This window comes from Pseudomonas sp. PS1(2021) (assembly GCF_020405165.1).
Taxonomy (GTDB): Bacteria; Pseudomonadota; Gammaproteobacteria; order Pseudomonadales; family Pseudomonadaceae; genus Pseudomonas; species Pseudomonas aeruginosa.
Genome location: NZ_CP084484.1, coordinates 3,599,521 through 3,821,524, shown reverse-complemented (window position 1 = coordinate 3,821,524; position 222,004 = coordinate 3,599,521). Strand labels below are relative to the sequence as shown.

Annotated in this window: 227 protein-coding genes, 5 tRNA genes and 14 pseudogenes (1 of these 246 cut by a window edge); 104 read left to right on the top strand and 142 right to left on the bottom strand. The window is 63.8% G+C overall.

Features of this window, described 5'->3' with window-relative positions; all coding sequences use genetic code 11:
* Nucleotides 1-30: 30 nt before the first annotated feature.
* Complete coding sequence (locus LE197_RS18440) at nt 31-813, top strand: TenA family transcriptional regulator (RefSeq protein ID WP_003106577.1); 783 nt, start codon at nt 31-33, stop codon at nt 811-813.
* Nucleotides 814-863: 50 nt separating this feature from the next.
* Here LE197_RS18440 and LE197_RS18435 read toward each other — a convergent pair whose 3' ends face one another.
* The 3 genes from LE197_RS18435 to LE197_RS18425 form a co-directional block, all read right to left on the bottom strand.
* Complete coding sequence (locus LE197_RS18435; RefSeq protein ID WP_003106575.1) at nt 864-1,823, bottom strand: quinone oxidoreductase family protein; 960 nt, start codon at nt 1,821-1,823, stop codon at nt 864-866.
* Nucleotides 1,824-1,848: 25 nt separating this feature from the next.
* A complete protein-coding gene (locus LE197_RS18430) occupies nt 1,849-2,022 on the bottom strand; it encodes a DUF1427 family protein (RefSeq protein WP_003163180.1) in 174 nt (57 codons plus the stop codon).
* An 83-nt stretch (nt 2,023-2,105) separates the two neighbouring features.
* Nucleotides 2,106-2,894: an AraC family transcriptional regulator gene (locus LE197_RS18425; protein ID WP_003114237.1), complete on the bottom strand. Its 789-nt coding sequence runs from the start codon at nt 2,892-2,894 to the stop codon at nt 2,106-2,108.
* Between the two features lie 321 nt (nt 2,895-3,215).
* Here LE197_RS18425 and hppD point away from each other — a divergent pair, with 321 nt between their 5' ends.
* The 4 genes from hppD (at nt 3,216) to arfB (ending at nt 7,075) form a co-directional block, all read left to right on the top strand.
* Nucleotides 3,216-4,289 carry a 4-hydroxyphenylpyruvate dioxygenase gene (gene hppD, locus LE197_RS18420; RefSeq protein WP_003106569.1) on the top strand — a complete coding sequence of 358 codons (1,074 nt, stop codon included), beginning with the start codon at nt 3,216-3,218 and terminating at the stop codon, nt 4,287-4,289.
* 297 nt (nt 4,290-4,586) lie between these two features.
* A complete protein-coding gene (locus LE197_RS18415) occupies nt 4,587-6,005 on the top strand; it encodes an amino acid permease (protein ID WP_003159652.1) in 1,419 nt (472 codons plus the stop codon).
* 152 nt (nt 6,006-6,157) lie between these two features.
* Complete coding sequence (locus LE197_RS18410; RefSeq protein ID WP_003085889.1) at nt 6,158-6,541, top strand: lysozyme inhibitor; 384 nt, start codon at nt 6,158-6,160, stop codon at nt 6,539-6,541.
* Nucleotides 6,542-6,661: 120 nt separating this feature from the next.
* The gene (gene arfB / locus LE197_RS18405) at nt 6,662-7,075 is read left to right on the top strand and encodes an alternative ribosome rescue aminoacyl-tRNA hydrolase ArfB (protein ID WP_003105972.1); all 414 of its coding nucleotides are present in this window, start codon (nt 6,662-6,664) and stop codon (nt 7,073-7,075) included.
* 22 nt (nt 7,076-7,097) lie between these two features.
* Here the strand turns inward: arfB and pbpG are convergent, their stop codons facing one another.
* The 4 genes from pbpG to phhA all read right to left on the bottom strand — a co-directional run bounded on the left by pbpG (nt 7,098) and on the right by phhA (nt 10,789).
* Nucleotides 7,098-8,030 carry a D-alanyl-D-alanine endopeptidase gene (gene pbpG / locus LE197_RS18400; protein ID WP_003105974.1) on the bottom strand — a complete coding sequence of 311 codons (933 nt, stop codon included), beginning with the start codon at nt 8,028-8,030 and terminating at the stop codon, nt 7,098-7,100.
* A 313-nt stretch (nt 8,031-8,343) separates the two neighbouring features.
* Nucleotides 8,344-9,543, bottom strand: a complete 1,200-nt coding sequence (locus LE197_RS18395; RefSeq protein WP_003105975.1) for an amino acid aminotransferase — start codon at nt 9,541-9,543, stop codon at nt 8,344-8,346.
* Nucleotides 9,540-9,896 (bottom strand): 4a-hydroxytetrahydrobiopterin dehydratase, encoded by a 357-nt coding sequence (locus tag LE197_RS18390; protein ID WP_003085898.1) that lies wholly within the window; start codon nt 9,894-9,896, stop codon nt 9,540-9,542. The genes LE197_RS18395 and LE197_RS18390 overlap by 4 nt, the downstream gene beginning before the upstream one ends.
* A 104-nt stretch (nt 9,897-10,000) precedes the next feature.
* Complete coding sequence (gene phhA, locus LE197_RS18385; RefSeq protein ID WP_003105977.1) at nt 10,001-10,789, bottom strand: phenylalanine 4-monooxygenase; 789 nt, start codon at nt 10,787-10,789, stop codon at nt 10,001-10,003.
* Nucleotides 10,790-11,072: 283 nt separating this feature from the next.
* Between phhA and LE197_RS18380 the strand changes: the two genes are divergently transcribed.
* Entirely contained in the window at nt 11,073-12,632 is a 1,560-nt protein-coding gene (locus LE197_RS18380; protein ID WP_003105980.1) for a sigma-54-dependent phenylalanine hydroxylase transcriptional regulator PhhR, read from the top strand.
* Between the two features lie 205 nt (nt 12,633-12,837).
* Here the strand turns inward: LE197_RS18380 and LE197_RS18375 are convergent, their stop codons facing one another.
* Together LE197_RS18375 and LE197_RS18370 are read right to left on the bottom strand one after the other, a co-directional pair.
* On the bottom strand, nt 12,838-13,104 hold the full coding sequence (locus LE197_RS18375) for a DUF2790 domain-containing protein (RefSeq protein ID WP_003085904.1): 267 nt from the start codon (nt 13,102-13,104) through the stop codon (nt 12,838-12,840).
* A 268-nt stretch (nt 13,105-13,372) separates the two neighbouring features.
* Nucleotides 13,373-15,568 (bottom strand): FUSC family protein, encoded by a 2,196-nt coding sequence (locus tag LE197_RS18370; protein ID WP_003123248.1) that lies wholly within the window; start codon nt 15,566-15,568, stop codon nt 13,373-13,375.
* 219 nt (nt 15,569-15,787) lie between these two features.
* On the opposite strand from LE197_RS18370, the gene LE197_RS18365 reads away from it, so the two are divergent.
* Complete coding sequence (locus LE197_RS18365; RefSeq protein ID WP_003085907.1) at nt 15,788-16,732, top strand: LysR family transcriptional regulator; 945 nt, start codon at nt 15,788-15,790, stop codon at nt 16,730-16,732.
* Nucleotides 16,733-16,865: 133 nt separating this feature from the next.
* Here LE197_RS18365 and LE197_RS18360 read toward each other — a convergent pair whose 3' ends face one another.
* Nucleotides 16,866-17,762, bottom strand: a complete 897-nt coding sequence (locus LE197_RS18360) for a LysR substrate-binding domain-containing protein (protein WP_003145630.1) — start codon at nt 17,760-17,762, stop codon at nt 16,866-16,868.
* A 116-nt stretch (nt 17,763-17,878) separates the two neighbouring features.
* Here LE197_RS18360 and LE197_RS18355 point away from each other — a divergent pair, with 116 nt between their 5' ends.
* From LE197_RS18355 to argR, 16 genes are all read left to right on the top strand, one after another.
* Complete coding sequence (locus LE197_RS18355) at nt 17,879-18,706, top strand: MaoC family dehydratase N-terminal domain-containing protein (RefSeq protein ID WP_003085910.1); 828 nt, start codon at nt 17,879-17,881, stop codon at nt 18,704-18,706.
* Nucleotides 18,707-18,751: 45 nt separating this feature from the next.
* A complete protein-coding gene (locus LE197_RS18350) occupies nt 18,752-19,912 on the top strand; it encodes an acyl-CoA dehydrogenase family protein (RefSeq protein WP_003085913.1) in 1,161 nt (386 codons plus the stop codon).
* 14 nt (nt 19,913-19,926) lie between these two features.
* Nucleotides 19,927-20,307, top strand: coding sequence for a VOC family protein (locus LE197_RS18345; RefSeq protein WP_003085915.1), 381 nt, complete (start codon nt 19,927-19,929; stop codon nt 20,305-20,307).
* A 38-nt stretch (nt 20,308-20,345) separates the two neighbouring features.
* Nucleotides 20,346-21,698 (top strand): MmgE/PrpD family protein, encoded by a 1,353-nt coding sequence (locus LE197_RS18340; protein WP_003120744.1) that lies wholly within the window; start codon nt 20,346-20,348, stop codon nt 21,696-21,698.
* A gap of 55 nt (nt 21,699-21,753) precedes the next feature.
* Nucleotides 21,754-22,956: a CaiB/BaiF CoA transferase family protein gene (locus LE197_RS18335; RefSeq protein WP_003123246.1), complete on the top strand. Its 1,203-nt coding sequence runs from the start codon at nt 21,754-21,756 to the stop codon at nt 22,954-22,956.
* Between the two features lie 10 nt (nt 22,957-22,966).
* Nucleotides 22,967-23,794: an HpcH/HpaI aldolase/citrate lyase family protein gene (locus LE197_RS18330; RefSeq protein ID WP_003085920.1), complete on the top strand. Its 828-nt coding sequence runs from the start codon at nt 22,967-22,969 to the stop codon at nt 23,792-23,794.
* A 113-nt stretch (nt 23,795-23,907) separates the two neighbouring features.
* Nucleotides 23,908-24,903 carry a TRAP transporter substrate-binding protein gene (locus tag LE197_RS18325; RefSeq protein WP_003117123.1) on the top strand — a complete coding sequence of 332 codons (996 nt, stop codon included), beginning with the start codon at nt 23,908-23,910 and terminating at the stop codon, nt 24,901-24,903.
* A 48-nt stretch (nt 24,904-24,951) separates the two neighbouring features.
* Entirely contained in the window at nt 24,952-25,590 is a 639-nt protein-coding gene (locus LE197_RS18320) for a TRAP transporter small permease (RefSeq protein WP_003114245.1), read from the top strand.
* Complete coding sequence (gene dctM, locus LE197_RS18315; protein ID WP_003085927.1) at nt 25,587-26,870, top strand: C4-dicarboxylate TRAP transporter large permease protein DctM; 1,284 nt, start codon at nt 25,587-25,589, stop codon at nt 26,868-26,870. Before LE197_RS18320 ends, dctM begins: the two co-directional genes overlap by 4 nt.
* A gap of 181 nt (nt 26,871-27,051) precedes the next feature.
* On the top strand, nt 27,052-29,007 hold the full coding sequence (gene acs / locus LE197_RS18310) for an acetate--CoA ligase (RefSeq protein ID WP_003110260.1): 1,956 nt from the start codon (nt 27,052-27,054) through the stop codon (nt 29,005-29,007).
* A gap of 539 nt (nt 29,008-29,546) precedes the next feature.
* Nucleotides 29,547-30,326, top strand: a complete 780-nt coding sequence (locus tag LE197_RS18305) for an ABC transporter substrate-binding protein (RefSeq protein WP_003085932.1) — start codon at nt 29,547-29,549, stop codon at nt 30,324-30,326.
* A 118-nt stretch (nt 30,327-30,444) separates the two neighbouring features.
* Nucleotides 30,445-31,134, top strand: coding sequence for an ABC transporter permease (locus tag LE197_RS18300; protein ID WP_003085934.1), 690 nt, complete (start codon nt 30,445-30,447; stop codon nt 31,132-31,134).
* A gap of 16 nt (nt 31,135-31,150) precedes the next feature.
* A complete protein-coding gene (locus LE197_RS18295; protein WP_003085936.1) occupies nt 31,151-31,849 on the top strand; it encodes an ABC transporter permease in 699 nt (232 codons plus the stop codon).
* Between the two features lie 13 nt (nt 31,850-31,862).
* On the top strand, nt 31,863-32,975 hold the full coding sequence (locus tag LE197_RS18290) for a M14 family metallopeptidase (RefSeq protein ID WP_003112610.1): 1,113 nt from the start codon (nt 31,863-31,865) through the stop codon (nt 32,973-32,975).
* 18 nt (nt 32,976-32,993) lie between these two features.
* The gene (gene aotP / locus LE197_RS18285; protein ID WP_003085940.1) at nt 32,994-33,758 is read left to right on the top strand and encodes an arginine/ornithine transport ATP-binding protein AotP; all 765 of its coding nucleotides are present in this window, start codon (nt 32,994-32,996) and stop codon (nt 33,756-33,758) included.
* Between the two features lie 32 nt (nt 33,759-33,790).
* Complete coding sequence (gene argR, locus LE197_RS18280) at nt 33,791-34,780, top strand: transcriptional regulator ArgR (RefSeq protein ID WP_003085944.1); 990 nt, start codon at nt 33,791-33,793, stop codon at nt 34,778-34,780.
* A gap of 20 nt (nt 34,781-34,800) precedes the next feature.
* Here argR and LE197_RS18275 read toward each other — a convergent pair whose 3' ends face one another.
* Entirely contained in the window at nt 34,801-35,124 is a 324-nt protein-coding gene (locus tag LE197_RS18275) for a hypothetical protein (RefSeq protein ID WP_003123239.1), read from the bottom strand.
* Nucleotides 35,125-35,290: 166 nt separating this feature from the next.
* Here LE197_RS18275 and aruC point away from each other — a divergent pair, with 166 nt between their 5' ends.
* From aruC to LE197_RS18205, 14 genes are all read left to right on the top strand, one after another.
* Nucleotides 35,291-36,511 carry a bifunctional succinylornithine transaminase/acetylornithine aminotransferase gene (aruC, locus tag LE197_RS18270; RefSeq protein WP_004348304.1) on the top strand — a complete coding sequence of 407 codons (1,221 nt, stop codon included), beginning with the start codon at nt 35,291-35,293 and terminating at the stop codon, nt 36,509-36,511.
* Between the two features lie 198 nt (nt 36,512-36,709).
* A complete protein-coding gene (aruF, locus tag LE197_RS18265; protein WP_003085950.1) occupies nt 36,710-37,726 on the top strand; it encodes an arginine/ornithine succinyltransferase subunit alpha in 1,017 nt (338 codons plus the stop codon).
* An 11-nt stretch (nt 37,727-37,737) separates the two neighbouring features.
* Nucleotides 37,738-38,760 carry an arginine N-succinyltransferase gene (gene astA, locus LE197_RS18260; RefSeq protein ID WP_003112607.1) on the top strand — a complete coding sequence of 341 codons (1,023 nt, stop codon included), beginning with the start codon at nt 37,738-37,740 and terminating at the stop codon, nt 38,758-38,760.
* 42 nt (nt 38,761-38,802) lie between these two features.
* Entirely contained in the window at nt 38,803-40,269 is a 1,467-nt protein-coding gene (gene astD / locus LE197_RS18255; RefSeq protein ID WP_014603204.1) for a succinylglutamate-semialdehyde dehydrogenase, read from the top strand.
* On the top strand, nt 40,266-41,612 hold the full coding sequence (astB, locus tag LE197_RS18250) for an N-succinylarginine dihydrolase (RefSeq protein ID WP_003085956.1): 1,347 nt from the start codon (nt 40,266-40,268) through the stop codon (nt 41,610-41,612). Before astD ends, astB begins: the two co-directional genes overlap by 4 nt.
* Before the next feature lie 13 nt (nt 41,613-41,625).
* A complete protein-coding gene (locus LE197_RS18245; protein WP_003085959.1) occupies nt 41,626-41,916 on the top strand; it encodes a hypothetical protein in 291 nt (96 codons plus the stop codon).
* A 13-nt stretch (nt 41,917-41,929) separates the two neighbouring features.
* A complete protein-coding gene (astE, locus tag LE197_RS18240) occupies nt 41,930-42,928 on the top strand; it encodes a succinylglutamate desuccinylase (RefSeq protein WP_003112605.1) in 999 nt (332 codons plus the stop codon).
* 144 nt (nt 42,929-43,072) lie between these two features.
* Entirely contained in the window at nt 43,073-44,077 is a 1,005-nt protein-coding gene (gene ltaE, locus LE197_RS18235) for a low-specificity L-threonine aldolase (protein ID WP_003112603.1), read from the top strand.
* 121 nt (nt 44,078-44,198) lie between these two features.
* A complete protein-coding gene (gene alaS / locus LE197_RS18230; protein ID WP_003112602.1) occupies nt 44,199-46,823 on the top strand; it encodes an alanine--tRNA ligase in 2,625 nt (874 codons plus the stop codon).
* A 147-nt stretch (nt 46,824-46,970) separates the two neighbouring features.
* On the top strand, nt 46,971-48,209 hold the full coding sequence (locus tag LE197_RS18225; RefSeq protein WP_003085971.1) for an aspartate kinase: 1,239 nt from the start codon (nt 46,971-46,973) through the stop codon (nt 48,207-48,209).
* A 184-nt stretch (nt 48,210-48,393) separates the two neighbouring features.
* Nucleotides 48,394-48,579, top strand: coding sequence for a carbon storage regulator CsrA (csrA, locus tag LE197_RS18220; protein WP_003085981.1), 186 nt, complete (start codon nt 48,394-48,396; stop codon nt 48,577-48,579).
* 61 nt (nt 48,580-48,640) lie between these two features.
* Nucleotides 48,641-48,731, top strand: a tRNA-Ser gene (locus LE197_RS18215).
* Nucleotides 48,732-48,848: 117 nt separating this feature from the next.
* A tRNA-Arg gene (locus LE197_RS18210) sits at nt 48,849-48,925 on the top strand.
* Between the two features lie 111 nt (nt 48,926-49,036).
* Nucleotides 49,037-49,113, top strand: a tRNA-Arg gene (locus tag LE197_RS18205).
* 97 nt (nt 49,114-49,210) lie between these two features.
* Here the strand turns inward: LE197_RS18205 and alpR are convergent.
* Nucleotides 49,211-49,924, bottom strand: coding sequence for a transcriptional regulator AlpR (gene alpR, locus LE197_RS18200; RefSeq protein WP_003085982.1), 714 nt, complete (start codon nt 49,922-49,924; stop codon nt 49,211-49,213).
* Between the two features lie 170 nt (nt 49,925-50,094).
* On the opposite strand from alpR, the gene LE197_RS18195 reads away from it, so the two are divergent.
* The 5 genes from LE197_RS18195 (at nt 50,095) to LE197_RS18175 (ending at nt 52,565) form a co-directional block, all read left to right on the top strand.
* Nucleotides 50,095-50,625: a hypothetical protein gene (locus LE197_RS18195; protein ID WP_003159664.1), complete on the top strand. Its 531-nt coding sequence runs from the start codon at nt 50,095-50,097 to the stop codon at nt 50,623-50,625.
* A gap of 164 nt (nt 50,626-50,789) precedes the next feature.
* Nucleotides 50,790-51,164 carry a phage holin family protein gene (locus LE197_RS18190; RefSeq protein WP_003104765.1) on the top strand — a complete coding sequence of 125 codons (375 nt, stop codon included), beginning with the start codon at nt 50,790-50,792 and terminating at the stop codon, nt 51,162-51,164.
* On the top strand, nt 51,157-51,432 hold the full coding sequence (locus LE197_RS18185) for a phage holin family protein (RefSeq protein WP_003085989.1): 276 nt from the start codon (nt 51,157-51,159) through the stop codon (nt 51,430-51,432). The genes LE197_RS18190 and LE197_RS18185 overlap by 8 nt, the downstream gene beginning before the upstream one ends.
* A gap of 91 nt (nt 51,433-51,523) precedes the next feature.
* Nucleotides 51,524-52,027: an LIC_12616 family protein gene (locus LE197_RS18180; protein ID WP_003145589.1), complete on the top strand. Its 504-nt coding sequence runs from the start codon at nt 51,524-51,526 to the stop codon at nt 52,025-52,027.
* Nucleotides 52,028-52,079: 52 nt separating this feature from the next.
* Complete coding sequence (locus tag LE197_RS18175) at nt 52,080-52,565, top strand: hypothetical protein (RefSeq protein ID WP_004353269.1); 486 nt, start codon at nt 52,080-52,082, stop codon at nt 52,563-52,565.
* Between the two features lie 45 nt (nt 52,566-52,610).
* Here the strand turns inward: LE197_RS18175 and LE197_RS18170 are convergent, their stop codons facing one another.
* Complete coding sequence (locus LE197_RS18170) at nt 52,611-53,126, bottom strand: DUF4124 domain-containing protein (RefSeq protein WP_003111747.1); 516 nt, start codon at nt 53,124-53,126, stop codon at nt 52,611-52,613.
* Nucleotides 53,127-53,452: 326 nt separating this feature from the next.
* Between LE197_RS18170 and mgtE the strand changes: the two genes are divergently transcribed.
* Nucleotides 53,453-54,901: a magnesium transporter gene (gene mgtE, locus LE197_RS18165; protein ID WP_003085996.1), complete on the top strand. Its 1,449-nt coding sequence runs from the start codon at nt 53,453-53,455 to the stop codon at nt 54,899-54,901.
* A 49-nt stretch (nt 54,902-54,950) separates the two neighbouring features.
* Here mgtE and LE197_RS18160 read toward each other — a convergent pair whose 3' ends face one another.
* From LE197_RS18160 to rimO, 3 genes are all read right to left on the bottom strand, one after another.
* Nucleotides 54,951-55,343, bottom strand: a complete 393-nt coding sequence (locus LE197_RS18160; RefSeq protein ID WP_003085997.1) for a hypothetical protein — start codon at nt 55,341-55,343, stop codon at nt 54,951-54,953.
* Nucleotides 55,336-55,797 (bottom strand): DUF1456 family protein, encoded by a 462-nt coding sequence (locus tag LE197_RS18155; RefSeq protein ID WP_003112599.1) that lies wholly within the window; start codon nt 55,795-55,797, stop codon nt 55,336-55,338. Before LE197_RS18155 ends, LE197_RS18160 begins: the two co-directional genes overlap by 8 nt.
* A 62-nt stretch (nt 55,798-55,859) precedes the next feature.
* Nucleotides 55,860-57,182, bottom strand: coding sequence for a 30S ribosomal protein S12 methylthiotransferase RimO (rimO, locus tag LE197_RS18150; protein ID WP_003086001.1), 1,323 nt, complete (start codon nt 57,180-57,182; stop codon nt 55,860-55,862).
* 246 nt (nt 57,183-57,428) lie between these two features.
* Between rimO and LE197_RS18145 the strand changes: the two genes are divergently transcribed.
* Entirely contained in the window at nt 57,429-59,333 is a 1,905-nt protein-coding gene (locus tag LE197_RS18145; protein ID WP_003104754.1) for a potassium transporter Kup, read from the top strand.
* A 54-nt stretch (nt 59,334-59,387) separates the two neighbouring features.
* On the opposite strand, the gene LE197_RS18140 is transcribed toward LE197_RS18145, so the two are convergent.
* From LE197_RS18140 to mprF, 3 genes are all read right to left on the bottom strand, one after another.
* Complete coding sequence (locus LE197_RS18140) at nt 59,388-59,936, bottom strand: cytochrome b (RefSeq protein WP_003112597.1); 549 nt, start codon at nt 59,934-59,936, stop codon at nt 59,388-59,390.
* A 160-nt stretch (nt 59,937-60,096) separates the two neighbouring features.
* Entirely contained in the window at nt 60,097-61,380 is a 1,284-nt protein-coding gene (locus LE197_RS18135; RefSeq protein WP_003112596.1) for a virulence factor family protein, read from the bottom strand.
* 1 nt (nt 61,381) lies between these two features.
* Nucleotides 61,382-64,027 carry a bifunctional lysylphosphatidylglycerol flippase/synthetase MprF gene (mprF, locus tag LE197_RS18130; RefSeq protein WP_010793889.1) on the bottom strand — a complete coding sequence of 882 codons (2,646 nt, stop codon included), beginning with the start codon at nt 64,025-64,027 and terminating at the stop codon, nt 61,382-61,384.
* A gap of 248 nt (nt 64,028-64,275) precedes the next feature.
* Between mprF and LE197_RS18125 the strand changes: the two genes are divergently transcribed.
* Nucleotides 64,276-64,635, top strand: a complete 360-nt coding sequence (locus tag LE197_RS18125) for a hypothetical protein (RefSeq protein WP_003104747.1) — start codon at nt 64,276-64,278, stop codon at nt 64,633-64,635.
* Nucleotides 64,636-64,649: 14 nt separating this feature from the next.
* On the opposite strand, the gene LE197_RS18120 is transcribed toward LE197_RS18125, so the two are convergent.
* Together LE197_RS18120 and LE197_RS18115 are read right to left on the bottom strand one after the other, a co-directional pair.
* On the bottom strand, nt 64,650-64,964 hold the full coding sequence (locus LE197_RS18120) for a hypothetical protein (RefSeq protein WP_003086015.1): 315 nt from the start codon (nt 64,962-64,964) through the stop codon (nt 64,650-64,652).
* A 178-nt stretch (nt 64,965-65,142) separates the two neighbouring features.
* Nucleotides 65,143-65,219: transfer RNA gene (locus LE197_RS18115), tRNA-Met, on the bottom strand.
* Nucleotides 65,220-65,365: 146 nt separating this feature from the next.
* On the opposite strand from LE197_RS18115, the gene dinB reads away from it, so the two are divergent.
* Nucleotides 65,366-66,415, top strand: coding sequence for a DNA polymerase IV (gene dinB, locus LE197_RS18110; protein ID WP_003123230.1), 1,050 nt, complete (start codon nt 65,366-65,368; stop codon nt 66,413-66,415).
* 6 nt (nt 66,416-66,421) lie between these two features.
* Here the strand turns inward: dinB and LE197_RS18105 are convergent, their stop codons facing one another.
* The 5 genes from LE197_RS18105 to gacS form a co-directional block, all read right to left on the bottom strand.
* A complete protein-coding gene (locus LE197_RS18105) occupies nt 66,422-68,350 on the bottom strand; it encodes a sulfatase-like hydrolase/transferase (protein WP_003123229.1) in 1,929 nt (642 codons plus the stop codon).
* 112 nt (nt 68,351-68,462) lie between these two features.
* Nucleotides 68,463-68,870 (bottom strand): META domain-containing protein, encoded by a 408-nt coding sequence (locus tag LE197_RS18100; protein ID WP_003112593.1) that lies wholly within the window; start codon nt 68,868-68,870, stop codon nt 68,463-68,465.
* 67 nt (nt 68,871-68,937) lie between these two features.
* Nucleotides 68,938-69,363, bottom strand: a complete 426-nt coding sequence (locus tag LE197_RS18095) for a hypothetical protein (protein WP_003112592.1) — start codon at nt 69,361-69,363, stop codon at nt 68,938-68,940.
* Between the two features lie 35 nt (nt 69,364-69,398).
* Nucleotides 69,399-70,388, bottom strand: coding sequence for a 2-hydroxyacid dehydrogenase (locus LE197_RS18090; protein WP_003086027.1), 990 nt, complete (start codon nt 70,386-70,388; stop codon nt 69,399-69,401).
* A gap of 2 nt (nt 70,389-70,390) precedes the next feature.
* Nucleotides 70,391-73,168: a two-component system sensor histidine kinase GacS gene (gene gacS, locus LE197_RS18085; protein WP_014603200.1), complete on the bottom strand. Its 2,778-nt coding sequence runs from the start codon at nt 73,166-73,168 to the stop codon at nt 70,391-70,393.
* A 185-nt stretch (nt 73,169-73,353) separates the two neighbouring features.
* Here gacS and pirR point away from each other — a divergent pair, with 185 nt between their 5' ends.
* The 7 genes from pirR to mazG all read left to right on the top strand — a co-directional run bounded on the left by pirR (nt 73,354) and on the right by mazG (nt 83,647).
* A complete protein-coding gene (pirR, locus tag LE197_RS18080) occupies nt 73,354-74,073 on the top strand; it encodes a response regulator transcription factor PirR (protein WP_003102425.1) in 720 nt (239 codons plus the stop codon).
* The gene (pirS, locus tag LE197_RS18075; protein ID WP_073662271.1) at nt 74,073-75,410 is read left to right on the top strand and encodes a sensor histidine kinase PirS; all 1,338 of its coding nucleotides are present in this window, start codon (nt 74,073-74,075) and stop codon (nt 75,408-75,410) included. Before pirR ends, pirS begins: the two co-directional genes overlap by 1 nt.
* Nucleotides 75,411-75,645: 235 nt before the next feature.
* Nucleotides 75,646-77,874, top strand: a complete 2,229-nt coding sequence (gene pirA, locus LE197_RS18070; RefSeq protein WP_003117107.1) for a TonB-dependent siderophore receptor PirA — start codon at nt 75,646-75,648, stop codon at nt 77,872-77,874.
* Nucleotides 77,875-78,123: 249 nt separating this feature from the next.
* Entirely contained in the window at nt 78,124-79,023 is a 900-nt protein-coding gene (gene cysM / locus LE197_RS18065; protein ID WP_016851915.1) for a cysteine synthase B, read from the top strand.
* An 8-nt stretch (nt 79,024-79,031) separates the two neighbouring features.
* Nucleotides 79,032-80,384, top strand: coding sequence for a 23S rRNA (uracil(1939)-C(5))-methyltransferase RlmD (gene rlmD, locus LE197_RS18060; protein ID WP_003102417.1), 1,353 nt, complete (start codon nt 79,032-79,034; stop codon nt 80,382-80,384).
* Nucleotides 80,385-80,468: 84 nt separating this feature from the next.
* Nucleotides 80,469-82,712, top strand: coding sequence for a GTP diphosphokinase (gene relA, locus LE197_RS18055; RefSeq protein ID WP_003086042.1), 2,244 nt, complete (start codon nt 80,469-80,471; stop codon nt 82,710-82,712).
* A 104-nt stretch (nt 82,713-82,816) separates the two neighbouring features.
* A complete protein-coding gene (gene mazG / locus LE197_RS18050) occupies nt 82,817-83,647 on the top strand; it encodes a nucleoside triphosphate pyrophosphohydrolase (RefSeq protein WP_003086045.1) in 831 nt (276 codons plus the stop codon).
* Between the two features lie 42 nt (nt 83,648-83,689).
* Here the strand turns inward: mazG and lpxO2 are convergent, their stop codons facing one another.
* A complete protein-coding gene (lpxO2, locus tag LE197_RS18045; RefSeq protein WP_003086047.1) occupies nt 83,690-84,628 on the bottom strand; it encodes a lipid A hydroxylase LpxO2 in 939 nt (312 codons plus the stop codon).
* Nucleotides 84,629-84,860: 232 nt separating this feature from the next.
* On the opposite strand from lpxO2, the gene LE197_RS18040 reads away from it, so the two are divergent.
* On the top strand, nt 84,861-85,400 hold the full coding sequence (locus tag LE197_RS18040) for a DUF2058 domain-containing protein (protein ID WP_003086049.1): 540 nt from the start codon (nt 84,861-84,863) through the stop codon (nt 85,398-85,400).
* Nucleotides 85,401-85,587: 187 nt separating this feature from the next.
* A complete protein-coding gene (locus LE197_RS18035) occupies nt 85,588-86,916 on the top strand; it encodes a Wzz/FepE/Etk N-terminal domain-containing protein (RefSeq protein WP_003117106.1) in 1,329 nt (442 codons plus the stop codon).
* Nucleotides 86,917-86,956: 40 nt separating this feature from the next.
* Here LE197_RS18035 and LE197_RS18030 read toward each other — a convergent pair whose 3' ends face one another.
* The 4 genes from LE197_RS18030 to LE197_RS18015 form a co-directional block, all read right to left on the bottom strand.
* The gene (locus LE197_RS18030) at nt 86,957-87,148 is read right to left on the bottom strand and encodes a hypothetical protein (RefSeq protein ID WP_003454532.1); all 192 of its coding nucleotides are present in this window, start codon (nt 87,146-87,148) and stop codon (nt 86,957-86,959) included.
* 93 nt (nt 87,149-87,241) lie between these two features.
* Nucleotides 87,242-87,568 carry a Rho-binding antiterminator gene (locus LE197_RS18025; protein ID WP_003086055.1) on the bottom strand — a complete coding sequence of 109 codons (327 nt, stop codon included), beginning with the start codon at nt 87,566-87,568 and terminating at the stop codon, nt 87,242-87,244.
* 5 nt (nt 87,569-87,573) lie between these two features.
* Nucleotides 87,574-87,828, bottom strand: coding sequence for a DUF2024 family protein (locus LE197_RS18020; protein WP_014603199.1), 255 nt, complete (start codon nt 87,826-87,828; stop codon nt 87,574-87,576).
* A gap of 11 nt (nt 87,829-87,839) precedes the next feature.
* Nucleotides 87,840-88,073, bottom strand: a complete 234-nt coding sequence (locus LE197_RS18015; RefSeq protein ID WP_003123221.1) for a glutaredoxin family protein — start codon at nt 88,071-88,073, stop codon at nt 87,840-87,842.
* Nucleotides 88,074-88,188: 115 nt separating this feature from the next.
* Here LE197_RS18015 and LE197_RS18010 point away from each other — a divergent pair, with 115 nt between their 5' ends.
* Entirely contained in the window at nt 88,189-88,749 is a 561-nt protein-coding gene (locus LE197_RS18010; RefSeq protein WP_003112585.1) for a MarR family winged helix-turn-helix transcriptional regulator, read from the top strand.
* 53 nt (nt 88,750-88,802) lie between these two features.
* Here LE197_RS18010 and LE197_RS18005 read toward each other — a convergent pair whose 3' ends face one another.
* From LE197_RS18005 to purM, 3 genes are read right to left on the bottom strand one after another with little or no spacing between them, the layout of a single operon-like run.
* On the bottom strand, nt 88,803-89,519 hold the full coding sequence (locus LE197_RS18005) for a DUF3108 domain-containing protein (protein ID WP_003086061.1): 717 nt from the start codon (nt 89,517-89,519) through the stop codon (nt 88,803-88,805).
* Nucleotides 89,512-90,180, bottom strand: coding sequence for a phosphoribosylglycinamide formyltransferase (purN, locus tag LE197_RS18000; protein WP_003112584.1), 669 nt, complete (start codon nt 90,178-90,180; stop codon nt 89,512-89,514). The genes LE197_RS18005 and purN overlap by 8 nt, the downstream gene beginning before the upstream one ends.
* A complete protein-coding gene (gene purM, locus LE197_RS17995; RefSeq protein WP_019372070.1) occupies nt 90,180-91,241 on the bottom strand; it encodes a phosphoribosylformylglycinamidine cyclo-ligase in 1,062 nt (353 codons plus the stop codon). Before purM ends, purN begins: the two co-directional genes overlap by 1 nt.
* 213 nt (nt 91,242-91,454) lie before the next feature.
* Here purM and LE197_RS17990 point away from each other — a divergent pair, with 213 nt between their 5' ends.
* Both LE197_RS17990 and hda read left to right on the top strand, forming a co-directional pair.
* The gene (locus tag LE197_RS17990; protein WP_003112582.1) at nt 91,455-92,492 is read left to right on the top strand and encodes a DUF2066 domain-containing protein; all 1,038 of its coding nucleotides are present in this window, start codon (nt 91,455-91,457) and stop codon (nt 92,490-92,492) included.
* Between the two features lie 201 nt (nt 92,493-92,693).
* Complete coding sequence (gene hda, locus LE197_RS17985) at nt 92,694-93,398, top strand: DnaA regulatory inactivator Hda (protein ID WP_003102398.1); 705 nt, start codon at nt 92,694-92,696, stop codon at nt 93,396-93,398.
* A 176-nt stretch (nt 93,399-93,574) separates the two neighbouring features.
* On the opposite strand, the gene LE197_RS17980 is transcribed toward hda, so the two are convergent.
* From LE197_RS17980 to arsC, 3 genes are read right to left on the bottom strand one after another with little or no spacing between them, the layout of a single operon-like run.
* Entirely contained in the window at nt 93,575-93,994 is a 420-nt protein-coding gene (locus tag LE197_RS17980; protein ID WP_003102396.1) for a DUF2069 domain-containing protein, read from the bottom strand.
* A gap of 1 nt (nt 93,995) precedes the next feature.
* Entirely contained in the window at nt 93,996-94,592 is a 597-nt protein-coding gene (wrbA, locus tag LE197_RS17975; protein ID WP_003102394.1) for an NAD(P)H:quinone oxidoreductase, read from the bottom strand.
* On the bottom strand, nt 94,589-94,942 hold the full coding sequence (gene arsC, locus LE197_RS17970) for an arsenate reductase (glutaredoxin) (protein WP_003102393.1): 354 nt from the start codon (nt 94,940-94,942) through the stop codon (nt 94,589-94,591). Before arsC ends, wrbA begins: the two co-directional genes overlap by 4 nt.
* Nucleotides 94,943-95,066: 124 nt before the next feature.
* Between arsC and LE197_RS17965 the strand changes: the two genes are divergently transcribed.
* Nucleotides 95,067-96,302 carry a YihY family inner membrane protein gene (locus LE197_RS17965; protein ID WP_016561606.1) on the top strand — a complete coding sequence of 412 codons (1,236 nt, stop codon included), beginning with the start codon at nt 95,067-95,069 and terminating at the stop codon, nt 96,300-96,302.
* Nucleotides 96,303-96,460: 158 nt separating this feature from the next.
* Nucleotides 96,461-96,646, top strand: a complete 186-nt coding sequence (locus LE197_RS17960; protein WP_003112577.1) for a hypothetical protein — start codon at nt 96,461-96,463, stop codon at nt 96,644-96,646.
* Nucleotides 96,647-96,656: 10 nt separating this feature from the next.
* Here the strand turns inward: LE197_RS17960 and LE197_RS17955 are convergent, their stop codons facing one another.
* Nucleotides 96,657-97,040: a hypothetical protein gene (locus LE197_RS17955; protein WP_003109947.1), complete on the bottom strand. Its 384-nt coding sequence runs from the start codon at nt 97,038-97,040 to the stop codon at nt 96,657-96,659.
* 344 nt (nt 97,041-97,384) lie between these two features.
* On the opposite strand from LE197_RS17955, the gene LE197_RS17950 reads away from it, so the two are divergent.
* Nucleotides 97,385-97,849, top strand: a complete 465-nt coding sequence (locus LE197_RS17950; RefSeq protein ID WP_017148810.1) for a TlpA disulfide reductase family protein — start codon at nt 97,385-97,387, stop codon at nt 97,847-97,849.
* Nucleotides 97,849-98,124 (top strand): acylphosphatase, encoded by a 276-nt coding sequence (locus tag LE197_RS17945; protein ID WP_003102385.1) that lies wholly within the window; start codon nt 97,849-97,851, stop codon nt 98,122-98,124. Before LE197_RS17950 ends, LE197_RS17945 begins: the two co-directional genes overlap by 1 nt.
* Nucleotides 98,125-98,140: 16 nt before the next feature.
* Here the strand turns inward: LE197_RS17945 and LE197_RS17940 are convergent, their stop codons facing one another.
* Together LE197_RS17940 and LE197_RS17935 are read right to left on the bottom strand one after the other, a co-directional pair.
* Nucleotides 98,141-99,097 carry a hypothetical protein gene (locus LE197_RS17940; RefSeq protein ID WP_003102379.1) on the bottom strand — a complete coding sequence of 319 codons (957 nt, stop codon included), beginning with the start codon at nt 99,095-99,097 and terminating at the stop codon, nt 98,141-98,143.
* Between the two features lie 8 nt (nt 99,098-99,105).
* Nucleotides 99,106-100,821, bottom strand: a complete 1,716-nt coding sequence (locus LE197_RS17935; protein WP_003102377.1) for a proline--tRNA ligase — start codon at nt 100,819-100,821, stop codon at nt 99,106-99,108.
* A 107-nt stretch (nt 100,822-100,928) separates the two neighbouring features.
* Between LE197_RS17935 and LE197_RS17930 the strand changes: the two genes are divergently transcribed.
* Nucleotides 100,929-101,336: a PaaI family thioesterase gene (locus LE197_RS17930; protein ID WP_003086091.1), complete on the top strand. Its 408-nt coding sequence runs from the start codon at nt 100,929-100,931 to the stop codon at nt 101,334-101,336.
* A 63-nt stretch (nt 101,337-101,399) separates the two neighbouring features.
* On the opposite strand, the gene LE197_RS17925 is transcribed toward LE197_RS17930, so the two are convergent.
* Nucleotides 101,400-102,725 (bottom strand): OprD family porin, encoded by a 1,326-nt coding sequence (locus tag LE197_RS17925; protein ID WP_003107743.1) that lies wholly within the window; start codon nt 102,723-102,725, stop codon nt 101,400-101,402.
* Between the two features lie 718 nt (nt 102,726-103,443).
* On the opposite strand from LE197_RS17925, the gene LE197_RS17920 reads away from it, so the two are divergent.
* Both LE197_RS17920 and LE197_RS17915 read left to right on the top strand, forming a co-directional pair.
* Entirely contained in the window at nt 103,444-103,872 is a 429-nt protein-coding gene (locus LE197_RS17920; protein WP_023109095.1) for an HIT family protein, read from the top strand.
* Nucleotides 103,873-104,082, top strand: coding sequence for a SlyX family protein (locus LE197_RS17915; protein WP_003086099.1), 210 nt, complete (start codon nt 103,873-103,875; stop codon nt 104,080-104,082). It abuts the gene before it with no gap.
* A gap of 48 nt (nt 104,083-104,130) precedes the next feature.
* On the opposite strand, the gene LE197_RS17910 is transcribed toward LE197_RS17915, so the two are convergent.
* Complete coding sequence (locus LE197_RS17910; RefSeq protein WP_003106665.1) at nt 104,131-104,745, bottom strand: cold-shock protein; 615 nt, start codon at nt 104,743-104,745, stop codon at nt 104,131-104,133.
* 214 nt (nt 104,746-104,959) lie between these two features.
* Nucleotides 104,960-105,430, bottom strand: coding sequence for a Dps family protein (locus LE197_RS17905; RefSeq protein WP_003086103.1), 471 nt, complete (start codon nt 105,428-105,430; stop codon nt 104,960-104,962).
* A gap of 439 nt (nt 105,431-105,869) precedes the next feature.
* Here LE197_RS17905 and aspS point away from each other — a divergent pair, with 439 nt between their 5' ends.
* The 15 genes from aspS to LE197_RS17830 all read left to right on the top strand — a co-directional run bounded on the left by aspS (nt 105,870) and on the right by LE197_RS17830 (nt 117,843).
* The gene (gene aspS, locus LE197_RS17900) at nt 105,870-107,645 is read left to right on the top strand and encodes an aspartate--tRNA ligase (protein WP_023088906.1); all 1,776 of its coding nucleotides are present in this window, start codon (nt 105,870-105,872) and stop codon (nt 107,643-107,645) included.
* Between the two features lie 66 nt (nt 107,646-107,711).
* Nucleotides 107,712-108,458 carry a YebC/PmpR family DNA-binding transcriptional regulator gene (locus tag LE197_RS17895; RefSeq protein WP_003086107.1) on the top strand — a complete coding sequence of 249 codons (747 nt, stop codon included), beginning with the start codon at nt 107,712-107,714 and terminating at the stop codon, nt 108,456-108,458.
* Nucleotides 108,459-108,542: 84 nt separating this feature from the next.
* Entirely contained in the window at nt 108,543-109,067 is a 525-nt protein-coding gene (ruvC, locus tag LE197_RS17890) for a crossover junction endodeoxyribonuclease RuvC (protein WP_003112575.1), read from the top strand.
* Between the two features lie 16 nt (nt 109,068-109,083).
* Complete coding sequence (gene ruvA, locus LE197_RS17885; RefSeq protein WP_003086122.1) at nt 109,084-109,689, top strand: Holliday junction branch migration protein RuvA; 606 nt, start codon at nt 109,084-109,086, stop codon at nt 109,687-109,689.
* 10 nt (nt 109,690-109,699) lie between these two features.
* Complete coding sequence (gene ruvB / locus LE197_RS17880) at nt 109,700-110,758, top strand: Holliday junction branch migration DNA helicase RuvB (RefSeq protein WP_003086123.1); 1,059 nt, start codon at nt 109,700-109,702, stop codon at nt 110,756-110,758.
* Nucleotides 110,759-110,810: 52 nt separating this feature from the next.
* Nucleotides 110,811-111,257, top strand: a complete 447-nt coding sequence (gene ybgC / locus LE197_RS17875; RefSeq protein ID WP_012614423.1) for a tol-pal system-associated acyl-CoA thioesterase — start codon at nt 110,811-110,813, stop codon at nt 111,255-111,257.
* A 1-nt stretch (nt 111,258) separates the two neighbouring features.
* Entirely contained in the window at nt 111,259-111,954 is a 696-nt protein-coding gene (tolQ, locus tag LE197_RS17870) for a protein TolQ (protein ID WP_003086125.1), read from the top strand.
* Between the two features lie 22 nt (nt 111,955-111,976).
* Nucleotides 111,977-112,417, top strand: a complete 441-nt coding sequence (gene tolR, locus LE197_RS17865) for a protein TolR (RefSeq protein WP_003086126.1) — start codon at nt 111,977-111,979, stop codon at nt 112,415-112,417.
* Between the two features lie 2 nt (nt 112,418-112,419).
* Nucleotides 112,420-113,463: a cell envelope integrity protein TolA gene (tolA, locus tag LE197_RS17860; RefSeq protein ID WP_003117096.1), complete on the top strand. Its 1,044-nt coding sequence runs from the start codon at nt 112,420-112,422 to the stop codon at nt 113,461-113,463.
* Nucleotides 113,460-114,758: a Tol-Pal system beta propeller repeat protein TolB gene (gene tolB, locus LE197_RS17855; protein ID WP_003086128.1), complete on the top strand. Its 1,299-nt coding sequence runs from the start codon at nt 113,460-113,462 to the stop codon at nt 114,756-114,758. Before tolA ends, tolB begins: the two co-directional genes overlap by 4 nt.
* Nucleotides 114,759-114,810: 52 nt before the next feature.
* Nucleotides 114,811-115,317 (top strand): peptidoglycan-associated lipoprotein Pal, encoded by a 507-nt coding sequence (gene pal, locus LE197_RS17850; protein WP_003111417.1) that lies wholly within the window; start codon nt 114,811-114,813, stop codon nt 115,315-115,317.
* Nucleotides 115,318-115,326: 9 nt separating this feature from the next.
* Entirely contained in the window at nt 115,327-116,151 is an 825-nt protein-coding gene (ybgF, locus tag LE197_RS17845; protein WP_012614422.1) for a tol-pal system protein YbgF, read from the top strand.
* 219 nt (nt 116,152-116,370) lie between these two features.
* Nucleotides 116,371-117,018: a 7-carboxy-7-deazaguanine synthase QueE gene (queE, locus tag LE197_RS17840; protein ID WP_226034094.1), complete on the top strand. Its 648-nt coding sequence runs from the start codon at nt 116,371-116,373 to the stop codon at nt 117,016-117,018.
* 15 nt (nt 117,019-117,033) lie between these two features.
* Nucleotides 117,034-117,708, top strand: a complete 675-nt coding sequence (gene queC, locus LE197_RS17835; protein ID WP_003111415.1) for a 7-cyano-7-deazaguanine synthase QueC — start codon at nt 117,034-117,036, stop codon at nt 117,706-117,708.
* A gap of 59 nt (nt 117,709-117,767) precedes the next feature.
* Nucleotides 117,768-117,843 (top strand) — tRNA-Lys (locus tag LE197_RS17830).
* Between the two features lie 370 nt (nt 117,844-118,213).
* Here the strand turns inward: LE197_RS17830 and xerC are convergent.
* Both xerC and mobH read right to left on the bottom strand, forming a co-directional pair.
* Nucleotides 118,214-119,494, bottom strand: coding sequence for a tyrosine recombinase XerC (xerC, locus tag LE197_RS17825; RefSeq protein ID WP_016852952.1), 1,281 nt, complete (start codon nt 119,492-119,494; stop codon nt 118,214-118,216).
* Nucleotides 119,491-121,410, bottom strand: coding sequence for a MobH family relaxase (mobH, locus tag LE197_RS17820; RefSeq protein WP_016852953.1), 1,920 nt, complete (start codon nt 121,408-121,410; stop codon nt 119,491-119,493). The genes xerC and mobH overlap by 4 nt, the downstream gene beginning before the upstream one ends.
* A gap of 384 nt (nt 121,411-121,794) precedes the next feature.
* On the opposite strand from mobH, the gene LE197_RS17815 reads away from it, so the two are divergent.
* From LE197_RS17815 to LE197_RS17805, 3 genes are all read left to right on the top strand, one after another.
* A protein-coding gene (locus LE197_RS17815; protein WP_088477278.1) for an IS3-like element IS222 family transposase occupies nt 121,795-122,957 on the top strand; the annotation gives its coding sequence in 2 pieces (ribosomal slippage) (nt 121,795-122,050 and nt 122,050-122,957; 1,164 coding nt in all).
* Between the two features lie 135 nt (nt 122,958-123,092).
* A complete protein-coding gene (locus LE197_RS17810; RefSeq protein WP_010792230.1) occupies nt 123,093-123,332 on the top strand; it encodes a hypothetical protein in 240 nt (79 codons plus the stop codon).
* Between the two features lie 25 nt (nt 123,333-123,357).
* On the top strand, nt 123,358-124,272 hold the full coding sequence (locus LE197_RS17805) for a hypothetical protein (RefSeq protein WP_003119431.1): 915 nt from the start codon (nt 123,358-123,360) through the stop codon (nt 124,270-124,272).
* A 26-nt stretch (nt 124,273-124,298) separates the two neighbouring features.
* Here the strand turns inward: LE197_RS17805 and LE197_RS17800 are convergent, their stop codons facing one another.
* Both LE197_RS17800 and LE197_RS17795 read right to left on the bottom strand, forming a co-directional pair.
* Entirely contained in the window at nt 124,299-124,652 is a 354-nt protein-coding gene (locus tag LE197_RS17800; protein WP_003111729.1) for a type II toxin-antitoxin system RelE/ParE family toxin, read from the bottom strand.
* A gap of 3 nt (nt 124,653-124,655) precedes the next feature.
* The gene (locus LE197_RS17795) at nt 124,656-124,928 is read right to left on the bottom strand and encodes a type II toxin-antitoxin system ParD family antitoxin (RefSeq protein ID WP_003111730.1); all 273 of its coding nucleotides are present in this window, start codon (nt 124,926-124,928) and stop codon (nt 124,656-124,658) included.
* Nucleotides 124,929-125,046: 118 nt separating this feature from the next.
* Here LE197_RS17795 and LE197_RS17790 point away from each other — a divergent pair, with 118 nt between their 5' ends.
* Complete coding sequence (locus LE197_RS17790; RefSeq protein ID WP_071536355.1) at nt 125,047-125,370, top strand: hypothetical protein; 324 nt, start codon at nt 125,047-125,049, stop codon at nt 125,368-125,370.
* Between the two features lie 25 nt (nt 125,371-125,395).
* Here the strand turns inward: LE197_RS17790 and LE197_RS17785 are convergent, their stop codons facing one another.
* From LE197_RS17785 to LE197_RS17765, 5 genes are read right to left on the bottom strand one after another with little or no spacing between them, the layout of a single operon-like run.
* The gene (locus LE197_RS17785; RefSeq protein ID WP_016851630.1) at nt 125,396-126,910 is read right to left on the bottom strand and encodes a conjugal transfer protein TraG N-terminal domain-containing protein; all 1,515 of its coding nucleotides are present in this window, start codon (nt 126,908-126,910) and stop codon (nt 125,396-125,398) included.
* Nucleotides 126,907-127,254, bottom strand: coding sequence for a hypothetical protein (locus tag LE197_RS17780; RefSeq protein ID WP_016851629.1), 348 nt, complete (start codon nt 127,252-127,254; stop codon nt 126,907-126,909). Before LE197_RS17780 ends, LE197_RS17785 begins: the two co-directional genes overlap by 4 nt.
* A complete protein-coding gene (locus LE197_RS17775; protein WP_023122674.1) occupies nt 127,254-128,636 on the bottom strand; it encodes an integrating conjugative element protein in 1,383 nt (460 codons plus the stop codon). Before LE197_RS17775 ends, LE197_RS17780 begins: the two co-directional genes overlap by 1 nt.
* 17 nt (nt 128,637-128,653) lie before the next feature.
* Nucleotides 128,654-129,592 carry a TIGR03756 family integrating conjugative element protein gene (locus LE197_RS17770; RefSeq protein WP_016851627.1) on the bottom strand — a complete coding sequence of 313 codons (939 nt, stop codon included), beginning with the start codon at nt 129,590-129,592 and terminating at the stop codon, nt 128,654-128,656.
* A complete protein-coding gene (locus LE197_RS17765) occupies nt 129,592-130,023 on the bottom strand; it encodes a TIGR03757 family integrating conjugative element protein (protein ID WP_003111736.1) in 432 nt (143 codons plus the stop codon). Before LE197_RS17765 ends, LE197_RS17770 begins: the two co-directional genes overlap by 1 nt.
* 694 nt (nt 130,024-130,717) lie before the next feature.
* Here LE197_RS17765 and LE197_RS17760 point away from each other — a divergent pair.
* Nucleotides 130,718-131,347, top strand: coding sequence for a hypothetical protein (locus tag LE197_RS17760; protein WP_171902868.1), 630 nt, complete (start codon nt 130,718-130,720; stop codon nt 131,345-131,347).
* 817 nt (nt 131,348-132,164) lie between these two features.
* Nucleotides 132,165-132,383: a hypothetical protein gene (locus LE197_RS17755; protein WP_003109406.1), complete on the top strand. Its 219-nt coding sequence runs from the start codon at nt 132,165-132,167 to the stop codon at nt 132,381-132,383.
* On the opposite strand, the gene LE197_RS17750 is transcribed toward LE197_RS17755, so the two are convergent.
* From LE197_RS17750 to LE197_RS17635, 24 genes and pseudogenes are all read right to left on the bottom strand, one after another.
* Nucleotides 132,380-133,036, bottom strand: coding sequence for a DsbA family protein (locus LE197_RS17750; RefSeq protein WP_226034093.1), 657 nt, complete (start codon nt 133,034-133,036; stop codon nt 132,380-132,382). The two genes, LE197_RS17755 and LE197_RS17750, sit on opposite strands and share 4 nt — an antisense overlap.
* Entirely contained in the window at nt 133,033-133,317 is a 285-nt protein-coding gene (locus LE197_RS17745; RefSeq protein WP_003158152.1) for a hypothetical protein, read from the bottom strand. The genes LE197_RS17750 and LE197_RS17745 overlap by 4 nt, the downstream gene beginning before the upstream one ends.
* Nucleotides 133,314-136,256 carry a conjugative transfer ATPase gene (locus LE197_RS17740; RefSeq protein WP_196663983.1) on the bottom strand — a complete coding sequence of 981 codons (2,943 nt, stop codon included), beginning with the start codon at nt 136,254-136,256 and terminating at the stop codon, nt 133,314-133,316. The genes LE197_RS17745 and LE197_RS17740 overlap by 4 nt, the downstream gene beginning before the upstream one ends.
* Entirely contained in the window at nt 136,256-136,699 is a 444-nt protein-coding gene (locus LE197_RS17735; RefSeq protein ID WP_020751099.1) for a TIGR03751 family conjugal transfer lipoprotein, read from the bottom strand. Before LE197_RS17735 ends, LE197_RS17740 begins: the two co-directional genes overlap by 1 nt.
* A complete protein-coding gene (locus tag LE197_RS17730; protein ID WP_020751098.1) occupies nt 136,677-138,182 on the bottom strand; it encodes a TIGR03752 family integrating conjugative element protein in 1,506 nt (501 codons plus the stop codon). Before LE197_RS17730 ends, LE197_RS17735 begins: the two co-directional genes overlap by 23 nt.
* The gene (locus tag LE197_RS17725) at nt 138,166-139,050 is read right to left on the bottom strand and encodes a TIGR03749 family integrating conjugative element protein (RefSeq protein ID WP_003109401.1); all 885 of its coding nucleotides are present in this window, start codon (nt 139,048-139,050) and stop codon (nt 138,166-138,168) included. The genes LE197_RS17730 and LE197_RS17725 overlap by 17 nt, the downstream gene beginning before the upstream one ends.
* Nucleotides 139,047-139,706: a PFL_4703 family integrating conjugative element protein gene (locus tag LE197_RS17720; RefSeq protein WP_003109400.1), complete on the bottom strand. Its 660-nt coding sequence runs from the start codon at nt 139,704-139,706 to the stop codon at nt 139,047-139,049. Before LE197_RS17720 ends, LE197_RS17725 begins: the two co-directional genes overlap by 4 nt.
* Nucleotides 139,703-140,089, bottom strand: a complete 387-nt coding sequence (locus LE197_RS17715; RefSeq protein ID WP_196663982.1) for a TIGR03750 family conjugal transfer protein — start codon at nt 140,087-140,089, stop codon at nt 139,703-139,705. Before LE197_RS17715 ends, LE197_RS17720 begins: the two co-directional genes overlap by 4 nt.
* A gap of 10 nt (nt 140,090-140,099) precedes the next feature.
* Nucleotides 140,100-140,456: a TIGR03745 family integrating conjugative element membrane protein gene (locus LE197_RS17710; RefSeq protein WP_009316297.1), complete on the bottom strand. Its 357-nt coding sequence runs from the start codon at nt 140,454-140,456 to the stop codon at nt 140,100-140,102.
* A gap of 17 nt (nt 140,457-140,473) precedes the next feature.
* Nucleotides 140,474-140,713 (bottom strand): TIGR03758 family integrating conjugative element protein, encoded by a 240-nt coding sequence (locus LE197_RS17705; protein ID WP_003099839.1) that lies wholly within the window; start codon nt 140,711-140,713, stop codon nt 140,474-140,476.
* Nucleotides 140,710-141,048 (bottom strand): RAQPRD family integrative conjugative element protein, encoded by a 339-nt coding sequence (locus LE197_RS17700; RefSeq protein WP_020750393.1) that lies wholly within the window; start codon nt 141,046-141,048, stop codon nt 140,710-140,712. Before LE197_RS17700 ends, LE197_RS17705 begins: the two co-directional genes overlap by 4 nt.
* Before the next feature lie 93 nt (nt 141,049-141,141).
* Nucleotides 141,142-141,447, bottom strand: a complete 306-nt coding sequence (locus LE197_RS17695; protein WP_009316299.1) for a hypothetical protein — start codon at nt 141,445-141,447, stop codon at nt 141,142-141,144.
* A gap of 108 nt (nt 141,448-141,555) precedes the next feature.
* Nucleotides 141,556-143,037 carry a UvrD-helicase domain-containing protein gene (locus tag LE197_RS17690; RefSeq protein WP_009316300.1) on the bottom strand — a complete coding sequence of 494 codons (1,482 nt, stop codon included), beginning with the start codon at nt 143,035-143,037 and terminating at the stop codon, nt 141,556-141,558.
* Between the two features lie 10 nt (nt 143,038-143,047).
* Nucleotides 143,048-143,794, bottom strand: a complete 747-nt coding sequence (locus LE197_RS17685; protein WP_009316301.1) for a TIGR03747 family integrating conjugative element membrane protein — start codon at nt 143,792-143,794, stop codon at nt 143,048-143,050.
* The gene (gene traD, locus LE197_RS17680) at nt 143,794-146,025 is read right to left on the bottom strand and encodes a type IV conjugative transfer system coupling protein TraD (RefSeq protein WP_128666258.1); all 2,232 of its coding nucleotides are present in this window, start codon (nt 146,023-146,025) and stop codon (nt 143,794-143,796) included. The genes LE197_RS17685 and traD overlap by 1 nt, the downstream gene beginning before the upstream one ends.
* 3 nt (nt 146,026-146,028) lie before the next feature.
* A complete protein-coding gene (locus LE197_RS17675) occupies nt 146,029-146,298 on the bottom strand; it encodes a hypothetical protein (RefSeq protein ID WP_009316303.1) in 270 nt (89 codons plus the stop codon).
* Nucleotides 146,299-146,306: 8 nt separating this feature from the next.
* Entirely contained in the window at nt 146,307-146,807 is a 501-nt protein-coding gene (locus LE197_RS17670; protein ID WP_058343493.1) for an integrating conjugative element protein, read from the bottom strand.
* A complete protein-coding gene (locus LE197_RS17665) occupies nt 146,804-147,385 on the bottom strand; it encodes a lytic transglycosylase (protein ID WP_073662701.1) in 582 nt (193 codons plus the stop codon). Before LE197_RS17665 ends, LE197_RS17670 begins: the two co-directional genes overlap by 4 nt.
* Nucleotides 147,370-148,125 carry a TIGR03759 family integrating conjugative element protein gene (locus LE197_RS17660; RefSeq protein ID WP_073662702.1) on the bottom strand — a complete coding sequence of 252 codons (756 nt, stop codon included), beginning with the start codon at nt 148,123-148,125 and terminating at the stop codon, nt 147,370-147,372. Before LE197_RS17660 ends, LE197_RS17665 begins: the two co-directional genes overlap by 16 nt.
* A 10-nt stretch (nt 148,126-148,135) precedes the next feature.
* A complete protein-coding gene (locus LE197_RS17655; RefSeq protein ID WP_058171243.1) occupies nt 148,136-148,828 on the bottom strand; it encodes a hypothetical protein in 693 nt (230 codons plus the stop codon).
* Nucleotides 148,829-149,234: 406 nt separating this feature from the next.
* Nucleotides 149,235-149,654: a hypothetical protein gene (locus LE197_RS17650; RefSeq protein WP_128666259.1), complete on the bottom strand. Its 420-nt coding sequence runs from the start codon at nt 149,652-149,654 to the stop codon at nt 149,235-149,237.
* A 2-nt stretch (nt 149,655-149,656) separates the two neighbouring features.
* Nucleotides 149,657-149,809: pseudogene (locus LE197_RS17645) on the bottom strand (PAAR domain-containing protein); the annotation flags it as partial.
* Nucleotides 149,808-150,689 (bottom strand): annotated as a pseudogene (locus LE197_RS17640) (3'-5' exonuclease); the annotation flags it as partial. The pseudogenes LE197_RS17645 and LE197_RS17640, both read right to left, overlap by 2 nt.
* Nucleotides 150,686-150,907, bottom strand: a pseudogene (locus tag LE197_RS17635) (transposase); the annotation flags it as partial. The pseudogenes LE197_RS17635 and LE197_RS17640, both read right to left, overlap by 4 nt.
* 848 nt (nt 150,908-151,755) lie before the next feature.
* On the opposite strand from LE197_RS17635, the gene LE197_RS17630 reads away from it, so the two are divergent.
* The 10 genes from LE197_RS17630 to LE197_RS17585 all read left to right on the top strand — a co-directional run bounded on the left by LE197_RS17630 (nt 151,756) and on the right by LE197_RS17585 (nt 164,242).
* Entirely contained in the window at nt 151,756-153,081 is a 1,326-nt protein-coding gene (locus tag LE197_RS17630) for a 3-dehydroquinate synthase II (RefSeq protein ID WP_079389511.1), read from the top strand.
* Nucleotides 153,082-153,089: 8 nt separating this feature from the next.
* Nucleotides 153,090-153,887, top strand: a complete 798-nt coding sequence (locus LE197_RS17625) for a class I fructose-bisphosphate aldolase (RefSeq protein ID WP_042933797.1) — start codon at nt 153,090-153,092, stop codon at nt 153,885-153,887.
* A 47-nt stretch (nt 153,888-153,934) separates the two neighbouring features.
* Nucleotides 153,935-156,382 carry an AMP-binding protein gene (locus LE197_RS17620; RefSeq protein ID WP_052180572.1) on the top strand — a complete coding sequence of 816 codons (2,448 nt, stop codon included), beginning with the start codon at nt 153,935-153,937 and terminating at the stop codon, nt 156,380-156,382.
* A 28-nt stretch (nt 156,383-156,410) separates the two neighbouring features.
* The gene (locus LE197_RS17615) at nt 156,411-157,124 is read left to right on the top strand and encodes a methyltransferase (protein WP_052180571.1); all 714 of its coding nucleotides are present in this window, start codon (nt 156,411-156,413) and stop codon (nt 157,122-157,124) included.
* 20 nt (nt 157,125-157,144) lie between these two features.
* Complete coding sequence (locus LE197_RS17610; protein WP_052180570.1) at nt 157,145-158,875, top strand: FAD-dependent monooxygenase; 1,731 nt, start codon at nt 157,145-157,147, stop codon at nt 158,873-158,875.
* Nucleotides 158,876-158,905: 30 nt separating this feature from the next.
* Complete coding sequence (locus tag LE197_RS17605) at nt 158,906-159,634, top strand: cupin domain-containing protein (protein ID WP_042933796.1); 729 nt, start codon at nt 158,906-158,908, stop codon at nt 159,632-159,634.
* Nucleotides 159,635-159,668: 34 nt separating this feature from the next.
* Nucleotides 159,669-160,433 carry an SDR family oxidoreductase gene (locus tag LE197_RS17600; protein WP_042933795.1) on the top strand — a complete coding sequence of 255 codons (765 nt, stop codon included), beginning with the start codon at nt 159,669-159,671 and terminating at the stop codon, nt 160,431-160,433.
* A 67-nt stretch (nt 160,434-160,500) separates the two neighbouring features.
* Nucleotides 160,501-162,213 (top strand): GMC family oxidoreductase, encoded by a 1,713-nt coding sequence (locus LE197_RS17595; protein ID WP_042933794.1) that lies wholly within the window; start codon nt 160,501-160,503, stop codon nt 162,211-162,213.
* A 55-nt stretch (nt 162,214-162,268) separates the two neighbouring features.
* Complete coding sequence (locus LE197_RS17590) at nt 162,269-163,015, top strand: SDR family NAD(P)-dependent oxidoreductase (protein ID WP_042933793.1); 747 nt, start codon at nt 162,269-162,271, stop codon at nt 163,013-163,015.
* 27 nt (nt 163,016-163,042) lie between these two features.
* The gene (locus tag LE197_RS17585) at nt 163,043-164,242 is read left to right on the top strand and encodes an acyltransferase family protein (protein WP_058171242.1); all 1,200 of its coding nucleotides are present in this window, start codon (nt 163,043-163,045) and stop codon (nt 164,240-164,242) included.
* A gap of 153 nt (nt 164,243-164,395) precedes the next feature.
* Here LE197_RS17585 and LE197_RS17580 read toward each other — a convergent pair whose 3' ends face one another.
* The 38 genes and pseudogenes from LE197_RS17580 to LE197_RS17395 all read right to left on the bottom strand — a co-directional run bounded on the left by LE197_RS17580 (nt 164,396) and on the right by LE197_RS17395 (nt 194,791).
* Entirely contained in the window at nt 164,396-164,686 is a 291-nt protein-coding gene (locus tag LE197_RS17580; protein ID WP_042933791.1) for an Ada metal-binding domain-containing protein, read from the bottom strand.
* Nucleotides 164,676-165,332, bottom strand: a complete 657-nt coding sequence (locus LE197_RS17575; protein WP_052180569.1) for a 2OG-Fe(II) oxygenase — start codon at nt 165,330-165,332, stop codon at nt 164,676-164,678. The genes LE197_RS17580 and LE197_RS17575 overlap by 11 nt, the downstream gene beginning before the upstream one ends.
* A complete protein-coding gene (gene ada, locus LE197_RS17570) occupies nt 165,308-166,429 on the bottom strand; it encodes a bifunctional DNA-binding transcriptional regulator/O6-methylguanine-DNA methyltransferase Ada (RefSeq protein ID WP_052180568.1) in 1,122 nt (373 codons plus the stop codon). The genes LE197_RS17575 and ada overlap by 25 nt, the downstream gene beginning before the upstream one ends.
* A gap of 82 nt (nt 166,430-166,511) precedes the next feature.
* Nucleotides 166,512-167,147, bottom strand: coding sequence for a DNA-3-methyladenine glycosylase family protein (locus tag LE197_RS17565; RefSeq protein WP_042933790.1), 636 nt, complete (start codon nt 167,145-167,147; stop codon nt 166,512-166,514).
* Between the two features lie 2 nt (nt 167,148-167,149).
* Complete coding sequence (locus LE197_RS17560; RefSeq protein ID WP_042933789.1) at nt 167,150-167,701, bottom strand: methylated-DNA--[protein]-cysteine S-methyltransferase; 552 nt, start codon at nt 167,699-167,701, stop codon at nt 167,150-167,152.
* Nucleotides 167,702-167,745: 44 nt separating this feature from the next.
* Nucleotides 167,746-167,976: a hypothetical protein gene (locus tag LE197_RS17555; protein ID WP_042933788.1), complete on the bottom strand. Its 231-nt coding sequence runs from the start codon at nt 167,974-167,976 to the stop codon at nt 167,746-167,748.
* Nucleotides 167,977-168,006: 30 nt separating this feature from the next.
* Nucleotides 168,007-168,654: a DNA oxidative demethylase AlkB gene (gene alkB / locus LE197_RS17550; protein WP_042933787.1), complete on the bottom strand. Its 648-nt coding sequence runs from the start codon at nt 168,652-168,654 to the stop codon at nt 168,007-168,009.
* A 9-nt stretch (nt 168,655-168,663) separates the two neighbouring features.
* Nucleotides 168,664-169,416, bottom strand: a complete 753-nt coding sequence (locus LE197_RS17545) for a 2OG-Fe(II) oxygenase (protein WP_052180567.1) — start codon at nt 169,414-169,416, stop codon at nt 168,664-168,666.
* The gene (locus LE197_RS17540) at nt 169,413-170,426 is read right to left on the bottom strand and encodes a LysR family transcriptional regulator (protein ID WP_071557703.1); all 1,014 of its coding nucleotides are present in this window, start codon (nt 170,424-170,426) and stop codon (nt 169,413-169,415) included. Before LE197_RS17540 ends, LE197_RS17545 begins: the two co-directional genes overlap by 4 nt.
* A gap of 282 nt (nt 170,427-170,708) precedes the next feature.
* Nucleotides 170,709-171,953, bottom strand: a pseudogene (locus tag LE197_RS17535) (helicase-related protein); the annotation flags it as partial.
* A gap of 82 nt (nt 171,954-172,035) precedes the next feature.
* Nucleotides 172,036-173,752, bottom strand: a pseudogene (gene ltrA / locus LE197_RS17530) (group II intron reverse transcriptase/maturase).
* A gap of 616 nt (nt 173,753-174,368) precedes the next feature.
* Nucleotides 174,369-175,373 (bottom strand): annotated as a pseudogene (locus LE197_RS17525) (SNF2-related protein); the annotation flags it as partial.
* 104 nt (nt 175,374-175,477) lie between these two features.
* Nucleotides 175,478-176,923, bottom strand: coding sequence for a DUF6094 domain-containing protein (locus LE197_RS17520; RefSeq protein ID WP_226034092.1), 1,446 nt, complete (start codon nt 176,921-176,923; stop codon nt 175,478-175,480).
* A 29-nt stretch (nt 176,924-176,952) separates the two neighbouring features.
* Nucleotides 176,953-177,557: pseudogene (locus LE197_RS17515) on the bottom strand (hypothetical protein).
* A gap of 92 nt (nt 177,558-177,649) precedes the next feature.
* Nucleotides 177,650-177,904, bottom strand: a complete 255-nt coding sequence (locus LE197_RS17510) for a hypothetical protein (protein WP_003117062.1) — start codon at nt 177,902-177,904, stop codon at nt 177,650-177,652.
* Nucleotides 177,905-177,971: 67 nt separating this feature from the next.
* Nucleotides 177,972-178,334: a hypothetical protein gene (locus LE197_RS17505; protein WP_003117061.1), complete on the bottom strand. Its 363-nt coding sequence runs from the start codon at nt 178,332-178,334 to the stop codon at nt 177,972-177,974.
* A 69-nt stretch (nt 178,335-178,403) separates the two neighbouring features.
* Nucleotides 178,404-178,679 (bottom strand): hypothetical protein, encoded by a 276-nt coding sequence (locus LE197_RS17500; protein ID WP_003117060.1) that lies wholly within the window; start codon nt 178,677-178,679, stop codon nt 178,404-178,406.
* Nucleotides 178,676-179,308, bottom strand: coding sequence for a DUF3275 family protein (locus LE197_RS17495; RefSeq protein WP_003158170.1), 633 nt, complete (start codon nt 179,306-179,308; stop codon nt 178,676-178,678). Before LE197_RS17495 ends, LE197_RS17500 begins: the two co-directional genes overlap by 4 nt.
* A 56-nt stretch (nt 179,309-179,364) precedes the next feature.
* Nucleotides 179,365-179,715, bottom strand: coding sequence for a hypothetical protein (locus tag LE197_RS17490; protein WP_003099791.1), 351 nt, complete (start codon nt 179,713-179,715; stop codon nt 179,365-179,367).
* 235 nt (nt 179,716-179,950) lie between these two features.
* The gene (locus LE197_RS17485) at nt 179,951-180,664 is read right to left on the bottom strand and encodes a hypothetical protein (RefSeq protein ID WP_003121003.1); all 714 of its coding nucleotides are present in this window, start codon (nt 180,662-180,664) and stop codon (nt 179,951-179,953) included.
* Nucleotides 180,665-180,855: 191 nt separating this feature from the next.
* Entirely contained in the window at nt 180,856-181,053 is a 198-nt protein-coding gene (locus LE197_RS17480) for a hypothetical protein (RefSeq protein ID WP_003448593.1), read from the bottom strand.
* Between the two features lie 73 nt (nt 181,054-181,126).
* Entirely contained in the window at nt 181,127-181,285 is a 159-nt protein-coding gene (locus tag LE197_RS17475; RefSeq protein WP_003121002.1) for a hypothetical protein, read from the bottom strand.
* Nucleotides 181,286-181,422: 137 nt separating this feature from the next.
* The gene (locus LE197_RS17470) at nt 181,423-181,911 is read right to left on the bottom strand and encodes an STY4534 family ICE replication protein (RefSeq protein ID WP_003448595.1); all 489 of its coding nucleotides are present in this window, start codon (nt 181,909-181,911) and stop codon (nt 181,423-181,425) included.
* Nucleotides 181,912-182,233: 322 nt separating this feature from the next.
* Entirely contained in the window at nt 182,234-182,368 is a 135-nt protein-coding gene (locus LE197_RS36910) for a hypothetical protein (RefSeq protein WP_003121000.1), read from the bottom strand.
* 1 nt (nt 182,369) lies between these two features.
* On the bottom strand, nt 182,370-182,549 hold the full coding sequence (locus LE197_RS17465; protein WP_004347955.1) for a hypothetical protein: 180 nt from the start codon (nt 182,547-182,549) through the stop codon (nt 182,370-182,372).
* A 76-nt stretch (nt 182,550-182,625) separates the two neighbouring features.
* Complete coding sequence (locus LE197_RS17460; protein WP_003120999.1) at nt 182,626-183,192, bottom strand: hypothetical protein; 567 nt, start codon at nt 183,190-183,192, stop codon at nt 182,626-182,628.
* Nucleotides 183,193-184,113: 921 nt separating this feature from the next.
* Entirely contained in the window at nt 184,114-184,551 is a 438-nt protein-coding gene (pilM, locus tag LE197_RS17455) for a type IV pilus biogenesis protein PilM (RefSeq protein WP_003120998.1), read from the bottom strand.
* A gap of 17 nt (nt 184,552-184,568) precedes the next feature.
* Nucleotides 184,569-184,877 carry a hypothetical protein gene (locus LE197_RS17450; protein ID WP_134303573.1) on the bottom strand — a complete coding sequence of 103 codons (309 nt, stop codon included), beginning with the start codon at nt 184,875-184,877 and terminating at the stop codon, nt 184,569-184,571.
* A gap of 9 nt (nt 184,878-184,886) precedes the next feature.
* Nucleotides 184,887-185,947: pseudogene (gene pilV, locus LE197_RS17445) on the bottom strand (shufflon system plasmid conjugative transfer pilus tip adhesin PilV); the annotation flags it as partial.
* Nucleotides 185,940-186,896, bottom strand: a complete 957-nt coding sequence (locus LE197_RS17440; RefSeq protein WP_003448639.1) for an ATPase, T2SS/T4P/T4SS family — start codon at nt 186,894-186,896, stop codon at nt 185,940-185,942. The gene LE197_RS17440 and the pseudogene pilV, both read right to left, overlap by 8 nt.
* The gene (locus tag LE197_RS17435; protein ID WP_003120996.1) at nt 186,893-187,423 is read right to left on the bottom strand and encodes a type 4 pilus major pilin; all 531 of its coding nucleotides are present in this window, start codon (nt 187,421-187,423) and stop codon (nt 186,893-186,895) included. The genes LE197_RS17440 and LE197_RS17435 overlap by 4 nt, the downstream gene beginning before the upstream one ends.
* A gap of 116 nt (nt 187,424-187,539) precedes the next feature.
* Nucleotides 187,540-188,523, bottom strand: coding sequence for a type II secretion system F family protein (locus tag LE197_RS17430; RefSeq protein WP_226034091.1), 984 nt, complete (start codon nt 188,521-188,523; stop codon nt 187,540-187,542).
* Nucleotides 188,523-189,796: pseudogene (locus LE197_RS17425) on the bottom strand (GspE/PulE family protein). The gene LE197_RS17430 and the pseudogene LE197_RS17425 overlap by 1 nt, the downstream one beginning before the upstream one ends.
* Nucleotides 189,797-190,110: 314 nt before the next feature.
* Entirely contained in the window at nt 190,111-190,644 is a 534-nt protein-coding gene (pilP, locus tag LE197_RS17420; RefSeq protein ID WP_003099760.1) for a type IV pilus biogenesis protein PilP, read from the bottom strand.
* Nucleotides 190,634-191,959 (bottom strand): type 4b pilus protein PilO2, encoded by a 1,326-nt coding sequence (gene pilO2 / locus LE197_RS17415; protein WP_003099758.1) that lies wholly within the window; start codon nt 191,957-191,959, stop codon nt 190,634-190,636. The genes pilP and pilO2 overlap by 11 nt, the downstream gene beginning before the upstream one ends.
* A gap of 3 nt (nt 191,960-191,962) precedes the next feature.
* Nucleotides 191,963-193,661: pseudogene (locus tag LE197_RS37155) on the bottom strand (PilN family type IVB pilus formation outer membrane protein).
* A gap of 140 nt (nt 193,662-193,801) precedes the next feature.
* Nucleotides 193,802-194,002 (bottom strand): TcpQ domain-containing protein, encoded by a 201-nt coding sequence (locus tag LE197_RS17400; protein ID WP_226034109.1) that lies wholly within the window; start codon nt 194,000-194,002, stop codon nt 193,802-193,804.
* Nucleotides 194,003-194,218: 216 nt separating this feature from the next.
* Nucleotides 194,219-194,791, bottom strand: coding sequence for a PilL N-terminal domain-containing protein (locus LE197_RS17395; RefSeq protein ID WP_226034089.1), 573 nt, complete (start codon nt 194,789-194,791; stop codon nt 194,219-194,221).
* A gap of 201 nt (nt 194,792-194,992) precedes the next feature.
* Here LE197_RS17395 and LE197_RS17390 point away from each other — a divergent pair, with 201 nt between their 5' ends.
* Nucleotides 194,993-195,292 carry a type II toxin-antitoxin system RelE/ParE family toxin gene (locus LE197_RS17390; protein WP_003120987.1) on the top strand — a complete coding sequence of 100 codons (300 nt, stop codon included), beginning with the start codon at nt 194,993-194,995 and terminating at the stop codon, nt 195,290-195,292.
* Nucleotides 195,289-195,579, top strand: coding sequence for an addiction module antidote protein (locus tag LE197_RS17385; protein ID WP_003448662.1), 291 nt, complete (start codon nt 195,289-195,291; stop codon nt 195,577-195,579). Before LE197_RS17390 ends, LE197_RS17385 begins: the two co-directional genes overlap by 4 nt.
* A gap of 245 nt (nt 195,580-195,824) precedes the next feature.
* On the opposite strand, the gene LE197_RS17380 is transcribed toward LE197_RS17385, so the two are convergent.
* The 5 genes and pseudogenes from LE197_RS17380 to LE197_RS17365 all read right to left on the bottom strand — a co-directional run.
* Complete coding sequence (locus LE197_RS17380) at nt 195,825-196,805, bottom strand: IS5-like element ISPpu21 family transposase (protein WP_019437692.1); 981 nt, start codon at nt 196,803-196,805, stop codon at nt 195,825-195,827.
* Nucleotides 196,806-196,844: 39 nt separating this feature from the next.
* Complete coding sequence (locus LE197_RS17375) at nt 196,845-197,189, bottom strand: hypothetical protein (RefSeq protein WP_226034088.1); 345 nt, start codon at nt 197,187-197,189, stop codon at nt 196,845-196,847.
* Nucleotides 197,186-197,320: a hypothetical protein gene (locus tag LE197_RS36905; RefSeq protein ID WP_255253641.1), complete on the bottom strand. Its 135-nt coding sequence runs from the start codon at nt 197,318-197,320 to the stop codon at nt 197,186-197,188. Before LE197_RS36905 ends, LE197_RS17375 begins: the two co-directional genes overlap by 4 nt.
* Nucleotides 197,321-197,329: 9 nt before the next feature.
* Nucleotides 197,330-199,306 carry a DEAD/DEAH box helicase gene (locus LE197_RS17370; RefSeq protein WP_016851611.1) on the bottom strand — a complete coding sequence of 659 codons (1,977 nt, stop codon included), beginning with the start codon at nt 199,304-199,306 and terminating at the stop codon, nt 197,330-197,332.
* Nucleotides 199,303-200,604 (bottom strand): annotated as a pseudogene (locus tag LE197_RS17365) (hypothetical protein); the annotation flags it as partial. The gene LE197_RS17370 and the pseudogene LE197_RS17365, both read right to left, overlap by 4 nt.
* A 78-nt stretch (nt 200,605-200,682) precedes the next feature.
* On the opposite strand from LE197_RS17365, the gene tnpA (LE197_RS17360) reads away from it, so the two are divergent.
* The 5 genes and pseudogenes from tnpA (LE197_RS17360) to LE197_RS37150 all read left to right on the top strand — a co-directional run.
* Nucleotides 200,683-200,973, top strand: coding sequence for an IS66 family insertion sequence element accessory protein TnpA (gene tnpA, locus LE197_RS17360; protein ID WP_004423344.1), 291 nt, complete (start codon nt 200,683-200,685; stop codon nt 200,971-200,973).
* Nucleotides 200,974-201,031: 58 nt separating this feature from the next.
* Entirely contained in the window at nt 201,032-201,313 is a 282-nt protein-coding gene (gene tnpB, locus LE197_RS37325) for an IS66 family insertion sequence element accessory protein TnpB (RefSeq protein ID WP_226034108.1), read from the top strand.
* Between the two features lie 28 nt (nt 201,314-201,341).
* Nucleotides 201,342-202,973, top strand: coding sequence for an IS66 family transposase (tnpC, locus tag LE197_RS17350; RefSeq protein ID WP_004423346.1), 1,632 nt, complete (start codon nt 201,342-201,344; stop codon nt 202,971-202,973).
* Complete coding sequence (locus LE197_RS17345; RefSeq protein WP_003458515.1) at nt 202,963-203,232, top strand: hypothetical protein; 270 nt, start codon at nt 202,963-202,965, stop codon at nt 203,230-203,232. The genes tnpC (LE197_RS17350) and LE197_RS17345 overlap by 11 nt, the downstream gene beginning before the upstream one ends.
* A gap of 29 nt (nt 203,233-203,261) precedes the next feature.
* Nucleotides 203,262-204,417: pseudogene (locus LE197_RS37150) on the top strand (type IA DNA topoisomerase); the annotation flags it as partial.
* 8 nt (nt 204,418-204,425) lie between these two features.
* Here the strand turns inward: LE197_RS37150 and LE197_RS17335 are convergent.
* From LE197_RS17335 to LE197_RS17230, 22 genes and pseudogenes are all read right to left on the bottom strand, one after another.
* Nucleotides 204,426-204,695 (bottom strand): hypothetical protein, encoded by a 270-nt coding sequence (locus LE197_RS17335; protein WP_003458515.1) that lies wholly within the window; start codon nt 204,693-204,695, stop codon nt 204,426-204,428.
* The gene (gene tnpC, locus LE197_RS17330; RefSeq protein WP_004423346.1) at nt 204,685-206,316 is read right to left on the bottom strand and encodes an IS66 family transposase; all 1,632 of its coding nucleotides are present in this window, start codon (nt 206,314-206,316) and stop codon (nt 204,685-204,687) included. The genes LE197_RS17335 and tnpC (LE197_RS17330) overlap by 11 nt, the downstream gene beginning before the upstream one ends.
* A 108-nt stretch (nt 206,317-206,424) precedes the next feature.
* The gene (tnpB, locus tag LE197_RS37320; RefSeq protein WP_226034107.1) at nt 206,425-206,604 is read right to left on the bottom strand and encodes an IS66 family insertion sequence element accessory protein TnpB; all 180 of its coding nucleotides are present in this window, start codon (nt 206,602-206,604) and stop codon (nt 206,425-206,427) included.
* Between the two features lie 79 nt (nt 206,605-206,683).
* The gene (gene tnpA, locus LE197_RS17320) at nt 206,684-206,974 is read right to left on the bottom strand and encodes an IS66 family insertion sequence element accessory protein TnpA (protein ID WP_004423344.1); all 291 of its coding nucleotides are present in this window, start codon (nt 206,972-206,974) and stop codon (nt 206,684-206,686) included.
* An 87-nt stretch (nt 206,975-207,061) separates the two neighbouring features.
* Nucleotides 207,062-207,790, bottom strand: a pseudogene (locus tag LE197_RS17315) (toprim domain-containing protein); the annotation flags it as partial.
* 115 nt (nt 207,791-207,905) lie between these two features.
* Nucleotides 207,906-208,103, bottom strand: coding sequence for an ICE-associated protein CrpP (crpP, locus tag LE197_RS17310; RefSeq protein ID WP_071533909.1), 198 nt, complete (start codon nt 208,101-208,103; stop codon nt 207,906-207,908).
* A gap of 214 nt (nt 208,104-208,317) precedes the next feature.
* On the bottom strand, nt 208,318-208,512 hold the full coding sequence (locus tag LE197_RS17305) for a hypothetical protein (protein ID WP_016851608.1): 195 nt from the start codon (nt 208,510-208,512) through the stop codon (nt 208,318-208,320).
* A 105-nt stretch (nt 208,513-208,617) separates the two neighbouring features.
* A complete protein-coding gene (locus LE197_RS17300; protein WP_016851607.1) occupies nt 208,618-209,076 on the bottom strand; it encodes a single-stranded DNA-binding protein in 459 nt (152 codons plus the stop codon).
* A gap of 29 nt (nt 209,077-209,105) precedes the next feature.
* Nucleotides 209,106-209,936, bottom strand: coding sequence for a Rha family transcriptional regulator (locus LE197_RS17295; protein WP_012076855.1), 831 nt, complete (start codon nt 209,934-209,936; stop codon nt 209,106-209,108).
* Nucleotides 209,937-209,983: 47 nt separating this feature from the next.
* On the bottom strand, nt 209,984-210,532 hold the full coding sequence (locus LE197_RS17290) for a DUF3158 family protein (RefSeq protein WP_016851606.1): 549 nt from the start codon (nt 210,530-210,532) through the stop codon (nt 209,984-209,986).
* A gap of 5 nt (nt 210,533-210,537) precedes the next feature.
* On the bottom strand, nt 210,538-211,266 hold the full coding sequence (locus LE197_RS17285) for a PFL_4669 family integrating conjugative element protein (protein WP_016851605.1): 729 nt from the start codon (nt 211,264-211,266) through the stop codon (nt 210,538-210,540).
* 156 nt (nt 211,267-211,422) lie between these two features.
* Nucleotides 211,423-211,620 carry a hypothetical protein gene (locus LE197_RS17280; RefSeq protein WP_019396765.1) on the bottom strand — a complete coding sequence of 66 codons (198 nt, stop codon included), beginning with the start codon at nt 211,618-211,620 and terminating at the stop codon, nt 211,423-211,425.
* A 1,051-nt stretch (nt 211,621-212,671) separates the two neighbouring features.
* Nucleotides 212,672-213,976, bottom strand: a complete 1,305-nt coding sequence (locus LE197_RS17275) for an STY4528 family pathogenicity island replication protein (protein WP_023101569.1) — start codon at nt 213,974-213,976, stop codon at nt 212,672-212,674.
* The gene (locus LE197_RS17270; protein ID WP_016851602.1) at nt 213,973-214,740 is read right to left on the bottom strand and encodes a DUF2857 domain-containing protein; all 768 of its coding nucleotides are present in this window, start codon (nt 214,738-214,740) and stop codon (nt 213,973-213,975) included. The genes LE197_RS17275 and LE197_RS17270 overlap by 4 nt, the downstream gene beginning before the upstream one ends.
* Before the next feature lie 27 nt (nt 214,741-214,767).
* Entirely contained in the window at nt 214,768-216,504 is a 1,737-nt protein-coding gene (locus LE197_RS17265) for a ParB family protein (RefSeq protein WP_023464346.1), read from the bottom strand.
* Entirely contained in the window at nt 216,501-216,770 is a 270-nt protein-coding gene (locus LE197_RS17260; protein ID WP_003117035.1) for an Arc family DNA-binding protein, read from the bottom strand. The genes LE197_RS17265 and LE197_RS17260 overlap by 4 nt, the downstream gene beginning before the upstream one ends.
* 20 nt (nt 216,771-216,790) lie before the next feature.
* Nucleotides 216,791-217,681, bottom strand: a complete 891-nt coding sequence (locus LE197_RS17255; RefSeq protein ID WP_016851600.1) for a DNA adenine methylase — start codon at nt 217,679-217,681, stop codon at nt 216,791-216,793.
* Complete coding sequence (gene yejK, locus LE197_RS17250; protein WP_003117033.1) at nt 217,678-218,700, bottom strand: nucleoid-associated protein YejK; 1,023 nt, start codon at nt 218,698-218,700, stop codon at nt 217,678-217,680. Before yejK ends, LE197_RS17255 begins: the two co-directional genes overlap by 4 nt.
* The gene (locus tag LE197_RS17245; RefSeq protein ID WP_003103841.1) at nt 218,700-218,933 is read right to left on the bottom strand and encodes a hypothetical protein; all 234 of its coding nucleotides are present in this window, start codon (nt 218,931-218,933) and stop codon (nt 218,700-218,702) included. Before LE197_RS17245 ends, yejK begins: the two co-directional genes overlap by 1 nt.
* On the bottom strand, nt 218,926-219,420 hold the full coding sequence (locus tag LE197_RS17240) for a hypothetical protein (protein WP_004347979.1): 495 nt from the start codon (nt 219,418-219,420) through the stop codon (nt 218,926-218,928). The genes LE197_RS17245 and LE197_RS17240 overlap by 8 nt, the downstream gene beginning before the upstream one ends.
* Entirely contained in the window at nt 219,413-219,670 is a 258-nt protein-coding gene (locus LE197_RS17235; protein WP_003117031.1) for a hypothetical protein, read from the bottom strand. The genes LE197_RS17240 and LE197_RS17235 overlap by 8 nt, the downstream gene beginning before the upstream one ends.
* A complete protein-coding gene (locus tag LE197_RS17230; RefSeq protein WP_003117030.1) occupies nt 219,667-220,194 on the bottom strand; it encodes a hypothetical protein in 528 nt (175 codons plus the stop codon). Before LE197_RS17230 ends, LE197_RS17235 begins: the two co-directional genes overlap by 4 nt.
* A 352-nt stretch (nt 220,195-220,546) precedes the next feature.
* On the opposite strand from LE197_RS17230, the gene LE197_RS17225 reads away from it, so the two are divergent.
* On the top strand, nt 220,547-220,993 hold the full coding sequence (locus LE197_RS17225; protein WP_003117028.1) for a hypothetical protein: 447 nt from the start codon (nt 220,547-220,549) through the stop codon (nt 220,991-220,993).
* Nucleotides 220,994-221,431: 438 nt separating this feature from the next.
* Here the strand turns inward: LE197_RS17225 and dnaB are convergent.
* A pseudogene (gene dnaB / locus LE197_RS17220) lies at nt 221,432-222,004 on the bottom strand (replicative DNA helicase) (it continues 770 nt past the right edge of the window).

The window sequence follows — 222,004 nt, the reverse complement described above, 5'->3', positions numbered from 1 at the left end:
TTGCCGACAAGATAGAGAAGGGAGACGGGTGTGAGCGAGTTCTTTGACCGTACGGGCCCCTTGCAGGAGGCGGGAAGCTATCCGCAGTGGGCGCAGCAACTGATCGTCGACTGCCAGGCGAGCAAGGACCGGGTTTCCGGTCACGAGCTGTACCGGCGCATGCGCGACGCCGAGCTGAGCCCGGCGCTGATGCGCCTGTACCTGATCGGCGGCTGGCCGGTGGTCGAGCAGTTCCCCTTGTACATGTCGCAGAACCTGCTGAAGACCCGTTTCGCCCGCCATCCCGGCGAAGACATGGCGCGCCGCTGGCTGATGCGCAACATTCGGGTCGAACTCAACCACGCCGACTACTGGCTGCACTGGGCCGAGGCCCACGGCGTGAGCCTGGCCGAGATCCAGGCGCAAGACGTGCCGGCCGAACTGCACGCGCTCAGCCACTGGTGCTGGCACACCTGCGCCAGCGACTCACTGGCGGTGGCCATGGCCGCCACCAACTACGCCATCGAAGGCGTCACCGGCGAGTGGTCGGCGCTGGTCTGTTCGAACGGCGTCTACGAAAACGCCTTCCCCAAGGAAGGCCGCAAGCGTGCCATGAAGTGGCTCAAGCTCCACGCCCAGTACGACGATGCCCACCCGTGGGAGGCGCTGGAGATCATCTGCACCCTGGCCGGCACCAATCCCAGCGCCGAGCTGCGCCGGCAACTGCGCGACGCGATCTGCAAGAGCTACGACTACATGTACCTGTTCCTCGAGCGCTGCATGCAGCTGGAGGAGGCGCGCAGCGCCCGCAAGCTCGCGGTCGGCGCGGAGTAGCCTTGCGCGCAGCGGAATCCCGGCATGTTCCGCCGGGATTCCGCTGGTCCTCAAGGCACCAGGATGATCTTCTCGCAGGTGCCTTCGTTCACCGCCCGGTACTGCTCAACGCCCTGCTCCAGCGGGACTTCCCGCAGCCCGTCCGGCAGCGGCAGGCGGCCTTGGTCGAACAGCTTGCCGAAGGCGTCGAGGAAGCCTGCGCAGGCTTCCACGCCATAGAGCAGCGAGTTGATCCCCACCACCGAGCCACCGCGACGGTACAGGTTCAACGCCGGCAGGCGCACATGGCCGTCGGCCGGTGCGGCGATGATCGCCAGGCGACCGAAGGCGGCCAGCGCCGGGACCGCCGCCTCGAGCCAGAAACCGGTCGTATCGAAGATCACCTCGGCCCCGCCGGGGAAGATCCCTTCCACCTGTGCCGCCAGTTCGGCCGGCTCGCCCAGCAGCAGCGCGGCGATGCCCTGCGTTTCCAGCGCCTGGCGTTGCTCCTCGCGCCGCACCGCGCCGATCGCTTCGGCCCCCAGGGCCTTGGCCAGCGCCAGCGCGGCCTTGCCGACCGCGCCGTTGGCGCCGATTACCAGGAGCCGGGTGCCGGCCTTGACCTGGCTGCGTTGCAGGGCGTCCCAGGCGGTGCTGTAGGGCACCCCGCAACTGGCGGCCTGGGCGAAGCTCAGGCTTTCCGGCTTGAGCGCGACGCCGGCGGCCGGCAGGGTCAGGAACTGCGCGTGGCTACCGTCGCGGAAGAATCCCGGCTCCCGCCCGGTGCCCCAGACCGCCTGGCCGAGCAGAGCCTTCGGTCCCTCCACCACCACCCCGGCGAAGTCGCGGCCCGGTACCCGGGGCAGGGTGGTATAGGGGAAGCGGCCGAGGACGTTCTTCACGTCGCTCGGATTCAGCCCGGCAGCGCGGATTTCCACCCGCACCTCATCGGCGGCGGGAAGCGGGTCGGGCATGTCCACCAGCTCGAGGGCGGCGAGGTCGCCGGTACGGTCGAATTGCAGTGCTTTCATCGGGGGCTCCGTGTCGTCGCGGCGATTAGTGCAGCCACTGCTGCAGCAGGTCGCGGCCAAGGGGGAAAAGCTGTTCGCCGAGCTGCATGCCAAGCAGGCCGACCAAGGCGATGGTGGGGGGCGCCGGCGAGCGGAAGTCGAGGACGGCGTAGAGCGCGCCGACCAGCAGGCCGATGCCGAGGGAGATCAGGTAGTTCATGGCGGCTGACAGGGACGGTGAACGATGGCACCAGTCTAGTTGGCCGAAAAAACATCTATCGGCCAATCGCTATCGAATACCGGTCAAGGCTGGAACGGCTGGTGATGCTCGGCCCTGTACTCGGTGGGAGAGACGCCCAGCTCGCGGCGGAACATGTCGCTGAAGGCGCTCGGCGTATATCCCAGGGCATGGGCGATGCCTGCCACCGGACGGCCATCGATCAGTGCGGCGGCGGCGGTCGCCAGCTGCACCTGCCGCCGCCAGTCGGCGAAGCCCATGCCCAGGCTGCGCTGGAACAGGCGCGAGAGGGTCCGCACGCTGGCCCCGGCGTCTTCGGCCAGGCGCTCCAGGCCGATGTCCAGGGAGGGATTGGCCATCACCGCCTGGCACAGCGCGAGCAGGCGCCTGTCGGAGGCGTCCGGCAGCGGTACGCGGAGGCTGGAACGGCGCGCGCGGCCGAGTTCGAGCACGGCGAGATCGGCCAGCGCCCGATAGTAGTGGGGGTCGCTCTGTCGTTCCTGCTCCACCAGGCTGACGATCAGCTCGCGCAGCAGCGGGCCGACCACCAGCACCAGGGTGCGGTCCTCCAGGCCGCGGGAGAGTTCCGGGCTCAGGTAGATGTTGCGCATCTGCAACTCGGAGGCGACCCGCACCGCATGGCGCAGGCCCGGAGGCAACCAGACCGCCCGTTGCGGCGGGACCGGCAGGGCCTCGTCGGGCGTCTCCAGCCACATCATCCCGGACACCGCATAGAGCACCTGGCCCCAGGCGTGCTCGTGGGCATCGACGCGGTGCCCGGCAGGATAGCTGCGGGCAACGCCGCGCAGGGGCCGGCGGCTGTCGCTCAGGTCGGGTGGGGCGGGTCGTGCCATGGGAATGCCGTCGCGGAGGAAAGACGCAGGTTAACCGCTTGACGCCGATCATGCAGCGCCGGCTTTCAGCGCAGCCGTGACAGCGCTGCTGGCAGCTTTTCGCACCGTACTGTAAAGATAACTTTACGAAGACCGGGCGTTCGCCATGCATGCCGCCGGCGCGTAAGGAATAGTTGCCAGAAACCCTGCGCCAGGCCCTGTGCCGGGCCCTGCCGACGGCTTGTCCGCCGCGCCGCCACGGGGTGAGATGAAGGCATCTCCCATGTCGTCGGCCGCCTGGACCGGCGGCGGTCCATTCAACAAGAACAACGAGGAGGCCGGATGAACGCCGTGGCCAAGATCGAACAGCACAATCCCATCGGTACCGACGGATTCGAATTCGTCGAGTTCACCGCCCCCGACGCCAAGGGCATCGAGCAGCTGCGCCAGCTGTTCAACATGATGGGCTTCACCGAAACCGCCAAGCATCGTTCCAAGGAAGTCTTCCTGTTCCAGCAGAACGATATCAACATCGTGCTCAACGGCAGCCCGACCGGGCATGTCCATGAATTCGCCCTCAAGCACGGCCCGAGCGCCTGCGCCATGGCCTTCCGGGTGAAGAACGCTTCCCAGGCCGCCGCCTACGCCGAATCCCAGGGCGCCAAGCTGGTGGGCAGCCACGCCAACTTCGGCGAGCTGAACATCCCTTCCCTGGAAGGCATCGGCGGTTCGCTGCTGTATCTTGTCGACCGCTACGGCGACCGCAGCATCTATGACGTCGACTTCGAGTTCATCGAAGGCCGCAGCGCCAACGACAACTCGGTCGGCCTGACCTACATCGACCACCTGACCCACAACGTCAAGCGCGGCCAGATGGACGTCTGGTCCGGTTTCTACGAGCGCATCGCCAACTTCCGCGAGATTCGCTACTTCGACATCGAAGGCAAGCTCACCGGCCTGTTCTCCCGCGCCATGACCGCACCTTGCGGGAAGATCCGCATCCCGATCAACGAGTCGGCCGACGATACCTCGCAGATCGAGGAATTCATCCGCGAATACCATGGCGAAGGCATCCAGCACATCGCCCTGACCACCGATGACATCTATGCCACCGTGCGCAAGCTGCGCGACAACGGCGTGAAGTTCATGTCGACCCCGGACACCTACTACGAGAAGGTCGACACCCGCGTCGCCGGGCATGGCGAGCCGCTCGAGCAACTGCGCGAACTGAACCTGCTGATCGACGGCGCCCCGGGCGACGACGGCATCCTGCTGCAGATCTTCACCGACACGGTGATCGGCCCGATCTTCTTCGAGATCATCCAGCGCAAGGGCAACCAGGGCTTCGGCGAGGGCAATTTCAAGGCCCTGTTCGAGTCCATCGAGGAAGACCAGATTCGCCGCGGCGTGATCTGATCCCGCTGCCGCCAGCCTCTTCCGGGGCTGGCGGTTTTCCTTGCGCTCCGCGTTTCCGTTCCAGCGGCGCCGATCGCGCCAGCCTTGCCCGCACCGCCGAGCCACGAGCCTGGCGGCCCATTCACGTCACGTACAACAACAAACAGGTGACGCATGATCCGTGAGTCCTCCCTCCGCCCAGCCGACCGCCCGCCGCCACGCGCCCCGCATGGCGCCCGCCGTGCGCCTGCCGCCTGAGCCGCACGGCCCCGTTTCGCCTCCGACAACAATAAATTTCCACTTGCGTGAGATAATTCAATGGACGGCCAACATCCGCATTCGGGCGAGCTCAAGCGCGGCCTGAAGAATCGTCACATCCAGTTGATCGCCCTCGGCGGCGCCATCGGCACCGGCCTGTTCCTCGGCTCGGCCGGGGTGCTCAAGTCGGCGGGCCCGTCGATGATCCTCGGCTACGCCATCGCCGGCTTCATCGCTTTCATGATCATGCGCCAGCTCGGCGAGATGATCGTCGAGGAGCCGGTCGCCGGCTCCTTCAGCCACTTCGCGCACAAGTACTGGGGCGGCTTCGCCGGCTTCCTCTCCGGCTGGAACTGCTGGGTGCTGTACATCCTGGTCGGGATGTCGGAACTGACCGCGGTCGGCAAGTACATCCACTACTGGTGGCCGGAGGTGCCGACCTGGGCCACGGCGGCGTTGTTCTTCGTCGTCGTCAACGCGATCAACCTGGCCAACGTCAAGGCCTTCGGCGAAGCCGAGTTCTGGTTCGCGATCATCAAGGTGGTGGCGATCATCGGCATGATCCTGCTCGGCTGCTACCTGTTGTTCAGCGGCAGCGGCGGTCCGCAGGCTTCGGTGAGCAACCTCTGGGCACACGGCGGTTTCTTCCCCAACGGAGTGAGCGGACTGGTGATGGCCATGGCGATCATCATGTTCTCCTTCGGTGGCCTGGAAATGCTCGGCTTCACCGCGGCCGAGGCGGACAAGCCGAGGACGGTGATCCCGAAGGCGATCAACCAGGTGATCTATCGCATCCTGATCTTCTACATCGGCGCCCTGATCGTGCTGCTCTCGCTGACGCCCTGGGACAGCCTGCTGCAGACCCTCAACGCTTCCGGCGATGCCTACAGCGGCAGCCCGTTCGTGCAGATCTTCTCGATGATCGGCAGCGGCACCGCCGCGCACCTGCTGAACTTCGTGGTGCTCACCGCCGCACTGTCGGTGTACAACAGCGGCACCTATTGCAACGGCCGCATGCTTCTCGGCCTGGCCGAGCAGGGCGATGCCCCGCGCGCGCTGGCCAGGGTCGACAAGCGCGGCGTACCGGTACGCGCCCTGGTGGTATCGGCGCTGGTGACCTTCCTCGCGGTGGTGGTGAACTATGTGATCCCGCACCAGGCGCTGGAGCTGCTGATGTCGCTGGTGGTGGCGGCGCTGGTGATCAACTGGGCGATGATCAGCATGGCGCACCTGAAGTTCCGCGCGCAGATGGACCGCCAGGGCACCCGTACGCACTTCCGCGCGTTCTGGTATCCGTACGGCAACTACCTGTGCATGGCCTTCGTGGTGTTCATCCTCGGCGTCATGTTGCTGATCCCCGGCATCCAGGTCTCGGTCTATGCCATCCCGGTCTGGCTGCTGGTGATGTGGGCCTGCTATCGACTCAAGGGAGCCCCGCGGCCGATGCCGGGCCTGCGGGTGAAGCCGGTCACCGAGTGATCGATGGGGCGCCGGCGCGCAGAGGAGAGGGGAGCGCTCCTTTGCGTGTCCCGGCGGCCCACAAGACTTTTTCTAGGGGCGCCTGTCGTTGACGCGGCAGGTGCCGAATTCCTACAGTGGCAGCGCCATTTTTTCTCGTTAGAGGGATTTCCATGAAAAAAGCGCTCTGGCTGCTTCTGGCTGCCGTTCCCGTGGTCCTGGTCGCCTGCGGCGGCAGCGACGACGACAAGCAGACCGCCCAGGTCGATTACCTGGCCCTGCCGGGGGATGCCAAGCTGGATACCCGCAGCGTCGACTACAAGTGCGAGAACGGTCGCAAGTTCACCGTGCAGTACCTGAACAAGGGCGACAACAGCCTCGCCGTGGTGCCGGTCAGCGACAACTCGACGCTGGTCTTCAGCAATGTGATTTCCGCCTCCGGCGCCAAGTACGCCGCCGGCCAGTACATCTGGTGGACCAAGGGCGAGGAAGCCACCCTCTACGGCGACTGGAAGGGCGGCGAGCCCACCGACGGGGTCGCCTGCAAGGAGCGTTGAGTTCGACCTGGCGCCTTAGCCGAAATGAAGGAACCCGGCCGCGGCCGGGTTTCTTTTGGCCTGCTTCTCCGCTCGGCAAAGGGGTTATGCTGGCAGCCCGTTGGTCCACCGTGCCGCCCCATGCTGATCATCTCCAATGCCGTCCACCTGCCCGACCATGAGATCGAGCTGAATGCCATTCGCGCCCAGGGCGCCGGCGGGCAGAACGTCAACAAGGTCTCCAGCGCGGTGCACCTGCGCTTCGACATCCAGGCCTCGTCGTTGCCGCCGTTCTACAAGGAGCGTCTGCTGGCACTGAACGACCAGCGCATCAGCGGCGACGGCGTGGTGGTGATCAAGGCCCAGCAGTACCGGACCCAGGAGCAGAACCGCGAGGATGCCCTGGAGCGCCTGGCGGAGTTGATCCGCAGCGTGGCCAAGGTGCAGAAGGCGCGCCGCCCGACCAAGCCTACGCGCGGCTCGCAGAAGCGCCGGCTGGACGGCAAGGCCAAGCGCGGCGCGGTGAAGGCCGGGCGCGGCAAGGTGGATTTCTGAGCCGGCCGGTCTTCGCGACGGATCAGCGTACGGCCTGGGCCACCGGCTGGCCGAGGCCGCGCTCGCGGTCGCGTTGCAGGCGATAGGCCTTGGCCGCGGCCGGGATCGCAGTGACCTGGCCGGTTTCCAGCCAGCGTCGCAGGCGCGTGGCGTCGGCGAAGTGGGTGTACTTGCCGAAGGCGTCCAGCACCACCAGATTGACCGGATTGCGGTTGATCGTGGTACGCATCACCAGGCAGTGGCCTGCTTCGTTGGTGAAGCCGGTCTTGGTCAACTGGATGTTCCAGGTCTTGTTGTTGATCAGGTGGTTGGTGTTGCGGAAGCCCAGGGTGTAGTTGGGGTGGCGGAAGGCCACGGTCTTCTCCGGAGTGGTGCTCCACTGACTGAGCAGCGGATATTGCCGGCTGGCCACCAGCAGGCGGGTGAGGTCGCGAGCGGTGGAGACGTTGTGCAGCGACAGCCCGGTCGGCTCGACGTAGCGGGTGTTCTTCATTCCCAGGGCGTGAGCCTTGGCGTTCATCGCCTTGACGAAGGCGTTCTTGCCGCCCGGATAGTTCTGCGCGAGGCTGGCGGCGGCGCGGTTCTCCGAGGACATCAGGGCGAGCAGGAGCATGTCCCGGCGGCTGATCTGGCTGCCGACCCGCACCCGGGAAAACACCCCGCGCATTTCGCTGGTCTCGCTGATGGCGATCGGCAGTACCTCGTCCAGCGGCAGTTTCGAGTCGAGCACGACCATGGCGGTCATCAGCTTGGTGATCGAGGCGATCGGCACCACCAGGTCGGGGTTGCGCGAGTAGAGCACCTTGCCGGTGTTCTGGTCGGTAACCAGCGCGCTGCCCGACGCCAGCTCCTGTTGCAGCGGCAGCCCGGCCTTGGGCGGCGGGGAGGCGGATACCGCGGTGGCAACGCTGAGGGACAGGAACAGGGTGACCAGTGACAGGAGACGGTTTCTCACGTGCGTTGCTCACTAAGACGAGAAAGTGGGGGCCGTGGGGCGCAGTGTGAACTGGTGCCCATAATTGAGCATTTTATGCTCTTTTGTAGGAAAAGCACGTAGGGCTTTGAAAGTGCTGACTTATGGTTGGCCCGGTTCAGAGAGGTTCGGCGGATAACGCCTGTGGCGTTATTCGCCCTACGCCCACAAGGTCGTGGTGCGGTAGGGCGAATAACCGCAACGCGGTTATCCGCCGCCTCGGCGGGAGTGCGCGGCATTCGCTGGGGCGAAAAAAAGCCGGCCATCACAGCCGGCTCAGGGTAACCGTGAGGGTTCAGTCCGCGCAGACCTGGGCGATGGCTTGCGCCAGGCGGTCGAGGCGGCGCGCGTCGAGACCGGCGACGTTGGCCCGGCCGCTGGAGACCAGGTAAACGGCGTGCTCGTCGCGCAGCCGAGCGACCTGCTGCGGGCTCAGTCCGGTATAGGAAAACATCCCGCGTTGCGCGCCGACATGGGCGAAGCGCTCGGCCAGGCCGTGCGGCGCCAGGGCTTCGACCAGGCCGATGCGCAGGCTGGCGATGCGCGAGCGCATGCCTTCGACCTCTTCCTGCCAGAGTCCCTTCAACTCGCTGTCGCCGAGGATCGCCGCGACCACCTCGGCGCCATGCGCCGGCGGGGTCGACCAGAGGTTTCGGGCGAGGAAGGCCAGTTGGCTACGCAGGTCGGTGAGCTTCTCGGCGTTCTGCGCGCAGACGATCAGCGCACCGACGCGGTCGCGGTACAGGCCGAAGTTCTTCGAGCAGGAACTGGTGATCAGCACCTCCGGCAGTTCGCCGGCGAACAGGCGTACCGCCCAGGCGTCTTCCTCGAGACCGTCGCCGAAGCCCTGGTAGGCGAAGTCGATCAGCGGCAGCAGCTCGCGGCGACGCACCACGTCGAGCACCCTGCGCCAGTCGTCGTGGCTCAGGTCGAAACCGGTCGGGTTGTGGCAGCAGGCATGCAGCAGCACCACGTCTCCCTGGGGAATGCGCTCCAGGCCAGCAAGCATCGCCTCGACATCCAGGCGGTTGTCGGCGCTGACGTAGGGGTAGTGGGAAACCTTCAGGCCGGCGGCGGCGAACAGGGTCTCGTGGATCGGCCAGGTCGGGTCGCTCAGCCAGATGCCGCGGCCGGGCAGGCAATGGGCGATGAAGTCGCCGGCCAGGCGCAAGGCGCCGGTGCCGCCGGGCGTCTGGGTGGCGTCGGCGCGTTGCTCCAGCAACAGCGGCGAGGCGGCGCCGAGCGCCAGTTCCGCCAGGCGCGCGGCGAACAGCGCATCGCCGTGGCCGCCGACGTAGCTCTTGGTGGTTTCCTGCTCGACCAGGCGCTGCTCGGCGAGTTTCACCGAGCGCAGGATCGGGGTCAGGCCCTGGGCATCCTTGTAGACACCGACGCCGAGGTCCAGCTTGTCCGCGCGCGGATCGTTGCGGTAGGCGTCGAGCAGGCCCAGGATCGGGTCGCCCGGTACGCGGGCGACCTTGGCGAAATGACTCATTTGCGCCCCTCGGCGGTTTTCGCTACCTCGTCGGTGCGCGCCGCCATGATGAAGTCGTTGCGGTGCAGGCCCTTGATCGAGTGGCTCCACCAGGTCACGGTGACTTTGCCCCACTCGGTCAGCAGGCCCGGATGGTGGCCTTCGGCCTCGGATATCTCGCCGACGGCATTGGTGAAGGCCAGGGCATGCTTGAAGTTCTTGAACAGGTAGACCTTCTCCAGTTGCATGATGCCGTCGCGGACTTCGATGTTCCAATCCGGGATCTGCCGCAGCAGCACGGGCAGTTCTTCGTCGCTGACGTGCGGGGCGTCTGCGCGGCAGGCTTCGCAATGGGCTTGGGTGAGTGCGGTCATGGTGGGAGTCCTTGGTTGTCGCATGTGGGAGCGGCGGACGGGCCGTGCCCGTCCACCATAGTACAAGGCCGCCGCGGGGTCAGCCGCGGCGGCGGCGTTTCTCGTCAGGCCGCCTGCTTGGGCGGGAACAGCGGCGCGTGCAGGCCCAGGCGCATGGCCTCGTGGACCAGCGCCATGATGTCTTCCTGGGCCAGTTGGAACAGGCGCTTGAGGTCGGGCAGGACGAAATAGAGCGGTTGCAGGATGTCGATGCGGTAGGGCGTGCGCATCGCCTCCAGCGGATTGAAGGCCTGGTGCAGCGGCTCGTCGGAGAGGCTGTAGACGGTCTCCTTCGGCGAGGAGAGGATGCCGCCGCCGTAGATGCGCTTGCCCTGGTCGGTCTCGACCAGGCCGAACTCGATGGTCATCCAGTACAGGCGGGCGAGGAACACGCGTTCCTCCTTGCTCGCCTTGAGGCCGAGCTTGCCGTAGGTATGGGTGAACTCGGCGAACCAGGGGTTGGTCAGCAGTGGGCAGTGGCCGAAGATCTCGTGGAAGATGTCCGGCTCCTGCAGGTAGTCCAGTTCTTCCGGGGTGCGGATGAAGGTGGCGACGGGGAATTGCTGGCTGGCCAGCAGTTCGAAGAAGGTCTGGAACGGAATCAGCGCCGGAACCCGCGCCACGCGCCAGCCGGTGGTGGCCTGGAGAACCCTGTTGATCTCGTCGAGCTGGGGGATCCGGTCGTGGGGCAGGCCGAGCTGTTCGATGCCGTCGAGGTATTCCTGACAGGCGCGGCCTTCGATCACCTTCAGTTGCCGGGTGATCAGGGTATTCCAGACCTGGTGCTCGGTTTCCGGATAGTGGATGAAACCGTTGTCGTCGGGCTGGCGGGCCACGTACTGCGTCGTTTTCATACGGACTCCATGAGCGGCTTGTGGCCGCGGGGTCTTTGTTGTTGTCGTTGCCTTATCGATACCGCGTCGGGACGGTCCGTGCAGCCCCGGATAGGGACCGGGCAACGGGGAGGAATCGGCGTTTTCGTAAAGTTTTCCTTACGAATTGGCCTGGGTCGCCTGTTCATTGGGTCAGGCATTGTTGCTGGTGAGTCTAACTGTCACATATTCTTGACGGAAATTTCCGGCCGGGAGTTAAAAAACCGGCCGCGAGCCCATCAGAACGACAACACCGGGCCACGCCATGCGTATCAAAGTGCACTGCCAGAACCGTGTAGGCATCCTCCGCGACATCCTCAACCTGCTGGTCGACTACGGCATCAACGTCAATCGCGGCGAAGTCGGCGGCGACCAGGGCAACGCCATCTACCTGCTCTGTCCGAACATGATCAACCTCCAGTTGCAGTCGTTGCGGCCCAAGCTGGAGGCGGTGCCGGGGGTCTTCGGGGTCAAGCGCGTCGGCCTGATGCCCAGCGAGCGCCGGCACCTGGAACTCAACGCGCTGCTCGCCGCCCTGGACTTCCCGGTGCTCTCGGTGGACATGGGCGGGCAGATCGTCGCCGCCAACCGTGCCGCCGCGCAGTTGCTCGGCGTGCGCGTCGACGAGGTGCCGGGGATTCCGCTGTCGCGCTATGTGGAGGACCTCGACCTGCCCGAACTGGTGCGCGCCAACAAGGCGCGGATCAACGGGCTGCGGGTGAAGGTGAAGGGCGACGTGTTCCTCGCCGACATCGCGCCGCTGCAATCCGAGCACGACGAGAGCGAGGCGCTGGCTGGAGCGGTGCTGACCCTGCATCGCGCGGATCGCGTCGGCGAGCGCATCTACCATGTGCGCAAGCAGGAGCTGCGTGGCTTCGACAGTATCTTCCAGAGTTCGCGGGTAATGGCCGCGGTGGTCCGCGAGGCGCGGCGCATGGCGCCGCTGGACGCGCCGCTGCTGATCGAGGGCGAGACCGGCACCGGCAAGGAGCTGCTGGCGCGCGCCTGCCACCTGGCCAGCCCGCGCGGGCAGTCGCCGTTCATGGCGTTGAACTGCGCCGGCCTGCCGGAATCCATGGCCGAGACCGAGCTGTTCGGCTATGGTCCGGGAGCCTTCGAGGGCGCCCGCCCGGAGGGCAAGCTCGGCCTGCTGGAGCTTACCGCCGGCGGCACGCTGTTCCTCGACGGCGTCGGCGAGATGAGCCCGCGCCTGCAGGCCAAGCTGTTGCGCTTCCTGCAGGACGGCTGTTTCCGCCGGGTCGGCAGCGACGAGGAGGTGTACCTGGACGTGCGGGTGATCTGCGCCACCCAGGTAGACCTGTCCGAACTCTGCGCCAAGGGCGAATTCCGCCAGGACCTCTATCACCGTCTCAATGTGCTCTCGCTGCACATCCCGCCGTTGCGCGAGTGCCTGGATGGCCTGGCGCCGCTCGCCGAGCATTTCCTCGACCAGGCCAGCCGGCAGATCGGCTGCGGCCTGCCGAAGCTTTCCGCGCAGGCGCTGGAACGTCTCGAACGCTACCACTGGCCGGGCAACGTGCGGCAATTGGAAAACGTGCTGTTCCAGGCGGTTTCGCTGTGCGAAGGGGGAACGGTCAAGGCCGAGCACATCCGCCTGCCGGACTACGGCGCGCCGCAGCCGCTGGGGGATTTTTCCCTGGAAGGAGACCTCGACGCCATCGTCGGGCGCTTCGAGAAGGCGGTGCTGGAGCGCCTGTTCCGCGAACATCCGAGCAGCCGCCAGTTGGGCAAGCGCCTCGGCGTTTCGCATACCACGGCGGCGAACAAGCTGCGCCAGCATGGCGTGGGGCAAGGCGAGGGCTGAGCGGCATGCTTGCCGGTTTGTTGCAGGCTGGGAAAGAAACGGTGGAGGCGTCGGCCCTTGTGAAAGGGCGGCAGCACGATGAGGCGTGGGGAAGACGGCCAGGATGTTCGCCGAGGGGCGGGATTGTCGCCGCCGAGTACACAATGATCGCGCCGGATGGGCGAGCTGCCCCTCGTGGCGCGATCCTTCGGAGGTCGAGCAGAGTTTAGCCGCCAGTGCAGCCGTTGCCCCAGACCTGATATTCGACGGTATGTTTCTGGCCGTTCGAATCTTCGTAGGTCATGCGTGCGGGAACGATGCCGCAGGCATTGGAAGTGTCGGTTGAAGATATAACGCGAGCCACATCCAGTTGCATGCCATAGGCATATTCTTCAACAGCGTTTTCCTGCTGGCTGGCAGGTTGATCCTGGGCGCCAGCCGCCATCACCAGCGGCGAGCAGGCGAACAGGGCCATCAGGGCGAAAGCCTTCATTACTATTTACCTGAGTAGTTTCTGAGTGGGTACGATCTGCCGTCGGAAGACAGGCGGACAGGTCACCGGGGCAACTCGATAAACAAGGCTGGGTAAGTAAGTCTGCAATCAAGTTGCGGAGTCGAAGTTCAACGGGAGTTAACTTCGGCTGTTGGGTTTATTGTAAGTTGGGATAGGCTGCGACATATAGACTCAGTCAAGACAAGAACCTTGTACGGATCGGTAACAATATCCCTGTGGCCTTCTGCGCCGCGGCTTTGCGACCGGCTCACGGGTTTCTTTCCTGGCCCAGGGGCGATTGCGGGTCGAGCAGGGCGCTGCGAATGAAGTGCAGGTAGCTGAGCACCCGTCGCAGCGGCGAGGTATCGAACTGCGGTGCGCGCGGCTCCGGCGCCGCCCGTACCGCCATGATCGCCTGGTTCACCGCGTGCAGGGCGCGCTGGCGGTTGCTCGGCCCGGGTTGCAGGAACAGCCGGATCAGCGCCCGGCCCATCAGGCGGATCGCCCGGCGCCAGGCGGTGCGTTCGGCGTAGCAGGGCTCTTGGGGCAGGCGTTGCTGTTCGAGGCGCAGCTCAATGATCGCCTGGCCGACCTCCAGCACCAGGAACATCCAGCCCAGCAACCGGCGTTGCACGTCCGGGCGGCCGGCGGAGAAGGTGTAGGCCTGGTTCAGCAGGTCGCGGGTGCCGCTTTCGAAACCGGAGACCAGGCCCTTGCTCTTGCCGCTGATGGCGAACACCACCCGCTCGCGCAGGTCGTGCTCCAGGCGCTTCCACATCCACGGCCGGTTCGGCGGCAGGATCACCATGGCGGCGACCGTGGCGAGGACCATCGACAAGAGTAGTGCCAGGTATTCGTTGAAGAAGGCCAGGGCGTCGTAGCGCGCCATGTTGGCCGGCAGCGAGGCGAAGCAGAACCACACCAGTAGGCCGACGCCGTAGCCGTTCCACTGCGGCCGCCAGAGCAGCAGGGCGCCGACCGCGAAGACCGGCAGCAGGCAGCAGAGCAGCATCGGGAAACCGTCCACGTGGGGTAGCAGGTAGAGCAGCACGAACAGCCCGATGCAGGCCCCGGCGAGGGTCCCGAGGGTGAGTTGCAGCGACAACCGGCCGGGATTCGGCGAGGTCGAGGAGAGCGCCGAGATCAGTACCGCGGTGAGGGCGAAGGTGCCGCCGTGGGGCCAGGAGGTCTGAATCCAGAACGTGCCGAGCAGGCCGATCATCAGCGCGCTGCGCGCTCCGGCGACCAGCGCGGCGACCGGGTTGGCGCGGGCGACGAAGCTTTCCTTCCATTGCTCGCGGGCATGGTGGTGTTCGGCCAGGGAAGCGTGGGTCAGGGCGTAGTTGTGCAGGTCGTCGGTGAAACGGAAGGCCAGTTCGGCAGCGGTGTTGAAATCCAGCAGGTCGTTCTCGCCGGGGCGCTGCTCCACCAGGCGCTGGCGGGCCTGGCGGATGTTCTGCATCAGTTCCGGCTTGTAGGCCTCGATGCGTTCGGCCAGGCGCGCGGCGTCGGCGTCGGTGGGCGTCCGTTCGCGAATCGGCGCGAGCAGCCCGGCAAGCTCCGCCAGGCAGGGCGCCAGGACCTCCAGGACATTCTGCGCCCCGCGCCCGCGCAGGCGTTCGAGCAGGCGGTGGAGGCCGTGGAAGCGACTGGTCATGACCATGAATTCGTTGTTCAGGCGAATCAGCCGGCCGCTGCGCAGGCGCATGTGCGGATCTTCGAAAGTAGTGGCGCTGCGCAGGTTTTCCAGGCCCACGGACTGGGCGACGAAGCGCGCGCTGAGCTCGCCGAAGCGCTCGCCGTCGAGGCTGCCCTGCAGGCCTTCGGCGGCGAAACCGGCGAAGTCGCGGAAGCGCCCGTAGAGTGTGTTGCGCAGGGCGGCGCCGCTGGTCTGCGGCAGGAAGATGGCGCTGACGGTACCGGTGCAGAGGATGCCCAGGGATATTTCCAGGACCCGCCACAGCGCCGCCATGAAGGCGCCTTCCGGGTGCGCGGTGGCTGGAATCCCGATCATGGTCGCGGTGTAGCCGGCGAGTACGCAGGCGTAGCCGCGGAAATCGCGGTAGCGCGCGGCGCCGGCGGTGCACAGGCCGACCCAGAGCGCCAGGCAGGCGAGGAACAGCACGCGCTCCTGGGCGAACAGGGCGATCAGAGTGACCATCACGCTGAGGCCGATCAGGGTTCCGACGATGCGGTAGAAGCTCTTGGCCAGGACCTGCCCGCTCTGCGTCTGCATGACGATGAAGACCGTCACCAGCACCGTGCTCGGCTGCGGCAGCTCCAGGCGATAGGCCAGCCACAGGGCGAGGCTGGCGGTGAGCAGGGCCTTGAACACGAAGACCCAGGCGACGCCGTCGCTACGCGCCCATTCGAGCAGGGCGCGGCGCAATTCGTCGGGGCTGGGAAAGAACGCGAGGGGAGCCGGTGGAACCAGGGGGAGACCTTTCCGGGTGGCGCGGGGCACTGCTGCGAATCCTGAACGACGGCGAGGGGAGGCCGAAACGGCTGGGAATTCTAGGAGCGCCCGCGCTTGCGGATAAGAGCTCGGATAGGTGAAAAATTTTTGTCACAAAAGGCAATAATAGGTGGGTTGACTCGTGACAGAATCTGCGCCGCCTTGGGGTGTCCTCCGGGTTGCGTGGAAAAGAGACGCGCCATAAGCGTCAGAGCCTAGAGGGCCGTGATGGATATCCTGTTCAATATGCGCGCGTTCGTCAGCGTCGCGGAGACCGGCAGTTTCACTGCCGCCGCCCAGCGCCTGGACCTGACGACCGCCTATGTCTCCCGTGCGGTGGCCAAGCTGGAGGCCCACCTGCAGACCCGCCTGCTGCATCGCACCACCCGGCGCATCGCGCTGACCGAAGCCGGGCAGCGCTACCTGATGCGCGCCCAGCAGATACTCGCCTACATCGAGGAGGCCGAGGCCGAGGCGGGCGACGCCCATGCGCGGCCGTCGGGCACGCTGAAGGTCCACGCGATGACCGGCATCGGCCAGCACTACCTGATCAAGGCCATCTCGCAATATTGCGAGACCTACCCGGAGGTTGGCTTCGACCTGACCCTGGCCAACCGGATCACCGACATTCTCGACGAGGGCTACGACATTTCCGTGGTGATCGCCCCCGAGCTGCCGGACTCCGGTTTCGTCTCCAAGTGCATCGGCCAGACCTACAGCATCCTATGCGCCTCGCCGGGCTACATTGCCGCGCATGGCTTCCCCAAGCTGCCGGCGGAGCTGTCCGCGCACCGTTGCCTGCGCCTGGTGAACTCGGTGATGTCGCTGGACCGCTGGCTGTTCGACGGGCCCGACGGCCAGGAACTGGCCTGCATCAACCAGACGCATTTCCAGGTCAACACCGCCGACGCCATGACCGAGGCGGTGGTCTCCGGCATGGGTATCGGCGCGCTGCCGGTGTACGCGGCGGTCAACGGCCTGAAGGACGGCAGCCTGGTGCGGGTGTTGCCGCGCTATAGCCTGTTCCATCTCAACGTCTACGCCCTCTACCCCTCGCGGCAGTACCTGGATGCGAAGATCCGCACCTGGGTCGAGTTCCTCCGCGAGCACATGCCGGCGATGCTCGCCGCGGACGAGCGCAGCCTGGCGGAGAGCGGTGGGTTGGCGAACTGAGCGGGAGTGGTGGGCGGCGCCCTTCGCGACGATCGCACCCCGGCTTGTCGGGAGTCGTAGGGCGGATAACCGCCTGGCGGTTGTCCGCCGATTCTCCGGAGCCCCGCGGATAACGCCAGGGGCGTTATCCGCCCTACAGGCTGTCTCCCACCCTCTGCAACTCCTCGATCAACGCCCGCAGGCAACTCGGCAGTGCTTCCAGGTCGCGTACCAGCAGGCTGCGCTCGCGGATCGCCCAGGGCTCGTCGAGTTCGATGGTCGCCAGCTTCATCGTCCGGCTGTGGCGGCGCGCGGCGGACTGCGGGATCACGCCGATGCCGACGCCGCCCTCGATCATCCGGCAGATCGCCTCGAAGCTGGAGACCTGGATGCGCAGCGATAGCTGCTCGCCCATCTGCTCCACCCGTTCGTACAGGAAGGCGTGCAGGGTGGTGCCCTCGGGCAGGCCGATATGCTGGAACTGCAGGGTGTCGCGCAGGCGTACCCTGGCCTGTCCGGCCAGCGGATGGCCCTGGGGCACCGCCATCACCAGGCGGTCGGTGCTGAAATGCAGGACCTGCAGGCCGGTGGCCGCCACCGGCCCGGCGATGATGCCGAGGTCGGTGGAGCCGTCCAGCACGCCGCGGACAATGTCGCGGCTGAGGCGTTCCTGCAGGTCGACGGTGACCCCGGGACGAGCGGCGAGGAAGCCGGCGAGGATTTCCGGAAGGAATTCGGTGACCGCGGTGGTATTGGCGAAGATGCGGATATGCCCGGCGGCGTCGCTGCCGTACTCGGTGAACTCGCTCTTCAGGTATTCCACCTGGCGCATGATCAGCCGCGCGTGCTGTAGCAGGCGCTGGCCCGCCGGGGTCAGTTCGACGCCGCGGCTGTCGCGATACAGCAGGCGGCTGCCAAGCTGGCCTTCGAGCGCCTTGACCCGCGCGCTGGCGGCGGCCGGGGAAAGGAAGGCGCGGCGCGCGCCCTGGGTCAGGCTGGGCGACTCGGCGATATGGATGAACAGGCGCAGGTCGGCGAGATCGAAATGCATGGGCACTCCATGGCGTTCGGCAAATCCGAACGCGCCATTGCGTAATTGCAAATTCTCAAAACGCTAGCATCCTATCATTCTCCTCCCATCACCCCCTAGGTCATGGGAAGCCACGCATGAGTGAGTCCGCTTTCGCCCCCTGGATCGGTCGCCAGGAAGAAACCCACGATCAATTGAGCCGCAACCTGGTCAAGCGCATCGCCGCCACCTTCGGCGAGCCGACCCCGGCCCACGGCGAAGCGCTGCCGCCGCTCTGGCACTGGGCGTTCTTCCAGGACCCGGTGGAGGCCGCCGGCCTCGGCGTCGACGGCCACCCGGCGCGCGGCGGTTTCCTGCCGCCGGCGGACGATCGCAACCGCATGTGGGCCGGCGGGCGCCTGGAGTTCCACCAGCCGCTGCGGGTCGGCGGCGAGGCCAGCCGCACCTCGACCATCCTCCGGGTCGAGGAGAAGCACGGTCGCAGCGGCGCGCTGCTGTTCGTCACCCTGCGCCACGACTACCGCCAGGACGGCCAACTGGCGCTGAGCGAAGAGCACGACATCGTCTACCGCGAACCGACCCCGCCCAAGCTCGGCGGTACCGAGGCCTTGCCCGAGGGCGACTGGCGCGAGGCGCTGGAGCCCGATCCGGTGTTGCTGTTCCGCTACTCGGCGGTGACTTTCAACGGCCACCGCATTCACTACGACTGGCCCTATGTCACCGATGCCGAAGGCTATCCGGGCCTGGTGGTGCACGGTCCGCTGATCGCCACCCTGGCCCTGCGCGCGTTCTGCCGGGCCAATCCGCAGGCGCGCCTGCGTCGCTTCGCCTATCGCGGCCTGCGCCCGCTGATCTGTCCCGAGCCGTTCGAGGTCGGCGGCCGCCTGCTCGCTGCCGGCAAGGCCGAGGTATGGGTCGGCAATGGCGCCGGCCTGGCCCAGCGCGGCGACGTGGAATTCGACTGAAAGGGCCCCAGCGCCCATCCAACGACAAGAATCGAGGAGTCACCGATGAATCCGAACAGCGAAGAGCTGAACGCGATCCGCGAGGGCGTACGTGCCCTCTGCGCCGAATTCGACGCCGCCTACTGGCGCCGCATCGATGAGCAGCGCGGTTTTCCCGAGGCCTTCGTCAAGGCCCTGACCGACGCCGGCTGGCTCTCGGCGATGATCCCGGAGGAGTACGGCGGTTCCGGTCTGGGCCTGGCCGAGGCCTCGGTGATCCTGGAGGAAGTCAACCGCTGCGGCGGCAACTCCGGCACCGTGCACGGGCAGATGTACAACATGTTCACGTTGCTGCGTAACGGCAGCGAGGCGCAGAAGCGCTTCTACCTGCCGAAGCTGGCCAGCGGCGAGCTGCGCCTGCAGTCGATGGGGGTGACCGAGCCGACCACCGGCACCGATACCACCAAGATCAAGACCACCGCCGTGCGCAAGGGCGACCGCTATGTGATCAACGGGCAGAAGGTGTGGATCTCGCGGATCCAGCACTCCGACCTGATGATCCTGCTGGCGCGCACCACGCCGCTGGCCGAGGTGAAGCGCAAGTCCGAAGGCATGTCGATCTTCCTCGTCGACCTGCGCGAGGCCATCGGCAAGGGCCTGACCGTGCAGCCGATCGCCAACATGGTCAACCACGAGACCAACGAGCTGTTCTTCGACAACCTGGAGATCCCCGCCGATAGCCTGATCGGCGAGGAAGGCAAGGGCTTCCGCTACATCCTCGACGGCCTCAATGCCGAGCGCACCCTGATCGCCGCCGAATGCATCGGCGACGGCCGCTGGTTCATCGACAAGGCCAGCCACTATGCCCGCGACCGCGTGGTCTTCGGCCGGCCGATAGGGCAGAACCAGGGCGTGCAGTTCCCCATCGCCGAGGCGCACATCGAAGTGGAGGCCGCCGACCTGATGCGCTGGCGCGCCTGCCAGGAGTACGACGCCGGGCTCAACGCCGGGGCCAGCGCGAACATGGCCAAGTACCTGGCGGCGAAAGCTTCCTGGGAGGCGGCCAACGCCTGCCTGCAGACCCACGGCGGCTTCGGCTTCGCCTGCGAGTACGACGTCGAGCGCAAGTTCCGCGAGACCCGCCTGTACCAGGTGGCGCCGATCTCCACCAACCTGATCCTGTCCTACGTGGCCGAGCACCTGCTCGAACTGCCGCGCTCGTTCTGAAGCGGGAGCCGCCCATGCAGATCGACCGTCTCGACCACCTGGTGCTCACCGTCCGCGACATCGACGCCAGCATCGATTTCTACACACGCGTGCTGGGCATGCGCGCCGTTACCTTCGGCGCGGGTCGCAAGGCCCTCGCCTTCGGTGCGCAGAAGATCAACCTGCACCAGGCCGGGGGCGAATTCGAACCCAAGGCCGAGCGACCTACGCCAGGGTCCGCCGACCTCTGTTTCATCGTCGCCACGCCACTCGAGGCGGTGGCCGAGCAACTGCGCCAGCAGGCCGTGGAAATCCTCGAGGGCCCGGTGCAGCGCACCGGCGCCGGCGGGCCGATCCTCTCGCTGTACCTGCGCGACCCCGACCTGAACCTGATCGAACTGAGCAACCCGCTGTAGGCCGCGTGCCTCGGGACAACTACAAGAGAGCGTTGGTCATGACCGACTACACCCAGCAACTCGCCGGCTTTCTCGCCGGCCTGCGCTACCAGGACCTGCCGCCGGCGGTGTTGGCGCGGATGGAAGAATTGTTCCTCGACTGGCTCGGCTCGGCGCTGGCCGGCAAGGGCCAGCATCCGATCCCATTGTTCGAGCGCTACGCCGAACGCATGGGCCCGGCCGACGGTAGCGCGCAGATCCTGCCCAGCCGGCGGCGCAGCTCGCCGTATTTCGCCGCCCTGGTGAACGGCGCGGCTTCCCACGTGGTGGAGCAGGACGACCTGCACAACAGCTCGGTGCTGCACCCCGCGGCGGTGGTCTTCCCTGCTGCCCTGGCCGCGGCCCAGGACCTCGGCCGCAGCGGCGCCGAGCTGATCCTCGCGGCGGTGGCCGGCTACGAGGCCGGCATCCGCATCGGCGAATTCCTCGGCCGTTCCCACTACCGGGTGTTCCATACCACTGCCACGGTCGGCACCCTCGCCGCGGCAGTGGCGGTGGGCAAGCTGATGGACTTCGACCGCGAGCGCTTCGTCGACCTGCTCGGCAGCGCCGGAACCCAGGCCGCCGGGCTCTGGGAGTTCCTCCGCGACGCCGCCGATTCCAAGCAGTTGCATACCGCCAAGGCCGCCGCCGACGGGCTGCTCGCCGCCTATCTCACCGCCGACGGCCTGAGCGGCGCGCGACACATCCTCGAAGGCGAGCAGGGGATGGCCGCCGGGATGTCCAGCGACGCCGACCCCGAGCGCCTGGTGGATCGCCTCGGCAGCCGCTGGGCGTTGCTGGAAACCTCGTTCAAGTTCCACGCCTCGTGCCGCCATACCCATCCCGCGGCCGACGCGCTGCTGGCGCTGATGCAGCGCGAAGGGCTCGATCACTCGCAGATCGCCGCGGTCACCGCGCGGGTCCACCAGGGCGCCATCGACGTGCTCGGCCGGGTGGTCGAGCCGCAGACCGTGCACCAGGCGAAGTTCTCCATGGGCACCGTGCTGGGCCTGATCGCCGTGTACGGCAAGGCCGGCCTCGGCGAGTTCCATCGGCATGCGCTGAGCGACCCGCGGGTCGCAGCGTTCCGCGAGCGGGTCGAGATGCGCCTGGACCCGGAGGTCGACGCCGCCTATCCGCAGCGCTGGCTCGGGCGGGTCGAAGTGCTCGATCGCCAGGGGCGGCGCCATACCGCCGCCATCGACGAACCCAAGGGCGATCCCGGCAATACCCTCAGCCGCGACGAACTGGCCGATAAGTTCCGCCGCCTGCTGGCGTTCTCCGGCGCGGCCACCGACGCCGAGGCGGAAATCCTCATCCAGCGCGCCTGGGGCCTGCGCCAGGCGCCTTCCGTAGCGCCGCTGATCTGATCAACCGAACCAGCCGCACCTCGTCTTCGACGGACGAGGGCAGGGAGTCCGACCCATGACACAATCCCACCGACCGCGCCCGCTCGACGGCATCACCGTGGTCAGCCTGGAGCACGCCATCGCCGCGCCGTTCTGCACCCGCCAACTGGCCGATCTCGGCGCGCGGGTGATCAAGATCGAACGCCCCGGCGTCGGCGATTTCGCCCGCGGTTACGACGAGCGGGTCAACGGCCTGTCGTCGCACTTCGTCTGGACCAATCGTTCCAAGCAGAGCCTCAGCCTCGATCTCAAGCAGGCCGAGGCGCTGCCGTTGCTGGAGAAGCTGCTGGCCGGCGCCGACGTGCTGGTGCAGAACCTCGCGCCGGGCGCCGCCGCGCGCCTGGGCCTGTCCTACGAGGCGTTGCGCGAGCGCTTCCCGCGACTGATCGTCTGCGATATCTCCGGCTACGGCGAAGGCGGTCCCTACGAGAAGAAGAAGGCCTACGACCTGCTGATCCAGAGCGAGGGCGGCTTCCTTTCGGTGACCGGCGGCGCCGGGCCGAACGAGATGGCCAAGGCCGGCTGTTCGATCGCCGATATCGCCGCCGGCATGTACGCCTACAGCAGCATCCTTTCGGCCCTGCTGCTGCGCGAGCGCACCGGCGAGGGCAGCCGCATCGACGTGTCGATGCTGGAGAGCCTGGTGGAGTGGATGGGCTACCCGATGTACTACGCCTACCAGGACGCGCCGCCGCCGCCGCGCGCCGGCGCTTCGCACTCGACCATCTACCCCTATGGGCCATTCCCCGCCGGCGACGGCGGCACAGTGATGCTCGGCCTGCAGAACGAGCGCGAGTGGCGGGCCTTCTGCGACAAGGTCCTGCGCCGCCCGGAGCTGGCCGACGACGAACGCTTCTCGGCGAACTTCAAGCGCTCGGCCAACCGCGAAGAGCTGCGTGCGCTGATCGTCGAAGCCTTCGCCGCCTTGCCGGCCGCCGAGGTGGTGGCGCGCCTGGAACAGGCGCAGATCGCCAACGCCCACGTCAACGACATGGCCGGGGTCTGGGCGCACCCGCAGTTACAGGCGCGGCAACGCTGGACCTCCATCGACAGCCCGGCCGGGCGCCTGCCGGCGTTGTTGCCGCCGGCCAGCAGCAGCGCCTTCGTTCCGCGCATGGATGCGGTGCCGGCGCTGGGCGGCGACAGCGACGCGCTGCTTGCCGAACTGGGCTGTACCGCGGCCGATATCCAGCGCCTGCGCGCGACCGGAACGGTATGAGGAGGCGGACATGAACCGACAGATCGTGCGCAGCGCGCTGTTCGTCCCGGCGACCCGCCCGGAGCGGATCCCCAAGGCCCTTGCCAGCGGCGCCGACCGGGTCATCGTCGACCTCGAGGATGCGGTGGAGGAGGGGCTGAAGGTCGAGGCGCGGGCCAATCTCCGGCGTTTCCTCGTCGATACGCCGGAAGCCCGGGTGCTGGTGCGGATCAACGCGGCGGAGCATCCCGGGCATGCCGACGACCTGGCGCTGTGCCGCGACCACGCCGGAGTGATCGGCCTGCTCCTGCCGAAAGTGGAGAGCGCCGCCCAGGTGCGCCACGCCGCCGTGGCCAGCGGCAAGCCGGTCTGGCCCATCGTCGAGAGTGCCCGCGGCCTTGCCGCGCTGGGCGAGATCGCCGCCGCCGCGGGGGTCGAGCGGCTGTCCTTCGGCAGCCTCGACCTGGCCCTGGACCTCGATCTCAACAGCGGCAGCAACGCAGCCGAACAGATTCTCGGTCACGCCCGTTACGCACTGCTCCTGCAAACGCGCCTGGCAGGCCTGGCGCCGCCGCTGGACGGCGTCTATCCGGCGATCCAGAACCGTGCCGGACTGGTCGAGGCAGTGCGCTTCGCTCGCGACATGGGCTTCGGCGGGTTGCTGTGCATCCATCCGAGCCAGGTCGAGCCGATCCACCAGACATTGATGCCGAGTCCCGCGGAACTGGAGTGGGCGCGTCGGGTGGCAGAGGCCGGCGCCTCCGGTGCCGGCGTCTTCGTGGTCGACGGCGAGATGGTCGACGCGCCGGTGCTGGGACGCGCGCGACGCCTGCTGGAGCGGGCCGGGGAGGGCGGCTGAACGCGTTCGACAGACGCGAACGCGGGCTTGAGCAATGGCGAACTCTCCGAACGCGCCGGCTGCGTCAGGCTCGTCGATACCTCGAAAGCACAACAACAATCTGAGGTCACGAAATGTTCAAGACGATGGTACGGGCGCTGTTGTGCGCCCTGGCGATCGGTGGCTCCTGCCTGGCGAATGCCGCGCAGCCGATCGTCATCAAGTTCTCCCACGTGGTCGCGGAAAACACGCCCAAAGGCCAGGGCGCGCTGCTGTTCAAGAAACTCGTCGAACAGCGCCTGGGCGGCCGGGTCGAGGTAGACGTCTATCCCAACTCGTCGCTGTTCGGCGACGGCAAGGAAATGGAGGCGCTGCTGCTGGGCGACGTGCAGATGCTGGCGCCGTCCCTGGCCAAGTTCGAGCAGTACACGCGCAAGGTGCAGATCTTCGACCTGCCGTTCCTCTTCGACGACATCCAGGCGGTCGACCGCTTCCAGCGCAGCCCGCAGGGGCGCGCCTTGCTGACCAGCATGCAGGGCAAGGGCATCCTCGGCCTGGCCTACTGGCACAACGGGATGAAGCAGCTCTCCGCCAATCGCCCGTTGCTGGAGCCGGAAGACGCGCGCGGGCTGAAATTCCGCGTGCAGGCGTCCGACGTGCTCAACGAGCAGTTCCGCCAGCTCCGCGCGATCTCCCGGAAGATGTCCTTCGCCGAGGTCTACCAGGGCTTGCAGACCGGCGTGGTGAATGGCACCGAGAACACCTGGTCGAACTACGAGAGCCAGAAGGTCAACGAGGTACAGAAGTATTTCACCGAGTCCAACCACGGCCTGGTGGACTACATGGTGATCACCAACGCGAAGTTCTGGAATGGCCTTCCGGCGGACATCCGCGAAGAACTGCAGCGGATCATGGACGAGGTCACCGTGCAGGTGAACCTCGAGGCCGAGCGCCTCAACCGCGACGCCCGCCAGCGCATCCTCGCCAGTGGCGCCAGCGAGATCCATACCCTGAGCCCGCGGCAGCGCGCCGACTGGCGCCAGGCGATGCAGCCGGTATGGCAGAAATTCCGCGGCAATGTCGGTGCCGATCTGCTCCAGGCCGCCGAAGCTTCCAACCGTCCCGATTGACCCGTCCGGCCCCGCCCGGCCGGGCGGGGCATTGTGGAGAACGCTGCGATGAATCGACTCGTGCGCGTCTGGAACCGCTTCGAGGAGGGCGCTATCGCCTTCCTGCTGGCGGCGATGACGCTGGTGACCTTCCTCTATGTGGTGATGACCAACGTCTTCACCCTGTTCTACGACCTCGGCGACCGCCTGCCGACACTGCGGGCTCCGCTGTACTCGATGGGCGACGCGATCCTCGGGGTAGCCCAGGATATGTCCTGGAGCAACGCGCTGACCAAGGCGCTGTTCGGCTGGCTGATCTTCCTCGGCATCGCCTACGGCGTACGCACCGCCGGCCACCTCGGGGTGGATGCCCTGGTGCGCCTGGCGCCGCGTCCCTTGCAGCGCCTGATCGGGATACTCGCCTGCCTCTGCTGCCTGGGCTACGCCGGGCTGTTCATGGTCGCCAGCTACGACTGGGTGAAGACCCTGTTCGTCGCCGGCATCGGCGCCGAGGACCTCGACCACTTCGGCATCCTCCAGGCCTACATCGCGGTGGTGGTGCCGGTCGGCTTCGGCCTGGTGCTGCTGCGCTACCTGGAAATCCTCGTCAACCTGTTGCGCGGTCGCCAGCTCGGGCTGGGCCTCGCCGACGAGGCCGCCGAGGCCTCCAAACTGGCCGGCGAAGAGGCCGGGGAGAACCGTCCATGACCGTGCTGATCCTGTTCCTGCTGCTGTTCCTGTTCATGTTCATCGGCGTGCCCATCGCCATCTCCCTGGGGCTGTCCGGCGCCCTGACGATCCTGCTGTTCAGCCCGGATTCGGTGCGCTCGCTGGCGATCAAGCTGTTCGAGACCTCCGAGGCCTACACCCTGCTGGCGATCCCGTTCTTCCTGCTCTCCGGCGCGTTCATGACCACCGGTGGCGTGGCGCGGCGCCTGATCGACTTCGCCAATGCCTGCGTCGGGCATATCCGCGGCGGCCTGGCGATCGCTGCGGTGCTTGCCTGCATGCTGTTCGCCGCGCTGTCCGGTTCGTCGCCGGCGACAGTGGCGGCGGTCGGCTCGATCGCCGTGGCCGGCATGGTCCGCTCCGGCTATCCGCGCGCCTTCGGCGCGGGGATCATCTGCAATGCCGGGACCCTGGGCATCCTCATCCCGCCATCGATCGTGATGGTGGTCTACGCCGCCGCCACCGAGACCTCGGTGGGCAAGCTGTTCGTCGCCGGGGTGGTTCCGGGGTTGTTGCTCGGGGTGATCCTGATGGTGGTGATCTACATCGTCGCGCGGGTCAAGAAGCTGCCGGCGCAGCCGCGCGCCAGCTTCCGCGAGTGGCTGGCCGCCGCACGCCGTGCAGGCTGGGGCCTGTTGCTGCTGGTGATCATCCTCGGCGGCATCTATTCCGGGCTGTTCACCCCCACCGAGGCGGCGGCGGTGGCGGCGGTGTATTCGGCCTTCGTCGCGCTGTTTGTGTACAAGGACATGCGCCTGCGCGACTGTCCCAAGGTGCTGCTGGAGTCGGGGCGGCTGAGCATCATGCTGATGTTCATCATCGCCAATGCCATGCTCTTCGCCCACGTGTTGACCACCGAGCAGATCCCCCAGCAGATCACCGAATGGGTGGTGCAGGAAGGCCTGACCCCGATCGGCTTCCTGCTGATGGTCAACGTGGTGCTGCTGGTCGCCGGCAGCTTCATGGAGCCCTCGGCGATCGTGCTGATCCTGGCGCCGATCTTCTTCCCCATCGCCATGAAGCTGGGCATCGACCCGATCCACCTGGGCATCGTCATGGTGGTGAACATGGAGATCGGCCTGGTACACCCGCCGGTCGGCCTCAACCTGTTCGTCACTTCGGCGGTCACCGGCATGCCGCTGGGGGCGACCATCCGCGCGGCGCTGCCGTGGCTGATGATCCTGCTGCTGTTCCTGATCCTGGTGACCTACGTGCCGTTGATCTCGCTGTGGCTGCCGGGCCTGCTGGGCATGAGCTGAGGTCGCGGCGGCGGGGCGCGGGACGCGCTCCGCCGCTGGCGCAAGGCTACGATCGGCGCGGCTTATAGCTACTATCGGCGCTGTCGCGCAGTGGTAAGACCATGGTCGTATGGTTCGTGGGGTGTGCGCTCGCTACAACTGGGCACAACAAAAACAACACTCACGTACCGAGGTTAAAGCCATGTCTGCGGCATCCCTGTACCCCGTGCACCCGGAAGCGGTGGCACGGACCTTCACCGACGAAGCCACCTACAAGACGATGTACCAGCAGTCCGTCGTCAACCCCGACGGCTTCTGGCGCGAGCAGGCCCAGCGGATCGACTGGATCAAGCCGTTCGAGAAGGTCAAGCAGACCTCCTTCGACGACCATCACGTGGACATCAAGTGGTTCGCCGACGGCACCCTCAACGTGTCGCACAACTGCCTCGACCGTCACCTCGCCGAACGCGGCGACCAGGTGGCGATCATCTGGGAAGGCGACGATCCCGCCGACCACCAGGAAATCACCTACCGCCAGCTCCACGAGCAGGTCTGCAAGTTCGCCAACGCCCTGCGCGGGCAGGACGTGCACCGCGGCGACGTAGTGACCATCTACATGCCGATGATCCCCGAGGCCGTGGTCGCCATGCTCGCCTGCACCCGCATCGGCGCGATCCACTCGGTGGTCTTCGGCGGCTTCTCCCCCGAGGCCCTGGCAGGACGCATCATCGATTGCAAGTCGAAGGTGGTGATCACCGCCGACGAAGGCGTGCGCGGCGGCAAGCGCACTCCGCTGAAGGCCAATGTCGACGACGCCCTGACCAACCCGGAAACCTCCAGCGTGCAGAAGATCATCGTCTGCAAGCGTACCGGTGCGGAGATCAAGTGGAACCAGCACCGCGACGTCTGGTACGACGACCTGATGAAGGTTGCCGGCAGCACTTGCGCACCCAAGGAAATGGGCGCCGAGGACCCGCTGTTCATCCTCTACACCTCCGGCTCCACCGGCAAGCCGAAGGGCGTGCTGCATACCACCGGCGGCTACCTGGTGTACGCCTCGCTGACCCACGAGCGGGTCTTCGACTACCGTCCGGGCGAAGTCTACTGGTGCACCGCCGACATCGGCTGGGTCACCGGCCACACCTACATCGTCTATGGCCCGTTGGCCAACGGCGCCACCACCATTCTGTTCGAGGGCGTGCCGAACTACCCCGACGTGACCCGCGTGGCGAAAATCATCGACAAGCACAAGGTCAACATCCTCTACACCGCGCCGACCGCGATCCGCGCGATGATGGCTGAAGGCAAGGCGGCGGTGGCCGGTGCCGACGGTTCCAGCCTGCGTCTGCTCGGTTCGGTGGGCGAGCCGATCAACCCGGAAGCGTGGCAGTGGTACTACGAGACCGTCGGCCAGTCGCGCTGCCCGATCGTCGACACCTGGTGGCAGACCGAGACCGGCGCCTGCCTGATGACCCCGTTGCCGGGCGCCCATGCGATGAAGCCGGGCTCCGCGGCCAAGCCGTTCTTCGGCGTGGTCCCGGCGCTGGTGGACAACCTCGGCAACCTGATCGAGGGCGCCGCCGAGGGCAACCTGGTGATCCTCGACTCCTGGCCGGGCCAGGCGCGGACCCTGTTCGGCGACCATGACCGCTTCGTCGACACCTACTTCAAGACCTTCAAGGGCATGTACTTCACCGGCGACGGCGCGCGCCGCGACGAGGACGGCTACTACTGGATCACCGGGCGGGTCGACGACGTGCTCAACGTCTCCGGCCACCGCATGGGCACCGCCGAGGTGGAAAGCGCGATGGTCGCCCACCCGAAGGTCGCCGAGGCGGCGGTGGTCGGCATGCAGCACGACATCAAGGGGCAGGGCATCTATGTCTACGTCACCCTCAACTCCGGGGTCGAGCCGAGCGAGGCGCTGCGCCAGGAGCTGAAGCAATGGGTTCGCCGCGAGATCGGTCCGATCGCCACGCCGGATGTGATCCAGTGGGCGCCGGGACTGCCGAAGACCCGTTCGGGCAAGATCATGCGGCGCATCCTGCGCAAGATCGCCGCGGCCGAGTACGACACCCTCGGCGACATCTCCACCCTTGCCGACCCGGGCGTGGTCCAGCACCTGATCGAGACCCATCGCTCGATGCAGGCCGCCTGACTTCCGCCTGATCCGAAACGACCCCGCGCGGTGCGAGCCGCGCGGGGTCTTTCATTTGGCGCGGGCCGAGGAGGAGGGCGTTTCGAATGGGCTCGCGCCGGGAATGGGGCGGCGGTAACACTTCGGTGATGCGCGCCTGCGCATAATTGGGGCGAGAGGAAACGCCACGCACAGCAAGGTGCGACACGGGGTAGCAGTCGAGGCGAGTCGTAGCGGCCAAGCCATTGAAGGAGAAGGAATTGGCAATTTATGGCTTGAGATTTGCTTTACTCATTGATTACACTTCGCGCTTTCCGGGCACAAATGTCGCTGCCTGTCAATATCGCCGAATGCCCTCTTCGGTGCTTTTATAATTAGTTGTCGCATTGAAGAAATAACCACTTTCGGCCTGTCGCTAGAATGCCGCTCACCCCAGCTGGCGCCCTGTCCACGAGAAGGCGCCATGCGCAAGAGCCGGTGATCACGCATATCCGTCGGCAGCCTGGGCAAGGTTCTATTTCTCCTGCCAATCGATGCCATCCCCTTCGAAGGAGTTCCAGATGAAGAAGCTCGCACTTCTCGGCGCCCTGGCGCTGTCCGTGCTCTCCCTGCCCACTTTCGCCGCCGACAAGCCGGTGCGCATCGGCATCGAGGCGGCCTACCCGCCGTTCTCGCTGAAGACCCCGGACGGCCAGTTGGCAGGCTTCGACGTGGATATCGGCAATGCCCTCTGCGAAGAGATGAAGGTGCAGTGCAAGTGGGTCGAGCAGGAGTTCGACGGCCTGATCCCGGCACTCAAGGTGCGCAAGATCGATGCGATCCTCTCGTCGATGACCATCACCGACGAGCGCAAGCGTTCGGTCGACTTCACCAACAAGTACTACAACACCCCGGCGCGCTTCGTGATGAAGGAAGGCGCCAGCCTCAACGATCCCAAGGCCGACCTGAAGGGCAAGAAGGCCGGCGTGCTGCGTGGCAGTACCGCCGACCGCTACGCCTCCGCCGAACTGACCCCGGCCGGCGTCGAAGTGGTGCGCTACAACTCCCAGCAGGAAGCCAACATGGACCTGGTGGCCGGTCGCCTCGACGCGGTGGTCGCCGATTCGGTGAACCTCGAAGATGGCTTCCTCAAGACCGATGCCGGCAAGGGCTACGCCTTCGTCGGTCCGCAACTGACCGATGCCAAGTACTTCGGCGAAGGCGTCGGCATCGCCGTGCGCAAGGGCGATAGCGAGCTGGCCGGCAAGTTCAACGCGGCCATCGACGCGCTGCGCGCCAACGGCAAGTACAAGCAGATCCAGGACAAGTACTTCAGCTTCGACGTCTACGGTTCGAACTGACGCTATCCGTCAGAGGTGGCACAAACGTCCGCGACGCCTCGCGCTGTTTGTGCCACTTTTTTATTGAGTGGACGCCACTGCTTTAGCGCTGCATTAGCTGCATAGAGGTACCGTTTTGATGATCACTGGCTACGGTGCGACCATCGTCGATGGCGCCTGGCTGACTCTCCAGCTGGCCCTGCTTTCCATGCTCCTGGCCATCGTCCTCGGCCTGCTGGGCGCGGCCTTCCGCCTGTCGCCGGTGCGCTGGCTGGCCTGGTGCGGCGACCTGTACGCCACGGTAGTGCGCGGCATCCCCGACCTGGTGCTGATCCTGCTGATCTTCTACGGCGGCCAGGGCCTGCTGAACTGGGTCGCCCCGCAACTCGGCTACGACGACTACATCGACCTGAATCCCTTCGTGTCCGGCGTCGGCACCCTCGGCTTCATCTTCGGCGCCTATCTCTCGGAGACCTTCCGCGGCGCCTTCATGGCGATTCCCAAGGGGCAGGGCGAGGCCGGCTACGCCTACGGCATGAGCCACCGCCAGGTGTTCTTCCGCATCCAGGTGCCGCAGATGATCCGCCTGGCGATCCCCGGCTTCACCAACAACTGGCTGGTGCTGGTCAAGGCCACCGCGCTGATTTCCGTGGTCGGCCTGCAGGACATGATGTTCAAGGCCAAGCAGGCCTCCGATGCGACCCGCGAGCCGTTCACCTACTACCTCGCCGTGGCCGGCCTGTACCTGCTGGTGACCAGCGTGTCGCTGCTGTTGCTGCGCCTGCTCGAACGCCGCTATTCGGTCGGCGTGAAAACCGCGGAACTGTGAGTCAAGGGGCCCTATCGTGATCTTCGATTTCTCCGTCATCTGGGACAGCCTTCCGCTCTATTTCGACGGCCTGCTGGTCACCCTCAAGCTGCTCTCGATCTCCCTGCTGATCGGCCTGCTGCTGGCGGTGCCGCTAGCGCTGATGCGGGTCTCCAAGCAGCCGCTGGTGAACTTCCCGGCCTGGCTCTATACCTACGTGATCCGCGGCACGCCGATGCTGGTCCAGCTGTTCCTGATCTACTACGGCCTGGCGCAGTTCGACGCGGTGCGCGAGAGCGCGCTGTGGCCCTGGTTGTCGAACGCCTCCTTCTGCGCCTGCCTGGCGTTCGCCATCAACACCAGCGCCTATACCGCCGAGATCCTCGCCGGCAGCCTGAAGGCCACGCCCCATGGCGAGATCGAGGCGGCCAAGGCGATGGGCATGTCGCGCCTGAAGATGTACCGCCGCATCCTCCTGCCGTCGGCACTGCGGCGCGCCCTGCCGCAGTACAGCAACGAAGTGATCATGATGCTGCAGACCACCAGCCTGGCGTCCATCGTCACCCTGGTGGACATCACCGGCGCCGCGCGGACCGTCTACTCGCAGTACTACCTGCCGTTCGAGGCGTTCATCACCGCTGGCCTGTTCTACCTGTGCCTGACCTTCATCCTGGTGCGCCTGTTCAAGCTTGCCGAGCGCCGCTGGCTGGCCTACCTGGCGCCGCGCAAATCCTGATCCGGAGGACCGCATGGAGCGTATCGACCACCTGCTGCCGTGGAGCACCCTGGGAAGCGAGAAGCGCCTGAGCGTGTTCCGCTTCGGCTGCGGCGCGCGCAAGGTCTACATCCAGTCCAGCCTGCACGCCGACGAGTTGCCGGGCATGCGCACCGCCTGGGAGCTGAAGCAGCGGTTGCGCCTGCTGGAGGCGGAAGGCCGCCTGCGCGGCACCGTCGAGCTGGTGCCGGTGGCCAATCCGGTCGGTCTCGGGCAGATGATCCAGGCGCTGCACCAGGGGCGCTTCGAAATGAGCAGCGGGCGCAACTTCAATCGCGATTTCCCCGACCTGCTGGACGCGGTGATCGACAGCGTCGGCGAGCGTCTCGGCAGCGATCCGGCGGCCAATGTCGCGCTGGTCCGCCAGGCCCTGCGCGCGGCGCTGGACGCCCTGCCGCCGGCGACCTCGGAACTGGAGGGCATGCAGCGCCTGCTGTATCGCCACGCCTGCGACGCCGACCTGGTGCTCGACCTGCATTGCGACTTCGAGGCCGCCATCCATCTCTATACCCTGCCGCAGCAATGGCCCGCCTTCGCCTCCCTGGCCGCACGCCTGGGCGCCGCCGTCGGGCTGCTCGCCGAGGAGTCCGGCGGCGGTTCCTTCGACGAGGCCTGCTCGGTGCCGTGGCTGCGCCTGTCGCGCCTGTATCCGCGCGCCGAGCTGCCGCTGGCCTGCCTGGCGACCACCGTCGAACTCGGCGGCCAGGCCGACACCACCGTGCAGCAGGCCGAGGCCAACGCCGCGGCGATCCTGGCCTTCCTCGCCGAGCAGGGCTTCGTCGAGGGCGAATGGCCGGCGGCGCCCGAAGCCTGCTGCGAAGGCTTGCCCTTCGAGGGCACCGAATACGTCCACGCCCCGCATACCGGCGTGGTGAGTTTCCTGCGCCGGCCGGGCGAATGGGTGGAGGCGGGCGAACCGCTGTTCCAGGTCATCGATCCCCTGGCCGACCGTGCCAGCACCGTGTGCGCCGGGGTTTCCGGCGTGCTTTTCGCCATCGAACGGATGCGCTACGCGCAGCCGGGACTCTGGCTGGCCAAGGTGGCCGGTCGTCAACCGATCCGTCAGGGACGCTTGCTCAGCGACTGATTAGCCGAGAACACACACATGTACAAACTGGAAGTCCAAGACCTGCACAAGCGCTACGGTAGCCACGAGGTGCTCAAGGGCGTCTCGCTGGCGGCGAAAGCGGGCGACGTGATCAGCATCATCGGCTCGAGCGGTTCCGGCAAGAGCACCTTTCTGCGCTGCATAAACCTGCTGGAACAGCCGCACGCCGGCAAGATCCTGCTCAACGGCGAGGAGCTGAAGCTGGTGCCCGGCCGCGACGGCGCGCTGAAGGCCGCCGACTCCCGCCAGTTGCAGCGCATGCGCTCGCGCCTGTCGATGGTGTTCCAGCATTTCAACCTGTGGTCGCACATGAGCGCCCTGGAGAACGTCATCGAGGCGCCCGTGCATGTGCTCGGCGTGTCGAAGAAGGAAGCCATCGAGAAGGCCGAGCACTACCTGGCCAAGGTCGGCGTGGCACACCGCAAGGACGCCTACCCGGCGCACATGAGCGGCGGCGAGCAGCAGCGCGTGGCGATCGCCCGGGCGCTGGCGGTGGAGCCGGAAGTGATGCTGTTCGACGAGCCGACCTCGGCGCTCGACCCCGAACTGGTGGGCGAAGTGCTGAAGGTCATGCAGGACCTGGCCCAGGAAGGCCGCACCATGGTGGTGGTGACCCACGAGATGGGTTTCGCCCGCGAGGTGTCGAACCAGTTGGTGTTCCTGCACAAGGGCCTGGTCGAGGAACACGGCTGCCCGAAGGAAGTCCTCGCCAACCCGCAGTCGGACCGCCTCAAGCAGTTCCTCTCCGGCAGCCTCAAGTAACATTCATCGCAGAGGCCGGCTAAGCTGCTCCCATGACTGCCCAACCCCAACGCATCGGTTTCCTCCTCTGGCCCGCCACCCGCGCGCTGACGCTATCGCTTGCCGAGGAAGCCCTGCGGGCGGCCCGGCGGTTGCACCCCGAGGCGCTCTACGAGCCGCTGTTCCTGCTCGCCGAAGCGCCGGCCGAAGAGGAGGGCTGGCGCCTGCCGGGAACGGCCTGGAACGGCAGGCTGGAGCAATGCTCGCGGCTGTTCCTGGTCGCCGACGAGGCGCCGGCGGCGGTGTCGCCAGCGCTGGGCCTGGCGCTCAAGCAACTGGCGCGTTCGGGAGCGGCGATCGGCGCGCTGTCCGCCGGCATCTACCCGCTGGCCCAGCTCGGCCTGCTCGACGGCTATCGCGCCGCGGTGCACTGGCGTTGGCACGACGACTTCACCGAGCGCTTCCCCAAGGTCATCGCCACCAATCACCTGTTCGAGTGGGATCGCGACCGCATGACCGCCTGCGGCGGCATGGCGGTACTCGACCTGCTGCTGGCGCTGCTGTCCCGCGACCATGGCGCTGAACTGGCCGGCGCGGTCTCGGAAGAGCTGGTGGTGGAGCGCATTCGCGAAGGCAACGAGCGCCAGCGCATCCCGCTGAAGAATCGCCTCGGCTCCAGCCATCCGAAGCTGACCCAGGCGGTACTGCTGATGGAAGCCAATATCGAGGAGCCACTGACCACCGACGAGATCGCCCAGCATGTGTGTGTTTCGCGGCGCCAGTTGGAACGGATCTTCAAGCAATACCTGAACCGCGTACCCAGCCAGTACTACCTGGAGCTGCGCCTGAACCGCGCGCGGCAGATGCTGATGCAGACCAGCAAGTCGATCATCCAGATCGGCCTGTCCTGCGGTTTCTCTTCCGGGCCGCATTTCTCCAGCGCCTACCGCAACTTCTTCGGCGTCACTCCGCGCGAGGACCGCAACCAGCGGCGCGGCGGCAGCGCCTTCGAGACGACCTTCACTCCCGTCGAACGCGGCTGATCGCCAACGGCGCGGCGGTTTCAGCCGGGCTTTGCGACGCCCCGGGAGGCGGATCGCCTCGGGAAGTCGCCGAGTTCGCGACGGGCCGTCGGAATGATCGCCTCCAGCAGTTCCAGCGGAACGTCGCTGGCGAACAGGTTGACCACGAAACGCCGGCCGACGTCGTCGCGAAAGACCTCGAACAGCGGCTGTTCGCCGCGCCAGCACTCCAGGCCGAGGCCGTCGCGCGGATTGACGTCGGAGGCGAAGACGAGACGGTAGTCGATTCCCTCGATGGGCATGGCTTGTTTCCCTGCTGTTCCCGCCCGCGGGGCGGCGTAGAAGAAGTATGCACCCGAGTGCATCGCGCGTTTACACTGCGCCTTCCCGATGCTTTCTGTCGCATTTCCGAAAGCCGCGGAAATTCCCGGGTTGGCGCTATAACAAGTTGTCGCATGGCGGCAATGCCGGCCCGGTCCCAATCCCTACAATCCTTTCATCGATAGCCGCCTTCAGGCAGGAGAAACACCGATGTCCGCTCCCCATGCGCAGGTAGAACGTGCCGATTTCGACCGGTATATGGTCCCCAACTACGCCCCCGCCGCCTTCATCCCGGTGCGAGGCGAGGGATCGCGCGTCTGGGACCAGAGCGGCCGCGAACTGATCGATTTCGCCGGCGGCATCGCCGTGACCTCCCTGGGCCACGCGCATCCGGCGCTGGTCAAGGCGCTCACCGAGCAGGCCCAGCGCATCTGGCACGTTTCCAACGTCTTCACCAACGAGCCGGCCCTGCGCCTGGCGCGCAAGCTGGTGGACGCCACCTTCGCCGAGCGGGTGTTCCTCGCCAACTCCGGCGCCGAGGCCAACGAGGCGGCCTTCAAGCTGGCTCGCCGCTACGCCAACGATGTCTACGGCCCGCAGAAGTACGAGATCATCGCCGCCAGCAACAGCTTCCACGGGCGCACCCTGTTCACCGTCAACGTCGGCGGCCAGCCGAAGTATTCCGATGGCTTCGGGCCCAAGTTCGAGGGTATCACCCACGTTCCCTACAACGACCTGGAAGCGCTGACGGCGGCGATCTCCGACAAGACCTGCGCCGTGGTGCTGGAACCGATCCAGGGCGAGGGCGGCGTGCTGCCGGCGCAGCAGGCCTACCTGGAAGGGGCGCGCAAGCTGTGCGACGAGCACAACGCGCTGCTGGTCTTCGACGAGGTCCAGAGCGGCATGGGCCGGGTCGGCGAGCTGTTCGCCTACATGCACTACGGCGTGGTCCCGGACATCCTCTCCAGTGCCAAGAGCCTGGGCGGCGGCTTCCCTATCGGTGCGATGCTGACCACCGGCGAGATCGCCAAGCACCTTTCGGTCGGCACCCACGGCACCACCTACGGCGGCAACCCGCTGGCCTCGGCGGTGGCCGAGGCGGCGCTGGACGTGATCAATACCCCGGAAGTGCTGGATGGCGTGAAGGCCAAGCATGAGCGCTTCAAGTCCCGCCTGCAGAAGATCGGCCAGGAGTACGGCATCTTCGACGAGATCCGCGGCATGGGCCTGCTGATCGGCGCGGCGCTGACCGACGAGTGGAAGGGCAAGGCCAGGGATGTGCTCAACGCCGCCGAGAAAGAGGCGGTCATGGTGCTCCAGGCCAGCCCGGACGTGGTGCGCTTCGCGCCGAGCCTGGTGATCGACGACGCCGAGATCGACGAAGGCCTGGAGCGCTTCGAGCGCGCCGTGGCCAAGCTGGTCCGCGGCTGAGCGAACCCACGGGGCCCCGGCGCAGGCCGGGGCACCCGATGCGACATCCCGGAGCGGCCCGCGCCGGAGCCGGGAACCGTGCCGCCGTGCGTGGCGCGGGATCTTCCCTGCTGGACGTTCGAAACCGTGGCACAGGAAGGTGCCGCGGTCCCGCGCATGGATGCGGCAATCATCGTTGTCTGAGAAAGGAGTGACGCCATGTTGGTGATGCGCCCCGCCCAAGCGGCCGACCTGCCACAGGTGCAGCGTCTGGCGGCGGACAGCCCGGTAGGCGTCACGTCCTTGCCGGATGACGCCGAACGCCTGCGCGACAAGATCCTCGCTTCCGAGGCCTCGTTCGCCGCGGAGGTGAGCTACAACGGCGAGGAAAGCTATTTCTTCGTCCTCGAGGACAGCGCCAGCGGCGAGCTGGTCGGCTGCTCGGCGATCGTCGCCTCGGCCGGGTTCTCGGAACCGTTCTACAGCTTCCGCAATGAAACCTTCGTGCACGCCTCGCGCTCGCTGTCGATCCACAACAAGATCCATGTCCTCTCGCTGTGCCACGACCTTACCGGCAACAGCCTGCTGACCAGTTTCTACGTACAGCGCGACCTGGTGCAGAGCGTCTACGCCGAACTCAACTCGCGCGGTCGCCTGCTGTTCATGGCCAGCCATCCGGAGCGCTTCGCCGACGCGGTGGTGGTGGAGATCGTCGGCTACAGCGACGAGCAGGGCGAATCGCCGTTCTGGAACGCGGTCGGGCGCAACTTCTTCGACCTGAACTACATCGAGGCGGAAAAGCTCTCCGGGCTGAAGAGCCGCACCTTCCTCGCCGAACTGATGCCGCACTATCCGATCTATGTGCCACTGTTGCCGGATGCCGCCCAGGAGTCCATGGGCCAGGTCCACCCGCGAGCGCAGATCACCTTCGATATCCTGATGCGCGAAGGCTTCGAGACCGACAACTACATCGACATCTTCGATGGCGGCCCGACCCTGCACGCGCGTACCTCGGGGATTCGCTCGATCGCCCAGAGCCGGGTGGTTCCGGTGAAGATCGGCGAGGCGCCGAAGAGCGGGCGTCCATACCTGGTCACCAACGGCCAGTTGCAGGACTTCCGCGCGGTCGTGCTGGACCTGGACTGGGCGCCCGGCAAGCCGGTGGCCCTGAGTGTTGAAGCCGCCGAGGCCCTGGGCGTCGGCGAAGGCGCCAGCGTGCGCCTGGTCGCGGTCTGAAGGAGCCAGTCATGATCGTACGTCCTGTTACCAGCGCCGACCTGCCGGCCCTGATCGAGCTGGCGCGTAGCACCGGCACCGGCCTGACCACCCTGCCGGCCAACGAGCAGCGCCTGCAGCATCGCGTCAGCTGGGCCGAGAAGGCCTTCCGCGGCGAGGCCGAACGCGGCGACGCCGACTACCTGTTCGTCCTCGAGGACGACGCCGGCAAGGTCGTCGGCATCTCCGCCATCGCCGGAGCGGTGGGGCTTCGCGAACCCTGGTACAACTACCGGGTCGGCCTCACCGTGAGCGCCTCGCAGGAACTCAACATCCATCGCGAGATCCCCACGCTGTTCCTGGCCAACGACCTGACCGGCAATTCCGAGCTGTGCTCGCTGTTCCTCCACGCCGACCACCGCAGCGGCCTCAACGGCAAGCTGCTGTCGCGCGCGCGCTTCCTGTTCATCGCCGAATTCCGCCACCTGTTCGGCGACAAGCTGATCGCCGAGATGCGCGGCATGTCCGACGAGGAGGGGCGTTCGCCATTCTGGGAAAGCCTCGGCCGGCACTTCTTCAAGATGGAATTCTCCCAGGCCGACTACCTCACCGGGGTCGGCAACAAGGCCTTCATCGCCGAGCTGATGCCGAAGTTCCCGCTCTATACCTGCTTCCTCTCCGAGGAGGCGCGCGGGGTGATCGGCCGCGTCCATCCGAACACCGAGCCGGCGCTGGCCATGCTCAAGGCCGAGGGCTTCAGCTACCAGGGCTACGTCGACATCTTCGACGCCGGCCCGGCGATCGAGGCCGAGACCGACAAGATCCGCGCCATCGCCGAGAGCCAGAACCTGGTGCTGGCGGTGGGCACTCCCGGCGACGACGCCGAGCCCTACCTGATCCACAACCGCAAGCGCGAAGACTGTCGCATCACCGCCGCGCCGGCGCGAGCCGCCGCCGGCACCCTGGTGGTCGATCCGCTGACTGCCAAGCGCCTGCGCCTGTCGGCCGGCGCCTCGGTACGCGCGGTGCCGCTGTCGGCGCAGAAGCGCGGTTGAAAGCCTGATGGAGGCGTCCCGGCGAGGGCGCCCGAGGAGTCGATGATGAGTACCCATTACATTGCCGGCCAGTGGCTGGCGGGCCAGGGCGAGACCCTGGAGTCCCTCGACCCGGTTGGCCAGGGCGTGATCTGGTCCGGGCGCGGCGCTGACGCCACCCAGGTCGACGCTGCCGTGCGCGCCGCCCGCGAGGCCTTCCCGGCCTGGGCGCGGCGCCCGCTGGAGCAGCGCATCGAGTTGCTCGAGCGCTTCGCTGCGACCCTCAAGTCCCGCGCCGACGAGCTGGCCCGAGTGATCGGCGAGGAAACCGGCAAGCCGCTGTGGGAGTCGGCCACCGAAGTGACCAGCATGGTCAACAAGGTGGCGATCTCGGTGCAGGCGTTCCGCGAGCGCACTGGCGAGAAATCCGGTCCGCTGGCCGACGCTACCGCCGTGCTACGGCACAAGCCGCATGGCGTGGTGGCGGTATTCGGTCCCTACAATTTCCCCGGCCACCTGCCCAACGGGCATATCGTCCCGGCGCTGCTGGCCGGTAACTGCGTGGTGTTCAAGCCCAGCGAGCTGACCCCGAAGGTCGCCGAGCTGACGCTCAAGGCCTGGATCCAGGCCGGCCTGCCGGCCGGCGTGCTCAACCTGGTCCAGGGCGGTCGCGAAACCGGCGTCGCGCTGGCCGCCCACCGTGGGCTCGACGGTCTGTTCTTCACCGGGTCCAGTCGCACCGGCAATCTGCTGCACAGCCAGTTTGGCGGCCAGCCGCAGAAAATCCTGGCGCTGGAGATGGGCGGCAACAACCCGCTGGTGGTGGAGGAGGTCGCCGACCTCGACGCCGCCGTCTACACCATCATCCAGTCCGCCTTCATCTCCGCAGGCCAGCGTTGCACCTGCGCCCGCCGCCTGCTGGTGCCGCAGGGCGCCTGGGGCGACGCACTGCTGGCGCGCCTGGTGGCGGTCAGCGCTACCCTGCGGGTCGGTCGCTTCGACGAACAGCCGGCGCCGTTCATGGGCGCGGTGATTTCGCTGAGCGCCGCCGAGCACCTGCTCAAGGCCCAGGAGCATTTGATCGGCAAGGGCGCACAGCCGCTGCTGGCGATGACCCAGCCGATCGACGGCGCCGCCCTGCTGACCCCGGGCATCCTCGACGTCAGCGCGGTGGCCGAGCGACCGGACGAAGAGTTCTTCGGGCCGCTGTTGCAAGTGATCCGCTACTCCGATTTCGCTGCGGCGATCCGTGAAGCCAACGCCACCCAGTACGGCCTGGCCGCCGGGTTGCTGTCGGATTCCCGCGAGCGTTTCGAGCAGTTCCTCGTGGAAAGCCGCGCCGGCATCGTCAACTGGAACAAGCAGCTCACCGGCGCCGCCAGCAGCGCGCCGTTCGGCGGTATCGGCGCGTCCGGCAACCACCGGCCGAGCGCCTACTACGCCGCCGATTACTGCGCCTATCCGGTCGCCTCGCTGGAAAGCCCCAGCGTGTCCCTTCCTGCCACCCTGACTCCCGGGATCAGCCTATGAATGCCCATGAAGTGAATTTCGACGGCCTGGTCGGCCCGACCCACAACTACGGCGGCCTGTCCTACGGCAATGTCGCTTCGCAAAGCAACAGCCAGGCGGTGTCCAACCCGAAGGAAGCGGCGAAGCAGGGCCTGGCGAAGATGAAGGCGCTGATGGAGATGGGTTTCAAGCAGGGGGTACTCGCTCCGCAAGCCCGCCCGGATACCGCTGCGCTGCGTAGCCTGGGCTTCTCCGGCAGCGACGAGGAGGTGATCCGCCGTGCGGCGAAGGAAGCGATGCCTCTCCTCGCCGCCTGCAGCTCGGCGTCGAGCATGTGGACCGCCAATGCCGCCACGGTCAGCCCGAGTGCCGACACCGCCGACGGCCGCGTGCATTTCACCGCGGCCAACCTGAACTGCAAGTTCCACCGATCCATCGAGCATCCCACCACCAGCCGCGTGCTGGCGGCGATGTTCAACGACGAGCGGCATTTCGCCCATCACGCGGCGCTGCCGGCAGTGAGCCAGTTCGGCGACGAAGGCGCGGCCAACCACACGCGCTTCTGCAAGGACTATGGCGATGCCGGCGTGGAGTTCTTCGTCTTCGGTCGCAGCGCCTTCGACAGTCGCTTCCCGGCGCCGCAACGCTATCCGGCGCGCCAGACCCTGGAAGCCTGCCAGGCCGTCGCGCGTCTGCACGGGCTGAGCGAGGCCGGAGTGGTCTACGCTCAACAGAACCCGGCGGTGATCGACCAGGGCGTGTTCCACAACGATGTGATCTCGGTGGGCAATGGCGAGGTGCTGTTCCATCACGAGGACGCCTTCCTCGATACCGAGAAGGTCCTTGCCGAACTGCACGACAAGCTGGGCCGCCGCGGCGGCCGCTTCCGCGCCATCTGCGTGCCGCGCGACCAGGTCGCGGTGGAGGACGCGGTGAAGTCCTACCTGTTCAACAGCCAACTGCTGTCGAAGGCCGACGGTTCGATGCTGCTGGTGGTACCGGAGGAGTGTCGGAACAACCCGCGGGTCTGGAACTACCTGGACCAGCTCACCGGCGACGACGGTCCGATCCGCGAAGTGAAGGTCTTCGACCTCAAGCAGAGCATGCAGAACGGCGGCGGTCCGGCTTGCCTGCGCTTGCGCGTGGCGCTGCAGGAACGGGAGCTGGCGGCGGTGAATCCGGGGGTGATCATGAGCGCCGGCCTGTACGACACGCTGGTAGCCTGGGTCGACCGGCACTACCGCGACCGCCTGAGCGAGACCGACCTGGCCGACCCGCAACTGCTGCTGGAGTGCCGGACGGCATTGGATGAACTGACGCAGATCCTTAAACTGGGCTCGGTTTATTCCTTCCAACTCGATTGAGAGCCTCGCCACCATGTCCGATAGCCTGCAACTGATCCTCGAAGATACCGACGGCACCCAGCTGGAAACTTCCTGCACCCGTTTCGCCGTGGTCTGGCAGGGCAAGGAAGTGTGGGTCCAGCAAGCCGGCAACGGCCAGTTGCTGATCGGCGTCGACGTCGAAGACGGCGATACCGAATACACCAACCTGTTGCTGCGGCCGATGGCGACCAACCTGGTCAGCCTGCAACTGGAGATGGAGCCGATCGAAGAGGGCGACGACCACGAGCACGGCCCCGACTGCGGCTGCGACCACACCCACTGACTGAGGACATCCCATGCTCGCCCTCGGCAAACTGCTCGACTTGACCCTGGCCGGCCGCGAGCCGACCGAGAAGATCCAGCTCACCGCCGACGGCACCCGCCTGCACTGGCTGGCCGAGGGCGCGCTGGAAGTCACGCCGATCGGCGCCCGCGATAACGGCGTCGACCTGTTGCTCTCGGCCGGTATCCACGGCAACGAGACCGCGCCCATCGAACTGCTCGAACGGCTGATCCGCAAGGTCGCCGCTGGCACCCTCAAGCCTGCCGCCAGGGTCCTCTTCCTGTTCGGCAACCCCGAAGCCATCCGCCGCGGCGAGCGCTACGTCGAACAGGACATGAACCGCCTGTTCAACGGTCGCCACGAGGAGGGCAGTGGCAACGAGGCCTTCCGTGCCGCCGAGCTGGAGCGCCTGGCCCAGGTGTTCTTCAGCAAGACCGAGCGAGTCCACCTGCACTACGACCTGCATACCGCGATCCGCGGCTCGAAGATCGAGCAGTTCGCCCTCTACCCCTGGGCCGAGGGCCGCCAGCATTCCCGCAGCGAACTGGCCCGCCTGCGCGACGCCGGCATCGAGGCGGTGCTGTTGCAGAACAAGCCGGGCATCACCTTCAGCGCCTACACCTACGGCCAGCTCGGCGCCGAGGCCTTTACCCTGGAACTGGGCAAGGCACGTCCGTTCGGAGAGAACCAGGAGGTCAACCTGGAGCGCCTGGAGCGGAGCCTGGAGCTGCTGATCGACGGCAGCGAGGAACAGCCGGACGGCTCCCGGCTCGACGGCCTCAAGCTGTTCAGCGTGTCGCGCGAGGTGATCAAGCACAGCGACCACTTCCGCCTGCACCTCGACGACGACGTGGCCAACTTCACCGAACTCTCGCCGGGCTACCTGTTGGCCGAGGATATCGGCGGCACGCGCTGGGTGGTGGACGAGGTCGGCGCGCGCATCATCTTCCCCAATCCACGGGTGAAGAACGGCCTGCGTGCCGGAATCCTGGTGGTGCCGGCCAAGCTCTGAGGCGTATCGGCCTTCCCTCTCGATCATGACGGAGCGCTTCGGCGCTCCGTTTCCGTTGCGGCCGGGAAGATTTCCCGACTTCCCTTGTGGCTGTCGGTAGAGCGCCGTAGGATCGGGCTTTTCCGCCGAACCGAGGAGCCCTCCGTGCCTGTCATCGACCTGCGCAGCGACACCGTCACCCAGCCCACCGCCGGCATGCGCGAAGCCATGGCCGCGGCCGAACTGGGCGACGACGTCTATGGCGAGGACCCCACGGTCAACCGCCTGGAGGCCGAACTGGCGGCGCGCCTGGGCTTCGCCGCGGCGCTCTTCGTACCGACCGGGACCATGAGCAACCTGCTCGGATTGATGGCCCACTGCGAGCGCGGCGACGAATACATCGTCGGCCAGCAGGCGCATACCTACAAATACGAGGGCGGCGGTGCCGCGGTGCTGGGCTCGATCCAGCCGCAGCCGATCGACGGCGAGGCCGACGGATCGCTCCACCTGGACAAGGTCGCGGCGGCGATCAAGGCCGACGATTTCCACTTCGCCAGGACCCGCCTGCTGGCCCTGGAAAACACCATGCAGGGCAAGGTGCTGCCGCTCGACTACCTGGCCGCGGCGCGCGCCTTCACTCGCGCGCGTGGCCTGGCCCTGCACCTGGATGGCGCGCGCCTGTACAACGCGGCGGTGAAGCTGGGCGTAGACGCCAGCGAGATCACCCGACACTTCGACTCGGTGTCGGTGTGCCTGTCCAAGGGCCTCGGTGCGCCGGTGGGCTCGGTGCTTTGCGGCAGCGTCGAACTGATCGGCAAGGCCCGCCGCTGGCGCAAGATGGTCGGCGGCGGGATGCGCCAGGCCGGCCTGTTGGCGGCTGCCGGACTGTACGCCCTCGACCACCAGGTGGCACGCCTGGCCGACGACCACGCCAACGCCGCGCGCCTGGGCGACGGGCTGCGCGAACTGGGCTATGCGGTGGAGCCGGTGCAGACCAACATGGTCTACGTCGATGTCGGCGAGCGGGCGGTCGCGCTGCGCGACTTCCTCGCCGAGCGCGGGGTGCGGATCAGCGCGGCGGCGCGTTTGCGCCTGGTCACCCACCTGGACGTTTCCGCCGAGTCCATAGGACAAGTACTGGATGCCTTCGCGGCCTTTCGTCGCTCATAAGCGAAAAGGTCGGCAATAGGCAATAACTATCGCGCAAATACACTACAACCTTGCCCAAGGGCCGATATAATGCGGCCCTTTGCCGGCGATTCGTGGCCGCCAATTTTCCGTGGAAGAACCTATGAAAAGCGCTGAAATCCGTGAAGCCTTCCTCCGCTTCTTCGAAGAGAAGGGACACACCCGTGTCGCTTCCAGTTCGCTGATCCCGGCGAACGATCCGACCCTGCTGTTCACCAACGCGGGCATGAACCAGTTCAAGGACTGCTTCCTCGGCCTGGAAAAGCGCGCCTACACCCGTGCGACCACCAGCCAGAAATGCGTGCGCGCCGGCGGCAAGCACAACGACCTGGAAAACGTCGGCTACACCGCGCGGCACCACACCTTCTTCGAAATGCTGGGTAACTTCAGCTTCGGCGACTATTTCAAGCGCGACGCCATCCATTACGCCTGGGAGTTCCTCACCGGCGAGAAATGGCTGAACCTGCCCAAGGAAAAGCTCTGGGTCACCGTCTACGCCACCGACGACGAGGCCTACGACATCTGGACCAAGGAAGTCGGCGTGCCCGCCGAGCGTATGGTGCGGATCGGCGACAACAAGGGCGCGCCCTATGCGTCCGACAACTTCTGGGCGATGGGCGATACCGGACCCTGCGGTCCCTGCACCGAGATCTTCTTCGACCATGGGCCGGAGATCTGGGGCGGCCCGCCCGGTTCGCCGGAAGAGGACGGCGACCGCTACATCGAGATCTGGAACAACGTGTTCATGCAGTTCAACCGCACCGCGGACGGCGTCATGCACCCGCTGCCGGCGCCGAGCGTGGACACCGGCATGGGCCTGGAGCGCGTCAGCGCGGTACTCCAGCACGTGCACTCGAACTATGAGATCGACCTGTTCCAGAACCTGCTGAAAGCCTCCGCCGAGGCCATCGGCTGCGCCAACGACGACGCGCCGTCGCTGAAGGTGGTAGCCGACCACATCCGTTCCTGCAGCTTCCTGATCGCCGACGGCGTACTGCCGTCCAACGAGGGTCGCGGCTACGTCTTGCGGCGGATCATCCGCCGCGCCTGCCGCCACGGCAACAAGCTGGGCGCCAGGGGCACCTTCTTCCACAAGATCGTCGCAGCGCTGGTCGCCGAGATGGGCGATGCCTTCCCCGAGCTGAAGCAACAGCAGGCACACATCGAGCGCGTGCTGAAGACCGAGGAAGAACAGTTCGCCAAGACCCTGGAGCAAGGCCTGAAGATCCTCGAACAGGACCTCGCCGAACTGCAGGGCAGCGTGATTCCCGGCAACGTGGTGTTCAAGCTGTACGACACCTATGGCTTCCCGGTCGACCTGACCAATGACATCGCCCGCGAGCGCGAGCTGACCATCGACGAGGACGGCTTCGAGCGCGAGATGGAGGCCCAGCGCGAGCGCGCCCGCGCTTCCAGCGCCTTCGGCATGGACTACAACAGCCTGGTCAAGGTCGACGGCGAGACCCGCTTCCTCGGCTATCAGGGCGTCTCCGGCGCCGGGCAGATCGTCGCGCTGTTCAGGGACGGCCAGGCCGTCGAGCGCCTGGAGGAGGGCGAGGAGGGCGTCGTGGTCCTCGACCAGACGCCGTTCTACGCCGAGTCCGGCGGCCAGGTCGGCGACAGTGGCTACCTCGAGGCGGCTGGCGTGCGCTTCGACGTGCGCGATACCACCAAGGCTGGCGGCGCGCACCTGCACCATGGCGTGGTCGCCCGGGGTAACCTGAGCGTCGGCGGCGCGGTCAAGGCCGAGGTCGACGCTTCGGTACGCCAGGCCACCGCGCTCAACCACTCCGCGACCCACCTGCTGCATGCCGCGCTGCGCCAGGTACTGGGCGACCACGTACAACAGAAGGGCTCGCTGGTGGACAGCCAGCGCCTGCGTTTCGACTTTAGCCACTTCGAGGCGATCAAGGCGGAACAACTGAAGGCCCTGGAGGATATCGTCAACGCCGAAATCCGTCGCAACACCGAGGTCGAGACCGAGGAAACCGATATCGACACCGCCAAGGCCAAGGGCGCCATGGCGCTGTTCGGCGAGAAGTACGGCGACCAGGTGCGCGTACTGAGCATGGGCGGCGATTTCTCCGTCGAGCTGTGCGGTGGCACCCACGTATCCCGCACCGGCGACATCGGCCTGTTCAAGATCACCAGCGAGGGTGGCGTGGCTGCCGGCGTACGCCGTATCGAGGCGGTCACCGGCGCGGCGGCGCTGGCCTACCTGAACGGTGCCGAGGAGCAGCTCAAGGAAGCCGCCAGCCTGGTCAAGGGCAGCCGCGACAACCTGCTGGACAAGCTCGGCGCCCTGCTGGAGCGCAACCGCTCGTTGGAGAAGGAGCTGGAACAGCTCAAGGCCAAGGCTGCCAGCGCGGCCGGCGACGACCTTTCGGCGGCGGCGGTGGAAATCAAGGGCGCGAAGGTACTCGCCGCGCGCCTCGATGGTCTGGACGGCAAGGCGCTGTTGGCGCTGGTCGACCAGTTGAAGAACAAGCTCGGCCGCGCAGTGATCCTGCTCGGCGGCGAGCTGGACGGGAAGGTCGTACTGGTCGCAGGCGTGACCCAGGACCTGACCGGCCAACTGAAGGCCGGCGAGCTTATGAAGCAAGCCGCGGCGGCAGTTGGTGGCAAAGGTGGCGGACGCCCGGATATGGCCCAGGGCGGCGGCACCGATGCAGCGAAATTGGACGAGGCCCTGGCCCTGGCCCAGCGCTTCGTCGAGCAAGGGCTCTGATGCCATGCCGGCCCCGCGCCAGAGCGATGCGGGGCCGGGCGGCCAGCGCCCCTTGATGCCCGGCCGGCGGTGCGCCCCGCCAGTCCGGGTAGCGAAAGAATGTGGCAGGTTCAAAAGGGCGCCCTTCACGGAATCAGGCGGTTTGAAATGGCTTTGATCGTACAGAAGTTTGGAGGGACCTCCGTCGGCACCGTCGAGCGTATCGAGCAGGTGGCCGAGAAGGTGAAGAAATTCCGCGAAGCGGGCGATGACGTCGTCGTGGTGGTATCCGCCATGAGCGGCGAGACCAACCGTCTGATCGGCCTGGCCAACCAGATCATGGAGCAGCCGGTTCCGCGCGAACTGGACGTCATGGTCTCGACCGGAGAGCAGGTGACCATCGCCCTGCTCAGCATGGCCCTGATCAAGCGCGGCGTGCCGGCGGTCTCCTATACCGGCAACCAGGTGCGTATCCTCACCGACAGCGCGCACACCAAGGCGCGCATCCTGCACATCGACGACACCCACATCCGCGCCGACCTCAAGGCCGGCAGGGTAGTGGTGGTCGCCGGTTTCCAGGGCGTCGACGGCAACGGCAACATCACCACGCTGGGCCGCGGCGGTTCCGATACCACCGGGGTGGCCCTGGCGGCGGCGTTGAAGGCCGACGAATGCCAGATCTACACCGACGTCGACGGCGTCTACACCACCGATCCGCGCGTAGTGCCGCAGGCCCGTCGGCTGGACAAGATCACCTTCGAGGAAATGCTGGAAATGGCCAGCCTCGGTTCCAAGGTGCTGCAGATCCGGGCGGTCGAGTTCGCCGGCAAGTACAACGTTCCGCTGCGCGTGCTGCACAGCTTCCAGGAGGGTCCGGGCACCCTCATTACTATCGATGATGAAGAGGAATCCATGGAACAGCCGATCATCTCCGGCATCGCCTTCAACCGCGACGAAGCCAAGCTGACCATCCGTGGCGTACCCGATACCCCCGGCGTGGCCTTCAAGATCCTCGGGCCGATCAGTGCCGCCAATGTGGAAGTCGACATGATCGTGCAGAACGTGGCGCACGATAACACCACCGACTTCACCTTCACGGTGCATCGCAACGATTACCTGAACGCCCTGGAAATCCTCAAGCAGACCGCCGCCAACATCGGCGCGCGCGAAGCCATCGGCGACACCAACATCGCCAAGGTTTCCATCGTCGGCGTCGGCATGCGTTCGCACGCCGGCGTGGCCAGCCGCATGTTCGAAGCGCTGGCCAAGGAAAGCATCAACATCCAGATGATCTCCACCTCGGAAATCAAGGTTTCCGTGGTGATCGAAGAGAAGTACCTGGAACTGGCGGTACGTGCTCTGCACACGGCGTTCGAGCTCGACGCGCCGGCGCGACAGGGTGAGTGACGCTGACAGGCGAAAGGCGCGGCAACCCCGCGCCTTTTGTCGTTTTTGACCGTTTGGCAGGAACTTTCATTCCGGCGGGACTGGTCAATACTGGGTGAAGGATCGCGCTCTTGATTTCTGCGGATCCGCCGCCATTTCTTTTTTGCAGACTGTTGTCCTGAAATATTCGCGTGAGGAGAAAGGAATGCTGATTCTGACTCGTCGGGTCGGAGAGACCCTGATGGTAGGTGACGACGTCACCGTGACGGTACTGGGTGTCAAAGGGAACCAGGTGCGCATCGGCGTCAACGCGCCGAAGGAAGTCGCCGTACACCGGGAGGAAATTTACCAGCGCATCCAGAAAGAGAAAGATCAAGAGCCAAACCATTAATTTTTATCTAATTTTCCCTTTGCAAACGGGGTAAAGATGGGTATCATGCGCCCCGTGTTGCGGAGAGGTGGCCGAGTGGCCGAAGGCGCTCCCCTGCTAAGGGAGTACACCTCAAAAGGGTGTCGGGGGTTCGAATCCCCCCCTCTCCGCCATTCAAGTGTTAGAGGTTGATTCAGGCGGCGAAAGCCATCTTGGTAACTAAGTTACTGATTTGATTGAAAAAATCGCTTGACGGATAAAATCCACAATCTATAATGCGTCCCCACGACGCACTCATAGCTCAGCTGGATAGAGTACTCGGCTACGAACCGAGCGGTCGGAGGTTCGAATCCTCCTGAGTGCGCCATATTTCGAAGGGTTCCTCTCGTCAGGGGCTCGGCGAGCGAAGGATCGACAGTTGCGGTCTTTCACGGTAAAACAAGCGTTACCGGCAGGTGGCCGGAAAAAGCACCGACACGCACTCATAGCTCAGCTGGATAGAGTACTCGGCTACGAACCGAGCGGTCGGAGGTTCGAATCCTCCTGAGTGCGCCATACCGAAAGGGCCTGCAGCAATGCAGGCCCTTTTTCTTTGCCCGGGATTTTTCTTCCGCCGGAACGCGGCCCCGTCGTCAGGCGGGGCGGGAAGGGGTCAGACCAGCACCGAGTACCAGAACACCCGGCCGATCACGTTGATGTGCTCGGCGGCTTCCTGGGGCTCGTAGCGCTCGTCCGGATGCTCGTCACTGTTGAAGCTGCGAATGCGCAGGCCGCCGCCCGGAAGGCGGTAGAGCAGTTTAACGCGCAGTTGGCCGTCGTGGTCGAAGGCGTACATGTCGCCGTCCTTGATCGTCCGCGCGCTAGTGTCCACGCCTACCGTGCTGCCGTCCGGCAGCACCGGCTCCATGCTGTTGCCGCTGACCGTGACGCAGGCGGCACTGGCCGGATCGATGTTCTTCTTGCGCAGGGTGTACTTGCCGAAGCGCAGCTTGCGCCCGCCGGTCTGCAGGATCACCGTGCTGCCCTTGCCGCCGGACAGCTCGATCTCCTTGTAGAAGGGCAGTTCGATCTCGTCGGCATCCAGGGGCGTTTCGTCGTCCCATGACTCTACTGCGCCAAGCCAACTGGCATTGGGTCCTGCATTCGCCTGGCCGCGCTCGGCGAGCATCTCGCCACGACCTTCCGCCAGCCACAGGGGGTTGACGCCGCAGGCGCCGGCGATCTGCGCGACGAAGCTGGTGGCGCGGGACTTGCCGCGCTCCAGATCGGAAATGGAGGTCTGGGTCATGCCTACCGCCTGGGCAAGCTGGACCTGGCTGAGATGGGCGTGCTTGCGCGCCGCCTTGATGCGATCTTTGAGTTCCATAGGTGGAAAGACTAAGGGTGTGCCTGTGGCATTGCAAGCGTCCGTATATGGGTATTACCATAATTTCAGCGCTTTCCTACTCGCGTCGGGTAGGACGGCGGCCCAACACAGCCACTGCGGGTGGCTAATGCGAGCGGCCAGCCAGGTGGGCCGGCCAAGGAGGGAATACCATGTTTCAAAGTACCGAGCAGGCGCTGGCCGTGGCCTACTGGATGTTCGAGCACCAGCCGGGACCGAAGTCGTCGACGGCGATGGTGATCGATGGCCTGCGCGAGCGCTTCGATCGCAGCTTCATCGAACACCTGCCCAGCGGTTTGAGTCCGCACGAATGGCAGGCCCAGGCGGTGATGACCGTGCGTTTCGCCCAGCGCCAGCTGGCTGCGCACCCACTGGAGCTGGCGGTGGTGCGGGCCGAGTTCGCCCGCGGGCGGGATTTCGTCCTTGGCCTGGCGGCTTTGCGCGACTGGCTGAAGCCCGGGGCCGACCTGATCGAGCAGCGGGCAACCCTGGCCTTGCTGATGCGCATGTTCCGTCGTCCGCCGTCGAGCATCCGCGAGATCGAGCGACTCAGCGGGCTGTCGAAGAGCACCCTGCATCGCTGGGACAAGGAATGGCGCGAGCGGGTCGTCGCTTTGCTGCGCCAGGCCTTGCAGCGGCTGGAGGAGCCGATGGCGGAGGTGGGGATCGTGGGCGAGCGCTAAAAAAATTTCTGTATGAAAACGGGTTTTCCCATATTGACGCTATGGGACGATAAAGGTATAAATTCTCCACGATTGAAATTCCTCTGGCCGAAGCCCGCCGATGCGGGCTTCGGCCGTTCCGGGCCCGCCTTTTCGGCGGGCCTTTGCATTTCCGGGAGTCATCCATGTCCGAGCCAAGCTCTGCGGCCTCCGCCGCCAGCGCAATGGCTGGCGTCGGCCTGGCCATGTACCTGCCGGGTATCGATGGCAACGCCTTGCTGGGAGGCTTCGGCGGCGCCATCTTCTTTGTCGTGTTCGCCCGTGACTACAACGCCCTGACCCGCCTCGGCTACCTGCTGGTGTCCTGGGTCGGCGGCTATTACGCCGGAATCGAGGCGCTCGGCCGCGGGTTGACCCAGACCAGCGGCATGGCCGCCTTCGTCGCCGCGACCCTCTGCGTGACCGGCGGCATCGGCATGCTCGAGTGGATGCGTGGCGGCGAACTGCCCAGCTGGATGCGCGGGCTGTTGCGCCGCCGGGGAGGCAAGTCCGATGGTTGATCCGCTGTCCACCCTGACCGTGCTGGTCTGCTCGGCGATCTGCATGCGCCTGATCACCTATCGCCGCGCCGGCGCGCGTTTCCGCCCCGGCGTTTCCCTGTGCGCCTACCTGCTGGCGTTGTGCACCGGCTGCCAGGCGCTGGGAATAGTGGCCGGGTTGTATCGTGCCGAGCACCTCTCGCCGTGGATGCTCGGGGTACTGCTGGTGCTGCTGGTCCTGCTGTTGCAGGCGCGCGGCAACCTGGCGCGGGTCCTGCGCCTGCATTGAACGAACGTACTTCGCTCCGGCCTGGCCGGCGGTTGTATCCGCCGCGTCGGTGCCTGTCCGTCATCCATCCATCCTGAAAAAGGAGTTCGCCATGTCCAGTGCAACCGTGCGCCTGGATCACGCCGCCCTGCGCGAAACGTTGCGGCAGTTGTTCGGCCTGCCCGCCGGCAGCGTCATCGATGCCGATCAACTGCTGGCCCCGCCGGCCATCCCCTTCATGACCTTGCGCCTGGAGTCCTCGAGCCTGCTTGGCAAGGTGCGGCGGGAGTTTTCCGCCAGTGGCGAGCAGGAGTCCCTGCTGGCCAGTTGCGAGAGCATCTTTCGCCTGACCTGGCATGGTCCCGAGGCGCACCAGTACCTGCAGGATGCCCGCTGCCTGCTGCAGTCAGGCAATGCCGGCGAGCGCCTGCGCGTGCTGAAGGCCAGCCTGCTGCGCCTGACGCCCATCGAAAACCTGTCCGTCGTGCAGGATGGCCAGGCGCTGGGACAGGCTCGTTTCGACCTTGTTCTCGCTCACGAACACGTGCTGCTCGTCGACCTCGAGCGCACCGCTTCCGGGCAGGCCTCCGGGGGGACGGGTGGAACGGCTTACTAGAGGTCGTTGCGATGCATCGTAGCGATGCCATCCATACATAGAGGAGAGATCCATGGTCATGTTGATCAGTCGTCGCGTCGGCATCGTTCGCCTGGATGCGGTGATTTCCGAAAACCTCGCGCAGGCTGCCGGGAGTGTCGTCGAGACGGGGCAAGAGGCTGCCGTCAGCGCGCGCGGCGACAAGCTCATCACCATCGTCGGCAGCATTGTCGACCATGCGCCCGCTGACGAGCCGTTGCCCTCCTTGCTGCCGATGGAGGGAGGCAGCCGCGCGTTGAACGAGTACCGTGTGCGCAAGGGCATCGCTGCCTTGACTTCACTGCAAGGCGCTTCCGAAACGGTGGACGTGCAAACGGGATTCCACCTGTATCGCGGTCTGTTCATCACGCGCGTTGTTGCCCGGCGAACCGCAGAAAGAGGATTGAGCCTGACCATAACCGCCAGCCAGAGGCGTGCGCGGCGGGTAGGCGGTAGGCTGCTGAAGACTGTCGTCCGTCTTTTCCATGCGGGCAGGGCGACACCCTGCCCGGCACGCTAAAGGCGATGCCGGTCCTGCTTTCATCGGTATGAGGTCGGCCCGGCCTTAGCTCCCGGGATCGACTCGCTCCACCCGGTACCTTCCCTTTCCCTTCACGCATCCCTCCTGATCGAAGCTCACGCTTCTCGCTCCCCGTCGCTTGTCGGCCTTGTACTGATAACGCACCTCCGCATTGTTCCCGCTGACCCGGTCCGGCTTGCCCAGCGCCCGCTCCACATCGGAGCGGGTCATTCCCGCCATGATCCGCTGCTCCACGATCGCCTTGCGGCGTTCCTTCTCGTCCAGGCGTCTTCCGCAGCGATCTTCTCTTTCTCCGATCACCGCGAGCGGCACGTTTTTCCGGCCGATGGACGCCTTTTTCGTCTTCGTCTCGGCCATCGGCGTGACGCTCCTGCCTCCCGGCGGCGGGTTGTCCGCCACGACGGTCTCGCCGGCCTGCCCGGCGGGGCAACCGAGTTGGGTGAAGCTGACATGGCCGCTGGCGTCTTCGCAGCGGAATACCGCAGCGGCCTCGCAGGTGGACGCCAGCGAGAGGAGGAGAAGGAGGGACAGGGAACGCATGGCCGGCACTCCGGGTCGGATAAGGGTGAGTGCAGGCTAACGCGTTGCCTTTTTCCGCGGGGCCGAGTGTCCTGAGTGAAATTTCCGGCGTCGCAGTCAGGCGTCGAGTGACGATGAACTTTGTGCCGCAAGCGCTTGTTCTTGCCGCCATTTTGTAACGCGCAAAACGCAAGCGGAGTGTTATCATTATCCGTATCTGCCCCGAGAGGGCCCTTGGAACACCCCCATGGACTTACCCAGTAGAAACTCGAACAGTTTCCCGTTTGACCAATCACGTTTCTGATTGACCCCTTTGGCGTGCTCCGCTACTGGGGGTGGAGCGCGCTATGACCGAAGTAGAAGCCAAGAAGCCGCAGGAAAGCCTGCAGGACCGCCTAGCGCAGGTGGTCGAGCTGCTGCATCGCCACAAGGTGGTGGAGGACCTGACCCATCGTCAGGAAGGCCAGCACCATGACCGGGTGGAAAACCTCGTCCACCGGCAGAATCTCGTAGAACTCCAGCGCAAGCTGGAGGAACTGCACCCCGCCGACATCGCCCACATCCTCGAATCGCTGCCGCTGGACGACCGCCTTACGGTCTGGCAGCTGGTCAAGTCCGAGGACGACGGCGACATCCTCCTCGAAGTCTCCGACGCGGTCCGGGAAACCCTGATCGCGGACATGGACGACCACGAGATCATCGCCGCGACCAAGGACCTGGACGCCGACGAACTCGCCGACCTGGCGCCGGAACTGCCGCGCGACGTGGTCCATGAACTGATGGAAAGCCTCGACGCGCAGCAGCGCGAGCGAGTGCGTTCGGCGCTGTCCTACGAGGAGGACCAGGTCGGCGCGCTGATGGACTTCGAGATGGTCACCATCCGCGAGGACGTCAGCCTGGAAGTGGTGCTGCGCTACCTGCGCCGCCTGAAGGAACTGCCCGGGCATACCGACAAACTGTTCGTGGTCGACTACGACGGCGTGCTCAAGGGCGTGCTGCCGATCAAGCGCCTGCTGGTCAACGATCCGGACAAGCAAGTGCTGGAAGTCATGGCCACCGACCCGGTGACCTTCCACCCGGACGAGGACGGCTACGACGCCGCCCAGGCATTCGAGCGTTACGACCTGATTTCCGCGCCGGTGGTGGACAAGGGCGGCAAGCTGATCGGTCGTCTGACCATCGACGAGATGGTCGACCTGATCCGTGAGGAAAGCGAAAGCGAAGTCCTCAACATGGCCGGTCTGCGTGAAGAAGAAGATATCTTCGCCTCGGTCTGGAAGTCGGTGCGCAACCGCTGGGCCTGGCTGGCCACCAACCTGATCACCGCCTTCGTCGCCTCGCGGGTGATCGGCCTGTTCGAAGGCTCCATCGAGAAACTGGTGGCGCTGGCCGCGCTGATGCCGATCGTTGCCGGCATCGGTGGCAATTCCGGCAACCAGACCATCACCATGATCGTCCGCGCCATCGCGCTCGACCAGGTACAGCCGACCAGCAACAGTCGCAACCGCCTGCTGCGCAAGGAGCTTGGCGTCGCGCTGGTCAACGGCCTGGCCTGGGGAGGAGTGATCGGCGTGGTGGCCTTCTATCTTTACGGCAACTGGGAACTGGGCGTGGTGATGACCGCCGCGATGACCCTGAACCTGCTGCTGGCGGCGATGATGGGAGTGCTGATCCCGATGACCCTGCATCGTTTCGGACGCGATCCGGCGATGGGCTCCAGCGTAATGATCACTGCGATGACCGACAGCGGCGGTTTCTTCATCTTCCTCGGCCTGGCGACGATCTTCCTGATGTAGCCGGAGCGCCACGCGAGAAGCCGCCCACGGGCGGCTTTTTTCATGGCGGTCAGATCAGCGGGGAAACCTTCGGTGGCGACCAGGACAGCACGCTCAGGCAGCGATCGCCGCCATTGACGAAATACTCGTCGACGGCCTTGGTCTCGCGGGCGACGAAGCCCTCGCGACGGCATTCCTGGTCCAGCCAGCCGCCTTGCTCGACCCGGTACAGCCAACCCTCGGATGCCGCACAGGCTGGCCAGAATTCCAGCAGGTCGGCAGCGTCGAGCTGGCGCAGGCCTTCGACTTCGACGAACTCGACGCGCCAGGTGCGCTGGTTGGCGAGGTCGCGGACGAGGATGGTGAGGCCGGCGCGATCCTGGCGGCACTCCAGGAACCAGGGGTCGACGCAGGGCGGCGCCTGGAGCAGAACCGCCAGCAGTGGCTCCGCGCGTTCAGCCACGGACGCGCAGGGTCAGGCCCTTGAGGAAGTTGCGCAGCAACTGGTCGCCGCAGGTCCGGTAGTTGCTGTGGCCGGGCTTGCGAAACAGGGCGCTCAGCTCGGGTTTGGAGACCGGGAAGTCGACGCTGTCGAGGATGGCATGGAGGTCTTCCTCCTTGAGTTCGAAGGCGACCCGCAGCTTCTTCAGGATCATGTTGTTGCTCAACGGCAGCTCCAGCGGCGGTAGCGGACGCGACTCGTCGCGACCGCGGCGCTGGATGATCAGTCCGTCCAGGCAGCGCGCCAGGTAGCGGTCGGGGCAGGCCTGGAAGCCGTCTTCGTCTTCCTTCTTCAGGTAAGCCTCGAGCAGGTCCGCTTCGACTTGCTCGCCGAACCGGGCGGCCAGTTCGGCCAGATGTGCGTCGGGAAGATCCAGCAGGTAGCGCAGGCTGCGTAGTACGTCGTTGTTGAGCATCGTGCTCTCCGGAGCGGTTGGCGATGAAAAAGCCCCGCGGGGCGGGGCTCTTCAGGGGGGGCTCAGACCAGCTCGGCCCAGAGGTCGTACTCGTCGGCATCGGTGATGCGCACGCGGACCTTGTCGCCCGGCTTCAGCTCGTCGCTGTCGACGAACACGTTGCCGTCGATTTCCGGAGCGTCGGCCCAGGAGCGGCCGACCGCGCCCTGTTCGTCGACTTCGTCGATCAGCACTTCGATTTCCTTGCCCACCTTGAGCTGCAGGCGAGCGGCGGAAATCGCCTGCTGGTGGGCCATGAAGCGTTCCCAGCGGTCCTGCTTGACCTCGTCCGGCACCGGCTCCAGGCCCAGCTCGTTGGCCGGAGCGCCTTCGACGGGGGAGTACTGGAAGCAGCCGACGCGGTCGAGCTGGGCTTCCGTCAGCCAGTCGAGCAGGTACTGGAAGTCTTCTTCGGTTTCGCCCGGGAAGCCGACGATGAAGGTCGAGCGGATGGTCAGTTCCGGGCAGATCTCGCGCCACTGCTTGATCCGGGCCAGGGTCTTGTCCTCGAAGGCCGGGCGCTTCATGGCCTTGAGCACCTTCGGGCTGGCGTGCTGGAAGGGGATGTCGAGGTACGGCAGGAGCTTGCCGGCGGCCATCAGCGGGATCACGTCGTCGACGTTGGGGTACGGGTAGACGTAGTGCAGGCGAACCCACACGCCCATGCTGCTCAGCGCCTCGCAGAGTTCCTTCATGCGGGTCTTGACCGGCTGGCCGTTCCAGAAGTCGGTCTTGTACTTCAGGTCCACGCCGTAGGCGCTGGTGTCCTGGGAAATCACCAGGAGTTCCTTGACCCCGGCCTTGACCAGGCGCTCGGCCTCGCTCAGCACGTCGCCGACCGGCCGGCTGACCAGCTTGCCGCGCATGGACGGGATGATGCAGAAGCTGCAGCTGTGGTTGCAGCCTTCGGAAATCTTCAGGTAGGCGTAGTGGCGCGGGGTCAGCTTGACGCCTTGCGGCGGGACCAGGTCGACCAGCGGGTTGTGTTCGGTCTTCGGCGGCACCACTTCGTGCACCGCGGTAACCACCTGCTCGTACTGTTGCGGGCCGGTGACCGCCAGCACGCTGGGATGGACGTCGCGGATCGCGTGCTCTTCCACGCCCATGCAGCCGGTGACGATGACCTTGCCGTTCTCGGCGATGGCTTCGCCGATCACTTCCAGGGACTCGGCCTTGGCGCTGTCGATGAAACCGCAGGTGTTGACCACCACGACGTCGGCGTCTTCGTAGGTCGGAACGACCTCATAGCCTTCCATGCGCAGCTGGGTGAGGATGCGCTCGGAGTCGACCAGCGCCTTGGGGCATCCAAGACTGACGAAGCCGACTTTGGGAGTGGGGGTGGACATGGCTAACCTCGGTAGGCGGGCGCGCTTGCTGGCGCCTCTGATCAAAAAGTGCGCAATTCTAGCGGCAGCGCCGCGGCTTTTCCAGTCTCCCGTGCAGCTCTTTTCCGGCCCTGGAAAAACTCACCGCGGGCGCTCGGCAATCGGCTCCCCGGCCTTCTATAGTCATAGCAGTCCGTGGCCTCGGCGCTTGCATCGCGGACGGCATGGGCGCAGCATTTGCCGAATTTTTCCGGGGGAAAGCGTTTCATGAGTGATGCAGCGACGCGTGCCGAGGAGACGTCGGAGGGGCATTCCAGCTCTGCCATCGGCCTGATGGTCGGGGCGGTTGGAGTCTGCTATGGGGATATTGGCACCAGTCCCTTGTATACCCTGAAAGAGGTCTTCATCGGCGGCTACGGGGTGCAGGCCAACCACGATGGCGTCCTTGGCGTGCTGTCGCTGATCTTCTGGTCGCTGGTCTGGGTCGTTTCCATCAAGTACGTGATCTTCGTCCTGCGTGCCGACAACCAGGGCGAGGGCGGGGTGATGGCGCTGTCGGCCCTGGCGCGCCGGGCGGCGGCGCCGTTCGGCAGGCTGCAGACCTTCGTGGTGGTTGCCGGCCTGATCGGCGCGGCGCTGTTCTACGGCGACAGCATGATCACCCCGGCGATCTCGGTACTGTCGGCGGTAGAAGGGCTGGAGATCGCCTTCGACGGCCTGGAGCACTGGACGGTACCGCTGGCGCTTATCGTGCTGATCGGCCTGTTCCTGATCCAGAAGCACGGCACCGCGCGGATCGGCATCCTGTTCGGCCCGGTCATGGTGCTCTGGTTCGGCGCCCTGGCGGCGCTGGGCGTCTACGGGGTGATCCAGCAGCCGGAAGTGCTGCAGGCGATGAACCCTGTATGGGCCGTGCGTTTCTTCAGCTCGCATCCCGGCATCGGTGTCGCCATCCTCGGCGCCACCGTACTGGCGCTGACCGGCGCCGAGGCGCTGTACGCCGACATGGGCCACTTCGGTCGCAAGCCGATCGCCCGTGCCTGGTTCCTGCTGGTGCTGCCGGCGCTGGTGCTGAACTACTTCGGCCAGGGCGCGACCATCCTTTCCAACGCCGAGGCGGCGCGCAACCCCTTCTACCTGCTGGCGCCGGGCTGGGCGCTGCTGCCGATGGTGGCGCTGTCCACCCTGGCCACGGTGATCGCCTCCCAAGCGGTGATCTCCGGCGCCTTCTCCCTGACCCGCCAGGCGATCCAGCTCGGCTACGTGCCGCGGATGACCATCCAGCACACTTCCAGCCACGAGCAGGGGCAGATCTACATCGGCGGGGTGAATTGGGCGCTGATGGTCGGCGTGGTCCTGCTGGTGCTCGGCTTCGAGTCCTCGGCGTCGCTGGCGGCTGCCTACGGCGTGGCGGTGACCGGAACCATGCTGATCACCACCCTGCTGATGGGCGTGGTGATCTGGCGCCTGTGGAAATGGCCGCTGTGGCTGGGCGTCCCGTTCTTCTGCGTGATGCTCGCGGTGGACAGCCTGTTCTTCGCCGCCAACCTGCCCAAGGTGATCCAGGGCGGCGCCTTCCCGGTCATCGCGGGTATCGTCATCTTCATCCTGATGTCCACCTGGAAGCGTGGCCGCCAACTGCTGGTGGAGCGTCTCGACGAGGGCTCGCTGCCGCTCTCGGTGTTCATTTCCAGCATGCGCGTGCAGCCGCCGCACCGGGTCCAGGGGACCGCGGTGTTCCTTACCGCGCGTACCGACGCGGTGCCTCACGCGCTGCTGCACAACCTGTTGCACAACCAGGTGCTGCACGAGCAGGTGGTGCTGCTCACCGTGGTCAACGAAGACAGCCCACGGGTTTCGCCGGATCGCCGTTTCGAGGTCGAGGCCTATGGCGACGGGTTCTTCCGGGTGATCCTGCACTTCGGCTTCATGGAAGAGCCAGACATCCCGGCTGCCTTGCGCCTGTGCCATCTCAACGAACTGGACTTCAGCCCGATGCGCACCACCTACTTCCTCAGCCGGGAGACGGTGATTCCATCCAAGCGCATCGGCATGGCGCGCTGGCGCGAGGGGTTGTTCGCCTTCCTGCTGAAGAACGCCAACGGCAACCTGCGCTATTTCAACCTGCCGCTCAACCGGGTGATCGAGTTGGGAACCCAGGTCGAGATCTGATCCGCTCCGCTGCAAAAAAGCGCGCCCGATTGGGCGCGTTTTTTTGCGCGTTTCTCAGCGCCGTTGCGGCAGCATCCGTACCAGGGTGTTGTCGCGGCTGACGAAGTGATGGAAGAGCGCCGCGGCGGCGTGCAGGCCGATCAGGAAATAACCGGCGTTGCCGATGGTTTCGTGCCATTCCTTGATTTGCCCGGCGAGGTCGGGGTTCTTGTCGACCAGCGGCGGTAGCTCCAGGCCGAAGAACGGTATCGGCTTGCCGGCGGCGCTGAGGATCAGCCAGCCGGCGAAGGGCAGGCCGATCATCATCAGGTAGAGGGCGTAGTGCATCAGCCTGGCCAGCGTCGCCTGCCAGGCGGGGATGGCGGGCTCTATGCGCGGGGTAGGGGTGGCCAGGCGCACCAGCAGGCGCAACCAGACCAGCAGGAAAACGCTCAGGCCAAGCATGAAGTGCCATTGCTTGAGCAGTTCGCGGGTTTCGCTGCCCTTGGGGAAATTGCCCTTCAGTTCGATACAGGCGTAGACCCCGGCGATCAGCAGCAGGGTCAGCCAGTGCAGGGCAATGGTCAGGCTCCCATAACGGGATTCGGTGTTTTTCCAGCTCATCACGGTTCCTTCTCTTCGGCTCTCGGGAGCCCGCTCTGCGGCGGGTCGGCCGGTATTCTCGGCGGCTCCGCTGAAGCCAGCCTGAATGCCCCCGGCAGGCTCAGTCTAGCTGGCGCCGGCCGGGGACAAGAAGGGCGGAGCGGGGAGAGCTTGATCGCGATCAGGCGTCGGGAGCGTTCTCGCGGTCGCGGATGGCCTGGAGCATCTTCTTCGCCAGGGACAGGTAGTCCTCGTCGAAGTGGTGGCCGCCCGGCAGTTCGAGCTTCTCGCCGACGGCCTGGGATTGGGTACAGCCGCTTTCGTCCTTTTCTTCGGCGCCATAGATGCAGAACACCTTGGCCGCCGGCAACCTGGCCATTTCCGGGCCGGTGGCGGCTTCCTCGCCGGCCTTGCCCAGCCAGCCTTCCACTTCGATCTCGAAGCTGCCGGTCCGCGCCAGCGCCAGCAGCAGCATGGCTTTCACTTGCTGCTGGTCCTTTCCGGGCAGGCGGTTGTAGATCGCCGGCAGGATGTCAGCGCCGAACGAGTAGCCGGCCAGGACGAAACGTTTCGCGCCCCACTTCTCGCGGTAGTGTTGCATCAGCTTGGAGAGGTCGGCGGCGCTCTGTTCCGGGCTCTTGTGTTGCCAGTAGTAGCGCAGGGTGTCGATGCCGACCACCGGGTAGCCCATGCTGGCCATATGCTCGGCAGAGTCCTTGTCCAGGTCGCGCCAGCCGCCGTCGCCGGAATAGAACAGGGTGACGATGTCCGAGGGTTGCGCCGCGGGGACCTCGAGTACCGGCAGGGCCTCGGCGTTGCCTTGCAGTTGCAGGCGCAACTGATGGGCGAGCACGTCGGACAGCGGGGTGTCGTAGTCGCTGATGCTGGTTTCCGCGCTCGACTGCTTGCGGACGAAGACTGCGGTGTCGTCGTCCGGGTTGTCGTTCCAGGCCAGCAGCCACTGGCCGTGCGACGCCTGGTGCGGCAGCGGGGCGTCGCAGTCGCGCTCGGCCAGGGCAATGTCGAAGCCGACCGAGAGCGCCTTGGCCTTGTCGTCGTCCTGGCTGGCGAGCCAGCGCCAGGCGGTGGTCGAGCCTGGGCCGATGCCGGCGACCAGGTTCGGCTTGCCGCCGAGGCGGGCAATGACCGCTTCGAGCCGGGACTGCTGCGCCCTGCAATCGCCGTTTTCCGGGGGGAAGTACTGGATCACCCGGGCGGCGCTGTCGTGAGCCAGGTTCAGCATCTGGGCGTCGTTCAGTTGCTGTTCGGGGGCGGCGATCACCACCACCCGCGAGCGCGGCTTCTCGCCGGGTTCGGCAAGGGTGGCGTGGCCGCCGTCGTCGAGGTCCAGGGCTTCCAGTTTCGCCTGGGCCGCCGGTCGGCTCCAGAGCAGCAGGGCGGCACCGACGATCAGCACCAGGGCGGCGACCAGAAAACGGCGCCAGTGACGTTTCACGACAGACATATCAGCGTTTCACCAATCCAGTCAGGCCGCCGGCGATCAGCGCGGCGGTATCGGCCAGGGCCACCAGCGGGTCGAGCCCGGCTGGCACGGCCAGGTAGCGGGGTTCCCAGTCGGGCTGGAACTTGTCCTTGAAGCGTCGCAGCCCCTGGAAATTGTAGAACTGTTCGCCCCGCCGGAAGACCAGCGCGCCCAGGCGCTGGGTCAACGGCGCGCCGCGCCTTGGCTGGAGCCCGGCCAGCGGCACCATGCCGAGGCTGAAGCGCGCGTGGCCCTGGGCCTTGTAGTGGAGGATGAGGCCGAGCATGAGGAACTCCATGGTCAGCTTCGGCGCGTCCGGGTGCACGCGCATCAGGTCGAGGCTCGCCAGTTCGCGGCTGTCGGTCTCCAGCAGGTTGGCGAAGGCCACCGGCTTGCCTTGGTGGCGGACGATGGCGATGCGGAAGAAGTTCAGGTACGTCGGGGTGAAGCGGCCCAGGGAGAAGCCTTTCTCGCGCACCTGCTTGCCGCCCAGCCAGGCGTCCGATATCGCCTTCAGCTCGTCCAGCGGAGCCTGGCCCGGTTCATGGAACTCCAGGGCCAGGCCGTCGCGCTGGCCGCGGTTCCAGGTGTAGCGCAGGTCTTTCATTTCCTTGCCCTTGTTCTCCAGGTCGAAGCGCAGCAGGTCGACTCGCGCTTCTTCGCCGAGCTTGAGGGCGGTCAGGCCAATGTCCATGTAGAACGGCAGGTTCTCGGCACGCACCTGGTAGAACACCGGGCGGGCATGGTGCAGGTCGCAGAGGTCGCGGAACTGCCAGATCAGTTCGGCGCGCTGCATGGCCGGGCCGATCGGGTCGTACAGGGCGATCATGCTGCGACCGCGGCGGGCGTACATGAGGAAAGCGTCGTCGCTCTCATGGAAGAGCAGGGCCTTGTCGCCGGTCAGGGCCAGGCCGCCATCCGGCTGGTCCGAGTGGCGGATGATCCGCGCCGCGCGCTGCAGCTCTTCCGCGTTCGGCTCGCGGATCGCCGGCGGTGCCGCGCGCAGCAGCCAGCCAAGGGCCAGGGCCAGGAGCAGCAGGCAACTGCCGAGGGCGGCGCGCAGGGCGCGCGGGGCGTCGGCGTCCAGGGCGAACTGCCACCAGAGCTGGTTGCTGTAATGCACGTCCTGGTTGGCGAACAGCAGCAGCCAGACCGAGGCGCCGACCACGCAGATGCTGGCGCCTACGTAAAGCGGCGAGAAGGGTACTTCCATCAGCCGGCTGGGACGGTAGAAGGAGCGGCGGAACATGGCGAGCAGCGCGGCGGTCAGGCTCAGCAGGCTGGCTTCCTCCCAGTCGAAGCCTTTCAGCAGCGAAAGCAGGGCGCCCACCAGCAACAGCACCAGGGTCAGGGCCCAGGCGGCCGACAGCCGTCGGCGCAAACCCTGCGCGAGCAGGAGGCAGAGCACGCCGATCAGGCTGGCGACCAGGTGCGAGGCATCGATCAGGCGATGTGGAATGAGGAAACCGAGGTGTTCCAGGCGGGTGTCGATCGCCGGTGTGGCGCCGGAAAACAGCAGCACGACACCGGAGAGGAAGACCAGGATCGCCAGGATCGGTGCGGCGAAACCCGAGGCGACGCGAATCGCCTGGCGCGTCACCCACAACCGGCGCGCTTCGAGGAACAGCAACAAAAGGCAGGCCAGCAGCAGTGGCAGCACCACATAAATCAAGCGGTACAAGAGCAGGGCCGCGGCCAGCGGCGCGGCGCCCAGTTGGCCGGCGAACGCGGCCAGCAGCACCGCCTCGAACACCCCGACTCCGCCCGGTACGTGGCTGAGTACGCCGGCGGCCAGGGCGAGCAGGTAGACCAGCAGGAACGCCGCGAAGGGTGGGGTTTCCGGCAGCAACAGATAAAGGACGGTAGCGGCGGCGGCGACGTCGAGGGCGGTGATCAGCAGTTGCAGCAGCGATAGGCGCAGGCCTGGCAGGCGCAGGCTGCGGCGGCCGAGGCGGACCAGCAGGCTGTCGGGGGACGGCCGTTCTCCCGGCAGGCGGTGCCGGGCCAGGAACGCCACCAGGCCGACAGCCAGCGACAGGACGGCGATCGCGATGACGGCGACCAGGGCGCGGGGCAGGTGCAGCGCCGACGCCGCATCGTCGAGGTCGCAGAGTGCGGCGAGTGCCGCCAGCACCGGCAGTGCGCAGCCCAGGGAAAGGCTGGCAAATAGCGTCATCCGGGCTATTTCGGCAGCGCCGATGCCATGCCGGGAATACAGTCGGTAGCGTACGGAGCCGCCGGAAAGCAGCGACAGGCCTACCGCATTGCCGATGGCGAAGGCGCTGAAGCCGCCGGTGGCCAGGCTGCGCATGGGCAGCGTGACGCCAGCGAAGCGGCTGGCCGACCACTCGTAGCCGAGCAGGATGACGAAGCCGAGGGCGGTCGCGCTCAGGGCGCCGAGCAGCGCCGGCCTGGGCACGTCGGCGATGGCATCGTGGAGGGCGCCGGGATCGATCTCCCGTAGCAGGTGGTAGCAGGCCACCAGCGCCAGGCCGAACAGCAGCAAGGTGAAGACCAGGCCGATGGGCTGGCGGTAGGCGGTAATCCGATCGATCAGCCGGATGCGTTGTGGGGACGCGGGAGAGCTGGGTGGAGCGGGATGTTCTGGAACGGGAGCGTCGGTGCGCATCAGCCACCTCATGGGAATTTGCGCGACAGAGTATGGCCTCTCGGGCGAGTTCCCAAGTGGTCGCAGCAGATTTTTTCTGTGCGGGGCGGCGTCCTGTCACAGGGAGAAGACCGCCGGGTTTTGCAGGAGTTGCGTCGGCGAAGTGGCCGAAGGCCATTTGCTGGTATTCGTTCAGCGATGGTTCAGCTTGCCGTGGGCATAGTGGCGGCTTGCACTGTCCGACCATTTCCGAGGGGGGAAGGGTGACGATGATCCAGGCGGGCATTCATGTCGGCGCCGGAGTCGTGCTGGGCGTGGCCGCTGGATGGTGGCTGGGGGATTGGGAACAGTCGTTGCAGGTCAAGGACTCGGTGGCGCGGGTCGATTGCCTGTTGTACGGCGCCCTGCTGGTGGTATTGCTCCGCCACGACGGTTGGTTGCGCCGCCTGGGCCTGCTGGGCCTGGGGCTGTTCTGCGGTTCCCTGCTGGTCTATTCGGTGAATCCGGCAAGCCTGTTCGCTGCGAAAGAGTCCTGGAGCCTTGCGCGGATCTCCATGCGGGCCTTCGGTCCGCTGGTGATGCTGGTCGTGGGGATGGCCTGCGCGCGCCTGGCACACGAGTTGCGCTGACGCAGGCGTTGCGCTCACGCCGGAGTCAGGTGACGCGATTCCTCGCGGTATTCCTTCAACCAGCGCAGCACTTCCACGGCCTCCCAGCGAGAGGGGTCGTACAACGCATAGATCTCGCCCTGGTAGCCGACCACATCGAGCGGCCGGTGGAAGCCGGCGCGCTGGAACAGCGCCTCGATCTCGGCGAAGCAGGTGTTGAAGTGCACGCGGGTGAACGGCGTCTTGCCGTCGGTGACCAGGCCGTCCATCTGCAGTTCGTCCACTGCCTGGCGGATGTCGTCGAGTTCCATCCGGTTCACGCTGCGCTTCAATTGTTCGACGTTCAGCATCTGTCTGTCCTTTCCGTATCCGTTACCGAGCATTCATCGAAGGCTGAGCTTGCTGTACGAATATACAGTTAAATGTGCGATGATGCGAGCGAACGGAGGGCGAGGCGATGCAGTGGAACAGGAGGGGCGGAATGCAAAAAGCCCCGGCGCTATCGCTAGTGCCGGGGCTTTTCGAATGTGGTTGCGGGAGCTGGATTTGAACCAACGACCTTCGGGTTATGAGCCCGACGAGCTACCAGACTGCTCCATCCCGCGTCTGTGTGGTCGCATTCTACGGACTCTCGTCGGGCTGTCAATCGATTTTTCGAAAAAAGTGTTTTTTCTTCAAATGCTTAGCGCTTGCCCAATGTTAGAATTCAGCGCTCCGGGGCAGGCCCGGCGGGGCTTGTAGCGAGATTCCGGTGCGGAAAATCATCCATATAGACTGCGACTGTTTCTACGCCGCCCTCGAGATGCGCGACGACCCCAGCTTGCGCGGCAAGGCGCTGGCGGTTGGCGGTTCGCCGGACAAGCGCGGAGTGGTCGCCACTTGCAGCTACGAGGCGCGAGCCTATGGCGTGCGCTCGGCGATGGCCATGCGCACGGCGCTCAAGCTGTGTCCCGATCTGCTGGTGGTGCGCCCGCGTTTCGATGTCTACCGGGCGGTGTCGAAGCAGATCCATGCGATCTTCCGCGATTATACCGATCTGATCGAGCCGCTTTCGCTGGACGAGGCCTACCTGGACGTCAGCGCTTCGCCGCATTTCGCCGGTAGCGCCACGCGGATTGCCCAGGACATCCGCCGCCGGGTGGCCGAGGAGCTGCGCATCACCGTTTCGGCGGGCGTCGCGCCGAACAAGTTCCTGGCCAAGATCGCCAGCGACTGGCGCAAGCCGGACGGGCTGTTCGTGATTACCCCGGAGCAGGTCGACGGGTTCGTCGCCGAGTTGCCGGTGGCCAAGTTGCATGGCGTCGGCAAGGTCACGGCGGAGCGCCTGGCGCGGATGGGCATCCGCACCTGCGCCGACCTGCGCCAGGGCAGCAAGCTGAGCCTGGTGCGCGAGTTCGGCAGCTTCGGCGAACGCCTGTGGGGACTGGCCCATGGTATCGACGAGCGACCGGTGGAAGTCGACAGCCGGCGCCAGTCGGTGAGCGTCGAATGTACCTTCGATCGCGACCTGCCGGACCTGGCGGCTTGCCTGGAGGAACTGCCGACCCTGCTCGAGGAGCTGGACGGACGCCTGCAACGCCTGGATGGCAGTTATCGGCCGGACAAGCCGTTCGTGAAACTGAAGTTTCACGATTTCACCCAGACCACAGTGGAACAGTCCGGCGCCGGGCGCGACCTGGAGAGCTACCGGCAATTGCTCGGCCAGGCCTTTGCCCGTGGCAATCGTCCGGTGCGCCTGATCGGCGTCGGCGTGCGCCTGCTCGACCTGCAGGGCGCCCACGAACAACTCAGGCTGTTCTGATGCTCCTCATGGCCTCAACGAAGTCGCGAGGCTCCGCGGCGACGGCTCTTCCCCTACCGGCAAGGCGCTGAAGCGGCCGAGATCCTGCAGCAGTTCCAGGCGTGCTGCACGGAGTGGGCCGCGTATGGCTTCCTGTTGTTCCACGTCGAGCGGGCGGTCGTCGCCATCGCTCACCGGACCGTGGTGACGGTCCGCGCCACGCAGTGGGAAGCTCACCTTGAAGCCTTCGCCCAGGTAGGCGATGCGCGTGGTATCGGCGCTCACCGCATAGTCGCGATGGTAGTCCGCTGCGAGCAGGTCCTGTCCCAGCGAGTAGTCGCGGGGCGGATTGCGTACGCCCAGCAGCGGCAGGAGCGTTGCGGGCAGGTCGATGTGGCTGGTGATGCCGCGGACGGCACGGGGCGCCTGTCCGGGAATGCTCAGCACGGCGACGGTGCCGGTCTGGTAGCGATTGAACTCGGTATTGTGGCCCCAGCGCGAGCGTTCCATGAACTCTTCCCCATGGTCGCCGAGCACCACTACCGCGGTGTTTTCCAGCAGGTGCTGGTTTTCCAGGTGCTGCAGCAGGCGGCCGATCTGTGTATCGACTTCGCGCACGGCATTCAGGTAGCGGTTCTTGATCAGCGGCATCTGCGCCTGGAAATCGGTGGTCAGGTAGTTGAAGTTGACCAGATAGGGGCGGATTTTCGCGGTCTCGTCGCGGAAGCTGTAGTTGGCGTGGCTCGACTCGAGGAACAGGCAGGCGAAGAACGGCCGGTCGGGTAGTCGGCGATCGACGAAGCGCAGCAGGTCGTCGGTGTTCCGGGCGTCGCGCTGCCAGGCAGGCTCCGGGCTATCCAGCACGTGCAGGTCCTGCGGGCGCAGGTTGACGAACACGCTGCGGTCGAAGGGCGGATAGCTGAAACGTTGCGCGGCATTGATCCGGAACTGGTAGTTCTGCTGCCTGAGTACCTCCATGAGCACCGGCGGCTGGCCGGCCTTCAGCACGGCGTCCCAGTAGCCGCCGTGCAGCCCGTAGAACATGCCGAAGACGCCCATCTGGGTCAGGTTGCCGCTGCTGTAGTGGTTGTCCAGGCGGATCGCCCGGTTGGAGAAGTCCCACAGCCTGGGCATGTAGCGCGGATCGAGCATGTCCCCGCGGAGCGACTCGGCGACGATCCAGACGATGTTCAATGGGTTCGCCGGGGCGCTGATCTCCAGCGGCCGGAGCGGATAGTGCAGGTCGCTCTGCTGCTGGAGCAGCTCGCGCTGGGTGGGCGTCGGCTGGATGCCCAGGCTTCGCGCCAGGCTGCGGACGGTCAATGGCAGGTACAGCGGATAGCGTTCGCTGGCCAGCAGGATCGGCCGGTAGTCGCGCAGGGAGCTGAACGCATAGGCCAGGCGTTCGCCCAGGGCCAGGCAGAGGAAGGCCGCCAACAGGTAGCGCCAGGCGCGCCGAGGGAGCGCGGGAAGGCGTTCGCGGCTGACCTGGCAGGCGCTGTACAGCAGCACCTGCAGACAGAGCAGGGCCAGGGCCGCCAGGCTTGCGCTGAGCAGGGTGCCGTCGCCGCTGCCGAGGCTGGAGAGGCCGCCGGGCGAGACCAGCAGGCCGATGCTGAAACCGTTGAGGTGGAATCCGTACAGGTCGTAGAGGGTGCGGTCGGCGTAGAGCAGTATCTGTACCGCTGCGCTGCCGACGATGGCCAGCACGCCTGCCAGCCACGGACTGAGGCGCACGGGAAGGCGATCATGGAAATGCAGGAGCAGTCGGCAGGCGAGGTACACCGGGACTATATAAAGGAAGGCGTAGCTCAGGCTGGCAGCGACGCTCCAGAGCGGCAGCCAGGCGTCGTCGAAGACGATCCCGTCCTGCAGGCGCAGCACCTGCCAGAGCACCACCAGCCACGACAACAGAAAGAAGCGGTTGAGTGTCTCGGTGCTGGGTGGGGCGAACATCAAGCGTCTCCGGGCGAGGATGCGGAAGCCTAGGGACGTGGTGGTCAAGCGGGAATGAAATGGATGTCAAAAAAATGTAAACGGGCGGCGCCGGGTAGCGCCGCTTCAGGCTTCAGTCGTGCTCGGGGACCAGGCGCAGCGGCTTGCCTTCGGCCGGCCACAGGCGCAGCTCGTCGGACGGCGAAATGTCCCAGTGCTGGACGCTCTGCAGCAGGGCCAGGAAGCGCCGTTCCTGCTCCATGATCTCCGCCGCGCACAGGCGGCGGGTGCTGCCGATGGCGCCGAACTGAAGGAGGTCGTCCTGCAGGGTGTAGCTGGCGAACCAGTGGTTGCAGCCGCCATTGCCGAAGGCGCGGCCCTGGCCGTCGAAGGTCAGGCTGATGTGGCTGTAGTCCATCGTCGGTTGTGCCCCGACCCAGTCGACCTGGTAGGCCTGCTCGGTTTCCAGGGTGGTCTCCTGGCTGGCGCAACCGCCCAGGATCAGGGCGGCGGAGGCGAAGAGGGCGAGAGAGGGTTTCATGGCGTTTCCTTTGCGCATTTCGTACGGGCGATAGTTCACAGACCGTCGGTCGGACGGGGCGTTCGCCCTACTGGCATTTCGGGCACAGGTGCTTGCCTTCGCGGCTGCGCCAGCCCAGTTCGTGAATGCGTTCTTCGGCGGCCGGCGCCAGGGCCTTGCGACCGAGACTGGCGTCCACGGCGAACTCGAAGTCGAGACGAGCCTGGCACTGGTCGCAGTCGACCTGCCAGGTATGGATCGCCAGTTCGCGGAATGCCGGGCCGCGGGCGACCGCCAGCCACTGGCCGGGTGGGTTGATCAGGTGGCGAACCTTTTCCACGGTCAGGCGCATGCTCAGGGTCTTGCTGCCCTTGAGGCTGACCAGCAGCACGTCGTCGGCCTTGATCGAGCCGCCGGTGCCGGTGACCTGGTAGCGCCCCGGGGAGAGCGCGCGGCATTCGTTGAGGGTGTATTGCGGGTTGAGCAGGGTGTAACGGAAATCGTGTTCAGCCATGGAGCCTCCAATCAGCCGCGCATGCTACCACGCCATCAGGCCCGGACCCGATTGCGTGGCGTCCCGTCCTGCCAGGCGGCGATGTTGTCCAGGGTGGTGTCGGCGATCGCCGCCAGCGCCTCGCGGGTAAGGAAGGCCTGGTGGGCAGTCACCACCACGTTGGGGAAGCTCAGCAGGCGTGCCAGCACGTCATCCTGCAGGGGCTGGTCGGAGCGATCCTCGAAAAAGATATCCGCTTCCTCTTCATAGACATCGAGGCCGAGGTAGCCCAGTTGTCCGCTCTTCAGCGCCTCGATCAGCGCCGCGGCGTTCACCAGGGCGCCACGGCCGGTATTGATCAGCATCGCGCCGGGTTTCATCGTCGCCAGGCGCTGCGCGTCGATGAGGTGGCGGGTGTCGGCGGTCAGCGGGCAATGCAGGCTGACGATGTCGGACTCGGCGAGCAGGGCGTCGAGCGCCAGGTAGCGGCCGCCGAGTGCTTGGATGCGCGGATTGGGATAGGGATCGTAGGCCAGCAGCTCGCAGCCGAAGCCGGCCATGATGCGGGCGAAGGTCTCGCCGATCTGTCCGGTGCCGATCACTCCGACGCGTTTGCCGTGGAGGTCGAAGCCGGTCAGCCCATGCAGCGAGAAATCGCCCTCGCGGGTCCGGTTGTAGGCGCGGTGCAGGCGCCGGTTGAGCGTCAGGATCAGGCCGACCGCGTGCTCGGCGACAGCGTGCGGCGAATAGGCCGGGACGTGCACCACCGGCAGGCCGAGCGCTTCGGCGGCGGCCAGGTCGACGTGGTTGTAGCCGGCCGAGCGCAGGGCGACCAGGCGCGTGCCGCCGGCGGCCAGGCGTTCCAGTACCGGCCGCGAGAGGTCGTCGTTGACGAAGGCGCAGACTACTTCGAAGCCCTGGGCGAGGACCGCCGTGTCCGCCTGCAGGTGGGCCTGCTGGAAGTGCAGTTCGAAGCCGTGCCGGTGGTTGCTGGCCTGGAAGCTCTCGCTGTCGTAGGCCTGGGTGCTGAAGAACAGGATGCGCATGGTCAGAGTTCGCTGGAGTCGAGGCTGGTGGAGGACAGGTGGGTGGTGGCCGAGGCAGTGTCGGCCAGGGCCTCGATGGCCTTGTCCAGCTCGTCCAGGGCCGCGGCCGCCGCCGGATCGTTCTGCTTGAGCAGGGTTTCGCTGGTCTGGCAGGCCGCGCGCAACTGCGGCACGCCACAGTAGCGGGTGGCGCCATGCAGCCGGTGGACCCTCTCGAGCAAAGCGGTGCGGTCGTCGTTGTCGCGGGCCTGGCGAATCGCCTGGCGGTCCGCCGCCAGCGAGGCCAGCAGCATCGCCAGCATGTCGGCGGCGAGGTCGGCCTTGCCGGCGGCCAGGCGCAGCCCTTCCTCGGGGTCGAGCACGCTCAACTGGCCGAGCTGCGGCGCACGGCTCATGCTGGCCAGCGACTGGCCCAGGCTCAGTCCGGTCCACTTCAGCACTACCTGGGCCAATTGCTGCTCGTCGATCGGCTTGGTCAGGTAGTCGTCCATGCCGGCCTGCAGCAATGCGCGCTTCTCGTTGGAAAGCGCATGTGCGGTGAGCGCGATCACCGGCACCGGGCTGACTTCCCGCTCGGCCTCCCAGCGGCGGATCGCCTCGGTGGCCTGGCGGCCGTCCATGCCGGGCATCTGCACGTCCATGAAGACCAGGTCGAAGCGCTCGCGCTGCACTACCTCGAGGGCCGCGTAGCCGCTGTCCACCGCGGTGACCTGGGCGCCGAGGTCGCTGAGCAGGGTCTGCACCAGCAGCAGGTTGGCCGGGTTGTCGTCGACGCAGAGCAGCCGTGGCGGCCGTCCGGAAACCATGGCGTGGGGCTTGTCGCTGCGCGTCGGGCGGACTTGAAGCAACTCCTGCAGCTTGCGTTGCAGCTTGCGGGTGCAGGCGGGCTTGGCCTCGACCTGTTCGTCGGGCAGGGTCGCGTGGTATTGCGCCTGCTCGGTGGTCGGGCAGAGCACCAGGGTCTTGCAGCCGAGCCGTTCGAATTCCCAGAACGACTGGCTCAGCTCTTCCGGCGGATGGATCGCGGCCGAGACGCCGAGCACCGCCAGGCTGATCGGCAACTGGCCGGGCGGCGGGTTGCGCAGGCTTTCCTGGAGGCTGTCGAGGTTGGCGAATTCGCTCACTTCCAGGCCGAAGTCGGTGAGCTGGTGGTGCAGCGAGCGGCGCGTCAGTTCCTGCGGTTCGAGCAGCGCCACGCGTTGGCCCGCGGCCCAGGAGGCGCCCGGCTCCTCGTTGTCGTCGCGACTTTTCGGCAGACTCAGGCTGATCCAGAACTCGGCGCCTTCCCCAGGCGTACTGTCGACGCCGATCTCGCCGCCCATCTGCTCGATCAGGCGCTTGGAGATCACCAGGCCCAGGCCGGTGCCACCGGCTTGCCGCGACAGTGAGTTGTCGGCCTGGCTGAAGGCCTTGAACAAGGCCTGCTGGTCCTCCTCGGAGAGGCCGATACCGGTGTCCTGTACGCTGATCCGCAGCTGCGCGCGGTCGTCGCTTTCGTCTTCGAGCATGGCGCGCACGGCGACGGTGCCGCCCTGGGTGAACTTGATGGCGTTGCCGACCAGGTTGGTGAGGATCTGCTTCAGCCGCTGCGGGTCGCCCTGCAATTGGATCGGGGTATCCCGGTAGACCAGGCTGACCAGTTCCAGTTGCTTCTCGTGGGCGGCCGGAGCCAGCATGGTCAGGGCGTCCTGGATCAGGTCGCGGAGATTGAAAGGGAGGTTTTCCAGAACCAGCTTGCCGGCCTCGATCTTCGAGAAATCGAGGATCTCGTTGATGATCCCCAGCAGGCTTTCCGCCGATTTCTGGATGGTCGTGAGGTAGTCCTGCTGGCGCGGGCTGAGCTCGCTCTTCTGCAGCAGGTTGGTGAAACCGAGGATGCCGTTGAGCGGGGTGCGGATCTCGTGGCTCATGTTGGCGAGGAACTCGGACTTGATCCTGCTCGCCTCCAGGGCCTCCTTGCGTGCCAGGTCCAGCTCGATGTTCTGGATCTCGATGGTTTCCAGGTTCTGCCGTACGTCCTCGGTGGCCTGGTCGATGTTGTGCTGCATTTCCTCCTGGGCGCTCTGCAGCGTTTCCGCCATGCGGTTGATGCCAGAGGCCAGTTCGTCCAGCTCGTTGCTGCCCATCGGTGGCAGGCGGGTTTCCATGCGGCCTTCCTTGAGCTGGGCGACGCCCTGGCTGATCAGTTCCAGCGGCGCGTTGATCGCGCGGCTCATGCGCAGGGCGAGGAGGGCGGTGACGCCGAGGCCGGCGGCGATCAGCAAGAGGCTGGTGAACAGGCTGCGATATCCGCGCAGCAGAGTCCCGTGGTGCGACAGTTCCAGTTCGACCCAGCCGAGTACGCGCTCGTCGTCAGGCTCGGTGGCGCCGGACAGGCTGTGGTGGCGGCCAAGAACCGGTAGCAGGAAGTGCGTGGTGTCCAGTTCGGTGGACATGCTCAGATGGCTGGCGTCGCCGGCCGGGGCGACGGTGAGCATGCTTGGCCCGGCATGGGCGAGGCGTTCCTGGCGGGCGTCGAGGAAGGTCACCGCGCGCACGTCCGGTTGGTCCAGCGCCTCGTTGGCGATGCGGTTGAGCACGGCGGTATCCTTTCGCGCCAGCGCGGTGGCGGCCAGCGGCGCCAGTTGTTCGGCGATCAGTTGCCCGCGCTCGATCAACTGGGCGCGCATGTCGGACAGCTGGACCCAGGTGAAGTAACCGCCAAGCACCATCGCCAGCAGGCTGGTGGGGAGCAGGGTGAGCAGCAGTACGCGCCCCTTGATGCCGAGATCCTTGAACACACGTCTCTCCGTCGAGCCAGATCGGGATGGCCGACGCTCCCCGGCCATACGTTTACCCCGCGCAGTTTAGCGGGTCGCGGAAGGGGAATCTGCACCGATGTGCGCAGCCCGGCGGATTCGGCTTGCGACGAAGCGGAAAGATCATGAATACTGGCACGATTGCTAATCAATCTTATTTGGCTGCCATGTTCCCATCCCTGACGCCCGACCCCCGACTGCTGGCCATCGAGGACGATCCGACACTGGGTGCACATCTGTTCCAGCACCTCAATGGCAGCGGTTTCGAGGTGACCTGGTGCCGAGACGGGGAAGAGGGGTTGGCGGCTGCGCGCAGCGGCGGCTATGACCTGATCCTGATGGACATCATGCTGCCCGGGCGCGATGGCCTCGAGATTCTTCGCCAACTCCGCCAGGAGCAGGCGCTGCCGGTGATCCTGATGTCAGCCCTGGGCGCCGAGCAGGACCGCATCGCCGGGTTCAGCCAGGGCGCCGACGATTATCTGCCGAAGCCTTTCAGCCTGGCCGAGCTGCGGGTACGCATCGATGCCATCCTGCGTCGGATCGCCCTGGAGCGGGGGGGCGCGCCGGGCCGCTGCGCCGAACCGCTGGCGCGGCCCTCGCTGCAATTCTCTGCCGATGTCTGCGATGTCAGCCTTGGCGAGCGGTTCGCCGGCCTGACGCCGACCGAATACCGCCTGCTGGAAACCTTCCTCGCCGCGGAAGGCGAGACCCTGACCAAGGCCTTCCTTTACCAGCATGTCCTGCACCGCGGTCATACCCAGCATGATCGCAGCCTGGACATGCACGTCAGTCACCTGCGGCGCAAGCTGCAACGCCTCGGTTACGCCGGTCACCAGTTGCATACCGTCTGGGGCAAGGGTTACGTCCTGACACCGGCGCCATGATGCCCAACCGCCATTCGCTGTTCTGGCGCCTGGCCCTGGTGCTGGTGGCGTTCTTCCTGCTATCGGTATGGCTGTCCTGGACCTGGGGACGCAGTGCCGAACTGAAGGGTTACTACCTGTCCGCCGAAGCCCGCTCCGCCTTGGCGGATTATGCGCGGCGAGCCGAACGTGCCTGGCTCGACGATGGCCGCGAGGGCATCGACCGTTGGCTGGCCGAGCCGCGCCAGCGGGCGCTGGACTGGGTGGTCGTGCTCGACGGACGGTTGCAATCGCTGGGCAGTCGTCCGCTCACCACGGAGGAAGCCGAGCGCCTGACTTTCCTGCGGGGCGTCGACTGGCCGATGAGCTCCCGCTCGTTGTCGCGGCCGTTCATCAGCCTGCGCTTCCCCGAACATCCGGAGCAAGGCCGGGTGGTCCTGCGTCTTCCCGCCGAGTTCGTCCCTCCCGGCTTGTCGCCGGCCAAGCGCCTGGTCACCCATGGCCTGGTGCCGGCCGGGCTGGCCCTGCTGCTGGGAGTGTTGCTGTATCGGCGCTGGATAGTGCCGCTGGGACGCCTGCGAGCGCAGGCCAATGCCCTGCGCGGCAACGACCTGACGGCGCGTACGCAGGCAGAGATCAGCCGGCGCAGCGACGAGCTGGGCGATCTGGGGCGGGCGTTCGACCATATGGCCGAGCGACTCGACGAGCACATGGTGTTGCAGCGCCAACTGCTCCGCGATCTCTCCCACGAGCTGCGCACGCCGCTGGCGCGCCTGCAGGTGGCGGCAGAGGGCACGCTGTCCGCGCAGCTCCTGCGCGAGCGCCTGGAGCAGGATGTACGGGGCATGCAGCAACTGGTGGACAACACCCTGGAGCTGGCCTGGATGGACACCGAACGCCCGGTATTGGCGCTGGAGGACATTTCCATCCCGGCGTTATGGGACCTGCTGGTGGAGAACGCACGCTTCGAAAGCGGCTGGGCCGCCGAGCGGTTCCGCAGCGCTCTGCCCGAGGATTGTGTCGTGCGTGGCAACCTCAATGCACTTGCCCAGGCCCTGGAGAACCTGCTGCGCAACGCCATCCGGCATTCGCCGGAAGGCGGCGTGATCCGCCTGCATGGTCGGCGCGAAGGAAGTTGCTGGTGGCTTTGCCTGGAAGACCAGGGCGAGGGTGTGGCCGAGCACCAGTTGGAGACCATCTTCCGCCCGTTCACCCGGCTGTCTTCGGCACGTACCGGCAAGGGCTTCGGCCTGGGACTGAGCATTGCCCGTCGCGCCGTGGTGCTCCAGGGCGGCCGCCTATGGGCGGAAGCCGCCGATCCGGGGCTGCGCCTGTGCCTGGTGCTGCCTTCTGCCTAGCGAGGCGCAGGTACCTTTACATTTGGTCTGGATGTAAATGATCTTTACTCTCTTTTGTGAATGATTATCATCCGTGCCGATCTCCTCGGCCGGCCTTGTTCCGGGTCTGCGCCCTGTCCTACCCGTGCCGAGACGTCACCCGCGCAACGCCGGCGACCCAGGCTTCAGAAAAAACGTCAACGTATCCCTCGTGGCTCGCCTGCTACCCGTTTTCCCTCGACAGGAGTAGTCACGCATGTACCCCCAATTCCGTCGCGGCCATCTCGCCGCTGCCGTCCTTTTCGCTTCATCGAGCCTGCTGGGCGGGCAGGCCCTGGCCGAGGACGAGCGCCTGGAAGAACTGGACGAACGCGCCGAATCGGTGGTCCAGCTGGGTGACGAGGTGGTGCTGGGCACCGCCGAACAGGAGCTCAAGCAGGCACCGGGGGTATCCATCATCACCGCCGAGGACATCAGGAAGCGCCCGCCGGTGAACGATCTCTCCGAGATCATCCGCACCATGCCCGGGGTCAACCTCACCGGCAACAGTTCCAGCGGCCAGCGCGGCAACAACCGGCAGATCGACATCCGCGGCATGGGGCCGGAGAACACCCTGATCCTGGTCGACGGCAAGCCGGTCAGCTCGCGCAACTCGGTGCGCTACGGCTGGCGCGGCGAACGCGACACCCGCGGCGACAGCAACTGGGTGCCGCCGGAGGAGGTCGAGCGCATCGAGGTCCTCCGTGGGCCCGCGGCGGCACGCTACGGTTCCGGCGCGGCGGGCGGGGTAGTCAACATCATCACCAAGCGCCCGACCGATCGTTTGCGTGGTTCCATGACGGTGTTCACCAACATTCCGGAAAGCTCCAAGGATGGCGCCACGCGCCGCGCCAACTTCAGCCTCAGCGGGCCGCTGACCGAAGCCTTGAGCTTCCGCGCGTACGGCAGCGCGAACAAGACCGATTCGGACGATACCGACATCAACCTCGGACATACCGTCAACCCGAGCCGTACCGTGGCCGGACGCGAAGGGGTACGCAATCGCGATCTCAGCGGGATGCTGTCGTGGCAGGTGACCCCCGACCAGGTCGTCGATTTCGAAGCGGGCTTCAGCCGACAGGGCAACATCTATGCCGGCGATACCCAGAACAACAACGGCACCGCCAATACCCAGGGACTCGCCGACGACGGTGCGGAGACCAACCGCATGTATCGCGAGAACTACGCCATCACCCACAACGGGACCTGGTCGTTCGGTACTTCCAGGTTCGTCGCCCAGTACGACTCCACCCGCAACAACCGTCTGGAGGAGGGGCTGGCCGGTTCCGTCGAGGGGCAGATCGGCGCCGACCGTTCGTTCAGCACCAGCAAGCTGGAGAACTATCGCCTCAGCGGCGAACTCAACCTTCCGTTGCATGCGTTGTTCGAGCAGGTGCTGACGGTGGGCGCGGAGTGGAACAAGGAAACCCTCAACGACCCGTCCTCGCTCAAGCAGGGCTTCGTGGGAAGCGATAGCTTGCCGGGGACCCCCGCGGCCGGCTCGCGAAGCCCGAAAAGCAAGGCGGAGATCCGCGCGCTGTACGTGGAAGACAATATCGAACTGCGTCCCGGCACCATGCTCACCCCCGGGCTGCGCCTGGACGATCACAGCGACTTCGGCCTGAACTGGAGCCCGAGCCTGAACGCTTCCCAAACGCTCGGCGAATACTTCACGGTCAAGGCCGGTATCGCACGGGCCTTCAAGGCGCCCAACCTGTACCAGAGCAACCCGAACTACCTGCTCTATACCCGTGGCAACGGTTGCCCGATCCAGACCAGCAGCGGCGGCTGCTACCTGGTCGGCAACGAGAACCTGGACGCCGAGACCAGCGTAAACAAGGAACTGGGCATCGAGTTCCGGCGCGACGGCTGGGTCGCCGGGCTCACCTACTTCCGCAACGACTACAAGAACAAGATCGTCGCGCCGCTGGATGTCATGGGGCAGACCGGGACCGGTAACAACATCCTGCAATGGAGCAACGCGAAGAAAGCAGTGGTCGAGGGCCTGGAAGGCAACCTGCTGGTCCCCCTGCACGAGGACCTGAGCTGGAGTACCAACCTGACCTATATGCTGCAGTCCAAGGACAAGGACACCGGCAACCCGCTTTCGGTGATCCCCGAGTACACCCTGAACTCGACCCTCGATTGGCAGGCCAGCGAGCGTCTTTCCACCCAACTGACCAGCACCATCTACGGCCGCCAGGAGCCGCCGAAGCATGGCACCAGCCGCAACACGCCGGTGGTCTCGCGAAAAGAGGTGGGTACCTATGGCATCTGGGGCGTCAGCGCCGGCTACACCTTCAGCGAGAACCTGAGCGTACGGGGTGGGGTAAGCAACCTCTTCGACAAGCGCCTGTACCGCCAGGGCAACTCCTTCGACGCCGGCGCGGCAACCTACAACGAGCCGGGTCGCGCCTACTACGTTTCGATGACCACCTCGTTCTGATCGCCGCGGCCAACGCGCTTTCACCGGCAGGCGCAACGCCTGTCGGACCTTTCTTTGGCGTTGGTCAGGCATCGGCTGTCCAACGCCAGGTTTTCTCTTCGGACGCCTCTGGTCATCGCATCGCATGCCGTTTCGGGCGGTCTTTCGACTGAATCGGCATGCATGACCGGATATTGCGGTGCTAGGGTCCGGCCCCAGTTTCCCGGTATCATGCTCAGCCTTTACCGTCAGTGCCGAACGAGTGCCTCCATGACCGTGCAGTACCCGACTATCGCCGACTGCGTTGGCAATACCCCTCTGGTGCGTCTGCAGCGCCTTCCCGGGGAAACCTCCAATACCCTGCTGGTGAAGCTCGAAGGCAACAACCCGGCGGGATCGGTGAAGGACCGCCCGGCCCTGTCGATGATCACCCGTGCCGAACTGCGCGGCGACATCCGCCCCGGCGATACGCTGATCGAGGCTACTTCCGGCAACACCGGCATCGCCCTGGCCATGGCGGCGGCGATCAAGGGTTACAAGATGATCCTGATCATGCCGGACAACTCCACGGCCGAACGCAAGGCGGCGATGACCGCCTATGGCGCCGAGCTCATTCTGGTCAGCAAGGAAGAGGGCATGGAGGGCGCGCGCGATCTGGCCGACAAGCTGCAGCGCGAAGGCCGCGGCAAGGTCCTCGACCAGTTCGCCAATGGCGACAACCCGGAAGCCCATTACCACAGCACCGGCCCGGAAATCTGGCAGCAGACCGGCGGCGGCATCACCCATTTCGTCAGCTCCATGGGCACCACCGGGACCATCATGGGCGTATCGCGCTACCTCAAGGAGCAGAACCCGGCGGTGCAGATCGTCGGCCTGCAACCCATGGAGGGCTCGGCCATCCCGGGAATCCGACGCTGGCCGCAGGAATACCTGCCGAAGATCTATGACGCCAGTCGCGTCGACCGGGTCGTCGACATGCACCAGGACGAAGCCGAGGACATCATGCGCCGGCTGGCCCGCGAGGAAGGCATCTTCTGCGGCGTGTCCTCCGGCGGGGCGGTGGCGGCGATGCTGCGCCTGTCCCGCGAACTGGAGAATGCCGTGCTGGTGGCGATCATCTGCGACCGCGGCGACCGCTACCTGTCTTCCGGCGTCTATGACCCGCGCTGAGCATGTCCATGGCCAGAAATAAGGGCGGGCTGCGCTTCCAGCCCAGCGGTGGTGCGCGCGGTCCCGCGATACCGGTAGGCAAGAAGCAGCGCCTGACCATCGAGCGCCTGGCCCATGACGGCCGAGGTATCGCCCACGAGGCGGGGATGACCTGGTTCGTCAGCGGCGGGCTGCCTGGCGAGGAACTTGAGGCTCGGGTGCTGGGCGCGCGAAGCAAGGTGGTCGACGCGCGCAGCGAGCGCCTGTTCAGCAGTAGCGACCTGCGTCGCCGCGAGCCCTGCACTGTAGCGGGTCGCTGCGGCGGCTGCACCCTGCAGCACCTGGAACACGGCGAGCAGTTGGCCCTGAAGCAGCGTACCTTGCAGGAGCAGTTGCAGCGTTTCGCCGGGATCGAGCCGGAAGAATGGGCCGCCCCCCTGGTCGGGCCCGAATTCGGCTATCGGCGCCGCGCTCGGATCGCCGTGCGCTGGGATGCCAGGGCGCGGCGTCTGGATGTCGGCTTCCGTGCCTCGGCCAGCCAGGAGATCGTCGCCTTCGATGAGTGCCTGGTCCTGGTGCCGCCTTTGCAAACGATTGCCCGTGCCCTGCCTGCTCTTCTGCAGGACTTCCGCAAGCCGGAAAGCATCGGCCACGTGGAGCTCTTCCATGGCACGGCCAGTGCATTGCTGTTGCGGCATACGACTGCCCTGGTCGACGAGGATCGCCAGCGCCTGGCCGCTTTCTGCTCCGCACACCAGGCCCAGCTCTGGCTGCAAGGTGCGGAACAGCCCTTGCCGGTGGAGCCGGCCGCCGAACTGGGCTACTCCTTGGGTGACTGGCAACTGACTCTGGCATACCGACCCGGAGACTTCGTCCAGGTCAATGCGCCGGTGAACGAGTCGATGATCCGCCAGGCCCTTGACTGGCTGGCGCCGACCGCCGACGAGCGGGTCCTCGACCTGTTCTGCGGGCTGGGCAATTTCTCCCTGCCGCTGGCGCGCCGGGTGGCGCGGGTAGTCGGGGTGGAGGGCGTGGCGGCGATGGTCGAGCGGGCAGGCGCCAACGCGCTGGCCAATGGCCTTGGCAACGCGCACTTTTTCCAGGCCGACCTGTCCAAAGCGCTTGCCGAAGCGCCCTGGGCGGAGCAAGGTTTTACCGCTGTGCTGCTCGATCCGCCGCGCGACGGCGCGTTCGAGGCGGTACGCGAAATGAGTTCTCTGGGTGCCCGGAGGGTAGTCTATGTATCCTGCAATCCGGCGACCCTGGCGCGCGATGCTGGCGAAATGGCCAGGCAGGGCTATCGTCTGAAGCGCGCCGGAATCCTCGATATGTTTCCGCAGACCGCACATGTCGAGGCCATGGCTTTGTTCGAGGCAGGCTAGGATGCCTGCGTAATCCGACCAGCCCGTTCGAAGGCTGGCGCAGTCATCGGTGGGCTACGCGCACCGTGGTAAAGGGTAGGCAAGATGGTACAGGTGAGAGCGCACCAGCCGGTCAACACCGACGGCAGTATCAACCTCGAGGCCTGGCTGGACCACGTCCAGAACCTCGTCCCCGGGCTCGATCGTCAGGGCTTGCTGGAGGCTTGCGAGTTCGCTCGCGAATCCGAGCAGCGAGCGATCGCCGCACAGAACTCCTGGGCGGAAGGCACGTCCAGCTTCCAGACCGGACTGGAAATCGCCGAGATCCTCGCGGACCTCAAGCTGGATCAGGAGTCCCTGGTCGCCGCGGTCATCTATCGAGGCGTGCGGGAAGGCAAGATCACCCTGGAAGCGGTCAACAAGCATTTCGGGCCGGTGGTGGCCAAGCTGATCGAGGGCGTGCTGCGCATGGCCGCGATCAGCGCCAGCCTCAATCCGCGCCATTCCATGGTGCTGGGTACCCAGGCGCAGGTGGAGAACCTGCGCAAGATGCTGGTGGCGATGGTCGACGACGTTCGCGTCGCCCTGATCAAGCTGGCCGAGCGCACCTGCGCCATTCGCGCGGTGAAGAACGCCGACGAGGAAAAGCGCCACCGCGTCGCCCGGGAAGTCTTCGATATCTACGCGCCGCTGGCCCACCGCCTGGGCATCGGGCATATCAAGTGGGAGCTGGAGGACCTGTCCTTCCGTTACCTCGAGCCCGACCAGTACAAGCAGATCGCCAAGCTGCTGCACGAGCGCCGGCTGGATCGCGAGCAGTACATCGCCAACGTGATGAGCCAGTTGAAGGAAGCTCTCGCGGCCACCGGCGTACAGGCCGATCTCAGCGGACGGGCGAAACACATCTATTCGATCTGGCGCAAGATGCAGCGCAAGGGCCTGGACTTCAGCCAGATCTACGACGTTCGCGCCGTGCGCGTGCTCGTTCCGGAGATGCGCGACTGCTACACCGCGCTGGGCATCGTGCATACCCTCTGGCGGCACATTCCCAAGGAGTTCGACGACTACATCGCCAACCCCAAGGAAAACGGCTATCGCTCGCTGCATACCGCAGTGATCGGCCCCGAGGGGAAGGTGCTGGAAGTACAGATCCGTACCCACTCCATGCACGAAGAGGCGGAGCTCGGAGTCTGCGCGCACTGGCGCTACAAGGGGACCGACGTCAAGGCCAGCTCCAACCATTACGAGGAAAAGATCTCCTGGCTGCGCCAGGTGCTCGAATGGCACGAGGAACTGGGCGACATCGGTGGCCTGGCGGAGCAACTGCGGGTCGATATCGAGCCGGACAGGGTCTACGTCTTCACTCCCGACGGCCATGCCATCGACCTGCCCAAGGGCGCGACCCCGCTGGATTTCGCCTATCGGGTCCACACTGAAGTCGGGCACAACTGCCGCGGGGCGAAGATCAACGGACGCATCGTGCCGCTGAACTACAGCCTGCAGACCGGCGAGCAGGTCGAGATCATCACCGGCAAGCACAGCGGTCCGAGCCGCGACTGGCTGAACAGCAACCTGGGCTACGTCACCACCTCCCGGGCGCGGGCGAAGATCGTCCACTGGTTCAAGCTGCAGGCGCGGGACCAGAACGTCGCTGCCGGCAAGGCCCTGATCGAACGCGAGCTGTCGCGCCTGGCGCTGCCGCCGGTGGATTTCGACCGGCTGGCGGAGAAGGCCAACGTGCGTACCGCCGAGGATATGTTCGCCGCTCTCGGCGCCGGCGACCTGCGCTTGGCGCACCTGGTCAACTATGCCCAGCAACTGGTCGAGCCGGACCGCGACAGCGAGCAACTCGAACTGATCCCGCGCAAGCCGAGCAAGATCGGCCACGGCAAGCGCGGCGACGTGCAGATCCAGGGCGTCGGCAACCTCCTGACGCAGATGGCCGGCTGCTGCCAGCCGCTGCCGGGAGATCCCATCGTCGGCTACATCACGCTGGGCCGTGGGGTCACCATCCACCGCCAGGATTGCGCCACCGCGCTGCAACTGGCGGGACGCGAACCGGAGCGGATGATCCAGGTCAGCTGGGGGCCGGAGCCGGTTCGCACCTATCCGGTGGATATCGCGATCCGTGCCTATGATCGTTCCGGCCTGTTGCGCGACGTGTCCCAGGTGCTGCTCAACGAGCGGATCAACGTTCTGGCGGTGAATACCCGTTCGAACAAGGAAGACAACACCGCGACCATGCAACTGACCATCGAGATTCCCGGTCTGGACGCTCTTGGACGCCTGCTGGCGCGCGTCTCGCAACTGCCCAACATCATCGAGGCGCGGCGCAACCGTACGCCTTGAGGCGAGGTGGAAACAGGCCACGGGCGCTCGCAGGCTGCCCGTGGCCTTTTCGTTTCCGGAAAGGGCAGAATGCCCGGACCGTTCACTGAAGACCCGAGATACCCATGTACCGACTCGACGACCTGCTCCACCTCATGGCGCGCCTGCGCGATCCCGAATTCGGCTGCCCCTGGGATCTCCAGCAGAGCTACGCGACCATCGTCCCGCACACCCTGGAAGAAGCCTACGAAGTAGCGGACGCCATAGAGCAGGGGGATTTCCCGCAATTGCGCGAGGAACTGGGCGACCTGCTGTTCCAGGTGGTCTATTACAGCCAGTTGGCTCGCGAAGAGGATCGCTTCGCTTTCGACGAGGTGGTGGACGGCATCACCCGCAAGCTGATCCGTCGACATCCCCACGTATTCCTCGATGGCGATCTCTATGGCAAGCCCGATGCGGCGAAGCTGGCCGAAGCGGCGGTCAAGCAGCGCTGGGAAGAACTGAAGGCCGAGGAGCGTGCCGCCAAGGCCAAGGAGCCGCAGCAGTTGTCGCTGCTGGATGACGTTCCTGTCGCCCTGCCGGCGTTGTCACGGGCGGCGAAGCTGCAGAAGCGCGCGGCGCAGGTCGGCTTCGACTGGCCGGAAGCGCTGCCGGTGGTGGACAAGGTTCGCGAGGAGCTGGACGAAGTCCTCGAGGCGATGGCAGAGGGTGACGAGGGTGCCGTGGGCGAGGAGGTTGGCGACCTGCTGTTCGTCGTGGTCAACCTGGCCCGGCATCTCAAGGTCGATCCGGAGGCTGCTCTGCGCCAGGCCAACGGCAAGTTCGAGCGGCGATTCCGGTTCATCGAGCGGAACCTGCGCGAAGCCGGCCGGAAAGCCGAAGAGTGTTCGCTGGAGGAACTGGACAGCCTCTGGGGCGAGGCTAAGAAAGCGGAGAGGAGCGCGCCCGGCTGTTAATGGGAAAATTACCGTGGCAGCCGGGCTGCCACGGCATCTGAATCAGCCGAAGATCCAACGATAGAGGATGACCAGCAGGATCACCGCCAGCACCGGGCGGAGGATTCGGTAGGCCTTCGGGTAGGCGCGTTTGAAGCGCTTCACCTGGGCGCCGATGGCATTGCCGCCGCGAATGGCGACCGAGTAGGCCTGGTTGATGCTGCCGACGCGTTCGCCTTCGACGTTCTGCGGTGCGGTCGCACGCCCGAGAATGCCGCTGATCCAGCGATTGAGGCGGGTCAGCAGGCGGGAGCGGAGCGGCCGCTCGATATCGCAGAAGAGAATCACCCGGGTCTGCTCGGTCTCGTTCTTCACCCAGTGGACGAAGGTTTCGTCGAACATCACGTCTTCGCCATCACGCCACGCGTAGGGCTGGCCGTCGACGTAGATGCGGCAGTTGTCCGAATTCGGCGTGGACAGGCCGAGGTGATAGCGCAGCGAGCCGCCGAAGGGGTCGCGGTGCGGATTCAGGTGGCTGCCGCCGGGAAGCAGGGTGAACATCGCGCCCTTGACGTTGGGGATGCGGCTCACCAGCTCTACGGTCTTCGGGCAGAGCTGCTGGGCGGAGGGCAGCGGGCCGTCGTACCAGGTCAGGTAGAAGCGCTTCCAGCCTTTCTTGAAGAACGAGCCGAAGCCGGCTTCGTTATTGTTCAGGGCAGCCCGGATATAACCCTCGTCGAACAGGTTGAGGGCTTCTTCGCGGATGGTTTGCCAATTGTTCTTCAGTTCGTCCAGCTCCGGAAAACGGCTGCGATCCAGATAGGGCTTCGAGGGAACGCTGGAGAACAGGTACATCAGCGAGTTGTAGGGGGCGAACCAGGCGGAGTGGTTGACCAGTTGGCGCAGGAAGGGCAAGCGCGCGCGCCCACGGAAATGGACGAACAGGACGCTGGCGACGAACAGGCCCACCAGAGTGACTTTTACCAGGAGAGAAACGCTCATGCCTTGCTTTCCATGCCTTCGATATCAGGGGCCGGGAGGAGTGCCTGCGGGTGCTCGGGACGGTAGGGAGGGGTCTCCAGGGCATGCGTGGCAGTTTGCGAGCCGCCGAGACTTGCGTTGAGGCGGCTGAGGCTGGAGGATTATACCCCCTGCGAGGGCCGGCTGAACCCCAGTCGGCTGGAAGATTATGCCGCACCCCACCGGGCGTGCCACGCGAGCGAGTCGTTGACGAATGAGCATGTCATTGCGTGACCAGTTGCTGAAAGCCGGGCTGGTCAATGAGAAACAGGCCAAGCAGGCCACCAAGCAGAAACAGAAACAGCAGCGTCTGGAGCACAAGAACCAGGTCGACAAGGACGACTCCCAGCGCCAGGCGGCGGAGCAGGCCAAGGCGGAAAAGCTGGCGCGCGACCAGGAATTGAACCGCCAGCAGCAGGAAAAAGCCGAGAAGAAGGCCAAGGCCGCGCAGATCAAGCAACTTATCGAAGGGACGCGCCTGCCCAAGCTGGAAAGCGACGACTACTACAATTTCGTCGACGCCAAGAAGGTCAAGCGGATCGCGGTCAACGACCTGATCCGCGACAAGCTGAGCCGAGGCAGCCTGGCTATCGTCAGCTATGACGGACGCTACGAGATCGTGCCCCGGGATGCGGCGGTGAAGATCCAGGAGCGCGATCCGCGGCGGGTGGTGCTGCTCAACGTACAGAGCCAGGAGCCGGACGAAGACGATCCCTACAAGGACTATGTGGTGCCCGACGATCTCATGTGGTGAGGCCCGCATCCGGAGTGTCGCTTGACCGGTACGGATGCCGGTCAACTACCAATTCTGGAATGCGAAGCAGTTCTAAAATAACTACCGATGATTTCGTTTCGATAGCATAATGCCTTTCCTCAGAAATATCCTACGGTTGCCTTTGCGTGCATCTGTGGGCTAGCCGCCTATCGAAAAGGACGTTGGTATGCCTTCCTCACAGCTTCCGGGGGCTTCGCCCTCGGAGATCGATCTCGTTCAGCTGTTCCAGCAATTGTGGGCGTCGAAATGGCTGATAGCGCTGATCGCGGCCTTGGCGACCGCCGCTGCGCTCGCCTACGCGCTGTTGGCCGTTCCAACCTACCAGGTGGATGTCCTGTTGCGGCCGATCCAGACCAAGGCCCTGGAGGCTGTCAATGTCAACGGGCTGTATGCCCTGACTCCGCGGGAAGCGCTGGATCGCGTCGGCAACGAGCTGGCAGCCTACTCCGGCAGGCTGGAGTATTTCGAAGCCCATCCAGAGCTATTCCAGCAATTGAACGCCGAGGGCCTGTCCCCCGAGCAGGCTTTCTGGAAGTTCAACCAGGATGCCTTCAGCATGCAGCAGGCGGACTTGAAGAAGGACCCCCAGGCGGCGCCTTTCTTCCGCTTGTCCATGCAGTATCCCCAGGGCATGGATGGTGCCGCCATTCTCAACGGCATGCTCGCGTCGACCATCGAGAACGAGCGCCAGCGAATCCTGGACGACCTCCAGGCACGTATCGACGGTCGCCTGCAATTCCTCGAGCAGGATATCGAAGGCAAGCGTGCCAGTTACCAGGCTACCAAGGAGGGCAAGATCGCCCGGTTGCTGGAAGCGGACAGCATCCGGCGGGCCGGCCTGGAGGATGAGCTCAAGGCGTTGCGCGGGCGGCTGAAGATGGTGCGCGATTCGCGTATCCAGCAGCTCAACGAGGCTATCCAGATCGCCACCCGGCTGGGGATCGTCAAGCCGACGACCCCGGGCGCACTGGGAGAGGTCGGGCAGGATGGCTCGCGCAGCGTTTTCCGCACCGAGGTGAATAACCAGCAGATACCCCTGTATTTCATGGGTGTCGATGCCTTGACCGCCGAGCGCGATACCTTGCTCAAACGCAAGGGCGATGACTTCACCGAGCCCCGCGTGGCGAAGATCCAGCAGGAGCTGAAGCAGCTGGAGAACAACCGTGAAGTGCAATACCTGCAGGCTCGAAAGGGCGAGGAGCGTTTCTTCGAAAACATCGACAAGCTGCGTGGAGAGCAGGCGCGCCTCAAGACTCTGAAGGCGAGCGAGCTGAAGATCGAACTGGTGCGGATCGACCAGAAGGCTTCGACCCCTCTGAAACCGATCAAGCCGCGCAAGGCCTTGGTGGTGGCCTTGGGTCTCCTGGGCGGGTTGGTGTTCGGCGTGCTGGTGGCTCTGGTTCGGGCAATGTTGCGTGCCCCTCGGCAACGGGTACAGGAAGATAGCCTGCCGCCGGGAGTCGTCAGTCTCGACCGGAGCCTTTCCGGGACCTGAGATCAAAGGTGCGCCCCCGAAGTACGCGGGGGCGCATGGTTCAGGCCGATTTACCTATCTGCCGCAGTTCTTCTTCTTTCTCCAGCTTGATCCGATAGGCGTGGGCGTCATCCTCGTTATGGAAGACGCCAACCAGCAGTCCCTGCTGATGCACGTCCCAGCAGCGGCGGCCAAGCGCACGCAGCTCGCGGGATTTGTGGTCATCGTCACGCTCGGTCACTGTCACACTCATCTTTTCTGCTCCAGGGTTGATCTGCATCAAGGCAAATCCAGCCTATTTCAATAGCAGGCTAATCAAATAGCCCTGGAATTGAGAAAAACCTTTTCAGTTTCCAAGGTGTGAAGGTGGCATGCCGGATGCTCTGGAACAGGCCTCTTCCCTCAGGCGTATGCGGCCGAACAAGGCCGCTTCCGTGAGGGCGGTAATCGCCAACAGGCGATCCAGGCGCAGCAGCAGAGTCGCTCCTTCGACGGCCACCTCAAGGTATTCCTCCTTGCCGCCGCCTGGCCGAACGGCCCGGGTATGCGTCGTGCGCGCCTCGGCTTCGAAGCGAACACCGTCCTCGAGTTCGAGGAGCAACCGGTAGCGGTAGAGGCAGGCGATCTCCAGGTAGTCATGGAGATCGCAGGCGATCGGGTGGTAGCTGTCCATTGGCCTCAACAGCCTTCCAGGGGAAGGATGTAATGGCCATGGAGCCGAATGGCTTCGGCAACCTCTGCTGTCGCAATCTCGCTATGGCAGTAGCTGCAATGCCCCTGGATGATATCGGCCTCGTCTATGCCTCTTCCGGCGAGCCAGCGTCGAGCGAACTCGCCGGCGCGAGCCCCCAGTTCCTCCGTGACCAGGACATCGAAGTGCAGGTAGCGGCCGTCGCGGGTTCGCACATGGGTGTCGAAGATCTTCACCTCCATGGCCGTTCTCCTTATTTCAGATCGCTGAGCGCCGCACCGAAGTTAAGGTGCAGTACCTGTCCGTCGACAACCAGGGCAGGAACCGACTTGACCCCGGCCTTTTCCGCCTCGGCGATGCGTGCCGATTGTTCGGCGAGATGGACCACTTCGATGTCCACCTGCTTGTGATCGAGCAATGGCAGCAAGGAACGTTCGGCTTCGACACAGATTGCGCAGCCGGCGTGGTAGTAGATGGCTTTGGTCATGCTGATTCTCCTGTGGGAATTTAGTATCGATACGATACGTTTTCAGCCTAAACAAGGCGCGACCTCTTTGTCAAACATGTTTTTAGTCGATACTATATTGGCAAGGAGGTATCCCATGTCCGCCATCGCCCTTTACGATTATCTGGAAAGGCTGACCAGCCTGATGCGTGCCTGGTCCCGCGAGCAGCCGCTGGTGGCTGAGCTGCAGCCGGTGCAGTTGAGCGCCTTGCATTACCTGGCGCGTTGTAATCGCTATTCGGATACTCCGCTGGGCGTGACCGAATACCTCGGCTTGACCAAGGGCACAGTGTCGCAATCGCTCAAGGTGCTGGAAGGGCGGGGGCTGATCAGCAAGCTGCCGGATGCGCGGGATCGGCGCAGCGTTCATCTGCGGCTGACCGATGCGGGGCGCGCGCTGATCGAGGCGGTGATTCCGCCGCAGTTCCTCGAGCAGGCCGTCACGGCACTGGGCGAGAAGGGCGAACACTTGCAAGGCTTGTTGCGTGATCTTCTGGTCGTCATCCAGCGTCAGGAGGATGTGCCTGGTTTCGGCCTTTGTCGGTCCTGCCGGTTCCATCAACGGCGTGCGGGTTCGCCCTTCTGCGGTCTAACCGGGGAGCCGTTGAGCGATGCCGATGCCGAACTGATCTGCCGCGAGCACCAGGCCTGCGGCTGATCCGCGGGCAATAAAAAACCGGGCAATGGCCCGGCTTTTCGTGGGAGGGGGGATCAGCTCTTTTCGCCAGTGACGGTCTTGCCGTCGATGGTGCCTTCCTTGAGCATGATCTGGTATTCCTTGCCGTCGGTTTCCATCTGGTACAGGCGGACCAGCAGGTAGTCCCAGTCCTTGGCGAACCAGAGGATGGTCTTGCGGTTGCTCTTGCCCGGATCACGCACGCGCTCGACCTTGATCGCGTTGATCAGGCCGGCCTGGGTGCGTACCTTTTCCTCGCCGAGAACCCGGAAGTCGTAGGTATCGACATCCTCGCCCTCGATGATCTGGTAGCTCATGCTCTTCTTGCCGTCGGCAACGTCATGCTGCAGGACCAGTTGATAGGTGGACTTGTCCAGTTGACCGCGATTCAGGGGTTGCCGCACCGCATCGCCGCGGTCGCTGCCGAGCACCTGCTTCTGCGACCAGTCGAAGTCCAGCTCGATCTGCTTACCTTTGCCCAGACCCTGGCGGGCGAAGCGGTAGGTCTGCGGCAGGAAGGTGTCGTTCTCGACCTTGAAGGTGCTGACTTCGTTGAGACTGGCCAGCAGCATGGAGGCCTCGAAGTCCAGTTGCCAGCGGCCGTCGCCGAGAGCCTTCAGGCTGCGGGAGGCATTGCCGCTGATGGGCATCTGTTTCCAGTCGGCGGTATAGCTGGCGGTGAACGGCTTCAGCTCGAAGGCATAGGCCGGCAGGGTCAGCAGCGTCAGCAGGAACAGCATGGCTTTACGCATTGCGAATCTCCTTGGTGCGAATCTGATGGCCGGTGGCAGGCAGGGCCTGGCCATCCAGCAGGGCGCCCTGTTCGCCCAGGCGCAAGCGGCCCTCGGCGAACCAGCGCATGGCCAGCGGGTAGATCCGGTGTTCTTCCTCGTGAACCCGTCTGGCCAGGCGTTCCGGCGTATCTTGCGACTCTACCGGGATTACTGCCTGTACGACCAGTGGCCCCCCATCGAGTTCCTCCGTCACGAAGTGCACGCTGCAACCGTGCTCGCGGTCGCCGGCTTCGAGGGCGCGTTGATGGGTATGCAGCCCTTTGTGGCGCGGCAGCAACGAGGGATGGATATTCAGCAGACGCCCCTGGTAATGGCGAACGAAATCGGCGCTGAGGATGCGCATGAACCCGGCAAGGATCACCAGGTGCGGTTCATGGGCATCGATCCGTTGTGCCAGGGCCTCGTCGAAGCTTTCGCGATCGGCATAGGCCTTGTGATCGAGCACCTCGGTCTGGATGCCGGCCTGGCGTGCGCGTTCCAGGCCATAGGCGTCCGCGCGGTTGGAGATCACCGCGCGGATCCGGGCCGGCGTGGCGCCGTCCCGGAGGCTGTCGATCAGCGCCTGCAGGTTGCTGCCGGAGCCGGAAATCAGCACCACGACATTGCAGAGTTTCGGCATCAGTGGTTTTTCAGATTGTTCAGGAGCACGCGCTCGGCGTCCGCGCCGCAGGTTTCGATGCGACCGATCTGCCAGGGTTGCTCGCCGGCGGCACGCAGGACTTCCAGGGCTTTCTCGGCGTCGCTCTGGGCCACGCAGATGACCATGCCGACGCCGCAGTTGAGTACGCGATGCATCTCGGTCTCGTCGACGTTGCCCTGTTCCTGCAGCCAGTCGAATACCGCCGGACGGTTCCAGCTGGCGACATCGATCACGGCCTGGGCGTTGTCCGGCAGGACGCGCGGGATGTTGTCCAGCAGGCCGCCGCCGGTAATGTGAGCCATGGCCTTGACCGCGCCGGTCTGCTTGATCAGTTGCAGCAGCGGCTTGACGTAGATGCGGGTCGGCGCCATCAGCAGGTCGGCCAGCGGCTTGCCGTCGAGTTGGACCTGCGCGATGTCGGCGCCGGAAACCTCGATGATCTTGCGGATCAGGGAGTAGCCGTTGGAGTGCGGGCCGGAGGAGGGCAGGGCGATAAGCGCGTCGCCGGCCTGGACCCTGGAGCCGTCGATGATCTCGGCCTTTTCCACGACGCCGACGCAGAAGCCGGCCAGGTCATAGTCTTCGCCTTCGTACATGCCGGGCATTTCGGCGGTCTCGCCGCCGACCAGGGAACAGCCCGCCAGTTCGCAACCGGCACCGATGCCGGTGACTACGGTGGCGGCGACGTCGACGTTGAGCTTGCCGGTGGCGTAGTAGTCGAGAAAGAACAGCGGCTCGGCGCCGCAGACCACCAGGTCGTTGACGCACATCGCCACCAGGTCCTGGCCGATGCTGTCGTGCTTGTTCAGGTTGAGCGCCAGGCGCAGCTTGGTGCCCACCCCGTCGGTGCCGGATACCAGCACCGGCTGCTTGTAGCCGGCCGGGATTTCGCAGAGGGCGCCGAAGCCGCCGAGGCCGCCCATCACTTCCGGGCGTGCGGTGCGCTTGGCCACGCCTTTGATGCGTTCCACCAGGGCTTCGCCGGCGTCGATGTCCACACCAGCGTCCTTGTAGCTCAACGAGGGTTGCTTGCTGCTCATAAATCCAGGCCTATAGGGGTAATTCGGAGATCGGCCGGCCGCCCAGGCGTGCAACGCTGTTTGCCGGTTTTGAAGGCGCGCGATTTTATCAGGCTTGCCACGCAGCGGCCATCTCGGTTGCCGCTGGACGGACTGCTGTTTAAGGTATAGGTCCACTTGCGCGGCCTTCACAGCTCGTCGCCGCCGTTCCCATCCGTTCGTCGAGAGCCCTCCATGCGCATAGCCCGACTCTTCGTTCTCTGTTTTTCCCTGCTAGGCTTGCCCGTCTTCGCGGCAACGGTCCCCAATCTCTACCAGGTCCACGAGCCGGTTTCGTCGCAGCAGCCCGGGGAGCGCGATGCCGGACTGGTGCGAGCCCTGCAGACCCTGCTGGTGCGCCTGACCGGCAATCCGCAGGCGCCGCAGAACCCGGCATTGGCGGGGTACCTGAAGGATCCGCAGCAACTGATCAGCCAGTACGCCTTCGAAAATGGTCCGCCGCTGGCGCTGGTGGTCGATTTCGATCCGACCGCCACCGGTAATGCGCTGCGGGCCGCCGGCCTGCCGAGCTGGGGCGCCAACCGGCCGGCGGTGCTGGCCTGGTGGCTGAACGAAAGCGCCGATGGCAGCTCCCTGGTCGGTGACAACCAGGCCTCGGCCGAACCGCTCAAGCGTGCGGCGCAGAACCGCGGCTTGCCGTTGCGCCTGCCTCTGGCGGATCTCGACGAACAGATCGTCGGTACCCCGGAAAACCTCACCGCCGCCCAACCCGATGCCCTGCGCGCAGCCTCCGAGCGTTATGCCGCCGATGCCTTGCTGGCAGTGGACGCCAAGGAGGCGGACGGCAAATGGCAGGCGCAATGGCGGCTGTGGATGGGCGATTCGCGAGAGCAAGGCCAGGCTGAAGGCGCTACGCCCGACGCGTTGGCAGACAGCGTGATGCTGGCCGTCGGCAACCGCCTGTCCACTCGTTTCGTTGCCACGCCGGAAGCGGCGACCGGCCTGACCCTCCAGGTCCAGGGCGCGACACTGGCACGCTATGCCGAGTTGCAACGCCTGCTCGATCCGTTCGGCGCGCGTCTGGTAGGCGTGCGGGGCGATCGCCTCGACTATTCCGTGAAGGCCAGTCCCGAGCAATTGCGTGCCCAGCTGGGCCTGGCGCAGTTGCAGGAAATCCCGGCCGACAGCGTACCGCTGGATGCCTCTGGCCAGCCCGCAGCGCCCAGCGCGGCGGTGCCGTCGTCGACCCAACTGAATTTCCGCTGGCAGTGAGTCGGCGCGCCGATCCGCTTCTATGCAACGGAGCGGGCCGGCGCGCGACCGGCCGATGCTCTGGGCAAGGAGCCTCGGCTATCGGCAAACCTTTGATTTTACTTGCCTAGTTGCTCATTGTGCGGCCTTGCCGAGGCGTATAAACTTTGCAGCCTTTACGGTGACTCCTGCGGCGTTTTCGGATTGTCCGCCCAGCCTGGCATGAAACCTATTCAGCTTCCCCTCAGTGTGCGTCTGCGCGACGACGCCACCTTCGCCAACTACTATCCCGGTGCCAATGCCGCGGCACTGGGATATGTCGAGCGTTTGTGCGAAGCCGAGGCTGGCTGGGCGGAAAGCCTCATCTACCTCTGGGGACACGACGGCGTCGGCCGCAGCCACCTGTTGCAGGCGGCCTGCTTGCGTTTCGAGCAGTTCGAAGAGCGAACCATCTACCTGCCGATGGCCGATCTGGTGCAGTACGGCCCGGAAATCTTCGACGATCTCGAGCAGTGCGAGCTGGTCTGCATCGACGACCTGGATGTGCTGGTTGGCAAGCGAGAATGGGAAGAGGGGCTGTTCCACCTGTTCAATCGACTGCGTGATACCGGTCGGCGCCTGCTGCTGGCGGCATCGAAGTCGCCCCGGGAGCTGCAGGTCAAGCTGCCGGACCTGAAGTCCCGCCTCACCATGGCGCTGATCTTCCAGTTGCACGGTCTTTCCGACGAGGACAAGCTTCGTGCCCTGCAACTGCGGGCATCCCGTCGTGGCCTGCATCTGACCGATGAAGTCGGTCGTTTCATCCTCAACCGCGGTTCGCGCAGCATGAACTCTCTGTTCGATCTGCTGGAGCAACTGGATCGCGCTTCGCTCCAGGCTCAGCGCAAGCTGACCATTCCTTTCCTCAAGGAAACCCTCGGCTGGTAAGCGTCGACAGTCCGTCGGCGAACTCCCGCATGGCCGTGCCGCAGTCCTTGGGTTTCGCTTGCGGCAGGAAGTGACCGCCTTCTATCCGTCTCTCCATCCATGCGCCGGCAATACTGGAGCGCTGTCCGCAGGCTTCCCGGCGGTCGGCAGGGCAGGAGGGGGCTCCTGCCTTACCATCAGCGTTCCCCGGCGACCCGTCGGTCGTACTGGAATCGCCAGCGCGTATAGAGCAGCGCGGCGCAGAACAAGGTCACGCTGAGTAGCACTTCGGCCCAGCCGAACAGGCGCTGCGTGGGATCGAAGGCGGCGAGTACGCCGAGGATGAAATACAGGTTGACCACGTAGCAGGCCCAGGCATGCCCGCGCGCGCTGCCCATGAGCAGTCCGGGGGCCACCACCAGCAGCGGCAGCAGCTTGAAGGCGAGGACCAGCCAGGGCACCCAGCTCGCCGCACCATGGGCGTCCGCGTAGATCAGGTCGCGAATGAGGATGAGCAGGACCAGGCCGACGAAGCTTCCCAGGCTGATGGCGCGGCTGAGCGCCAGGCGCGGCTGCAGCCACACTACTTCGGGCAGCGGTTTGTTCTTGCGGGCCATTTCAACTCCCCAGCTTGCCGGCGGTTTCCGCCAGGCGTTTGCCCAGCGCGCGACACAGGGTCAGTTCGTGCTCATCGAGGCTGCGCTTGCCATCGGCGCCGGCGAAGTGGCTGGCGCCGTAAGGCGTGCCGCCGCCGCGGGTTTCCAGCAGGGCGGGTTCGCTGTAGGGAATGCCCAGGACCAGCATGCCGTGGTGCAGCAACGGCAACAGCATCGATAACTGAGTGGTCTCCTGGCCGCCGTGCAGGCTGGCGGTGGAGGTGAAGACCGCTGCCGGCTTGCCGACCAGGCCGCCGGTCAGCCATAGGCTACTGGTACCGTCGAGGAAGTATTTCAGCGGGGAAGCCATGTTACCGAAGCGGGTCGGGCTGCCGAGGGCCAGGCCCGCGCAGTTCTTCAGGTCCTCCAGGGTTGCGTACAGCGCCCCCTCCGCGGGGATGTCCGGGGCGACCGCTTCGCATTCGGTGGATACCGCGGGAACCGTGCGTACGCGCGCCTCGAAGCCGCCCTGTTCGACGCCACGGGCGATCTGCCGGGCCATTTCCGCGGTAGCGCCATGGCGACTGTAGTACAGCACCAGGATGTAGGGACTGCTCAAGCGAGGATCTCCAGGACTCTTTCCGGAGGCCGGCCAACCACCGCCTTCTCACCCGCGACCAGCACCGGGCGCTCGATCAGCTTCGGATGCCTGGCCATTGCCTCGATGATGGCCTCTTCGCCAAGACTGGGCTCATCCAGGCCGAGGGCCTTGTATTCGTCCTCCCCGGTCCGCAGCAACTGGCGGGCGGGAATGCCGAGCTTGGCCAGGATCGCTTTCAGCTCGGCGGCGCTCGGCGGGGTTTCCAGATAGCGCACCACCTGCGGTTGCAGGCCGCGGGCTTCGAGCAGTTCGAGCGCTGCGCGGGATTTCGAGCAGCGCGGATTGTGCAACAGGATCAGTTCGCTCATGTCAGGGGTCGCATGGCCGGTGAAGTGACGGCTATTCTAACCGCCTCGTCGACCAGGACTGAACCCGTCGGCGCGAAGTACCGCCCCGAGAGGCGAAGAACCGGCGCGACTTCAAGGAGAGGGCATGCGCGAACATTTCAACGATGGGGTCGAGTTCGCTCGCTTCCTCGCTCATCGCTTCGTCACCGACAAGGCTCCCAACAGCGCGGCGGCGCTGACCTACACCACGTTGTTCGCGGTAGTGCCGATGATGACGGTGATGTTTTCCATGCTTTCGCTGATTCCGGCATTCCATGGCATGGGCGAGTCGATCCAGACTTTCATCTTTCGCAATTTCGTGCCTTCCGCTGGAGAAGCGGTGGAAACCTACCTGAAGAGTTTCACCACCCAGGCCCGGCACCTGACCTGGGTCGGGGTGGTCTTTCTGGCAGTCACCGCCTTCACCATGCTGGTGACCATCGAGAAAGCCTTCAACGAGATCTGGCGGGTTCGCCAGCCACGCCGCGGTGTCGGGCGGTTCCTCCTCTACTGGGCGATCCTCAGCCTGGGCCCATTGTTGCTGGGGGCCGGCTTCGCCGTGACCACCTACATCACTTCGCTGTCGCTGCTCCATGGCCCGGACGCGTTGCCGGGCGCGGAGACGCTGCTGGGGCTGATGCCGCTGGCGTTCAGCGTGGCGGCCTTCACCCTGCTCTATTCGGCGGTCCCGAACGCCCGGGTCCCGGTGCGCCATGCCCTGATGGGCGGCGTGTTCACGGCGGTACTGTTCGAAGCCGCGAAAACCCTGTTCGGGCTGTACGTAAGCCTGTTTCCCGGCTACCAGTTGATCTACGGTGCCTTCGCCACCGTGCCTATCTTCCTGCTGTGGATCTATCTTTCCTGGATGATCGTTCTGTTCGGCGCGGTGCTGGTCTGCAATCTCTCTTCTTCCCGTCTCTGGCGGCGGCGCTCGCTGCCCAAGCTGATCGTCCTGCTCGGCGTGCTGAGGGTGTTCCTCCAGCGCCAGCAGCTTGGACAGTCGCTGCGCCTGACCCACTTGCATCGTGCGGGTTGGCTGTTGCCCGAGGATGAGTGGGAGGAACTGCTGGACTTTCTCGAGAAGGAGCAGTTCGTCTGTCGCGCCGGCGGAGGCGAGTGGGTGCTGTGCCGGGATCTTGGCGCCTACAGTCTGCATCGCTTGCTGAATCGCTGCCCCTGGCCCATGCCTAGCCGAGAGCGCATGCCTGCGAATCTGGACGAGGCGTGGTATCCGCCGTTCCAGCAGGCCATGGAGCGCTTGCAGGTGGAGCAGGAGGCGCTGTTCGGAGAAAGCCTGGCCCACTGGCTGGCGGACGGAACCTCGGGAGCGAAGGTGACGTAAAGTGTCAGTTTGCGGCGAACGATGTGCATGAGGCGCTGCATGCTGCCGGAGGAACCCCAGCAAGCGCAGGGAAAGCGCTGTTGGCACGCTTCTGGCAAACCCTCGTGTGACAGTCGTTTCACTCCGTAGTTCCGCCGAGGTTCCCGTTCATGCTCCCAATGTCGAACAAGGTCGTCCATTTGCATCACAAGGATGAGCAGGCAGCGCTTGAGCGTTTGAACCGGATTACCGGGCTGCAGTTCAGCAGTTGGCCGGAGTCGCTGGTGCCGGCGCGCAGCGTCAGCGAACCGTCGCCTGAGAAAGCGCGGGACGAACCCCTGCTCGATCAGGTGCGCCAGGGCTGAGCGATCCGGCTCAAGCTTCGGACACCTGCTGGGACCTGTTTTCCTGCTCCACCGCTTGTACGAAGAACTCCTCCACGACCAGTCGGGAAAAGGCCGTCGCCGACTTCAGGCGTACCTGCATGTTCTCCACTTTCTGCCGTACGGGCAGGCGGGCAATGCCGGAAAGCAGGATGCGTTGCTGGCGGTCGATTCGTCCGTGATCCACCGCCACTTCGCGCTGGCGCCCGCCATCCAGATAGCTGACCACCAGTGACACCAGCAGGTCGCAGGCATCCGGAAGATGTAGCCAGGCGGCAATGTTGTAGTCCGCGACCAGGCCCTCGTGGGCTGTCAGGGTCGGGCGTGCGGCATCCACCAGGTGTGCGGGGACGCTTCCGATCAGATGGTCTTTCATAAGCAGCAGTGTGTCCGTTTAAAAGGGCTTCGGACTCGTCGCTCTCGACTTCTCCCCAAGTCGATCCTGCCGATGCCTGGGCATACGGCCGGTTGAGTCGTCGTGTCGTGTGTGGCACGCGGATTATAGGGGTGGTCCTTTGCGTCAAACTGTGCGGTTCGACGGCGATCGTCGTGACTCTTCTCGCACTTTGTGCCTTGTAGGAAGTATCGGGGCTTCTTCTTCCCATATTCGTCTCCACTCGGTTTTGCAGAGGTGGATGGCTTCCAGTAAGGTCTCGCCATAGTGCCGCGCCGGGTTGCCCTGGTCCGGCCGAAGTTTTCCTGACTCGAGAGGTTCCTGACATGGGGAGTTGGCTACGCCCGCTGGGCGCTGCTGCGGTGTTGTTTCTCGCGGGCTGTTCGGCGGATTACGGAGTCGACCAGGACGGGCGTCCTGTCGCTGCGGAGCAGTTGGACGGGCATTGGCTGGTGGTCAATTACTGGGCTGACTGGTGCGCGCCCTGCCGGACCGAGATTCCGGAGATGAATCGCCTTGCGCAGGTGCTGGGAGGGCAGGGCGGGCGCGTCATTGGAGTGAATTTCGATGGCCTGCGCGATGCCGAGTTGAAGAAGTCGGCCGATGGCATGGGGATTCGCTTCACCGTGCTGGCCGATGATCCGGCGCCTCGCTTCAAGCTCCCTCGCAGCGAAGCGTTGCCCGTCACCTATATCGTCGATGCTCGGGGGGAAATGCGTCAGCGTCTGCTGGGCGAGCAGACGGCCGATGGCATATTGAAACAGCTCGAGGCTTTGCGGGAGGGACGCTGATGGCGAGGATCTGCTTGCATGCCTATGTCGGCGGCCGGGTACAGGGCGTCGGTTTCCGTCAGGCGACCCGGGAAGAGGCTGATCGCCTCGAACTCGACGGTTGGGTGCGAAACCTGGATGACGGGCGTGTCGAAGTCGTCTGGGAGGGCGAGGAGGACCGGGCGAAAGCCCTGGAGCGATGGCTGGGGCGGGGCCCGCGGCACGCGGAGGTCTCTGCGGTCGAGGTCGAGCAAATGCCGCTGCAGGGGATCGCTGGCTTCGTCGTCCGTCGCTGACGAGTCGAGTTCGCCGTCAGGGCGTCTCGCCAGGGTCCGCGGCCAGGCGACCGGCATCCCGGAGCAGGGCATGCATGAACTGCTGCTGCAGTTCGGGGTCGTTGCGCGTGAGCTCGATCAGGCTCTGTTCCAGTTCGCTGGCTTCTTCTTCCAGGCCCAGCTCCGCGAGGCGTTTCACCCGATGGACCCAGTGGTGGACGTCATCGCCTTCCAGGTCGTCATAGATCAGGGCGTGAGCTTCCAGGAGCTTGCCGCGCAGGCTGCGGCTGACGCGGAGGCTGGCATCGGCGCGGGTACCATCCTGTGGGTCGCTCACCGAAAGGTGTATCTGCGAGATGCGGCTGATGTCCTGTTCGGCGAAGGGGCTGTCGAGCAGGTTGAGGCGCAGCACGCCATGACGGTCGGTAAGCAGTTCGTTGAGTTCCTTGCCGGAACTGACCAGGACCGGACGCTCCGCCCAGGGCAGGCTGGAGTATTCCAGGCGCTTGTCGCGCTGTTTCTCGTCGATGCTCGCGAGATTCTGTTCGGCGCGACCGTTGGATTCCACGTTCATGAACGGATTCACCCCGGCCAGTCCGTAGTTGATCCAGCCGTGGGTGATGTTGTCCGGTACGCTGCCGAAGGTCACCACGTTGACGATGTTCGCTCCGACGCCGGCCACCAGCGCCACCGCGCCCAACGGGATCTCGTAGATCTCCCGCCAGGCCTGGTACGGCGTATAGCGGTCGTAACGGCGCGTCACCTCGAACTCGGTGACCTCGAAGGACTTCTGGTCGTTGATCCGGACCCGGCGCTGCGGCAGTTCGAGCACATCGGGCTGGCCGACATCGACTTGCAGGGTGTGTTCGAGCAGCTTCCGCTCGACGCGCTCCTCATGCTCGCTACGCTGCGGCAACTGGTTGGCGCAGCCGCTCAGCAGAAGGCCGCCGCACAGGGCGGCGGCGAATAGGCGCAGGGGTCTTCCGGTGGGCATCGTTACGCTCAGCGGCTGAGTTTTTCGGTGATGAACGACATCAGTTCGCCGATCGGCAGGTTCTGCGACTCGCTGTCGCGGCGGCCCTTGTATTCCAGGACGCCTTCGCTGAGGCCGCGGTCGCTGATCACGATGCGGTGGGGAATGCCGATCAGCTCCATGTCGGCGAACTTCACCCCGGGGCTGGTCTTCTTGTCGCGATCGTCCAGCAGCACTTCGAAACCGGCTGCGGTCAGCTCGGCATAGAGCTTGTCGGTCGCCTGCTTGACGCTCTCGGTTTCGTACTTCAGCGGTACCAGGGCGATCTGGAACGGCGCCAGTGCGCTTGGCCAGAGAATGCCGCGCTCGTCATGGTTCTGCTCGATGGCGGCGGCGACCACGCGGGATACGCCGATGCCGTAGCAGCCCATGATCAGGTTGACCGGCTTGCCCTGTTCGCTCAGGACGCTCAGCTTCATCGCTTCGCTGTACTTGGTGCCAAGCTGGAAGATATGACCGACCTCGATGCCGCGCTTGATCACCAGGGTGCCCTTGCCGTCCGGGCTGGGGTCGCCTTCGACGACATTGCGCAGGTCGGCGACCTCGGGCAGCGGCAGGTCGCGCTCCCAGTTCACGCCGAAGTAGTGCTTGTCCTCGATGTTGGCGCCAGCGGCGAAATCGCTCATCAGGGCGACGGAGCGGTCGACGATGCAGGCGATCGGCAGGTTGACCGGGCCCAGCGAGCCGGGGCCGGCGCCGATGGCGGCACGGATCTCGGCCTCCGAAGCGAATACCAGCGGGCTGGCGACCAGCGGCTGGTTGGCGGCCTTGATTTCGTTGAGCTCGTGATCACCGCGGACGATCAGGGCGACCAGGGTGCCTTCTTCGGCGCCATGCACCACCAGGGTCTTGATGGTTTTCTCGATCGGTAGCTGGAAGCCGTCCACCAGGGCCGCGATGGTCTTGGTGTTGGGCGTGTCGACCAGGCGCATGTCCTCGGTGGCGCTGCCGCGGGCGCTCTCGCGCGGCACGGCTTCGGCCTTCTCGATGTTCGCGGCGTAGTCGGAGCTGTCGCTGAAGACGATATCGTCCTCGCCGGAGTTGGCCAGCACGTGGAACTCATGGGACCCGCTGCCGCCGATGGAGCCGTTGTCGGCTTGCACGGGACGGAAATCCAGGCCGAGGCGGGAGAAGATCTTGCTGTACGCCTGGTACATCCCGTCGTAGGTCTGCTGCAGCGAGTCCTGGCTCAGGTGGAAGGAATAGGCGTCCTTCATGATGAATTCGCGTCCGCGCATCAGGCCGAAGCGCGGGCGGATCTCATCGCGGAACTTGGTCTGGATCTGATAGAAGTTGATCGGCAGTTGCTTGTAGCTGTTCAGCTCGTTGCGCGCGAGGTCGGTGATCACTTCTTCGTGGGTCGGGCCTACGCAGAATTCGCGCTCGTGGCGGTCCTTCAGGCGCAGCAGCTCAGGGCCGTATTGCTCCCAGCGCCCCGACTCCTGCCACAGCTCGGCCGGCTGCACCGCCGGCATCAGCACTTCCAGGGCGCCGGCAGCGTTCATTTCCTCGCGGACGATGGTCTCGACCTTGCGCAGTACCCGCAGGCCCATTGGCAGCCAGGTGTAGAGACCCGAGGCCAGGCGACGGATCATGCCGGCGCGAAGCAGCAGTTGATGGCTGATTACCACCGCGTCGGCGGGGGTTTCTTTGAGCGTGGAAAGCAGATACTGACTGGTACGCATCTTTGGCCGTTATGTCGGTTGTATCGGGAGGAATGGCTGGGCATTGTACGGTGCCGGTCTGGCTGCGTACAGGGCGCCGGCCATCGATGATGAGGAGTCAGCAGGCAATGAACGCGGCGCAGGTACAGGCGTTGATCCGCATGGGGCTGCCCATGGCCGAGGACATCGATTTTCGTGTCGAGCGTCTCGACGAACGACATGCGCTGGCGCGCATACCTTTTCACGGCAAGCTGGTGCGTCCCGGTGGAACGCTGTCCGGCCCGACCATCATGGCGCTGGCCGACGCGGCGATGTACGCGGTCATTCTCGGGCGTCTCGGGGCGGTCGAGATGGCCGTGACCTCGAACCTGAACATCAACTTCCTCAGCAAGCCCAGGCCCGAGGACCTGTTGGCCGAGGCGAGCATCCTCAAGCTGGGGCGGCGCCAGGTCGTCTGCGAGGTCGGGGTGTTTTCGCAGAGTAATGAGGAAGACCTGGTGGCCCATGTCACCGGTACCTACGCCCTTCCTTTATAGGCGCGTTGCCGCCAAGAAGAAAAAACCCGGCGATGCCGGGTTTTTTCGTTGCCTGTCGGTCGATCACAGGATCGACAGCGGATAGTCGACGATCAGGCGGAACTCGTTCTGGTCGCCTTCGCCCTGGTCGGCGTTGGCACGGTGCCAGGCCTGGCGGATGCGGAACGACAGGTCCTTGGCCGGACCGGACTGGACCACGTACTTGGCTTCGAGGTTGGTTTCGTGGTGCTTGCCATCCTCGCCGTACAGGCCTGCATAGGAGGAGCTGGAATCGACCTTGGTACCGTCGATGTCCTTACCATTGATGTAACGCAGCATGAAGGTCAGGCCAGGAACGCCGTAGGAGGCCAGGTTCAGGTCGTAGCGGGCCTGCCAGGATTTCTCGCCAGGACCGTTGAAGTCGGAGTACTGGACGGAGTTGGCGAGGAAGATCGAGTCGCCGCCGGCGCCGGAACCGTTGCCGCCGAAGCCGATGTAGTCGAACGGCTCGTCGCCATGCACCTGCTGGTAGGCCAGGGTGAAGGTGTGGGCGTCCAGGGTATACGCGCCCGCCAGGGACCAGGTGGTGTTGCTGATGTCGCCAGCCTTGGACTTGCCTTCGTCGGTGGTGCGGTAGATGTTGAAGTCGAAGCCCAGCGATTGATCGGAGGCCAGCGGGATGGTGTAGTTGGTGTTCAGGTAGTACTGGCGATAGATGTCTTTCAGCTCTGCGCCATAGAGGGAGGCGCTGAGGTTGTCGGTGATCGCGTAGCGGCCGCCAGCGAAGTCGGCGCTCTTGGCTGTCTGGCCGGCGTAGGTGGCGTAGAGTTCACCGCGCGATTTGACGGTGGTCGGCTCCTTGCCCTCGGTGAAGTGGCCTGCCTCGAGGTCGAGCCCTTCGAATTCGCTGCTCTGCAGCTGGAAGCCGGTCGCGGTCTGCGGGAACAGGCGGCTGCCGCCAGCGGCGAAGACCGGGGCGGTCGGTTGCATCTCGCCCCACTTCAGCATGGTCTTGGAGATGCGCACCTTCACGGCGCCGCCGGCGCGGCTGTAGTCATCGCGCGGCTTGCCGTCGTTCATCACCGGCAGGTTGCCGGTGCCGGTCTTGTCGGAGGTGCCGTCGAGCTTCAGGCCCAGGTAGCCGAAGGCATCGACGCCGAAGCCCACGGTGCCTTGAGTGAAGCCGGATTCGTAGGTGGTGAGGAAGCCCTGGGTCCAATCGACGCGATCACCCCGACCTTCCTTGCCGTCACGGTTGAAATAGTAGTTGCGGAGCAGCAGGTTCAGGCTGCTGTCTTCGATGAACCCCTTCGCTTCGGCCTGATCGCTGACGAATGCGTCGGCCACGGCGAACTGAGTGCTACCTGCGGAAACCGCCAGTGCAATGGCGCTCCACTTCATCACTTTCATTGTGATTGCTCCTTTGGTTTTGAAATTATCTCTGCCATCACAGTGCCGCAGTGACGGCTAGTTCTTCTTGTCGGCGCTAACTTATAGCACGCAGTGTTTCTTGGCGATAGTTGAGGTTCCGAAGCGACGGATTCTTTACCGTGCTGTCGCAAAATTGCATGACGCATGTCGCATCTGCGTAGGTGCGCAGTTGAAAAAATGACGTATGTCGCGGGGTTGGTCACTCTTGTTGAGGTCGCTTCTCAAGTCGCTTTTCCCGATTGGCGGGGCCTTGTAATAAAAATGTCATGTTCCGTACGGCCCCTCTTACTGTGATGAAAGAGGTATAAGCAAACTCCGTGCACAAATTGGAAAATGGCTTCGCCTATGTATTCCAGTTGGTCTCTTCGAGAGCGAGGCTATTCTGTTTGAAAGCAAACGAATTATGCTTTGAAACCTGATTGTAATCCGTCTGCTTCAAGGGTTGGTTGCCATCGAGTTGTCTGTGGCGAATGCGTTTGTATCCACGGCATGTCTTATGTTCGGCGTCGCGCTGTATTCATTTGGCCGGCATCTTATGGGGCGTTCGGCTGGAGAGGCGCGCCAAGCTGGGGCGGGCGGATGTGTGGGCTTGCTTTGGCCGGGCGGCGAAGTATCCTGCGCGGCAGTTACGGCGGGGCCCTTCCCGGAGGGAGGGGCTAAGCTGTCCATGAACGACGGTCGAACAGGAGAGGTCAGTATGTTCGCTTTGGATCCCCGGCTGGAGCAGGACACCCTATTGCTCGGCGACTTTTCCCTCAGCCGCCTGCTGCTGATGAACGATGCCCGCTATCCGTGGTTCATCCTGGTGCCGAGGCGGGAGGATGTCACCGAGCTGTTCCAGCTCGATGTCGATGACCGGCAGGCGCTGTGGCGCGAGGCCACGCTGCTGGCAGAGGTGCTCAAGGACACCTTCCGTGCGGACAAGATGAATGTCGCTAACCTGGGCAATGTGGTCAGCCAGCTTCACATGCACGTGATCGTCCGGCGACGTGGTGACGACGCCTGGCCCGGCCCTGTCTGGGGGCGCCATCCGGCTCGGCCTTATTCTTCCGAGCAGGTCGAGGCGATCCGCGGCAAGTTGCGGATGGTGCTGACCGACGGCTTCCGTTTTGCCGGGGAGGCCTAGATGGAGCTGGACGCGCGCATGGATGACCTGGAATGCCGCCAGGCTTTCCAGGATGACACTTTGCAGGCCCTCAACGATGTGGTGGTCGAGCAGCAGCGCAGCATCGAGCGACTGCAGCTTCAGGTCGCGGCATTGATCAAGCGTCTGGAAGACGTCCAGGGGCTGGTGGGCGAGGCGGGGGAAGACGAAGCGCCTCCTCCCCATTATTGAATGCACAAAAAACCCGCCGTTCGGCGGGTTTTCTGTTTTTCGCGGCGGTCAGCGGCGGGAGGCGATCACGTCTTCCGCCTGCAGGCCCTTGTCCCGTTGTACCACCGAGAACTCCACGCGCTGGCCTTCGATGAGGATGCGGTGGCCTTCGCCGCGAATCGCTCGGAAGTGGACGAAGATGTCCTCGCCCGAATCGCGGGAAATGAAGCCGAAACCTTTTGAGGTGTTGAACCACTTCACGGTACCGGTCTCCCGGTTGCCGCTGTCCTGGCTGCCGCCGAGGGCTGCCGGGGCGCTGGCGCTGCGCGAGACCGGCTTGCCGGGTTTCAGGCTGCCCGCCAGTTGCAGGGCCGTGGCCAGCACCAGGCTTAGCAGGGGCAGGACGATCGCCGGCTGGTCGGCGATGGTCGGCAGCGGCGCCAGCAGGATCAGTGCCTGCAGGACGACGCCCAGGACCAGCAGGGCGGCTGCGCCGGCCTGCAGCGGGCGGGTTGGATGTGACGATTGCAGTACGGGAGCGAAGAGCAGGTTGATCAGGCCCAGAATGGCCAGGTAGATGGCATCGGGATGTTGCAGGAAGGGTGTGGCTTCGGTTCTTAGGCTGGGAATGAAGGACAGCAATAGGGCGGCGACGCCCGTGACCAGAAGGACGATTTTCAACATGTCAATGAGTTCACCTTGATGGGGTAACGATCAAGTAGCCGGACAGCGCTTCGGTGCATGAAACGAAAGGTGCGGAAGGAAGGCCGGCCTATGCGCGTGACGCACGGCGGCTATTTAACAGGAAAGCAGGAGGCTACTCAAATCAAGCGGTTGGCGCCGGAGGGGGAGGGCGGGACCCTGAGGCGGGCCCCGCTTTCTATCGAGCGATCGACGATCAGCTGGCAAGAAGGCTGCGCAACATCCAGGCGGTCTTTTCATGCACCTGCATACGTTGGGTGAGCAGGTCGGCGGTGGGTTCGTCGCTGACCTTGTCCAGCAGCGGGAAGATGCTGCGGGCGGTGCGCACCACGGCTTCCTGGCCCTGGACCAGTTGCCGGATCATCTCCTCGGCTTCCGGAACGCCTTCCTCCTCCTTGATGGACGAGAGGCGGGCGTAGGCGGCGTAGGTGCCGGGCGCCGGGAAGCCCAGGGCCCGGATGCGCTCGGCGATGTCGTCCACGGCAACGGCCAGTTCGGTGTACTGGCCTTCGAACATCAGGTGCAGCGTGTTGAACATCGGGCCGGTGACGTTCCAGTGGAAGTTGTGGGTTTTCAGGTAGAGGGTGTAGGTGTCGGCCAGTAGCCGCGACAGGCCCTCGGCAATGGCTGCGCGATCCTGTTCGCCGATTCCGATATTGATTTCCATGGCGTTCTCCTTTCAGTCGGCCTTGTGAATGGGGCACTCCGAAACAGTTGGAGTGAGGCTAACACAGGGTTTTTCCCAGCGCTCTTGGTCTATGTCAAAGGCGGCGATAGGGAGAATCTATTCCGACTGCCCGGTCAAGCGAATGGTTCGCAGGGGGAGGCGAAATGCTTCCGTTCAACGGCCTGGCTTCCCGCGTGACAGGCCGGCGGGGCTGGCTGCAAGCCATGGATTTTTCAGGCTATAATCCCCGCCTTCAATGCGAAGTGGGCCCGGATGCGGGTGCTTCGCCGTTGCCGTTCACCGGGCAGCGCGGGAGATGTCCTTCCGGGGGCGTACCGATGGTTCCGGTGCTCGGTCAGGGCCGGCGAGAGCCCGGCAATGGTCGCCAGGCAGCCGGCGGCTCCACAGAATCCAAGACTTACGAGAAGCGAACCACACCATGATGCGCAGCCACTATTGCGGCCAACTGAACGAGAGCCTGGACGGCCAGGAAGTCACCCTTTGCGGTTGGGTTCACCGCCGCCGCGACCATGGTGGAGTGATCTTCCTCGATGTGCGCGATCGCGAGGGGCTGGCCCAGGTGGTGTTCGATCCGGACCGTGCGGAAACCTTCGCCAAGGCCGACCGGGTGCGCAGCGAGTTCGTGGTGAAGATCACCGGCAAGGTGCGCCTGCGCCCTGAAGGCGCGCGCAACCCGAACATGGCGTCTGGCTCCATCGAGGTACTGGGCTACGAACTGGAAGTGCTGAACCAGGCCGAGACTCCGCCGTTCCCGTTGGATGAATATTCCGATGTGGGCGAGGAAACGCGCCTGCGCTACCGCTTCATCGACCTGCGTCGTCCGGAGATGGCCGCCAAGCTGAAGCTGCGTGCGCGCATCACCAGCAGCATTCGCCGCTACCTGGACGACAACGGCTTCCTCGACGTCGAGACCCCGATCCTCGGCCGGCCGACGCCGGAAGGCGCGCGCGATTACCTGGTGCCGAGCCGTACCTACCCGGGCCACTTCTTCGCCCTGCCGCAGTCGCCACAGCTGTTCAAGCAACTGCTGATGGTCGCCGGCTTCGATCGCTACTACCAGATCGCCAAGTGCTTCCGTGACGAGGACCTGCGTGCCGACCGCCAGCCGGAATTCACCCAGATCGACATCGAGACCAGCTTCCTCGACGAGAGCGACATCATCGGCATCACCGAGAAGATGGTGCGCCAGCTGTTCAAGGAAGTGCTGGATGTCGAGTTCGACGAGTTCCCGCACATGCCGTTCGAAGAGGCCATGCGCCGCTACGGTTCGGACAAGCCCGACCTGCGCATCCCGCTGGAGTTGGTGGACGTCGCCGACCAGTTGAAGGAAGTGGAGTTCAAGGTCTTCTCCGGTCCGGCCAACGATCCGAAGGGGCGTGTCGCCGCCCTGCGTGTACCGGGCGCCGCCTCCATGCCGCGCAGCCAGATCGACGACTACACCAAGTTCGTCGGCATCTATGGTGCCAAGGGCCTGGCCTACATCAAGGTCAACGAGCGCGCCAAGGGCGTGGAAGGCCTGCAGTCGCCGATCGTGAAGTTCATCCCCGAGGCCAACCTGAACGTGATCCTCGATCGCGTTGGCGCGGTCGACGGCGACATCGTGTTCTTTGGCGCCGACAAGGCCAAGATCGTTTGCGATGCCCTGGGCGCGCTGCGTATCAAGGTCGGCCATGACCTCAAGCTGCTCACCCGGGAGTGGGCGCCCATGTGGGTCGTGGACTTCCCGATGTTCGAGGAGAACGACGACGGCTCGCTGTCCGCGCTGCACCACCCGTTCACCTCGCCCAAGTGCACCCCGGCCGAGCTTGAGGCCAATCCGGGCGCGGCACTTTCCCGCGCCTACGACATGGTGCTCAACGGTACCGAGCTGGGTGGCGGTTCCATCCGTATCCATGACAAGTCCATGCAGCAGGCGGTGTTCCGTGTGCTGGGCATCGACGAGGCGGAACAGGAAGAGAAATTCGGCTTCCTGCTCGACGCGCTCAAGTACGGTGCGCCGCCGCATGGCGGCCTGGCCTTCGGCCTGGATCGCCTGGTCATGCTGATGACCGGTGCATCGTCTATCCGCGAAGTGATCGCCTTCCCGAAGACCCAGAGCGCTGGCGACGTCATGACCCAGGCACCGGGTTCCGTGGACGGCAAGGCCCTGCGCGAGCTGCACATTCGCCTGCGCGAGCAGGCGAAGGCCGAGTGATTCGAATCAACCCGCGGAGGCGCCGCTTGCGGCGCCTCCTGCCGAGAGAGCAATACGGAGTGAGTTATGGCTGGTCATTCTAAATGGGCCAACATCAAGCACCGCAAAGAGCGGCAAGATGCCAAGAAAGGCAAGATCTTCACCAAGCTGATCCGTGAGCTGACCGTCGCTGCAAGGCAGGGCGGCGGCGTCCCGGCGGACAACCCGCGTCTGCGCCTGGCCGTGGACAAGGCGCTGACCGCCAACATGACCCGCGATACCATCGATCGTGCCATTGCGCGCGGCGTCGGCTCCAACGATGCCGACAACATGGTCGAGCTTTCCTATGAAGGTTATGCGCCGAGCGGCGTAGCGATCATCGTCGAGGCGATGACCGACAACCGCAACCGTACCGCTGCCGAAGTGCGTCATGCCTTCAGCAAGTGTGGCGGCAACCTGGGCACCGATGGTTCGGTCGCCTACATGTTTGAGCGCAAGGGACAGATCAGCTTCGCTCCCGGCGTGGACGAGGAAGCGCTGATGGACGCGGCCCTGGAGGCTGGCGCCGATGACGTGGTAGTCAACGATGATGGCTCCATCGACGTGTTCACCACCTTCGCCGACTTCATTTCGGTGAACGAGGCGCTGGCCGCCGCCGGATTCAAGGGCGACGAAGCCGAAGTCACCATGATCCCTTCGACCACCGCGACCCTGGACCTGGAAACCGCGCAGAAGGTGCTCAAGCTGATCGACATGCTCGAGGACCTGGACGACGTGCAGAACGTCTATTCCAATGCCGATATCCCGGACGACGTGATGGCGCAGCTCGGCTGAGCCGATCGGAGCGATAACGCGAAGCCGGAAGTGGGGTACGCTTGATGCGTTCGAACCCCGCTTCCGGCTTTTAGTATCCAGCTTATGACTTTGATTCTAGGGATTGACCCGGGCTCGCGCATCACCGGCTTCGGCGTGGTGCGGGAAACGGCGCGCGGTTGCGAATACGTGGCGTCCGGATGTATACGGACCGGTAATGGCCCCTTGCACGAGCGTCTACACGTGGTGTTTCGCAGCGTCCGCGAGGTGATCCGCACCCATGGCCCGACGGCCCTGAGCATCGAGCAGGTGTTCATGGCGCGCAACGCCGATTCGGCCCTGAAGCTGGGGCAGGCGCGGGGGGCGGCCATCGTCGCGGCAATGGAGGAGGGGTTGAGCGTGGCGGAGTACACCGCCTCGCAGGTCAAGCAGGCAGTCGTGGGGACCGGCGGTGCAGACAAGCAGCAGGTGCAGATGATGGTCATGCATCTGTTGAAGCTGACCCAGAAACCGCAGATAGATGCTTCCGACGCCCTGGCCATCGCCCTGTGTCATGCCCATACCCAACAGAGTCTGGTCCCCCATGGCCTGGTGGGCGCACGCCGACGTGGCGGGCGCCTGCGTCTTTGAATAAGGAAAGCTCTTCGTGATCGGACGCTTGCGTGGCACCCTGGCGGAGAAACAGCCGCCACACCTGATCCTCGATGTGAATGGCGTCGGCTATGAAGTGGAAGTGCCGATGACGACCCTCTATCGGTTGCCTTCGGTGGGCGAGCCGGTGACCTTGCATACCCATCTGGTTGTGCGTGAGGATGCGCACTTGCTCTATGGCTTCGCCGAAAAGCGCGAGCGAGAGCTGTTCCGTGAGCTGATCCGGCTCAACGGCGTGGGTCCGAAACTGGCCCTGGCGCTGATGTCGGGCCTGGAAGTGGACGAACTGGTGCGTTGCGTCCAGGCACAGGACACCTCCACCCTGGTGAAGATCCCCGGTGTTGGCAAGAAGACCGCCGAGCGCCTGCTGGTGGAGTTGAAGGACCGCTTCAAGGCTTGGGAAAACATGCCCACGATTGCACCGTTGGTGATGGAACCCCGTGCCAGCGCTACAGTCTCAAGCGCCGAGGCCGATGCAGTCAGCGCGCTGATCGCCCTCGGCTTCAAGCCACAGGAAGCCAGTCGTGCCGTCGCAGCCGTACCGGGAGAGGATTTGTCCAGCGAAGAAATGATCCGCCAGGCCCTGAAGGGCATGGTCTAGGTGGCGCCCGATGATCGAGCCTGATCGCCTCATATCCGCCGTTTCCGGTCGCGAACGCGATGAGCAGCTGGACCGCGCCATTCGCCCGCTGAAGCTGGCCGACTACATCGGCCAGCCCAGCGTGCGCGAGCAGATGGAGCTGTTCATCCATGCCGCGCGCGGCCGCCAGGAGGCGCTCGACCATACGCTGATCTTCGGTCCGCCGGGGCTGGGCAAGACGACCCTGGCGAATATCATCGCCCAGGAAATGGGCGTTTCCATCAAGAGTACTTCCGGGCCGGTGCTCGAGCGTCCCGGCGATCTCGCCGCGTTGCTGACCAACCTGGAGGCCGGCGACGTCCTGTTCGTCGACGAGATCCACCGTCTTTCGCCCATCGTCGAAGAAGTGCTGTATCCGGCCATGGAAGATTTCCAGCTGGACATCATGATCGGCGAAGGGCCCGCGGCCCGCTCCATCAAGCTGGACCTGCCGCCGTTCACCCTGGTCGGCGCGACCACCCGTGCCGGCATGCTGACCAATCCACTGCGCGATCGCTTCGGTATCGTCCAGCGCCTGGAGTTCTACAACGTCGAGGACCTGGCGACCATCGTCAGTCGGTCGGCCGGCATTCTCGGCCTGGAGATCGAGCCGCAGGGCGCGGCGGAAATCGCCAAGCGCGCCCGCGGTACGCCGCGAATTGCCAATCGCCTGCTGCGCCGGGTACGCGACTTCGCCGAGGTCCGCGGGCAGGGCGACATTACCCGGGTGATCGCCGACAAGGCATTGAACCTGCTCGATGTCGACGAGCGTGGCTTCGACCACCTCGACCGTCGTCTGTTGCTGACCATGATCGACAAGTTCGATGGCGGGCCTGTAGGAATCGACAACTTGGCTGCGGCGTTGAGCGAGGAGCGGCACACGATCGAAGATGTACTGGAGCCCTATCTGATCCAGCAGGGCTACATCATGCGGACACCGCGGGGGCGCGTGGTAACACGCCATGCGTACCTGCACTTTGGCCTGAATATTCCGAAAAGGTTGGGGCCGGGGGTGACGACGGATCTGTTCACGTCTGAAGATGGTAATTAATTGCATTTGTGGGCGATTGCCGATTGGCAAAGCCGGGACTTGGTTCTAGAGTATGCGCGCGCAACACGGGGCAAAGCCGTTCCAGCAGCGTTTCCGGGTCTATTACGAGGACACGGATGCCGGCGGCATCGTCTATTACGTCAACTATCTCAAGTTCATGGAACGGGCTCGGACCGAGCGGCTGCGAGCTTTGGGGTTCGCCCAATCGCAACTGGTCGGCGACAATCTGCTGTTCGTCGTGCACTCCGCCGAGGCGCGTTACCACGCCCCGGCCAAGCTCGATGATGAACTGCTTGTCAGCGCCGAGGTCGAGGAGTTGAACCGGGCGAGCCTGAAGTTTCGTCAACAGGTTCGTCGAGCGTTGGACTCCGTCCTGCTCTGCGAGGGGCGGTTCCTGGTGGCGTGCGTGCGAGCGGACACCCTGAAGCCACGTGCTATCCCCGAAACGTTGCGTGCGGCTTTTGCCGGAAGCCCGGATTCTTTTTCAGCAGGAGATTAAAGTGGAACCGAACGTCGTCGACCATACCTCCATGTGGAGCCTGATCAGCAACGCCAGTATCGTGGTGCAGCTGGTCATGCTGACCCTCGTGGCCGCCTCGGTCACATCCTGGATCATGATTTTCCAGCGCGGCAACGCCATGCGCGCCGCCAAGAAGGCACTGGATGCTTTCGAAGAACGCTTCTGGTCGGGCATCGACCTGTCCAAGCTGTACCGCCAGGCCGGTAGCAATCCGGACCCGGACTCCGGCGTCGAGCAGATCTTCCGTGCCGGCTTCAAGGAGTTTTCCCGTCTGCGCCAGCAGCCCGGCGTCGATCCCGATGCGGTGATGGAGGGCGTGGCGCGCGCCATGCGTGTGGCCATCTCCCGTGAGGAGGAGAAACTCGAAGCCAGCCTGCCATTCCTGGCAACCGTCGGTTCCACCAGCCCGTACGTCGGCCTGTTCGGTACCGTCTGGGGTATCATGAACTCCTTCCGTGGCCTGGCCACCGTGCAGCAGGCAACCCTGGCCACCGTCGCCCCGGGTATCGCCGAAGCGCTGATCGCTACCGCCATCGGCCTGTTCGCCGCGATCCCGGCGGTCATCGCCTACAACCGCTTCTCCGCACGTTCTGAGATGCTGATCGGTCGTTACTACACCTTCGCCGACGAGTTCCAGGCCATCCTGCACCGCAAGGTGCACACCAGCGACGACTAAGACGACTGAGAGGTAAGCCGATATGGCAAGGGTTCGTCACAAGCGCAAGCCGGTCGCGGAAATGAACGTGGTGCCTTACATCGACGTGATGCTGGTACTACTGGTGATTTTCATGGTGACCGCACCGATGCTCAACCAGGGGGTCAAGGTCGACCTGCCGAAGGTGTCCAGCGAGGCGTTGCCTCAGGACAACAACAAGCAGGTCCTGACCCTTTCGGTGAAGGCCGACGGTTCCTATTACTGGAACGTCGGCAGCGAAGTGGATACTGAAAAACAGACCGATAGTGCCGTGTCGTTGGAACAGATGACCGATGCAGTCACCAAGATCATGAGTGCCCGTCCGGACACCCAGGTATTCATCCGCGGCGACAAGGCGGTGAACTATGGTGCGGTGGTTGGCGCCATGGGTGCCTTGCAGCAGGCCGGTGTGCCCAACGTCGGGTTGATTACCGAGGCCCCCTGATCTTGAAGCAACAGTTCGAGCGCTCGCCTTCCGAGAGTTATTTCTGGCCCGTCGTCCTGGCGGTGGTCCTGCACGTTCTGATCTTCGCCATGCTGTTCGTCAGCTGGGCGTTTGCTCCGGAGCTTCCTCCCTCCAAGCCGATCGTGCAGGCCACGCTCTACCAGCTCAAGTCGAAGAGCCAGGCGACGACCCAGACCAACCAGAAGATCGCTGGCGAGGCGAAGAAGACCGCCTCCAAGCAATACGAAGTCGAGCAGCTCGAACAGAAGAAGCTCGAGCAGCAGAAACTCGAGCAACAAAAGCTGGAACAGCAGCAGGTCGCTGCTGCGAAAGCGGCGGAACAAAAGAAGGCTGACGAGGCTCGAAAGGCCGAGGCCCAGAAAGCCGCCGAGGCGAAAAAGGCCGATGAAGCCAAGAAAGCTGCCGAGGCCAAGGCCGCCGAACAGAAGAAGCAGGCTGACATAGCCAAGAAGCGCGCCGAGGACGAGGCCAAGAAAAAGGCCGCTGAGGACGCCAAGAAAAAGGCAGCCGAGGACGCGAAGAAGAAAGCGGCCGAGGAGGCCAAGAAGAAGGCTGCTGCGGAAGCGGCGAAGAAGAAAGCTGCCGTCGAGGCCGCCAAGAAAAAGGCCGCCGCCGCTGCCGCGGCAGCCCGCAAGGCTGCCGAGGACAAGAAGGCGCAGGCATTGGCCGAGTTGCTTTCGGATACGACCGAGCGCCAGCAGGCCCTGGCCGACGAGGTGGGCAGCGAGGTCACCGGCAGTCTCGACGACCTGATCGTCAACCTGGTGAGCCAGCAGTGGCGGCGTCCTCCATCGGCGCGTAATGGAATGAGCGTAGAAGTACTGATCGAAATGCTGCCGGACGGTACCATCACCAATGCCAGCGTCAGCCGTTCGAGTGGCGACAAGCCTTTCGACAGTTCGGCGGTGGCGGCGGTGCGCAACGTCGGCCGTATTCCCGAGATGCAGCAATTGCCGCGGGCTACCTTCGACAGCCTGTATCGTCAGCGCCGCATCATCTTTAAACCGGAGGATTTGAGTCTGTGAGTACCCTGATTCGCATTGCGCTGTTCGCCCTGGCCCTGGTGGCAGGTGCTGCGCAGGCTGCCGACCCGCTGGTGATCTCCAGCGGTAACGACCGTGCCATTCCCATCGCCGTGGTGCCGTTCGGCTTCCAGGGGGGCAACGTGTTGCCGGAAGACATGTCCAATATCATCGGCAACGACCTGCGCAACTCCGGCTACTTCGAGCCGCTGCCCCGGCAGAACATGATCAGCCAGCCGGCGCAGGCCAGCGAAGTGATCTTCCGTGACTGGAAGGCAGTTGGCGTCAACTACGTGATGGTCGGCAACATCGTGCCTGCCGGCGGACGCCTGCAGGTGCAGTACGCATTGTTCGATGTCGGCACCGAGCAGCAGGTCCTGACCGGCAGCGTGACCGGCAGCACCGATCAGCTCCGCGACATGTCGCACTACATCGCCGACCAGTCGTTCGAGAAGCTCACCGGTATCAAGGGCGCGTTCTCCACCAAGATGCTCTATGTCACCGCCGAGCGTTTCTCGGTCGACAACACCCGCTACACCTTGCAGCGCTCCGACTACGACGGCGCCCGCCCGGTGACCCTGCTGCAGTCGCGCGAGCCCATCGTGTCGCCGCGCTTCTCGCCCGATGGCCGCCGTATCGCCTATGTCTCCTTCGAACAGAAGCGCCCGCGTATCTTCATCCAGTACGTCGATACTGGCCGTCGTGAGCAGATCACCAATTTCGAGGGCCTGAATGGCGCTCCGGCATTCTCCCCTGACGGCAACCGCCTGGCCTTCGTCCTGTCGCGCGACGGCAACCCGGAAATCTACGTCATGGACCTTGGCAGCCGCGCCCTGCGCCGCCTGACCAACAACCTGGCGATCGATACCGAACCCTTCTGGGGCAAGGACGGCTCTACCCTGTACTTCACCTCGGACCGTGGCGGCAAGCCGCAGATCTACAAGATGAACGTGAACAGCGGTGCCGTGGACCGGGTAACCTTCATCGGCAACTACAACGCCAACCCGAAACTCTCGGCCGACGAGAAGACCCTGGTAATGGTCCACCGCCAGCAGGGCTACACCAACTTCCAGATTGCCGCCCAGGACCTCCAGCGCGGCAATCTGCGGGTGCTGTCGAACACCACTCTGGACGATTCGCCCACTGTTGCGCCCAATGGCACCATGCTAATCTACGCCACCCGCCAGCAGGACCGGGGCGTGCTGATGCTCGTATCCATCAACGGACGCGTACGGATACCTCTCCCTACCGCTCAGGGCGATGTGCGCGAGCCTTCCTGGTCCCCTTACCTGAACTGACGGTCGCCAACGGTTACAAACTTATACACTGGGGTTCATTAGGAGTTACATGATGGAAATGCTGAAATTCGGCAAATTTGCTGCGCTGGCTCTGGCCATGGCTGTGGCTGTGGGTTGCTCCTCCAAGGGCGGCGATGCTTCCGGTGAAGGTGCCAATGGCGGCGTCGACCCGAACGCAGGCTATGGCGCCAACAGCGGTGCCGTTGACGGCAGCCTGAGCGACGAAGCCGCTCTGCGTGCGATCACCACCTTCTACTTCGAGTACGACAGCTCCGACCTGAAGCCGGAAGCCATGCGCGCTCTGGACGTACACGCGAAAGACCTGAAAGGCAGCGGTCAGCGCGTAGTGCTGGAAGGCCACACCGACGAACGCGGCACCCGCGAGTACAACATGGCTCTGGGCGAGCGTCGTGCCAAGGCCGTTCAGCGCTACCTGGTGCTGCAGGGCGTTTCGCCGGCCCAGCTGGAACTGGTTTCCTATGGTAAAGAGCGTCCGGTCGCTACCGGCCACGACGAGCAGTCCTGGGCTCAGAACCGTCGCGTCGAGCTGAAGAAGTAAGAAGTCGTTATGCCCAAGCACCTGCGTGTCCTGACGTTCCTCGCGCTCAGCCTGCCATTAGCGGCCTGGGCGGAAGTTCCTGTGTATGACGGCGTTGCCGCCAACAATGGCGGCAACGTTCCTCCTTCCGGGTATGGCACGGCAGGTGCCGGCGGCGCCTTTGCCGGAGGTGGGGTGACAACCCCCACCTCCGTGCAGGGCGAACTGTTCATGCAGCTCCAGCAGATGCAGGACGAGTTGGCTCGCCTGCGTGGCACGCTCGAGGAGCAGCAGAACCAGATCCAGCAGCTCAAGCAGGAAAGCCTGGAACGCTACCAGGACCTCGACCGTCGGATTGCCGGTGGTGGCGCTCCCGCTGCACAGAATTCCGCACCCGCTGGCGCCATCAACGCCAATGGGGCGCCTGCGGCTCCCGCAGGCAACAACGCACCGGCGCCGAGCAGCGAGCCGGGCGACCCGGCGAAGGAGAAGCTCTACTACGATGCGGCCTTCGACCTGATAAAGAGCAAGGATTTCGACAAGGCGAGCCAGGCGTTCAATGCCTTCTTGCGCAAGTACCCGAACAGCCAGTACTCCGGCAACGCCCAGTACTGGCTCGGCGAGGTGAACCTGGCCAAGGGCGACCTGCAAGGTGCCGGCCAGGCCTTCGCGCGGGTCAGCCAGAGCTACCCCAGCAGCCAGAAGGTGCCCGACTCTCTGTACAAGCTGGCGGACGTCGAGCGTCGCCTGGGTAACAACGACAAGGCCAAGGGTATCCTCCAGCAGGTCATTTCCCAGTACCCAGGCACTTCGGCCGCTCAACTGGCGCAGCGCGATCTCAAGAACCTTCGCTGATCCCGTTCCCGATGAACAAACCCGCGCCTGTCGCGGGTTTTTTCGTTAGAATCGGCGCCCCCGTGAAGCTGCATGGTTTCAGCTCGGCTGATCTTCGTGCCTCTCCACGCGAGACTTTCCGGGATTTCGAGCGCCACGACAGGATACGTCCCGTGGCGTTCCTTCATTTACCGCAACGGAGGCGGACGACCTGTTCAGTCGTCACGCCCGTGGCTGAATATGCAACAGACCCTGCGCATCACCGAGATTTTCTACTCGTTGCAGGGGGAAACACGTACCGCCGGCTTGCCGACGGTCTTCGTGCGCCTGACCGGCTGCCCCTTGCGCTGTCACTATTGCGATACCGCCTATGCCTCCAGCGGCGGCGACGTCGTTAGCCTGGACGCCATTTTCGAGCGGGTTGCCGCCTACAAGCCCCGCTACATCTGCGTGACCGGCGGGGAGCCGCTGGCCCAGCCGAATTGCATCTCTCTGCTGGAACGGCTCTGCGACGCCGGCTACGAGGTTTCCCTGGAAACCAGCGGGGCTCTCGACGTGTCACGGGTCGACCCGCGCGTAAGCAAGGTTCTCGACCTCAAGACGCCGGGATCTGGCGAGGTCGGACGCAACCGATACGAAAATATCCCGTTGCTGACCGACAACGATCAGGTGAAGTTCGTCGTCTGTTCGCGAGAGGACTACGACTGGGCGGTATCCAAGCTGATCGAGTACCGCCTCGACCAGCGTGCCGGTGAAGTCCTGTTCTCGCCGAGCCACCATCAGGTCAGCGCGCGAGAACTGGCCGATTGGATCGTGGCCGACAACCTGCCGGTCCGCCTGCAATTGCAACTGCACAAGATTCTCTGGAACGACGAACCGGGCCATTGAGACGAGGAATTCATCATGAACCAGAAGAAAGCGGTCATCCTGCTCTCCGGCGGCCTCGACTCCGCCACCGTTGTCGCCATGGCCAAGGCCGACGGCTACGCCTGCTACACCATGAGTTTCGACTACGGCCAGCGCCATCGCGCCGAGCTGCAGGCCGCCGAGCGCGTGGCCCGGCAGTTGGGCGTGATCGAGCACAAGGTGATAGGGCTCGACCTCAATGGCATGGGCGGCTCGGCATTGACCGACGAGAGCATCGCGGTGCCCGAGTCGCCTAGCGAAGGTATACCGGTGACTTACGTGCCGGCGCGCAATACGGTGTTCCTCTCGCTCGCCCTGGGCTGGGCCGAGGTCCTGGATGCCCGTGACATCTTCATCGGTGTGAATGCAGTGGATTACTCTGGTTATCCGGATTGTCGCCCTGAGTTCGTCGAGGCTTTCGAACGCATGGCGAATCTGGCAACCAAGGCGGGCGTGGAAGGCAATGGCTTCCGCATCCAGGCGCCGCTGCAGTATCTGTCCAAGGCGCAGATCATCCAGGCGGGCGTGGCGCGTGGGGTGGATTACGGCCTGACGGTGTCCTGTTATCAAGCCGATGAGCAGGGACGTGCGTGCGGCAAATGCGATAGCTGCCGGCTGCGTGCGGATGGCTTCGCGGCGGCTGGTATTTCCGACCCGACGCCATATTTCTGAAAAAAATTCACGAGGGGTGTTGTTTTTACGTTAGAAATCAGTATTATACGCCTCGCGTTGGGTCGTTAGCTCAGTCGGTAGAGCAGTTGGCTTTTAACCAATTGGTCGTAGGTTCGAATCCTACACGACCCACCATTTTCGACGGGGCGAGTTGCATAGGCCTAGGAAGGGGTGTTGCACCTTTTACTTGTCCAGCAGCCGTCTGGGCCGAACATTAGGCCCGCATTGACGTGATGTCAATATGGAATAGCCCGCCTATTTAGGTGGGCTTTTCTGTTTCTAAGGCCCTGAAACCATTCTGCAGGCGTAGCAATGCGCCCCCGACGTAATCAGCGATTACAGAGGGTACTGCGGTTTTGGCCGTGAAACTGCGGGGCTCTGCCAGCATGCCGGCGCTGGAATCCAGGCGCTCTCGGTAATTCCAGATTTTTCTTACAGGCCTAGCGAACTGCTGGGAGGCGCGGCTACCTTTCGTCCGGTAGCCGGCCCTTCAGTATCGGTATCGCTAGGCGAGACTGCTTCGGGCAGTAGATCCCCATCCACCAGATCCGCTTGTTGCAGCGGGAGCCGCGGATGCCGAGGCGGCACGGTTCGATAAGTGTTGAGCCATCAGAGTGAACAGCACGCTTTGGTCGAAGGTGTCAGGTGGCTGTGGTAGCGCTTCTTCCCGCACGGTTGGACCTCCCTGAATGCCTGTCCCTGGTATGTGCTCCCTTGGTTCTGCAGGTTCTGTCCTGGCCTCCGGCGGCGGTACTTCACCCATTCGAGCGAGAGGTTGCCCGCATGGCTTCGGTTTGGCAGAGGCTTGCGGGGAGCCGCTGTAATCCACCTTCCTGACGTTCTCCAGCGCTCCTTGGGCCAGGCTTCTGGCATGCAGCACGGCACGCATGTGGTCGTAGTCGGCCTCGATGTAGCTCATGGTGGTCTGGATATTCGAGTGGTTGAGCAGGCACTTCGTGAGATGGATGTTCCGCTCGGGTGCCTTCATCAAGTCGGTGGCCAGGGTGTGCCGGAAACGGTGCGGGGTCATCCGCACCCCAACCTTCTCGGTCAACTTCCGGTACATGGCTTCGACCTGGTCGGAGTTCATCATCTTGCTCTTGTAGTGCGGTGAGAACCGGTTGACGTTGAACAACTGGTCGTCATCGGCGAATCCGGCTTTATCGGCCTCCTTCAGGAGCCGCGATAGGTGAGGCACAAGCCCCTCCGTTATTGGCACTACGAACTCTTTATGAGTTTTCTCTGTCTCGCCGCGGATGAGGATCAGTTGATTATCCCAGTCGATGTCGCGCTTGCGGATGCACAGCAGCGCGTTCAACCGGATGCCGGTGTAGTAGAAGACCTCAAACGTGCAAAGCCAGAACCAGGCGGGAGTGATGCGTGCGCGATCGCCGGTGCAGCGCTCTGCGCCGACCTGCATGTTGAGCCAATTGCGGGCGCGCAGGATGGCTTCGGCTGCGACAGTTTTGCTTGCTCGCCTGGGGGGGATGACGGTGGTCTTTCTGAACGGGTTGACTTGGGAGTGCGTCACCAGCTCGTGCTCGATGGCATAGCCCCAGATTGTTCGCAGATGATTCGAATACGTGTTCCAGCTCCGCTTCGACAGGCCTTGTTCCAAGACCTTGCGCCGCCATCCCAGCACAGACCTGTGGTCCACTTCCTGTACGGTTGCCGTAGGGCCGAAGTGCTTGAGCAGCGCCTTGGTCGCGGCGCGGTAGATCTTCGCGCTGGCTTCTCGGAGATCGTGCGCGAAGATGTACTCCTCGGTGAGCTGCTGCGGCGTCATTCGACACCCCCTTCGGCGTCGGTAATGACCGTGAGGCTTGGGTTGTCCAGAGGCTGTTCAGGGAACAGCAGTTTGGGATCCTGGAGCAGGTAAGCCTTGAGCTCTTTCGTTTTACGAGGGCCTGAGACTTTGATGGTCCAGATGTTCAGGCTCTTACTGGTCTTCCGGTGAAGCCCTTGTTTCTCGAACGCGCGCTGCACCAGCTTCCAGCCGGTCGTCTCCTTGGCCTGGGCCAGCTTTTCGAGCTCCGGATGCTCCTGGACATAACGCTTGAAGATTCCTGGCGTGACCAGCATGGCGGTCCCGTCGACGGTATGCACCAAGGCTTTGGTGTCGTTGATGAACAGGCGACGGGTCGCGATACCAGATTTCATCCAGCCAACGAATCCCTGTCCCAGATCAGTGCTTCTGCTAGGCATAAATACATCTTCAACTGCTTCAGGAGCGCAATCTGTTAGCTCCTTGTTCCCTAGTGGCTGCTGTAGGTTCTCCTCCCCGCGAGTGTTCGTAGGAGAAGCAGCCGGTGAGTCGTGGCTAATGTCTAGCTCTTCTAGTGGCGAATTGATATTACCAAGAAGCGCGTACAAATCGTCTGTTTCTTCCTGAACATCAGTTGAGGGCTTCGCAATCGCCCGCATCTCGTTTGACGGTTTCGCAACGATCGGCGCAGGTTGGCGGAGCGTCATCTTGGCTTCTAGTACCTGTCGCTGTTCAATCGGATCGTTGGGGATTTCGCAGGTCGTTTCCGGCTTTTCAGGGGAGGCGTTGCCCTCTTCAATTACGAGTGATCCGCCGTAGGGCGCGGGACGCTCGGTAGGGTCTGTCCAAATCAAGGCTGGAGCGATCTTGAGGAGCGTGAACTTGTTTCTCCACCCAGCACCATTGTCTATCGTGGCCGTCCAAATGGCCTTGTCTTCGGCGTTCGTCTGGATGACGGCCTGGTCCTGGAGCATGTTGAAGAATGGCGCGTTGGAGGAGGGGACCCCTTCGATTCCCTGAGCCAGCAGGTAGGCTCTCAACTGATCGGCCGCGGGCTTGCTCACCAGCCAGAGTGCGTCCTGAGTCAGCCACCCGTCGGACGGGCCGCCCGGCTGATTCAGCTTGAATTTGTCCTTCACCAGGAAGCGCAGGCCGTCTGCCAACTGCCGCTGCAGCGACTGCTTCGGTGCAGCCAGCGCTCGATCCGGATTACCCCCCAGCTCCTGCGCGACTGAGGCCTGGTCTGCCTTCACGATGATCTCGCCGAGGATCCCAGCGTGCTCGTACTGCCCTGCGAACAGATAGATCAATTGAGCCCACAGCTCTGGAAAGCGACTGAGCCAGTCGAGTGCAGTGCGCGGAAGCAGTTGGTGGATGAGGAGTGCTGAGGCAGCGCCGTGAAGCTGGTATTCGCGGGACTTCACGTACTTGAAGCGGTAAGGCTGGTTGATCGGTCCGTTCCAAGGGTGCCAGGTGCTGCCGTCCTGCAGCTCAACCTGCAGGTCGACGACGATCTTGCCTATGTCGTGAGCCAGGGCACCATAAGCCGCGGCGGCCGACCAGGCTTCAGCTTGGGCTGACTGTGACTCTGGCGCTGCGCCGATCGGGAGCAGGTAAGTCTGCCGCACCTTCAGTGCATAGGCCACGATCTCCAGGCCGTGATCGATCATCCCGCCTGGATGGGCATGGTGATGGTTTTCCGAAGCTGGGAGCTGCTGGACCAGCTGGGCATAGTTGGCCAATGGCCGCCGGTAGATCTCCTCGAATTGCTGCTTGGATAGCGAGGCACGCTGCCAGATGTTCTCCAGTAGCTGCCGGCGCCGAGGCGTGCCGAGCAGCTCCGTACTGCTCAGAGGAGGGATGAATCCCCCTGGGGCAGCTTTGGTTGGTGGGGTGGGGGACGGCTTCCTGGATATCCAGGAAAGGAGTTGAAACATGGGAGGCTCCATGACGATTCATGGAGCGGGCTTTTCCGCCAGATCAGGGGCTGGCAACAACGATAAAACAACGGTAGCGGGGAAGGGTATTTTGTTGGCAATGTGCCATCCCGGCCTTGTGCTCTGCCGGGGAGGAACTGCGCCAGGCTCAACCATTGGGCACCTGCTGATGGATGTTCACCCGTAGCCTTTTCGTGTTCGCCGGCGCGAACGCAGCCATTTCTGCATTCCGGCAGGCCCTTTCGGGTAAGGCTTTTACCCTTGTGAACCATTCCCTTCACCTTTCAAGCCCATTTCCCCTTTGGGCCATTTGTGCCCCTGTAGTGGTCTACTGATCCCGGACACCGATTTAGGCGAGAATCCTCGCCGTGAGAGAGGTGTCTGGTGAGCAAGCAACGACGTACGTTTTCCGCCGAGTTCAAACGAGAGGCTGCCGCCTTGGTGCTGGACCAAGGCTACAGCCATATCGACGCCTGCCGTTCGCTGGGGGTGGTGGACTCGGCCTTGCGCCGTTGGGTGAAGCAGCTCGAGGCGGAGCGCCAGGGTGTGACCCCGAAGAGCAAGGCGTTGACGCCTGAGCAGCAAAAGATCCAGGAGCTGGAAGCCCGGATCAACCGGCTGGAGCGGGAGAAAGCGATATTAAAAAAGGCTACCGCTCTCTTGATGTCGGACGAACTCGATCGTACGCGCTGATAGACCAGTTGAGTGAGCAGGAGTCGGTGGAAGTGGTCTGTTCAGCTTTCGATGTGGCGCGGTCTTGCTACTACGTCCACCGTCTTCGACGGCGGCGTGTCGATGCTCGCCGCGTGGCGCTACGCAGCCAGGTCAACCAGTTGTTCAGCCAGAGTCGGGGCTCGGCCGGCAGCCGCAGCATTCTGGGCATGCTGCGCGAAGAGGGCGTGACCATCGGCCGTTTCCGAGTGCGTCGGTTGATGCGTGAGCTGGGCCTGGTCAGCAAGCAACCGGGCTCGCACGCCTACAAACAGGCCACGGTTGAGCGTCCGGATATCCCGAATCGGCTGAACCGCGAATTCGCGACCGAGCATCCCAATCAGGTGTGGTGTGGCGACATCACCTACGTCTGGGCGCAAGGCCGTTGGCACTACCTGGCCGCGGTGCTGGATCTGCATATCCGGCGGGTGATCGGCTGGGCGTTCTCGGCCAAGCCGGATGCCGAACTGGTGATCAAGGCCCTGGACATGGCCTACGAACAGCGCGGCAAGCCACAGCAGGTGCTGTTCCATTCAGACCAGGGCAGCCAGTACGCCAGCCGCCTGTTTCGACAACGGCTCTGGCGCTATCGGATGCAGCAGAGCATGAGCCGTCGGGGGAATTGCTGGGATAATTCGCCGATGGAGCGCCTGTTCCGCAGTCTGAAGTCGGAGTGGGTCCCGTCAACGGGTTACCTGACGGCGCAGGAGGCCCAACGGGACATCAGTCATTACCTGATGCACCGCTATAACTGGATCAGGCCGCATCAATTCAACGACGGGCTACCGCCTGCGGTGGCCGAAGAAAAACTCAACCCACTGTCCGGGATGGGTTGACCACTACACCCGGTGTCGACGGAAAAATACTTCATGGGTCAGGTTTGGTTTTTTCGAGGCGCTGCACCCTGTAACCGGGCACCCTCTCGTTGCGGACCTGGCCAATCTGGCCGAGTCAGACAGGAGATGGATACGATGAACCATGACGACATACTGAATAACCGGGCGGAGCTACTCCAAGAGCAAAACGGGGATGACAGCGGGAGCCTGTGCCATGACGAACTCATCTTTGCGCTGCAGGATAAACATCACGTCCTCTCCCTTGGCTTGAGCACCGTTCTTCAGTGCTTGAGAATGGCCGAGCATGAAGGGGCGGTCCCCGAACTTCCCGAGGGCTGGTGGAGCCGGATGGCTAATCGATACAGGCTAAATTGATTATTTTCATGGAGAGCGGTGCGCTATGGATGTCTACAAGTTGAAGCCAGAGGAAACCGATGAGCGACCAATCGAGCGCGAACGTTTCGAAGAAGAAACGCGACGCCAGGAGCCTTGGTTCTCCACCTCTGAAAATGGCACGGAGGGACATTTCGCTGTCTGTCCCGCCTGCGACAATCCAGTACAAATCATAGGCCTTTATCATTTGCCCGCCAATGTGGCTCGTCCCTATGGGCGTCATTACGCTCGTTCGGTTCGAGACCTTGCCGAAGCGGATGAGGAGGCGCGAGAGAACTGCCCTTATTTCAAACCAAGGGTACACCAAAAGACAGAGCGGAAAGCCTCGGTAAACGGCACGCCTCTGAAAATACTAAAAATACTGATCGAGCAGTTCGACAGGGTTATCTACCTGCTGCGGAAAGAACTGGGCGTGAATATCTCTCAAAACTTGGCTATCCGGATGCTGGAACAATACAGAAGGGAGAGAGGATATCTTTATACTGGGGCAACCCTGACCAATATTCCCTGGATATTTGCCTATATGGCTGATTCTCAGAGTCTTTTTGGACAGCTTTTACTCGATGATGACCTTGTCAAGGCAGTCTCCGCTGAAGTGCCGGCAGCCTCAGTTGATAAGTATGGCCGAGTCTCCTCGAAGGTGGATGAGTCAGGGAGAAAGGAGTATTTCGATCTCAATATGTGCTTTGTGAAGCACCGGTTTCGTAAGGACAGCCTTGAGGGTGAGCTGACCGAGGGGATGGAAATGCTGGTTTCCACAGAGCGGAAAGGAAAGGCTATCGATATATATACGAAGTCGATTGTATTTAACCGCCAGTATTTCCAACGTTTGATTGCTTTGCCCGAGGATCATCCACATAGAGACAGCGGTTTGGTCGAGGCGGCGCGTCGGGTGCTGGGTGACTTGCTGCCCGCCGGATGAACCGGAGCTGATATTCAGCTTGGAAGTCATCGGTTGCGAGGCAGGTGTTGATCCAGATCCATGGAGTCGTGAAGCACGCGAACCACCTCGAGCACCTGGTCTGTCGCCACCCGGTAGAAGACGAAGTGCCTGGGCCGAACAACCTTACCGACGTTGGGCATCGAGCGGCAGTAAACGAGGTGGATACTGCGCAGGCCCGCTCCCAGTTCTTCACGGCTGATGCTGCCTACCTGTTGTGGGTCTGTCGCAACTGCTTCCAGCGCCGCCCCTATGAGTGCCTGGTAACGTCGGCGCGCGGCATCGCCGAAGCGGTTGTGGGTGAAGCGCAGGATATCGACGATGTCCGCTTGGGCATCATGAGAGATGCGGTACTTGGCCATGCTTCAGTGGCTCGCCTGGTTGCCGAGCTCGTCGAGGTAGTGGGCCAGGTCGTCTCTGGTGATCTCGTCGTACTCGCCGCGCTCCAGTTGCATCAGCCCACTGGATGTTGCGTTGCGGAGGGCTTCGAGCTTGGCGCTATTCTGGGCTTCCTGTTGCAGCAGCAGGCGCAATCCTGCCCGGATGACTTCGCTGCGATTCTGATAGCGGCCGGTCTCCACCAGCTCGTTGATATCCTGCTCCAGCGGATCGGGAAGGACGACGTTTCGCGTTGCCATGAGGTACTCCAGTCGGCAGATAGCTAGTGGCATAATATGCCATAAGGCTTGCTAGATCATCTTTTTTGGCGTATAGGTGATAGCAGGATGCCTCCCTCTGGGAGCCAGGAGATTGATCATGAACGCGCACACCAACAAAGGTTTTGCCTCCCGGGTCGGTTTTGGTCTGGGTACGCTTGTGCGTTTTCTCATCACCGATCCCAAGCCTCTCCGTCGTTGGGTGAAGCGCACTTTAGTATCCGGCACTCTTCTTGTGCTGGCATCTCAAGCTTTCAGCTGGCTTTTAAGTGGCGCCCTGACACTGATAGTTCTGGGTGGAGCTGTTCTCGCCTTTGGGGGGCTTCCAAATGGTCCCCGGAAAGAAAACACGTCTGGCTACGGATATGAGTATGGCCCGCAAGGGTATGGTCATTATGTTGCCGGCCAGCGAACTGATGATTAAATAAGGCCCAGTTGGGCCTTATTTATTAGAATATATGCCGCTTGGCATTATTTGCCGCTTCTCCACCTGCTGTCTGGACGTCCTTGGTGCCTTGGGAAAGGCCTTGGAGGACTTGTCCTGCCTGCACACCAGACCAGCCTATTGCTGTGACCCAGAGAAGTGGCAGAATAATAAACATTGCCCCCATCACGAAGTTCAAGATTGCATCTTGAGTCGCCGTGTTCAGTCCCATGACTGGGTCAAATGAAAGATGCGGTGATCCCGAACCATAGAAGGCATCAAGTATCGTGCTATCGATATATCTGGCTAACTGAAACCAGAAATCGACGAACATCATCGCAAAGAAGACGACCGTCATCGTCATGGCAACTTTCAGTTGATAGGTGCCGATGACCAGGACCATCGGAATGCAGATGACCATGGCCATCTTGAGGAACGACATCACCATCGGCAGTGCTTGGCGGACCATATCCATCGCCGGGAAATAGGCCAGGCTGCCCAGGGCAACGCCGAAGGTTCCTGCGGTTCTCGCGATGCCGTTCCAGACCGTACCGCCCACCTGCCCACCATAGTCGGTATAGACGTTGCCTTTGACCTGGCTGGAGGGGGAGATCACCTGGCGAATGACTGCCTCGGTTACCTCCTCCTGGTTCAGCCATTTTGCCCACTTGAGGAAGCTGGTCATCAGGTCCGGATCCACCTGGTCCTTGATCCGATCACGCAAACCGATCCCTGAGTCAGCCCACCACTGCTTGCAGGTGGGGTAGCCACCACCACCGCCCACCTGGGGCAGCCCGGCGTCGCGGGTGGCGTTGTAGGGCCACGACTGACGGGGACTCTTCGAGTAGTCGGTGTCGTAGTACCCCGGGGTGTTCAGCAGGAATCGGGAGCCGATCCAGTTCAGGTCCTGCAGCGCCTTGTTGTCCTCGGCGACGGAGCCCAGATCGGGTTGTCGCATGAACAGCCGCGCACGGGAAGGCCCGTAGCAGTCCCTGGAGAAATCAGCGATTTCTTGTGCCAGCAGCGGGTTGTTCACGCGCGTATTGTCCACTTCCATTCGCATCTGCCGCAGATCCGTGCCGCACGGAATGGCCGCGACCGCGCCGGCGGTGAAGCCCTTGGACAGGGCGTGCATCATCGCCCACCAGAGCGGCATCTGCGCACTCTTGCCGGCCAGGCTGCTGAAGGAGTTCGACCAGCCGGTGTCTGCCGGCGCTGGCAGGCTGTACTGGCACTGCTGGGCGCGGGCCTGGTCGAACTCGATGGTGTCGAAGCTCACGTTGACGACCGGGATTCCCGCCAGGGCGACCACGATGTAGCCGACGTAGATATGCGTCTCGATGCGGGCCAGAGACAGCACGCCCTTGTTGCCCTCGTCGGCGCCTTCCCCGCGAACTTTCAGCCATTCGCGCAATACGATGGCCGCGAACGGCACCGCAAACAGGCCCGTGTCCGAGATCATGTTCCAGATCCCGTTGTTGATGATCCAGCCGAGGAGGGTGAGGTAATACTCCAGGTAGTCATTGGTCATGAAGGTCATGCTGCGCCTCCCGTGCGGAAGTAGGCTTTGCTGAATTCGATGAGCAGGATCAGCAACAGCACCAGGATCTCGATCCGCCGAATGCGCTGCCGCTCATGCGCGCTCAGCTCCTTGCGCTGCTTGAGCCGGAACCAGGCGATGGCCAGGGCGCAGTACAGCAGCGCCCTCCAGGAGAACAAGCTCCAGTAGTTGCTTTGCCGCCAGGCCTCCAGGCCCTGGATGCCACCGAAGTGGTTCAGGGCAAAGAGGCTGAGCAGCGTACCGACCACTGCCAGGCCGACGACGATCAGCACTCCGACCAGTAGCTGGCCGAGGAGCTTTCGGGTGGTGAGCGTATCTGCCATCACGGTCTCCCTCCCGACTTGCCGCCGGCGGCAGAGGGGGCCTGCAGGCGATCGAGGCGATCAGCATCGGGCGCCGACTCGAACACGCCACTGGACCCTGAGGCGCGCTGTTGCCCGCGCTCGATGACCCGCATGGGCGAATTGCTGGCCAACTCGCGACGGAGTTCCAGTTCGGTCTTGAGGTTCGAGATCTCCTGCTGCAGGAGGCTGGTCTGCTGATCGACGGCTTGGGTGGCCAGGCCGTTGGCGGCGACGTTGGGCTCCTTGGCGCCGGCGAACATCAGGCGCTGTAACAACAGGGCCTTGCTGAGCACGTCCATCAGGGAGACATCGGACGCCAGGCGGCGCGCCAGGACGTCCTGGTCACGCTCGTCGCGCAGCGCCTCGATGACGCCGCGGGTGATTGGCAGCGCATCGGTGCCGGCCGCAGCCAGGTTCTCGGCGGTCAGTGGCTTACTTTTCGATAGCAGCTCCTGCAGCGACTGGAGCTTCTTGTCGTAGGTCTCTTGGATCAGCGGGGTCAGGCCGACGCCTGCAGCCGTCACCGTCTTCTGGCAGCCTTCACAGGTCTGCTGCTGTTGCTCCCCCAGTACCCGGGTGGCGAATGCAGCGGCTTCTTGGGGGGAGGACCAGGTGTTGCAGACCAGGCCGTTGTTACAACTGGCGGAAGGCACGCTCGATGAGTCTTTCACCGAGCGGCTGGTCAACAGGTTGTAGCCCGCCCGGGTCACGTCGTTGACGATGCGAATGGGCTTCTGGCCGGAGCCGCCGGCCTTGTCTCCACCGACCCAGGTTACGCCATCGTTGCCGCCCTTCTTCTCCACTACTTCGAGGGCGGATACGGCGTCTTTCCCGCCAGAGGCCAGCGTGGCGCCCAGGGCCTGGCCTTCGGCGATTTTCCCCCAGCCGGTCTGCTCCCCAGCGATGTCAGCCATCTTCTCGGCGATCGCTCTGCAAGTCCCTTTCGAGCGGTCGTAGTCGATCCGCGCCTGCAGGATGCCATTGGTGATCAGGTTGTAGAGCTGAGGGTTCGCGCGCTGGATGATCAACGCCGGTAGCGACATGACCGCGCCGGTCGCGTTCTGGATGACTGAGCCCATGATGTTCTGGAAGCCCTGTGTGGCACCGTTGAGCTGGTTCTCCAGGGTGGTGCTCAGGTTCATGTTTCCGCACATCAGGTCGTTGTTCCAGCCGAAACCGACGCCGATCGAGTCCATCTGGCCGGCGCTGCCCATGCTCACCGCACTGCCGCCGCCAATGCTGTATAGGACCTCGTCGCTGAGCACCGTGCCGGTCTTGGACACGTTGATTGGGTCGTCGGCCTGGGCAAGTTGAGCTGCGAGCAGCCACGTCAGCGCGACCGAGGTGATGTTCATTCGCATGATTCGTCTCCGTGTCCTTATTGGAAGTCGGTACTGCCGAGGAAGATCTGCCCCTTGCGCTGGCAGCAGGAGTAGGGACGCCAGAGCGCCCAGGCGTAATCGCCGTCGACGGCCTGCGTCTTCGGCCCTGAGTTGGGAAACACCGCGCAGTTGAGGCTCAGGGACGGGGTCAGCTCCTGCCATTTCCCGGTCGAGGCATCGCCCTCTTTCAGCTCGCCCGCCGGCCAGTAGCCGTCCTTGGGTGCTGCGCGCATGGGGAGGTAGACGTGGAGCTGGCCGATTCGCGTGGTGATGTCGCCGGCGCGCTGGGCGATGACGGCCGCCGTCTTGTAGTCGTCGGTCTGGTGCAGGAATCCGCTGCGCGGATAGAGGTTCCCCCACATGTCGCCGGAGAAGATTCCACCCACCTCGCGCAGCCCTGGGACCAACGCTTCGGGGTACACCTGCTCGGGAATGCCATGCCGCCAGCCAATGGCGTCCAGTGTGCTGAGGAAGTACGGCACCAGCGGGAAGGTGGCGCCAGGGCAAACGTACCCAGAGGCGCTGGCGAACCGGCTGAACGTGGCCCCGCCAGGATGGCCGATCACATCCGCTTCCTTGAAGCGGCCGATGCTGTTCTCGGCCTTGTGGTTGGTGGTCGCGTCATTGCCGGCCTGGGCGAGGGGATTCGGTGTGCCCAGCGCCGACACTTCCGTCCAGGGGTTGCTCCCGGTATTCGCATAGCTGGAGACGACTGCGTCAGGCACGTAGTGGCGGACCTTGACCGACGTCTTCACCTTGCAGCCATGCGGGCCGCAGAGCAGCCAGTAGCAGATCCCGACGACCTTGTATTCGAGGCACTGAGGGGAAAGGGTGGAGGAGACGATGGCGGCGCTGTTGATCGCGGCCGCGGCCGTGAACGAGAGGCTGAAGGTGGCGGCCGCCGCTGCCAGGCGGCGGAGGTTGAGGCTGGTCATCAGCGCGTCCTCCTGGCCTTGGCGATCAGCTCAAGAGCGCGCGGTACGTCCGGTTCGCCGTAGACCACGTACTGCCTGTCGACTACCACGGCAGGGATCTTCTCGACACCGAGACTCCACGCATCGGTGACGTCTTGTTGTGCCTTCACCAGCTCTGCCTGCAGGCGTCGCCCCTCGGGGCTCTGTAGCAACTGCTGAAACGCTACCTGAGCTTGTTGAGGATCCTTGGGCAGAGCGTCAGTCAGTTGCTCCTCAAGGTGTTGCTGGGCATCCAGGAGCAGGACTCGCGATGATCCGGTGGCGGTGACCGGATGGGCCTGGTCAGTGATGACCCAGGTTTCGGCCTGGCTTGCGCCGGTCAGCAGTACAAGTAGTAAGCCAACGGCCAGGGGGCGTGGCCACCAGGCTGGGGGGGAACGATGAAGAGGCATGGGTCTGTACCGGTTCGAATAGGTACAGGTAGGAGACAGGATCGCTTCCGATAGGGCAGCAGGAAATCATCACTACGTCGCCGGGGTATTTTTTACCTCCGTATTGGCGAGTTGTTGGCGCATGGTGCAGAGGAGGGCGCCTGGTAACTCATAAGGTAGAAGTGAGATTCCAAGCCATCTTGTTTTCAGGTGTTTGCGCGGACTGAGCAGTCACTGCCGAAACAGTTGTTTTTGTTGCTAAGAGGCAGGACGGCTGCGCTGAGATTCCTACTAGTAAATTAGATAGTTGTTGTCTTCTGAAACAGAATTGAAGCGAAATTGGGGGTAGGGTTTTTCTAGGTGAAGGGTAACTTTTGAGAATTACAAAGGTGTGACGAAAATGTTGTATTTTTCTTGCGGTATGAAGATGGGTGGTTGGGTCGGATATAGGTACTTCTCTCTATTTTCTTTAATTGCTCTCATCTATGGGTGTGTCGGTGGTGGAGGTGTATCGGATGAGATTGGGCAGCACTGCTTTGAGAGAGAGCAAAAGATTTCCGGAGTTAATGATAATGAAGAGGGGAGTGTGAGGTTGAATCGGCTGAACTGCGATCCAATTGAAGGTCGTGTTCTTGAATCAGAGAAGCTGATACGAAAGCCGCCCAATGAGCTGGGTATTCACTGAATGAATAATTTTTAGCCTGGAGAGGTCTTTTTGAAAATGAAAAAATCACTTGTTATGTCGACTGTGCTTTTGATGGCTAGCAATTTTGCGTGTGCTGATGAGGGCTCAAATGATGGAAGTGAGATATGTCGGGCGCAGGGTGGAGTTGAAATAACAAGTCTGGGGGAAGTCTCAAAGGGTGTGGATGTTGAAGATGTTGTAGTTTGTTCGATTCTTCCAAGTAATATGAAGTCGAGTCAAAGAGCGCCTACACTCCCTCCTCTGCAAAGGATGATCATTTCGGCAATGCCTTCACCAGGAACGGTCACTGTTTCTGCCGGCGGAGATAGGAAGTTCACAACATCTTGCCGGGCAAATCTTTATGCTCCACGTTATGCCAATTTCTATCCAGACGGTGTTAGCAGGGGAACATCAGATCTACGATGTGTTGGTTACAATACACCTGGGAATTCATCTCAAGGGTGTAATGTGTCATGGGTCGGCCCGACCGACATTCAATTGGGTGTTGAGCCATATGGCGGATCTGTTGTTGTAAACTACAGTTGCACTGCATTCAAAACAACGATTCCAGTGATAATGAGCTACAGTTATCGTGATGGGCGGGCAGTGTATGGTGAGGTCCAGAATGTGTCAGGAATAATAAATGTGGTTTTGAAATAAGGATGCGCCTTAGTAGGCTTTTATTTCAAGGTGTTCAGCTTGTGAATGTGCTGCAGGGCACTCTATAGAGTGCCCTGCATAGGCTGGAAGTCGTTTGGCTGAGGGCTAGTCTTTCGAGTTCGATATGGCACGTTGATGAAGGCTGGTAAAAAGTCCTGTCTGTGTGGGTGGCAGGCGAGTGGCGCGTTCAGACGCTAATGTGGAGTTCAAGGTAGGGTTCCGACGCCGAGGATCCTCTTTGGGTGGAGTCATTTGCTGAGCCATGCAGTTGTAAGACAGGCTACGTGCTCCATTGACTTGTACATCGATACACGAAGATTCAGATTGTTCATCCGAGTGTGACTCTGCGGGCGGGGAGGCAGCAGCCTGCTGTGCCAAACCAACTATAGGCAACAAGAATATAATTCGAAGAATTTTAATAAGCATTCCAATCTCCTTAACCCTGAGGGTTGGATGAGATTCAATAGTAACCTCAAGTTATGAGGAAAGATGAACCGTCTATCGTTTTGTAGTCTTGGTTAGGTCAGGCACGCGCTAGTGAGTAGTACCAAGAGTAAGCCGATAGCCAGGGGGTGTGGCGGCCCATTTGGGGAAGCGATGAAGAGGTGCGGGTTTGTACCGGTTCGAGGAAGGTATAGACAGCAGACAGGATCGCTTGCGATGGGGCAGCAGGAAACCATCAGCCCGTCGGCAGTGTATTTTTCGAGCCGTATCCAGAGCTGCTGCCAACAGCGGCAGGGGTGACTCCATCGTCATCTGGAGGGCATACTTAGCGGTTGATAGATGGCTAGTTGATATTAACGTGGGAGTCGACATCATGGAGCGCTTGCTCGAGAGCATCTATATCAATGCCCGGCCGGCGATGGAGTTCAAGCTCAGCCTCACCAGCTCCGGCCGCAAGAAGATTGTAAAGATCGTGGACGGGGATGAGGTTGAGATGCTGCCAGGTGACGTGCAGAGCATTCTGGAGTCCCAAAAAATGGATGTTGGCATCCTCTCCGATTTCTTCGTCCAGACGCTCCTAGAGCGACGCTAGTGGTCCCTGGCCAACCAGTCGATCGCCGACAGCAACGTGGTCTCGTCGGCCATGCCCTCCAGCTTCACGCTTCTTCCCGTCTGGTTGTCCCGGATGACCAGGGTCGGGGTCGCTGTAATGCCGTTCGACCGTGCAGTGTCGATGTCCGTCTTAATCAACCGGTCCACCAGGTCCATGTCTTTCGCACATTTTTCCAGTCGAGCCTGGTCCAGTTCAGGAAAGTGCAATGTGCCGCCAGGCAGCCCGCCCCCGTTGCCGGCCGACTGAGCGAAGATCGCATCGATAGCGCTCCAGAAGGCTTTGGCGCCGCCTTGGATCCCCGCGCACTCCACCAGGCGAGCCTGATGGCGGGCCGCCTCGCCATGCATCTGCAGGGGAAGATGCCGCCAAACCAGGTTCACGTCCGGATGGCTGTCTACCCAGCGCTTAAGCCGCGGGGTGTAGACCTTGCAGAAGGGGCACTCCAGGTCGGCGTATTCATTGATCGTCCAGCGCGCTTTCGCATCGCCGTAGAGGCTGTGGTTGGCTGGCAGCCCCTTCACCAGAAGCTCTACCCCAACGGCGGATGCAGCCAGCAAGACCAGCAGCCCCGCCCAGGGCAGGGCGGGACCTTGAAATCGTTTCGCTGCCCAGCCGCCCTTCAACAGTCTCACGCTTGCCTCCGCTGTGGGGTTTCCGCGCGGTCCACGGCCTCGATGAGCGCCTGTTGGGCCGTATCAGGCTGTGGATGTTGTTGCAGCCATTCATCCAGGAGCTGCTTTATCTGCGGGACGATATCCCGGCGATCGACCGCCCTCAGTTGAATCTGCTGCAACTCTTCGATCAGTACAGGAGCGCATATCCTGAGCGTCTGCAGGGCATCTTCCTCGGGGTTCTGCAGGATCTGGGTCAGGTTGTCGATCAGGTTCTGGGTCAGCGAATTCAGAGCTCTCATTCGTCCTGGCACTCCACTGCCGGTTGGTCTGGGAAAATAATGGGGAAGGGCGGCAGGCCTCGCGCCTTGTCGAGATCCGCTGCGACCTGCAAGGCCGCCTCGAGCTCGTCGCAGCCGGTGGCTTGCATGATGTTGTAGCGCTGGTTCTTTTCTTCGTTCTCGGTCATTGCCAGGGCCAGGTAGAGGCTCGGGGGAACCACACGGAAGAGGTACTCCTTGCCCTTGGCCAGGAGCACGCCCTCGGTGAACTTGCCGCTTTCCTTGCGGGCCGAGAGCATCATCGACTTCTGCGCCGGCGACAGCTCGCGGAACCTGGAGATCTTCTCTACCTCGTCGGGGGGCATGTTCAGGCACAACCACCACTCGATCATGTTCAGCATCGGCGCCCCGGAGGCTGGGATGTCATCGATGTTCTGGGTGGCGAGCCAGAACCAGGCACCCAGTTTCCGCCACATCTTGGTGATCTTCATGGCGTAGGGCAGCAGCAGCGGGTGCTTGGTGATGATGTGCCCTTCATCGGTGATCTTGACGATGGGCCGGCCCTTGAACTGGTCGCGTTCGGCGATGTTGTTTACGGTGTTCAGCAACGAGATGTAGGCGATTCCGAGCTGGGCGGCGTAGCCTTCGCGCGCGTAGGTCGCGAAATCCACCACGGTGAGATCGGCTTCAGGCCAGGGCGTGCCTTCGCGATTGAACATCTCGCCGTCGGCGCCCATGCAGAACATCTGCATGGCTTCCGCCATTTCGGCCAGCCGCGCGCGTCGTTCTGGCGCGGTGCCATCGCTCCTGGAGGCCTGGTAGAGTGCATCGCGCACGTCCTGGGTCAGTACCGTGCGGTTCGCGGCGGCGCAGGTCCTGGCCGCCGCCAGGATTGCCTGGCAGATGGCGCTGCGATCGGCACGGGTCAGGCGCGCGTCCTCCTTCTCTTCGCCGCCGGTGATCATCAGGCGCGCGACGATCTCCATCTCGCCCAGGATGTCTCGCTGGTCGTCCTCGAGGTCGGTCTTGTTGCCCTGGACGGTAACCGAGTCCTCGATGTCTTCGGCATCCAAGATCTTCATCAGGTCGGGGCTCTCGACCAGCTTGATGGCGTCCGCGAACGGCGCCAGGCTGACCCCGGAGCCCGGGGCGAGGCGGATCCGGTGGACCGAGAGGCCAAACCGCTTGGCGAAGTCGGCCAGCAGGCCGAAACTGTTGCCCGCTTCCGCGACGAACATCCGTGGCAGGTACATGGCGAGCATCTGGCTGATGAGGTTGGTCAGGGACGCTGACTTGCCGGACCCGGTTGGCCCGAAGATGAAGCCGTGGGCATTCATCTGCCGGTCCAGCTTGTTGAACGGGTCGAAGGTCAACGGTGCACCGCCACGGTTGAACAGCGTGAAGCCAGGGTGCCCGGTACCGGTGGTGCGCCCCCAGATGGGCGACAGGTTGGCGATGTGCTGCGCGAACATCATCTGGGTGTACCACTCCAGGGCTCGCTTCTCGTTCGGATCGAAATTGCAGGGCAGCCAGCGCAGGTAGCTGTTCAACGGTGCGACTTCGTTCTGCGGTTCGACCGGCACCAGGCCGGCGCCGAGCAGCACGTTGCTCAGGGTGATGCAGCGTTCCTCCAACTGGGTATGGTCGCGGCCACGCACGAACAGAGCGATCGCTCCGCGATAGAGCTTGTGCTCTCGGCCGATCAGGCGTCGAACGGTGGCCACGTCCTCGCGGGTGTGGATCGAGGCCTGGGTGTCACCAACGGCCTTTTTCGAGAGCTGTTGCAGATGCCCTTCCAGCATGTCCTGCGGCGTCACGACCATGGTGATGCACAGCAGCGTGTCCTCGGGCATTCGATCGAACAGGGCGTTGAGGCCATCGCCTTTGAGCGTCTCGCCGGTGACGTGGCCTGTCAGCGGCGCTTTGTTCAACTGGTCGACCACAATCACTCGGTGCGGCATGGCATCGAAGAGCCACACGCCCTGGGTGGCATCGGAAACAGGCTGCCTATAGAACAGGTTCTGGGAGAAGTCAGTGCCGTCGGCCAGCGGCAACTCGTCCTGCAGGATCGGTTCGTCCGGCCGGCATACCAGTTCGTAGAAGCGACGTAGATCCGCATCGGTCTTGCCGAGGTGATCCGGATGCGGGTTGAACCAGCGGATCAACCAGTTCCTGATCTCCTGTCCGCCCATGCGCGAAGCGACGATGCCGGCGTTCGCCAGGCCGCCTTGGATACGCTCGCAGATGGATTTCAGATATGCCGCCGGGTCCTGTCCGCGAATCTGCGCATCCGCCTTGCGGATCCGGCGGTAGACCACCATCCGCACGCGCCGCTGTTGTCCTCGCCAGGGCAGTTTGCTGACGGCGGTGTCGACGAACAGTCCGCCCGGCTTCGAAATGCCCTCCAGGTGATGCTTCATGAGCGCCAGGTACATCTCGCTGAAGGCCGATCCTCGCGCTCGAGGATGGACGTACTGCCTCAACTGCTCCTGGAAATTGTCCCAGCTGATCTCGTCCTGGGCGTAGAACTGGACGATCCAGGGCGAGGTTTCGTGCTCGTCGAAGGAGTTCTGCAGGGCTTCTTTCAATGCGTCCCGGGCGTTCTGCATCCAATTGGGATCGCGGCCCTCGGTGCCCAAGGGCACCAGCTCGAAGAACGCGGCGCGCGAACGCCCATCTTCCAGGAGCATCACCTGCTCGTCGGGCAGGTACTCAGCCCAGGGCAGCAGGTCGACGAACGATGGGTCGTGATCGTAGAGGCGTGACGCTTCAGCCTGCGTGGCGCCATTCTTGCTCCCGGTGTTGGGCAGAGGAATACCCATGGCGGCCAGTCGCGCCAGATAGCGTTCAGTCGCTTCTTCCGCAGCCGCTACGTCCAGCGCTCCTGAATCTTCGGGAGCGTCTGCCGGTACCGACTGAGGCTGTGTGCGACCGCGCAGAAGGGTTTGAAAAAGGCCCATCAGTAGTCCTCCGTGCGCTCGCCCGGCATGGCGTACTGGACTCGCTGGTAGAAGGGGAACACGGTGGTATAGCCCGGTACCGGGGCGGGATCGCTGCCGGCCAGGTGCGGGAACACATACATGACCAGGTCGGGATTGGGCAGTCGTTTGAACTGGCTGTGGATCTCGTTGCTGGCCGTGCGGGTGTAGTCGGCCTGGTCGTTCGCGGAGGCAACCTGCTGCGGATCGATCGGGCGCCGCAGCGTTTGCCTGGCATCGAGGAGTAGCCGGCCACGGCTGTTGCCTAACGAGCTGGTTGCACCTTGTTCCCAGACGTCGAGCATGTTGGCCTCGCCGTGGGGCAGCATCTCCTCCTTGCTGGTGGAGCACGCTGAGAGGGTCAGCGCGCAGGCCAGGCCGGCGCAGAAGTGAAGAAGGGGGTTAGTCCAGGTCTGCTGTTGCATGAGCGGCTCCAGAGCTGTAATCGACCTTTCGGCCCTTGAGTTCGTAGTCGATCGCCAGTTGCTGATCGAGATGCACGGCGACGCGCGCGCCCGGTTGCACGTAGACGGCGGCGAAGGCCTCGCCGTACAGCTTGTTCATCCACTGACGGATGTCGCTGACGCCGCCGGAGAGGATGCTGTTGAGGGCCGAGTTGCTGTTGGTTCCGGTCGTCCCGAAGCTGGTGCCGTTGCCGCTGAAGACGGTACTAGTGTTGTTCTCGTCGGCGTCCAGGAGCTTGGCGATGCCGGCCCCGGCAGCCGTGAGTAGGCTCTGATTGCCCAGGTACTCCTTGGCATTGGATCGGCGATCACCGGCGATGCATGGGATGCCGTAGGGGTCGCTGATCCAGCCGAGGCCGCCCTGGATGGTTTTCTGGTCGGCGCTGGCGGTCTGGTTGTTGTTGCTCTGGTTGTCATTCACCTCCTCGGCCGGCGCCGGGAAGGTGCGCACGGTCCCGTCGTTGAACACGAACGTGAGGCTGCGGATCTGCCCACGCACGCAGGAGAGTGTCCAGTCGCCCGAGGCGGTCCCGCTGGCTACCGCGCCGGCGACGCCCGGCAGCTCGATGCCGTTGGCGGTGAGGTTGTCCGGGCCGATGAGGATTTTGAACGGGTAAGGATCATTGACCGTCCCGTCGACCGGCACACGACCGATCAGCGCAGACATGGCCACCGAGCCCATGAGCGTCGAGTTCTGCGGCAGCGTGTAGGTCTTGCGGACGAGCTTGCGGTTTTCCAGGTCGGATCGCTGTTGGCCGACGGGGTGCAGCCCGTCATCGATCCGCTCCAGCGCGTTCTGGCCGCGATCGACGGCGTTGCCGAAGGAGGTCGGGAAGCTGAATCCGCTCGGTTGGGTGGTGGAGCCGGCGGCCAGCGGCTGGCCATTGGCATCGACCGCGCGGGCGTCCTGGGGCTCGATCCAGACGATGTCCGATGACGACGAGCCCGCTCCCTGAAAGTGCTGGCCATCCTCTGGTCGCACGCCGAATCCTACGGGCAGGTCGGTGTCGCCGGTCTCGGGAATGTGGGTTAAGTTCTCGAGCCGTTTCTGTACCTGGTCCAGGATCGTCTGGCTACGGTTCTCCTGCTGTTGCTGCAGCTCCTGGGCGGTGTTGTTGAGCTTCTGCTCGATGTTCTGATCGATGTTGCGCAGGCGGCCCTGCAGGTTCTCATTGGCGGCTTTGAGCGAGTCATTCTCCTGGATCACCTTGCTGATCTGGTCCTTGAGCTGCCGGCTTTCTGCCACGATGGTGCGTAGTGTGTCGGCGGGCGTGTCGCCGTCGATGCCCAGGGTTGCCGCTTCTTCCGACGTTACCGTCGGAGTTGCGGCGCCTTGTGACTGCGCGCTTTCCTTCTTGCCCATCATGCTCACGCCGATCAGGATGGCGCCGATCACGACGGGGATGACCAGCAATTTCAGGAGGGGATTACCGGTCAGCGCCACGACGGCCTCCTTTGGGATCGATCTGGCTGATGGAGGAGGGCAGGAGCGCGTCGGCAAGGCCGCGGCCGCGCGTCACCAGATACACGGTAGTAGTGTCGGAAGCGTCGCCCCGGGCCCCCAAGTACGGGTGCTGGAAGGTCGCGGCGACGAAATTGCCCATCAGGTCCCTGGGATCCAGGGCCAGGTGCTGGGCGTTGGCGTTCTGCAGCTTCACCGCCGTGACGTAGTAGTCGTCCAGCCGCCAGGCGCCCAAGGCGGTAGCCGTGATGGGTAGGCTGGGGAGCAGGGTGGTCAGGTCGAGCTGTCGCTTGACGCGCACCTGACCGACGCCATCCACCGGTTCCACCGTGCGAAGCGGGGCATAGAGCATCTGCGCCGCATAGCGCGTCAGAACCACGGGGACGGGCGTTTCGCGCGGCACGGCCTTCGGTGCTTCTGCCTGCTCGGTCTGTTTCGCTGCTGCCGATGGCTGGGCTTCCCGGGGCTGGCCATAGTGCGGAGCCACGGGCTCGCCGGCGACGATCCTGACCGGCTCGCGCGGCTGTTGGTCGGCCGCTGCCTCGGTGGCGGCGATATCGATGAGCATCTGCTCGCCATTGGTCGCGTCCTGCAGGCGCAGGCGCGCTGGAGGAATCGGCTCGTTGGCGAGCAGGTAGAGCGCGCCGCCGGTACTCTGGACGCGCAACTTGCCCTGCAGGCCCCGAGGAACGCCGACTCGCACGTTCCTGTCGACGAATACAATGCGTTCCTGGCCGACCGTCAACGGAATGGCCAGCGGAATGCGCTCCCAGCGCAGAATCTCCACCGCTTGTGCCAGTGCGGGAAGGGCAAGCATCAGCAAGAGCGTGGCTGTCGACTTCCGGATCATAGACCTCCCTCCCGCTTGATGGGGGCGACCGGCTCCTCGAGTTCGATACGTTGAGGCGTATCGGAGTAGCAGTCCCACTGCAGGCCGAAGGGATTGGTCTCCGGGTCGACGTCGGCGCGGATGACGTGCAACGGGTAGCGGGCCAGCGCCCGCTTGATCTTCTCGCCGGCGTAATACTCCGTGCTGTCCATGTCCAGGTTGACGGTCCAGTCATTGATCGAGTGCTGGATGACTCGTCCATCGCTCTCGCCAATGCCCCGGCCGGGGATTTCCGAGGTGGTGCGCTCGCGCCCCCTGAGTTCGCCGGCGTTACGACGAAACTCGAAGTCCTTCTCCAGGAAGACTTTGCAGGAAGGCGTCAGGTAGGCGGCGTAGCGGAACAGGTTGCCCTTGTAGTCCACCTCGCCGTCCTTGGGCCAACGCTGTACCTGCTGGAAGATGTAGAGGCCAAACGCATAGACGCTTTCCGGCGGAATGTCCCACCACAACCGGGTACTCCCTGAGCGCAGGTCAGGTGGAATATGGACCCAGAGGTCCTTGCGGGCTTCCCAGACGCAGTAGGCCAGCACCACGATGACCATGCACAAGAAGCCGGTGATGAATCGGAAGGTGTTGATGTGAGCCTGCTGTTGCGCGGTGTGTTTTCTGAAACTCATGGGGACTCCGTGCGTCGACTGGTCCAGGCGCCGGAGCGCGTCACCAGGCGACGGTTGCCGAAGACGGGAAAGCGCAGCGTGAGAGCCAACTCCACCTGGCGGTAGAACCAGGTGTCGGGCCGCCCACGCTTCATCCGCCGCAGGACGCGGCTACCGATACCCAGGCCGAGGGCGCCGACCAGCAGCGCGCCCAGTGGAATGCAGGCCGCGTTACCTGCGACCAAGGCAGCCGGGATGCCAAGAACGAACCCGACTGCTCCGCAGGTGAAGACCGTGATCCACATTTCGTCTGCGGTCAGGCCGCCGATGACCACCGGTTGCCGGTTCAAACGGGTCGGCAGGAAGCTGAGGGTTCCATCCTGAAACAGATGTTCTTCGGGCATGGGAAGGCCCTTACATGATGGTGGTGGCTTTGGTGACGAGATAAATGATCAAGATCAGCAGGCCGACACCTACGGCTACGCCCGCTCCGAGATCCGACCACTTCTTCTTCCCGTCATGGATGGCGTGATAGGTGCCGTAGGTATGCCAAGCGACCCCCAGAAAGACAGCCGCGCAGATGAGCAGCGCGAGGAGCATCGCTCCGTCATAGCCGAAGTTCTGGATGGTTTGCATGATTCCCGACCCTTCCCCACGGCTAGGGGCCTCGGGTTTGGGGAGTGCAGCCAAGGCGACACCTGGGAGTGCCAAAGAGATGGCTGCCAGGCGCCGGCAGAGGGTGGACAGTTTCTGGAGGGTGAATTTCAGCATGAGTGTCTCCGTATGGGTCAGCTGAGGAGGAAGAAAGAGGTGATGCCGAGGAGGACCACGATCCGTATCGCGGAAACGCCGGCAGTGGCGCTGTCGAGGTTGTTGGTGGCCCAGCCGCGCCAGGTGCTGTACATCGCCCAGGCGGACCACAGCAGGAGAAAGGTCATCGCTGCTCCAATGAACAGCCCCTCGCCGGCCGATGGGGGAAAGCCAGCGGCGGCCTGGAACGCTGATGTCTGGGCTCCGCTCATGCTCACGGCATCGGCCCTCCGCGCAGGGTGTAATTCCCGGATAAGTCGGAAGGGTCACGCGGCTGCGCGCGGCTGGGGGTCATGTAGTCCTGCAGGCCTTGGCGGATGCGCTGCAGGTCAGCGGCCAGGCGTGAGTAGTCGAAGTAGAAGCGCTGTCCGGGCTCATCGGCGCTCTGGGCACTGCGGCGGGCGGTGTCCTCGAGGGCGTTGAGCTGCCGGATCATCACCTCCAGGTTCGCCTGCTCGGAGGCGCTCGCTGCGAAAGCTCCCTGTGCGACCAGCGCACTGCAGGCCAAGACGGCCAGGCAGCTTCGGCGAAGGGATGGATGTGGAGTGTTCACGGCGAATCTCTTGCAGATCAGGGTGCGATCAGCTTGCCGATCGCCCTGATTCCATTCCGCAAGAAATACTCGGCGCGGGTCCGGGGTATTTTTTTATGAGGTTGCGCGTTTGAAAAACAGCAGGTAGCTGACGGGCAGAGCGACGCCCCAAGCCCAGCCTTGGGCGTTTTGATTACCGATCTCGGTTACGCCCCGCATGAGTGGCTGAACGCTCACCAGCTCCCAGCCTTCCTGGCCCAGACGCACGACCTCGGCCCAGCGCAGAGGGTTGAGCAAGGCGTGGTCGTCGGGTTCCAAGGTGTCTTCTTTGTGTTTGAACATCGCGACGCCCTTGGTGAGGGTTTTGTAGGGGATGTCGATGTTCTCGACATGGTATTCGAAGGACTGTTTTATGCTCATGGTGTGCTCCTGGATCGGTTCGGGGAAAACCGCACCGTTTCAGGGGCAGGGGGAGGGCTTCAATCGAAAATACCCTTACTGGGTACCGTGGATTTCTGCAGTTTCGCTTTACTCCCTATTACTGACCACCAGCTCCTTCAGCTTTCTCTCGTCCACGTACCGCTGCATGATCGACAGCACCAGGCTGTTGATGGCGAGGACCTTCATCGCGCGGGTCACTGCGACGTAGATCAGGTTCAACTCATCGTCGCGCTTGCCTGGGTCGGTGTCGGGGGCCAGCGGGTCCGCGTTGAAGTCGTCGTACAGGCAAACGAAATCCCATTCCAGCCCCTTGGCCTTGTGTGCGGTGGTCAGGGTGATCGTTGCGTCCAGCTCATCGTCAAGGGTCAGTGAGCGAAGCTCGAGGATCCGCGCCGGTAGATCAGGGTAGGTCGAGATGATCTTGATCGAGCGCAGCATTTCACTGTCCTGGCTGATCTCGGCGATCTCCACGTACTGGGTGTAGTCGCGGTAGTCCCGGAGCAGCTTTTTGTTCTGGACGTTTTGGCGCAGGCCTCGGCTGAATGCGTACAGATCCTCCAGGTCGCGCAGCGAGTAACTGTCGATACCGCCTACCCAGTAGAACTTGGGCGCCGGATTATTGCGCACACGCTGCAGGGCATTTTCGATGACGCCGATAACGGTGCGGTGAATGAAAGTGCGGTGAGGAAGGTCCGCCGGGAGGGACTTTTTCACCAGCGTCTGCGGGCCCAGTCCTTGAAGTTTCCGTGTCTCGCCCTTGTAGGAGAGGATGATGTTGGCCACGTGCGCAATCGCGGGGCCGAACCGCCAGCTCTGGGTCAGGTAGTGCTCCTCGGCGCCGACCATCCAGTCGCTGTTCAGGGCATCTTCCGCGCCTCTGAACCGGTAGAGCTGCTGGTGGGGATCGCCGACGATAGCCATTTTGATGCGCTGCCAGTGGGCAATGTCCGCGATCACTGGGTTGATGTCCTGTCCCTCGTCCAGGAGCATGCAGTCGAAGCGCTGGCTCAAATCGGGCTTGCTCAGTTGATACAGCTTCAGGTATCCGTCATGGGGCATCAGCATGCCGGTGTCCTGGAGATCTACCATGCGCCTCCAGACTACTCGCGCCATGTCCAGGCCCTGCTTGAGGAAGCGTTCCTGGGCACTGGTGAGGAACGCCTTGTCGCGGAAGCGCGGGAAGTGCGGTCGGCCGAGTTCCGCGTCGGCGCTGGCCATGTAGTTATTCAGCGTGGCCAGCACGTCACGTACCAACTCCCAGTCTTGGGTATCGAGTCCGCGGGCGATATCAGTCAGACGCAGGTTCTTCGTCTTCTTGTGGGCGTACTGGATGCCGTACACCGCATGAGCCAGGCTGTGGGCGGTCTTGCACACTACGTTGCGGGGGAACTTGCCCTTCGCGGCCTTTTCCACCGAGCTGTTGTAGCAGAGGTAGAGGATTCTCAGGGTAGGGTTCGCCTTGGCAAAGCCCACCAGGGTGGTGGTCTTGCCAGTGCCGGCGAAGGCTCGCACCAGGATCTTCGATGCCTTCGACTGGATGATCGGTGACTGTTCGTGAGTCCACTGCACGGCGGGTCTCCTACAGGTACTTTTTGAAGGTGGATGCTGTGATGCATACCGCTACGCCGAGCAGCGCGGCGCAGGGCAGCAGGATGAGCAAGGGGTTGATGCTGATGGGGATTGCCAGGTAGAGCGTCCAAGGGACGACCGCTAGCGGAATGATGCTGCCGCGCGCCTTGTGGTAGAGGTAGCTGGACTCCCGGCCGGCGCCGAACTTGCGCAGGTCCCGGCGCACCAGGCCGTCCACCAGGCCGGTGAACGCGGCCATCAGGAACAACGGGATCGTCATGACCAGAATCACCAGGCGCACGACGAATGTCAGCACCGTGTACAGCGCGGCCAGGCCGTAGTTCTGCAGCGTGGAGACACCCTGGGCGGTGAGATAGCGAACGTCCAGCGGGCTTCGTGGCCCGGCCTGCGCGATGGTAGTCATGTTGGTCATCCAGTCGACTATCCCGGTCTTCACGAACAACCAGTCATAGGCCAACTGGGCCAGCCAGGTGGCGGTTCGACCAGGCTCCTGCACGACGACGCTGTGTAGCAGCCCCTGCGACAGCCAACTGAGTTCGTACTCGAACATGGCCTGGGCATGCTTCCAGCCCGCGTCAGGCCAGAAGAAATACAGGCAAACCCACTCCACGATGATTGCGCCGACCAGCGAACCGAACATCACGCCGAGAAATTGGAAGGGCGTACTGATGATGGTGCCGACAAGGGTCTTCTGGCTCTCTTGTTGCTGCTCTGCACGTTGAGTGACTTCAGCCATCAGGCGGCATCCTCATCGGCGCCGAGGTGACGGAAATCGTCGACCAGGTCCTGGGGCAGACCATCCTGCAGGGCGGAGTATCCCGGCGCCTCCCACCACTCGCTGTTGGCGGCCTGGCCCTTGCGCATACCGGCAGCCAGCTCCTGCAGGCTTTTCGGCATCGCCTCGTCGGGATCGACCGCCGGCAGCGGCATTCGGATCTTCCAGAGATTGCCGCCCTCGAGCAGCGCGAACGCCTGTCCTTTGGGCAGACCAACGATGTGGGCCGGCTCGAGCATTGGCACGCTGGTCATCTGCACCTGGTCGTGCGAGCTGGAGGTGAAGGCTGCCTTCTTGTTGTTGATCGCGTCGTTGGCGCCGCTCGCTGGCGTGCTGGTGTAGATCTGGACCTTGGGGAGCTGGTTGGTCAAGAGTTCGGCCGTGGCGGTCTCGCGCACCCGCAGCATGAACAGGTTGTTGAAGTTGCCGATGATCTGACCGGCCTTCGCGCGGGAGCCGATCTTGGCCTCGATGTCGCTCATGGTCTGGGTGTAGGCCGTCACCTGCACACCGGCGCCGCCCGCTTTGTTGACCATGGGGATGAACTCGTCGCCAATCAGCTCGTTGAACTCGTCGGCATGCAGGTTGATGCGGACCTTGCCGCCGGCGAGTGAGCCGGGCAGGCCGTCATCGACTCCATGCTTGTAGATGTGACCCGCCACCGAGACCAGGTCGCTGAACATGGAGTTGCCCACCGCGGCGGCGACCTCGGTATCCGATAGTGCGTCGAGGCCGACATAGACCACGGCGCGTTTGCGGATGACCTGCATCCAGTCGAAGATCGGCCGCGGATCGTTGAGGTCTGCGTAGTTGGGCGAAAGCAGCTCCGAGATCCGCCCGGTGGTGAGTTTCTCCAGCAGCGGCAGCAGCGAGGCCACGATCTTGTCGAAGTAAGTCTTGTCGTAGCGCACGGCGCTCTTCAGGCCTTCCATGACCGGGTCGGCGATGCGTTTTTGTGTCAGGTACTGGTCGATGGCCACGACACGGAAGGGCCGCCCTTTCATGTTGAATGGCACGTTCTTGTCGTTGAGCTTGCCCTCGATCTGGATGATGGTGTCCCAGGCCCTGGGATCGTGCTCGCTGATGTATTTCTGCGCATATTCGACGAACAACGCATCGATGTTCACGACGTGGCGGAGGATCTGCTGGTAGTCCGGGCGGATACCCAGCGCGTGCAGCGCGCGGGCGATGATGTTGACGAACCGCCAGGCGAACTCACGGAACGCTGCGCTGTTGCCTTCGCCGGAGAGCTGGCCGGCGACGCGGGTGGCGACCTCGGAGATCCGGCCGAACCGGCCGACGGCGTTGTAGCGTGCCGACAGGTCAGGATGACCGAGATGGAACACGTAGAACTCATCCAGGCGGCCGGCACGCTCGCACTCCACGTACATACGCTTGAGCAGGTCAGCATCGCCTTTCGGGTCGAAGACGATCACCACCTCGTAGTCCGGCTGCTCCTCTGCGCGCCGGCGCCGGTGGCCGTGGTGAACCGTCTGGGTCCGCCGGCCCATCTTCGCCCGCCGGCGTTGGCCCCGGCAGTGGGTGCGGCGAATATCCTGGGTGATGAACAGCTCCGCGAGTCGCGTCTTACCCACCCTCGTAGTGCCGAGTACCAGTGTGTGGCCGACGCGCTCGCCCAGTTGCAGGCCTACGTCCTGTTCGCGCGGCTCGATGCCATGGAGCCTAGGCAAACCGCCCACGGGCGGCAGCGGCCGTGCGGGGTTCCAGGCCACGTCCCAGGTAGTGGCTTTGGCGACCAGCTTCAGGGGGAAAGGGGCGAACTCAAGCTGCTTCTCCAGCCGGCGCGCGCGCTCGTAGAGCGGCGAGGGCTCGACGTAGGAGGCGAACTGGGGCAGGTAGGTATCTGCCAGGCGCTGCGTATGCTTCTGCGTCCAGCGAAATCCTTTACCGATGAACAGGTGTTCGTTGCTGACCGGCATTTCGGCACTGGTCATCGTGTACTTCGGCAGTCGGCGGATGTTCCGCCGGTAGCGGAGCACCACGCCGGCCTGCTTCAGCCGCACGATACCCAGCCAGGCGAAGCCCAGCGCGGCCACGATGCCGAACAGCGGAGTGAGGGCGAACGTCCACGGCGCGACGATGCAGAGCGCGGCCGCGGTGAAGCACACGGTGGTGGTGTAGAGCTCCACGGCAGGCCGCAAGAGCGCTTCCAGCGGGTACTGGCCAGCCATGGGTTACACCTTCAGGCTTGCCGCCGGCTGCAGGCGGCCCGGTCGGCGGCCCTTGGCATGAAGTTCGAGCACCTGTTTCCTGGCTTGCTCTACCTCATGATCAGGCAGCATCTGCTCCAGCAGCTCGCAGAGGGTCGACTCGTCCTCTAAGGCCTTGGACGCCACCTCACCGCCGTAGCGTGAGATCAGGTCGAGCAACCCCTGGTACATGAGTTGGCGTGCCTGAGCGTCGCTCGGCTGCTTGATGACTAGGGTGATCAGGTGAGTAGTCATGAGGACTCCTACTGCTGGATGGCGGTGGGTGTGATGAGGGCGGGGTAGTGCCGCAGTCCGAGCCGGTCGACCAGGTCGTCCGCCGGCGCCGGCAATATCTGAAGTCCTTTCCCCCAGGCACGGATTTCCGTCAGGCGCGCTTCGCTGGCCACGTTCACTGCCAGGCCCACAGCGTGGAGGCCTCGGAGCTCGTCGCCTCGCTCTTTCAGCCAGGTTCGAGACAGCGTGTCGTCGCCGACGAGGAACAGAGGTTGCAGGCCTGGGGCGTTGATGGCGCGCCCCTGAACCTGGCCTGGCGAAAGGCGTGCCGAGCGAACTGGAAACGCACCTGAGCCACGGACACCCAGGTCGCCAGGTCCTGGTGTGGCAGCGGATGGCTGCGGATCCAGGCCCTGGTAGTAGGGGAGCGCTGAGGCTCCGCCCAGGTCTTCTACAATGATCAGCCCGGCGGCCCAGGCTTGAGTCGCGAACGCCGTGCAGAATGCCAGCGTGGCTAGGATCTTCTTCATGGATTGGTCACCAGCAGGTTGACGCCGAGGACTTGGCTGAGGTGGCGGGATACTGTCCTACGGTACTTTGCGGCAGGTTCGCCGCCGGCGGGGCGGTGGTAGCGGCCGGCGACCTGGATCCAGTCCACCGGTTTCCCGGGGGCAGAGGCATACAAGGCGTCCCGCTGCTCGACCAGGATGTCGGAGGTGGCGTCCAGGTTCTTGTACGGATCCAGGGACTCGCAGGGGCTGGAGAAACGATGTCCGTTCCAGCCGATGTTGACCTGGCCGAGGCCGGAATCGACGCTCTTGGCCCCGTAGAGGTTGATCGCCGCGAGTAGCGCGGTGCAGGCGGCGGTGCGGGTCGCGTAGTAGTACGATTTCCCGGCGACGTTCAATGTCCAGGGCCAGGGAACGTATTCGCCGCGCAGCAGGACCTTGCTCTCAGTCAGCGCGACCGAGTAGAGCACCTCGGCCGGAACCCCTTTGGGCAGGGCGATCTGCTTGTACGCCGGCGGTGGATCCACGGCGGCCTGAGCGATGTTGGCCAGGACCAGCAGAGCGGCCAGCTGGAGGGCGCGAATTACAGACGTTGCCATCGGCCGTTCATCTCCTGTACCAGGGCGGGAAGGACCCCGCCCAGTCCCAGGGCCATCCAGCGGCCCTCGTCATGATTGAGCGTGATCTGCTTGCTGCGAACCTTCTTCGGATCGACGCCGGCGAGGATTGCCCAGTGCCGCACTCGCTCTGCGTCGTTCTGGCTACCGACGAAGTAGAGATCGAACTCCTTGTTCTGCTGTTGCAGGTCGCGGACCCGCTGGATGCAGGCGGTGCAGTTGTCCTGGACGAACAGAGCCAGGCGTCCGCTGCTCTGCAGCGCCGGGCTCATTTTCGGCGCGCCCGACGGGGTGGCCGTGCTGCTTTCGGTGAGGCGGATCACCCCCTCGCCTGGATAGGCGCGGGCGAAGGCTTCGTCGTATGCGCGCTGGTAGGCGAGTTCCTTCTCGACCCGGCGCCGTTCGGCCTGGACCTGTAGATCGGCATACCGCCGCCGTTCCTCTGCCGATCGCGCCTCGATGCCCAGCGCGGTCAGCGGGTCAATGCCAGGCGAGTACACGCCCCGGGGGCCTTGCATGAGCGTCTGGTAGCGGGTCCATTCCTGTTGGTTCAGCCCCCACTCCTGGGCCAGGTCGCTCTGAGAGGTCTGCTGTTTCAGCGTGTCGAGTTGGCTACCGGACAGCTGGCTGCTGGCCTCTCGGCTTGCCGCAGCCTCCTGGCCGACTGCTGGATAGCTCAGCAGCAGCACCAGGCCGGACAGGAGCGATACGGTTCTGTTCATGGGCGGGGTCCTATGGTTGGATGCGGACGCTGCGCGAGGCGCCGGCGACGTCGAAGTGCGCGGTACGATCGTCAAGGTCGGTCAGGCGCCAGGTCGTGCCGGCGACGGCATCGCCCTGGCGAATGAGGTAGATCTGGCTGAGCTGGGTGGATCCCGGAGGTGCAACCGACAGAAACCGTTCGCCCCCGCGATACTCCACGCCGAGGATTGAGAAGGGCGGAGGCTCGATCGGCTTGGGTTTCGGCTTGGGCTTGACAGGGAAGGCACCGCGCTTCGGTGGAGGCACGATCAGCGGCGGAGCCTTGGCTTGCTTCTCTTGCAGCGTGCGGACAGAACCGTCCAGCGTCTCCACTGTTGCCTTGAGCACCCGGAGATCGCCGGCCGAGGCGGTGGTTTGAGCCAGGTTCTCGACGGCGTCGGAGGCCTGCTTGGCGAAGGCCTGCGCGGCGTCAATGCGGTTGGACAGCGCCTGCTGGCCTGAGCGGAAGTCCTCGTTGCTGACCAGGTGCTGTCCATCCACGGCGTCGAGGCGCTCGTCGACTCGATTCAAGCGAGCCAGGATCGCCTCTAGCGAGGTCTTTTCCGCGGCACTGTCTACGCCTGATCGGAGCTGAATGAGTTGGTACTGCTGGTAGCCCAGCAGGCCGGCCATTGCCGCCAGGCAGAGGCCAAGAATCATCGATGCAGGAGATGGGCGTTTCATGAGGGTCCTCGCGCGAAGCTGAGGGCAACCTCTCAAAAGACCCGTACTGGGTGCAGCAAGAAATACTCGGTGGGAGGGCGGGGTATTTTTTCGGGCGGGATCCAAGGGGATCACGGGGGCGGATGTCGCCTCCTTGGCAACCATGCCAAGACGTCATTGGCCGACTACTCCGACTTCTACAATTGGCACAGGCCGTGTTACTGCTTCTTCTCCCGTGCCGCGGCTGCCATCAGGATACGCCGCTGTCTGGCACAGATCGGACACCATGATCCGCGCAATATGGCTTCTCCCATGGCCTTCCAGTCGTGGCCCTGGCTGCAACGGAACCAATAGCGCCAGTTCAACCCAACAAATTCCTCGATCAGACATTCCCCACCTTGGCGAGACACCTTGGCCTTGAGCTGTTTCAATCTGTCGCGTTGCTTGGACTGAATATTGCATTGGGGCATTCTGACCGCTGAAGCAGATCCTTGCCTGTTCGTACCCAGTGGTGCCCCATTGAGCATCGGAAACGATGGCTGGCTTTAGCTCCAAGCCAACGTTTTTCGAGGCAGGTCACTCCTGCCGCACGAGCGATATCGAATAACCGTTGATCATGGGCTTGCGCTGCACAGGCCGGGCAACCCCGGGAAAGAGAACTAATGCGACTGCTGAAAACATGCCCTTCCCGGCAGCGGAATTGATATTTGAACGGCCATCCTTTCCATTCACTGTCCAGACAACGCAAATCATGCAGGGTAAGAAGCTGGCGGAGTTTGCCTGAGCGCTCTACAGGAGAATCATAAGGGATGTCGCCGACATTTTGCGACGGCTTGAGCGTCTCCATGTTCAATTCTCGGCTGTGCCCAAGGGATCACTGGCGATCAGGCTGGCACCGCATGCCGTTTTCATACCGTGAAGGGCGATCGGAACCCCATCCACTTCCAACAATGCACTGCCTTCGCTTATGGGGAAGGTTCCCATGCACAAGGGGCAAACCACTGTTGATGGCGAGGATCTTCATCGCGCGGGTCACCGCGACGTAAATCAGATTCAGCTCATCGTCACGCTTGCCCGGGTCCGTGTCGGGGGCCAGCGGATCCGCGTTGAAGTCGTCGTACAGGCAGACGAAATCCCATTCCAGCCCCTTGGCCTTGTGTGCGGTGGTCAAGGTGATTGTTGCGTCGAGCTCATCGTCAAGGGTCAGTGAGCGAAGCTCGAGGATCCGCGCCGGTAGATCAGGGTAGGTCGAGATGATCTTGATCGAGCGCAGCATTTCACTGTCCTGGCTGTTCTCGGCGATCTCCACGTACTGGGTGTAGTCGCGGTAGTCCCTGAGCAGCTTTTTGTTCTGGACGTTTTGGCGCAGGCCTCGGCTGAATGCGTACAGGTCCTCCAGGTCGCGCAGAGAGTAACTGTCGATACCGCCTACCCAGTAGAACTTGGGCGCCGGATGATTGCGCACCCGCTGCAGGGCATTCTCGATGACGCCGATAACGGTGCGGTGAATGAAAGTGCGGTGAGGAAGGTCCGCCGGGAGGGACTTTTTCACCAGTGTCTGCGGACCCAGTCCTTGAAGTTTCCGGGTCTCGCCCTTGTAGGAGAGGATGATGTTGGCCACGTGTGCGATCGCGGGGCCGAATCGCCAGCTCTGGGTCAGGTAGTGCTCCTCGGCGCCGGCCATCCAGTCGCTGCTCAGGGCATCTTCCGCGCCCCTGAACCGGTAGAGCTGCTGATGGGGATCGCCGACGATAGCCATTCTGATGCGCTGCCAATGGGCAATGTCCGCGATCACTGGGTTGATGTCCTGCCCCTCGTCCAAGAGCATGCAGTCGAAGCGCTGGCTCAAATCGGGCTTGCTCAGTTGATACAGCTTCAGGTACCGTCGTCGCGCCAGTCACGGAATCGCTGATACACCGTCGACCACAGGCAGAAGCGTTCCGGCAGGTCGCGCCAAGCGGCTCCAGAGCACAGAATCCAGAAGATGCCGTTGAGTACCAGCCGATTATCACTGCGCGGGCGTCCCATCTTCTGCTCCGGGGAAACCAAATCCTTGATCAACTCCCAAGCGGCATCGGGGAGTTCGTAGCGCCTTGCCATGTGGGCCTCCAGCCAATCATGGCGGCGATTCTACCTGTACCGACTTTTCGTACAGAGCCTAGGCCATGAATACAAACTTCACCTGAGCATAATTTTACGTGGAATTTCATTTGCCTGACGCAGTCCGCAAACTTTCCGCTCCGAGAGTGTCAGCGTGCCCCGCTCCTCCGTTGTCGGCCGTGGATGCCCCTGGTTCATGCTCCGCCTGGTGTACCCATTGCCGCAGGATTCTCTCTGTTCAGCTGATCCTCGGATATATCGACTTGATGGTTATCCAACACGGCTCGTGCTGATACTCCAGCACCAAGCGAATCACCTGTTCTTTCATTTCCGATGAATATTTCTGTGTGCTCTTTGTCACTCCATCCTCTCAAGAGTTGGAGCCTCCGGGAACTTCGGACGGTTCAGGTATTTGTCTGCGTCAAATTGCCTCGGTCATCCATTTTTTTTGTCTACCGTCAGACGATTTAAGTCTGAAATCTGCCTTCGCATGCTCGTTTTTTGTTGGGCTATCGCAGGTCTGGGCACGGATTTTTTGCGCCTCTAGCGCTGACCATACTTTTTCTGAATACCACATGTTTTATATGGTCTTTCCTTGCTCTGGGGGCTAGGTAAGACTCCCTCTCACGTCGAAACGGCTCGGGGCCCCGGCCGGATGTGACGAGCCTGCCCTATACGAGCTGACTCCATCGGACGCCCCGTGGCTGGTCGAAGGAGGCTGGGCGGACCAACGGGAGATGAAATCCCTCTTAAAAGTTGCGAGCCATAAATGCAGTACGCAAGCAAGTGGGTATTCGGATTCCTCTACATGATCTTGTTTCAAAGGACATGCAGCCAGGAGAAGGGACATGAGCAACACAAGCGGCGGAGTGAAGGGCAAGGACATCCAGATTGCCAAGGAGGTAGCTGTCTCGCAGGACTTCGAAACGCCAGAAACCATTTTCAGGCGGAGCTCGGTCAGGCTCGCCAACATCCGCAAGGCCGGTGAGTCCAAGCGTACCGCCAACGACAGCCAACTGGTTTGGTTTGACAGTGCTCAGTTGGCCAGCAATCGCCCCGACGATGGCATCTTCGTCCGTGTTATCAACTCACTCTACACTGGTATCGTCCTCTACATGGATAACCTCGCCGAACTGCTCCCCGCCGTGCCGGCACGCATGCACGTGGTGCTGCGCCTACGCAACGCCGCAGAGCTCAAGGCCTTCCGTGAGGGCCCGAAATTCGAAGCCTTCAAGAAGGGCGCCACCGCCCGCAACCGCTCCGTCGCCCTGAATGACGCCGAGGCCCTGGCTGAATTGGGCCAGGACGGCTTGCTCACCTGCTTCACCAGCTACGTGGACGACCGCGACAGCTTGCTCGGCGCCATCGACCAGGGGCTGCGCTTCAACTACCTGTGGATCCTCTTCCGCGACCCCACCAACATTCCCCTGGAGCTGGTGATCGCCTCGCTGCAGCCCACCTCCACCGTGCTCATGAAGGAGATCAAGGCGTCCTCCGACGTCGACGACGCCATCGTTTCCTACGGGGTGATGGAATACGGCGCCGAAGGGGTGATCTTCTCCCCCCGCGACCACGGCGTGATGAGCGAATTCCTCGCCCGCATGTCCCAGGCGCAGAGCTACGCCAACCTCAACATCCAGGTCGGTACCGTCATCGATAGCCGCCCCGTCGGCATGGGCTATCGCGCCTGCATCGACGCCGCCACCCTGTTCGAGCCCGACGAAGGCATGCTGGTCGGCAGCACCTCCCAGGGCGGCGTGCTCTGCTGCCCCGAGGTCTACTTCCTGCCCTACATGGAGCTACGGCCCTTCCGCGTCAACGCCGGTGCCGTGCACTCCTACGTGTTCAACACCGACAACCGCACCGATTACATGAGCGAGCTCAAGGCCGGCTCGCCGATCATGATCGTCAACTCCAAGGGTCGGGTCCGTCGTGCCGCCGTCGGCCGCATGAAGATCGAGCAGCGCCCGCTGCGCCTGATCGAAGTGGAGTTCTCCGGCAAGGAGCGGGTCAACGTCCTCATGCAGGACGACTGGCATGTGCGCATCTTCTCCGACGCCGCCAAGCCCCTGAACATTTCCGAGCTCAAGCCCGGCGACAAGGTCCTCGGCTACGTCACCGAGCCCGGGCGCCACGTCGGCATCAAGATCAACGAATCGATCATCGAGAAATAGAGGGCGCCATGAGCTACATCAGCAGAGTTCTCCGAGAACGGCGGCTGCTGTTCCCGGCCTCGCGCCGCGGCCTGATCGTCCCCATCGACCACGGCCTGACCCTCGGACCGATTGCCGGCATGACCCAGACCGCCGACTTCGAGAAGTGGATCGGCAGCGACCACATCAGCGCCATCATTGCCCACAAGGGCCTGATCGAGCGGCTCATCCTGCGGGACATGCTGCACCCGGCCACCGGCATCATTCTTCACCTCAACGGCATGGCCAGCATCGCCCCCGAGCCCGACACCAAGATCCCCGTCGCCAGCGTCGACGCAGCGCTGGAGCTGGGAGCGGACGCGGTGTCCCTGCAGGTCAACTTCACCGAGGACAACTTCCAGCACAACGTCGCCCAGCTCGGCGCCATGACCGACGCCGCCCACGCCGCCGGCCTGCCCATCCTCACCATGCTCTACGACAAGGTGCGCGGGCTCACCGCCCAGGAGCGTCAGCGGCGCCTCAGCCACCTGGTGCGGGTGGTCGCTGAACTCGGCTCCGACGCCGTCAAGCTGGCCCTGCCGGAAACCAGCGTCGAATGCACCGAACTGGTGGAGACCCACTGCCGCGACATCCGCATCTTCTTCGCCGGCGGCGAGCGCACCGAGGACGAACGGCTGCTGGCCATGACCCACGCCATGCTCGCCAGTGGCGCCGCCGGGCTCTGCGTCGGGCGCAACGTCTTCCAGCACCCCCGTCCCCTCGACCTGCTGCGCCGCCTGGCGGACTGCATCCGGGGCGAAACGGAATACCTCAGCCGCGCCGTGTGAATGGAACTCAACCGACGGCCGCCCCGCGGCCGTCCAGGAGAAGGTCAATGGAACACCTCGACATGCGCGCCGACGGCCGCAACGACTACGTGCTGTCCCCCCTCTGGACGGACCTCTTCCCCGAGGGTCTGCTCGGCCAGCTCAGGGCCAACCCCTTCCTCGTGGCCTGCCGCAACGGCGTGGTCAGCCTCGATCAGCTGCGCCACTTCCTCATCCAGCACCACTACTACTCCCAGTACTTCACCCGCTACCTGTGCGCCCTCATGGGCAGCCTGGCCGACCAGGGCGAGTTCAAGGCCCTGTCCCACAACCTCACCGAAGAGCTCTCCGGTGGCGACAGCGTCGACATCTCCCACGCCGAGCTGTACCGCCGCTCCATGGACCTGATGGCCGCCGCCCCGCGCAGCCTCCCGCTGCTGGACGGCACCCGCCAGCTCATCGATGCCATGTTCCGCCACTGCCGCAGCAGCGATCCGCTGGACGGCCTGGCCGCGCTCTGCCTCGGCGCCGAAGCCATCGTCCCGCTGATCTACGGTCCGGTGCTCGACGCCCTGCGCAGCCACAACGCCCCGGCCGAGGCCGAGCACTTCTTCGTCCTGCACATCGAAGAGGACGAGCAGCACGCCATCGTCATGCGCGACATCATCGACCGCATGCTCGGCGAGCGGCCCTACCTGCGCAGCCGCGTCATCGCCATCGGCGAAGAGATGATCCACCTGCGCATGAACATGCTCGCCGAACTGGTCGGGCAGGGCGGCGGCACCGGCCAGGCGGCCCAGGGCACCCTCACCAGCCCCGACGCCCTCCAGGCCCTGCGCGCCGACGCCAGCCTCGGCAGCGCCAACTTCCTCGACCGCTGCCTGGCCCTGAGCACCACCGGCGACCAGCCGTTCCTGTTCCTCGACCGGCCGCTGCAACTCCTGCAGGGTGCTCCGGTCAGCGCCCTCGGCCTCAACGACCTGCAGCGCCACCGCATGGCCCTGGCCGACTGGTACCTGCAACAGGGCGTCAAGCCCGGCGACGTGGTGGCCGTCAGCGTTGAGGACGGGCTCATGCCCATGCTCCACTACCTCGCCCTCACCAGCCTCGGCGCTGCCATCTCCCTGATGAACCCGGCCATGCCCGCCGAGTTCGGCCTCGCCTACATGGCCGAGAACGGCTTCGAGCGCCTGGTCACCGACAGCGCCACCCTGGCCACCAGCGCCTTCGTCCGCCAATGGCGCAACCAGGCGCCCCAGGCCGTGCTCGACGTCAGCCTGTCGCGCCTCGACCCGGACCCGCAGCTGCCCGCCTGGTGGCCGCTGGAGCCCGAGGACTCGACCTTAGTCATGCTCAGCCACACCTCCGGCACCACCGGCCTACCCAAGGCCGTGCGCTTCGAGCACCGGCAGTTTTTCATGGGCAAGCGCGCCCGCATCGGCCGCTTCGCCGAAGGCCCCGACGAGCGCCTGCTGACCGCCCTGCCGCAGTCCCACTCGGCGGCCATCAGCCACCTGGAGACGGCCATCCTCCACGGCATCCCCACCTACGTGCTGGGCACCCAGGACGGCCAGGCCCTGCGCGAAGCCATCCGCTACTTCCAGCCCACCACCGTGGTCGCCTTCCCGCGCAGCTACGTCCTGCTGGTGGACGGCGGCATCCACCCCGGCGAATTCCCCGGCGTGCGCCGCTGGTTCGCCATGGGCGACGCCTCCCACCAGAGCCACGTGCGCGCCATCCTCGACGGCGCCCCGCAGTCGCGCTTCATCGACGCCTTCGGCAGCTCCGAGCTGGGCATGGCCCTGTTCCGCAGCGAATCCACCCGCGAATCCCTGGCCGACCAGCGCTCCATCGGCCGCCCGGTGGACATCGCCGTGGCCAAGGTCCTCGCCCCCCGCAGCGGCGAAGAGGTGAAACCTGGCGAAGTCGGCCTGCTGGCCGTGCGCTCGCCCACCGTCACCTCCGGCTACTGGAAGCAGCCGCAGAAGACCGTCGAAGCCTGGCGCGGCGGCTACTTCCTCACCGGAGACGTCGCCTACTGTCGCGACGGCGAGTTCTTCCAGATCGACCGCGCCGTGGACGTCATCGAAGCCACTGGCGGTGCCCTCTACACCCTGCAGCTGGAAGAGGCCGCGCAGCAGGTGGATGGCGTCTGCGACGTCACCGTGGTCGGCGTCAACCCCGCTCACGCCGAGGGCACCCGCGTGCTCGCCATCGTCCTGCCCGAACGGCAGGCGCTGGACCAGGCCGCCACCCTGGCCGCCCGCGTCCTGTCCGCCCTGCACCAGGCGGCCGCGCGCCGGGGCGTGACCCTGGCGAACGGCGAACTGGCCGTGGCCGTGGCCAGCGACCTCGCGTTCCTCCCCGTCGGCGCCACCGGCAAGGTCCTCAAGCGCCGCCTGCGTGGTCTGGCCGAGACCCTGCTGGCCGGCCAGCACGAGCAGGCCCTGCTGCACCTGCAGCGCCAGGCTGGGGAATCCGAACGCCCGCTGGCTTCCACCGGAACCGAGCGCTGAGCGCGCACCAACCAACAAGGACCGAACCATGACCCAGGCCACCTTCCAACCCGACGCCCTCGCCTCGGTGCGCCAGCGGCTCGCCGACGCCCAGGCCGACCAGCAGGACGAATACGAATGCATGGGGCGCCGCTTCGTCGTCCGGGACGGCGTATTCCCGCCCACCCACTTCCAGTCCACCGGCATCTTCACCCGCCACCTGCCCTATCCCCAGGGCGGGCGCTTCCTAGAGATCGGCTGCGGGGCCGGCGTCACCGCCGTCACCGCCGCCCTCGAAGGCTGCGCCGTGGTGGTGGCCAGCGACATCAGCGCCGATGCCGTCGCCAACACCCGCGCCAACGCCAACCGGCACGGCGTCGCCGCGCGGGTGTCTATCCGCCAGGGCGACCTGTTCGACGTGCTGGAGGAAGACGAGCGCTTCGACGTCATCTTCTGGAACTCCAACTTCGTCTTCGTCGAAGCCGACCATGTGTTCGACGCCGCCATCATGCTGGCCTTCTGCGACCCGGGGTACGCCGCGCACCGGCGCTTCCTCGACGAAGCCCCGCGCCACCTCGCCCTCGGCGGCATGCTGCTGATGGGCTTCAGCAGCCAGGGCGACGGCCAGGCCCTGAAGGCCCTGCTGCGCGAGCACGGCTACGCCTCACGGGTGATCGCCTCGGTCAGCGGCCAGGGCGACGGCGCGCCGCGCTACGACATCCTCCAGCTCCTGCCGGGTGCCCAAGCACCGGCCGGGGCCTGAGCCCCACGGGAGCGATCGCCATGCACGACACCCACGCCCTCAAGGCCCCGGTGGCCATCGTCGGTGGCGGCCCGGTGGGGATGATGCTCGCCCTGTTCCTGGACCGTCACGGCGTGCCGGTGGTGCTGTTCAACAGCGAGCGCACCACCCGCTGGCACCCCAAGGGCAACACCCACAACGCCCGCACCATGGAGCACTACCGGCGGCTCGGGTTGTCCGACGGCATCCGCCGGCTCGGCCTGCCCGCTGACCACCCCCGGGACGTCGCCTACTTCACCCGCGTCAACGGCTGGGAGCTGGCGCGCCTGGACATGCCATCCGAGCGCGAGCGCCTGCAGGCGGCCCGCCAGGCGCCCGACACCGACCAGGTGCCCGAGCCCTTGCTGCGGGCCAACCAGATGTACGTCGAGCGCTTCCTGCTAGAACATCTGCGCACCCGCCCCAGCATCCAGCTGCGTTTCGGCTGGCGGGTCGACGACTTCCAGCAGGACGCCGACGGCGTCAGCCTGCACGCCGTCGACAGCGCTGGGCAGGCCGCCGACGAGCACTGGCGCGCCGACTACATGGTGGGCTGCGACGGCGGCCACAGCTTCGTCCGCCGTCGCCTGGGCATCGGCTACATCGGCCCGGACGGCAGCACCGGCGGCTTCCTCAGCGGGCGCATGTTCTCCAGCCACATGCGCATCCCCGACTTGCACCGGCGCCTGCTGCCGGACCGCAAGGCCTGGATGTACAACGTCGTCGCCCCGGAGGGGCGCCTGCTGCTGATCAGCCTGGACGGCGCCGATGAGTTCCTGCTCATGACCCAGGCCCGCAGCCACGACGAGATGCCCCAGGACGACGCGGTGATCCGCGCCATCCAGCGGGGCATCGGCGAGCCCGTCGAGGTCAGCGTGTTGGCCCATGCCGTCTGGCACGGCGGCCTGGCCCTGGTGGCCGAGCGCTTCGCCGACCGCCGGGTGCTGCTGGCCGGCGACGCCACCCACCTGTTCTCGCCCACCGGCGGCTTCGGCATGAACACCGGCATCGACGGCGCCGCCAACCTCGCGTGGAAGCTCGCAGCCGTCGTGCAGGGCTGGGCCGGCGACGGGCTCCTGGCCACCTACGAGCTGGAGCGCCGCCCGGTCACCCTGCGCAACACCCACGCCGCCCGGCGCCTCACCCAGCGCGTCGGCCAGGTGGACGTGCCCGCCGAGGTCGAGGACCCGGGGCCCGCCGGCCAGCAGGCGCGGGCGCGCCTGGGAGAGGCGCTGCAGCAGTTCCGCGGGCAGTTCGCCTCCCTCGGCGTCGAGCTGGGCGCCCGCTACGACGGCTCGCCGATCCTCTGGCCGGACGACGGCACGCCCCCCGAGGACGACCCGCTGCTCTACCGCCCCAGCACCTTGCCGGGCGGGCGCCTGCCACACCTGTGGATCGCCGACGGCAGCACCGGCCGGTGCTCGGTGTTCGACCGACTGGGCGTCGGCTTCACCCTCTTGCGCAATGGCCCGCAGGCCCCCGAGGCCACGCGCCTGGTGGAAGCGGCGCGGGCCCGTGGCATTCCCCTGGAGGTGGTCGACCTGCCGTCCACTGCCTTCACCTTCTACGCAGTGCAACTGCTGCTGGTCCGACCCGACCAGCACATCGGCTGGCGCGGCGACGTCCTGCCGGAGGATGCCGGCGCGTTGCTGGATCGCCTCGTCGGGCAGGGCGTGGCGGGCATCCAATCCCCCGGCCCAGTGCTGGGCTGCGTATTCAGTGCAGTGGGCTGATCGACAACCTGATGGCATCAAGGAGGCGACATGAGTGCATTGGCAAGTGAACGAATCCGGGATCCGGCTCTTGAGGCGAGCGGACTGGAATCCGAGTACGCGGACGACGCCCAGGAGAACGCGGCGGCCTTCGCCCTGATCGAGGACGACCCCAACCCGCAGGTGGTCAACGGCGAGCCCGAAGGGGCCTCCATCCGCTTCGTGAAGACCGGCGAGACCACCCGTGGCCGCTACCTCATGGCCAAGGTGGAGATCCCCCCGGGCTCCGGCCCGCCGCTGCATGTGCACACCCGCACCGACGAGTGGTTCTACGCCCCCGACGGCGGCGTGGTGATGTTCATGGGCACCCGCACCTACACCGACCTGGACAACCCGCCGGACGTAGCCGGGCGCGACACCATCCGCATGATTCCGATGAAGAAGGGCGCCATGGTGTTCGGCCGGCGCAACCACATCCACGGCTTCGTCAACATCACCGACAAGACCGTGATGATGTGGCTGGTGTGGACCCCCGACACCCCCGAGGTGACCCTCAAGGACTACTTCGAATCCATCGCCCGGCCGATCCTCCCCGGCGTGCGTGGTGCCCGCAACAACCCCATCGTCCAGCTCAAGGCCGTCAGCGAAGCACGCGACTACGGAATGATGTTCAGCACCGATTTCTGGCAGTACGCCGAGACGGTGGAGGAGGGCGAGCCGCCCTTCGGCAAGAACCTGGACGGACTGATCCGGCTCTTCGAGTCCGGCAAACGGGACTGATCCCTCAACACGACATGGAAGAAAAGGTGAACGCATGAAAACTCTGGCGAACAAGACCGTGATCGTCACTGGTGCCAGCTCCGGCATTGGCTATGAAACCGCCAAGCTCTTCGCAGCCCAAGGCGCCAAGGTGGTGGTCGTGGCCCGCCGTGCCGATTGCCTGGACCGCTTACTGGGCGAAATCCACGCCCTGGGTGGCAAGGCCCTGACCCTGGTGGGCGACGTCAAGGAAGAAGCCTGCGCCCGTGAGGCCGTGGCCCTGGCCGTGGGCCAGTTCGGTGGCCTGGACATCGCCTTCAACAACGCCGGCAGCATGGGCGCCCTGGGCAGCGTGACTGACATCAGCCTGGAGGGCTGGCACGACACCCTTGACACCAACCTCACCAGCGCCTTCCTCAGCGCCCGCCACCAGATCCCCGAACTGCTCAAGCGTCCCGGCAGCTCGCTGATCTTCACCTCCTCCTTCGTCGGCCACAGCGTCGGCTTCCCCGGCATGGCCGCCTATGCCGCCAGCAAGGCCGGCCTGGTGGGCCTGACCCGCACCCTGGCTGCCGAATACGGCGCCCAGGGGCTGCGGGTCAACGTGCTACTGCCCGGCGGCACCGACACCGAGATGGGTCGCGCCGCCGCCTCCACGGCGGAGCAGAAGGCCTTCGTCGAGAGCATCCACGCCCTCAAGCGCATGGCCCGCCCGGAGGAGATCGCCCAATCGGCGCTGTACCTCGCTTCCGATGCCTCCAGCTTCGTCACCGGCACCACGCTGTTCGTGGAAGGCGGCGTGACCATCACCCGCACCTGAGGCCTCGGCCGACCTGGGCGCCGCCATCGCGGCGCCCGTCCCCACCGCAAATGGAATCCGCATCAACATGAATACGCACAACGACATGCCCGGCGTTGCGGGCGAGGGTGAAGCGACGGCCGGTTTCGGCGCCTCCGGGCGGCGGGACTTCCTCACCCGCCTGCTGGCCCTGGGGGCCGGTGCCGCCGGCATGGGGCTGCTGCCCGCCGCCGCCCTGGCCGCCGCTGACTCAGGCCGCCCCAGCCACCGCCGGGACTACGACTACATCATCGTCGGCGCCGGGTCCGCCGGTTGCCTGCTGGCCGACCGGCTCTCCGCCACCGGCGCCTCGGTGCTGCTGCTGGAGGCCGGCAGCCACCGCATCGACCAACCCAAGGTGCGCGAAGTCGCGCTGTGGCAGCAGAACCTCGGCAGCGACACCGACTGGGCCCGCACCAGCACCCCGCAGCCGCAGCTGGACCAGCGTGCCCAGAGTCTGGCGGCCGGGCGCGTTGTCGGCGGCTCCGGCAGCATCAACGCGATGATCTGGTTGCGCGGCGACCCCCGCGACCTGCAGCGCTGGCAGCAGTTGGTCGGCGCCCCCTGGACGGTGGAGGCGCTGCAACGGGCCTACCTGGACATGGCGCAGCCCGTAGGCAGCCCCGCCGGCCAGGGCGCACCGCGCATCCGCCTCGGGCGCTTCGCCGGGGAGCACCCGCTGACCGCCGCCTACCTGGCGGCCAGCAGCGCCACCGGGCTCAGCGTGCAGACCCTCAACGACGGGCTGCCGCTGGAAGGCGCCGGCATCACCGAGGTCAACGCCACCGCCGACGGCTACCGGGTGGGTCCGGCCCAGGCGTTCCTGCTACCGGCGCTGGCCCGGTCCAACCTCAGCGTGCTGAGCGAGGCGCTGATCACCAACCTGATCCTCCGGGGCTCGCGCTGCGAGGGCGTGCGGGTGCTGGTGGAGAACCGCCTGGTGTCGATCCGCGCGCGCCGCGAAACGATCCTCTGCGCCGGCACCTGCGAGTCGCCCAAGCTGCTCATGCTCTCCGGCATCGGCCCACAGCAGGCCCTGCGCGAGCAGGGCATCCCGGTGCGACTGCACCTGCCGGCCGTGGGGCAGAACCTGCAGGACCACCTGTTGCTTAGCCTGCAGTACCGCTCGCGCCTGGCTATTCCGCCGCAGGTCTCCAACGGCGTGGCGACCATGAGCTACTACCACCACGGCAGTGGCCAGCAGGCGCCGGACATCCAGGTGGCCGGCATGCAGTACCCCTTCGGTCCGGTATCCCTGTCCAACGGTAGTTCTTACACCGTCATCCCTTTTCTAGCCAAGCCACGCAGCCGAGGACGCGTGCGCCTAGCTAGCACTGATCCGCGCCAGTCTATTCTGATCGACCCCAACTACTTAGGTGAGGCTATCGACCGCGACATCATGTTGGCGGCCCTGGACCGGGGCTTGGTTATCGGCTCCGGGGTCACTGACTACTTCGGCGGGCTCTACCCAAGCGACCCGCTGGACACCCCGGCACAGAAGCTCGCCTTCATCGCCCGCAACGCCGGGCCCGGCCTGCACTACACCGGCACCTGCAGCGCCGGGCGTGACCCGCGCAGCAGCGTGGTGGACGGGCGCTTCCGGGTCTGGGGCGTGTCCGGCCTGCGGGTGGTGGACGCCTCGGTCATCCCCGAGATGCCGGCGGTGAACATCCACGCCTCGGTGCTCACCGTGGCGCAGTTGGCCGCGCGGGTGCTGGTGGCCGAGCAGCGCCTTGGCCAGCGCCTCGCTGAAACCGCCTGAACCCTCACCCTATCCAGCGAAGCGCCGCTTCCTGAACTGAACCAGGAGAACCACCATGCAGCATTCCCTGCTTTCCAAGAACGCCCTGGTCACCGGGGCCTCCCGTGGCATCGGCAAGGCCACCGCCCTGGCCCTGGGAGCCGCCGGCGCCCATGTGCTGGTGCACTGCAACCGGGGCGTGGACGAGGCCCGCGCCGTGGCTGCCGAGATCCGCGACCGGGGCGGCCGCGCCGACGTGCTGGTGGCGGACCTGGCCAGCGTCGACGGGGCGCGCATCCTCGCCGCCGAGGTGGGTGAGCGGGCGCGCCGGCTCGACGTGCTGGTGGCCTGCGCCGGCATCGCCCAGACGGCCCGTCTGGAGGACACCCGCGTGGAGGACTTCGACCGGATGTTCGCGGTCAACGTGCGGGCACCGTTCTTCCTCGTGCAGCAACTGCTGCCGCTGATGGGGGAAGGCAGCAGCGTGGTGATGGTGTCGTCCCTCGGGGCGCGCTCGGCGGTGGGCGAGATCCCGGCCTACGCCGCCACCAAGGGCGCCCTGGACACGCTGGTGCTGCACTTCGCCCAGGCCCTCGGCGGGCGCGGCATTCGCGTCAACGGCCTGGCCCCGGGGGTGGTGGACACCGAGATGTCCAGCTTCGTGCGCAGCGACGAGGGGCGGGACTTCGTGCTCGGCATCCAGGCCCTGAAGCGCGTCGCACAGCCCGAGGACATTGCCGATGTCGCGCTGTTCCTGGCCTCCGATGCGTCGCGCTGGATCACCGGCGACATCCTCAGCGTCGACGGTGGCACCAAGCTCTGACCGCCAGCCACCTCCGGGGGTAGACCCATGAACATGAAGGCCGAAGTGCCCGCCGCCGGCCTCGCCGCCGAGGGCGGTCCGTCGAGGAACCTCGAACTCGACCGCCTACGAGCCATCGCCGTGCTGCTGACCTTCTACGTCCACCTGTACCAGGTGTTCTACCCCTGGACCTTCACCATGCATTACCCCAGGCCCGAGTCGGTGGCGGACCTGTTCGGCAATGCCTGGGGCGGGGTCGACCTGTTCTTCGTCATCTCCGGCTACATCATCTCGCGCACCCTGCTGGAGCAACTGGACGGGCTGCGCAGCGGCCTGCAGCGGGCGGCCTGCATCAAGGCGTTCTACGTGCGCCGGGTGTTCCGCATCCTGCCGGTGGCCTGGGTGGTGCTGGCGCTGGTGATGGCCTGCAGCCTGTTTCTCAACCAGGGCCAGTACTTCGCCCCGCCGGTGTACAACGCCCAGGCTGCGCTGGGCATCTTCACCTACACGTTCAACTTCTGGCTGCCGGACAACAAGATCGCCGGCGGGGTGCCGCTGGCGCCGTACTGGAGCCTGTCGGTGGAGGAGCAGTTCTACCCGCTGTTCCTGATCCTGCTGAAAAGCACCCGCGCGCGGGTGCTGGCGCTGGTGGGGACACTGCTGCTGGTGAGCCTGGTGCTGCGGCCCTTCAGCCTGTCCGATCCGATGAAGGTGTTCTTCTTCACCCAGACCCGTTGCGACGGGCTGATCTACGGCTGCCTGCTGTACCTGGTCAGCACCCAGCCCTGGTTTACCGCCCTGCGCGTGCGGGCCGGCTGCCATCGCTACGCCGGTGCGCTGCTGGCCAGCGTCACCGCCATCGGCTTCGGCAACGTGCTGGCAGTGCCGGTAGTCTGCGCACTGTCCCTGACGCTGGTGTTCATGGCAGCGTGCGAGGGCGGCCTGCTGGTGTTCCCGCAGCCGCTGCAGGCGCTGCTGGACTACCTGGGCAAGCGCTCCTACACCCTGTACCTGGTGCACATCCCGATGTTCTTCCTGACTCTGGAGCTGATGCACCGCTACATCCGCAGCGAAGGCATTGCCATCACCGACGCGCTCTGGCCGCAGTACACGGCGCTGATGTTGGTGCTGGTGTTCGGCGCCACCGAGCTGATCCATCGTACTGTGGAGCGACCGATGATCGCCCTGGGCAAGCGCACCGCCGAAGCCGCCACGCCCCAGGCCCTGGCACCCACCCCGACGCCCTGATCCCCGCGCTCACCTGTTTAGGAGCGAGCTCTGCTCGCGAACGGCCGTCCAGGCAAGCTCCGTAGCCCGGACTTCAGTCCGGATTCTGTGCCCGTGCTCCCCGGGCTGAAGCCCGGGCTACGAGTGGTGGCCCCTGGTGGGCTGAAGCCCACCCTACGGGGGAGGTGACAGTTCGCCGGCTTTCCACGCCCGGTAACGCTCGGGCATGCACATGGCGCAGGGCCGGTAGCCGGCGCTCAAGGCGGTGGCTTCGTCGAGGAAGAACACCCGCTGTGCCACGTAGCCGCCACGGGCCAGGGCCTGCAGGGCGCTGCGGCAATCCAGGCGGCCGTAGAGGCGGTTGCGACGGTGCCCGCCGAGGGTGCCGGGCACCGGGCTGAGGCAGGGGCGGCCGTCGGCGCCGATCAGGCGCCAGGTCTTGGGGGCGCCCGTTTCAGCCGTCATGACGGCCCTGGAAGTTTACTTCCAGGCCGACCCGCACGCCGCTGCGCACCCGGCCGATGCCGTGGCGCAGCTGGGCGCCGTAGAGCTGCCCCTGGTTGTTGCGCACGGGGCGGCGCTGGTTGCACAGCAGCACGCCGTCGCCACGGGCCAGGGGCACCACCCAGGGCCGCGACTGCATGCGCGGCCGCTGCTCGGTGAGCACCAGGTCGCCGCCGCTGAAGTCCTGCGGGTCGGAGAGCAAGACCAGCAGCCGCACCGGCAGCAGCGCCGGGTCGTCTTCGCCCGGGTGCAGGGTCATGAAGTCATCAGGGCCGAGGCGGGTCAGGTGGGCGCAGTGCACCTGGCCGTGGGCGGCATGCTGTTCGGGCTGGCCGAACGCCCGGCACCAGCGGTTGGCGATGGCGGCGAGCGGGGCGTGGAAGCTGTCCCATTGGCCGTGGGGCAGGCCGGCGCGCACGCCTTCGCCCTGACCCAGGCCGAGAGTTTCCAGGCGCTCCCGCGGGCCCTGGGCCAGGCGTTCCCCCAACCGCCGCGCGGCCTCGGGGTCGAGCAGGCCAGGCAGAGCCGCGTGGCCGTGTTCGTCGAGGGCCTGGGCGATGGCGGCCCAGTCCTCGGGCAAGTTCAGAGCGCAGGCTGTTTCGGGCATGGCGCTGTGCTCGTGGGGGGGCTGGGCTGGCTTTCACGTTGCAGCAGTTCGCGCTTGCGCTCGACGCCCCAGCGGTAGCCAGAGAGATCGCCGTTGCGCCGCACCACGCGGTGGCAGGGGATGGCCACGGCGATGTGGTTGGCGCCGCAGGCCTGGGCCACGGCCCGTACGGCCTTGGGTGCGCCGATGCGTTCGGCGATCTCGGTGTAGCTGGCGGTGGCCCCCGGCGGGATTTCCCGCAGGGTCTGCCAGACCCGTTGCTGGAAGGCGGTGCCGCGCACGTCCAACGGCAGGTCGAGGCCCAGGGACGGGGCTTCGACGAAGCCCACCACCTGGGCCACTAGGCGCTCGAAGTCGGCATCGCCGCCCACAAGCTGGGCCTTGGGGAACTGGTCCTGCAGGTCGCGGACGAGGGCGTCCGGGTCGTCGCCCAGGAGGATGGCACAGACGCCCCGCTGGCTTTGGGCAACCAGGATGGAGCCGAGGGAGCACTGGCCGACGGCGAAGTGGATGGAGGCACCTGTGCCGCCGTCGCGGTAGTCGCTGGCGCGCATGCCCAGCAACTGGTCGGCGGTTTCGTAGAAGCGGCTGTTGGAGTTGAAGCCGGCGCCGTAGATGGCGTCGGTCACCGTGGTGCCCTGGTCGCTCAGTTCCCGGCGCAGGCGTTGGGCGCGGTAGGCCGAGGCGTAGGCCTTGGGGGTGAGCCCGGTCTCGATCTTGAACAGCCGGTGGAAGTGCGAAGGGCTCATGCCGGCGCATTCCGCCAACTGGTGCAAGTTGGGCGGCGAGTCGGCGGCCTCGATGGCGCGGCAGGCCTCGGCGATCACGGCGGTGCGGTGGGCGGCGGCGGCGGTGCGGTCGCCGGCCTGGCGGCGGCTGGCGCGGTAGCCGGCGGCTTCGGCGGCCTCGGGGGTGTCGAAGAACTCGACGTTGCGGCGATTGGGCAGGCGCGCGGAGGAGCTGGGGCGGCAGTACACGCCTGTGGTTCGCACGGCGTAGACGAACTGGCCGTCGGCGGTCGGGTCGCGTGCCAGGACGGCGGCCCAGCGCTGGTCATCCGTGAGGTAGCGCGGGGCGGTGGGAAAGGTCCTGTTCATGGCATTCATCCAAAAGGGCCTGTTGACGGTTGCAGGTTAACGGGGTTGATGACGGTGAGAACTCCGGTTCTTACGATCGAATTCACGGTGTAGGCGGCATTCTCCACAGGTACCAGGCAGCGACGGTGCGCCAGGGGCTCCAGGCTTGGCCGAGCTGGCGCATGCGGGCGGCGCTGGGGGCCTCGTCCAGGCCCTTGAGGCGGCGGTAGCCCTCGCGCACGCCAAAGTCGTCGGCGGGGAGGATGTCGCGGCGCTCAAGGGTATAGATGAGGAACATCTCCACCGTCCAGCGCCCGACGCCGCGCAGGGGCGTGAGGCGCGCCAGCAGGGCGTCGTCATCCAGGGTGAGGGCTTCGTCGCGGCCGGGCACCTGGCCGTCAACGGTGGCCTGGGCGATGCCCTGCAGGGTCTGTAGCTTGCGTGCGGAGAAGCCGCAAGCGCGCAGCCGCTCGGGTTCGATGGCCAGCAGTTCGCACGGGGTGGGGAAGCGCCCGCCGGGGTACAGCGCCAGCAGCCGGGCGAGGATGGCGTCGCCCGCGCGGGCATGCAACTGCTGGTAGGCCACGGCGCGGACCAGGGCCTCGTAGGGTTCGCGCTGGGGGTGGGGCTGGTGCCGGCAGGGGCCGATGGCGTCGATGTGCCGCGCCCAGTCGGCGTCCTGGGCGGCGAGGAAGCGGCTGGCATCGGTGAAGGCCGGCGGGGGCAGAGTCAGCGCCATGCTCAGAACCCCGGCAGGCTGGCGGTACGCGGCGCGGCGTCGATGTGCCGCAGGGCGCGCTCGTGCTCCAGCAGCCAGTGCTTGCGCTCCAGGCCCCAGGCGTAGCCGCGCAGCTCGCCGTTGCTGGCCACCACGCGGTGGCAGGGGATCAGCACGGCGATGGGGTTGGCGGCGTTGGCGGCACCCACTTCGATGGCGGCGCGTGGGTCGTTCAGCCCCAACTGGTGGGCGACTTCGCCGTAGCTGCGGGTGCTGCCGGGCGGGATCTGCCGCAGGGCGTCCCAGACCTTGCGCTGGAAGGGCGTGCCGTCGGGCTCAAGCACCAGGCGGTCAATGGCACCTAGGTCGCCCTGGAAGTAGCCGCGCAGGGCGTCGGCGATCCTGCGCGGCAGCGGGGTGTCCTGCAGGCGGTAGTCACCGAAGCGCTGGCGCAGGTTGCGCAGCAGCGCCAGGCGGTAGTCGCCGAAGCCGAGGGCGCGGATGCGCTGTTCGGCGTCGGTGACCACCAGCAGGCTGCCCAACGGGGACTCGAAGGCGCTCAGCAATAGGTTCATGGGGTGGTTCTCCTTGTCATGGACGGTGTTCCTTGTGGCGGGTTTCAGCGCAGCCGGGCCACGCCGTGGCGTTGTAAGAGGTAGATCTCGCCGCTGGCGAGGTGCAGCTCGGTCCGCCCTGTTTCGTGGGTGCGCCACCAGGCCTGGCGGGCATCCACCGTGGCCTGGAAAGCGTCAAGCACCTGACACCTGACCTGTTCCGCCGCGTCGTGGGCCGCTGGCGGTTCGCCGAGGTGGGCGGGCGCTGCGGCGGGAATGTCGGTGAGGTCGGGCACGAAGGGGCTCTCGTGGGTGGCACGGCGGCGTCAGCCGGCGCGGCGGAAGGTGAAGTTCAGGCGCTGCTCGCCCAGGCTCGGATGCGGCGGCCCCTTGAGCGGGGCCACGCCGTGAAAACGCAAGCGGTCTTGGCCACCCCACACGGCCACGTCGCCGTGGTGCAGGGGGAAGCGCCGGACCGGGTCGCTGCGGCGCTGCCCGCCGAACAGGAAGGTAGCGCTCATGCCAAGGGAGACGGACACCACGGGGGCGTCGAAGCCGCGTTCGTTGCGGTCCTGGTGCAGGCTCAGGCGGGCGCCGGGCTGGTAGCGGTTGAGCAGGCAGGCGTCGGCGTCGAAACCCGGGAAGCCGGCGGCTTCGGCCGCCTGGCGGGCCAGTTGGCGGAAGCATTCCGGCATGGCCGGCCAGGGGGCGCCGCTGTCCGGGTCGGTGGCGCTGTAGCGGTAGCCGCGGCGGTCGGTGGTCCAGCCCAGGGCGCCGCAGTTGGTCAGTGCGACGGACATGCGGAAGCCGCCGGGGGTGAGCATGTGGCGGAACGGCGCCTGGGTCTGCAACTGGAGGATCTGTCGCAGCAGTTCGTCGGCCTGATCCATGGCGAAGCCGCGCAGGATCACGGCCTGCTCGGCCATGGCTTCGCGCTGGCCGCTGGCGTGGGTGGCGAAGAGGTCGGGAGTCATGGGCGCTCCTCAGGTGGCGTCATGGAAGATCAGCCCAAGGGTGTGGCGCTGGCCGCTGCGCACCAGGCTGACACCATGGCGCATGGCGGCGCGGCGGAAGCCGCTGCGCTTGCCGGGCACGGGGCGCAGGTCCACCGGGAAGATCACCGCGTCGCCCTGGCGCAGGGGCACCACGTCGGCCCGCTGGGTGCCGGCCAGGTGCTCGGTGAGGACGAACTCGCCACCGGTGAAGTCGCGCCCGGGCTCGGAGAGCAGGATGGCGATCTGCAGCGGGAAGTTGTGCTCGCCGTAGAGGTCCTGGTGCAGGCGGTTGTAGTCGCTCGCTCCGTAGCGCAGCAGCAGCGGGGTGGGACGTGTCTGTCCGGCCTGGTGGCAGCGCATGAGGAAGGCGTCCAGGGCCTCGGGGTAGCGCGTCTCCAGGCCGAGGCGGGCCTGCCAGCGGTTGGCGATCCGCGCCAGCGGCGGGAACAGTCGGTGGCGCAGGGTCGTGAGTGGGGCTGGCAGGGGGTAGGCGAAGTACTTGTACTCGCCCTGGCCGAAGCTGTGCCGGGCCATGACGATGCGCGAGCGGAAGGTGCGTGCGTCCGGGTAGAGCGCGGCCAGGTGTGCGCAGGCGTCGGCGTCCAGTAGTTGCTCGATGCAGGCGTGGCCGTGGCGGTCCAGCTGCGCTTCTAGCTGCGGCCAGTCCAGGGCATAGAGCCGGTCGAGGAAGGCGGTGGGGGTGAGGTCCGGCGCCGCCGGGCACGAGAGCACGGCACTCATGATACGGACCGGCTGTCGTGGGCCTGGTTCAGGCCCACGGGGCGCAGGCGGGGGAGCGGTGCCAGGGGCCGCAGGCTGTCGAACAGGCCCTGGGGACTGAGCTCTTCGGTGCGCCTGCAGGTCTGCGCGACCCGTTCGAGGAAGCGCGAGAGGTGGGCGCTGGGTTCGCCTGTCGGGCGCAGCAGGTAGGTGGTGAGTTCGGAGTCGGGCAGCGACAGGGCGCGGGTGACGATCTCGCTGCCGGCCAGGTCGCTGCGCTCGGTGCCGCTCACCAGGGCGACGCCATAGCCGGCGGCGACCAGGGCCTGCATGGTCTCGCGGGAGATATACTGCTCGGCGATATTGAGGCGGGCGGCTTCGTCTTCGCTGAGGTGGGCCCGGAGCAGCCGGCTGATCTGCTGGAACTGCCCTTCATGGACTCCGCTGTGGCTGAGGATGAGCGGGTGGCGGACCAGTTCCTGCAATGGGATGCGCCGGTGCGAGAGCAACGGGTGGCGGGTCGGTAGGGCGGCGACCAGCGGGTCGCACCAGACGGGCTGGGCCTGCAGGCCGCTGTCGGCGGCGTCGATGCGGGCGAAGCCGAGGTCGTAGTGGTGTTCCAGCAGCCCTTTCACCTGCTGGGCGTAGCTGACCTCGAACAGGCGAATGCTCAGTTCAGGCTCCTCCTGCCGGCAGCGGGCGAGTAGGTCAGCCAGGTGGTTCGGGGCGATGCCGTCGGACACGGCGATGCGCAGGGTGCCGCGAAAGCCGAGGGCGACGTCGCGCATGTCCATGCGGGCCTGTTCGAGGACGGCGAAGATGCGCTTGACATTATCGAGGAACACGCTGCCGGCCCAGGTGAGCTGCACGCCCCGTGGGTTGCGCTCGAACAGCTGGATGCCGAGTTCGGACTCCAGTTCCTTGATGGCCCGGGACAGCGGGGATTGCTCGATGTGGAGGCGGGCGGCGGCGCGGGTGAAGTTCAGTTCCTCGGCCACGGCGAGAAAATAGCGAAGATGACGTAGCTCCATGTGCGTTTCGTCTCCTGTCTGTCATCGACTCTGCGTTCTTCAGGGTTGGGTGTGGGGTACTCTCCAGGTTACTGAAAAGCCACCCAGGGCCAGGCGTTGCGCGAGGCGCACGGGCCGATGCCTTCACCATCGAAGGGGCAGTAGGGTGTTGTCACTCCGTTTCTTGCTCTTGAATTCACGGACGGGGATGGTCGGGTTCGCCAACTGTTAGGAGATGTAGACAGTTCAGACAAGATGGAGATGAATATTTAGAAAAAGGCCACCCGAAGGTGGCCTGTGAGTTCATGCTGCAATAAGTTGTCGTGCCAACGCCATCTCCACCGAATCCCCATCCTGGTTCAACGAGTCGAGACCTGACTCGGGAACGTCTCCCGACGTGCTCTGAGCCACAGCGATCTTCTTGGCCATCAGCTGTAAGCAGGTGATCTGCGAGCTGCCGGCGTAGCCGAAGAACACCACCCGCACCGGGTGCTTCTGCCCGATCCGCCACGACCGCCGCGCGGCCTGCTGCAAGGTGTACACGTTGTACCCCGTCTGCAGGAACGCGATGGTCGGGAAGTCCAGCAGGTCCAGCCCGGTCTTCACCAGCTCCGGGTTGGTGATCAGCACATCGATGCCGCGATCGACCTGGTCGAGGATCCAATCCTCGCGTCGAGCGGTATCGACCGAAGCACGTAGCACAGCCACCTTCAGCCCGGATTGCTCGAGCACTTTCTTCAGCCTGGACGTGGTGTCGCGCGTCCCGCTGTAGACGGTGTATGCCAGAACCTTGCGGCCCTTCGCTTTCTCCTCGAGGCAGAGGTCCACCAGCGCCTGCTCCTTGGGCATCAACTGCTCGTCGCCGAAGATCGCTGGCACGAAGGCCAGTGTGTCCCGGCTTCGCGGATGCTTGACGATCTCCGGTCGGAAACAGCAGTCCGGCCAAGCCAGCAGCACGTTGAGGACCACGCCCAGGAGCGTGGTATCTCGTCGCGCCAGAGCCTGGCGGAGCTCCGCTGTCAGCGTGGCCGCCAGGCGCTGATAGGCCGAAGCCTGATCAGGCGCCATCGGCACGTCGACGAACTCCTCCTGGTAGTCGGGCAGTACGTTGCCACCGATATCCTTGAGCTTCAGGAACACGGTGAACGGCAATACGAAGCGGTGGATGCCCTTCGGGCCGAAGCCGGGAGCCTTCACCGTGCGTACCGAGAGCTTCTTGCCCCGCGCTGTCTTGTGCGAATCACCGTCGCGCTCGGTGTAGATATCCTTGAGCACACCGTGGTCGCGCATGAACGACATAGCTGCGGGAGCCATGCTGCCGCGCGCGTTGGGCCGATAGCCGTCCTCGATCATGCGCTGGGTGAGGATGCGGAACAGGAGATAGAACAGATCGTCGGCGTAGCCGCCCATGAGCGTTCCGGTCAGCAGCACGGTTTTCCGTGCCTTGGCTGCGAGAACGCCCATGGCCTGGCCCTGGGCCGAGCCGCTGTTCTTGTACTCATGTCCCTCGTCCACCACCAGCAGGTCGAAGTAGCCATCAGGTAGGTAGTCGGGTAGGGACAAGCCATTGCTGGCCCATCCCCCCCTAAGAACCGTACGTGAGAGTTTCCCCTCATACGGCTCAAGCCTTTCAAAGCCCGCTTTCGCGAGCCGGCTTCACCACCTTGAGACCATTGACGTGGATCTGGTTATGACAGTTCGGATGCACCATCACGAGGTTGGTACTCCCGTCCTTTCCGCCATCGACCCGCCGGATGATGTGATGGACATGCCACCCCGACTCCTGCGTGATCAATTCGCCGCAGATTGGACAACGACGATCCTGATCCAACCAGAGGTTGATGAGCTTCTTCCTGCCCCTCAGCGAGTTCTGCATCTTGAGGCTCATACGCTCCTCAAAGTACGTTTCCCACATCGGGTCGAAGGGGTTGGCCTCCAACTTGATTGGCCGGTGTCGCCGAATGGGCGTATCCGTTGCTTTCCGCAGTGACGTCAGGATCGGATTCCCGTCAGGGAACCTTTCGCCTGTCGCCGCCGCAAACACCCAGTTACGGGTGCCGACGGAATGGAAGTAGCGCTGTTTGATCCAGACGCTGCTCTTCTGCGGATGCCGACGAACGGCCCACTGCCACAACACACGCCAAATCTCGTGATCGACACGCGCGAACGTCGCTTTGGATACGACGTGCTGGTGATAATTCGCCCAGCCGCGGATCATTGGGTTGAGCATCCGAATCAGCCGAGGCTGATCCAGCGCCTTGTTGCCTTTGACCGCCGAGCGCACTTTCTCCAAGAAGGTCGCCACGTTCGCTTTCGACGGCTTGATCAACAGCTTGCCGTTGTACTTGCGCACGTTTTGTCCGAGGAAGTCGAAGCCGTCGTCGATGTGCGTGATCTTGGTCTTCTCGGGTGAGAGCGTGAGCCCCCGTTCCTGCATGAAGTCCTTGATGATCGGCATGACCTCCTGCTCCAGTAGCTCTTTCGAGCGTCCCGTCACAATGAAGTCGTCCGCATACCGCACATAGTTGACCATCAAACGGGTCTGTACACCGTTGGCGTACCGCTTTCTTCCGAACGCGGCATCCAGTTTGGCTTCCAGTCCGTCGAGGACGAGATTCGCCAGGGTTGGCGAGATGATGCCCCTTGCGGGGTACCGGCTTCGGTTGGAAAAAGTTGCCGATCTTCCATGTATCCAGCCTTGAGCCACTTCCTCAGAATCTCGCGATCCGTCGGTACATGACCCATAAGCCAGTCATGGCTGATGTTGTCGAAGCAGCCTTTGATGTCGCCTTCGAGAATCCATTGCGGAGCCACCTTCTTGGACAGCGTCGTGAAGCACTGTTCGATGGCGTCCGCCGTAGACCTTTCGGGTCGGAACCCAAACGAGCGTCCGTCCGCTGTGGTCTCGGCCACGGGTTCGAGAGCCAGCAGGTATAGCGCCTGCATCGCCCTGTCTTTCATGGTCGGGATACCCAGCGGCCGCATCTTCCCATTGGTTTTGGGAATATAGACACGCTTCAGCGGTTGGGGACGATACCCGCGCCGCTTGATTGACAACATGGCTTGAGACTTGGCTTCCGGGGTGGACCACGTGATGCCATCCACGCCCGGCGTCTTCTTGCCTTGGTTCTCGGTGACTCGTCTGACGGCCAATGCTTTGCCGCTGAACGAGTGGGTCAGAATCCATTGCAAGGCTTTCACCTTGCCGTGTTTCCTTCCCGAGTCGCCTTTACGATACGCGCTTGGAGCCTTCGCACTTCACGGTGACACCTGGCCCAGTCGATGCTGTGCCAGTTGACCGATTCGTGTGAGGGCGCACCCGCGCAAGCAATTTCTTGCGTAGTCATCTGCAATTCCCTCTTGAAGAAGGTTAGACAAACTCTCTCGTAGAGAAAGACCAAGTGGAAGTCTGCCCGCTTTCGCGTGGGATGATGTTGCCTTGCGGCTCAACCCTATCCGCCCCATTACAGGGCGGCATTCGCTTTCTCCACATTCCTTTACCCGCACCACCAACAGCATTCCTTACGGTCTGCCTGCCCCGAGGGGCAGCGATACGGGCTTACCGTGTTTCACCTGAGTAACGAGATGGGTTAGACCCTGCCTTTCCACCGGCGGTCATGATGTCCGTGTGCCCCCAAAACGGATAAAGGGCAACCGACCGCATACCTTTTGGTTCAAGCCTGTCAGCATCTTTGGCTTGTCATTCATAACGGTGTTTAACAGCAGTTCACTTTCGTTGGTCATACCACCCAGCCTAGCGCCGTACCCGCATTGATGCTCGCAGATAACGCCTTGCCTCACGGCGTTGGCGCGGCCCGAAGGCCCAGCTACATTGTCCCGGCAGCTTCACACAAGACCGTTATCAGTCCTGCATGTGCCGGTAGGCTACTGATGACGGAACACCAGGTTCCTCGCCGGGATTGCCCCCGTTGGAACAATTACTCAGACGACTTCACGTCGCACGCGCTTGATGAACTCGGTCGGTTGGTAGCCGCCTTCACCGAAGCCGAACTCGATGTTTGCCATCGATCGCTCCATGCGTTTGGCCTGCCGATCGCTGAAGACGAAGTTGCCCTTGGCGTCCATCAGGTTGATGAACTCCGAGACGTTGTCCACCAACATCGTGGCCAGGAAATCCTCGCCGAAGTCGTTCAGCAGGCGCTCCGCCCTGACCGGGCCGATGGTTGGTATCCGGCACATCGACTTGAGAATCGTTGCGCGCCGGTTGCCGCCGTCGGGTTTGCCTGGTCGGATCAGCGTCCAGAGCGCCCCACGGCAGGAGGAACAGGTACGTCGACGGTCACCACGCTCGAACTCCTCCACCGTGACCAGGTTGCCTTCCAGGTCCTCGAGAACCTGTCCGCAATCCGGGCACGCAGCGAGCAGTTGGCCGCCGGCGGCGCGTTTCTTCCAGCAGGCGAGCCGCCAGTGGAAGCCCATCCGCATCCGCACGCGGCCGAGGATGAAGAACTCCTGGCGCCCGTCGTAGGCGTCGCCCATCTGATCTCGCAGCTTGAGCAGCTTGAGTAGAGTATCTGGGCCATTGAGTACCCAGACGCGGGCGGCTGGGATGGTCTCCAGGATCTCGCGGCGCCACTTGTAGACCAGGTGCGGCGGAGAGACGACCAGGGTCCGGCGATAGCCGGCGGCGTGCATGACCGCTGCGACAGCGATGGCCATCATGGTTTTCCCGGTGCCCATCTCGGCGTTGATGATTCCGGCCTGCTCGTTACGGTCCAGCAGCAGGGCGGTGATGGCCTGGACGACCTCGGCCTGGGCCGCGAAGGGCTTGCGCTTGAGTCGGTCCATCACCAACTGGCGGTGAGCGTTGACGGAGCCGGTATAGACCGGGGGGGTGGAGCGATTGAGCGACTCCAGGAGCTCGTCGCCGAACTCGTCGATGAAGTCGGTCAGGTTGATGTTCAGGTGGGAGGCGGCCAGGGCGGCCGGTTGGGTCAGAGCGTTCATGTGCATCTCCTGCAGGTGAAGAACGGAGCAGGGTGTGCACGGTCCCCTTCGGGTACCGGCATACCCTGCAGGGTGGAGTGGAAGGAGTCGCCGCGAGGGCGAGGTCAGTAATCGCTAGGGAGCAAAAGCGTGGTTGAGCTGCGGTCTGCCTCAGTGATGATCCAGAGCCTGGATTCGTCGCCGGCGTCGATGTCGTAGGACGACAGCAGCCGATCGCCGAACTTCAGGGCTCTCTGGTTGGTGTTCCAGTCTTCCTGGTCCAGCGTCCCCCAATCTCCCGCCAGATGACGGTTCAGCAAAGGCGCTGGGTTGAGTTGACCGGTTTCCACCAGGTGGCTCACGGCAGCGGTCATCACGACCTGGCCAGGGCTGAACAGCAGCGGTGCGGGGGCCGGCTCAGGTTGGGGCTCTTCAGCCTCTTCCGTGGTCGCAGCCGACGAGCTGATGGTCAGCACGCGGCCCTGATTGACCGAGGAGGGTGTCATTTCCCATGCCCGGATGATCGGGATGAAACGGTCTGTGAGGATCCTCACCTCGGTGATGTTGCCGTCGTCGTCTTCGGTGAATTCGGTCTTGCGGACCTTGTCCTTGTAGGTGTCACCCTTCACGACCAGGATCCGGCCCGACTTCGAGCGCACGACGCCGGAAATCGCGCCGGCGGCCAAGGCCAGGGCCAGGTGCCAGCGAGACAGCTCGCAGACTGGTGGGCGGGGCTGCAGCCCCGCTTGCGCGAAGTGCAGGTTGAAGTCAGGCCAGAGACCTCGCAGCCGCTGGATCTCGCCGGCGAACTGCTCCGGCTCCAGGGTCACTCGGTAGAAGTGCTCCAGCTCGCTGGTGGCCGGCAGAACCACATAGGGTTCCCACGGCCAAGCCGCTGGAATTTCCTCGGCCTTTTCCTGGCCCGCGCCGATCGCTTGCAGGCGAGACCTCACCTGATTGGCGTCCGCCCGGGCCAGGTCCTGCCGACGGACCCGGATGCCGAAGATCACCACCTGTTTGAAGGTAGGATCCGCGGCTGCGTAGATGCGCAGGCCGGTGAAGTGGTTGCTCAACCAGCCAGTCAGCTCATCGTCCAAGACGTAGTGAGGAACAATCAGAACCATGACGCCGCCGTACTGCAGCAATGGCAGGCAGCGCTGGTAGAACGCTTTCTCCAGACGCCTACGGCCGCTGCCCTGGTACTGCGACGCACCGGAGTGGTCCGCCACCAGGTCGCCATAAGGCGGGTTGAGCCAGAGCAGTCCGAACGACTGCCTGCTGATCATGGTGTCGAAAAGGTCACTGTGCAGCACTCGGTCAAGCAAGCCTCGAGCATGGTCGGCGCGCTCGCGGTCGTACTCGACAGCGAGGGCTTGGACCTGGTCGCGGCCGAGGGAGTGTGCTGCCTCAGCCAGGGCAACCCCCTCACCGGCGCAGGGATCACAGATCCTCATCCTGCCCGACGGGGCGGGAGCGAGGGCCTGCAGAGCGCGTTCGAGGGTGACCTCATCGGTAGGGAAGTAGCCGTTGCGTGCAAAGTTGCGCGCCAAGCGCGGGAACATGAGGGCCATGGGGTCTCCTTGAGTCAGAGGGGGATGGCTCAGGCTTGCGCCTGAGCATCGGTGGTAAGAATGCTTTCGCGGATCAGCTCACCGAGGGTGGGCTCGAGCACGTCGACCCGCAGGGCGAGTCGCCAGGCGCAGACGTTGCCGATCGTCCCTGGCAGGGCGTTCAACATCTGGTGCTGGGTGAGGACCTCCATCACTGGCTCGCGCCAGTGTTGTAGGAGGGGAGCGGACAGGTCTCCATCACCAGCGGCCAGAGCCTTTGGTGTGGATCCTCATCGCGCTGCAGGAGTGCGAAGGCGAGGTGATTGCTTCGGTCAGGTGCCGAGGCGCGCCGATCGAACAGCCAGAGGTTGAGCAGGCTCCCGAACAACGTGCCGCGGAACTGGCGGGTGGTGCGTTTCTCCAGGAGATCCTGGTTTGGGAAGACAGGTAAGCGGCGGCCGTCCACGATGATGTGGAAATGGTCGATGCCATTTTCTTCCCGGCCCAGCGTCAGCCTGGCCAGGAACTCTTGTGTCACGGTGTCGCGGCCCCAGGCCGAAAGAAAGACCAGGTTGCGCTGCTCGTCGCACACGCAGGCGTCGACGTACAGGTCTGGGCACTCTTCGATCTGGTAGAGCGGGGTGGGACTGGGCATAGGAACCTCCTGGAAGGAGGAGCCACGCCGCCCTCGAGGGGCGGTGAAGCCCCTCGGGGGTGTAGTCCAACTGGTGCAGGGGAGCGTGGTGGTTACCGAACGCTCTTGGTGTGAGGATCGAAGCTCAGCCCATCGTCTTGGTGCAGCGGCCCTTGGCCGTTCAGGAAGACCTGGCAGAGGTACTGATCGCGTAGCGCGACAGCCGCTTCCGCCTGCTCCAAGGTCAGCGACAGCTCCTCGATGAACAGGTCGATGAGCTCGTCGTCGCCGGCGACGTCGTTGTTGGACAGTTGGTCCTCGAGGTAGGCGAGGGTTTCCTGGGTGAGGTTGGTGAACAGTGGGTTCATGGTGTGCTCCTGGTGGTAGACGAGGAGCGCCCTTGAGGGAGCCCCTCAAGGGAAGTGGTTGGTGCGGTCAGGCTTGGTGTTCTTGCGTCAGACGGTCTCGCCACTCCTGGTTGGTCTCATCGTGAGCCAGGTCCAGGAACTCCAGCGGACAGCCGTAGTAGAACGGGCCTGCTTTCTCCGGAATGGTCTTGTAGCCCCATTGCCCGGCCGAGCAGTCCAGCAAGTGCAACTCGATCATGGTGATCGAGTGACCGGCCGGCTTGCCGAAATAGAATCCGGCAAGGTGAAAGGTTCGTTTTACGACAGTCCAAAGTTCATTGCCGGAGACTGCGTGTGCCAGCACCTCGGTGCTGCCTGCGAAGGTACTGGTTGGGGCCAGCAGCTCACGCAGCAGGTCTTCCTTCGTCTGATGTGAGAAAAGCCATCCCATAGGTGTGCTCCTGTGGTTGGCCAGGTCTCCCTGACGGGAGAACCCGGCAGGGGTGGGTAGGGTGTTGCTTCAGCGTGTTGCGCGCTCAAGGCGCTGGAGGAGCCGGTAAGCTGTTTGCCTGGCCTGCCAGTCGCAGTACAACCAGGGCTCGTTGTCGGCCGCATGCTCCGGCGAAGGGGTCTTCACCCGCTCACGCAGTGCGATGATGGCCTGGTCGACGACGGATCGGTCGAACACTGCCGCGCGGAACTGGTCAGCCAGATTGTCCAGTCCGACCTCGCGCAGCGAGGCGCAAACCAGTAACAACTCCTCGCTGAAGCCTGGGGTGTTGTAGATCGATTTCATGCGGCCTCCTTGCGGGTCCACACCTGTTGTTTGAAGTCGAGCTCATAGCCCAGCGCGCCGAGTCGCACGCACTGTTGGCGTAGTCGCTTGCGGTCGACCGTGGTGTCCAGCTTGACGATTTCGCCTAGCGGCCAGACCGTCCCGAACAGTTCTGCATCCGCGTCTGTGTCCAGAGAGGCGGCCTGCTCTGCAGGAGCCGGAGGGTCCATACCGAAAGGCGCGTCGTCCCCGGTTGCGACGGGGCGCAGAGGCTTCGGTTTCTGGGGCGACTTCGGCGGTGCCGCCGGTGCGACAGTGGGTTGCTGGATCGCGGGCACTTCGTCGAGCGGATCGACCTCATTGCCAGAGAGGCGCTCTGCCTCCTCGTCGCTGAGGTTGTCCACGTCGTCCAGCGTCATGCTGTCCAGCTTGGCGCGGATCTCGACGACCAGCCGGCCGCCGGTGGTGTAGTACGAGGGACGGATCTCGGTGATGGCGAAATCACCGCGGTACTTGCCTTCGATGTGCTGGTCCAGGAGAGCGTCCTTGATGACGAACTCCCCGATCGAGGTCGAGAGCTTTCCCACGTTGAACTCGCCATTGCGACCGTTGATGGTTCGAATGGCCAACTGGCCGGGTATGTTGATCATGGCGTGACCTGCGAAAAGGATGATCCCGCCGTAGCGGGATCGTGGTGAGGGGAGAGCTACTCGGTATCCGGGTTGCCCGGGAGGCTTTCTTCCTGCAGCTCGATGCGCAGGTAGGAAGGCTCATCGGACGGCTCGACTATCGAGAGGACCAGCAGCGCGAGCGCGCGGTCCTGCCCCTCTTCCTCTTTGTGGTACAGGTGGAATTGGATGTGCTTCGCGGTCGGCTGGAGCGAAAGCTCCTGCCAGGCGGTTTGAACGACACTGGCCAGCCGGGTGCCCATCTCGTCGACCCTGGCAGGGTTGGCGAGATAGACCAGGCGCAGCCAGGCCGCGTTGGTGAGAACGATCGGGAGTTTGAGGTACGCAGCAGTGTGGCCTGCGCTGGAGTGGTTGTTGAGAGAGGTCATGAGAGGTCTCCGAATACGCAGGCCTCTCCCGCGGGGATGAGGTCCCCGCGTGGGTGGGTAGGATGCACTCCATCACTTGCGTGATGCGACCGCGCTGCCGAGTGCTGTGGCGGTCTTGGGTGGGTTAGCGCTTGCGCGCCGGAGCCTTAAACCCTGGCTCCTTGGGAGGCGCTGTCAACGACAGCGAGCCAATTCGAATTCGAGGGCTGGCGGGATGTCCCGCCGGCCGGATTGCTCAATCGTCATAAAGTGGCAGGCCCTTAAGCGTGGGCGCGAATGGATCGAGTACCAGGAACCGAATGTCTGCTTGTCCCGCGAGGTGAAGTAGATCGACCAGGTGTTCGTCGAGGCCGAAGGCAAGCTGTTCTTGTCGAAGAGCGGCTGCGGTCATCTCCAGGATCTCCAGACACTCATCCGTCCAAGGGGTGTTGTGCAAGCGAAAGCCCACCGCACCGTGCTCGTTACACCAGAAGAGCGATACCAACACCGAGGGCAAGCGGATTGGCATCTTGGTCGAGAACCTTTCGTAGAGGCTATTCCACGCGCTGATGGGTAGATGTGTTTTTCTGATCTCCCAGCAGCGGTTGTAACCGCCACCGAACGAAAGGTGACGAACGACACTCTGGGCTTCGGCCAAGGAATACAGATCGCCTATGTGCTTTTGCTGACCGTCCTGCTCGGCAAGGATGCCGTAGAGCACATTGCGCACCAGACCGTTGTAAGGACAGCGGTCAGAAAGTGCAGTATCGATCTCTCGACCTTCAGTAACTAGGGCGAAGTCGTCATTGAAGATGCATGGAAAGCACTGTAGTTGAGTATCGGAGAGGATTTGCTGCGATGGATGCAACGCGCGATAGCAGGGGGGGCAATCATCTTCGTATGTTATCTGTAGCGTTCGCTCGATTCTGAAGTCAGTATAGCCGTGGATAAACGGATTATATTGAGTCATGGGGTATCTCCAGTAGCCGGGAAGCCCATGCCCTTAGAGACTATGGACCTCCAGGGGAAGTAAGGGGCGCCGAAGCGCCCTGGTGATGTAGAGTCGTTGCGGTTAACGCAATTCGGAGAAGTCACCACCCGACAGGGGGATGACCCCGTCTGGGTTGAATTAGCAGAGGCACATAGGCAAAAGGGTAAAACTTAATATTCCCGTTGCGACCACGTGCCGTTGTCTAATGCCTGTTGGGCAAGTTCGCGGGAGGGGTAGTATTCAACCGACTCGCGCGAAGCTGGTCCTTCTTCATCAAGGGTGCCGATATAAAAGCCGGCGTTGGACATAAGAACCTGCAGCGGCAGTTCGAGACGAAGATGGGCGAGTGCCCGCTTTCCGTATTGCATGGTGATTCTCCTTTCGGTAGGAAACACCAGTCCCAAGGGGACTGAGGTCCCCTAAATGGGAAATGTCTGGCGGTTAGGCCAAGGCAGATACCTGGGCATTGTTGCTGGCTAGGAACAGCCAGGCGAAGTTGCAGAACTGACTGCTGAGCAGCAGCTCGTCCTCGACGTCGCTGAGGCTAACCTCCTCTACTTCCGGCAGGGCGGGCAGATCTACGATTTGGATATTGCTCATGATGATCTCCAGATAATGGAGAACACCACGCCCTGGGGGAGATGGTGCCCCCCGGGTGGGTATGCGATGAAGAGTGGCGCATAGCGTAGGTAGTGAAAGGCCCTCGGGATGAGGGCCGGTATTCGATCAAGCCGTGCTCAAGCAGCGGCTTGTTCAGCGTGCTCAGCGGGGGCTGCGGGTTCACCTTGCGGTTCGCCTTGGCCTTGCTGGGCTTTCTCAGCTTCTTCCTTCGCATCGTAGACGGTGGTGCCATCCACTTTGATCCAGGAGATGAAGAGCAGCCGGCCTTTGAGGCTTGCGCCGGACTGGCCTTTTTTCTCGCCTTTCTCGTAGGTGAAGGGATCCGCCCAGATGTCGCCGATACGGAAAGAAATCAGCACCTTCTTCTCGGCCTCGACTGCTTCCTTGCAACGGCGGACAAGCTTTTCAGCTTGGGCGCCGACCACTTTGCAATCGATGTAGGAGTATTCCACGCTGTCTGCCGCGCCATGGAGGGCAGCAACAGTAGCGGCGAGGAACGGTTCACCTCGGCGGATCGGTACTTCGCGGATGCGATTGAGGTAGCCGATACCGGTGGTGTGCAGGTCGAAATATTTGGCTTCTTGGGCTTGGGTGTTGTTGCTCATGATGGTTCTCCAGTTTCGTAAGCGAAAGCGGAGAAACACCTTGCCCGTCAGGGAAAAGTATTCCCCGCATGGGTCGGTATTGGGAGGTAAATCTGAGGGAGAGGGCTTCCATCAACCTGTGGTTGATTGATCGCGCTACCGGAAGCTGGTGCGATCTTGGGTTCGATCTACACGGAAATCCGTGTCGTAGTCTTTCAGATCATGACTACTGGGGGAGGATTGCCGACAACGTCAGCAGCTCACGGTGCAAAGAATGAAAAGGCCTGTTGCAGTTGTCAAGCCCCCGCGAATGAAAAAGCCCCTCACACGGAGGGGCTTGAGGTCAGTGCGGGCGGTGCCGATGGTTAAACTTCGTAAGCTTGCGCTTGAGGTTGGGCCAATCGGCCCAGGCCGCCATCGACAAGCACACTACAAGCAAGGCGGTCAGCATGATCACGCCGAAAGTCGTTTGGCTCATCTCAAGATTCCTCCTGAGTCAGGTAGATACCTGTAGACCAGATTACCACACCTACCGACAGCGCAAGGGCAGTCAGGATGCGATGCTCGCCGAGAAAAATACCGATCAAACCAGCGGCTACCGCCGTGGTTCCAATCTTGCGTAGATCTTCTGCGATTGCGGAAAGTTTTGCGGAACCCATGGTTTTCCTCGAAAAATGCCGGAAAACCACCCTGCGGGATGGTTCCCGGCAGGGTTGGGGGTGGTAGCAGTGGCTATTAGCGGCCGAGAGCAGCTACTTGTTCATCCGTCATGGTGGACAAGTAGTCCTGCCAGCGTTGGTGGTATTGCTCCTGAGTACGCCGATGGAGTTCCCAAGAGACTGCGCTACCAGGAGGTGCTGGCAAAAGAGCAATCTCATGATCGTTCAGGGACTCTAACTGGAGAGGGGGCCTCCCCATTTCGCTTTCGGAGTTGGGTGCAATCAAATGGTCGAGGGAACCCATCTTGAGCTCCTTCCTGACTGGCGTTTCAGCTTTGGCGGTCGCCTTGGCCGGCTTGGGTTTGCGTGCGCGCTTGGGCTTTTGCACCTCGCGCGTATTGGCTAGATACCAGTCATTCAGGTTGACATTCTTCAGCCGGACGATGGCTGGGATGTCGCTGATGTGTTCTAGCTCGCCAGCGGTCGGGCCGGCCAGGAAGGCAGGATCGATGCGCTGGACGCTCAACGCAACCGGCGCTTGTGCTTGCACTACGACCGGAGGGCGCCTGAGCGCTCTGCGGAACTCACGCACAACACTGCCGAGGGCAAAGCCGATTTCGAAGCTGGTGGATTGCTTGGACATGGTGTTTCTCCTGCAGGTTGAGGGTGCGGAGAAAACACTGGCCCTGGCGGGGAAGTGGATTCCCCGCTGGGTTGCGGAAGGGAGCTTCTATCGACCGAGGCCGACCGACCGCGCTACCAGAAGCTATGCGGTCTTGGGTTGGATCAACACGGTGGGCTGTGCTGCAGCATTTCGGATCCGAGCTGCATGGGGGCATGTCGCTGACAACGTCAGCAGATCACGCGTTCATCATCGAAGCAGGGGGCGAAAGTGTCAAGGTCAAGCAGGAGGGGGAGCGGATGCAGGATACAGCGGGCGGAGAGCGAGGGCGGAAGAGCGCGGCTGGTAGAAACCCTGTCAAAGGTTTCCCCAGCCGTGTCTGGAAGGGGAGTCAAGTGAGCCACCTGTGGTTGAATCGTCGATCCCTGGGCATTGATCGTCTCGATCCCATCACCCGGCCATTATCGTGGCTTGGCCAGCAAACAGTAGGCACGCATCCGCGTACAAAGGGAGCCCTGCGTATCACCGGCGGGCCACCGGCAGGGAGAAGGATCCCGATGGGTAGCCTGATGCCCCTGGAGCAGGAGCATCAGGCTACCCATGGAGAGGGGAAAAGGAGGGGCCGTAACACCAGTACGACCCTTAAATCGAGGAAACACCGAACCTCTTGAGAACCCTATGTGCCTTTAAACTCGCTCGACACGAGTTGACGGCTGCATGACAAGCAAAAGAACAGGGAGACACAGGGAGAATTCTCAACCAGATCCGCACGCCCCACCCGGTGTTGTAGCGTGCTTACGGTTTGGAGATGAGGCGAACCTGCATCACCAGGGCGCTACTGATGACCGTCAGTAGCCAGCGGGGTGAAATCAAAGTTGATGGCATTATGTGTTCAGAAGGCTGGTTTATCAAGCAGCGCCGGGGTTTACTGGCCTCTGGAGGTTATTTGACCGCGACCACCGCGCCCTCGGGGATGGGCGCAGGGAGCGCAATGGCAGTGGCTCCGAGGCGGCGCGTGACTAACTGGCCGTTGCGCCTGACACCAACTAGGTCGGATTCCGTACCGGCATCCACGGCTGCCGCCAGCCCTGCCGGCGGCGAGGCGATGAAGGCGTAGCTGGTGTCGGCGGCGATGTAGCCCTGAAGCCGCGCTGGCTTGCGGAACCAGGCCGGTAAACCAAGAGCGGAGTCCGCCGGCGAACCGCTGAAACCGGGGTTGGCGTGTGCGTACTCCGCCAGCCTGGAGCGGTAGAGCAGCAAGCTCCTGGCCAGGGTATCGACCTCGGCCAGTTCGGCGCTCGAGGTCGCGTGGTCGCTTTGTACACTCAGCCAGGTTCCGGTGAGCAGGGTGAGCAATAGGGCAATCCAGAGCAGCGGCATGATATCTGGAGGACTCCCTAGTTGAGGTAGGTGGCCGTCACACGCATGCCGGCGGAGTTGCCGAATCCTGCGAGCACAACGGTGCTGTAAAGGCAGAACCGGTGTCCGGCTTTCACCATGGCGGAGATCGAGGCGTCTTCAACTACGTCAGCGTTTCGCCCAGCGGTGGAGCGCGCTTGACCAACGATCACGCCATCGACTTCCAGGCGCAGAACGCCGGGGCCGGAGCCATTGATCAGCGCGTCCCTGGATACCGCTTGGCAGTGGGTGCGGGGTCGGTTATCGGCGGGATACTGTGCCAGCACCACAGGGGTGGCGATATTCACGCCACTGGGCCGTTTCCACAGCCCATCGGTGCAGAATAGGGGGCCGCTGTTGTCTCTGCCTACCAGGCCATTGGGGGCGCATCCTGCATTTTCTGCCGCCAAACCATTGATCTGAAGGTACTCGCCGACGGTCGTTCTACCTTCGGAGCTGAGCTTTCCCCTCTCAATTCTCCGCCGGTATAAACGTTCTTGTTCATCCACGACCTGACCCATGTGCTGTCACTCATATACCAGCCACCGTCCCACCGTTCGTTGTACCAACCTGAGTTACCGCGGGTCCTGAACCAGCCTCCGGTGTACGTCTCGCCGGCGACGTCAGCAGTGCCGGCTTTCACCGTGCCAGTGGCTGTCACGTTGCGCGCGCTGATGTCCGCGCTGGTCGTGATGTTTCCGCTGGCGGTGACCGCTCCGGCTGCGGCGATATTGTTGCCGCCCATATTCAATGCCGTGTTCATCCGGTTGAGCTCGGGATGACCCGGGACGGCATTGCGGTAGAGGTACTCGTTGGCAATGGCGCCGTCCTGGAAGAACAGCGCCGTCGCCAGGTGTCCAGCGCCGGGAGCGCTACCGAAATTGCTCAAGGCCACCTGCCAGGCGGCGCCCTGGGCGACACTGGTGTTGGTTTTCGAGATGTAGCCCCCGGTGGCTCCCATGAGCTGCGCGATCCGGCGGATCGAGAGTTCGGAAGCTACCTGTCCACCCGTGGTCACGATCAGCGTTTCGAGCTGGTTGGCCGCCGGCTTGCGGGCCAGTACCTGGTATTGCTGGCCGTAGATGTTGGTGTCGCGGAAGCCTGCGGGCAGGTAACGGGTGTTGCGCAACATCGGGACGGTGATCACCGCCGGGGCCGTGGCGCCGGCGCTGGCCAGAACCGTGCTGAAGTTGTCCTTCAGGTACTTCTCCGCTGCCTTGGCCACCTGCTGTTGCTGCTGGGCCGCGTGCTGTTCATTCAGGCCGTCTAGATAGCTCATCAAGACTGAAATCCCGCCGGTAGTCGCGATGGCGATAACGATCAAGGCGATCATTAATTCAATTGAGATAAAGCCGCGGCTGAGCTTGAGGTTATTCATAGATAGGCTCCCACAGGCTTTTGCGAGCCTGGCGATTCACATCGTCCTCAAGTAGATGAATCTGCTGCCGGCGGATCTTATCGCGCATGGCGACGGAGTCCACTCCGGTGAAAAGCAACGGTTCTGCGTGCAGTCTTCGAGCGCCGCCATCACTTACCAACTCCTGGCAGATCACGGCCTGAATGCCTTCAGCCACGACGTCGTAGGCATTGGACGCGAGGGGTTTGGCCAGGGTGATCAGCCGTTCGATGGCTTGCGGGCAGTTCTTGGCGTGGATGGTCGATATGACCAGGTTGCCGTTCAGCGAAGCTTTGCAAGCCTGATAGGCGGTGTCTTCGTCGCGGATCTCGCCGATCAATATCAGGTCGGCTCCGGTACGCAGGGTGCGCAACAGGGCTTCGCTGTAGCCTCCCGAGCGTCGTGAGGTTCTGACTTGGATACAGCGGCCGAGTCCATGTTGGCCGCTGAGATTGGTTTCTTGTGGATCCTCGACTGTGAAGCCAACCCCGCCCAGGGTCTGCAGTCGGGCGAGAATCAGCGAGGCGGCGGAGCTGGTCTTGCCGGTCGCCATATCGCCACAGAACAGGATCAAGCCCTGCAGTTGCGGGTTCAGGAGCGTAGCGACCACCTCGCTCGGATAGCCGATATCCTCGAAGCTTCGAACTTGGGCTGTCGACCGGCGCAGCACGAAGACACTCCCGCCGTTGAAAGCATCTTCCAGTTGGGTGACGCGCAGCAGCACACCGTCGACGACGATGGCGAACTCGGGATCCTGCAGCTCCTCCAGCGTTTGCCTGCAGAGCTGGAGCAGTTCCTGGGCGTGCGACTCCCACTCGCGAGGCACCTCGACTCGGCGCGCGCCGACGCCGGCCAGGCCCTTCACGTCGGCGAAGCCTTCACCGAGGTAAAGGTCGACGAACTGAGCCTGAATGATCGGGTTCACACTCACGAACTGTAGGTCCAGGTAATGCTGTTGCTATCGCTGCTGCAGGCCTGGGTCGCAGCCGCAGTGGTGACCTCACCAGTGATAGCGGTGCCGCTGTTGATCTTGGTCTGCTCGAAGGTGTTCTTCGCGATTTTGGTGCCCAGGGTGATACAGGCATCCTTGGGCAGCTTGCTGGTGGTGATCGAGAAGCCCATGCCGGTGGACGAGACAGTGACCGATCCGCCGTAGACGTTGTAGACGACGCCGGAGGAGACACTCATGTTCTTCGGCACGCCGTTGATTGCGATCAGGCTCGGGATCAGGTTGGTACCGCTGGAGCCGTAGCCCGAAGAGGTCTTCAGGGCACGTGCGTTGGCCGCAATGACGCTGATGTTGCGCTGTTCCTCGTTGGCGTTGGACGAACTGAACATCCCAGCCGCTGCGGCCAGGCCCAGGCCGACCCCGATGGCGATGATGATCAGCACGATGATCATCTCGATGGAAACGAAACCGCCCTGCGTCGGACGGGAGGTGCGTTGCGTAGTGCTCATGGAGCGCTCCTTGGTGAGGTTTCAGTGGTTCATGGATTGGATGAGCTGCTGTGCCTGGTAGGCGCCGAGCAGGACCAGGATCATCAGCGCGCCGATGAAGATCAGGGCGAAGTTCTTCACCAGCCCGGCGGCCAGCTCGATCTGCTTGAGGCTGGTCTCCTGCCAGCGGCGGCTGAACTTGACCAGAGCTTCGGAGAAGCCTCCCGGTTGGCGAGGATGCACAGGTACTGGATGGCCTGTCGGTCGGGGAAATCGTGACCGGCGCTGCGAAGGGCGACTCCCAGGTTCTGGCCCAGGCCCACGCCGTAGCGGGCAGCTTCCAAGCGCTGCTTCAGCCAGGGCGGGGAGATCTTGATCATGCTGGCCAGGCTGTCGTAGGGGCGTATGCCGGCGTTGAGCATGACCGCCATGTTCAGCAGGAAGGTGGTGCCCTGGAGCATGCGGTAGATGGACCAGGGCGGCAGCATCCGGTCCAGCCAGACCCGGCCTTTCCAGCGGTAGGTCGGCAACGTGACGATGACCACCACCGTGAGGGTGATGACGGCGACCAGAACGTAGATACCAGGTCCTGTGACGAAGCTGGCAATGGCGTTGAGCGTGGCGAGCGGGCCGGTCCACGTGACTGGGTCGGAGAGCCTGGCCAGGCTGGGGACCATGCGATAGGCCACGATGCACAGCAGGAACACCATCATGGCGGACAGCGCCGAGGGATAGAGCAGCGCCTGCCAGATGGTGGCGCGGATCCTGGCCTGGGCCTCGACCAGGGAGACGGCATCGCCCATGGCCTGAACCAGGTTGCCGCTCATCTCGCCGGCCTCGATCAGCGCTCGCTCCTGGGCGGGGAGATAGAGCGCCATGGCGGTGGCCAGACGCTTGCCGTTGGACAGCCCCATCAGCGCTTCGCGACTGGCGATGGCCACCGGATGAAACGGATGCTGCCCCTCATGAGCGAAGATCTTGTGCACCTCTGCCACAGCGTCCTTCAACGGGACACCGTTTTCGAGCAGGGTGGACATGCTTTCGTAGAACTGCAGGCGTTCCTGGCGGCCGAACTGCTTGCTGTAGAAGGCGAACTGCAACTGCTCCCAGAAGCCCCCCATCAGCACGCCTCCTGCGAGTAGAAGCTGTCGTCGAGCAGATGCTCATCGAAGTCGAGTGGCCCAATGAAATCCTCGACCATCTGCGGGTCGAACATACCCTCGTTGATGCGGCGGATGGCGTGGGCGTGCTTGGTGATGCCCTGCATGGTCTTGACCCAGTAGTTGCGTGCCTCGGCTGGGCCGCCTTTGGCGAACACACGCATGAAGGCGAGGGTGGGCAGCACCACCTCGGCGACGATCGAGCGGCCGTTGACCCCGGAGCCACGGCAGGCCTGGCAGCCAGGCCCCTTGACGTACACCTGGGAAACATCGGTCAAGCGCTGGACCCGTTCGACCAGGTCGAGCGCGAGCTGGTCTTGGTGGTCTTGGAAGCGCACTTTGCAGTGGGGGCAGAGCTTAGGCAGCAGGCTCTGGTTGATCAGGCCGGTCAGCAGGGCCGGATCGAACAGCAAGCCGGGGTCGACGCCCAGGTCCTTCAGGCGCTGGACAATGCCGATCGCGCTATTGGTGTGCAGGGTCGACCACAGGCCGTGCCCGGTCATCGCGCCACGGAAGGCGGCGACAGCGGCGAAGAGGTCGCGCACTTCGCCGATCATCATGTAGTCCGGATCCAGGCGCATGCCGTTGGCGATGCCTGCGGCCCAGGCCTGGCGTTCTGCGTCTGGGTCAGTGGCGTCATAGACCAGTGGGGTCTGGTTGATGCCTTCGCCGCGAATGCGGTATTCCGGTGGATCCTCGATGGTCAGGATATGCTTGGATCCGCCATGCAGCTTATCGAGTCCTTCCATGGTGACCTTCAAGGTCATCGACTTCCTGACCCGGTGGGGCCGGACAGGATGTTGATGCCGTAAGGCATGCGCATCATGCGATCGAACAGCGCGTTCTGCTCGGGCAGGTAGCCGAGCTGCTCCAGGCTGTCGAGGCCGGTATCGTCGTAGAGCAGCCGCAGGATCATCAGGAACCCACCGGCGCGCGGGCGGGTCGCGATCCGGGCGCCGAACAGGTTCAGCTTCTCGACGAAGGCCTGGCTCATCCGCGCGTCCTGGTCCAATTGCGGCTTGAAAAGCGGCTCGGCCACGTCGCACATGGACTGGTAGATGGTTGCGCAAAGTTCGTGCAGTTCCTGGCTGCGGTACTGCTCGACGGTCTTCAGCAGGCCGTCGACGCGGAAACGGATCTTGCTGCCGGTGCCGGCGGGACTCACGACGAAATGCACGTCACTGGCGCGCAGCTCTGTGGCCTTACGAATGATCTTGACCACGCGCTCCTGCATCTGGGTGGCGCGCTGGCCATCGCTATCGACCAGGCCGTCCATGGCGACGGCGCGGTAGAGCTGGTGAATGGTCTGCAGGTCGGTGAGGTTGAGCTGGTATCGGAAGCCACGGCGATCGAGACGGTCGATGAACGACAGAACGTGAATGTCGTTCTGGTGGCTCTCCGATAGATAGAGCGTGCCGTCGGCGGCCAGGGCCATGATCTCTTGCAGGTGCTTCGAGACCTCCCACTCGCCACCGTCGGCGGTGAGCAGTTGGGTCACCATGGAGGGCTGTACAAGCGCGGCAATTTGAAGGTTCGTCATGGCGGTACCTACTGGATGAACGGCTGCGGTACCGCCCCGGGCAGCGCCGGCGGAACGGAGGCGCCTTGGGCCGAGGAGGCGGCTTGGGTCGGGGCAACGCTGGAGAAGCCCACGGGCACGCGGTTGCCGTCCTTGTCGGTGAGTACGACCTGGTCCAGGGAAATCGACTCGACGCGGTAGTTGCCCGGCAGCTCCGCGCCGCTGGCGGCGTCCACCTCGTACCCGCCCGGGAACAAGAATGTGGCAGTCATCTTGCCGCCGGCGCCGTAGATGGTCCGCACCACTGGCGGAACCGGCTGCGTGATCGTCGGCGCCGCCGCCGGCACCGGCATGGCGAACGTCTGCCCCTGGGCGCTGACGACCTGGCCGGTTTCGCCTTTGCCCTCCAGTTGCCGCTGCGCCGTGGCCAGACGCACCTTGGCCTCGGTGAGGATGGCCTGGGCCTGGATCTCCGCCAGTTCGCCAACGGTGCCGGCGCAGGCCTGGCCGGACGCGAGGAGGAAGAGCACGGCCACGGCCATGCCGATCGGCTCAGTTCGCATAGATTTCTCCTGTGACAGTCCAGTCCAACTGGCTGTCCTTGAGCGTGGTTTCGAGGTTGGTGATGCGGACCCCGGCGGCGGGCAGCCCCTGGAAGGTCAGGTCTGCCGGGAGCCTGGTCTGGGCGCTGAAGGTGAATTTCTTCCAGGAGGGCAACACCACTTGCTGCTCCGTCGCCGCTTCCGCGCCAGGAAGGGGCGGAGTTGTCTCCTGGCTGATCGACAGCTTGGGCTCGACACCCTGACGGTACAGATGGCTGGTGAGCGCCTGCAGCGCGTCGTCGGCTGGCTGCAGCGGCTCATCGCTACCGATGGCGACTTTCAGGTCGACCTTCAGGGCCGCGGTGTTGCCGTTGTCGATGACGAAGGCGGGGCGGTCAGCGAACAGGTGCTGGCTGGCCGCTGTCAGGTCGGCTGCCGTGCTGTTGCCGGTACGGTGGTAGGTGGCGACCAGGACCCTGCCGTCGCACTTGCTGGATTCGAAGAGCCAGCCCTGGATCGACAGCGACAGTACCCCCGTTGCCTTGCTACAGGCGCGTAGCATGTCCTCGAGGTCAGGCATGAGCGTCCAAGGCTTCTGCAATGAAGCCAGGTCCAGCGGCTGCTTGGCCTGGGCGTTCTTCTCGGCCAGCTCGGCGAGGCGCCTCTGCTCCTCGAGGAGCGCGGCTTGTCTGGCGAGCTCTTGCTGGTGGGCATTCCATAGGTAGTAGGCGGTTAGCGACCCGCCTACCAAGCAACCGAGCAGGGCCACTGCCGTCCACTCTCTGGCGGACAAGCCGAAGGTGAGTTGCCGGAGGCGGTAGTCGCGCCGCAGGCGCTTCGGCGCGAGCAGTTCCTCGATGTCGAAGTCCTTGACGGGGAAATCGAATCCTTCGGGAACGAAGACCTGTGCGTTTCGAAGCACGCCGCGCGTAGAGAGCTTCCTGATCCGGTCCCTGGCTTCGTCGAAGGTAGTGACCAGGTCCTGGCCGGGGACGATCGCACCATCGAGCGTGGCGACCAGTGCGTAGCGGTCCTCGTCGACCTTCCAGCAGGCCAGGAAGTCGCCTTCGAACTGGCCTGAAAGCGCCGAGGCCAGGGAGTACATGCCCTTGACTGCGCCTTGCGACTTCGAAACGAAGCCGGCCTGGATCACTGTCGGCGAATGGCGGATGGCAACGATGTCCAGATGCTCTTCCTTGCCCAGCTTGCGCGCTTCCTTCATGTACTGCCGCTGGCTGGATAGCGGCCGCCAGAACAGGCCGCTGACGAACTTGTTGCCGTGGTAGCTCAGGATCGAGACGTCTGGTCCACGGCTACCGATGTCAGGCTTCTCCATGGTTCAGCCCAGCACGACGGGGGTGATCAGCACCACGATGACCTCGCGTTTGGTATTGCGGGTCAGCCCGCCGCCAAGGCCGAAGAATCCGGCGTCGCCGGTGCCGACCTTGTTGGTATCCTCGGTGGTCTGGTCGAAGCCGGAGAGCACCAAGGTCTCGCCGCTGCGCAGGCGTACCTTCTGGTCGAACAGTTGTATGTCGTAGCTCGGGAACTGGGCTTTGGAGTCCCCGCTGGTCTGCATTTCGAACGTCGGTCTGGAGGTCATGTTGATGTTGATCTTCAGCAGCATCTCGCCGCTTTCCATCACGAACGGCAGCAGGCTCATGTTGTAGCCGCTGGTCACGGCGCCCGGGATCAGCGAGGTGGTACTGCCGACCTGGGCGACGTTGGAGATCTGGCTGGAGGCCAGGTAGCTGTCGTAGCGGCCGATCTGGATCGGCGCCGACTGGAGGTTGAGCGTGGTCACGGACGGGGAGCGGACGGTCGAGACGCGACCCTGCTGGGCCAGCGCCTGGACCATGGCCTTGGATCCTGCCCAGGCACTGTTGGCGGTATCCAGGATGCTCACGGAGCCGGAGATCGCGCTTTGATCGATGCCTGGCATGGTGTTCTTCAGGCCGATGCCCCACTTGTTGTTGAGCGACTTGTAGACCAGGTTCCAGTCGATCCCCAGTTGATCCTTGTCGGTCAGGGCGACCGAGAGCACGTTGACGTTCAGCAGCACCTGCTTGGTGATGCTCTCGTTCTCCCGGTTGACCAACTGCTGGACGCGGGTTGAGGACCTCTGGTCGGTCGGTGACGGTCAGGGTGCCCGTGGCACGCGACAGCGACATGCGTCCCATGCTCGGCGTCAGCATCGAGTTGATGCTGTTCTCTATGTCGCTGAGGATCGAGGTCTTCAGCTCGGAGCTGGTGGTCTGCTTGCTGCCGGAGTCGCCGCTGATGCCGGAGCTGCCATTCTGTCCAGTGGATCCGGAGCCATCCCCGCTGATGCCGGCGGCCGTCGTCATACCGGAACGCACGGTGGAGTCCACCGTGTTGACGTCGTCGAAGGCGTAGATGCGGAAGGTCCGAGTGTCCAGGTAGTAGAACTCGACCCGTTTCTCGGTTGGGTTGTAGCGCCAGGACACGCCGGCGCGGGCGGCGATGAGATCGAGGAACCCGCTGACCTTGCCGTTCCATTTGATGTTGTACAGAGACCGCGGGCCGTAGGACCCGAAGCTCGACCCGATGCTGCCGCCGGCACCTAGGGACATGCCGTTGGCGACGGAGGCAGGAAACAGCATGGTGGCCATGTCCTGGCCGCCTTGGATGGGCGGCGGGGCGTTGCTCGCGCGCTGCTGAGGTTGCAGGGCAAAAGCGGCCGGGTTCAGCGCGTCGGGCGTGATACTGACCGCCAGGTGGCATTGGTTGATGACTTCCTGGGCGGCCTCCTGCAGCGACGCTGCGCCTGCAGGGCGCCACGTCACGATGCAGTCACTGGACAAAGTGTGCGAAACGCTCAGGGGTTTCGTGCTGACCCAGGGTTTGTCGGAGAACACCACCGTATCGCGGCGATCCGGTCGGGTGTTGCGCATCTGTGCTGCGATCGTCGACGCGGAATCTGCCGTAGCTTCGACACGATCCGCCGACTCGTTCACCCGTGTGACCGAACAACTGGCCAGCGCGGGGATCAGGAGGCAAGGCAAGAGGTTCTTCAGGGGGCACGCATCAGTTCTTGCGCTCCTTGATGATGATCAGGGACTGCGGCCGGCTGGCGTTCACCAGGAAGGGCCCCGTTCGGCAGCGTCATACAGCGGGAACAGCTCGGATACCGCGTCCTCGAAGGAGCCGTGGAAGCTCAGGGAGCTTCGATCGGATAGTTGAGATCCTGCGGCTCCCAGCGGACCGTCCAGCGTGCGCGCTTGGCCCAGGCTTCCAAGGTGTCGCGCAGGGTTGATCCCGTCTCGGCTGACCAGGACTGTGCCAACTGCCGGCTCGGCTCCGCCGGCGTGAGCACCTTGACCGGAGGGGCGGAAGCCACGGCCGGAGTGGGCGGCATGGACTTCACGGCGGAAGCCAAGGGCTTGATCGGTGCCAAAGCCGCGGGAGGAGAAGAGGGGTGGCCATCCTTGGCCGGTGCTGCTGGGGGAACACAGTGGTGGATTCAGGCTTCTTGGTCGGAGCGGGCTGGTTGTGATCGGCGCCGGCGTTGGCACCGAGGCGACCACGACGGGCGACTCCAGCGTGCTGACTTTCTCCGTGGAGGAGGGTTGCGCTACCGCCGCTGGAGTTGGGGCAGCGGGCTTCGCATACAGTTGCTGGACTGGTTTCGGCCTCGGCGCCGGGGAAGTTGATAGCCCGGGCGAAGCACGAAGCAGACCTGCCGCGCCACTTCGTCGACCTTAACCTGCCAGGCTGGACCGGAGAGGACCTGGAGGGTGTTGCGCAGGGTCATGGGGCCGAGCTTGTACTGAGCCGCCGGCAGCGGCCGGGTGTAGAGGATGTTCACATGACCGGCCTCTGCCGGGCACAGCGAGTAACCCGAGCGGCTCATCACGTACTGCATGGCATCCTTGACACTCGGGTTCATGCTCGACGGGATGGTCACGTCGATGATCTGTGCCATCAGGTCGCGCTGGCCAGCGTCCGGCTGGGTGCTGACCAGGGTGTAGCGCCCGTAGCGCACGACGGGCTCCTTCTCCGGTTGTACGCCATTCGGGTACAGGTCCGGTGAGAGCAGGTCTGGATTGCGGCTGCTGTCGAAGGCGGGCCTGGCCGGCTCAGCCTTGTGGGTCGTGCAGCTGGCGAGCAGCAGGCACAGCGTGAGAGTGGTCAACTGCCTGGTCATTGAGGCCCCCTTTGATGATGGGGCACACAGTGGCAGGCCATTCGCCATGCCTCAGCAGGAAATACTCGGCAACAGGGTAGGGGATTTCTTTTGCCCACCCGCAGGATTGTGCTTCAAGGGGAGCCAACAGAATTTGGAACAAAGCGTGTGCTAAGGCTGCGTGCGATTGACTGTTTGTGATTTATAAGTCACAGTTGACCCATGGTCGAAGTCAAACAAACCGCCACTTTCATGGCATGGGAAAGCAAGCTAAAGGATCGGCGGGCAAAGGCCGTGATCGCCGCCCGTATCTTCCGATTGGCGAATGGACTACCCGGCGATGTGTCACCAGTCGGCCAGGGTGTGAGCGAGTTGAGGATTCACTATGGCCCAGGCTATCGGGTGTACTTCCAGCAGCGCGGGACGGAAATCGTCATCCTGCTATGTGGTGGAGACAAGAGCAGCCAGGCCAGGGATATAGAAATGGCGAAACGCCTGGCAAATGAGTGGAGGCCGCAATGACCGAGCAAATTTATGATTATGACCCCGCGCAAGCGCTGGACAGCCCGGAGGCCATGGCTCTGTTCATCGCAGACGCTTTGGATACTGGAGACACCGCCTATATCGCTAAGGCTATGGGAGTCGTGGCCCGCGCCAAGGGGATGACGGAGTTGGCCAAGGAAACGGGTTTGGCCAGGGAGCAGCTTTACAAATCGTTTAGTGAGCGCGGGAACCCTACATTGAAAACCATGCTGGCAGTAATGCGAGCTCTGGGAGTTGATCTGACCGCCCGCCCGCATGCTCAGTGAGAACTCGTCCAGTTAGAGTTCCCTCTCCCGATCCTTGGCTATTACTGGTGAATCGAGTTGCTGGGCTCACTCATGTATCGTGGTATCGCTCATACCTAGGGATGGTCTGAAGTAGCCACGTATTTCTGGCCGACTACAGACCTCGCTGTTTTTTGAAGCGATCCATCGATCAAAAAGCGCTCAGATCGTCGTCTTATGTAGGGTTTTTAGCCGCTACGCGTACCCCGTAGCGGCTATTCGCCGTGTTACAGGCGCACCTCTCCTGTGTTCGCGAGTAAATGCCGCCGCGCCATCCACAGATTCGACAGCGCAAACAGCGTAATCAGTTGTGCGGTGTTCTTGGCCAGGCCACGGAAGCGCACCTTGGTGTAACCAAACTGGCGCTTGATCACCCGGAATGGATGTTCGACCTTGGCACGTACCTGCGCCTTGGCCTTCTCGATTTTGCGCTTGGCCTTGTACAGCGGGCTGCGCTTGCTCAGTTGCTGGTAAGTGCTGCGCCGCGCCGCAATCTGCCAGATGACCGAGCGGCCTGCATGCTCGGCACGCTTCTCGACGCCGGTATAGCCGGCATCGCCGCTGACCAGGTTCTCTTCGCCGTGCAGCAGCTTGTCCACCTGGGTGACATCGGCCACGTTGGCCGCCGTGCCCACCACGCTGTGTACCAGGCCGGATTCGCTGTCGGCGCCGATGTGCGCCTTCATGCCGAAGTAGTACTGGTTGCCCTTCTTGGTCTGGTGCATCTCGGGATCGCGCTTGCCGTCCTTGTTCTTGGTCGAGCTCGGCGCATGGATCAGCGTGGCGTCGACGATGGTGCCCTGGCGCAGCGACAGGCCACGGTCGCCCAGGTAGCCATTGATCACCGCCAGAATCCCGGCCGCCAGCTCGTGGCGCTCCAGCAGGCGACGGAAGTTGAGGATGGTGGTTTCGTCGGGGATACGCTCCAGGCTCAGCCCGGCGAACTGGCGCAGGATGGTCGTCTCGTACAGCGCTTCCTCCATCGCCGGGTCGCTGTAGCCGAACCAGTTCTGCAACAGATGCACGCGCAGCATCGCCATCAGCGGATAGGCGGGACGACCGCCTTCACCCTTCGGGTAGTGCGGCTCGATCAGGGCGATCAGGCCCTGCCACGGCACCACCTGTTCCATTTCGATCAGGAACAGTTCCTTGCGGGTCTGCTTGCGCTTGCCGGCGTACTCGGCGTCGGCGAAGGTCATCTGCTTCATCGGAAAGCTCTGCGGGTGAAGTCGGCGGATTTTGCCAAATCAGGAAGTCTTTTTCAGAGTTTCCCTAGGGAATAGGACTTCCCTAATCTTTGAATCCATCACTGACTCTATCTCGTCATAGGTGAAGGGGTAGCGTGCAACTTCATCCTCGACGAGTTCTATGTATAGCGCTGGAACTGTAGGTTCCCGGTGAAGGTAATATAAGGCGATTGCTGTCGCCATTTCGCAAAGTCTATCTGGGTCGGCCAGCGCTTCCTTAATGTTCGCTAGCAGCTCTGGAGAGGCGGCATGTGCGAGCTCGTAGAGCGCCTCGATCTTCAGCAACGCTTGCAGCACCATATTTCTTCTGTAGTCGATAGTCGGTGAGGGCTGCTCGAATCTCATTTTTGGGGCATCTCCTGCTGAACAGTCGTGTCGTTGTGATCGAGCTTGCTTCCTGCTCCTCCGTGTTGCAGCAGGAAGTGCTCGGTTGGTGAGAGTAGTTTTTTTACTGTGTCGATCAGCGGCTGGTTCAACCCGAGTAATCAGCGTTCGGCAAGGCTTGCGGCCAAAAGCGCACGGTTTCCGTCGACCTGCTCGGGCTCGATGAGGTCCTGGGCAACCTGGCGTTTCGCGTTGAGCAGTTGCCACAGTTGCTCGTCGATCGTGGCCTCGACCAGTGGGATCTTCACCACGACCATGCGGAGCTGGCCGTTGCGGTACGCGCGGTCCTCGGCTTGTTCCTGCTGACCGGGAGTCCAGGGCAGACCGAGGAAAAACACGTAGTTCGCCGCAGTGAGGTTGTTGCCCGTCCCGGCGGCCGCCGTGGTGCAGATGAACACCCGGCAGTCGGAATCCTGCTGGAAGCGATCGATCGCCTTCTGCCGCTTGGTAAGCGAGTCATTGCCCACCAGCGTGACGCAGCCGAGCCCGGCCTGCTCGCAGAGTTCCTTCAGCGCAGCCACGGTCGGCTTGAACTCGCAGAACAGGATCACCTTGTCCTCGGCGTCGAGCTCGCTCAGCAGGTCCATCGCCACGCGAACCTTCACCGTTTCCAGGTAACGCCGCAGCGCGCCGAGTCGCGCGAAAATCGGTCGGTCCTCGAGGCGCAGCACGTCGTACTGCTGCCGTTCCTCGGTGGAGAGGGCCACCTTCAGCAACTGCCGCTGCTTGCCCTTGAGGCTGGGCAGCACATCCTTGCGCCTGCGCAGCATCCAGTCACCCAGCTCCGCCCGCAGACTCTGGCGGAACTCCGGGTTGCCGGCGAAGCGGTCGCAGAACTCTTTCAGCGGCAGTTGTCCGATGGGGTGGCCTGAGAGGCGAAGCAGGGTGTGCAGCTCGGTTTCACGGTTGAGCACCGGCGTGCCGGTAAGCAGGTAGCGGTTCGGCACTTGGGCGGCAATGTCGAAACCGTGCCGCGTGCATTGCGCCGTCGGTTCCTTCATCCGCTGCGCCTCGTCGATGACCATCACGGCGAAGCGCGAAGCGTTGGCGACGAAGGGGCTCAACTGCTCGTAGTTGACCAGGATCCACTGCGCCTCTGGGTTGTCCTGCTGGATGGCCACGGTGGCCGAGGGATAGACCTCCTGGATTTCGCGCTGCCAATTGATCAACAGGGTGGCCAGGGTGATGACCAGAATTGGCCTGCCCGCCGCTCGGATCGAAGCGGCGATGACCGCCTGGCGGGTCTTGCCCAATCCCATGTCGTCGGCCAACAGGGCGCTGGTTCTCTGCAGCAAGTGAGCGATGCCGGCAGGCTGGTGGGCCAGTAGCGAGTAGCCCTGAAGCGCCGCCTCGATATCAGCCGAGCTGTACTCGGTGCGCTCGATCTCTGGCACCGCGGCGAGGTAGATGTCACAAGCTGACTCGTCCTCCAGGGATGGCGCTGCCGGTTCCTGCTGTGGACCGCCGATGCTCATGCTGGGCAGCTCGGTCGCCGGCGCGAAGCTACCGTCGCTGAGCAGCTCCTGGACGGTATCCAGTATCTCGAATTGTTCCTCGGCGAGGCCAAGCTCCAGGATCAGGTTGCTGCGGAGCAGCTCAGGTGTGGCGTCGATGCGCCAGGAGCTCGATGGGCGCAGGAACACCCCGCGCATCCGCCGAGCCACCGCCACCACACCGGGATGGAACTCGCCTGACAGCAAGACGCCGCCCTCGGCCAGCGGCGCGATGCGCAGCAGCAAACCCCAGGTGAAGGCCTGTCGGTCAAGCGAGGCCTGTGCAGATTCGACCATGCCGCTGAAGTCCCGCCAGGACTGTGAGTGGAGGCCTCCAGCGAGCTCGGCGAGTCGGTTGTACAGCGAGTCCAGTTCGGGCAGCAACTTGCCCTTGGGGACCCGCCAGTAGCGGTGCAACGGATGCTCCCGGGCGCTGATGAAGAAGCCGGACAGTTCCAGCAGCGCGCGGTTGCTGCCTGCGATGTAGGGGATCTTCAAGCCGAAGTCGTAGCCGTCGAAGATAGCCCGCTGCAGAAGCGTCGAAGGAGTCGCGGAGGTACGGTTGACCAGGCGTGGACGGCTCATCGGTTTTCCAACCGAGTGAGCAGCCACTTCGCCGTGGCTTCGGCGAGGCCCGCCTTCCAGCGACCATCGGCGAAGCGTGTCATGTGGACGGTCATGTCGGGCCAGTTCAGGTTCGTCGCTATGGCTCCAGAGCGAATCCGTTCCATGAACCAGCGGTAAGCCTGGCCGGCAGGGGAGTCTGCCGGTACGGGGTCATTATCGAGTTTGCGCAGTTGCACCGTAGAAAGGTGCTGGGGATTCCAGGGCCTACCTAGTGGCTCGCCATGCTCACGCCTGAGCTCCAGTTCGGCAGAGGCCAGTGGACGGCCAGCCTCACGTACTGAGAGCAGTCGGCAGTCTCCTCGATAGGCGGCCTGGTCGTAGCTATCGATGCAATGGGCCAGCGCGATATGTTCGGCATAGAGATCGGCAGGGCAGCGGAGCTCGACAATCTGCAGGCCATTGGGGCAATCGATAAGGCTGACAGGCAGCATTCCCTCCCAGGTGGTGTACTCGTCGGTGTCGACCAGATCGGGCAGGCTGCTCTGTACTGTGGCGCGCAGTTCCCTCTGGACCTGGTGGTAGTCGTCCACCAGGTTGCCAGCCTGTCGGTAGGTACAATGACCCAGATACGCCTTCAGGGCGCTGCGCGCCTGCCGAACAACCTGTGAGTTCCCCTGGTCGAGGGCGGTATAGAACTCCTTGATGTCTCTCAGGCGTGCAGTGATTGCAAGCCATGCCGGATCCTGCCAATCCAAGGGGCAGCCGTTGAAGAGCCGGTTGTAGTCAGGCTTGGCGTTGTGAATCTGCCAGGGGATCGCATTGTAGGCGGCATAGAAGGCTGTCCATTGAGCGCGAGTGATCGGACGCCGGTTACCTAGCGATGCTGCCATAAGGAGAGTATGCCATCCCGAATATCGGCCTTCCCGTTTGCGATGGAAGAGAGCTCCTCCCGCACGGCCGGGACTGACGTGACTAAGAAATCGAATCGAGGCCCGTGGCGCCTGAAATAGCCAGGCGAAAAAGTTGATGACCGAAATCCCTTCGTCCGCGACCTGCCCAAGAATACGGCCCATATCGAGGTACAAGTCGCATGGCACGGCGGCGGCCTGCGGTCGTTCACTGACAAGCAGGGAAAAAGGGCAAGGAAGGAAATGGCAGATGCTCTCGCCGTTGTCGTTGGTCGTCGTGTGAGGCCAGACTCCCTCCTCGCAATCCACCAGTAGCGGCGTCAAGACCGGCTGAGCCTTCAGCATCTGCAGCCGGCGCGCCTGGTTGCCTTGAGCCAGCCAGTTGTAGAGCTGGGGCGAGAGTAAGCGTTCATTCCAAGACATCCTGCCATCCCGCTGACTTCCGCCCTAGAGTGACCTCGCATTCAACAACGCGAGGTTATTTCCATGAGAAAACACCGCACCGCAGAACAGTGGCAAGTCCTAATCGGTCAGCAGCGTGACAGCGGCCTGTCGGCCACGCAGTTCTGCAAGGAGCACAAACTCGGTTATGCCAGCTTCTGTAGTTGGCGCAAGCGCCTGTTGAGTCAGCCGGTCGGTGAGGCTGCGGATTCTGGTTATGCCAGCTTCCTGGATCTGTCATCGCTGATGGATGACTCGGCCTCTCCCGGAAGCGGCTGGAATATCGTGCTGAGCCTGGGTAATGGTGTTGAGCTAAGGCTGAGCCAGATCAGATGATCGGTCTGGATAGCCAGGCCCGGATCTGGCTGTGCACCGAGCCCACGGATATGCGTAAATCCTTCCGGGGCTGAGCGCTCTGGTCCGCAATCAACTCAAGCAAGATCCGCTCAGCGGGCAGTATTTTGTCTTCGTTAACCGTCGCAAGACCCAAATGAAGATGTTGTATTTCACGCCCACGGGCTACTGCCTGTGGGCCAAGCGACTGGAGCAGGGGCAGTTCCGGGTACGGCCGTCTTCTTCGGGACAGCGCCCCTTAAACCTGACTGATCTCCAGTTGCTGATTGACGGTATCGAGGTGCAAAAGTACCGTCAGTTCAAGCGTTTTCGGGGCACGTAGCGGGTTGTGTTCCGGTATAATATCGGCCATGAATTCAATGGCTTCCGCGTCCTATTCCAACGCCCCTTCCTACTCGGTACTGGCCGAGGAGAATGCCCTGTTGCGTGAGCAGCTACAGGTCATGCAGCGGCAGTTGGACTGGTTCAAGAAGCAGCTGTTCGGCCCCAAGTCCGAGAAGCAGGTGTATGACCTCCCGGAGCAGGGCGGCCTGTTCCAATCGAATGATGCGGCTAGCCCGGAGAAGCCTCTCGATGCGGAGAAACGCCCGGTTCGGGCTTATCAGCGAGGCACCGGAAAGAAACAGCGGGACGACGACTGCCTGAACGATACGGGTCTGCGTTTTACAGCGGACGTGCCAGTGGAAGTTGTTGAACACCTGCCGCCGGAGCTAAGCGGCCCCGACGCCGACCAGTACGACATCCTTGGCACCAAAACGACCTATCGGCTGGCCCAGCGGACGTCCAGTTACGTGGTGTTGCAAGTGGAACGCCCCGTATTTCGGCGCAAGGGCAGCGACAAGCCCGTGACCACGCCGGCCCCGTCCAACGTACTGGACAACAGCCTGGCCGACGTCAGCTTGTTGGCGGGTCTGATGGTCGACAAGTTCCAGTTTCACCTACCGCTGTATCGCCAACACCAACGCATCCAGCAAGCGGGTATTACCCTCAGCCGCAGCACCCTCACCAATCTGATCAAGCGATCTATTGATCTGCTGCGGCCGATCGTGGATGCCCAGACCGACAATGTTCTGCGCAGCCGGGTGTTGGCGATGGATGAGACGCCGATTAAAGCTGGCCACCAGGGTCGGGCAGGCCCACAAAAAGGCAAGATGAAATCCGGCTGGTTCTGGCCGTTATACGGCGATGCCGATGAAGTGGTGTTCACTTACTCGAACAGTCGAGGCCGAGCCCATATCGAGCAGGTACTGAACGAACAGTTCAGCGGAACTCTGATCAGTGACGGCTATGCTGCTTATGCCCGCTATGCCGCCGCACAGCAGAACATCATCCACGCGCAGTGCTGGGTGCACAGTCGTCGTTACTTCATTGAGGCGCAGAAGGACCACCCGATAACTGCCACCGAAGCCCTTCAGCAGATTGCCAAGCTATACACCAACGAAGAAGAGATCCGCGTCCAGCAACTGACCGGCGAAAAGAAACGCCAGTACCGGCTGCTCCACTCAAAGCCGGTGGTCAGCGACTTCTTCCAATGGTGCCGGGATCAACTGGCACAGGGCGGTCTGCTGCCCAGTGATTTATTGACCAAAGCACTGAACTACGTGCTCAGCCGTGAAGCCAGCCTGACCGTCTTCCTGGAAGACCCAGACGTCCAGCCAGACACCAACCACCTGGAACGGGCCCTGCGCCCCATTCCCATGGGACGCAAGAACTGGCTGTTCTGCTGGACTGAACTCGGCGCGGAACACGTGGGCATCATCCAGAGCCTGATCACTACGTGCAAACTGCACGACATCAACCCGTACACCTATCTGGTGGACGTGCTGCAGCGCATCAGTCAGCACCCGGCCAGCAAGGTCGCTGACCTGACGCCTCGGCTCTGGAAGACCCGGTTCGCCGATAATCCGTTACGCTCGCTGATCGATCCGCGCCATTCTGATCGACAGACCGCACAGCCAAAGGGCACCCTCCATGCGCATTGAAGACATGAGCATCGATCAGCTATTGGAGCTGAACCGAATGATCTGCCGGCGCATTGATGAACTGCAAGATCAAGAAAACCTGCAGGCGCTGAGTCGGCTGCACGTGGGGCTGAAGGTGACCTTCGAAAGCCGAACTGGCTTGACTATGGGGATCGTCACCAAGATCAACCGCAAGAGCGTGATCGTCCTGGCCGAGAACGGCACGAAACAGTACAAGGTCTCACCGGAATTGCTAAGGCCCCTTCGGGACGTAAAGTAAGTCCAGTACGTCGTGGAATGAACGCTTACATACGCAATGTGATCGTCGAGACCTGCATTGATGGCGAAGAAACCGATACGCCTCCGGCGCCGTTCATCTCCTCTTCGCTCCAGATGGCCGCCGGGAATGCGCTGAAGTGGTCACCCGACAAGACGATGAAGATCGCCCAGCGGCTGTATGAACAGGGGCTCATCACCTACCACCGGACGGACAACCCCAATATTTCGAAGGACTCCATGTCGGATATCCGTGCTGTCGCCAAGGCATTGGGGCTGAAGTGTGTTGAGCAACAGCGGATGTTCAAGGCTGACCAGGACGCCCAAGAGGGCCACCCCGCCATCACCCCCACCGATTGGACGGCCGCTACCGCTGGTGAAACTGCTGATGAGCAGGCCCTGTACCAGCTCATTCGAGTTCGTGCGCTTGCCAGCCAGATCGAAGCTGCCGTGTACGCAGTGAGAACCATCACCCTCCTGGGCGTCGGCCCCGACAAGAAGCCGCTGCGCTTCTTCGGCGCCAAAGGGAAGCTGTTGAACGTGCCTGGCTGGAGAAAACTGCTGCAAGGCGATGACGCCGAGGAGCAGAAGAACGAAACGCCCTCAAACCCCATCCCGGAGCTGGAGCCAGGCCAGATCCTCAAGGTCTACAGCGGCGAGGTCCTGGAGAAGAAAACCTCCCCCCAAGCGCTTCACCGATGCCAGCCTGGTGGGCGAGATGAAGCGCCGCGGGATTGGCCGGCCATCCTCCTACGCCTCGATCGTGAAGAACATCATCGACAAGGGCCAGGTGCAGATGAAGGGCCGAAGCCTGATCCCCGGCGAGCTGGGCGAGGCCACCATCGCGCTCCTGGAGCACAACTTCAGCTTCCTCAGCCTCGACTTTACCCGCAACCTGGAGGTCGCCCTGGACCGGATCGCTAACAGCGAGGACACCTACATGAACGTGGTCCAGCAGTTCTACCAGCTCCTGCAGTCGGAGCTGCAGACGCTGCGCGCGCACCCCAGCGCACAGGGCGACCCGCGAGCAAGCTCTACCGCCAGCGCTCCCACGGCGCCGGCCAGTGACTTCCTCTGCGGCAAGTGCGGTCTGCCCCTGGTCCACCGCAAGAAAGCTGGCAAGGGCGGCTTCGACTTCTGGGGCTGCAGCGGCTATCGCACCACCGGCGTAAGCGTTCATTCCACGACGTACTGGACTTACTTTACGTCCCGAAGGGGCCTTAGCAATTCCGGTGAGACCTTGTACTGTTTCGTGCCGTTCTCGGCCAGGACGATCACGCTCTTGCGGTTGATCTTGGTGACGATCCCCATAGTCAAGCCAGTTCGGCTTTCGAAGGTCACCTTCAGCCCCACGTGCAGCCGACTCAGCGCCTGCAGGTTTTCTTGATCTTGCAGTTCATCAATGCGCCGGCAGATCATTCGGTTCAGCTCCAATAGCTGATCGATGCTCATGTCTTCAATGCGCATGGAGGGTGCCCTTTGGCTGTGCGGTCTGTCGATCAGAATGGCGCGGATCGATCAGCGAGCGTAACGGATTATCGGCGAACCGGGTCTTCCAGAGCCGAGGCGTCAGGTCAGCGACCTTGCTGGCCGGGTGCTGACTGATGCGCTGCAGCACGTCCACCAGATAGGTGTACGGGTTGATGTCGTGCAGTTTGCACGTAGTGATCAGGCTCTGGATGATGCCCACGTGTTCCGCGCCGAGTTCAGTCCAGCAGAACAGCCAGTTCTTGCGTCCCATGGGAATGGGGCGCAGGGCCCGTTCCAGGTGGTTGGTGTCTGGCTGGACGTCTGGGTCTTCCAGGAAGACGGTCAGGCTGGCTTCACGGCTGAGCACGTAGTTCAGTGCTTTGGTCAATAAATCACTGGGCAGCAGACCGCCCTGTGCCAGTTGATCCCGGCACCATTGGAAGAAGTCGCTGACCACCGGCTTTGAGTGGAGCAGCCGGTACTGGCGTTTCTTTTCGCCGGTCAGTTGCTGGACGCGGATCTCTTCTTCGTTGGTGTATAGCTTGGCAATCTGCTGAAGGGCTTCGGTGGCAGTTATCGGGTGGTCCTTCTGCGCCTCAATGAAGTAACGACGACTGTGCACCCAGCACTGCGCGTGGATGATGTTCTGCTGTGCGGCGGCATAGCGGGCATAAGCAGCATAGCCGTCACTGATCAGAGTTCCGCTGAACTGTTCGTTCAGTACCTGCTCGATATGGGCTCGGCCTCGACTGTTCGAGTAAGTGAACACCACTTCATCGGCATCGCCGTATAACGGCCAGAACCAGCCGGATTTCATCTTGCCTTTTTGTGGGCCTGCCCGACCCTGGTGGCCAGCTTTAATCGGCGTCTCATCCATCGCCAACACCCGGCTGCGCAGAACATTGTCGGTCTGGGCATCCACGATCGGCCGCAGCAGATCAATAGATCGCTTGATCAGATTGGTGAGGGTGCTGCGGCTGAGGGTAATACCCGCTTGCTGGATGCGTTGGTGTTGGCGATACAGCGGTAGGTGAAACTGGAACTTGTCGACCATCAGACCCGCCAACAAGCTGACGTCGGCCAGGCTGTTGTCCAGTACGTTGGACGGGGCCGGCGTGGTCACGGGCTTGTCGCTGCCCTTGCGCCGAAATACGGGGCGTTCCACTTGCAACACCACGTAACTGGACGTCCGCTGGGCCAGCCGATAGGTCGTTTTGGTGCCAAGGATGTCGTACTGGTCGGCGTCGGGGCCGCTTAGCTCCGGCGGCAGGTGTTCAACAACTTCCACTGGCACGTCCGCTGTAAAACGCAGACCCGTATCGTTCAGGCAGTCGTCGTCCCGCTGTTTCTTTCCGGTGCCTCGCTGATAAGCCCGAACCGGGCGTTTCTCCGCATCGAGAGGCTTCTCCGGGCTAGCCGCATCATTCGATTGGAACAGGCCGCCCTGCTCCGGGAGGTCATACACCTGCTTCTCGGACTTGGGGCCGAACAGCTGCTTCTTGAACCAGTCCAACTGCCGCTGCATGACCTGTAGCTGCTCACGCAACAGGGCATTCTCCTCGGCCAGTACCGAGTAGGAAGGGGCGTTGGAATAGGACGCGGAAGCCATTGAATTCATGGCCGATATTATACCGGAACACAACCCGCTACGTGCCCCGAAAACGCTTGAACTGACGGTACTTTTGCACCTCGATACCGTCAATCAGCAACTGGAGATCAGTCAGGTTTAAGGGCGCTGTCCCGAAGAAGACGGCCGTACCCGGAACTGCCCCTGCTCCAGTCGCTTGGCCCACAGGCAGTAGCCCGTGGGCGTGAAATACAACATCTTCATTTGGGTCTTGCGACGGTTAACGAAGACAAAATACTGCCCGCTGAGCGGATCTTGCTTGAGTTGATTGCGGACCAGAGCGCTCAGCCCCGGAAGGATTTACGCATATCCGTGGGCTCGGTGCACAGCCAGATCCGGGCCTGGCTATCCAGACCGATCATCTGATCTGGCTCAGCCTTAGCTCAACACCATTACCCAGGCTCAGCACGATATTCCAGCCGCTTCCGGGAGAGGCCGAGTCATCCATCAGCGATGACAGATCCAGGAAGCTGGCATAACCAGAATCCGCAGCCTCACCGACCGGCTGACTCAACAGGCGCTTGCGCCAACTACAGAAGCTGGCATAACCGAGTTTGTGCTCCTTGCAGAACTGCGTGGCCGACAGGCCGCTGTCACGCTGCTGACCGATTAGGACTTGCCACTGTTCTGCGGTGCGGTGTTTTCTCATGGAAATAACCTCGCGTTGTTGAATGCGAGGTCACTCTAGGGCGGAAGTCAGCGGGATGGCAGGATGTCTTGGAATGAACGCTTACTTGCGTATAGCCCCCACCAGTTCTGCGAGTTGACGATCCTGGACATACGGGAACTCCTTGCTGGCAAACGTGGGCACTGGATCCCACTCCGCCTTCCAGGTACGGCCGTCGCTGGGCGAAACGAAGGCCAGTTCCACCCCGAAATGCTTGATTGCTGTGAAGGCGCGAATCTCCCGCTCTCGCAGGACCACCAGGTACACGGCGACGGACTGCACGCGCCCGGCGGTGGTTGGCCTACCCATCACACGCCGCAGCTCTGGCGTGACCAGATACCCCACCAGGCGATCGATGACGCGACGGCATTCCTGCGAGGCGACCTTCGGGAGGTCCAGACGGCGTGGTGAGCTGAGCTCGGCGCTGATGCACGACTTGGTGATTTCCTTGAAGGCAACGCGCTTGTAGTTCTTGATCCCGGCAGCCTGGAGGATGTGCCAGCCGATGCTTTCGCCTTCCCGATCCGGGTCGGATGCGACGTAGACTTCCACGGCTTTCTGCCGCAGCTCCTTCAGCCGTGCGACGGTCTTTTCCTTGCCCGAAAGGATCTGGTAGTGGGGTTTGAAATCCTGGCCTACGCCGACGGTGAGCATCTGCGGATCCTGGCCGTGAACGGGTAGGTCTCTGATATGACCGGCAGTCGCTTCGACCTGCCAGGTCACGTCGGGACGAATGGAGGGGAGAAGGGACCGCAGCTTTTTCAGCTTGCCCGGGGCTTCAATGATTACGAGGTGCATCGGCGGAATCTCTCGGAACAGTCGGTCGAACTGTCGCGGTCAGAGAGCGGGCCAACAATGAGAAATGAACGGTGCGTTGTTGCAGTTTTCGGGAGGTGCTGTAGAGCGGGATCGATCAGAAGTCGAGCTGTTGTTGCTGCTCCTGGGCAAACCCTTTCAACCAGGACGCCCGCATCGCAGGATGACTGTAAGGGCAGTCGAACACCCGTAGCCCTTTCCGCGCGGCCTCAGCGCCAAGAGCCCGTACAGTCCGGTGGGGATCGTTGTAATGTCGCCTGTCCAGCTTGTCGGTATGGGTCGCTTTCTTTGACACACTGCACCTCGTACTGGTCGAGATTTCCGAATCGGAAGTTCTTGCCACCAGAGACTTCGCGAACGGGCGGCCAAAATTAAGGATGCTGGTTTAACAGCATTTTGCCGGCAAAGCTGTTCATTGCGGTTGCTCCAGTCGCTGGCATGCTTGTCGAGGCTGCGGGCGGCGAAGAATGGTTCTAGCCACCTGCAACTTCACGAGTGGGCGCGGAAAATTAAGACCGGCGTTTCACCGTCGCTTCGGCAATGCCCTGAGCCATTCGGATGAAGGCCGCGCGATCTTCTTCCTCCATAAGCGCCATGCACTCCAGAACTGAAATCTCGCCGGCGCTGAGGGGCTGCCTGGTCAACGGCTCATCGCGATCCCGAAATGGGCAATGTGAACCTGCTTGGTCATCTTTCCTGTTCATGGTGGATTTCCTGTCGGGCGAGTCTTTGTAGAGGCTGCGGGCGGCGACGAGTAGTGCTTGCCACCCGCAGCTTCACGAATGGGCGGACAAAAATTAAGCCGCCTGCTACATGGGGATGTCGTCGTCGAAGGCGCTGTCGTAGTCCTGCTGCGAGACTTGCCGAGTCTGCTGATGCTGGGTCGCCTGGCCATTGGTCGACGGCAACAGGGTGACCTCGGCCAGGCGATGCGGAAGGATGGAAATGCGCGAGGCTTCGACCTTCAGCGCCTGTACTTCTTCGCCAGACTCTTTGTCCGGCCAGCGGTCCATGATCGCCCGGCCTTCGACCTTGACGCGCATACCTTTCGCGAACAGTTCGGCGAAACGCTGGGCATCCTGATGCCACCACTCGACGCTGCACCAGAAGCCGCCGCGATCCTTGTAGCCACCCTGGCCATCGGGAATCGAGTTGTCGAACATCACGTTGAGACGCAGCAACTGCCGCGGGGGATTGTTGCCGTTGGGGAAGCTGCGGTGCTCCGGCGCCGAGCCGATGTTGCCTTCCCAGAAGACGGGGGTAGCCATGATGAATCTCCAGTCGGTTGAGTCGGGGGTTAGTGGGTGGAGCGTGGTTTGAAGGGGGAGCGAGTGGCGCGGCTGGCCACGTACCCGAGCAGTTCACGGGTTTGCCGAGACGTTGCAGCCAAGGTGTTGGCCATGTGCTCCTTGAACACTTCGCTGGCCAGCTTTTCGACGCCGCTGTCGTAAAGGGAGTTGAACAGCAGCTCCGCGTCATGAGCGGAGCGCAGCAAGCCGTAGAGCAGGTCCTTGGCGATGGAGGAGCCGGCCACGCTGGGCAAGGACTTGGCGGCCACACCTTCACCGATGATCTGCCCCTGGAGGAAGTTCAGGGCCTGCTTGATCTGCTCGGGATTCGCCGCGTCCAAGGACTCGACGGCCAGGTAGTTGCATACGACCTGTTCTGTCCTGGGTCGGGCCGGCTCGCCGAGGGTGTGGTCGCGCATCAGGTCGAGGGTCTTGATAGCGAACTGGAGCAGGTGGTTGTGGCTGAGGATCTCGGGTTGCTCGATGATCGCCTGTTCCATCTTGTTGAAGGCGTTGATGTAAGCGACCTTCCAGTGCATAGCTTCCTTGCCAGTGAACCCCATGCAGAGAAGGGTGAAGCCGTCGCGAGTCATGCGCACGTATGGCTCTGGCCTGTTGTTCGCTCCCGTGCGGGAACACTCCTCAAAATTGAGGAGTGCAAAATCCTCGGGACATTCCAAGTTTTTGATATCCCGTAACACGTTGTCGTGCCTCTTCCGAAAATGCTTGGCGACGTCGAGGCTGGTCGTGGTGGGCTTGCCGCCGATGATCTCGACGCTGACCTCGGTGGAGGGCTGGGCTTTGGTGTTGGAAACGGTCTTGCTGCTGATGTTGCTCATGTTGTCTCTCCGTTGGTGATCGTTTCGTCGAAGGTAGAGCGGTACAGCTACATGCCCACGGAACCAGGGCGGGTCTGACTCTGCTGCAGTCGGCCCATGAACTCGGCCTCGGCCTGGCCCATCTTTTCCGCACACTCGGCGGCCTGCTTGCCGATGGAGTGGATCAGGCTGATCTGCATGTTGAGGGTGATGCGCTGCAGCTCCATCTCGTAGAGGTCTTGCAGCAGGTATTCCGGGGTCTTGTCCTGGCGCAGCATTTCCGCCCACACCCCGACGCCCATCCGCCGGGTTGCAATGTGCTGCCAGCGAAGAAAGGTGGTGCGTGCGGATGTGCGCTGCTCGATGAGTCGGGTGGGCAGAAGAGTGAAGGGCGGGCGACGAACCTGGGCCAGCAGTCCCTGGGCAAGCTCAAGCAATCCCTGCTCCAGGACTTCGCATTGCTCCGCCAACTGGGCCAGCTCCCCCTTACCTTTAAAAGGCTTTAAAAGGCCTTTTAGTGAGGCACTGTGTTGCAGCGCCTGGAAGGCAGTTTGTTGCAGTGGGCGGAAGGCACTTTGTTGCAGAGCGCCTTGCTGGTCCTTATCGAGCTGCCGCATTCCGATCAGTCCTCGAGCTCGACACGGTCAGCGTCATCATCGGCATCACCGTCAGAGCGGCCCCGAGTGATCGGCGGAGCGAAGTTCGAGCGTCGGGTACCCTCCAGGATGTCCTGCGGGATCTCGCCGAACTTCTCGTACATCTTCCGCGCGGCTTCGGCGCGAGCGTTGTTCGCGGCGAAGTCGTCGCGAGTGGCGCCCGTGAACTGGTAGCTCTGAGCCAGACCAAAGAGGCTGCGCAGCACCGACGCACCTTCGTCGAGCCAGACCTCCATGTCGCGGCGACCGACCAGTCCGACGTGCTGGGCCAGCAGGATTCGGCGGGCGAGTTCGTCGTAGTTGGTCAGGAGATAGACCGCCTTGAAGCCGAGAGGGTTGGAGATGAACAACGGGACCTTGACCGGTGTGACGGACAAGTTCTCGGAGATATCGAGGGTCGCTGGCAGCTTGGCCATTACGTCATCCAGGCGCTGGTCGATGGCCTTGAGCGCGGCTTGGCAGCTCTCGACTTTCTCTTCGATCTGAACCAGCCACCAGTCGGAGTACGGATCGTCCTGTGCTGCCCCGCGGTGCATGCGATTCACGTATGCACAGAAGCCGGAGAGGCCGAGGATGCTGTGCTTGGCATCCGACTTCTGCCGGCCTGTCCAGATGCGGGCGGCGTGATAGGTGTGAAGCGTCAGTTTGACATCGCTGCGGAGAGAGCCGATCTGAAGCCGATGGGTTTCAGCCATGGTGCAGTGTTCCTATATAGGGAAGGGGTTCGGCCACATCGTGCTGATCGTGGTAGGAGCGCGCAGTAGGAAATACATGGTTCGCCGCTGGGGTATTTCCGCTGGCAGTGCGGGTTCATCATCATCCCGCCTGCGGCTCATGGAGGTTGGCCTCCTTCAGCTCTTGGCCGCCTCAGGGGCGTTGTCTATCGCTACGTCGACGCAACTTTTGAGTTTGCCGAGCAGCTCGCTCAGTTCCTGCAGCTCCGTAAAGTCGATAGGCCATTCATCGTTGTCGTTGAATAGGGTTGCCAGCCCTAGCAGCCGCTCGAATTCGAGCTCGTCCATGGGGGCATACAAGATCGAGTCACACATCTTTCGGTTCCTCTTGAGTGGGAGAAGTTGATAGCCCTCGGCGCCGAGGCCAGGACCTGGCGAAGTGATGCGGGCCGCAACACCCCGTTCGCCGTCGGCGACGAGGTCGATCCTTGGCAGAGTGATTCGGGCCGAATCACCCAGCTCACCGTCGGCGCCGAGGTCGATTCTTGGCAGAGTGATTCGGGCCGAATCACCCAGCTCACCGTCGGCGCCGAGGTCGATTCTTGGCAGAGTGATTCGGGCCGAATCACCCAGCTCACCGTCGGCGCCGAGGTCGATTCTTGGCAGAGTGATTCGGGCCGAATCACCCAGCTTGCTGGCGGCGCCGAGGCCAGGACCTGGCGAAGTGATGCGGGCCGCAACACCCCGTTCGCCGTCGGCGACGAGGTCGATCCTTGGCAGAGTGATTCGGGCCGAATCACCCAGCTCACCGTCGGCGCCGAGGTCGATTCTTGGCAGAGTGATTCGGGCCGAATCACCCAGCTTGCTGGCGGCGCCGAGGCCAGGACCTGGCGAAGTGATGCGGGCCGCAACACCCCGTTCGCCGTCGGCGACGAGGTCGATCCTGGCAGAGTGATTCGGGCCGAATCACCCAGCTCACCGTCGGCGCCGAGGTCGATCCTTGGCAGAGTGATTCGGGCCGAATCACCCAGCTCACCGTCGGCGCCGAGGTCGATTCTTGGCAGAGTGATTCGGGCCGAATCACCCAGCTTGCTGGCGGCGCCGAGGTTGGTTCCTGGCGAAGTGTTTCGGCCCGAAACACCCATCTTGCCGCCGGTACCGAAGTGGATCCCTGGCAGAGTGATTCCAGTGGAACCACCCAGCTTGCTGGCGGCACCGAGTCCTGGTCCTGGCGAAGTGGTGCGGGCCGCACCACCCAGCTTGCCGTCGGCGCCGAGGCCAGGACCTGGCGAAGTGATGCGGGCCGCAACACCCCGTTCGCCGTCGGCGACGAGGTCGATCCTTGGCAGAGTGATTCGGGCCGAATCACCCAGCTCACCGTCGGCTCCGCCCCGAGGGAAAACCAACATGCTCGACAGTGAGTTTTTCATGGCTCGTCACCCCGTTCGGATGGCACGCTCGATCCGTGCCTGGGCCGAATGAGGTCCTTGAGCCGGCTGAGGACCTCGCTCCCTGTCCGGGTGTCTCCCTTTGGCTGAATCTGAGGCTGTGTAGGCGTTGTGGGGCTTGGTGGTGCCGGAGCACGACAGGGGCGTTCCGCTATTTCTTCCGGAGCCCAAGAGGCGTTGAACTTGCCCTGGACTGCACGCTGGATGAGCGTCATGAGGTAGCCGAAGGGGTTACCGACACTTCCTCCCGCACATCGGTGCCGCCACTGCTCGATGACCGGACGACGCAGCTCCTCGGACACCCGTCGGAGCGCGCTTACGGCTTGGATCCGTTGCTCGGCCTCCAGTCCGTTCAGGAGATCCTGCCAGTTCGGATGTGCGTCCTCGCGTGCTCGCGGTTGTACTGGCTTTTTACATACAGAATCTTGTTTGTATGTATACGTACTATATGAGTTCGGCATCCGAACCAAGGGTGTACTCGGCGGATTCTGTCTGGGTTCGGCATCCGAACTCAGCGGTAGAGCGCATCGCTTGCCGCTGATTTCACTGAGTTCGGCATCCGAACTCGGGGTGGAATGAGGTAAATCGGGCAGAGTTCGGATGCCGAACTCTGCCGCTGGATCCGCTTCGAGCTGACTATCGAGAGCCCACTGCTGATGGTTCAAGCGCCCCTCAAGCTTCTCCAGGTGGGAAGGCAGGCGCCGACCAACGTCCGGATCGTCCCTGAATTCCCTCCAGGTGACCTGTCCTACTTCGCGTATGGCTCGGTTGCCGTGGTCGGTGGATTGGCTCAGCAACTGCATGTAGTCGGGGTCCAGCTCCAGGGCTTCTGCCGGGGATACCGGTTCGTCGTGGAGGATGTAGACGTTGCCCTGTACTTGCCCGTTGAGGTCGTTGCGCAGGCGTCGGCCGAGGCTGAGCCAGCGTGTCAATCGAAGAACCGTGAGTGCCTTGGCTATGGTTTCGCGCGAGGCGATCTTGCCCGGCTGCATGCCGAGATAAGGGCGCAGTTGCTCGTATGTCGGGAACGCGGTCAGCCCGTCGTCGTTGATGAGCAAGCGGAACACTTGCCAGCAGTTCCGCTCCAGCGGGGTGAGGCGTTTATCCAGCAGCAGGCGCCGAGGAACGGTCTCATGCGGGTTGCCGCTGAAAATGATGCCGGAATACTGTTGAGCCAGCGGTTCGCCGCTCTCGGCAGCAAGCCGCTTCTTATACAAATGGGCCTCGAGATGTCCCGAGGCCGAATCCAGCAGAGTCGAGATGGGAAAGCGCGACAGCCTCATGGTGCTGTGTCGCCTTCCGACTGAACCAGGTTCAGTTGTTGTTGACTTTCTGTCTCAGCGTTCACCTGCGTTGTTGCGGAAGGGGCAGAGTGGGGCAGGTGTGAGCTGATGCTGGCCAGATAAAGAGTCGTCGGAGACCTGGGATGACTTGCTTGGGCCTGACCCGATTTGTCAGACGAATAGAGTCCGTCTTTCAACCAGCTCTGAATGAGCCACCAGACAACGGCGAGGCTTATGAACTCCGGGCTATCCTGATCGGTGCCTGCGTTGATTTCCTCGGTCAAGATCATGGCGATGTCGAGAAGCGCCAAGCTATCGTCCAGGCTGACCTGGTTCTCCTGCATCAAGTGATCCCAGCGATACCAGATCTGGTGTTCCAGTGTTCCGTCGAGCTGACGCCAGCGGCCCCGTCGGGGGTGTATCTCCATGATCAGCCGCTTGATCGCAGTGTCTTCCGGCGACAGACCGAAGAAGCTCTGAATCATCGTGGTGGTAGCCCCGAGTTTGAGAGCACGCTCAATTTGCAGCTCCTCTTGCTGAGAGCGCTCTGCGGTGGCCAGGATTTTTTCCATGACGTCGGTGTTCACCCTCACCTCGACCCAAGACACCGGGGTATTCGTCAGGAGACTCACGACGAACGGCTGTTGTAGCTGAGCCAGAATTTCTGGCTTCAGGCCCATTTCGGCGCAGCGTTTGAACTGCCCATTGCGCAGGTGGTTGATCACCTGCGTCAGGACCGCTTCATTGATCAACGACTTCGACATGTCGATCCCTCCCCAAATCGTGCGAAATCACTGGTCGGTAGCTGCTTGCTCGGAGGTGGCCGGCGGCAGCTCAAGGTCAACCAGGCGCCGGGCAAGACGAATGATCCGGAACAGTTTCACCAGGGCTTCGTCATTAAGACGGCCTGCCTGGCTGGATGGCTGATCGCCTGTGGTGGGTTGGCCCAGCAGCAACTGAGCGAGGCCAGCTGAGAACTGGAATTCACCCAGAGCATCACGACAAGTTTGCGAGTCGACCTTGTCCAGGATTACCTGGACCTGGCCACTGAGAGACTGAAACAAGGTGATCAGGTGCAGGGCTGCCTCAGAAAGTTCGCAATCTTCTGCTGGCTCCCGGTACGAGTAGCCCACACCACCTTGAATCCTCTCGATCGTTCCGGGGGCGCCGACGATAACGGCAATTTCTTCCACCAAGTCAGCGATGTGCTGTCGCAGGATTTCGGGGGTGTCGATCGACCGCTCGATGTACCAGAGGTCGGTGATCGGGTGCAGGCCGCCGACTTGCACCGGGATTGCCTGCAGAGCTGTTTCCTCGAAGACAGGTAGATGTTCACCCTCGAGAGCGGCCAGCCGTTGGCGAGTCTGCTGAATCTTGGTGGATACCGGGCTCACGATATGACCTGCCAAGAGTTCAGCACGCTCCTCGTCGGTCAGTTGCTGCTGTTGTACAGGTAGTGGCGGAGTTGGCGGGGTAGAGGGATTACCCGGGAGGCTATTGGTCTTGGACGTTTGGAGGCCGGCAGCGGGGCTCTGTGATTGTGCTTGTCCAGTAGTCGACGCAGCAGGATTTTCCTGCCCTACGGCTGGGATTCCAGGTGGTGCGGCAGGTGCGGGCAGGTCGACCAGAGTGCCGCGGCGCTGCTCCTGCTGGCCGTTGGTGATCTCGAGCAGGATTTGATCATAGCGAAGGCCCAAGGGACGCTTCATCTGGTCGATGAGTTCGTCCTGGAAACGCTCGAAAATGAACTCGTCAGGGCTACTGTCGAAGATCGCCAGGGTGTCCTGGAACAGCATCTCGAAGTCGATACCCTCGCCGGAGTAAAGGCGTTTCCAGCAGCCCAGGGAAGCCTTTCGTAGTGAGAGAATGCGAGAGACACGATCAACTCCCAGGCCCGAGTACAGCATGCTTGGAATGGCTGGAAGCAGGACCTCAACGGTATCCAGCATTTTGCTTATGTGGGACTGAGATACTGGGTAGCCATCCGCTTTTAGCCGACGTGCCAGCTCACGCTGGGAAATGTTTTCACCGCCGCTTTCCTGCTCATAAAGGACTTTCGCTTTTTTTACTCCGATAGCTCGCTCAATGAACTTGAGGTCACCCTTCAAATCGTTTTCGGCCAAGTGACCGGTCAGCGCGATGATTTCGCCGCGCTGCTTGTCCCAGGGCCTGAACAGGCAGTTGAAACGGAAGTAACGCTCGTCGCCGGTCTCTTTGTAGAGCTCGTTGAGAATTTCCAGGCGAGTGTTTCCGCCGTTGCGAATGCGGTATTTGTCTTCGCCAGGGCGTCGAGTTACTGGTGGCGGCGTATCGAGACCTCGATGCCGGATCGATTCTTTCAGCTCATCGTATTTCGGGTTTCGAGTGGTCCGGGGGTTATCGTGCCAGGGGAGGACCTGGTCGAGTGTCAGCACCATGGGGGTGTCGCTGATCGGGTCCGACAACTGCTCAAGAACGGGCGGCGCGGTGAAACCAGGGGCAAGTAGCCGGTCTTTCAGATCTTGCGGGTTGATCTTGGCCATACTCATGCCTCCGCCACCTGAGGCGTGTTCGCCGCAGCCAGCTCTGCCTGCAGACGCTGGTTCTTGGCGAAGAGCTCGTCGACCATTCGGTTCGCTCGAGCGAGTTCTTCTTCGAGCGCGTTGCTGCGCTCCAGCCGGTAGACGATCTCGCTGTTGGCCGAGCGGTGGTTATCCGCGGCTTTTTGCTTGAGTTGATCGCGGAGCCCTTGCGGCATGCGTACAACAAACTTGTCTTCTGCGTGTTTGCGGTCGATCGAAGTAACGTTCTTCATGTTGTTCTCCTGCAGATCGCTCAGTAATGAGCGGCCGTGGTCTGGAATGAGGGCGATGGAGACGCATTACTGGCCTGGAAGAAATCCAGTTGTGCCAACCCCTCAAGCGCTGCGCTGTTGAGCCAGAGGCATTCGATTCGCTCTCTGGAGCCGTCTGCATAGGCGTGGCGGTCGACTCTGTGCCAGGTGCTGTAGAGCTCGTCGTAGAGGGGGCAGGGATATCCGGAGAGCACCACCATGCCGCGCAGCCGTTTGAGGAATGCCGCCAACTCCTTGTGCTGGTTGTCGTCCAGTTCGTACCGGTACGACTTGCCGGTGGCGTTGTGGCGCACCTTCGTGCTGCGGGTCGAGTGGACATAGGGCGGATCCACGTAGTGCAGCGTATTCGGCCGGTCGTGATACTCCATCAGCGCGAGGGCGTCGCGGTTCTCAATCACCACGCCCTGCAGGCGTTCTGTTATCGCGGTCAGCGTGTCGGGGTAGTTGCGCCAGTCCAGTGCAGGTCCGGTACCGGATCTGGTCGAGGTTGAGCGGAACCCTGTACGTTCGCCGGACGCAGCTGCGGTACCGAAACCTTGCAAGCTTCGGATAACCATCCGCCGCGCGCGCTCGAGCGGATCGGACGTTTCCGCGTAGCTGGCTTCGAACTCTTCCCGGGCAAACGGGGTAAGCGCCAGGGCCTGGCGCAGTTCCTCACCGTGATCCCGCGCGACTCGGAACAGGTTCACCACGTCCCCGTCGAGGTCGTTATAGATCTCGGCGTAGCTGCGGGCTTTCCGGAGCAGGACGGAGGCTGCGCCGCCGAAGGGCTCGACGTAAGTGTGATGTGGCGCCAGGTGCTGGATGATCCAGGGAGCAAGTTTCCACTTGCCTCCGTGGTAGCGCAGGATTGGGCGACGAACCCCTTTCATGACGTGCTCTCCTGCTCCGCCTTGCGGCGCTTGAGCTGGTCGCGAAGCTGAGTGGGGAGACTGCTGATCCTCAGCGTGTCGCGCTCCTCGTCGTACTCGATCCTGGAGCCCAGCAGGTGCGCCTCGAAGCTGATCGACAGGCCCTCGGCGCGGCCGGTGAAGCGGCGGAACTGGTTGAGGGTGCGCTTGTCCGCCGGGATTTCCGGCGACAGGCCGTAGTCCTTGTTGCGGATGTAGTCGTAGAACGCCCGCGGTTGCTGGTCGTCCATCAGTTCCGAGAGTGCGTCGAGGGTCATCGACTCGCCGATGCGCGCCTGGGAGGTGGCGTAGTCGACCAGCGTCTCGGTCTTCTCACGGGCCTGCTGCTCGGCCATGCCCTCGCTTTCCACGAAGTCGCTGAAGGCCTTGAGCAAGGTACGGGTTTCACCGGGTGAGTCGATGCCCTCCTGGCAGCCGATGAAGTCGCGGAAATAGTCGGAGGTCTTCTTCCCGCCCTTGCCCTTGATGAACGAGATGTACTGCATCGACTGCTTGTTGTTACGCCACTCGGAGATGTTGATCCGCGCGGCCAGGTACAGCTGGCCGAAGTCGAGGTGCCGCGACGGGGAGACCTCCAGCGACTCGTTCACCGCCACGCCTTCGCTGTGGTGCAGCAGGGCGATCGCCAGGTAGTCGGTCATGCCCTGCTGGTAGTGGGCGAACAGGACGTGGCCGCCGGTGGAGAGATTGGACTCCTCCATCAGCTTCTGCAGGTGCTCGACCGCTTCGCGGCTGAAGCCGACGAAGTCGCGGTCGCCCTCCAGGTATTCACCGAGCCAGCCGCTGAACGGGTAGGCTCCGGACTCGCCCTGGAAGAAGCCCCAGGCCTTGTTCTTGGCGTTGTAGCTTTCGTTGAGGTCGGCCAGCAGGTTCTCGATGGCCTGGGAGCCGCCCAGTTCGGCGTCGCGCGCGTGGAGCACGGCCGGGGTGCCGTCGGGCTTCTTCTCGATCAGGTGGACGATGGCGTGTTTGATAGGCATCAGAAAGACTCCTGGTTCAGGGAACGCTGCCTGTCGGCTCGACGGAGCAGGGCGCGGGCATTGAGCTCGCCGCGTGCGTCGCTTGGCGTGGAAGAGATGAAGATCGAGGCGCAGCCGATCTTGCTGAGCTTCAAGTGGCCGCCGGCGGAGCGGTCGACGCTCCAGCCTTCGGCTTGAGCGAAGGCCACCAGCCGGCGAACGCTTTCCCGGGCGCCGCGAAGGAAACTACGCATTCGTGGTCTCCTCGCTGTTGAGCTGCAGCCAGGTCTCCATCTCTGCAAGGGAGCGGGGAAGGCTATCGGTGGCGGCGGCATCCAGGAGACGTTTCACCAGCGCCTGAAGGCTGCGACGATCGCTCTGCCGGCTGCAGGCCAGGTCGTCATGCGCGGAACGCAGCATGCGGACCTCTGTGCGCAGTTGAGTGCATACGTCGTCAGTTGCTACTGGTGCCGTTGACGCGACAGGTGACCGCGACCGTGTCCTGAGGCGGTTTTCCCACTCCTCCCTTGCTGCCGAGAAGCGATGGCCACGACCTACACTCCAACCGCTGGTCCAGTAGCGCGACTTTCCGCAGTCAGGGCAGGGCTGTGCGCCGCTGCCATCCAGGTGATAGCCGCAGTTCAGACAGATCCACGAAGGACCTTCACGCAACTTGAGCTCGAGCATCAGCTCGCCTTTCTGGAAGTGCTCGAGCGGTCGGTAGGCAGTGACGTCAGCCATCGCACGCTACCTCCTTGGGATTGCCACAGGACAGCTCCCAGCGGCTCTCGACGCGCTTTTCGTGGTCGCCTGCCTGTGCCGGCATACGAGTGATGTAGGCGTTGTCCTCGCCAAACAGCCGTTCGTCAAGGCGGGAGGCTGCCACCTTGTCGCTCCAGGTGCAGGTCGCACGCTGCTTCTTAATGGTATTGGTCCAGAAGCCGGCACCATCGAACTTGACGATGCACTGATAGGTCTGGGACGCCTTCATGATTCGGCCTCCTTGCTGAGTGCATCACCGACCTGAACGGCCACCAGTTCGGGCAACTCCGGCTCATGCCCGGGATAGTTGTTGGCCAACTGATGCAGGAACTCACGCGCGGCGTCCTTGCTGCCTGCAATGCGGAACACGGCGGTGAGGTGCTGTGAGTCCTGAGTGCCGCAGCAGAGGTGCGGCACCAGGCTCACTTTCAGCGAGCAGCTGAACATGTGTCGCGGGATCCATACCGACCAGAAGTAGGCCGAAAGCAGTTGCCCCGGAGCGCGCGTAGTGACCACCAGGGTCCCGGCCTGGGTGGTTGAGATCTCGATGTACCCCAGTTCTTCCAGCTCACGAAGCTCTCGCTCCATCGAACTGGGCGCGACCGTGCTCTCGTCCCGCGAAAGGCGCGAGATCACTTGGCTGAGGGCGTCCAGCTCGATCGGGTTGACCCCAACGTGATTGGCATGAACCACCGCCGAGTCGGTGAACGCGGCCGAGGCGTGGATGCTCGGGAAACGGGCTTCAGTGTTCATCTCGGACTGCCTCCAACTGATGGACGTCGTAGCTCCCGCAGCAGGGGCAGACCAACACCTCGGCTTCACCTTCCGGGGTGTTCTCGGCGGGGAGAACCTGGCGCACCAAGTGGTGTGGGTGGTGCTGGTCACAATTCATGCACTGGTGGGTGACCAGGTGCTGGGAAGTGGTCATGCGTGGACTCCTTGCCGGCGTGGGCCGGCAACTGGCAGCGGAAGATGAGATGAAAAATGAGATTGCAGGACCGGTAGCGCTGAAGGCGTGACGGTCGCTGCTAAAAGGGAGCCGGACGCATCCGGTGGTAAGGTTGGCGTCGCCAAACAAACCCACCCAGACCACAGGAGGTCCGGCATGAAGAACGAATACCGCTTTGGATACGACGAGATGCTTATCCAGATCCAGGCATGCGTTCCTGACTCACAAAAGGGGGACGGATTGCCTATGACGATGGCCAGAGCGCAATGGATAAGCCAAGTCTTTGTGCTGTGTACCCTTGGTAACTCACTGGCACGTGACAAAGGCTGGAGGCTATGGGGCATGGATGCCATTGAGTATGCGCTCATGCGTCGCTACTCCTGGCCACTGGAAACCATTCGGGAGATGCCAATTCGGGATAGGTGGCTAGCACTGCATGAAGAACTGGCGGATTTGCAATGGGATGAAGAGGCTCAGCAGGTATGGCTAGCGAAGATCGAACCAGTGCTGCCAGGCGCACCGGGGACGGACTACGACGTCTGGCGTTCGGATGCGCCAGGATTTCAATTACCCCAAGCTCCTGGCTATCTAGTGGTCCGGTAACGAATGCTTCGGGTCTCGAGCGCTTATCGGGCCAAATCTGTTCGGGGTCGATCCTGACCACCGTGGAAAAGCGATAGCCGTGCTCCTGCCAGTGCAAGACTGCCCCGCACCGGTGACTAATCAATCCCTCCTGCTCGAGCCGCTGAGCCACCCAGCTTGGGCGTAGCCCTCCGTATGGTATGTCCTCACGGCTGTTAAGAACGTACTCGATGACACCGTGGATGAGGGCAGCGCTGGGAACAAGTAGGCAGGCATCCAATAGCCAGGCATTGGCGGCGGACCCGTCATACACTCGTCCGTGGTGGCAGAAGTTCTGCAAGGCTTGTATCCATTCGGCGCTCGCTATCGAAAGGAGATTGTTAGCGGGCTGCTGGTCACGCATGACTAGACTCCTTGCCGGCTCCCGCCGGCGAGAGATCGGAAGTTCAATGAAGGAGCTCATGCAAGAGCTCCCTGCCAAGTTGGTGCAAGGTCGGCGAAGCGGGTCTGGTTGGCGATGAAGGCGGTGTGGACGGTGCCGATAGGGCCGTTGCGGTACTTGCCGATGATGATTTCGGCGATGCCCTTGGCCTCGGTGTTGGGGTGGTAGACCTCGTCGCGGTACACGAACATGATCACGTCCGCGTCCTGCTCGATCGCGCCGCTCTCACGCAGGTCTGCGTTGTTCGGTCGCTTGTTCGGCCGGTTCTCCAGGCTGCGATTGAGCTGGGACAGGGCCACGACGGGGCAATCCATTTCCTTGGCCAGTGCTTTCAGCGAGCGGGAGATTTCCGAGATCTCGGTGGCTCGGTTTTCCAGGCCTGGGCAGCGCATCAGCTGCAGGTAGTCGACCAGGATCAGTACGGGGTGGCCGTACTTCCTGGCTGCACGGCGAACCTTGGCGCGCAGCTCAGTCGGCGTCAGGTTGCCCTGGTCGTTGATGACCAGTCGGCTGCCATAGTCGTTTATGCGCTGGATCGCGACGGTCAGCCTGGGCCAATCCTCTTCTTGCAGTTGGCCCTTCATCAGCTT

Coding starts and splice junctions, on each gene's coding strand:
- LE197_RS18435 (WP_003106575.1), bottom strand. CDS start 1,823: ATGAAAGCACTGCAATTCGACCGTACCGGCGACCTCGCCGCCCTCGAG.
- LE197_RS18430 (WP_003163180.1), bottom strand. CDS start 2,022: ATGAACTACCTGATCTCCCTCGGCATCGGCCTGCTGGTCGGCGCGCTC.
- LE197_RS18425 (WP_003114237.1), bottom strand. CDS start 2,894: ATGGCACGACCCGCCCCACCCGACCTGAGCGACAGCCGCCGGCCCCTG.
- hppD (WP_003106569.1), top strand. CDS start 3,216: ATGAACGCCGTGGCCAAGATCGAACAGCACAATCCCATCGGTACCGAC.
- LE197_RS18415 (WP_003159652.1), top strand. CDS start 4,587: ATGGACGGCCAACATCCGCATTCGGGCGAGCTCAAGCGCGGCCTGAAG.
- LE197_RS18410 (WP_003085889.1), top strand. CDS start 6,158: ATGAAAAAAGCGCTCTGGCTGCTTCTGGCTGCCGTTCCCGTGGTCCTG.
- arfB (WP_003105972.1), top strand. CDS start 6,662: ATGCTGATCATCTCCAATGCCGTCCACCTGCCCGACCATGAGATCGAG.
- LE197_RS18395 (WP_003105975.1), bottom strand. CDS start 9,543: ATGAGTCATTTCGCCAAGGTCGCCCGCGTACCGGGCGACCCGATCCTG.
- LE197_RS18390 (WP_003085898.1), bottom strand. CDS start 9,896: ATGACCGCACTCACCCAAGCCCATTGCGAAGCCTGCCGCGCAGACGCC.
- phhA (WP_003105977.1), bottom strand. CDS start 10,789: ATGAAAACGACGCAGTACGTGGCCCGCCAGCCCGACGACAACGGTTTC.
- LE197_RS18380 (WP_003105980.1), top strand. CDS start 11,073: ATGCGTATCAAAGTGCACTGCCAGAACCGTGTAGGCATCCTCCGCGAC.
- LE197_RS18375 (WP_003085904.1), bottom strand. CDS start 13,104: ATGAAGGCTTTCGCCCTGATGGCCCTGTTCGCCTGCTCGCCGCTGGTG.
- LE197_RS18365 (WP_003085907.1), top strand. CDS start 15,788: ATGGATATCCTGTTCAATATGCGCGCGTTCGTCAGCGTCGCGGAGACC.
- LE197_RS18360 (WP_003145630.1), bottom strand. CDS start 17,762: ATGCATTTCGATCTCGCCGACCTGCGCCTGTTCATCCATATCGCCGAG.
- LE197_RS18355 (WP_003085910.1), top strand. CDS start 17,879: ATGAGTGAGTCCGCTTTCGCCCCCTGGATCGGTCGCCAGGAAGAAACC.
- LE197_RS18350 (WP_003085913.1), top strand. CDS start 18,752: ATGAATCCGAACAGCGAAGAGCTGAACGCGATCCGCGAGGGCGTACGT.
- LE197_RS18345 (WP_003085915.1), top strand. CDS start 19,927: ATGCAGATCGACCGTCTCGACCACCTGGTGCTCACCGTCCGCGACATC.
- LE197_RS18340 (WP_003120744.1), top strand. CDS start 20,346: ATGACCGACTACACCCAGCAACTCGCCGGCTTTCTCGCCGGCCTGCGC.
- LE197_RS18335 (WP_003123246.1), top strand. CDS start 21,754: ATGACACAATCCCACCGACCGCGCCCGCTCGACGGCATCACCGTGGTC.
- LE197_RS18330 (WP_003085920.1), top strand. CDS start 22,967: ATGAACCGACAGATCGTGCGCAGCGCGCTGTTCGTCCCGGCGACCCGC.
- LE197_RS18325 (WP_003117123.1), top strand. CDS start 23,908: ATGTTCAAGACGATGGTACGGGCGCTGTTGTGCGCCCTGGCGATCGGT.
- LE197_RS18320 (WP_003114245.1), top strand. CDS start 24,952: ATGAATCGACTCGTGCGCGTCTGGAACCGCTTCGAGGAGGGCGCTATC.
- dctM (WP_003085927.1), top strand. CDS start 25,587: ATGACCGTGCTGATCCTGTTCCTGCTGCTGTTCCTGTTCATGTTCATC.
- acs (WP_003110260.1), top strand. CDS start 27,052: ATGTCTGCGGCATCCCTGTACCCCGTGCACCCGGAAGCGGTGGCACGG.
- LE197_RS18305 (WP_003085932.1), top strand. CDS start 29,547: ATGAAGAAGCTCGCACTTCTCGGCGCCCTGGCGCTGTCCGTGCTCTCC.
- LE197_RS18300 (WP_003085934.1), top strand. CDS start 30,445: ATGATCACTGGCTACGGTGCGACCATCGTCGATGGCGCCTGGCTGACT.
- LE197_RS18290 (WP_003112610.1), top strand. CDS start 31,863: ATGGAGCGTATCGACCACCTGCTGCCGTGGAGCACCCTGGGAAGCGAG.
- aotP (WP_003085940.1), top strand. CDS start 32,994: ATGTACAAACTGGAAGTCCAAGACCTGCACAAGCGCTACGGTAGCCAC.
- argR (WP_003085944.1), top strand. CDS start 33,791: ATGACTGCCCAACCCCAACGCATCGGTTTCCTCCTCTGGCCCGCCACC.
- LE197_RS18275 (WP_003123239.1), bottom strand. CDS start 35,124: ATGCACTCGGGTGCATACTTCTTCTACGCCGCCCCGCGGGCGGGAACA.
- aruC (WP_004348304.1), top strand. CDS start 35,291: ATGTCCGCTCCCCATGCGCAGGTAGAACGTGCCGATTTCGACCGGTAT.
- aruF (WP_003085950.1), top strand. CDS start 36,710: ATGTTGGTGATGCGCCCCGCCCAAGCGGCCGACCTGCCACAGGTGCAG.
- astA (WP_003112607.1), top strand. CDS start 37,738: ATGATCGTACGTCCTGTTACCAGCGCCGACCTGCCGGCCCTGATCGAG.
- astD (WP_014603204.1), top strand. CDS start 38,803: ATGATGAGTACCCATTACATTGCCGGCCAGTGGCTGGCGGGCCAGGGC.
- astB (WP_003085956.1), top strand. CDS start 40,266: ATGAATGCCCATGAAGTGAATTTCGACGGCCTGGTCGGCCCGACCCAC.
- LE197_RS18245 (WP_003085959.1), top strand. CDS start 41,626: ATGTCCGATAGCCTGCAACTGATCCTCGAAGATACCGACGGCACCCAG.
- astE (WP_003112605.1), top strand. CDS start 41,930: ATGCTCGCCCTCGGCAAACTGCTCGACTTGACCCTGGCCGGCCGCGAG.
- alaS (WP_003112602.1), top strand. CDS start 44,199: ATGAAAAGCGCTGAAATCCGTGAAGCCTTCCTCCGCTTCTTCGAAGAG.
- LE197_RS18225 (WP_003085971.1), top strand. CDS start 46,971: ATGGCTTTGATCGTACAGAAGTTTGGAGGGACCTCCGTCGGCACCGTC.
- csrA (WP_003085981.1), top strand. CDS start 48,394: ATGCTGATTCTGACTCGTCGGGTCGGAGAGACCCTGATGGTAGGTGAC.
- alpR (WP_003085982.1), bottom strand. CDS start 49,924: ATGGAACTCAAAGATCGCATCAAGGCGGCGCGCAAGCACGCCCATCTC.
- LE197_RS18195 (WP_003159664.1), top strand. CDS start 50,095: ATGTTTCAAAGTACCGAGCAGGCGCTGGCCGTGGCCTACTGGATGTTC.
- LE197_RS18190 (WP_003104765.1), top strand. CDS start 50,790: ATGTCCGAGCCAAGCTCTGCGGCCTCCGCCGCCAGCGCAATGGCTGGC.
- LE197_RS18185 (WP_003085989.1), top strand. CDS start 51,157: ATGGTTGATCCGCTGTCCACCCTGACCGTGCTGGTCTGCTCGGCGATC.
- LE197_RS18180 (WP_003145589.1), top strand. CDS start 51,524: ATGTCCAGTGCAACCGTGCGCCTGGATCACGCCGCCCTGCGCGAAACG.
- LE197_RS18175 (WP_004353269.1), top strand. CDS start 52,080: ATGGTCATGTTGATCAGTCGTCGCGTCGGCATCGTTCGCCTGGATGCG.
- LE197_RS18170 (WP_003111747.1), bottom strand. CDS start 53,126: ATGCGTTCCCTGTCCCTCCTTCTCCTCCTCTCGCTGGCGTCCACCTGC.
- mgtE (WP_003085996.1), top strand. CDS start 53,453: ATGACCGAAGTAGAAGCCAAGAAGCCGCAGGAAAGCCTGCAGGACCGC.
- LE197_RS18155 (WP_003112599.1), bottom strand. CDS start 55,797: ATGCTCAACAACGACGTACTACGCAGCCTGCGCTACCTGCTGGATCTT.
- rimO (WP_003086001.1), bottom strand. CDS start 57,182: ATGTCCACCCCCACTCCCAAAGTCGGCTTCGTCAGTCTTGGATGCCCC.
- LE197_RS18145 (WP_003104754.1), top strand. CDS start 57,429: ATGAGTGATGCAGCGACGCGTGCCGAGGAGACGTCGGAGGGGCATTCC.
- LE197_RS18140 (WP_003112597.1), bottom strand. CDS start 59,936: ATGAGCTGGAAAAACACCGAATCCCGTTATGGGAGCCTGACCATTGCC.
- LE197_RS18135 (WP_003112596.1), bottom strand. CDS start 61,380: ATGTCTGTCGTGAAACGTCACTGGCGCCGTTTTCTGGTCGCCGCCCTG.
- mprF (WP_010793889.1), bottom strand. CDS start 64,027: ATGCGCACCGACGCTCCCGTTCCAGAACATCCCGCTCCACCCAGCTCT.
- LE197_RS18125 (WP_003104747.1), top strand. CDS start 64,276: ATGATCCAGGCGGGCATTCATGTCGGCGCCGGAGTCGTGCTGGGCGTG.
- LE197_RS18120 (WP_003086015.1), bottom strand. CDS start 64,964: ATGCTGAACGTCGAACAATTGAAGCGCAGCGTGAACCGGATGGAACTC.
- LE197_RS18105 (WP_003123229.1), bottom strand. CDS start 68,350: ATGTTCGCCCCACCCAGCACCGAGACACTCAACCGCTTCTTTCTGTTG.
- LE197_RS18100 (WP_003112593.1), bottom strand. CDS start 68,870: ATGAAACCCTCTCTCGCCCTCTTCGCCTCCGCCGCCCTGATCCTGGGC.
- LE197_RS18095 (WP_003112592.1), bottom strand. CDS start 69,363: ATGGCTGAACACGATTTCCGTTACACCCTGCTCAACCCGCAATACACC.
- LE197_RS18090 (WP_003086027.1), bottom strand. CDS start 70,388: ATGCGCATCCTGTTCTTCAGCACCCAGGCCTACGACAGCGAGAGCTTC.
- pirR (WP_003102425.1), top strand. CDS start 73,354: ATGTTCCCATCCCTGACGCCCGACCCCCGACTGCTGGCCATCGAGGAC.
- pirS (WP_073662271.1), top strand. CDS start 74,073: ATGCCCAACCGCCATTCGCTGTTCTGGCGCCTGGCCCTGGTGCTGGTG.
- pirA (WP_003117107.1), top strand. CDS start 75,646: ATGTACCCCCAATTCCGTCGCGGCCATCTCGCCGCTGCCGTCCTTTTC.
- cysM (WP_016851915.1), top strand. CDS start 78,124: ATGACCGTGCAGTACCCGACTATCGCCGACTGCGTTGGCAATACCCCT.
- rlmD (WP_003102417.1), top strand. CDS start 79,032: ATGGCCAGAAATAAGGGCGGGCTGCGCTTCCAGCCCAGCGGTGGTGCG.
- relA (WP_003086042.1), top strand. CDS start 80,469: ATGGTACAGGTGAGAGCGCACCAGCCGGTCAACACCGACGGCAGTATC.
- mazG (WP_003086045.1), top strand. CDS start 82,817: ATGTACCGACTCGACGACCTGCTCCACCTCATGGCGCGCCTGCGCGAT.
- lpxO2 (WP_003086047.1), bottom strand. CDS start 84,628: ATGAGCGTTTCTCTCCTGGTAAAAGTCACTCTGGTGGGCCTGTTCGTC.
- LE197_RS18040 (WP_003086049.1), top strand. CDS start 84,861: ATGAGCATGTCATTGCGTGACCAGTTGCTGAAAGCCGGGCTGGTCAAT.
- LE197_RS18035 (WP_003117106.1), top strand. CDS start 85,588: ATGCCTTCCTCACAGCTTCCGGGGGCTTCGCCCTCGGAGATCGATCTC.
- LE197_RS18030 (WP_003454532.1), bottom strand. CDS start 87,148: ATGAGTGTGACAGTGACCGAGCGTGACGATGACCACAAATCCCGCGAG.
- LE197_RS18025 (WP_003086055.1), bottom strand. CDS start 87,568: ATGGACAGCTACCACCCGATCGCCTGCGATCTCCATGACTACCTGGAG.
- LE197_RS18020 (WP_014603199.1), bottom strand. CDS start 87,828: ATGGAGGTGAAGATCTTCGACACCCATGTGCGAACCCGCGACGGCCGC.
- LE197_RS18015 (WP_003123221.1), bottom strand. CDS start 88,073: ATGACCAAAGCCATCTACTACCACGCCGGCTGCGCAATCTGTGTCGAA.
- LE197_RS18010 (WP_003112585.1), top strand. CDS start 88,189: ATGTCCGCCATCGCCCTTTACGATTATCTGGAAAGGCTGACCAGCCTG.
- LE197_RS18005 (WP_003086061.1), bottom strand. CDS start 89,519: ATGCGTAAAGCCATGCTGTTCCTGCTGACGCTGCTGACCCTGCCGGCC.
- purN (WP_003112584.1), bottom strand. CDS start 90,180: ATGCCGAAACTCTGCAATGTCGTGGTGCTGATTTCCGGCTCCGGCAGC.
- purM (WP_019372070.1), bottom strand. CDS start 91,241: ATGAGCAGCAAGCAACCCTCGTTGAGCTACAAGGACGCTGGTGTGGAC.
- LE197_RS17990 (WP_003112582.1), top strand. CDS start 91,455: ATGCGCATAGCCCGACTCTTCGTTCTCTGTTTTTCCCTGCTAGGCTTG.
- hda (WP_003102398.1), top strand. CDS start 92,694: ATGAAACCTATTCAGCTTCCCCTCAGTGTGCGTCTGCGCGACGACGCC.
- LE197_RS17980 (WP_003102396.1), bottom strand. CDS start 93,994: ATGGCCCGCAAGAACAAACCGCTGCCCGAAGTAGTGTGGCTGCAGCCG.
- arsC (WP_003102393.1), bottom strand. CDS start 94,942: ATGAGCGAACTGATCCTGTTGCACAATCCGCGCTGCTCGAAATCCCGC.
- LE197_RS17965 (WP_016561606.1), top strand. CDS start 95,067: ATGCGCGAACATTTCAACGATGGGGTCGAGTTCGCTCGCTTCCTCGCT.
- LE197_RS17960 (WP_003112577.1), top strand. CDS start 96,461: ATGTCGAACAAGGTCGTCCATTTGCATCACAAGGATGAGCAGGCAGCG.
- LE197_RS17955 (WP_003109947.1), bottom strand. CDS start 97,040: ATGAAAGACCATCTGATCGGAAGCGTCCCCGCACACCTGGTGGATGCC.
- LE197_RS17950 (WP_017148810.1), top strand. CDS start 97,385: ATGGGGAGTTGGCTACGCCCGCTGGGCGCTGCTGCGGTGTTGTTTCTC.
- LE197_RS17945 (WP_003102385.1), top strand. CDS start 97,849: ATGGCGAGGATCTGCTTGCATGCCTATGTCGGCGGCCGGGTACAGGGC.
- LE197_RS17940 (WP_003102379.1), bottom strand. CDS start 99,097: ATGCCCACCGGAAGACCCCTGCGCCTATTCGCCGCCGCCCTGTGCGGC.
- LE197_RS17935 (WP_003102377.1), bottom strand. CDS start 100,821: ATGCGTACCAGTCAGTATCTGCTTTCCACGCTCAAAGAAACCCCCGCC.
- LE197_RS17930 (WP_003086091.1), top strand. CDS start 100,929: ATGAACGCGGCGCAGGTACAGGCGTTGATCCGCATGGGGCTGCCCATG.
- LE197_RS17925 (WP_003107743.1), bottom strand. CDS start 102,725: ATGAAAGTGATGAAGTGGAGCGCCATTGCACTGGCGGTTTCCGCAGGT.
- LE197_RS17920 (WP_023109095.1), top strand. CDS start 103,444: ATGTTCGCTTTGGATCCCCGGCTGGAGCAGGACACCCTATTGCTCGGC.
- LE197_RS17915 (WP_003086099.1), top strand. CDS start 103,873: ATGGAGCTGGACGCGCGCATGGATGACCTGGAATGCCGCCAGGCTTTC.
- LE197_RS17910 (WP_003106665.1), bottom strand. CDS start 104,745: ATGTTGAAAATCGTCCTTCTGGTCACGGGCGTCGCCGCCCTATTGCTG.
- LE197_RS17905 (WP_003086103.1), bottom strand. CDS start 105,430: ATGGAAATCAATATCGGAATCGGCGAACAGGATCGCGCAGCCATTGCC.
- aspS (WP_023088906.1), top strand. CDS start 105,870: ATGATGCGCAGCCACTATTGCGGCCAACTGAACGAGAGCCTGGACGGC.
- LE197_RS17895 (WP_003086107.1), top strand. CDS start 107,712: ATGGCTGGTCATTCTAAATGGGCCAACATCAAGCACCGCAAAGAGCGG.
- ruvC (WP_003112575.1), top strand. CDS start 108,543: ATGACTTTGATTCTAGGGATTGACCCGGGCTCGCGCATCACCGGCTTC.
- ruvB (WP_003086123.1), top strand. CDS start 109,700: ATGATCGAGCCTGATCGCCTCATATCCGCCGTTTCCGGTCGCGAACGC.
- ybgC (WP_012614423.1), top strand. CDS start 110,811: ATGCGCGCGCAACACGGGGCAAAGCCGTTCCAGCAGCGTTTCCGGGTC.
- tolR (WP_003086126.1), top strand. CDS start 111,977: ATGGCAAGGGTTCGTCACAAGCGCAAGCCGGTCGCGGAAATGAACGTG.
- pal (WP_003111417.1), top strand. CDS start 114,811: ATGGAAATGCTGAAATTCGGCAAATTTGCTGCGCTGGCTCTGGCCATG.
- ybgF (WP_012614422.1), top strand. CDS start 115,327: ATGCCCAAGCACCTGCGTGTCCTGACGTTCCTCGCGCTCAGCCTGCCA.
- queE (WP_226034094.1), top strand. CDS start 116,371: ATGCAACAGACCCTGCGCATCACCGAGATTTTCTACTCGTTGCAGGGG.
- queC (WP_003111415.1), top strand. CDS start 117,034: ATGAACCAGAAGAAAGCGGTCATCCTGCTCTCCGGCGGCCTCGACTCC.
- xerC (WP_016852952.1), bottom strand. CDS start 119,494: ATGACGCCGCAGCAGCTCACCGAGGAGTACATCTTCGCGCACGATCTC.
- mobH (WP_016852953.1), bottom strand. CDS start 121,410: ATGTTTCAACTCCTTTCCTGGATATCCAGGAAGCCGTCCCCCACCCCA.
- LE197_RS17810 (WP_010792230.1), top strand. CDS start 123,093: ATGAACCATGACGACATACTGAATAACCGGGCGGAGCTACTCCAAGAG.
- LE197_RS17805 (WP_003119431.1), top strand. CDS start 123,358: ATGGATGTCTACAAGTTGAAGCCAGAGGAAACCGATGAGCGACCAATC.
- LE197_RS17800 (WP_003111729.1), bottom strand. CDS start 124,652: ATGGCCAAGTACCGCATCTCTCATGATGCCCAAGCGGACATCGTCGAT.
- LE197_RS17795 (WP_003111730.1), bottom strand. CDS start 124,928: ATGGCAACGCGAAACGTCGTCCTTCCCGATCCGCTGGAGCAGGATATC.
- LE197_RS17790 (WP_071536355.1), top strand. CDS start 125,047: ATGAACGCGCACACCAACAAAGGTTTTGCCTCCCGGGTCGGTTTTGGT.
- LE197_RS17785 (WP_016851630.1), bottom strand. CDS start 126,910: ATGACCTTCATGACCAATGACTACCTGGAGTATTACCTCACCCTCCTC.
- LE197_RS17780 (WP_016851629.1), bottom strand. CDS start 127,254: ATGGCAGATACGCTCACCACCCGAAAGCTCCTCGGCCAGCTACTGGTC.
- LE197_RS17775 (WP_023122674.1), bottom strand. CDS start 128,636: ATGCGAATGAACATCACCTCGGTCGCGCTGACGTGGCTGCTCGCAGCT.
- LE197_RS17770 (WP_016851627.1), bottom strand. CDS start 129,592: ATGACCAGCCTCAACCTCCGCCGCCTGGCAGCGGCGGCCGCCACCTTC.
- LE197_RS17765 (WP_003111736.1), bottom strand. CDS start 130,023: ATGCCTCTTCATCGTTCCCCCCCAGCCTGGTGGCCACGCCCCCTGGCC.
- LE197_RS17755 (WP_003109406.1), top strand. CDS start 132,165: ATGGAGCGCTTGCTCGAGAGCATCTATATCAATGCCCGGCCGGCGATG.
- LE197_RS17745 (WP_003158152.1), bottom strand. CDS start 133,317: ATGAGAGCTCTGAATTCGCTGACCCAGAACCTGATCGACAACCTGACC.
- LE197_RS17740 (WP_196663983.1), bottom strand. CDS start 136,256: ATGGGCCTTTTTCAAACCCTTCTGCGCGGTCGCACACAGCCTCAGTCG.
- LE197_RS17735 (WP_020751099.1), bottom strand. CDS start 136,699: ATGCAACAGCAGACCTGGACTAACCCCCTTCTTCACTTCTGCGCCGGC.
- LE197_RS17725 (WP_003109401.1), bottom strand. CDS start 139,050: ATGATCCGGAAGTCGACAGCCACGCTCTTGCTGATGCTTGCCCTTCCC.
- LE197_RS17720 (WP_003109400.1), bottom strand. CDS start 139,706: ATGAGTTTCAGAAAACACACCGCGCAACAGCAGGCTCACATCAACACC.
- LE197_RS17715 (WP_196663982.1), bottom strand. CDS start 140,089: ATGCCCGAAGAACATCTGTTTCAGGATGGAACCCTCAGCTTCCTGCCG.
- LE197_RS17710 (WP_009316297.1), bottom strand. CDS start 140,456: ATGCTGAAATTCACCCTCCAGAAACTGTCCACCCTCTGCCGGCGCCTG.
- LE197_RS17695 (WP_009316299.1), bottom strand. CDS start 141,447: ATGAGCATAAAACAGTCCTTCGAATACCATGTCGAGAACATCGACATC.
- LE197_RS17685 (WP_009316301.1), bottom strand. CDS start 143,794: ATGGCTGAAGTCACTCAACGTGCAGAGCAGCAACAAGAGAGCCAGAAG.
- traD (WP_128666258.1), bottom strand. CDS start 146,025: ATGGCTGGCCAGTACCCGCTGGAAGCGCTCTTGCGGCCTGCCGTGGAG.
- LE197_RS17675 (WP_009316303.1), bottom strand. CDS start 146,298: ATGACTACTCACCTGATCACCCTAGTCATCAAGCAGCCGAGCGACGCT.
- LE197_RS17670 (WP_058343493.1), bottom strand. CDS start 146,807: ATGAAGAAGATCCTAGCCACGCTGGCATTCTGCACGGCGTTCGCGACT.
- LE197_RS17665 (WP_073662701.1), bottom strand. CDS start 147,385: ATGGCAACGTCTGTAATTCGCGCCCTCCAGCTGGCCGCTCTGCTGGTC.
- LE197_RS17660 (WP_073662702.1), bottom strand. CDS start 148,125: ATGAACAGAACCGTATCGCTCCTGTCCGGCCTGGTGCTGCTGCTGAGC.
- LE197_RS17655 (WP_058171243.1), bottom strand. CDS start 148,828: ATGAAACGCCCATCTCCTGCATCGATGATTCTTGGCCTCTGCCTGGCG.
- LE197_RS17650 (WP_128666259.1), bottom strand. CDS start 149,654: ATGGAGACGCTCAAGCCGTCGCAAAATGTCGGCGACATCCCTTATGAT.
- LE197_RS17630 (WP_079389511.1), top strand. CDS start 151,756: ATGAGCAACACAAGCGGCGGAGTGAAGGGCAAGGACATCCAGATTGCC.
- LE197_RS17625 (WP_042933797.1), top strand. CDS start 153,090: ATGAGCTACATCAGCAGAGTTCTCCGAGAACGGCGGCTGCTGTTCCCG.
- LE197_RS17620 (WP_052180572.1), top strand. CDS start 153,935: ATGGAACACCTCGACATGCGCGCCGACGGCCGCAACGACTACGTGCTG.
- LE197_RS17615 (WP_052180571.1), top strand. CDS start 156,411: ATGACCCAGGCCACCTTCCAACCCGACGCCCTCGCCTCGGTGCGCCAG.
- LE197_RS17610 (WP_052180570.1), top strand. CDS start 157,145: ATGCACGACACCCACGCCCTCAAGGCCCCGGTGGCCATCGTCGGTGGC.
- LE197_RS17605 (WP_042933796.1), top strand. CDS start 158,906: ATGAGTGCATTGGCAAGTGAACGAATCCGGGATCCGGCTCTTGAGGCG.
- LE197_RS17600 (WP_042933795.1), top strand. CDS start 159,669: ATGAAAACTCTGGCGAACAAGACCGTGATCGTCACTGGTGCCAGCTCC.
- LE197_RS17595 (WP_042933794.1), top strand. CDS start 160,501: ATGAATACGCACAACGACATGCCCGGCGTTGCGGGCGAGGGTGAAGCG.
- LE197_RS17590 (WP_042933793.1), top strand. CDS start 162,269: ATGCAGCATTCCCTGCTTTCCAAGAACGCCCTGGTCACCGGGGCCTCC.
- LE197_RS17585 (WP_058171242.1), top strand. CDS start 163,043: ATGAACATGAAGGCCGAAGTGCCCGCCGCCGGCCTCGCCGCCGAGGGC.
- LE197_RS17580 (WP_042933791.1), bottom strand. CDS start 164,686: ATGACGGCTGAAACGGGCGCCCCCAAGACCTGGCGCCTGATCGGCGCC.
- LE197_RS17575 (WP_052180569.1), bottom strand. CDS start 165,332: ATGCCCGAAACAGCCTGCGCTCTGAACTTGCCCGAGGACTGGGCCGCC.
- ada (WP_052180568.1), bottom strand. CDS start 166,429: ATGAACAGGACCTTTCCCACCGCCCCGCGCTACCTCACGGATGACCAG.
- LE197_RS17565 (WP_042933790.1), bottom strand. CDS start 167,147: ATGGCGCTGACTCTGCCCCCGCCGGCCTTCACCGATGCCAGCCGCTTC.
- LE197_RS17560 (WP_042933789.1), bottom strand. CDS start 167,701: ATGAACCTATTGCTGAGCGCCTTCGAGTCCCCGTTGGGCAGCCTGCTG.
- alkB (WP_042933787.1), bottom strand. CDS start 168,654: ATGACTCCCGACCTCTTCGCCACCCACGCCAGCGGCCAGCGCGAAGCC.
- LE197_RS17545 (WP_052180567.1), bottom strand. CDS start 169,416: ATGAGTGCCGTGCTCTCGTGCCCGGCGGCGCCGGACCTCACCCCCACC.
- LE197_RS17540 (WP_071557703.1), bottom strand. CDS start 170,426: ATGGAGCTACGTCATCTTCGCTATTTTCTCGCCGTGGCCGAGGAACTG.
- LE197_RS17520 (WP_226034092.1), bottom strand. CDS start 176,923: ATGGCCCTCATGTTCCCGCGCTTGGCGCGCAACTTTGCACGCAACGGC.
- LE197_RS17510 (WP_003117062.1), bottom strand. CDS start 177,904: ATGAACCCACTGTTCACCAACCTCACCCAGGAAACCCTCGCCTACCTC.
- LE197_RS17505 (WP_003117061.1), bottom strand. CDS start 178,334: ATGGGATGGCTTTTCTCACATCAGACGAAGGAAGACCTGCTGCGTGAG.
- LE197_RS17500 (WP_003117060.1), bottom strand. CDS start 178,679: ATGAAATCGATCTACAACACCCCAGGCTTCAGCGAGGAGTTGTTACTG.
- LE197_RS17495 (WP_003158170.1), bottom strand. CDS start 179,308: ATGATCAACATACCCGGCCAGTTGGCCATTCGAACCATCAACGGTCGC.
- LE197_RS17490 (WP_003099791.1), bottom strand. CDS start 179,715: ATGACCTCTCTCAACAACCACTCCAGCGCAGGCCACACTGCTGCGTAC.
- LE197_RS17485 (WP_003121003.1), bottom strand. CDS start 180,664: ATGACTCAATATAATCCGTTTATCCACGGCTATACTGACTTCAGAATC.
- LE197_RS17480 (WP_003448593.1), bottom strand. CDS start 181,053: ATGCAATACGGAAAGCGGGCACTCGCCCATCTTCGTCTCGAACTGCCG.
- LE197_RS17475 (WP_003121002.1), bottom strand. CDS start 181,285: ATGAGCAATATCCAAATCGTAGATCTGCCCGCCCTGCCGGAAGTAGAG.
- LE197_RS17470 (WP_003448595.1), bottom strand. CDS start 181,911: ATGAGCAACAACACCCAAGCCCAAGAAGCCAAATATTTCGACCTGCAC.
- LE197_RS36910 (WP_003121000.1), bottom strand. CDS start 182,368: ATGAGCCAAACGACTTTCGGCGTGATCATGCTGACCGCCTTGCTTGTA.
- LE197_RS17465 (WP_004347955.1), bottom strand. CDS start 182,549: ATGGGTTCCGCAAAACTTTCCGCAATCGCAGAAGATCTACGCAAGATT.
- LE197_RS17460 (WP_003120999.1), bottom strand. CDS start 183,192: ATGTCCAAGCAATCCACCAGCTTCGAAATCGGCTTTGCCCTCGGCAGT.
- pilM (WP_003120998.1), bottom strand. CDS start 184,551: ATGCCGCTGCTCTGGATTGCCCTATTGCTCACCCTGCTCACCGGAACC.
- LE197_RS17435 (WP_003120996.1), bottom strand. CDS start 187,423: ATGAGCACTACGCAACGCACCTCCCGTCCGACGCAGGGCGGTTTCGTT.
- LE197_RS17430 (WP_226034091.1), bottom strand. CDS start 188,523: ATGGGGGGCTTCTGGGAGCAGTTGCAGTTCGCCTTCTACAGCAAGCAG.
- pilP (WP_003099760.1), bottom strand. CDS start 190,644: ATGCGAACTGAGCCGATCGGCATGGCCGTGGCCGTGCTCTTCCTCCTC.
- pilO2 (WP_003099758.1), bottom strand. CDS start 191,959: ATGGAGAAGCCTGACATCGGTAGCCGTGGACCAGACGTCTCGATCCTG.
- LE197_RS17400 (WP_226034109.1), bottom strand. CDS start 194,002: ATGCCGCCCACTCCGGCCGTGGCTTCCGCCCCTCCGGTCAAGGTGCTC.
- LE197_RS17395 (WP_226034089.1), bottom strand. CDS start 194,791: ATGACCAGGCAGTTGACCACTCTCACGCTGTGCCTGCTGCTCGCCAGC.
- LE197_RS17390 (WP_003120987.1), top strand. CDS start 194,993: ATGGTCGAAGTCAAACAAACCGCCACTTTCATGGCATGGGAAAGCAAG.
- LE197_RS17385 (WP_003448662.1), top strand. CDS start 195,289: ATGACCGAGCAAATTTATGATTATGACCCCGCGCAAGCGCTGGACAGC.
- LE197_RS17380 (WP_019437692.1), bottom strand. CDS start 196,805: ATGAAGCAGATGACCTTCGCCGACGCCGAGTACGCCGGCAAGCGCAAG.
- LE197_RS17375 (WP_226034088.1), bottom strand. CDS start 197,189: ATGAGATTCGAGCAGCCCTCACCGACTATCGACTACAGAAGAAATATG.
- LE197_RS17370 (WP_016851611.1), bottom strand. CDS start 199,306: ATGAGCCGTCCACGCCTGGTCAACCGTACCTCCGCGACTCCTTCGACG.
- tnpA (WP_004423344.1), top strand. CDS start 200,683: ATGAGAAAACACCGCACCGCAGAACAGTGGCAAGTCCTAATCGGTCAG.
- tnpC (WP_004423346.1), top strand. CDS start 201,342: ATGAATTCAATGGCTTCCGCGTCCTATTCCAACGCCCCTTCCTACTCG.
- LE197_RS17345 (WP_003458515.1), top strand. CDS start 202,963: ATGCGCATTGAAGACATGAGCATCGATCAGCTATTGGAGCTGAACCGA.
- LE197_RS17335 (WP_003458515.1), bottom strand. CDS start 204,695: ATGCGCATTGAAGACATGAGCATCGATCAGCTATTGGAGCTGAACCGA.
- tnpC (WP_004423346.1), bottom strand. CDS start 206,316: ATGAATTCAATGGCTTCCGCGTCCTATTCCAACGCCCCTTCCTACTCG.
- tnpA (WP_004423344.1), bottom strand. CDS start 206,974: ATGAGAAAACACCGCACCGCAGAACAGTGGCAAGTCCTAATCGGTCAG.
- LE197_RS17305 (WP_016851608.1), bottom strand. CDS start 208,512: ATGAACAGGAAAGATGACCAAGCAGGTTCACATTGCCCATTTCGGGAT.
- LE197_RS17300 (WP_016851607.1), bottom strand. CDS start 209,076: ATGGCTACCCCCGTCTTCTGGGAAGGCAACATCGGCTCGGCGCCGGAG.
- LE197_RS17295 (WP_012076855.1), bottom strand. CDS start 209,936: ATGAGCAACATCAGCAGCAAGACCGTTTCCAACACCAAAGCCCAGCCC.
- LE197_RS17290 (WP_016851606.1), bottom strand. CDS start 210,532: ATGCGGCAGCTCGATAAGGACCAGCAAGGCGCTCTGCAACAAAGTGCC.
- LE197_RS17285 (WP_016851605.1), bottom strand. CDS start 211,266: ATGGCTGAAACCCATCGGCTTCAGATCGGCTCTCTCCGCAGCGATGTC.
- LE197_RS17280 (WP_019396765.1), bottom strand. CDS start 211,620: ATGTGTGACTCGATCTTGTATGCCCCCATGGACGAGCTCGAATTCGAG.
- LE197_RS17275 (WP_023101569.1), bottom strand. CDS start 213,976: ATGAGGCTGTCGCGCTTTCCCATCTCGACTCTGCTGGATTCGGCCTCG.
- LE197_RS17270 (WP_016851602.1), bottom strand. CDS start 214,740: ATGTCGAAGTCGTTGATCAATGAAGCGGTCCTGACGCAGGTGATCAAC.
- LE197_RS17265 (WP_023464346.1), bottom strand. CDS start 216,504: ATGAGTATGGCCAAGATCAACCCGCAAGATCTGAAAGACCGGCTACTT.
- LE197_RS17260 (WP_003117035.1), bottom strand. CDS start 216,770: ATGAAGAACGTTACTTCGATCGACCGCAAACACGCAGAAGACAAGTTT.
- LE197_RS17255 (WP_016851600.1), bottom strand. CDS start 217,681: ATGAAAGGGGTTCGTCGCCCAATCCTGCGCTACCACGGAGGCAAGTGG.
- yejK (WP_003117033.1), bottom strand. CDS start 218,700: ATGCCTATCAAACACGCCATCGTCCACCTGATCGAGAAGAAGCCCGAC.
- LE197_RS17245 (WP_003103841.1), bottom strand. CDS start 218,933: ATGCGTAGTTTCCTTCGCGGCGCCCGGGAAAGCGTTCGCCGGCTGGTG.
- LE197_RS17240 (WP_004347979.1), bottom strand. CDS start 219,420: ATGGCTGACGTCACTGCCTACCGACCGCTCGAGCACTTCCAGAAAGGC.
- LE197_RS17235 (WP_003117031.1), bottom strand. CDS start 219,670: ATGAAGGCGTCCCAGACCTATCAGTGCATCGTCAAGTTCGATGGTGCC.
- LE197_RS17230 (WP_003117030.1), bottom strand. CDS start 220,194: ATGAACACTGAAGCCCGTTTCCCGAGCATCCACGCCTCGGCCGCGTTC.
- LE197_RS17225 (WP_003117028.1), top strand. CDS start 220,547: ATGAAGAACGAATACCGCTTTGGATACGACGAGATGCTTATCCAGATC.